General features: G+C 46.2%; 180 protein-coding genes and 1 pseudogene (1 of these 181 running past the window's edge). 75 read left to right on the top strand and 106 right to left on the bottom strand.

Annotated elements, in window-relative coordinates; translation table 11 throughout:
- Positions 1-116 precede the first annotated feature (116 nt).
- From QNM19_RS01755 to QNM19_RS01745, 3 genes and pseudogenes are all read right to left on the bottom strand, one after another.
- Positions 117-369 (bottom strand): annotated as a pseudogene (locus tag QNM19_RS01755) (sensor histidine kinase).
- Between the two features lie 31 nt (positions 370-400).
- The gene (locus QNM19_RS01750; protein WP_049863355.1) at positions 401-1,369 is read right to left on the bottom strand and encodes a sensor histidine kinase; all 969 of its coding nucleotides are present in this window, start codon (positions 1,367-1,369) and stop codon (positions 401-403) included.
- A 96-nt stretch (positions 1,370-1,465) separates the two neighbouring features.
- A complete protein-coding gene (locus tag QNM19_RS01745; RefSeq protein WP_049863356.1) occupies positions 1,466-2,008 on the bottom strand; it encodes a heme NO-binding domain-containing protein in 543 nt (180 codons plus the stop codon).
- Between the two features lie 109 nt (positions 2,009-2,117).
- On the opposite strand from QNM19_RS01745, the gene nosR reads away from it, so the two are divergent.
- Positions 2,118-3,452 (top strand): response regulator c-di-GMP phosphodiesterase, NosR family, encoded by a 1,335-nt coding sequence (nosR, locus tag QNM19_RS01740; RefSeq protein ID WP_049863357.1) that lies wholly within the window; start codon positions 2,118-2,120, stop codon positions 3,450-3,452.
- On the opposite strand, the gene QNM19_RS01735 is transcribed toward nosR, so the two are convergent.
- On the bottom strand, positions 3,449-4,999 hold the full coding sequence (locus QNM19_RS01735; protein WP_049863358.1) for a methyl-accepting chemotaxis protein: 1,551 nt from the start codon (positions 4,997-4,999) through the stop codon (positions 3,449-3,451). The genes nosR and QNM19_RS01735 overlap by 4 nt on opposite strands.
- A gap of 219 nt (positions 5,000-5,218) precedes the next feature.
- Here QNM19_RS01735 and hemH point away from each other — a divergent pair, with 219 nt between their 5' ends.
- A complete protein-coding gene (gene hemH / locus QNM19_RS01730; RefSeq protein ID WP_049863359.1) occupies positions 5,219-6,241 on the top strand; it encodes a ferrochelatase in 1,023 nt (340 codons plus the stop codon).
- Positions 6,242-6,282: 41 nt separating this feature from the next.
- On the opposite strand, the gene QNM19_RS01725 is transcribed toward hemH, so the two are convergent.
- Together QNM19_RS01725 and QNM19_RS01720 are read right to left on the bottom strand one after the other, a co-directional pair.
- Entirely contained in the window at positions 6,283-8,853 is a 2,571-nt protein-coding gene (locus tag QNM19_RS01725) for a putative bifunctional diguanylate cyclase/phosphodiesterase (RefSeq protein ID WP_284026229.1), read from the bottom strand.
- Positions 8,854-9,126: 273 nt separating this feature from the next.
- Entirely contained in the window at positions 9,127-10,731 is a 1,605-nt protein-coding gene (locus QNM19_RS01720) for a sensor domain-containing diguanylate cyclase (protein ID WP_049863360.1), read from the bottom strand.
- A gap of 303 nt (positions 10,732-11,034) precedes the next feature.
- Between QNM19_RS01720 and QNM19_RS01715 the strand changes: the two genes are divergently transcribed.
- Both QNM19_RS01715 and QNM19_RS01710 read left to right on the top strand, forming a co-directional pair.
- Positions 11,035-11,232: a hypothetical protein gene (locus tag QNM19_RS01715; protein WP_010381240.1), complete on the top strand. Its 198-nt coding sequence runs from the start codon at positions 11,035-11,037 to the stop codon at positions 11,230-11,232.
- A 79-nt stretch (positions 11,233-11,311) separates the two neighbouring features.
- A complete protein-coding gene (locus QNM19_RS01710) occupies positions 11,312-11,770 on the top strand; it encodes a nuclear transport factor 2 family protein (protein ID WP_049863361.1) in 459 nt (152 codons plus the stop codon).
- Between the two features lie 7 nt (positions 11,771-11,777).
- Here the strand turns inward: QNM19_RS01710 and QNM19_RS01705 are convergent, their stop codons facing one another.
- Positions 11,778-12,359: a MarR family winged helix-turn-helix transcriptional regulator gene (locus tag QNM19_RS01705; RefSeq protein WP_284026228.1), complete on the bottom strand. Its 582-nt coding sequence runs from the start codon at positions 12,357-12,359 to the stop codon at positions 11,778-11,780.
- A gap of 81 nt (positions 12,360-12,440) precedes the next feature.
- On the opposite strand from QNM19_RS01705, the gene QNM19_RS01700 reads away from it, so the two are divergent.
- The 4 genes from QNM19_RS01700 to QNM19_RS01685 all read left to right on the top strand — a co-directional run bounded on the left by QNM19_RS01700 (position 12,441) and on the right by QNM19_RS01685 (position 16,208).
- On the top strand, positions 12,441-13,031 hold the full coding sequence (locus tag QNM19_RS01700) for a carboxymuconolactone decarboxylase family protein (RefSeq protein ID WP_049863363.1): 591 nt from the start codon (positions 12,441-12,443) through the stop codon (positions 13,029-13,031).
- A gap of 170 nt (positions 13,032-13,201) precedes the next feature.
- The gene (locus QNM19_RS01695; RefSeq protein ID WP_046005214.1) at positions 13,202-13,747 is read left to right on the top strand and encodes a GbsR/MarR family transcriptional regulator; all 546 of its coding nucleotides are present in this window, start codon (positions 13,202-13,204) and stop codon (positions 13,745-13,747) included.
- 126 nt (positions 13,748-13,873) lie between these two features.
- On the top strand, positions 13,874-15,217 hold the full coding sequence (locus tag QNM19_RS01690) for a cytochrome ubiquinol oxidase subunit I (protein WP_049863364.1): 1,344 nt from the start codon (positions 13,874-13,876) through the stop codon (positions 15,215-15,217).
- Positions 15,210-16,208, top strand: a complete 999-nt coding sequence (locus QNM19_RS01685; protein ID WP_049863365.1) for a cytochrome d ubiquinol oxidase subunit II — start codon at positions 15,210-15,212, stop codon at positions 16,206-16,208. The genes QNM19_RS01690 and QNM19_RS01685 overlap by 8 nt, the downstream gene beginning before the upstream one ends.
- 74 nt (positions 16,209-16,282) lie before the next feature.
- Here the strand turns inward: QNM19_RS01685 and QNM19_RS01680 are convergent, their stop codons facing one another.
- Positions 16,283-17,302, bottom strand: a complete 1,020-nt coding sequence (locus tag QNM19_RS01680) for a lytic murein transglycosylase (RefSeq protein ID WP_049863366.1) — start codon at positions 17,300-17,302, stop codon at positions 16,283-16,285.
- Positions 17,295-17,576 carry a YcgL domain-containing protein gene (locus tag QNM19_RS01675; protein WP_010381223.1) on the bottom strand — a complete coding sequence of 94 codons (282 nt, stop codon included), beginning with the start codon at positions 17,574-17,576 and terminating at the stop codon, positions 17,295-17,297. Before QNM19_RS01675 ends, QNM19_RS01680 begins: the two co-directional genes overlap by 8 nt.
- Positions 17,577-17,719: 143 nt before the next feature.
- On the opposite strand from QNM19_RS01675, the gene minC reads away from it, so the two are divergent.
- Genes minC through minE form a run of 3 tightly spaced genes read left to right on the top strand, consistent with a single transcriptional unit; the run spans position 17,720 to position 19,501 of the window.
- Positions 17,720-18,421: a septum site-determining protein MinC gene (gene minC, locus QNM19_RS01670; protein ID WP_010381220.1), complete on the top strand. Its 702-nt coding sequence runs from the start codon at positions 17,720-17,722 to the stop codon at positions 18,419-18,421.
- A gap of 5 nt (positions 18,422-18,426) precedes the next feature.
- Complete coding sequence (minD, locus tag QNM19_RS01665) at positions 18,427-19,236, top strand: septum site-determining protein MinD (protein WP_010381217.1); 810 nt, start codon at positions 18,427-18,429, stop codon at positions 19,234-19,236.
- Position 19,237: 1 nt separating this feature from the next.
- Positions 19,238-19,501: a cell division topological specificity factor MinE gene (gene minE, locus QNM19_RS01660; RefSeq protein WP_010381216.1), complete on the top strand. Its 264-nt coding sequence runs from the start codon at positions 19,238-19,240 to the stop codon at positions 19,499-19,501.
- Between the two features lie 51 nt (positions 19,502-19,552).
- On the opposite strand, the gene rnd is transcribed toward minE, so the two are convergent.
- The 3 genes from rnd to QNM19_RS01645 all read right to left on the bottom strand — a co-directional run bounded on the left by rnd (position 19,553) and on the right by QNM19_RS01645 (position 23,383).
- Positions 19,553-20,686: a ribonuclease D gene (gene rnd / locus QNM19_RS01655; protein ID WP_049863367.1), complete on the bottom strand. Its 1,134-nt coding sequence runs from the start codon at positions 20,684-20,686 to the stop codon at positions 19,553-19,555.
- A 40-nt stretch (positions 20,687-20,726) separates the two neighbouring features.
- On the bottom strand, positions 20,727-22,376 hold the full coding sequence (fadD, locus tag QNM19_RS01650; RefSeq protein ID WP_284026227.1) for a long-chain-fatty-acid--CoA ligase FadD: 1,650 nt from the start codon (positions 22,374-22,376) through the stop codon (positions 20,727-20,729).
- Between the two features lie 122 nt (positions 22,377-22,498).
- Positions 22,499-23,383, bottom strand: a complete 885-nt coding sequence (locus tag QNM19_RS01645; RefSeq protein ID WP_049863368.1) for an alpha/beta fold hydrolase — start codon at positions 23,381-23,383, stop codon at positions 22,499-22,501.
- A 137-nt stretch (positions 23,384-23,520) separates the two neighbouring features.
- On the opposite strand from QNM19_RS01645, the gene QNM19_RS01640 reads away from it, so the two are divergent.
- Positions 23,521-24,822, top strand: coding sequence for an alkaline phosphatase (locus QNM19_RS01640; RefSeq protein ID WP_049863369.1), 1,302 nt, complete (start codon positions 23,521-23,523; stop codon positions 24,820-24,822).
- Positions 24,823-24,864: 42 nt separating this feature from the next.
- On the opposite strand, the gene QNM19_RS01635 is transcribed toward QNM19_RS01640, so the two are convergent.
- From QNM19_RS01635 to QNM19_RS01615, 5 genes are all read right to left on the bottom strand, one after another.
- On the bottom strand, positions 24,865-26,910 hold the full coding sequence (locus QNM19_RS01635) for an EAL domain-containing protein (RefSeq protein ID WP_284026226.1): 2,046 nt from the start codon (positions 26,908-26,910) through the stop codon (positions 24,865-24,867).
- Positions 26,911-27,071: 161 nt separating this feature from the next.
- Positions 27,072-27,359 (bottom strand): hypothetical protein, encoded by a 288-nt coding sequence (locus QNM19_RS01630; RefSeq protein ID WP_010381201.1) that lies wholly within the window; start codon positions 27,357-27,359, stop codon positions 27,072-27,074.
- A gap of 47 nt (positions 27,360-27,406) precedes the next feature.
- Positions 27,407-28,093 carry a tRNA (adenosine(37)-N6)-threonylcarbamoyltransferase complex dimerization subunit type 1 TsaB gene (gene tsaB / locus QNM19_RS01625; RefSeq protein WP_049863371.1) on the bottom strand — a complete coding sequence of 229 codons (687 nt, stop codon included), beginning with the start codon at positions 28,091-28,093 and terminating at the stop codon, positions 27,407-27,409.
- Positions 28,083-30,005 carry an ATP-dependent DNA helicase gene (locus tag QNM19_RS01620; RefSeq protein WP_049863372.1) on the bottom strand — a complete coding sequence of 641 codons (1,923 nt, stop codon included), beginning with the start codon at positions 30,003-30,005 and terminating at the stop codon, positions 28,083-28,085. Before QNM19_RS01620 ends, tsaB begins: the two co-directional genes overlap by 11 nt.
- 63 nt (positions 30,006-30,068) lie before the next feature.
- Complete coding sequence (locus QNM19_RS01615) at positions 30,069-30,272, bottom strand: DUF1289 domain-containing protein (RefSeq protein WP_082225335.1); 204 nt, start codon at positions 30,270-30,272, stop codon at positions 30,069-30,071.
- A 207-nt stretch (positions 30,273-30,479) separates the two neighbouring features.
- On the opposite strand from QNM19_RS01615, the gene QNM19_RS01610 reads away from it, so the two are divergent.
- Positions 30,480-31,154 carry a 2OG-Fe(II) oxygenase gene (locus QNM19_RS01610; protein WP_049863373.1) on the top strand — a complete coding sequence of 225 codons (675 nt, stop codon included), beginning with the start codon at positions 30,480-30,482 and terminating at the stop codon, positions 31,152-31,154.
- A gap of 50 nt (positions 31,155-31,204) precedes the next feature.
- On the opposite strand, the gene QNM19_RS01605 is transcribed toward QNM19_RS01610, so the two are convergent.
- Positions 31,205-31,432, bottom strand: a complete 228-nt coding sequence (locus QNM19_RS01605) for a hypothetical protein (RefSeq protein WP_049863374.1) — start codon at positions 31,430-31,432, stop codon at positions 31,205-31,207.
- Positions 31,433-31,780: 348 nt separating this feature from the next.
- Here QNM19_RS01605 and hisG point away from each other — a divergent pair, with 348 nt between their 5' ends.
- From hisG to QNM19_RS01555, 10 genes are all read left to right on the top strand, one after another.
- Positions 31,781-32,680, top strand: coding sequence for an ATP phosphoribosyltransferase (gene hisG, locus QNM19_RS01600; protein ID WP_049863375.1), 900 nt, complete (start codon positions 31,781-31,783; stop codon positions 32,678-32,680).
- Between the two features lie 6 nt (positions 32,681-32,686).
- On the top strand, positions 32,687-33,979 hold the full coding sequence (gene hisD, locus QNM19_RS01595) for a histidinol dehydrogenase (protein WP_049863376.1): 1,293 nt from the start codon (positions 32,687-32,689) through the stop codon (positions 33,977-33,979).
- Complete coding sequence (gene hisC / locus QNM19_RS01590; protein ID WP_049863377.1) at positions 33,976-35,034, top strand: histidinol-phosphate transaminase; 1,059 nt, start codon at positions 33,976-33,978, stop codon at positions 35,032-35,034. Before hisD ends, hisC begins: the two co-directional genes overlap by 4 nt.
- Before the next feature lie 2 nt (positions 35,035-35,036).
- The gene (hisB, locus tag QNM19_RS01585; RefSeq protein WP_049863378.1) at positions 35,037-36,098 is read left to right on the top strand and encodes a bifunctional histidinol-phosphatase/imidazoleglycerol-phosphate dehydratase HisB; all 1,062 of its coding nucleotides are present in this window, start codon (positions 35,037-35,039) and stop codon (positions 36,096-36,098) included.
- Positions 36,095-36,685: an imidazole glycerol phosphate synthase subunit HisH gene (hisH, locus tag QNM19_RS01580; protein ID WP_284026225.1), complete on the top strand. Its 591-nt coding sequence runs from the start codon at positions 36,095-36,097 to the stop codon at positions 36,683-36,685. The genes hisB and hisH overlap by 4 nt, the downstream gene beginning before the upstream one ends.
- A gap of 10 nt (positions 36,686-36,695) precedes the next feature.
- Complete coding sequence (gene hisA / locus QNM19_RS01575) at positions 36,696-37,430, top strand: 1-(5-phosphoribosyl)-5-[(5-phosphoribosylamino)methylideneamino]imidazole-4-carboxamide isomerase (protein ID WP_284026224.1); 735 nt, start codon at positions 36,696-36,698, stop codon at positions 37,428-37,430.
- The gene (gene hisF, locus QNM19_RS01570) at positions 37,412-38,185 is read left to right on the top strand and encodes an imidazole glycerol phosphate synthase subunit HisF (protein ID WP_049865618.1); all 774 of its coding nucleotides are present in this window, start codon (positions 37,412-37,414) and stop codon (positions 38,183-38,185) included. Before hisA ends, hisF begins: the two co-directional genes overlap by 19 nt.
- Entirely contained in the window at positions 38,182-38,793 is a 612-nt protein-coding gene (hisIE, locus tag QNM19_RS01565) for a bifunctional phosphoribosyl-AMP cyclohydrolase/phosphoribosyl-ATP diphosphatase HisIE (protein WP_049865619.1), read from the top strand. The genes hisF and hisIE overlap by 4 nt, the downstream gene beginning before the upstream one ends.
- Before the next feature lie 103 nt (positions 38,794-38,896).
- The gene (locus QNM19_RS01560; RefSeq protein ID WP_156202390.1) at positions 38,897-39,385 is read left to right on the top strand and encodes a hypothetical protein; all 489 of its coding nucleotides are present in this window, start codon (positions 38,897-38,899) and stop codon (positions 39,383-39,385) included.
- Between the two features lie 212 nt (positions 39,386-39,597).
- A complete protein-coding gene (locus tag QNM19_RS01555) occupies positions 39,598-40,149 on the top strand; it encodes a YkvA family protein (RefSeq protein ID WP_049865621.1) in 552 nt (183 codons plus the stop codon).
- A gap of 62 nt (positions 40,150-40,211) precedes the next feature.
- On the opposite strand, the gene QNM19_RS01550 is transcribed toward QNM19_RS01555, so the two are convergent.
- Complete coding sequence (locus QNM19_RS01550) at positions 40,212-41,987, bottom strand: M61 family metallopeptidase (RefSeq protein WP_284026223.1); 1,776 nt, start codon at positions 41,985-41,987, stop codon at positions 40,212-40,214.
- 182 nt (positions 41,988-42,169) lie between these two features.
- Here QNM19_RS01550 and QNM19_RS01545 point away from each other — a divergent pair, with 182 nt between their 5' ends.
- The 6 genes from QNM19_RS01545 (at position 42,170) to QNM19_RS01520 (ending at position 49,243) form a co-directional block, all read left to right on the top strand.
- Complete coding sequence (locus QNM19_RS01545; RefSeq protein ID WP_284026222.1) at positions 42,170-43,702, top strand: GGDEF domain-containing protein; 1,533 nt, start codon at positions 42,170-42,172, stop codon at positions 43,700-43,702.
- Positions 43,703-43,716: 14 nt separating this feature from the next.
- The gene (gene ppnN / locus QNM19_RS01540; protein ID WP_049865622.1) at positions 43,717-45,060 is read left to right on the top strand and encodes a nucleotide 5'-monophosphate nucleosidase PpnN; all 1,344 of its coding nucleotides are present in this window, start codon (positions 43,717-43,719) and stop codon (positions 45,058-45,060) included.
- 69 nt (positions 45,061-45,129) lie between these two features.
- Positions 45,130-45,909 (top strand): flap endonuclease Xni, encoded by a 780-nt coding sequence (xni, locus tag QNM19_RS01535; protein WP_049865623.1) that lies wholly within the window; start codon positions 45,130-45,132, stop codon positions 45,907-45,909.
- Between the two features lie 57 nt (positions 45,910-45,966).
- Positions 45,967-46,353 (top strand): DUF3192 domain-containing protein, encoded by a 387-nt coding sequence (locus tag QNM19_RS01530; protein ID WP_049865624.1) that lies wholly within the window; start codon positions 45,967-45,969, stop codon positions 46,351-46,353.
- Positions 46,350-48,035 carry a hypothetical protein gene (locus tag QNM19_RS01525; protein WP_284026221.1) on the top strand — a complete coding sequence of 562 codons (1,686 nt, stop codon included), beginning with the start codon at positions 46,350-46,352 and terminating at the stop codon, positions 48,033-48,035. The genes QNM19_RS01530 and QNM19_RS01525 overlap by 4 nt, the downstream gene beginning before the upstream one ends.
- Positions 48,036-48,235: 200 nt before the next feature.
- Positions 48,236-49,243 carry an isocitrate dehydrogenase gene (locus QNM19_RS01520; protein WP_010381161.1) on the top strand — a complete coding sequence of 336 codons (1,008 nt, stop codon included), beginning with the start codon at positions 48,236-48,238 and terminating at the stop codon, positions 49,241-49,243.
- 32 nt (positions 49,244-49,275) lie between these two features.
- Here QNM19_RS01520 and QNM19_RS01515 read toward each other — a convergent pair whose 3' ends face one another.
- Positions 49,276-52,224 (bottom strand): immune inhibitor A domain-containing protein, encoded by a 2,949-nt coding sequence (locus QNM19_RS01515; protein WP_284026220.1) that lies wholly within the window; start codon positions 52,222-52,224, stop codon positions 49,276-49,278.
- A 402-nt stretch (positions 52,225-52,626) separates the two neighbouring features.
- Between QNM19_RS01515 and QNM19_RS01510 the strand changes: the two genes are divergently transcribed.
- Both QNM19_RS01510 and ilvN read left to right on the top strand, forming a co-directional pair.
- Positions 52,627-54,348, top strand: coding sequence for an acetolactate synthase 3 large subunit (locus tag QNM19_RS01510; RefSeq protein WP_284026219.1), 1,722 nt, complete (start codon positions 52,627-52,629; stop codon positions 54,346-54,348).
- Positions 54,348-54,845, top strand: a complete 498-nt coding sequence (gene ilvN / locus QNM19_RS01505) for an acetolactate synthase small subunit (protein ID WP_058798453.1) — start codon at positions 54,348-54,350, stop codon at positions 54,843-54,845. Before QNM19_RS01510 ends, ilvN begins: the two co-directional genes overlap by 1 nt.
- 46 nt (positions 54,846-54,891) lie before the next feature.
- On the opposite strand, the gene QNM19_RS01500 is transcribed toward ilvN, so the two are convergent.
- The 5 genes from QNM19_RS01500 to QNM19_RS01480 all read right to left on the bottom strand — a co-directional run bounded on the left by QNM19_RS01500 (position 54,892) and on the right by QNM19_RS01480 (position 58,981).
- On the bottom strand, positions 54,892-55,167 hold the full coding sequence (locus tag QNM19_RS01500; RefSeq protein WP_010381157.1) for an HU family DNA-binding protein: 276 nt from the start codon (positions 55,165-55,167) through the stop codon (positions 54,892-54,894).
- Positions 55,168-55,398: 231 nt separating this feature from the next.
- A complete protein-coding gene (gene phrB, locus QNM19_RS01495; RefSeq protein WP_049865583.1) occupies positions 55,399-56,778 on the bottom strand; it encodes a deoxyribodipyrimidine photo-lyase in 1,380 nt (459 codons plus the stop codon).
- Complete coding sequence (locus QNM19_RS01490; RefSeq protein WP_049865582.1) at positions 56,778-57,749, bottom strand: YbgA family protein; 972 nt, start codon at positions 57,747-57,749, stop codon at positions 56,778-56,780. Before QNM19_RS01490 ends, phrB begins: the two co-directional genes overlap by 1 nt.
- A 34-nt stretch (positions 57,750-57,783) precedes the next feature.
- Positions 57,784-58,101, bottom strand: a complete 318-nt coding sequence (locus tag QNM19_RS01485; RefSeq protein ID WP_049865581.1) for an MGMT family protein — start codon at positions 58,099-58,101, stop codon at positions 57,784-57,786.
- Positions 58,085-58,981 (bottom strand): LysR family transcriptional regulator, encoded by an 897-nt coding sequence (locus tag QNM19_RS01480; protein WP_049865580.1) that lies wholly within the window; start codon positions 58,979-58,981, stop codon positions 58,085-58,087. The genes QNM19_RS01485 and QNM19_RS01480 overlap by 17 nt, the downstream gene beginning before the upstream one ends.
- Before the next feature lie 90 nt (positions 58,982-59,071).
- On the opposite strand from QNM19_RS01480, the gene QNM19_RS01475 reads away from it, so the two are divergent.
- Entirely contained in the window at positions 59,072-60,157 is a 1,086-nt protein-coding gene (locus QNM19_RS01475; RefSeq protein ID WP_049865579.1) for an efflux RND transporter periplasmic adaptor subunit, read from the top strand.
- Between the two features lies 1 nt (position 60,158).
- Entirely contained in the window at positions 60,159-63,212 is a 3,054-nt protein-coding gene (locus tag QNM19_RS01470; protein WP_049865578.1) for an efflux RND transporter permease subunit, read from the top strand.
- A 32-nt stretch (positions 63,213-63,244) separates the two neighbouring features.
- Here the strand turns inward: QNM19_RS01470 and rluF are convergent, their stop codons facing one another.
- The 11 genes from rluF to QNM19_RS01415 form a co-directional block, all read right to left on the bottom strand.
- Entirely contained in the window at positions 63,245-64,189 is a 945-nt protein-coding gene (gene rluF / locus QNM19_RS01465) for a 23S rRNA pseudouridine(2604) synthase RluF (RefSeq protein ID WP_049865577.1), read from the bottom strand.
- A 184-nt stretch (positions 64,190-64,373) separates the two neighbouring features.
- Entirely contained in the window at positions 64,374-65,402 is a 1,029-nt protein-coding gene (locus QNM19_RS01460; protein WP_284026218.1) for an ABC transporter substrate-binding protein, read from the bottom strand.
- A 98-nt stretch (positions 65,403-65,500) separates the two neighbouring features.
- Positions 65,501-66,598 (bottom strand): DUF418 domain-containing protein, encoded by a 1,098-nt coding sequence (locus QNM19_RS01455; protein ID WP_284026217.1) that lies wholly within the window; start codon positions 66,596-66,598, stop codon positions 65,501-65,503.
- 1 nt (position 66,599) lies between these two features.
- Positions 66,600-67,817 (bottom strand): EAL and HDOD domain-containing protein, encoded by a 1,218-nt coding sequence (locus QNM19_RS01450; protein ID WP_284026216.1) that lies wholly within the window; start codon positions 67,815-67,817, stop codon positions 66,600-66,602.
- A gap of 157 nt (positions 67,818-67,974) precedes the next feature.
- Positions 67,975-69,516, bottom strand: coding sequence for a glycogen synthase (locus tag QNM19_RS01445; RefSeq protein ID WP_049865631.1), 1,542 nt, complete (start codon positions 69,514-69,516; stop codon positions 67,975-67,977).
- A gap of 10 nt (positions 69,517-69,526) precedes the next feature.
- A complete protein-coding gene (gene glgC / locus QNM19_RS01440) occupies positions 69,527-70,825 on the bottom strand; it encodes a glucose-1-phosphate adenylyltransferase (protein ID WP_049865630.1) in 1,299 nt (432 codons plus the stop codon).
- A 31-nt stretch (positions 70,826-70,856) separates the two neighbouring features.
- Positions 70,857-73,340 (bottom strand): glycogen/starch/alpha-glucan phosphorylase, encoded by a 2,484-nt coding sequence (locus QNM19_RS01435; RefSeq protein WP_049865629.1) that lies wholly within the window; start codon positions 73,338-73,340, stop codon positions 70,857-70,859.
- Complete coding sequence (gene glgX / locus QNM19_RS01430; RefSeq protein ID WP_082225535.1) at positions 73,333-75,432, bottom strand: glycogen debranching protein GlgX; 2,100 nt, start codon at positions 75,430-75,432, stop codon at positions 73,333-73,335. Before glgX ends, QNM19_RS01435 begins: the two co-directional genes overlap by 8 nt.
- Positions 75,426-77,660 carry a 1,4-alpha-glucan branching protein GlgB gene (gene glgB, locus QNM19_RS01425; protein WP_049865627.1) on the bottom strand — a complete coding sequence of 745 codons (2,235 nt, stop codon included), beginning with the start codon at positions 77,658-77,660 and terminating at the stop codon, positions 75,426-75,428. Before glgB ends, glgX begins: the two co-directional genes overlap by 7 nt.
- Positions 77,657-79,639 (bottom strand): 4-alpha-glucanotransferase, encoded by a 1,983-nt coding sequence (gene malQ / locus QNM19_RS01420; protein ID WP_284026215.1) that lies wholly within the window; start codon positions 79,637-79,639, stop codon positions 77,657-77,659. Before malQ ends, glgB begins: the two co-directional genes overlap by 4 nt.
- A gap of 4 nt (positions 79,640-79,643) precedes the next feature.
- Positions 79,644-79,946: an isoamylase early set domain-containing protein gene (locus QNM19_RS01415; RefSeq protein WP_010381125.1), complete on the bottom strand. Its 303-nt coding sequence runs from the start codon at positions 79,944-79,946 to the stop codon at positions 79,644-79,646.
- A gap of 465 nt (positions 79,947-80,411) precedes the next feature.
- On the opposite strand from QNM19_RS01415, the gene QNM19_RS01410 reads away from it, so the two are divergent.
- Complete coding sequence (locus QNM19_RS01410) at positions 80,412-82,325, top strand: putative bifunctional diguanylate cyclase/phosphodiesterase (RefSeq protein WP_284026214.1); 1,914 nt, start codon at positions 80,412-80,414, stop codon at positions 82,323-82,325.
- Positions 82,326-82,340: 15 nt separating this feature from the next.
- On the opposite strand, the gene QNM19_RS01405 is transcribed toward QNM19_RS01410, so the two are convergent.
- The gene (locus QNM19_RS01405) at positions 82,341-82,769 is read right to left on the bottom strand and encodes an Lrp/AsnC family transcriptional regulator (RefSeq protein WP_010381122.1); all 429 of its coding nucleotides are present in this window, start codon (positions 82,767-82,769) and stop codon (positions 82,341-82,343) included.
- Between the two features lie 178 nt (positions 82,770-82,947).
- Here QNM19_RS01405 and QNM19_RS01400 point away from each other — a divergent pair, with 178 nt between their 5' ends.
- The 5 genes from QNM19_RS01400 (at position 82,948) to QNM19_RS01380 (ending at position 88,670) form a co-directional block, all read left to right on the top strand.
- Complete coding sequence (locus tag QNM19_RS01400; RefSeq protein WP_049866382.1) at positions 82,948-84,153, top strand: aspartate aminotransferase family protein; 1,206 nt, start codon at positions 82,948-82,950, stop codon at positions 84,151-84,153.
- Positions 84,154-84,186: 33 nt separating this feature from the next.
- A complete protein-coding gene (gene astA / locus QNM19_RS01395) occupies positions 84,187-85,221 on the top strand; it encodes an arginine N-succinyltransferase (protein ID WP_049866383.1) in 1,035 nt (344 codons plus the stop codon).
- Positions 85,222-85,351: 130 nt separating this feature from the next.
- Positions 85,352-86,155 carry a DUF1338 domain-containing protein gene (locus QNM19_RS01390; protein WP_049866384.1) on the top strand — a complete coding sequence of 268 codons (804 nt, stop codon included), beginning with the start codon at positions 85,352-85,354 and terminating at the stop codon, positions 86,153-86,155.
- 425 nt (positions 86,156-86,580) lie between these two features.
- The gene (locus tag QNM19_RS01385) at positions 86,581-87,372 is read left to right on the top strand and encodes a polyphosphate kinase 2 family protein (protein WP_417711771.1); all 792 of its coding nucleotides are present in this window, start codon (positions 86,581-86,583) and stop codon (positions 87,370-87,372) included.
- Positions 87,372-88,670, top strand: a complete 1,299-nt coding sequence (locus QNM19_RS01380; protein ID WP_284026212.1) for a DUF2252 family protein — start codon at positions 87,372-87,374, stop codon at positions 88,668-88,670. The genes QNM19_RS01385 and QNM19_RS01380 overlap by 1 nt, the downstream gene beginning before the upstream one ends.
- Here QNM19_RS01380 and QNM19_RS01375 read toward each other — a convergent pair.
- On the bottom strand, positions 88,656-89,597 hold the full coding sequence (locus QNM19_RS01375; RefSeq protein WP_284026211.1) for a ribonuclease Z: 942 nt from the start codon (positions 89,595-89,597) through the stop codon (positions 88,656-88,658). The two genes, QNM19_RS01380 and QNM19_RS01375, sit on opposite strands and share 15 nt — an antisense overlap.
- Positions 89,598-89,741: 144 nt before the next feature.
- Here QNM19_RS01375 and QNM19_RS01370 point away from each other — a divergent pair, with 144 nt between their 5' ends.
- From QNM19_RS01370 to QNM19_RS01360, 3 genes are all read left to right on the top strand, one after another.
- A complete protein-coding gene (locus QNM19_RS01370; protein WP_049864909.1) occupies positions 89,742-90,014 on the top strand; it encodes a DUF3081 family protein in 273 nt (90 codons plus the stop codon).
- 132 nt (positions 90,015-90,146) lie between these two features.
- On the top strand, positions 90,147-91,751 hold the full coding sequence (locus QNM19_RS01365; RefSeq protein WP_049864910.1) for an AbgT family transporter: 1,605 nt from the start codon (positions 90,147-90,149) through the stop codon (positions 91,749-91,751).
- Between the two features lie 144 nt (positions 91,752-91,895).
- Positions 91,896-92,531, top strand: a complete 636-nt coding sequence (locus QNM19_RS01360) for a glutathione S-transferase family protein (RefSeq protein ID WP_049864911.1) — start codon at positions 91,896-91,898, stop codon at positions 92,529-92,531.
- A 45-nt stretch (positions 92,532-92,576) separates the two neighbouring features.
- Here QNM19_RS01360 and QNM19_RS01355 read toward each other — a convergent pair whose 3' ends face one another.
- Together QNM19_RS01355 and dapA are read right to left on the bottom strand one after the other, a co-directional pair.
- Complete coding sequence (locus QNM19_RS01355) at positions 92,577-93,875, bottom strand: DEAD/DEAH box helicase (RefSeq protein ID WP_049864912.1); 1,299 nt, start codon at positions 93,873-93,875, stop codon at positions 92,577-92,579.
- Positions 93,876-93,950: 75 nt separating this feature from the next.
- On the bottom strand, positions 93,951-94,865 hold the full coding sequence (gene dapA, locus QNM19_RS01350; protein ID WP_049864913.1) for a 4-hydroxy-tetrahydrodipicolinate synthase: 915 nt from the start codon (positions 94,863-94,865) through the stop codon (positions 93,951-93,953).
- 154 nt (positions 94,866-95,019) lie between these two features.
- Between dapA and QNM19_RS01345 the strand changes: the two genes are divergently transcribed.
- The gene (locus QNM19_RS01345) at positions 95,020-95,673 is read left to right on the top strand and encodes a DUF6058 family natural product biosynthesis protein (RefSeq protein ID WP_049864914.1); all 654 of its coding nucleotides are present in this window, start codon (positions 95,020-95,022) and stop codon (positions 95,671-95,673) included.
- A 47-nt stretch (positions 95,674-95,720) separates the two neighbouring features.
- Here the strand turns inward: QNM19_RS01345 and QNM19_RS01340 are convergent, their stop codons facing one another.
- Positions 95,721-95,978 (bottom strand): hypothetical protein, encoded by a 258-nt coding sequence (locus tag QNM19_RS01340; protein WP_010381100.1) that lies wholly within the window; start codon positions 95,976-95,978, stop codon positions 95,721-95,723.
- Between the two features lie 222 nt (positions 95,979-96,200).
- A complete protein-coding gene (locus QNM19_RS01335; RefSeq protein ID WP_049864915.1) occupies positions 96,201-99,614 on the bottom strand; it encodes a rhombosortase-dependent cadherin domain-containing protein in 3,414 nt (1,137 codons plus the stop codon).
- 261 nt (positions 99,615-99,875) lie between these two features.
- Between QNM19_RS01335 and QNM19_RS01330 the strand changes: the two genes are divergently transcribed.
- Positions 99,876-101,723: a TonB-dependent receptor gene (locus tag QNM19_RS01330; protein ID WP_049864916.1), complete on the top strand. Its 1,848-nt coding sequence runs from the start codon at positions 99,876-99,878 to the stop codon at positions 101,721-101,723.
- A gap of 61 nt (positions 101,724-101,784) precedes the next feature.
- On the opposite strand, the gene QNM19_RS01325 is transcribed toward QNM19_RS01330, so the two are convergent.
- Positions 101,785-102,180 (bottom strand): cytochrome b562, encoded by a 396-nt coding sequence (locus tag QNM19_RS01325; protein WP_049864917.1) that lies wholly within the window; start codon positions 102,178-102,180, stop codon positions 101,785-101,787.
- An 81-nt stretch (positions 102,181-102,261) separates the two neighbouring features.
- Between QNM19_RS01325 and QNM19_RS01320 the strand changes: the two genes are divergently transcribed.
- Positions 102,262-103,311: an ABC transporter substrate-binding protein gene (locus tag QNM19_RS01320; RefSeq protein WP_284026210.1), complete on the top strand. Its 1,050-nt coding sequence runs from the start codon at positions 102,262-102,264 to the stop codon at positions 103,309-103,311.
- A gap of 189 nt (positions 103,312-103,500) precedes the next feature.
- Positions 103,501-105,144, top strand: a complete 1,644-nt coding sequence (locus QNM19_RS01315) for a S8 family serine peptidase (protein WP_284026209.1) — start codon at positions 103,501-103,503, stop codon at positions 105,142-105,144.
- A gap of 66 nt (positions 105,145-105,210) precedes the next feature.
- Here QNM19_RS01315 and QNM19_RS01310 read toward each other — a convergent pair whose 3' ends face one another.
- The 6 genes from QNM19_RS01310 to dnaK form a co-directional block, all read right to left on the bottom strand.
- Positions 105,211-106,026 (bottom strand): DMT family transporter, encoded by an 816-nt coding sequence (locus tag QNM19_RS01310; RefSeq protein WP_284026208.1) that lies wholly within the window; start codon positions 106,024-106,026, stop codon positions 105,211-105,213.
- Positions 106,020-106,979 (bottom strand): phosphotransferase, encoded by a 960-nt coding sequence (locus QNM19_RS01305; protein WP_156202393.1) that lies wholly within the window; start codon positions 106,977-106,979, stop codon positions 106,020-106,022. The genes QNM19_RS01310 and QNM19_RS01305 overlap by 7 nt, the downstream gene beginning before the upstream one ends.
- 153 nt (positions 106,980-107,132) lie before the next feature.
- Positions 107,133-109,385, bottom strand: a complete 2,253-nt coding sequence (locus tag QNM19_RS01300; RefSeq protein ID WP_049865682.1) for an acyl-CoA dehydrogenase — start codon at positions 109,383-109,385, stop codon at positions 107,133-107,135.
- A 258-nt stretch (positions 109,386-109,643) separates the two neighbouring features.
- A complete protein-coding gene (ybaK, locus tag QNM19_RS01295; protein ID WP_049865681.1) occupies positions 109,644-110,102 on the bottom strand; it encodes a Cys-tRNA(Pro) deacylase in 459 nt (152 codons plus the stop codon).
- Positions 110,103-110,683: 581 nt separating this feature from the next.
- On the bottom strand, positions 110,684-111,814 hold the full coding sequence (gene dnaJ / locus QNM19_RS01290; RefSeq protein WP_010381085.1) for a molecular chaperone DnaJ: 1,131 nt from the start codon (positions 111,812-111,814) through the stop codon (positions 110,684-110,686).
- 229 nt (positions 111,815-112,043) lie between these two features.
- Positions 112,044-113,984 carry a molecular chaperone DnaK gene (gene dnaK / locus QNM19_RS01285; RefSeq protein ID WP_335339079.1) on the bottom strand — a complete coding sequence of 647 codons (1,941 nt, stop codon included), beginning with the start codon at positions 113,982-113,984 and terminating at the stop codon, positions 112,044-112,046.
- A 196-nt stretch (positions 113,985-114,180) separates the two neighbouring features.
- Here dnaK and QNM19_RS01280 point away from each other — a divergent pair, with 196 nt between their 5' ends.
- The 4 genes from QNM19_RS01280 to QNM19_RS01265 are packed head-to-tail and all read left to right on the top strand — an operon-like array spanning position 114,181 to position 118,502.
- Positions 114,181-114,984, top strand: a complete 804-nt coding sequence (locus tag QNM19_RS01280) for an acyl-CoA thioesterase (RefSeq protein ID WP_049864863.1) — start codon at positions 114,181-114,183, stop codon at positions 114,982-114,984.
- 59 nt (positions 114,985-115,043) lie between these two features.
- Positions 115,044-116,252 (top strand): paraquat-inducible protein A, encoded by a 1,209-nt coding sequence (locus tag QNM19_RS01275; RefSeq protein WP_284026207.1) that lies wholly within the window; start codon positions 115,044-115,046, stop codon positions 116,250-116,252.
- Positions 116,245-117,903, top strand: coding sequence for an intermembrane transport protein PqiB (pqiB, locus tag QNM19_RS01270; protein WP_284026206.1), 1,659 nt, complete (start codon positions 116,245-116,247; stop codon positions 117,901-117,903). The genes QNM19_RS01275 and pqiB overlap by 8 nt, the downstream gene beginning before the upstream one ends.
- Positions 117,903-118,502, top strand: coding sequence for a PqiC family protein (locus QNM19_RS01265; RefSeq protein ID WP_049864862.1), 600 nt, complete (start codon positions 117,903-117,905; stop codon positions 118,500-118,502). Before pqiB ends, QNM19_RS01265 begins: the two co-directional genes overlap by 1 nt.
- Here the strand turns inward: QNM19_RS01265 and QNM19_RS01260 are convergent.
- Together QNM19_RS01260 and QNM19_RS01255 are read right to left on the bottom strand one after the other, a co-directional pair.
- Positions 118,483-119,001, bottom strand: coding sequence for a GNAT family N-acetyltransferase (locus tag QNM19_RS01260; RefSeq protein ID WP_049864861.1), 519 nt, complete (start codon positions 118,999-119,001; stop codon positions 118,483-118,485). The two genes, QNM19_RS01265 and QNM19_RS01260, sit on opposite strands and share 20 nt — an antisense overlap.
- 53 nt (positions 119,002-119,054) lie before the next feature.
- On the bottom strand, positions 119,055-121,931 hold the full coding sequence (locus tag QNM19_RS01255; RefSeq protein ID WP_284026205.1) for an insulinase family protein: 2,877 nt from the start codon (positions 121,929-121,931) through the stop codon (positions 119,055-119,057).
- A gap of 291 nt (positions 121,932-122,222) precedes the next feature.
- Here QNM19_RS01255 and QNM19_RS01250 point away from each other — a divergent pair, with 291 nt between their 5' ends.
- Positions 122,223-122,408, top strand: a complete 186-nt coding sequence (locus QNM19_RS01250) for a hypothetical protein (RefSeq protein WP_049864860.1) — start codon at positions 122,223-122,225, stop codon at positions 122,406-122,408.
- A gap of 69 nt (positions 122,409-122,477) precedes the next feature.
- Positions 122,478-124,079, top strand: a complete 1,602-nt coding sequence (gene ushA, locus QNM19_RS01245) for a bifunctional UDP-sugar hydrolase/5'-nucleotidase UshA (RefSeq protein ID WP_049864859.1) — start codon at positions 122,478-122,480, stop codon at positions 124,077-124,079.
- 44 nt (positions 124,080-124,123) lie between these two features.
- On the opposite strand, the gene QNM19_RS01240 is transcribed toward ushA, so the two are convergent.
- Both QNM19_RS01240 and QNM19_RS01235 read right to left on the bottom strand, forming a co-directional pair.
- Positions 124,124-125,044 carry a hypothetical protein gene (locus QNM19_RS01240; RefSeq protein WP_049864858.1) on the bottom strand — a complete coding sequence of 307 codons (921 nt, stop codon included), beginning with the start codon at positions 125,042-125,044 and terminating at the stop codon, positions 124,124-124,126.
- Positions 125,034-125,882 carry a PhnD/SsuA/transferrin family substrate-binding protein gene (locus QNM19_RS01235; protein ID WP_284026204.1) on the bottom strand — a complete coding sequence of 283 codons (849 nt, stop codon included), beginning with the start codon at positions 125,880-125,882 and terminating at the stop codon, positions 125,034-125,036. The genes QNM19_RS01240 and QNM19_RS01235 overlap by 11 nt, the downstream gene beginning before the upstream one ends.
- Before the next feature lie 269 nt (positions 125,883-126,151).
- Between QNM19_RS01235 and QNM19_RS01230 the strand changes: the two genes are divergently transcribed.
- Together QNM19_RS01230 and QNM19_RS01225 are read left to right on the top strand one after the other, a co-directional pair.
- A complete protein-coding gene (locus tag QNM19_RS01230) occupies positions 126,152-126,988 on the top strand; it encodes a S1/P1 nuclease (protein ID WP_049864857.1) in 837 nt (278 codons plus the stop codon).
- Positions 126,989-127,035: 47 nt separating this feature from the next.
- A complete protein-coding gene (locus QNM19_RS01225) occupies positions 127,036-130,257 on the top strand; it encodes a TonB-dependent receptor (protein ID WP_284026203.1) in 3,222 nt (1,073 codons plus the stop codon).
- 287 nt (positions 130,258-130,544) lie between these two features.
- Here the strand turns inward: QNM19_RS01225 and QNM19_RS01220 are convergent, their stop codons facing one another.
- A complete protein-coding gene (locus tag QNM19_RS01220) occupies positions 130,545-130,976 on the bottom strand; it encodes a MarR family winged helix-turn-helix transcriptional regulator (protein ID WP_082225609.1) in 432 nt (143 codons plus the stop codon).
- Positions 130,977-131,103: 127 nt separating this feature from the next.
- On the opposite strand from QNM19_RS01220, the gene hmgA reads away from it, so the two are divergent.
- A complete protein-coding gene (gene hmgA / locus QNM19_RS01215) occupies positions 131,104-132,399 on the top strand; it encodes a homogentisate 1,2-dioxygenase (RefSeq protein ID WP_049866474.1) in 1,296 nt (431 codons plus the stop codon).
- 130 nt (positions 132,400-132,529) lie between these two features.
- Positions 132,530-133,159 (top strand): maleylacetoacetate isomerase, encoded by a 630-nt coding sequence (gene maiA, locus QNM19_RS01210; RefSeq protein WP_049866473.1) that lies wholly within the window; start codon positions 132,530-132,532, stop codon positions 133,157-133,159.
- Positions 133,160-133,208: 49 nt separating this feature from the next.
- Here the strand turns inward: maiA and QNM19_RS01205 are convergent, their stop codons facing one another.
- Positions 133,209-133,439 carry a TIGR02647 family protein gene (locus QNM19_RS01205; RefSeq protein WP_010381049.1) on the bottom strand — a complete coding sequence of 77 codons (231 nt, stop codon included), beginning with the start codon at positions 133,437-133,439 and terminating at the stop codon, positions 133,209-133,211.
- 154 nt (positions 133,440-133,593) lie between these two features.
- On the opposite strand from QNM19_RS01205, the gene QNM19_RS01200 reads away from it, so the two are divergent.
- Both QNM19_RS01200 and QNM19_RS01195 read left to right on the top strand, forming a co-directional pair.
- Positions 133,594-133,878, top strand: a complete 285-nt coding sequence (locus tag QNM19_RS01200) for a DUF1496 domain-containing protein (protein ID WP_049866472.1) — start codon at positions 133,594-133,596, stop codon at positions 133,876-133,878.
- Between the two features lie 27 nt (positions 133,879-133,905).
- Entirely contained in the window at positions 133,906-134,154 is a 249-nt protein-coding gene (locus QNM19_RS01195; RefSeq protein WP_010381045.1) for a VF530 family protein, read from the top strand.
- Here the strand turns inward: QNM19_RS01195 and QNM19_RS01190 are convergent.
- From QNM19_RS01190 to QNM19_RS01180, 3 genes are all read right to left on the bottom strand, one after another.
- Positions 134,151-134,849 carry a substrate-binding periplasmic protein gene (locus tag QNM19_RS01190; protein WP_049866471.1) on the bottom strand — a complete coding sequence of 233 codons (699 nt, stop codon included), beginning with the start codon at positions 134,847-134,849 and terminating at the stop codon, positions 134,151-134,153. The two genes, QNM19_RS01195 and QNM19_RS01190, sit on opposite strands and share 4 nt — an antisense overlap.
- A 156-nt stretch (positions 134,850-135,005) precedes the next feature.
- The gene (locus QNM19_RS01185) at positions 135,006-136,118 is read right to left on the bottom strand and encodes an arginase family protein (RefSeq protein ID WP_284026202.1); all 1,113 of its coding nucleotides are present in this window, start codon (positions 136,116-136,118) and stop codon (positions 135,006-135,008) included.
- Positions 136,119-136,400: 282 nt separating this feature from the next.
- Positions 136,401-137,180, bottom strand: coding sequence for a DUF2189 domain-containing protein (locus tag QNM19_RS01180; RefSeq protein ID WP_284026201.1), 780 nt, complete (start codon positions 137,178-137,180; stop codon positions 136,401-136,403).
- 318 nt (positions 137,181-137,498) lie between these two features.
- Between QNM19_RS01180 and udp the strand changes: the two genes are divergently transcribed.
- Complete coding sequence (gene udp / locus QNM19_RS01175) at positions 137,499-138,269, top strand: uridine phosphorylase (protein WP_284026200.1); 771 nt, start codon at positions 137,499-137,501, stop codon at positions 138,267-138,269.
- Here udp and cdd read toward each other — a convergent pair.
- From cdd to ppc, 3 genes are all read right to left on the bottom strand, one after another.
- Positions 138,266-139,135 carry a cytidine deaminase gene (gene cdd / locus QNM19_RS01170; RefSeq protein WP_049866174.1) on the bottom strand — a complete coding sequence of 290 codons (870 nt, stop codon included), beginning with the start codon at positions 139,133-139,135 and terminating at the stop codon, positions 138,266-138,268. The two genes, udp and cdd, sit on opposite strands and share 4 nt — an antisense overlap.
- 81 nt (positions 139,136-139,216) lie before the next feature.
- Positions 139,217-139,585, bottom strand: coding sequence for a hypothetical protein (locus tag QNM19_RS01165; protein WP_049866175.1), 369 nt, complete (start codon positions 139,583-139,585; stop codon positions 139,217-139,219).
- A gap of 182 nt (positions 139,586-139,767) precedes the next feature.
- Positions 139,768-142,401, bottom strand: a complete 2,634-nt coding sequence (ppc, locus tag QNM19_RS01160) for a phosphoenolpyruvate carboxylase (RefSeq protein ID WP_284026199.1) — start codon at positions 142,399-142,401, stop codon at positions 139,768-139,770.
- 464 nt (positions 142,402-142,865) lie between these two features.
- Here ppc and QNM19_RS01155 point away from each other — a divergent pair, with 464 nt between their 5' ends.
- Both QNM19_RS01155 and QNM19_RS01150 read left to right on the top strand, forming a co-directional pair.
- Positions 142,866-143,597: a tetratricopeptide repeat protein gene (locus QNM19_RS01155; RefSeq protein ID WP_284026198.1), complete on the top strand. Its 732-nt coding sequence runs from the start codon at positions 142,866-142,868 to the stop codon at positions 143,595-143,597.
- 319 nt (positions 143,598-143,916) lie between these two features.
- Entirely contained in the window at positions 143,917-146,013 is a 2,097-nt protein-coding gene (locus QNM19_RS01150; protein ID WP_049864779.1) for a hypothetical protein, read from the top strand.
- A 70-nt stretch (positions 146,014-146,083) separates the two neighbouring features.
- Here QNM19_RS01150 and QNM19_RS01145 read toward each other — a convergent pair whose 3' ends face one another.
- From QNM19_RS01145 to QNM19_RS01095, 11 genes are all read right to left on the bottom strand, one after another.
- Positions 146,084-147,535 (bottom strand): SLC13 family permease, encoded by a 1,452-nt coding sequence (locus tag QNM19_RS01145; RefSeq protein WP_049864780.1) that lies wholly within the window; start codon positions 147,533-147,535, stop codon positions 146,084-146,086.
- A gap of 77 nt (positions 147,536-147,612) precedes the next feature.
- Positions 147,613-149,484 (bottom strand): M28 family metallopeptidase, encoded by a 1,872-nt coding sequence (locus QNM19_RS01140; protein WP_049864781.1) that lies wholly within the window; start codon positions 149,482-149,484, stop codon positions 147,613-147,615.
- Between the two features lie 64 nt (positions 149,485-149,548).
- On the bottom strand, positions 149,549-151,738 hold the full coding sequence (locus tag QNM19_RS01135) for a M4 family metallopeptidase (RefSeq protein ID WP_049864782.1): 2,190 nt from the start codon (positions 151,736-151,738) through the stop codon (positions 149,549-149,551).
- 360 nt (positions 151,739-152,098) lie between these two features.
- Positions 152,099-152,599 (bottom strand): hypothetical protein, encoded by a 501-nt coding sequence (locus tag QNM19_RS01130; protein WP_156202301.1) that lies wholly within the window; start codon positions 152,597-152,599, stop codon positions 152,099-152,101.
- Between the two features lie 175 nt (positions 152,600-152,774).
- On the bottom strand, positions 152,775-154,766 hold the full coding sequence (locus tag QNM19_RS01125; RefSeq protein WP_082225452.1) for a TonB-dependent receptor plug domain-containing protein: 1,992 nt from the start codon (positions 154,764-154,766) through the stop codon (positions 152,775-152,777).
- A 267-nt stretch (positions 154,767-155,033) separates the two neighbouring features.
- Entirely contained in the window at positions 155,034-155,294 is a 261-nt protein-coding gene (locus QNM19_RS01120) for a CBU_0592 family membrane protein (protein ID WP_040645681.1), read from the bottom strand.
- Between the two features lie 215 nt (positions 155,295-155,509).
- On the bottom strand, positions 155,510-155,914 hold the full coding sequence (locus tag QNM19_RS01115) for a DUF1761 domain-containing protein (protein ID WP_049864785.1): 405 nt from the start codon (positions 155,912-155,914) through the stop codon (positions 155,510-155,512).
- 76 nt (positions 155,915-155,990) lie between these two features.
- A complete protein-coding gene (locus tag QNM19_RS01110; protein ID WP_049864786.1) occupies positions 155,991-156,512 on the bottom strand; it encodes a response regulator transcription factor in 522 nt (173 codons plus the stop codon).
- Positions 156,513-156,515: 3 nt separating this feature from the next.
- The gene (locus QNM19_RS01105; protein ID WP_049864787.1) at positions 156,516-157,757 is read right to left on the bottom strand and encodes a sensor histidine kinase; all 1,242 of its coding nucleotides are present in this window, start codon (positions 157,755-157,757) and stop codon (positions 156,516-156,518) included.
- Between the two features lie 58 nt (positions 157,758-157,815).
- Entirely contained in the window at positions 157,816-158,688 is an 873-nt protein-coding gene (locus QNM19_RS01100; RefSeq protein WP_049864788.1) for a mechanosensitive ion channel family protein, read from the bottom strand.
- A gap of 75 nt (positions 158,689-158,763) precedes the next feature.
- Positions 158,764-159,159, bottom strand: a complete 396-nt coding sequence (locus QNM19_RS01095; protein ID WP_049864790.1) for a nuclear transport factor 2 family protein — start codon at positions 159,157-159,159, stop codon at positions 158,764-158,766.
- Positions 159,160-159,301: 142 nt separating this feature from the next.
- Here QNM19_RS01095 and QNM19_RS01090 point away from each other — a divergent pair, with 142 nt between their 5' ends.
- On the top strand, positions 159,302-160,369 hold the full coding sequence (locus tag QNM19_RS01090; protein ID WP_049864789.1) for a ketoacyl-ACP synthase III: 1,068 nt from the start codon (positions 159,302-159,304) through the stop codon (positions 160,367-160,369).
- Between the two features lie 172 nt (positions 160,370-160,541).
- Positions 160,542-162,014 carry an aminoacyl-histidine dipeptidase gene (locus tag QNM19_RS01085; protein ID WP_284026197.1) on the top strand — a complete coding sequence of 491 codons (1,473 nt, stop codon included), beginning with the start codon at positions 160,542-160,544 and terminating at the stop codon, positions 162,012-162,014.
- Between the two features lie 58 nt (positions 162,015-162,072).
- Here QNM19_RS01085 and QNM19_RS01080 read toward each other — a convergent pair whose 3' ends face one another.
- The 8 genes from QNM19_RS01080 to QNM19_RS01045 form a co-directional block, all read right to left on the bottom strand.
- Entirely contained in the window at positions 162,073-164,685 is a 2,613-nt protein-coding gene (locus QNM19_RS01080) for a glycoside hydrolase family 3 protein (protein ID WP_417711525.1), read from the bottom strand.
- Positions 164,621-165,868 (bottom strand): sugar MFS transporter, encoded by a 1,248-nt coding sequence (locus QNM19_RS01075; protein WP_049865737.1) that lies wholly within the window; start codon positions 165,866-165,868, stop codon positions 164,621-164,623. Before QNM19_RS01075 ends, QNM19_RS01080 begins: the two co-directional genes overlap by 65 nt.
- Positions 165,869-165,939: 71 nt before the next feature.
- The gene (locus QNM19_RS01070) at positions 165,940-168,897 is read right to left on the bottom strand and encodes a TonB-dependent receptor (RefSeq protein ID WP_284026196.1); all 2,958 of its coding nucleotides are present in this window, start codon (positions 168,895-168,897) and stop codon (positions 165,940-165,942) included.
- Between the two features lie 62 nt (positions 168,898-168,959).
- Positions 168,960-171,620, bottom strand: a complete 2,661-nt coding sequence (locus QNM19_RS01065) for a family 16 glycosylhydrolase (RefSeq protein WP_284026195.1) — start codon at positions 171,618-171,620, stop codon at positions 168,960-168,962.
- Positions 171,621-172,060: 440 nt separating this feature from the next.
- Positions 172,061-172,894: a LytR/AlgR family response regulator transcription factor gene (locus QNM19_RS01060; protein ID WP_284026194.1), complete on the bottom strand. Its 834-nt coding sequence runs from the start codon at positions 172,892-172,894 to the stop codon at positions 172,061-172,063.
- Positions 172,895-172,896: 2 nt separating this feature from the next.
- Positions 172,897-174,012: a sensor histidine kinase gene (locus QNM19_RS01055; RefSeq protein ID WP_284026423.1), complete on the bottom strand. Its 1,116-nt coding sequence runs from the start codon at positions 174,010-174,012 to the stop codon at positions 172,897-172,899.
- A 152-nt stretch (positions 174,013-174,164) separates the two neighbouring features.
- Complete coding sequence (locus QNM19_RS01050; RefSeq protein ID WP_284026193.1) at positions 174,165-175,532, bottom strand: leucyl aminopeptidase family protein; 1,368 nt, start codon at positions 175,530-175,532, stop codon at positions 174,165-174,167.
- 114 nt (positions 175,533-175,646) lie between these two features.
- On the bottom strand, positions 175,647-176,027 hold the full coding sequence (locus QNM19_RS01045; RefSeq protein ID WP_049865734.1) for a hypothetical protein: 381 nt from the start codon (positions 176,025-176,027) through the stop codon (positions 175,647-175,649).
- A 445-nt stretch (positions 176,028-176,472) separates the two neighbouring features.
- On the opposite strand from QNM19_RS01045, the gene QNM19_RS01040 reads away from it, so the two are divergent.
- A complete protein-coding gene (locus QNM19_RS01040) occupies positions 176,473-179,133 on the top strand; it encodes a TonB-dependent receptor plug domain-containing protein (RefSeq protein ID WP_284026192.1) in 2,661 nt (886 codons plus the stop codon).
- A gap of 93 nt (positions 179,134-179,226) precedes the next feature.
- The gene (locus QNM19_RS01035) at positions 179,227-180,672 is read left to right on the top strand and encodes a tetratricopeptide repeat-containing sulfotransferase family protein (protein ID WP_284026191.1); all 1,446 of its coding nucleotides are present in this window, start codon (positions 179,227-179,229) and stop codon (positions 180,670-180,672) included.
- Here the strand turns inward: QNM19_RS01035 and QNM19_RS01030 are convergent, their stop codons facing one another.
- Positions 180,673-181,578 (bottom strand): alpha/beta fold hydrolase, encoded by a 906-nt coding sequence (locus QNM19_RS01030; protein WP_049865060.1) that lies wholly within the window; start codon positions 181,576-181,578, stop codon positions 180,673-180,675. It lies immediately after the preceding gene.
- Positions 181,579-181,730: 152 nt separating this feature from the next.
- On the opposite strand from QNM19_RS01030, the gene rlmF reads away from it, so the two are divergent.
- Positions 181,731-182,597: a 23S rRNA (adenine(1618)-N(6))-methyltransferase RlmF gene (gene rlmF / locus QNM19_RS01025; protein ID WP_049865059.1), complete on the top strand. Its 867-nt coding sequence runs from the start codon at positions 181,731-181,733 to the stop codon at positions 182,595-182,597.
- A 12-nt stretch (positions 182,598-182,609) separates the two neighbouring features.
- Here the strand turns inward: rlmF and QNM19_RS01020 are convergent, their stop codons facing one another.
- The 4 genes from QNM19_RS01020 to QNM19_RS01005 all read right to left on the bottom strand — a co-directional run bounded on the left by QNM19_RS01020 (position 182,610) and on the right by QNM19_RS01005 (position 186,008).
- A complete protein-coding gene (locus QNM19_RS01020) occupies positions 182,610-183,191 on the bottom strand; it encodes a thymidine kinase (RefSeq protein WP_010380985.1) in 582 nt (193 codons plus the stop codon).
- Positions 183,192-183,254: 63 nt separating this feature from the next.
- Complete coding sequence (locus QNM19_RS01015; protein ID WP_049865058.1) at positions 183,255-184,070, bottom strand: type 2 periplasmic-binding domain-containing protein; 816 nt, start codon at positions 184,068-184,070, stop codon at positions 183,255-183,257.
- Positions 184,071-184,158: 88 nt separating this feature from the next.
- On the bottom strand, positions 184,159-184,623 hold the full coding sequence (locus QNM19_RS01010; protein WP_049865057.1) for a methylated-DNA--[protein]-cysteine S-methyltransferase: 465 nt from the start codon (positions 184,621-184,623) through the stop codon (positions 184,159-184,161).
- 26 nt (positions 184,624-184,649) lie between these two features.
- Positions 184,650-186,008, bottom strand: a complete 1,359-nt coding sequence (locus QNM19_RS01005) for an AlkA N-terminal domain-containing protein (RefSeq protein WP_049865056.1) — start codon at positions 186,006-186,008, stop codon at positions 184,650-184,652.
- A gap of 355 nt (positions 186,009-186,363) precedes the next feature.
- Between QNM19_RS01005 and bfr (QNM19_RS01000) the strand changes: the two genes are divergently transcribed.
- Both bfr (QNM19_RS01000) and bfr (QNM19_RS00995) read left to right on the top strand, forming a co-directional pair.
- Entirely contained in the window at positions 186,364-186,834 is a 471-nt protein-coding gene (gene bfr / locus QNM19_RS01000; protein WP_010380979.1) for a bacterioferritin, read from the top strand.
- Between the two features lie 9 nt (positions 186,835-186,843).
- A complete protein-coding gene (bfr, locus tag QNM19_RS00995; RefSeq protein ID WP_010380977.1) occupies positions 186,844-187,308 on the top strand; it encodes a bacterioferritin in 465 nt (154 codons plus the stop codon).
- A gap of 58 nt (positions 187,309-187,366) precedes the next feature.
- On the opposite strand, the gene QNM19_RS00990 is transcribed toward bfr (QNM19_RS00995), so the two are convergent.
- Positions 187,367-187,561: a (2Fe-2S)-binding protein gene (locus QNM19_RS00990; RefSeq protein WP_010380974.1), complete on the bottom strand. Its 195-nt coding sequence runs from the start codon at positions 187,559-187,561 to the stop codon at positions 187,367-187,369.
- Positions 187,562-187,892: 331 nt separating this feature from the next.
- Between QNM19_RS00990 and QNM19_RS00985 the strand changes: the two genes are divergently transcribed.
- Positions 187,893-192,389 (top strand): EAL domain-containing protein, encoded by a 4,497-nt coding sequence (locus QNM19_RS00985; protein ID WP_284026190.1) that lies wholly within the window; start codon positions 187,893-187,895, stop codon positions 192,387-192,389.
- Here the strand turns inward: QNM19_RS00985 and QNM19_RS00980 are convergent.
- The 5 genes from QNM19_RS00980 to QNM19_RS00960 form a co-directional block, all read right to left on the bottom strand.
- Positions 192,386-195,157 (bottom strand): ATP-binding protein, encoded by a 2,772-nt coding sequence (locus tag QNM19_RS00980; RefSeq protein WP_284026189.1) that lies wholly within the window; start codon positions 195,155-195,157, stop codon positions 192,386-192,388. The genes QNM19_RS00985 and QNM19_RS00980 overlap by 4 nt on opposite strands.
- Positions 195,158-195,353: 196 nt before the next feature.
- Entirely contained in the window at positions 195,354-196,244 is an 891-nt protein-coding gene (locus QNM19_RS00975; RefSeq protein ID WP_284026188.1) for a cation diffusion facilitator family transporter, read from the bottom strand.
- 285 nt (positions 196,245-196,529) lie between these two features.
- On the bottom strand, positions 196,530-197,306 hold the full coding sequence (locus QNM19_RS00970) for an NERD domain-containing protein (protein WP_049865098.1): 777 nt from the start codon (positions 197,304-197,306) through the stop codon (positions 196,530-196,532).
- 16 nt (positions 197,307-197,322) lie between these two features.
- The gene (locus tag QNM19_RS00965) at positions 197,323-198,312 is read right to left on the bottom strand and encodes a WD40 repeat domain-containing protein (protein ID WP_049865097.1); all 990 of its coding nucleotides are present in this window, start codon (positions 198,310-198,312) and stop codon (positions 197,323-197,325) included.
- 179 nt (positions 198,313-198,491) lie between these two features.
- Entirely contained in the window at positions 198,492-199,523 is a 1,032-nt protein-coding gene (locus tag QNM19_RS00960) for a WD40 repeat domain-containing protein (RefSeq protein WP_156202334.1), read from the bottom strand.
- Between the two features lie 183 nt (positions 199,524-199,706).
- Between QNM19_RS00960 and QNM19_RS00955 the strand changes: the two genes are divergently transcribed.
- A complete protein-coding gene (locus QNM19_RS00955) occupies positions 199,707-199,979 on the top strand; it encodes a hypothetical protein (RefSeq protein ID WP_049865095.1) in 273 nt (90 codons plus the stop codon).
- Positions 199,980-200,217: 238 nt separating this feature from the next.
- On the opposite strand, the gene QNM19_RS00950 is transcribed toward QNM19_RS00955, so the two are convergent.
- From QNM19_RS00950 to QNM19_RS00940, 3 genes are all read right to left on the bottom strand, one after another.
- The gene (locus QNM19_RS00950; RefSeq protein ID WP_049865094.1) at positions 200,218-201,699 is read right to left on the bottom strand and encodes a trehalase family glycosidase; all 1,482 of its coding nucleotides are present in this window, start codon (positions 201,697-201,699) and stop codon (positions 200,218-200,220) included.
- A gap of 9 nt (positions 201,700-201,708) precedes the next feature.
- Positions 201,709-202,944 (bottom strand): MFS transporter, encoded by a 1,236-nt coding sequence (locus QNM19_RS00945; protein ID WP_049865101.1) that lies wholly within the window; start codon positions 202,942-202,944, stop codon positions 201,709-201,711.
- A 164-nt stretch (positions 202,945-203,108) separates the two neighbouring features.
- A complete protein-coding gene (locus tag QNM19_RS00940; protein ID WP_049865100.1) occupies positions 203,109-204,113 on the bottom strand; it encodes a LacI family DNA-binding transcriptional regulator in 1,005 nt (334 codons plus the stop codon).
- Between the two features lie 416 nt (positions 204,114-204,529).
- Between QNM19_RS00940 and QNM19_RS00935 the strand changes: the two genes are divergently transcribed.
- Positions 204,530-206,731, top strand: a complete 2,202-nt coding sequence (locus QNM19_RS00935; RefSeq protein WP_417711769.1) for a TonB-dependent receptor — start codon at positions 204,530-204,532, stop codon at positions 206,729-206,731.
- A gap of 130 nt (positions 206,732-206,861) precedes the next feature.
- On the top strand, positions 206,862-207,053 hold the full coding sequence (locus QNM19_RS00930) for a hypothetical protein (protein WP_058798362.1): 192 nt from the start codon (positions 206,862-206,864) through the stop codon (positions 207,051-207,053).
- Positions 207,054-207,137: 84 nt separating this feature from the next.
- Here the strand turns inward: QNM19_RS00930 and QNM19_RS00925 are convergent, their stop codons facing one another.
- The 7 genes from QNM19_RS00925 to QNM19_RS00895 all read right to left on the bottom strand — a co-directional run bounded on the left by QNM19_RS00925 (position 207,138) and on the right by QNM19_RS00895 (position 214,115).
- The gene (locus tag QNM19_RS00925; RefSeq protein WP_049865093.1) at positions 207,138-207,773 is read right to left on the bottom strand and encodes an HAD family hydrolase; all 636 of its coding nucleotides are present in this window, start codon (positions 207,771-207,773) and stop codon (positions 207,138-207,140) included.
- Positions 207,770-208,681: a DMT family transporter gene (locus QNM19_RS00920; RefSeq protein WP_284026187.1), complete on the bottom strand. Its 912-nt coding sequence runs from the start codon at positions 208,679-208,681 to the stop codon at positions 207,770-207,772. Before QNM19_RS00920 ends, QNM19_RS00925 begins: the two co-directional genes overlap by 4 nt.
- On the bottom strand, positions 208,674-210,017 hold the full coding sequence (locus QNM19_RS00915) for a flavin-containing monooxygenase (protein WP_049865091.1): 1,344 nt from the start codon (positions 210,015-210,017) through the stop codon (positions 208,674-208,676). The genes QNM19_RS00920 and QNM19_RS00915 overlap by 8 nt, the downstream gene beginning before the upstream one ends.
- Positions 210,014-211,018 carry a glycosyltransferase family 4 protein gene (locus QNM19_RS00910; protein ID WP_284026186.1) on the bottom strand — a complete coding sequence of 335 codons (1,005 nt, stop codon included), beginning with the start codon at positions 211,016-211,018 and terminating at the stop codon, positions 210,014-210,016. Before QNM19_RS00910 ends, QNM19_RS00915 begins: the two co-directional genes overlap by 4 nt.
- Position 211,019: 1 nt before the next feature.
- Positions 211,020-212,027 (bottom strand): Gfo/Idh/MocA family protein, encoded by a 1,008-nt coding sequence (locus QNM19_RS00905; protein ID WP_284026185.1) that lies wholly within the window; start codon positions 212,025-212,027, stop codon positions 211,020-211,022.
- Positions 212,011-213,159 carry a DegT/DnrJ/EryC1/StrS family aminotransferase gene (locus tag QNM19_RS00900; protein ID WP_049865086.1) on the bottom strand — a complete coding sequence of 383 codons (1,149 nt, stop codon included), beginning with the start codon at positions 213,157-213,159 and terminating at the stop codon, positions 212,011-212,013. Before QNM19_RS00900 ends, QNM19_RS00905 begins: the two co-directional genes overlap by 17 nt.
- A gap of 584 nt (positions 213,160-213,743) precedes the next feature.
- On the bottom strand, positions 213,744-214,115 hold the full coding sequence (locus QNM19_RS00895) for a DUF6559 family protein (protein ID WP_049866353.1): 372 nt from the start codon (positions 214,113-214,115) through the stop codon (positions 213,744-213,746).
- Between the two features lie 217 nt (positions 214,116-214,332).
- On the opposite strand from QNM19_RS00895, the gene QNM19_RS00890 reads away from it, so the two are divergent.
- A complete protein-coding gene (locus QNM19_RS00890; RefSeq protein ID WP_049866352.1) occupies positions 214,333-214,707 on the top strand; it encodes a DUF6072 family protein in 375 nt (124 codons plus the stop codon).
- Between the two features lie 47 nt (positions 214,708-214,754).
- On the opposite strand, the gene QNM19_RS00885 is transcribed toward QNM19_RS00890, so the two are convergent.
- The 4 genes from QNM19_RS00885 to lanKC form a co-directional block, all read right to left on the bottom strand.
- Positions 214,755-216,863, bottom strand: a complete 2,109-nt coding sequence (locus QNM19_RS00885) for an ABC transporter ATP-binding protein/permease (RefSeq protein WP_284026184.1) — start codon at positions 216,861-216,863, stop codon at positions 214,755-214,757.
- A 64-nt stretch (positions 216,864-216,927) separates the two neighbouring features.
- On the bottom strand, positions 216,928-218,760 hold the full coding sequence (locus QNM19_RS00880; RefSeq protein WP_284026183.1) for a S9 family peptidase: 1,833 nt from the start codon (positions 218,758-218,760) through the stop codon (positions 216,928-216,930).
- Positions 218,757-219,647: a hypothetical protein gene (locus QNM19_RS00875; RefSeq protein ID WP_049866227.1), complete on the bottom strand. Its 891-nt coding sequence runs from the start codon at positions 219,645-219,647 to the stop codon at positions 218,757-218,759. Before QNM19_RS00875 ends, QNM19_RS00880 begins: the two co-directional genes overlap by 4 nt.
- Complete coding sequence (gene lanKC, locus QNM19_RS00870; RefSeq protein WP_284026182.1) at positions 219,644-222,367, bottom strand: class III lanthionine synthetase LanKC; 2,724 nt, start codon at positions 222,365-222,367, stop codon at positions 219,644-219,646. The genes QNM19_RS00875 and lanKC overlap by 4 nt, the downstream gene beginning before the upstream one ends.
- A gap of 847 nt (positions 222,368-223,214) precedes the next feature.
- On the opposite strand from lanKC, the gene QNM19_RS00865 reads away from it, so the two are divergent.
- The gene (locus tag QNM19_RS00865; protein WP_284026181.1) at positions 223,215-224,174 is read left to right on the top strand and encodes a PI-PLC domain-containing protein; all 960 of its coding nucleotides are present in this window, start codon (positions 223,215-223,217) and stop codon (positions 224,172-224,174) included.
- A gap of 116 nt (positions 224,175-224,290) precedes the next feature.
- On the opposite strand, the gene QNM19_RS00860 is transcribed toward QNM19_RS00865, so the two are convergent.
- Positions 224,291-225,982, bottom strand: a complete 1,692-nt coding sequence (locus QNM19_RS00860; RefSeq protein ID WP_049864319.1) for a phospholipase C/P1 nuclease family protein — start codon at positions 225,980-225,982, stop codon at positions 224,291-224,293.
- A gap of 100 nt (positions 225,983-226,082) precedes the next feature.
- Between QNM19_RS00860 and QNM19_RS00855 the strand changes: the two genes are divergently transcribed.
- A protein-coding gene (locus tag QNM19_RS00855; RefSeq protein WP_156202260.1) for a hypothetical protein crosses the window boundary here: on the top strand, positions 226,083-226,141 show its 5' end (the start). It continues 100 nt past the right edge of the window; only the first 59 of its 159 coding nucleotides appear in the window; it begins with the start codon at positions 226,083-226,085; the stop codon falls past the right edge of the window.

Genomic DNA, 226,141 nt, shown 5'->3' with positions numbered 1-226,141 from the left:
TATGCGGTAATTTGTCATCTTCTATGCCAGTACCATTATCAATAATTTCGATCAGGATCTGCTCTGTCGCAGGCCTGACGACCAATTTGACTTGAGGGCTTGGACAATTTGCGTGATTAACTGGCGATGATGACTGGCAGTGTCAGTATGACTTTAGCGCCTTCATTACGCTTACTTTCAATATTAATAGTGCCTTTGTGCTCTGTGATAATCCCATACACAACAGCCAGACCCATACCAGTACCCTGCCCGACAGGCTTAGTGGTAAAAAAAGGGTTCGAAGATATGCGGTAATTTGTCATCTTCTATGCCAGTACCATTATCAATAATTTCGATCAGGATCTGCTCTGTCGCAGGCCTGACGACCAATTTGACTTGAGGGCTTGGACAATTTGCGTGATTAACTGGCAATGATGACTGGCAGTGTCAGTGTGACTTTTGCGCCTTCATTACGCTTACTTTCAATATTAATAGTGCCTTTGTGCTCTGAGATAATCCCATACACAACAGCCAGACCCATACCAGTACCCTGCCCGACAGGCTTAGTGGTAAAAAAAGGTTCGAAGATATGCGGTAATTTGTCATCTTCTATGCCAGTTCCATTATCAATAATTTCGATCAGGATCTGCTCTGTCGCAGGCCTGACGACCAATTTGATTTGAGGGTTTGGACAGTTCCCGTGCGCTTTCCCTTGCTCACAAGCATATTTGGCATTCATCAGTAAATTGATGATCACCTGATTTAACGCGGCAAGATTGCAATAGCTAAGCGGGATATCCACTTTTTCTACAACGAGTTCGATATGCTTAAGCTGATTGGCAAGCAAGCCCAGCGCACTGTCTATCGCTTCAGTCATATCAGCCATCACAAATTCATTGTTTTTGGGCCGGGCGAAATCTAATAAGCTTGCGACGATAGTCGCGATACGCCGACAACCGTCCTGGCAATCTTCGATGAGATCTTCCGCATCTTCAGCAAAAAAACCCAGCTGATATTGTGCTTCCAGGTTCTTAAACGCCTCTTTGAACGCCTCCTGGTCAATGGCATTGTCTGAAAATTGCTGACTTGTATTAATCAATTCCGCAACGCCTTTAGCAACCTGCCCCAGTGTAGCCACATTACTGTTAACATAAGCCAGCGGGTTATTAATTTCGTGTGCCACGCCCGCAGACATCACACCGAGCGTCGCCATCTTCTCACTCTGCAAAATAGCGGCATGCTGTCGTTTTAGCTGCGTCAGGTTAGCCTCGAGCTCTTGGTTGGCAAGATATAGAGAACGCGTTTTATCCTCTAATAGCGTTTCAAGCTCATCACGAGCCTGCTTTTCTCTGCGGTACGCCTTGTAATATTCATTGTCATTTTGCGACATATTCACCTCTTGCACTCTACCTTGGGAGCTCCCAGCATCACTTGTAGTGCTGGATAAGACAGATCTGAGCCATACACCGAATCATACCCTCAGTTCTCATGCCAAAATTTTCACCACAAACTGGGTATGCTCACCGCTTTGCGTAACAGAGCGATTATGTGATATTTCTATTTGCTTGTTAAAGTAATCGGCCGCACCATAAATCAGCCCTTCGGCACAGAATCCGAGTTTTCGAGGTGAACGGTAATCTAGTAATATCTCGGAATCATTTACAATCGTCGCTTCAATCTTTGGCAGATTCGGCTCATCATATAGCTTAGCAACCTCAACATGGATCACACTGTCTATTGCCATAATCAACTTCTCAAATGTATCCAGCTCTGCAAGCACTGCTGTATGCTTAGCAGCCAATGAACCAAACAAAAAGCGCCCAAATACACTTAATACATCAGGCAAGGGTAAGGCCATTTTCTCTGCAACGCCATTTGCCAGCGCGTACAGTTCTTCATCCGGATAAGACACAGCAGAAACATAACTGCGATGTGCCGGACTGTGCTCGTCCAACAGTGCATTCCATACGCTCATGCCCAGGTTTTCGATGACCAGTTCTTCTAAACTACGGAATATTATGCCTTTCATTGTTCACTCCTTACACCACATAAATTAGCACCAAACTCGCTGCGGGAATTGTTATAAAACAAAGTTTAGACTAATTTTTATATTACCTATTGCTTTACGTCATTGATTTATGATGGAACACAGCCAAAAACCTGAAATTGCTACGCCTCCCTCCGGGCCTATTCGAGTATTGTGCCTGGATGATGAGCCGGGCGTACTTAAAGTACTCAGAAGAACACTGGGTATGGCAGGCATGCAGGTGGCCATATTCGAATGCGGGGGACTCGCGCTTAAAGCACTTGATGCGAATGAATTTGAAGTGATCATCTCAGACATGAGAATGCCGGAAATGGATGGCGTTGAATTCCTAACCAAAGCGAGGCAGGTGTCGCCCCAGTCACAGCGCATCTTATTGTCCGGTTACTCAGATATGGACTCGACGATCGCAGCTATAAATGAGGGCGGGATCCATAACTTCCTTCAAAAGCCCTGGCAGAATGAAGCCCTTATCCATGTTATTAAAGATGCGGCCGAGAAATATCGCCTTAAACAATACAACCTCGCGCTTCAGGAAGAGGTTAGCAAACAAAACGACCAACTGAAGGTGCTTAATGGCAATCTCGAAGAGTTAGTAGAAAAGCGCACCGCGCAGATCAGAACAGTACTTCGACAACTTGAAACGGCTAACAAACGAGAACAAGATGAACATAAAGCTACCGTAGAACTGCTGTACAATTTTATTAATGCTAATCCCTATATCAATGCTGATTTGGCAAAACACATTGCACACCTTTGTGGCCTGGTTGCGCATAAACTTGGGCTTAGTGAAAAAGTCATACAACTGACTAAGATGGCTGGTTACTTGGCGCAAGTAGGCCTGCTGGCAATGGATCCAGCCCTTTATAATCAGCCTGTCGAACAGTTAAGTCCCCAGCAACGAAAATTATTCTTCACACACCCAGCGACCGCGCAGCTGATGCTAATGCCGGCACAACATTTGAGTGATGTTGGCGAGGCTATCTATCATCAGTATGAAAAGTATAACGGGCAAGGTATCCCAAAAGGCTTGAAAGGCAAGGAAATCCCCATCGGCGCGCACATTCTTGCGGCAGTCAGAGATTACGTAGAACACCTGCTAAAAACCAAGAATCCGGAAAAAGAACAGCGCGCTCATGCATTGGAAATGATAAAAATGTACAGTGGCTCCTTTTACCACCCTAAGGTAGTCGCTGCATTAGAGCAATCTGTTCAAACTGACGGAGCAGGCACCGAGCAGGTAGGGTCAATGAATATCATCGATGCGCAAAAACTCAAGCCAGGCATGGAACTGGGCCTGGCCATCCATAGCCACAAAGGCATAATGCTGTTACCTAAGGGGCATGTTTTTACCGCTGCAACGGTCGCTAAACTGCAGCAGCTTGAATCACAAAAACCAACCCCATTTAGAATTCTGATTAAAACCTAGCGTTTAAATCTGACAACAAGTTCATACATATCATTTGCTACTGTGGTCAGCTCTTCGCTGATCACATGCATTTCATTTGAACTATTTACGCTTGTGTTGGCGAGTGTTGCAATGCTCACCACTTGCTGATTAATATCCTCAGATACGGTTGCCTGCTCTTCCACAGCGGTGGCAATTTGCATGCTACTCGCGCTGATTTTCTCTATCAGCTGATAAATCCCCTCTAACTTTTGAGAAGAGTGTGAAAGCTGCTCAATGCCCTGGCGAGATTCATCTTCTCCCCGCTTTGCAATGAATTCGGCGTTTTGCGTGCTTTGTGTCAACTGTTCTATGATTGCGTGGATTTCTTTAGTCGACTCCTGCGTTCTTTGCGCTAAATGACGTACTTCATCAGCAACTACAGCAAAGCCCCTACCTTGCTCCCCGGCTCTTGCCGCCTCGATTGCAGCATTCAGAGCCAACAGATTAGTTTGTTCAGCAATTTGCTCAATGATCTGTGCCGCTTCAGCAATTTTAGATGTTTGTTTTGCCACACCTAACACTGAGTCCTTGATATCAACAACGGTCGCTCCCAAACTTTCTATTGAAGCGCGGGTCTCCTCTGAGCTGCGTGCACTTTCCTGGGCTAATACGAGTACCCCTTTAGCATCTTCTGAACTTGCCTGAACACTATGCGAGACTTCATTGATGGTAGTTGCCATTTCATTCATCGCAGTTGCAACCAGCTCAGTTTCGAGTTGTTGCTTTGTCAGGCATTGAGAGGTTTCAATACTTTTGCTGTTACTCTCTTTTGCACCACCAGCGACCCCCTTAGCTGCGAATTCAATACGCGTAATAATAGTATCCAGGTGCGCGCGCTCGCTAAGCAGCTTGACGTGTAGTTGAGCCATTTTACCACTCCAGGGAGAATAAACCTGCGTGGCAATATCATCACAAAAACTGTGTGACATCACTTTATCTATCCTGCCCAACTGCTCGTTATCGCGGTACGTGTTATAGGCAAACAAAGCCAGGGTGTTCGCTATCAACCAACCAAATCCAAGCGTTTCATTCACTGATAGATATAAAAAGAGTGCAGAGAGCACTGCCAGTGAGGGCCAAATTGCACGCAGCTTCGGTAGTTTTACTTTATCGCGTTGACCTGATTTAACTCGTTTGTAGAGCGCTTCGGCTCTAGTGACAGATTCACGATCCGGACAGCTACGGACAGATTCGTAGCCGATGATTTTACCACCTTCTGTCATTGGCGTGACATACGCATTCACCCAGTAATGGTCGCCATTCTTACACCGGTTCTTAACTAACCCCATCCAGGGTTTACCCGCCTTTAATTGATCCCACATGGTCTTAAAGGCGATTTCGGGCATATCCGGGTGGCGAACCAAATTATGTGGCTGGCCAATTAGTTCATCTTTGGCATACCCACTGACTTCAACAAAATGTTCATTGCAGTCAAGTATTGTGCCTTTTAGATCGGTCACTGAAATTAGTCGGGTGTCAGCGGAAAAGCGTTTTTCCTGATTGGTGACGGGGTGATTTAATCGCATCTTTAAACTCGAATTCTATGCTATTAATTGCTTCTGCGAAGCGAGAAAATACGACTAATGCGCTGTTTTTGCAACAACAAATCTATATTTTGCCATTTTTTTAAGACAAAATAACTAGATCCGATACAACGCCAAGTACGTACAACCGAAAATCGTTTTTTCACTCTAGCCTTTTATGTAGAATAGCAAGGCTAACAGAACACACCAAAGGAGCCGTGAGTGCCAAAGCTTTCTGCCATTACTGATAATCCACACGAGAACAGATTTAACGAAAAAATCGGCGTTCTGGTAACCAATTTGGGCAGCCCGGATGCCCCAAATGCACCTGCACTAAGAAATTATCTTCGAGAGTTTTTATCTGATCCTCGTATCGTAGAGCTGCCCAGAGCCCTTTGGTGGTTAATACTGCACGGCGTCATCTTAAGAATCAGACCCAGCAGATCCGCCAAGGCCTATGCCAGTATCTGGACTGAAAAGGGATCACCTCTGGTACAAATTACGCAAGATCAGTGTAATAAACTGAGCGCACTCCTAAAAGAGCAAAACTACGACAACGTCGAGGTGGTCATGGCAATGCGCTATGGTAACCCGTCTATTCAGAGCGGCCTTGAAGCACTGCGTTCAAAAGGGATCACTAACATCGTGGTATTCCCACTTTACCCACAGTACAGCAGTGCAACAACAGGCTCAACGTTTGACGCGGTTGCAAACGTACTGAAAACCTGGCGCTGGGTGCCGAGTCTGAGCTTTATCAATGGCTATCACAAACAACCAAGTTATATCACCGCCTTGGCGAACTCAGTACAAGAACATATAGACAAACATGGTCTGCCAGAAAAGCTACTTTTTTCTTATCATGGCACACCGAAACGTTTCCTCGATAACGGCGACCCTTACCATTGCTTTTGTCAACAAACCACCCGACTTGTGTGCGAGCAGCTTAAGTTAGACAAAGACACAGTAATGACGACTTTCCAAAGCCGGTTTGGCCGGGAGGAATGGCTACAACCCTATACGGACGTGACACTGAAAGAGCTGGCTTCTCAGGGGATCAAAGAAATTGCTATTCTCAGTCCTGCATTTAGCGCGGACTGCCTGGAAACACTTGAAGAACTTGAAGAAGAAAACCGAGAGTACTTCATCGAAGCAGGTGGTGAAACTTACCACTATATTCCGGCACTGAATGACAGAGACGATCACTTAGCGGCTTTGTTCGATATCCTGAAACCGTATATCAGATAGTGTGATACATAAAATAAGGGGCCGATATGGCCCCTTATTTTTTAGTGTTGTTGTGATGATTTGCTTATATAAATAAGCTCGTCATTGAATACCTGACCCGAGTTGAACTCCTGTAACAGGCGCAAACACGCAGATAATGGCTGAGCCGGGCTGTAATAAAAGCCCTGGATGTGGTTACACCCTAACTGTTCCAGCATGGCTAGCTGGCTCTGAGACTCAACGCCCTCCGCAATAACTTTGATACCTAACTCCTGCGCCAAATTCAGCAAACAATTGATCATCACTTTCTTGTTTCTATCTGCCATCAGGCTGTCGACAAAAGACTTGTCGATCTTCAGATAATCAACCTGATTTTCTACCAGATGGCTCAGCGACGAGTAGCCGGTACAAAAATCATCTAACGCGATTTTGACGCCTTGCGCTCTCAGTTTCGATAACAGTTCCCAGGTATAACGATTCGTCGCCATAGACTCTGTCACTTCCAGCGTGACTTTATCATAGGGTACTTGCGCTTTTTCAATCGCTTCTGTCACTAGCTTAAACTGATCGTTACTGGTTTTGAATTCATTGACAGAGCGGTTAATAGAAATGCTTACTTCGTCGTAGCCATGCGAATGTATTGCTTTCAAATCCTGGCAGGCTTGTTCTAGCACAAACTGGCCTATCAGGTGTATCAAACCGAACTCTTCAGCAATCGGAATAAAGGTCCCCGGTGAAACCATACCCTGCTCGTCATCAAACCACCTGACAAGCGCTTCAAATTTGACAATTTTACCTCGCTGCACATCAACAATGGGTTGGTAATACACAGTTAGCAAATTGGCTTTAAGCGCCGCTTTCAGTTTGTCTTTGAGTTTAATTTTATTCAGATAAGCATTTTGAATTGCAGCATTGTGAAGTGCGACGTGCCCGCGATGTGTTTTCTTGGCACTTTCCAGTGCATGAGCAGCATTGCGAATAAACTTAGCTGCCGTGATCCGGCCACGGTTTTCCAACTGCGCTATGCCTGTGCTCGCACTAAGCTCTACCGTCAAGTCATTGAAGACATAAGGCTGTTTTATTTTATCGCTGAGCTTTTTGGCAACCTGTAATGCACTTTTAACGTCAGTGTTATCGAGCAAAATAGCAAACTCGTCTCCGCCGTAGCGAGAAATCGTGTCATTTTCTCTGATCCCATTTCGTAACCTTTTTGCCACCGACACCAGCACTTTATCGCCAATTTCCGGGCCATAGATATCATTCACTTCTTTAAAATGATCCAGACCGATAAACAACAAAGAACAGGGAGTGTGCAGGCTACGACTGGCGGAAATTTTCTCTTCAACAATATCAATAAAACAGCGACGATTGAGCAGCGCAGTCAAAGGCTCGTGATTTGCGTAAAACATGAGTTGTGCTTCGTTGCGCTTCCACTCGGTAATATCGCGGAAAATCGCAACATAATTGACTATCTCTCCTTGCTCATCTTTCACCAGGCTAAGTGTCAACTCTTCAGGAAAAATCTGACCGTTTTTGCGGCGGTTAAATATCTCGCCTTTCCAGCAGCCTGCACTCATCAGGCTATTCCACATCTGATGATAGAAGTCGTCACCATGTTGGCCGGAGGACAGTACTGAAGGATCACGTCCCATCAACTCATGACCGGTATATCCGGTCAGGCGCTCAAAGGCACGGTTAACCATTATAATTTTGTTTTCGCCGTCAGTGATCATGATGGCTTCAGTGGCGTGTTCAAATACCACGTTGGTCAGTTCAAGCTGCTTATTCAGTGAATAGATGTAGGAAACGTCCTGAACCGTTGCGCTAAATACACGCTCATCGCGTTGCTCATCACACTGCTCTACACGACCGATAATGCGATATAGCCCACGTAAATTAGTGCGCTTCTTGTGCGCTACATTAACGTCAATGTAATCAAGATGCCCGGTCCTGAGCTTTTGTATAATGACTCTCAGTCGCTTTTGATCGGCCTCTGTTAAGCAGTTCGTAAAGTCATCAAGGGTTAATGTTTCTTCACGATGCTGCAAAAGGCGACGCATTTCATGGCTGAATATGTGCTTATCCCGGCTAATATTCCAGCTCCAGGAGCTGAGCTTAGCGATCCGCTCCCCCTTTGCCAGTTGTTTAACGAGTATTTGCTGGGCCGCAATTTCAAGGTTGTGATTTAACTCAGCCCCGACGAGTAAACTGAGCTCACGGAACCAATGTTTATCTTCGTCGCTAACAGTTACTTTTTCATCGAAAAGACAAACCATAATACCAATAGGCTTATGATCCAGTGCCCGCAACGTTACGCCGAGATATCCATCAATATTAAAAATCTTTAGGATTTCGTCCTCTGCATACATTTGCTGCAGATTGCAGCTGATAGAACATACCCCCTGACTGGTTTTAGCGTCATTACAGGGCGTTCCTTCGAGGTCGTAGATAATATCGTTTGAGCGATTACCGTCAACAGAATAGGCAACCGTTTTGACCCGAGTATCGGCGTCAATGAATTTGCCAATCAAACAATGAGCCGGCTTGAACTTCTCATAGATCAAATCGAGCGCCAATTCATAGCGCGCCTCACTACTACACAAATTGTAAAATGTACTAAATGAAAAAGTCATTGTTCGGCTAAGTTCTTATATTTTATTGTTTTCAATATCAACAGGTATTTTAACAAATTGCAATGATAGAATTAAAAGCAAGACTTGTTCTCGATACAGATCAATAAATCGAACTTATTTCTTAGCATCGTCAATCCCTGTGCTCTACAAAGTCAAATAAGGATGAGTCGTAAACCTAGTCTGACCAGCTGTATGATATTATTCATACCACAACACGGGATCAGGTTCAAACACTCCTTAGTAAAACCGAATAATGTTTACAAAAAATAAGCGCTAAACGGCGTGACGCGCGACATCATGATTCGCGGCATGCGGTGTGAGCTGAGCCTGACAAGTTTGATTTCGACCTTTATTTTTAGCCTGATAAAGTGCTTTATCTGCCATTTTAAGTGTTTCATCTATGCTTTTACTGTGTGCTGGCCAACAGGCAATGCCAATCGACACCGTCACAGGTCTGGACAAAGGCATGGCGTGTTCGCTTATCGCAATACGTAACCGCTCTGCTATGCTAAACGCGCGATTTGCATCAACAAATGGCATAAAAATCAAAAACTCTTCCCCTCCACTTCGACACACAAAGTCATGACTGCGCGCGTTTTTTTTCATCACTCCTGCCAACGCACACAAAACCTCGTCTCCAACAGCATGGCCAAACTCATCATTGATTGACTTAAAATGATCAACATCCAGTGCCATAACTGAAAATTGATAATGCATGCTTTTGACATTATCCAACCATAATTGCATTGCCAGCCGGTTATTGAGTTTAGTGAGTGGATCCATTTTTCTGTCTTCTTCCAATTCTCTGATCTCCTGCCCCAGCAGCTCAGAGCTGTTCAGGATCGCGGATTTTAGGTTTTCTGCCTCAAAGTACCAGGCCGGTGTTTCATCGATACAACGCAGATTCCCGGGACTCAGTGAGCTCACATTTTGTGCGAGCTGCGTCAAAGGCCTGGCAATAAGGAACCCGGCACACAAAGTCACTACAAAAATAGCCAACGCAAACGGCAAAGTGGAATACAATACGTTAGTATGGGTCAAATCTAACTCAGCGACGATACTAGTAAGGGCTCGTTGGCTGATTATTCCCCACCCTGTGGTGGATACGGGTGCAAACCCTGCGAGCATGTCCACGCCTTGACTATTTAGCGCCTCAACGGCACCTGATTGACCACTCAGTACAGCATTGATCGCGACATTACCCTGAATATGCTCTCCCACTCGATTATTATCTTTGTGATAGATCAGCCTTTTATTTTTATCTACCACATAAACATAAGAGTGCTCAGAAGCATGATGTGTACCCAGCAATTGATTTAATATGGTATCACCTTGCAAGTAAATTCCCCCTGCAATAAAACCGAGATAGGTACCATCAGAGCTAAAAATCGGAAATGTCGGGCTCACCAACAAGTTGCCGGCAGGCGAGACGAAAGGATCAAGAATATGGGGTTGCTGCAGCTCAATCGGCAAAGACAGCGAAGGGTCTACTGTTAGGCCTTTGAGTGCCAGACTCGATGGCTGAGCCGAAATGATCTTACGCTGTGCATTAATAACAACCAGGGAATCAAAACTGTTAGTTTGGGTTAGCAAGCGCGCCAGCTCAACGTCGATAGCATGGCTATCGTCAAAATGAATGGCAATATGACCAGCACTAACGCGTAACTGACTATTAAGTGACTGCAAAAATAGCTCTGTAACGGTAGCCAGCTTTTTTGCGTATGCCTGATTCGCGTCAAGCGTGTCTTTAATAAAAGCTCGTTCGTGCACACGATAGCTAGCCATCAATGCACTATATACAGCTAACGCGATACCGGCACTGACCAGCAATAATATGAGCTGTTTCAGGTCCAACTTCCAGCGACGGATGATTTTCACTATTCCCTCCAACATCAGCACGAACATGGCTACGTACGTCATTGTAAAATATTGCAGGAGCAAGAACTTATTCTGGGTCAAACTCTGTGCCTAAACCACTTACACATGCCTTTAATCGCAACAGGCACTCAGAGCAAATAAACATAAGTCGCTCAAAGGATGAGAAACGTAGGACCAAATAGCACTTTACAACTAGATCAGGAAATAAAAAACGTAAATTACTATCATGTTTAAGCGCTGTGCTTTATAATGTGTTCGATATTTGACCAACTCAGCTTTACCGAAATGAAAAAGAAAACCCGAATGAACCCACTCGTCACACACTTTACTTTCGCAAGTATTGCGTTAGCTATGCTGTGGATGTTTGTTCAGGATAAAGACACTTTGCTTACCGGTAGTGCGTTAGTACTTGCCTATATAGCATGCGCACTTGGGTATCGCATGATTGCAGCACGCGAAGCATTAAAGAATACCAGCAAAGCCGCTCACAAAAAACATTAACCCTCTTTTACCCCAGCACTTGGCGTCTGAATAAAACTGTGTAATCATCCGGTCACAATTTTATAACAGGACCTTGTACATGTATCGTCGCTCGCTGCTATTACTTTTTTTACTGGGTGGATGCACCACTTATGAGCAACCCACCCACGTAAAAACTTGCCAGGATCTCGTCTATAGCTACCCTGAAGTACGCGATAAAGGAAACGAGGATCAATATGCTGCACTTTTCACAGATAATGCACGCTTTACCGTCGAGAAACTTAACATTTCACTCGGCAACAAGGCCGAAATTGTCGACCGTTTCAATAAAGCGCGCAGTAACACACGAACCGTTCATATGATGACTTCTTCTCGTCAGTTTCGCCAAAACGATACACTTGCCGGCGAATCTCATTTTATTTTACTACTGAAAAATAATGCACAGCCGACGACAACAAAAATCATCAGCGGCCGTTACTTAGATAAATTTGATTACGACACAAGCGAATGTCGCTTTAGCAGCCGACGAGTCGAAATCGATCGTATGGATGTCTTGTAACAATAAGCTAACTCTGTCTGCTGCGTTTATACCAGCGTTGCATTTCCTTATGATCACGCGTCACTGCCTGTCCCTGAGCTTCCATTTCAGTGACTTCATTGGCGAGTATTTCTTCCGCGGTTAATTCTAACTTCATTAATAAGGCACTTAATTGTGCCTTTTCTTCATCGGACATATGCTCGGTAAGCATTGCTTCTCTTTTCTGCACATGAACCGTAACTTCCCGATAGATTTTTTCACCTGCTTCTGTCAATACTACGGGTTTACTCTTGCCAGTTAGTTCCATTGCGCGCACCAATTCAAGTTTTAGTAAAGTATTGACAGCACGCGTTACTGAGTAGGGGTCCAGCCGGGACTGATAGCTCACTTCGGCTGCCGTGATAGGTCCGTAAGAGCCAACATTCAACAGCACACGCAACTCTCTGGTATTAAGCTCAGTCAAAGAACGGATCACAGGGTCCCTATCAAGGGATAACAGGTTACTAACTACCGCGACCTGAAATGGCACATGCTCAACCAAATCAAGTGCTTCCTTATGTGGATTTGTTACTGCCAACGCACGTTTTCTGTTAGCAATTGCATTTTTCATATCATTGTCACTGGACAATTTGTACCTCTACACATATAGTTGTTGCATATGCAACACAATAAACATTTACAGGAAACCAGTATGCCTTTAGTTAAGCCTTTGTCACAAGAGCATGATCAGGAAGTGGCAGAATTAGCCAAGTTTTTCAACGAAACACTTGGCTTTTGTCCTAACAGCGTGTTAACCATGCAAATCCGCCCGGCAATTGCCCGCTCATTCATTAATTTGAATAAAGCCGTCATGGAAAACCATGGCCGGGTCACCTCGGAGTTAAAAAGACTGGTTGGCTATATCACCAGTGCCAATACCGGATGCCGTTACTGCGAAGCCCATACTATCTTGGCGGCACAACGCTACGGCGGCAGCGATGAAAGGCTGGCTCAGATTTGGCAATTCAGGGAAAGTGACGCGTTTAATGACGCTGAAAAAGCCGCTTTTGAGTTTGCACTGGCTGCCTCCAGTGTTCCAAATGCAGTCGATGAGACCATTGAAGCTGCGATGCAGGCACACTGGGATGATGGTGAAATCGTCGAGATATTGGGTGTTATCGCCCTATTTGGTTATCTCAATCGTTGGAATGACTCTATGGCGACTACGCTGGAGGCCGGTGCCATTGATGCCGGAGAAACGCTGCTTAATGAGCGCTGGGAAACAGGTAAGCACGTCAAATAACTTCCCACCTCAGGATTAAAACGAACATCCTTCAACCGATGGGAAAGCAGTGCATGTCTGCTTCCCATTTTTGCCTGCCTCTGCTGCAATTAAATTAGTTGAATATTTGGGTTGATCCAAATCAAAACGCACTATATATTAAAGTTTCAATAATTACTGAAACTTTAAAAATGCAGCTATCACCTAAAATCGAAAACTTCGTTCTCCATTGCGGAGAGATGGGAAGCCGCTGGGGCTTCAATCGTACCATTGGCCAAATGGTTGGCCTGCTGGTTATCAATGAAAAGCCTCTGACTGCTAACGAAATTGCAGAAGCGCTCAAGATTTCCCGTGGCAATGTCAGTATGGGTATCAAAGAGCTGCAATCATGGCAACTGGTCAAAGTCCATCATATCCCAGGAGACCGAAAAGAGTATTACTCGCCTAACGGCAGTATCTGGGACCTGGCAAACCGAGTTTTTGAAGAGCGCCGCAAGCGCGAGATTGACCCTACCCTGACCTTGTTGCGTGACCAGATCCTGGACAGCGCAAATTCACCAGAAGAAAAATACGCTCAGGAGCAAATGCAGTCGATTCATGACCTGCTAGAGACAGTGACAAAGTGGTCAGCCGAATTGCAAAGGCTTACGCCTGAACAACTGCAATCCTTAATGAAACTGGGTTCATCTGTTAGCAAAGTGATTGATTTGAAGGATAAGCTACTCAGAAAATCCTGACTAAGTGGCTTTGAAAAGGATTTCTTTACAATGCGCGGCTCGTCCCCGTGCAACACAGTCGTGTCGGCCAGGCTGCTTTGCCTAACCCAGGCGTAGCATGTGCTGATATAATATGCGAGGTGCGTCATGCTTGATACCCTACTGTTGTCGCGTATTCAATTTGCGGCAAATATTAGCTTTCATATTCTTTTTCCAACTATAACCATAGCCTTAGCCTGGTTCCTGGTTTTCTTTAAATTCCGTTATGACCAAACCGGCGAACAGGTGTGGCTCAGAGCCTATCGATTTTGGGTTAAAATTTTTGCCCTCACTTTCGCACTGGGCGTGGTGAGCGGCATTACTATGTCTTTCCAATTTGGTACTAACTGGCCCGGATTTATGGAACGCGTAGGCAATATAGCCGGGCCTTTACTTGGCTATGAAGTGCTCACCGCCTTTTTTATGGAAGCCACCTTTCTGGGCATAATGTTGTTTGGGATGAAACGCGTAAGCCCGCGTCTGCATACCTTTTCGACTCTCATTGTGGCGGTAGGCACCACCCTGTCTGCATTCTGGATACTCTCTTTAAACAGCTGGTTACAAACCCCTACAGGATACACGCTTGTAGATGGGGTGTTCTACCCCCAGAACTGGTTTGAGATCATCTTTAACCCATCATTTGGTTATCGTTTTTCTCATATGCTCCTGGCCAGCGGACTCACAGCATCATTTCTGGTAGCAGGCATTAGCGCCTATCGGCTATTAAAAAACGATCACAAACACGCACCCAAACTGACATTGAAGGTTGCACTAAGCGTTGCTGCACTGCTGGCGCCACTGCAGATGTTTGTTGGTGACCTTCATGGTCTGAACACCTTTGAACATCAGCCCCAAAAAGTTGCCGCAATGGAAGGGGTCTGGGAGACTGAACAAGGTGCACCTTTGCTGCTATTTGCAATACCTGATGAAACTACCCGAACGAACCATTTCGAATTGGCTATTCCCAACCTGGCGAGTTTGATTCTGACTCATGAATTGGATGGTGAAATTAAAGGCTTGAACGAGTTTAAAGGTGAACACCCGCCGGTTAAGCCCGTCTTTTTTGGATTTCGGATTATGGTGGGGATTGGCGTACTCATGATCCTTGTCGCTGCCGTGGCCCGCTATACATTATGGCGACGTTCAACGCTCCCAGATTGGCAACTAAAAATGCTAGTGGCTATGACCTTCTCCGGCTGGATTGCAACTTTAGCAGGCTGGTACGTCACAGAAATAGGACGCCAACCTTTTATGGTCAATGGACTAGTAAAAATTGAAGAGCTAGTCACCAGTGTCCCGGGAGAGCATGTACTGCTTACATTAGTGGGTTATCTCACTGTCTATGCTGTGTTACTCACAGCGTATATTAAAACCTTGTTCTATACAGCACGCAATGCCGTGGAAGTTGAAGAGTACCAGACAAAACCAGTTCAGGGAGGTCAATATGTATAGTGCTGACTATCTTGCTTTGTTTTACAGCGCACTCATGGCCCTTGCCATCATAGTGTACGCTGTACTCGACGGCTATGATTTGGGCGTTGGTATATTGTTGCCGGGCCAAAATAAACCAGCTGCCGACACCATGATTGCCTCTATTGGCCCCTTTTGGGACGCCAACGAAACCTGGCTGGTACTGGCAGTCGGCCTGGCGCTCATCGCCTTCCCCACCGCACATTCAATCATACTGCAGGCACTGTATCTGCCTATCGCTTTTATGTTGCTGGGTTTAATTTTAAGGGGCGTTGCGTTCGATTTTCGTGCCAAGGCAAAAACACGCTACCGTGAAACCTGGGATCGCAGCTTCAAACTGGGCAGCCTGATCACTGCATTTTCACAGGGATATATGCTGGGCCTGTATGTGATGTCGTTTGAACACAGTCTGGCAAGCCACCTGTTTGCGGCACTCAGCGGGGTTGGTGTCATAGCGGCTTATACCTTAATAGGTGCAGCCTGGTTGATCATGAAATGCGAAGGTGAGATACAAGACTCTGCTATCCGGTGGTGTCGGGTGAGCAATCTCATTGCTTTACTGGGCGTTTTAGCTGTCTCTGTAGTAAACCCACTTATTAACACTTACGTTCAGACGCGCTGGTTTGGCACCGAGATAAGCCTGTTGCTATTGCCACTGCCCCTTATCTGCATGGTGCTTTTTGTGCTACAAGACAGGGTGCTGGTCAAGCTCAAACACACACCAAACCAAGGTTGCTGGTTGCCCTTTGCTATCACGGTGGTGATATTTTTACTGTGCTTTTTTGGTCTACTCTACAGCTTTTTCCCGTATGTCGTCCCAGGTGAATTAACCATATATGAGGCACTTGCTGACCCGTCTGCACTTACCTTTATGCTATACGGCGTCGTACTAGTAGTACCGGCGATAATTGGCTACACACTATTCTCTTATCGGGTTTTCTGGGGAAAGACACAGGACCTGAGCTACTACTGATTTTCACTTGCATTAGCCCAACCAAAAAGGCAGCCCGCACGCTGCCTTTTTTATTTGGCTCGTTTAATTAAAAACTAAATTTTCGGATAGCCAATGCGGTCAGACAAATACCCTACACTGGTGGCAAAATAATAACTGCGGTTCCAGTTCATCAGTGCTTTGTAATTATTATACGCCAGATACATACGGCCATTCATGTCATCAGGCATCACCAAAGCTGCGCTAATATTCACTTTTGGTAAATCTGTGCCATCAGCGCGTCTGACGCCCAGACTTTGCCACTCTTGTAGTGAGCGTTCAGAGTCTCGCCAAAACTCAAGCCACTGCTTGTGATTTTTTGAACCGCGCTTCAGGACATACTGGCTGGGAAAGTCATCAGGCAATTTTACCTGACGGCCCCAAGTCAGACTGTCATTCCAACCAACACTCTTCAGGTAATTTGCTATGGATGCCAGAGCATCTTCTTTGCTAGTCCAGATGTCTTTCTTACCATCTTTGTTGTAGTCAACGGCATAAGAGTTGAATGACGTTGGCATAAACTGCGATTGCCCCATTGCACCAGCCCAGGAGCCTTTAAAATTGTCAACATTTACATGGCCATCTTTAAGAATGTCCAGTGCAGCCCATAACTGTCGTTTATACAGGGCTTCTCGGCGACCATCAAATGCCAATGTAACCAGTGAGCTGATCACTGGATAGCCGCCCTGTACACGGCCAAAGCTACTTTCAAGACCCCACAGTGCAACGATAAAGCGCCCCTGCACACCAAAGTCTTTGCTGATCCTATCCAGCAGCTCTTTATTTTCTTTATACAGCTTACGTGCACGCTGAACTTTCCAATCTGGTACACGTTTAGGCAGATAAGTTTCCAGTGTCTCAACGATCTCTGGCTGATTCTTATCTTGTTTAATGACTTTCTTTTTAAATTTGACTGTGCTGAACGCCTTTTCTATCAGCGCGGGTGTGTAGCCACGCTCAAGCGCTTCAGCCTTTAAAACTTCTACATAACTGTCAAAACGCGCCTGATCATCCGCTTTAACGGTTTGCGATGCCAGACATAAAGATACTAATAATGCGGATAGTGTTTTAGTCACTTTTTACTCCGTTTTGTCTTTTTAATTCGTCCAGAAGATTTTCTTGTGGAGGTGGCAACTGCAAATAAAACCCATCATCGATTAATTTCTGCTTAACGTTACTTAAATCAGCAGTACCGAGTTTGTTGCGTTTTGCTAAATCCACAATGATTACAAATATTGGCGTACCAAAAGTAGCCATTAAAGGGTCAGGGACTTTGCTAAAATCGTCTCGTTTTTCAATAAAAAGATAGGTATCGGCTTTTTTACTACTTTTATATACTGCGGCTAGCATTATAACCCTATAAAATCTTGCTAATCTGAGAGCAGCACTATACCATGACCTATATAATATTTGGAAAGTTTTGCGACTCTCAAACGTACAGAGTACGGGGTCAGAACAATATTAATCAGAGTTCGCACTGGTATTGAGCGCTTATGTCTACACAGTCTTTTGAATTGAAGGGAAACCTGTTTACTCTCTCAGTTTTACACCTCTTCGATGCCGACCTTGGTAATGTAAAACAGCAACTGAGTGATAAAATTTCCCAAGCTCCTAAGTTTTTTAAAGGAGCACCCATCGTAATCAATCTTGCAGACGTCCAGGAGCAGAGCATAGTGCTCAGCGATTTGAAACGTATTCTTGCGGCGTTAGCATTAAACCCGGTTGGTATTTGTAACGGTACAGAACAGCACAATGCGGAAGCCAAAGAAATTGGCTTATCTGTATTAAACTATACTAAAGATGTTAAGCCTGTTACTCAGGATAGCCAAGACACACAAATAGTCGAAAAAGAAGTCTATCTTGGTGCCCAGGTCATTAATGGCACTGTACGATCCGGGCAACAAATTTACGCGAAGGACCGGGATCTCATTGTACTTGGCGCAGTCAGCCACGGTGCAGAGGTCATTGCCGATGGCAATATTCACATCTATGGCACGCTCAGAGGCCGTGCTATCGCTGGTGCGCAAGGAAATCATGAGGCGAGTATCTACTGTCAGAAACTTGAAGCAGAGCTTGTTTCAGTAGGCGGCAGTTATTGGATCAGTGACTCTCTTCAGGGTGAGCACTGGGGCAAGGCCTGCCAGATTTCACAAAATAACGAATCATTAGAATTAACAGCATTGGTCAAAGGATAATTCAGATGGCAAAGATTATTGTCGTAACTTCAGGTAAAGGTGGTGTAGGTAAAACCACATCAAGTGCAGCGATCGGCACAGGTCTTGCGCTTAAAGGATACAAAACAGCCATTATCGACTTTGATATTGGCCTGCGTAACTTAGATCTCATCATGGGCTGTGAACGTCGCGTCGTCTATGATTTTGTCAACGTCATAAATGGTGAGGCAAACCTTAATCAGGCACTGATCAAAGATAAACGCGTTGAAAAACTCTATATCTTACCTGCGTCACAAACTCGCGACAAAGATGCCCTAACAAAAGAAGGCGTTGAACGTGTATTAAAAGAAATGTCGGAAGACTTTGATTTTATTATCTGTGACTCCCCTGCTGGCATCGAAGCTGGTGCGATGATGGCGCTGTACTTTGCTGATGAAGCGATTGTGACAACTAACCCAGAAGTTTCTTCCGTACGAGACTCTGATCGCATTCTTGGGATTTTACAAAGCAAATCAAAACGCGCAGAAGATGGTCTGGAGCCAGTAAAAGAGCACCTACTACTTACCCGCTATAACCCGGAGCGTGTTGAAAGCGGCGACATGTTGTCGGTGGAAGATGTTCAGGAAATCCTGGCAATCGACTTACTCGGTGTGATCCCAGAGTCTAAAGCCGTGTTAAATGCATCTAACTCGGGACAACCTGTGATCCTGGATACAGAATCAGATGCAGGACAGGCATACAGCGATGCTATCAATCGCTTATTGGGTGAAATCATCGACTTCAGATTTTTGAATGTTGAAAAGAAAGGACTGCTAAAGCGGATTTTTGGAGGTTAATGTGTCTTTACTTGATTATTTTCGATCCGAGAAAAAGTCCAGCGCTTCGCTGGCTAAAGAGCGGCTACAAATAATCGTTGCCCATGAACGCTCCAAGCGTGGCACCCCCGATTATCTGCCTCAGTTAAAGCAAGACATACTCGAAGTTATCCGTAAGTATGTCAAAGTTGACTCGGACGCAGTCAATGTTCAGTTTGAACAAAACGAAGACGATTTAGCCGTACTGGAGCTGAATGTAACGCTTCCGGATGACGAACAAAAGTAACACGCAAACAAAAACGCCGCACAATGTGCGGCGTTTTTGTTTCATAAAACTCTACTCAACCTGCCATTTAGAAAGTGCATCTTTCAACTGACTATGACGCCAGCCCAAAAACAAATCTGGCTTCATAAACTTATTTCTTTGCGCATCATCTAGTTTCCAGTTCCACCCTATCACCTGATTAATTTGCTTCTTAGAAGCAAATACATCCAGTGGGATCCCCTGTTGTTTAGCAACTTCTGCTATCGATTGTTTTATTTCTTTAGCAGCCCCTTTATAACCAGGGAAATCAATCAATCGTTGCACTCGTTTTGGTAACTCAGCCTCTGGTACAGCTTTCCCAGCTTCAATACACGCCAGAATTTCCTTACCAGAGCGGTTCACTTCCATTTGTTCCACGCCAGGCACATTACGAAGGCTGTTCAGCGAACCTGGTCGACGTTTTGCAATTTCAACCATGTTTTGTTCTTTGAGTACAAAATTAAGTGCCAGGTTTTTCTTTTCCGCCTTATTTTGTCGCCAACTTGCGAGCTCACGTAATACAGCCAAGTCCCGAGGTTTTAATTGCCAGACATTTTTTACACTTAAATATAGATAAGCGTCCGGCGTTCTGAACGCACGCTTTTGCGCAATCAATTGAGACTCAGAGATCACGATATCCGACAAGCCTTTCTCAGCGACCTTTTTGCTGAGACTTTCATAGCAAGGGAGCAGATAAAATACATCCGCCGCAGCATACTCAAGCTGGCTTGCCTGTAATGGACGTTTGAGCCAGTCAGTTCTGGACATACTCTTATCAAGTTCAACATCCAGCATCATTTTCACCATATTGGCGAATCCGACACAATTACCCTCTCCAAGCAACTGCAATGCAAACTGCGTGTCAAACAATGGTGCAGGTACAAATCCTGCAAATTTCTGGAATACCTCGATATCTTCAGAGGGAGAATGAAGTACTTTTACGATCTGCTCATCCCGAAGTAAATGCCATAACCCTGAAAAATCGAGCTCACTTAATGGGTCTATCAGGGCCAGATGCTCACCGTTATAAACCTGGATCAACGCGATTTCGGGATACAAAGTTCTGCGGCGCATAAACTCTGTGTCTATCGCAAGCACATCGCTCTTAGCCAGCTTCGCTGTAAAAGCATCAAGCTCAGTTTGATGTTGGATAAATTGATACTGCACATTTACTCCCTATAAAAAACCGGCTTTCGCCGGTTTCTCTTTACTTTAATGCCCTACGCAATATTTTGCCGACATTGGTCTTAGGTAATTCATCTCTGAATTCGACCAATTTAGGGACTTTATAATTGGTTAGCTTGTCGCGACAATGACTTATTATATCTTTTTCTGTCAAAGATGGATCCTTTCTCACAACAAAAACTTTCACCTGCTCGCCACTGACTTCATGCGGTACGCCGACAGCAGCCACTTCCAACACACCCTCGTGCATTGCAACGACTTCTTCAATCTCATTAGGGAACACGTTAAACCCAGAGACCAAAATCATATCTTTTTTACGATCGACGATGTAGAAGAAGCCTTCTTCATCATATATAGCAATATCGCCCGTTGCGAACCAGCCATCCTGCAAACATTCAGCAGTTGCATCCGGACGATTATAGTAGCCAGCCATGACTTGAGGGCCTTTAACACACAGCTCGCCAGGCTCGCCCAGCGGCATCTCTTCACCCTGATCATTAATGATTTTCAGATCCGTACTGGGTGCCGGTAATCCGATTGAACCGTTATAACCATCGATGTCCCATGGGCAAATGGTGACCAAAGGCGCGCACTCTGTCAGGCCATAGCCTTCCATCAGCTTGCTCTTTGTCACATTTTGCCACCGCTCAGCAACGGGTCGCTGCACAGCCATACCGCCACCGAGTGACACCTTCAGTGTTGAAAAGTCCAGGTCGGAAAACCCTGGCGTGTTAAGTAAGCCGTTAAACAAAGTATTTACACCAGTCATGACGGTGAAGGGGTATTTTGATAGCTCTTTTACAAAACCCGGCATATCCCTTGGGTTGGTGATCAATAGGTTGTGGCCACCGTACTTCATGAAGGTAAGGCAGTTCGCTGTCAGTGCAAAAATATGATAAAGCGGCAACGCAGTAACGACGACTTCGCGACCCTTATCGAGTACTTTATCAAGACAACCAGAAACCTGCTCCAAATTCGCGACCATATTACCATGAGTCAGCATCGCACCTTTGGAAACCCCGGTCGTACCACCTGTATACTGAAGAAATGCCAGATCTGTCAGTGCCACCTCAGGTACTTTATATTGGTTGGGATCAGCACTTATCGCTTGGGCAAAAGGCTTTACATCAGGCAAGTCGTAATCAGGCACCATTTTCTTAAACTTTTTAACCACAAAATTGACTAAATGCTTTTTGAAACCACCTAGCATGTCGCCAATTTGTGTCACAACGATGTGTTTAACGCCCGTCGTTGGCAGTGCCTTTTCGAGTGTATGTGCAAAGTTTGCCAATATGAAGATTGCTTTTGTTTCTGAGTCATTAAGCTGATGCTCAAGCTCTCGCACTGTGTACAAGGGGTTTACATTGACCACCGTACATCCTGCTCGCAACACGCCTAAAATGGTGATGGGTGTTTGCAGCAGGTTTGGCATCATCACTGCTACTTTATCCCCTTTACCTAATTTAAGGGTATTTTGAATATAACTGGCAACTGCCTTGGTAGCCTCATCAACTTGTTGGTAAGTCATTGTTTTGCCCATGTTACTGTAAGCTGGTAACTGGGCAAACTCTCTAAAACTTTTGTCGAATAGTTCAAGCAGCGAGTTGTAGTGTTCTGGGTCGATTGTTTCCGGCACCCCTTCTGGGTAGCGCTTTAACCAGATTTTTTCCACTCTAAGCTCCTGTGTTCTCGTTATTTTTTATATTGGTCTTACCTTAATACAATTAAGGCACACAAACAATTGAGTAAATACTCTAAAGCTGAGATAGTCCCACATTTGACACAATTATACAATCAGGAAACGCCGGGATGTTTTATATGTGTTAAAACCTGCTCTAACACTTGCTCCGGATTTTCCATGTGGCAGTGGTGTCCACCTGCAACCTCTATACATGTAAGCGCTTCAAAGCATTCAGAAAACTGCCCTAAGCTATGTTTCATTTGTGCGTACCCAGACTCGCCCATAATTGCCAAAGCGGGCGTTTTAACACCTTGCAACAGCGATAACGCCTGAGCGCGTGAAAAACGCGTTGTAGAAGGTAGCTTTAATTTAGGGTCCGTTGTTAAGCGCGCGCCCTCCTCAAGCTCTTCAATGTTTCGCTCCATTAATATAGCAGCAATTTCTTCGTTGAAATCGCTAACTTTAAGTCGTGCTTTGATGATTGCTTGTTTGTCAGCAAACAGGCGCAAAGTTGTCTCGTTAACTTGCTCAACTACCTGCCGTGCTGCAAATGCATCAAGCAACTGTTGCTTAGCATTCTTATCACTTTGATATAATAGTCCAATACCGTCTATCAGTGTCAGCGTATTTACTTTTTCAGCATAGAGACTGGTGAACAAACCACCAACCAAAGCCCCCATCGAATGTCCAACAATATGGCAACACTTAATATGCTTAGCACGAAGAAAAGCCAAAACATCATAAACATATTCTACAAAATAATAATGCGCATCGGCACTTCGCCAGTCCGAACCACCATGACCCGGGAAATCTAACGCAATAAACTTAAACGCCTCTAGCGCACTGTGTGGTAACTTATCTAACAACGGCAAAAAGCTGTTACTGTTATCCTGCCAGCCATGCAACATCAGGACAACCTGCTCCCCCTCTCCCACTTCCTGGTAGGCGAACCCATCCACTCGTCCTTGTTTTATCTTGTTTTTATTAGTAATCAACATAAATTCATATTCTTATTAAGCGTATTACATTAATATTCTACGCATTATAGCTCGCGTGCAAAGTACTAATCATTGTTCTGAAAATGGTTAGCTCTTTATTAAAGCGAACAAAAACACGGGAACATTAAGGATCATCTATGACACGCAAAATTAGCGCTCTGGCGTTTGCTCTGGGCTGCACCTTGTCAAACTCAGTATTTGCTGCACCTAAAAATATCATCTATATGATTGGAGATGGCATGGGGCCAGCCTTCACTACAGCCTATCGTTACATGCAAGACGATAAGGCAACCAAAATCGTTGAGCCTACTGTGTTTGACTCCATCCTAGTGGGTATGGCGCATACCTACCCAGACGATGATACCGTAGTCACAGACAGTGCAGCTGGGGCAACAGCACTCAGCACAGCAGCAAAAAGCTACAATGGAGCAATTGCGGTAGATACACATAAACAATCTCTCAAAACAATGCTGGAAATTGCCAAAGAGCAAGGAATGACAACAGCACTCGTGGCCACATCCCAGATAAACCACGCCACACCTGCCAGTTTCGCAGCACACAATGAATCAAGACGTAACTATGACGAAATTGCCGACGATTACATCGACAACAAGATTGCCGGTAAACTCCCTGTTGATTTACTGCTAGGTGGCGGTACCAAGTACTTTATTCGTGATGACAGAAACCTGGTCAATGAGTTTAAAGAAGCCGGTTACCAGTATGCAAACGCATTTGACAAGCTAGATTCACTCAGCCGCCTTCCTGCACTGGGCTTATTCGCAGAAGTTGCTTTTCCGCATGCAATAGACAGTAAAGAGCCAAAGCGACTGACCAGTATGACAAATAAAGCATTGGATTTGTTAGACAATCACAACGAAAAAGGCTTCTTTGTCATGATTGAAGGCAGTCAGATCGACTGGTGCGGACATGCAAACGACATCGCTTGTGCGATGAAAGAAATGGACGATTTCGCTGGCGCAATCACCGCCGCTAAGGCCTATATCGACAAAAACCCGGACACAGTATTGGTTGTCACTGCTGATCACTCTACCGGCGGCCTGACGCTGGGAAGCAATGGCGTATATCAATGGAAGACAGATGTTGTTGCAAAAGCGAAAGCCTCAGTCAAGGAGCTTACCAATACGCTTTCAGAGGCAAAGCCTAAGCAAATGGCCAAGACCTGGACTCAACTGACCGGTTTACCCTTTGACGAAGACACCAAGAAGGCGCTTATCAATGCACAAAAGGACTCAAAAGAGGCCTTATATAAAGCAGCGAATAAAATCATCAATGATGCCAGCTATACGGGCTGGACAACCAAAGGGCACACTGCAATCGATGTACAGGTATTTGCCTATGGTGAAGGACGTGATGCATTCATTGGTTCTCTGAACAACACGCAAATTGCCGATAAGCTGATCTCTTACATAGAGAAATAACCAGCATACAACCAGGCGGATCAGCACCGCTGATCTGCTTACTCAGGTTGTGGGATCACGAATTATTTCGTGCTTGTTGCTGTTAGCTTGGGTATTTAGCAGTCCCATAGCATCTTCTATAGGCATGGCTTTGTAATATAAGAACCCCTGCACGCAGTCTACCTGCGACTGCTTAACCAGATTTTCCTCTTCTTTTGTCTCAACGCCTTCTGCCACCAATCGGAAACCGAGTTTAGCGATCATCTCTGAAAGATTGGTATATAAAGACACAGACTTACAGTTATAGCTCTCAGGCAACAAACTTCGATCTAGTTTAATGGTATCTATATTGAGTTTTGATAAAACGGATAGGCAAGAGTAGCCCGTGCCAAAATCATCCATAGCGCACGCTATCTTATGCTCGCGAAGTAAATTAACCACATCAACCGTCCGATTAAAGTCTTCGATGTAACTGGATTCAAGTAATTCGACTTCAATCTGGCCGGGATAATCTGCAAACGCCTTCACGATGCGTTTATACCCGCCGGTTAACAGGTTTTGCGGGGAGATGTTAAAACTAACCTTGGGCCTGAACCCTGCTCTGGCAAACTGCTCGAGGTCTACTTCAAGCTGATCGATTACAAAGTTATCTATGATATGTAGCAACGAGTGTTGCTCCAGCGTTGCTAAGAACCAGGGGCCCTGAACCTGTCCATCCGCCTCTTTTAACCTCAACAAGGCTTCAAAGCCAACAACTTCCTTCGTGTAAGGGTTTATTTTTGGCTGATAGAACAACATCAGTTCACCCCGATTAAGTGCGTCCGTGACTTCCTTCAAGCTATGTACATTGATTTGCTCTTCACGTTGAGAGCGAGTGTATAGGCTTTCTGCCCCTGCCTCTATCAATCTGCCAGTCGTAAATCGCTTAAGTAACACATCCAACGCCTTACCGGACAAGTTGTGATCCCGGTTAAATTTTAAAAATGGATAATACAAAGCGGCATTGAGTGCAATTAACAGGATTTGAAGTACAACCCCACTGATATTTTGCGTCAATAACCAGCCACTGATAAAAACAGGCGTAAACCAGGGAATATCCATAGCAGGTGCCAGTGTGATAACGCCAGTTGAAATACACACATAGGAAATTAACGCATTTAATAAAGGGCTCAGCAAAAATGGGATAAGCAAATAGGGATTAAAGACAATAGGCAATGCATAGAGCATCACCTCACTGATGTTAAACAACGCAAGCGGCGAAGCAATCATTGCTATGCTTCGCTCATGACGTGCATTTTTAAGTAGCAAGGATGCAATGATCAAGCCCCAGATACAGCCCGTACCACCAATAATGACGAAGCAGGTATAGAAGTCGTAGCTCGAAAGTTGAGGTAACACCAGATAATCAGTCAACTCGCCCGACACCAACAAGTGGTATGTGTTATCGCCATGAACACCAATAAACCATAATAAATGTGAAAAGATCAGCTGCGCCGAAATTTTCTCGAATACACTCCAGGTGGGATTGAGCAGTTTTAAGGTACTATGAAGCTGACCGGTGAAATGATCGAATAGAGGAATAACTAACAAAATGATCGCGGTGACGAGAATATAAGGAATGATCAAATTAAGGTGTTTGCGTAAAAACAGACTAATCGAGCTAATCCCTACCAATCTTAGCCAGCGGATCCGCTCTATGTAAGCCAGCAGGTAACAACACAAAACAGGCATTAGCAGAGAATATAGCATACCATTACGGTGCACGATATTGAGCGCTCCCTGGCTGATTTCAATGTAACCTGTCGTCGCTGTGAAACAAGCTAGCACTAAGACAGGACCAGCGATGGTGTGTATTTTAAGGTTCTTTGACAGATAGTAACTGAAAGAAATGAGTGTAAGTAACGGGAAAATCCCCCACACCAGAGTATTAAAGTCACCAAGCGCTTGATACTTTAATTTGCTCAGGTCATCTCCAAGCCACTGGTTTAGAAGAGTAATTACTGATGCAACAATAAAAAATGGGATGAGCGCGATATAACCTTCCCGCAACGACAAAACAACCGTATTTGAAGAAAGCTTGAGTGCAAACTGGTTAAATCTGTTCAGCAAACGCGTGACCATAAATTGTTATTTTCTTTTAACATTACTCCAAAAGCAGATTAAAACAAATGAATTGACTAAATTTTTGCTGAAAAATATTCATGGCGAAAACTGGGCACAGAGAGGCGCTTATAAAGGTAAAGGGTAATTAAAACCGCTTAGGAAAAATGTCAGGCGTAAATGCTCACACCAAGTAGAGACTGAACTTCGCTTCGCCGTTCTTGATTTTGAATCGCACTGTAGGATTGTATAGCAACGCTGGTTTTGAAGTTGGGCTGATCGTAGATGACATCTCTTTTGTCATCAGAATACTGCTGTGCCAGTGCGACACCGGCATCGGAGTATTTAAGCTTAGCAGCTTGCTGAACTGGTGCTTGGGTGTCGCTCGCTGCAGGTTTAACAACCGACTGCCTTAGTTGATAAGTATCCTGATTTTGAACAAGCTGGTTGATTTTCATCAGTCTATATCACCAAAAACCCAATGCACCATTATAAGATTAGCCCGTTACTCGCGTCCGGGCAACTTCTTCCACGTCACAGTATCTCTCACATACTGGGGCTGAGCGTCGGCAGCATTAACAACCTCTCCGGCTTCAAACTGCGCAATGCCAGTAGCTAACATGTATTCAGCATGCGGCAACGTAATATCGCTATGTACTTCAAGCCCCAGCTTGTCAGCAACATCTGAATACGTCTTCCAGCCGGTGCCAACTGCAAGTACGCCTTTAAAATCGCCCTCAATTAGCTCAGGTTTGATCACACTTTCTGCGCCTGAGGCAACGGCCTGATTATTATCTGAACGGGTATAGTGGCAAAGATAGACCTCACCCATACGCGCGTCGATTGCAACCAAAACTTGCTTTGCGTTGGTTTGCGCAAATGCCTGTTGTGCCATAGCCTGAAGCGTTGAAACTCCGGCCAGTTGCAAATTACCTGAATAAGCTAGCCCCTGTGCAACCGCAACGCCAATACGTACCCCGGTAAAGCTGCCTGGTCCACGGCCAAATACCAGACCATCCAGATCTTTGAGCTGACAACCGGCATCAGCAAATAGTTGTTCCACTAATGGCAATATTTTCTGACTATGTTGCTGAGGACACTCTTCAAAGTGGCGATAAAGGTTGCCGTTGTACGACAACGCCAGGCTCAGAGCTTCCGTTGAAGCATCCAGAGCAAGCAAATTATATTTCATGCTGGTCAATATTCTCTAAAAATGACAGCGCCTTATCCAAATCACGAGTACGTGACATGGGAGGCAAACTTTTAATAAAGGTTTCACCGTATTTTCGCGTAACCAGACGATTATCGCAAATAATTAGTACACCTTTGTCTTTCTTATCACGGATCAGACGCCCAACCCCTTGCTTTAAAGCAATGACAGCCAGAGGGAGCTGAATTTCATCAAACGGTTCTTTATCCTGCAACTGGGCATCTTTCATCCGAGCCTGTAATAACGGATCATCCGGAGAGGTAAACGGTAGCTTGTCTATAAGTACGCAACTTAACGTGTCACCACGTACATCAACTCCTTCCCAGAATGACGCTGTGCCCATTAAAACCGCATTACCATGGCGGACAAATTGCTCCAGAATAATCCGCTTTGATGCTTGTCCTTGCATAAACACCGGGTATTCTGTCGCAGTACTCAGTCCTTCATAAACCAGGTGCATCACGCGATAACTGGTGAAAAGCAAAAACGTTCGACCCTGGGCCGCATTGATCACTTGCTTGGCTATTTTTACCAAAGCGTGTGGCATCATTTCATCTTTGGTTTCGGGCAGATAACGGGGCAGACAAAGCATGGCCTGCGATTCATAGTCAAACGGGCTGTCGACAATGGCCTGATGATCTGGTGCCAGACCCAAACTGGCGTTAAAGTGCGCGAGGCTATTGTCCACTGATAAAGTTGCTGAAGTAAAAACAAAGCTCGCTTCACTCTTAGCCATCATATCTTTAAATCGATTAGATACGTCCAGCGGCGTGATATGAATCGTCAGGAAACGCCGGGTGGTTTCGAACCAATAACTAAAACCAGACTGACTCACATCAAAGGCCCGGTCGAGTTGCCCTTTAAACGCCAAAACCCGCTCCAATGGATGTTCTATCTTATCAGAGCGGTCGAGACACAACTTGAGTACCTGATATAAAAAATCCAGGTTACTGATCACTCTGTGTAGCGCATCGCAAATCACTTTGTCCTGTAACTTTTCTCGCCAGTCTCCCCGTGCACCATCGCCCCCAAACACAAGTCGCAGATCAGCAACGCTGGTCTCTAACTTATTCAGTGTTTTGCCCAGTTGTAACATGTCCGGAATATCACTTCGGTAAATTAGCCGCAGATCATTGATAAGCGCCTGAAGTTGTTTAGTACTGATTGACTCACCAAAATAATCTGACGCGATTTCACCAAGCTGATGTGCTTCATCAAAAATATAGGTATCTGCGGTGGGCATTAACTCCGCGAACCCGGACTCTTTCACCGACATGTCGGCGAAAAACAGATGATGATTAATCACAACCAGATCGGCCTCCGCGGCTTTCAACCTGGCTTTACGTATATAACACTCGGCAAAATCTGGACAGTCCTTGCCTAAACAGTTGTCCGCAGTCGAGTTAACATAAGGCAGTACTTTGGCGTCTTCTTCAATACCCACACAGTCTGCCAGGTCGCCACTTTGCGTTTCAGTTGCAAATTTAGCCACCATGGCCAGCTGGTGCATAACGTCAGGGTCGTCACTGGGCACATGGGCCACATGTTCATTCAGTCGATAAGTACACAGATAGTTGGCACGTCCCTTTAATAAAGCAACCTTGCGACCTTTACCAAGCGCTTTAAGTAGTTCTGGTAAATCCCTGTGATAGAGCTGCTCCTGCAGCGCCTTAGAGCCGGTTGAGATGATCACCTTTTTATCGTTTAACAGCGCAGGTACCAGATAAGCAAATGTTTTGCCTGTACCTGTGCCTGCTTCTACCACGCATTGTCCACCCTCTTTCACCACTTTATCTATGGCTTCGGCCATATCAATTTGAGGTTGTCTTGGCTGATAACCGTTAAAGTGGTGTGCCAGGGGACCATTTTCTGAAAAATACTGAGTGATAGACAAAATTAATGCGCTGCTTAATGACTGGGCGAGGCAATTTTATGGTGGATAAGGGGCAAGCGCAAGTCAGCGTGCTTTTCTGGTTTGACAGGCCCGTAAAACGGCTCTTTTCTGCTCATTATCGCAAGACTGCCAGTTCATAATCTCATTCAAAGTGCGATAACAGCCAACACAAACATCATTGTCGTCAAGACAGCAATGACGAATACATGGTGACGGAACGATCTCCGTCTCGCTTTTTGTCAACTCTGGCCTTTCATTCGCGCTCATCACAATTCCCCAATTTTTGACATATTATACCCCTTTATACACAGGCAGCGATCTTTTTACTTGTCAGCAAGCAAAAGAGCGTTAAGATGCGCGCAACAAAACAGGCAGCAAGCCAAGATGCCCAGAGCCATGAAGTTAGGACACTATCTTCTATTTCGCTTTATGACACTCTATCGAGTTTTGCTACGACCATTATAGGAAATCAGGTTGGCCGCTTTAGCCCACTTTCGCCCCGAACACAACGACTCACCAACAGATAAAACACTGTTTTCACTCATAGCCAATGACCTAATAAGCCAGAGTTATAGTATTCGCCCAGGTGCGATGCCTTGCGATCTGGTGGACAATTTACTGGCCTATCAGCACAGCATAAGTACACAAAAATATGAACAAGCTGGCATAGGCCGGGGCGATGACTTTTTACGCAATGACTTTGTGCGAACAGACAAAATTTGTTGGATAAACGGCGAGTTTGAGCCCGGCCAGCGCTGGCTGGACTGGACCAGTCAGTTGCAACAGTTCCTGAACCGTCGTCTATTCATGGGACTGTTTTCGTTTGAAAATCACTTTGCCCATTACGCCAGCGGCAGTTATTACAAACGCCATTACGACGCACTTAAAGGTGAAACGAATCGAGTGCTGTCACAGGTTACTTATCTTAACCCCGGCTGGGGCCCCGATGATGGTGGAGAAATGGTGCTATATCGGAACGAAAATGACCTTGAGGGGATCAAGGTGGTCCCATTACATGGCACGCTGGTGCTGTTTCTAAGTGAAGAGTTTCCCCATGAAGTGCTCCCGGCAAGCCGAGACAGATATTCTGCCGCGGGCTGGTTTAGGGTAAATACCTCCCTTGCAGGAAAAATTGACCCTCCAAGATAAAAACATGCTCTAAGCCCGGCGGAAACACCTTAACCGGGCCTTAAATATTGTTAGGCCCAGGTATCCAAATGCTGCTCTTCGTCGTCGATCTCACTTTGATCTTCGTCTTTATTGCGTGCATCTTCTTCTTTGTGCTTCTGCCGCTCCATCTCAACCAGGTGCTTTTTACGTTTAATTCTTTCAGTCCGATTGTCGAGTACGCCCGCGACTTTAAACGGCCCATCGTGGCTCACCTGCAACCTGACAATCGGTGCCAGAAATGGTTTAAATGCATCCATAACCCACCTCTTTATGTGGTATTTCATGCCTTTATTATCGACAGTTATAATTTATTCTTTAATTTATGCAAAAAAGTACTTGCGTGCAATTCGTTACCTGTGTTTATCTATAAATACATTTTGAGCGCACAATGCGCATCACGTTTTATACAAACAGTAAGAGAATTTGACATGCTATTTACACTGACAGCTATCCATCATCACCATCATACACCGGGATAACCTGTCAGGTATTTCGCTGGTGGGTTATTCCTTCAAGGAACCTCCGGCGAACAAGCACTCAACATAATTTATTTTCGCCCTGAGGTTCCCTCGGGGCTTTTAGTTTTTAAACTTAGGAAATAAATTATGAACACCAACAACCGTTTACGAATTGCCATTCAAAAATCTGGCCGACTTTCCAAAGACTGCCAGTCACTGCTTAAACAACTCGGGATTAAACTAAATCTGCGTGAGCAGCGTTTGATCGCCCACTCAACCAATATGCCAATCGATGTACTCAGGGTCCGTGATGATGATATTCCGGGTTTGGTCATGGACGGAGTTTGTGATTTGGGTATTGTCGGTGAAAACGTGCTGGTAGAAACTCAGGCTGAGCGCCAGCGTAACCAGCAACCCAGCGAAGTGACTAAACTGGCGAAACTCGACTTTGGCTATTGTCGCCTGGCATTGGCATGGCCTCAGGAACTGGGCATACAAGACAAAGATTGGTTCAATGGCAAACGCATCGCCACCACCTATCCCGAAATTCTTAAGCAGTACCTGGAAAAAGAGCAAATTGAAGCCAGCGTAGTGATGCTGACAGGGTCGGTAGAGGTTGCACCACGTGCGGGCCTGGCAGACGCCATTTGCGATCTGGTCTCTACCGGTGCCACACTGGAAGCTAACGGCCTGATGCAGGGAGACACCATTTTGGAGTCAAATGCCTGCCTGATCCAAAACGCTAATCTCAATGACGATGACAAACTGTCGCTGATCAACAAACTCATGCCTCGCCTGCGTGGTGTAAAGCAGGCTAAAGAAAGCAAATACATCATGCTACACGCACCAAAAGCGCGCCTGGATGAAATTTGTGCTTTGCTCCCTGGTACAGGTCAGCCAACTCTGTTAGCACTCGCCGGTAGCGAGGACTACGTTGCCCTGCACATGGTCAGTAGTGAAACCTTGTTTTGGGAGACCATGGAAGAGCTTAAATCTCTGGGCGCCAACTCCATTCTTGTTATGCCAATCGAAAAAATGATGGAGTAACAACGCATGTTGATCTGGAATGAGGCTAACCGGGCGCAGCAACAGGCAGCACTCGCCCGCCCGGCAGTGACAATCAGTGACGAACTTCAGCAAGTGGTAACCGAAATCATTGCAGATGTCGAACAAAATGGGGATGAAGCACTGCTGGAATATGCCCGCAAGTTCGATAAACGCACGCAGCCTAAGCTGCTGGTCTCGGCTGAAGCAATACAATCCAGTGAAGATGCAATTTCGCCGGAACTAAAGCAGGCAATCGATCAGGCATATAGCAATATTCGTGCATTTCACGCATTGCAAGTGCCAACCGAAAAGCGTCTCGAAACACAGCCAGGCGTCATTTGTGAGCTGAAGTATCAGCCTATCGACGCAGTTGGTTTATATGTGCCGGGAGGCAGCGCACCACTCCCCTCATCGGTACTGATGCAAGGTGTGTGTGCCCAACTGGCAGGTGCACAAACGATTGTATTATGTACCCCGGTCAACGGTGATCAACAAATTGACCCGGCAATTTTATATGCGGCCAAAAAATGCGGGATCAGCACAATAGTCGAAAGCGGTGGTGCCGGAGCTATTGCGGCGATGGCACTGGGCACGTCAAGTGTACCAAAGGTAGATAAAGTGTTTGGCCCGGGAAATGCTTTTGTCACCATGGCCAAACAATTGCTATCACAGTCTTTACCCGGGTTCGCAATTGATATGCCAGCAGGTCCGTCAGAGGTATTAGTTATCGCCGATGAGCGCGCAAATCCGGCCTATGTTGCAGCTGATCTGTTATCACAAGCTGAGCACGGGCCCGACTCACAAGTGATCCTGCTCAGCAACAGTGAAAAACTCATCATTGAAGTACAGGGCGAACTAGACAGGCAGTTATCTCAACTCAGTCGTGCTGATATCGCAAAACAGGCACTTAAGAATAGTACCCTGATTTTAGTCGCAGATATGACACAAGCATTTGCTGTGAGTGCTGAATATGGTCCTGAGCACCTTATCTTGCAGCTCGGTGACCCAGAACCTTATCTACCGCTAGTCAAAAATGCAGGCTCGGTATTTGTCGGAGACTATACACCTGAGTCCGCGGGTGATTATGCGTCGGGCACTAACCATGTGTTACCTACTTATGGCTACAGTCGTTGCTACTCAAGCCTTAACCTGCTCGACTTTTATCGTACTTATACGCAACAGACAATCAGTAAAGGGGGTTTACAAAGGCTGAGTAAAGCTATTTTACCCCTGGCGCAGGCCGAGGGCCTGGATGCCCACGCCAATGCCGTAAAAATCAGGCTGGAGAATAACGAATGAGTCCAATTGAATTACCAGAGAATATTGCTTCGCTGAATGCATATAGTTCGGCAAAGAGCGAAAAGCTCACCGGCACAACCTGGCTAAATGCCAACGAAAGTCCTTATTCAAGACGCGTAAGTCTCAACTTTGATGCGCTTAACCGTTATCCGGACCCACAGCCAGAAGCCGTCATCAACGCTTATGCTAATTTTTGTGGACTGAACCAGGAACAAGTGCTGATGACACGTGGCGCTGATGAAGGTATTGAGCTGCTAGTGCGCACTTATTGCACACCGGGACAAGACTCCATAGCCTTATTCTTGCCCACTTATGGTATGTACAAGGTAACAGCGGATACACACAATATCGGCATTACTGCACTTGAACAAGCCCTTTTGCAACAAGGTACCGCGAAAGAGATTGCAGACGCTGTCGGTAGCGCAAAACTGGTTTTCATCTGCAATCCTAATAACCCGACGGGCGCAACAGTAAGCACAGATAAGATCGCTGCAATTGCAGCGGCTTTGAAGAATAGAGCGCTGGTTGTGGTAGATGAAGCTTATATTGAGTTTTGCGAGCAGTTAACTGCCGTGAGCCTGTTATCTGATTTCGATAACCTGGTGGTATTACGTACCTTATCAAAAGCATTTGCTCTGGCCGGGCTCAGAACCGGGTTTACGCTTGCCTCCCCGGAAGTACTCGCACCTGTGCGCAAGGTTATTGCACCTTATCCGGTGTCGGCCGTTGTCGCACAAATCGCACAAGAAGCACTGACCCCAGATGCTATTACCCAGATGCGACGTCAGGTGAGTATTCTCAATAAAGCCAAAGAAAAACTTACAGAAATACTTGGGGGATCAGACAAAATTGCCAAAGTGATGATTGGCGAAGGCAATTTCATCACCGTTCAGGTTCGTCATACAGCCGATATTGAACAGGCAATGCAATCGGGTTTAATCATGCGCCCTTTTACCCTCTTCGAAGAAAATAATTGGCTACGTATTTCAATTGGTAGCGAACAGGAATTAGAACAAGTCAGACGCTGGCTGACACAACCACAGGCAGAACAATAACAATGAGTACTCCATATTTATTCATCGACCGAGACGGCACACTAATTAAGGAGCCGGTTACTGATAAACAGGTAGACAGCCTGGAAAAGCTTGCACTGCTGCCAAACGTCATCCCGGCCCTACTCTCACTCCAGGCGGCTGGCTACAAACTGGTCATGGTCTCAAATCAGGATGGGCTGGGTACAGAGAGTTTTCCAGAGGAAGATTTCGCCCTGCCGCATAATCAAATGATGGCGATCTTTACCAGTCAGGGGATCCGCTTCGACGAGGTTTTAATTTGTCCGCACTTTGACGAAGACAACTGCCAATGCAGAAAGCCTAAAACAGGATTGTTAACCAATCTAATGCGCTCTGGCAAAGTCAATTTGGCCAACTCCTATGTGATTGGTGACAGACAAACAGACATTCAACTGGCCAATAACCTGTGTATAGAAGGCATTCTCTATGACGATAATTGGCCGGAAATTGTCACCCGTCTGACCACTCAGAATCGTCAGGCAACGGTACAACGCAACACCAAAGAAACACAGATCAGTCTGGCGCTCAACCTGGATCAAAACAGTACAGGATCGATAAGTACAGGACTTGGCTTTTTTGACCACATGTTGGATCAGATCCGCACTCATGCAAATATTGGCCTGACTATATCAGCAAATGGTGATCTACACATTGATGAGCACCACCTGGTTGAAGATATCGGCATTGCGCTAGGTCAGGCACTCAAACAAGCGCTGGGCACTAAATCGCAAATTGCGCGCTACGGGTTCGCGCTGCCAATGGATGAATGCAAAGCTGAGTGCCAGCTTGACTTGTCTGGTCGGGCTTCATTCGTACTGAATGCTGAATTTAGCCGTGAAAAAGTAGGCGACCTGGATGTACAAATGGTCGAGCACTTCTTTAAATCACTCGCCGATAATGCCAACATCAGCCTGATCCTGTCAGTGAGTGAAGGAAATTGTCACCACCAGGTCGAAGGCCTGTTTAAGGTCTTTGCACGCGCGCTGCGCACGGCCATCGCTAAAGATACCAGCCAGCAAACCGCCAGTTCAAAGGGGTGCTTATGATTGCCATTATCAACACCGGGTGTGCCAATATTAACTCAGTCCGATTTGCCTTTGAGCGGCTCGGTGTCAACCCGGAAGTGATCCGCGATCCGGCACAACTAGGGCAATTTGATCGTGCTATCTTACCTGGTGTCGGACATGCCTCAGTCGCGATGAAACGCCTGCGTGATCAAGGCTGGGATCAGGCTATCGCTGACTACCAAAAGCCACTTATGGGGATTTGCCTTGGTATGCAGCTGCTGTGCGAGCAAACCGAAGAAGGCCATGTTGAATGCCTGGGCCGTATTCCCGGGAAAGTGCGTCATCTTGAAACAGGGCAATTGACCAGTCCTCATATGGGCTGGAATACGCTGTCTGAGGTCAAGACACACCCATTAACACAAGGACTCAACCGGGACGATCAAGTCTATTTTGTGCATAGCTTTGCGCATAGTTGCAATGCCAATACGCTGGTTGCAAGTGAATATGGTACACGTTTCTCCGCCGTCGTTGCCAAAGATAACTATGCTGGTATGCAGTTTCACCCGGAGAAGAGTGCCAAAGTAGGTGCTAAATTACTCAATAACTTCCTGAACTGGCAATTATAAGGATAAGACTATGATCATTCCTGCATTAGATGTATTACAAAACCAAATTGTACGCCTGTATCAGGGCAAATATGACACTGCACAGTTCTACCCTTTTGAGTTGGCTGGGCGTTTAAAAGAATACCAGGACGCAGGCGCTGCAAAACTTCACCTTGTTGACCTGGAAGGTGCCCGCGATCCACAAAAGAAACAATGGCAACAGATCCAACAGGCCACTGCTGCATTGTCCGCTCCTTACCAGGTTGGCGGCGGGATACGCCGTTATGATGATGTAAAGCAATGGCTTAAAGCCGGTGCACAACAGGTTGTGATTGGCTCCATGGCAGTCGATAGCAAAGAGGAAGTTGCTGCCTGGATAGAAGAGTTTGGGGCGGAGCGCTTTGTCATTGCACTCGATGTAAAACGTAGCGCTTCGGGCTGGGCTGTTGCCACCCATGGCTGGCTTGAAGAATCTCAATTAAGCCTGTTTGAGCTCATTGATTTCTACCTGGCGCTGGGTGTATACGACTTTTTATGTACGGACATCAGTAAAGACGGCACAATGACAGGCCCGTCTTTTACGCTTTATAAAGAAATAGTTGCTCACAGCCCAAGTGTCAGAGTTCAGGCTTCTGGCGGGGTCAGTAGTCTTGAAGATATTCGTCAACTTATTGAACTGGGCGTGAGTGGGATCATCCTAGGCAAATCTCTGCTGGATGGTGCATTTACCGTTGAGGAGGCAATCGCATGCTATCAAAGCGCATAATTCCGTGCCTCGATGTAAAAAATGGCCAGGTCGTCAAAGGCGTTAAGTTCAAACAGCATGAGATAGTAGGTGAAATTTTGGAGCTTGCATCGCTGTATAGCCAGGCCGGCGCCGATGAACTGGTATTTTATGAGATCAGTGCCAGCGTTGAAAAACGCTTACTGGATGTAAACTGGGTTCGAGATATCGCGCGCCACATCGACATTCCTTTTTGCGTTGCAGGTGGCATTAAGTCTGTTGAAGATGCGGCTAAAGTGCTCGAGCAAGGCGCTGATAAAGTCTCCATCAACAGCCCGGCAATCGCAAGGCCGGAGCTCATCAGACAGCTACACGATGAGTTTGGCAAGCAGTGCGTAGTGGTTGGTATAGATAGCTTTTACGATGCAAGATCCGGAGAGTATCTGGTTTATCAGTTAACGGGCGATCCCAACAGCGCCAGCCAGACTCGATATAAAACCAGTGAGTGGGTGCAGCGTGTACAGGAACTGGGCGCAGGAGAAATAGTGCTTAATTGCATGAATCAGGATGGAGTCAGAAAAGGCTATGACATTGAGCAACTGAGTAATATTCGCAAGCAATGTGACGTGCCTTTGATTGCGTCTGGTGGTGCAGGTTCAATGCAGGATTTCGTCGATGTTTTTCAACAGGCAAATGTAGACGGGGCGCTGGCAGCCAGTGTTTTTCACAAGCAGGTCATTGAAATTGATGCGCTCAAACAATATTTAGCAGATAACAAGGTAGCGAGCAGACTATGAAACTCACTCCAGATAACTTAAGTATATTGGACTTCGACAAAATGTCGCTAATTCCGGCCATTGTCCAGGACGCACAAAGCGGTGTTATTCTGATGCAGGGCTTTATGGATCAGGCCGCGCTCAGTACGACATTCGAAAAAGGCCTGGTTACCTTTTATTCCCGCTCCAAACAGCGCTTATGGACCAAAGGTGAAGAGTCAGGCAATGTGTTAAAACTGGTCTCAGCTTATACCGACTGCGACCGCGACAGCTTGCTGTTACTTGCTGATCCAGCCGGGCCGACATGCCACCTGGGCACACAAAGCTGTTTTGACGAAGCTCGCCCCGCCATCGCTTTTCTTTCAGAGCTTGAACGCGTCATTTGCGAACGAAAGGACGCCGACCCTGCGCAAAGCTATACAGCAGCTTTGTTTTCGAAAGATCTAAGCCGAAGCTGTCAAAAAGTCGGTGAAGAAGGGGTTGAAGTGGCATTGGCTGCCATGAAACAAGATCAGAATGAATTACGCAATGAATCTGCTGATCTGCTCTATCACCTGATAGTGTTATTACAACGCAGCGGCTTATCACTTGAGCAGGTAGTAGAGACACTAAACGAACGTCATAAATAAAGCTGAGTTTTGCTCGACCTGCTATAAGTTCATGGTATGCTCAAGCCAGCTGATGCACATTTTTGTTTCAGCTGGCTCGAAAATCAAAATGAAGGACATAGCCATGGTCAATCGCCATCTTATTCTCCCTGTCGCAATACTTTCAGTCGCTGCATGCCAGCAACTTCCTGATGACGTTCAGCAGCGCGTTGACACCATGAACGAGTGTGAAAAAGTACTTGCTTTAACACAAGGCACTCAGGATGATTTTGCTCAGCTAAAAGGCAGCAAAGTTAACTCATCCTTAATGAGCGCATGGCAACCCAAGGCACATTTAATCGCCAACAGCTGCCAGATAAACCAGTACAACAGCGGCAATGTCGCCTACGAATGTACTAAGTTGTTCAGTACTGAAGCTAATGCTGCAAAGTTATTTGATGATGTAGCACAGCAGCTAAACACTTGTCTGGGCACAACATGGCAAAGTACCGAAGAACAAAACAATACCCTGCGTTATACCAGTGACAGCTCTGAAGCAAAAATCACGCTCAGTCGCGGTAAAGGCCTGGACCGCAAAACCCCCTGGGTTATCGCATTAGAAATCGCCAGGTAGCAACACATGGGGCAGGTGTTTATCATCTGCCCAGATCTTGTCTAATTTGACAACAAACACGCTTCATTCTTTAATAAATCTTTGCTCAGCTCTTAAATATTAGTACCTAAAGTGGCATAGTGTTGTTAGCAGTTCAGGTGAGTTGACAACTTAGTAATAAGCACCTAACTTCAGACATCACAATAAAAATCAAAACCCTCAGGGAGAATCCAGTGTCAATTGAAATCAACTTTGAATTATCCGATGCCGATCTGGCGCACTTTCGTAGCATGATGCATGCGACCATCGAAAAGAGCCAGGGTCTAAGCGACGACGAAATCATCAGCAAGGCCAAAGACTTGGTCAACAATATGGAAAAATCAAAACTACCTGAGTTTGTGCGCACGCGTATGATGTCACTTGCCGCACTGATTGACGCGGTGCAAGACGAAGAATGGCAAATGCCCGAAGATGAAAAGCGCGAAATCATGTTGTCTCTGGCTTACTTCAGCGAACCTGAAGATATAGTCCCAGACAATGTGCCGGTACTTGGATATATCGACGATGCCATCATGATCGAGCTGGTTTTACAGGAGCTATCTTTAGATTTAAGCGCTTATCGCCAATTCTGTGGTTTTCGTGCGACAGAAGAAGCACGCCGGGGCGATGCCGCTAAAGTTGACCGCGAAAGCTGGTTAGCAGGTACTCGTTCTCAAATTCGCTCTTCAATGCGCCGTAATCGCTCAAACACTAAGAAGTCACGCTTCTTTTCTCGCATCATGTAGTTATACCGAAACAAAAAAGGGAGCACATGCTCCCTTTTTTGTGGCTTATCAAACTAGATCAACTACTGCGCGTTAGGGTGCGGTACCCCCATCCAGGCCAAATATAGCTGCTGTTGACGTTTGGTCGGCTGCAATACCGCAGCAACCTGCTTTGGTTTCGATTGCGCCGCACTGAGCGTAATTTCTGTCGACATCAGTTTGTGACGGCGTATAAAGTGAACAGTGACTTTCTCTTTGGGCGCGAACAACGCTAATGTGTTATCTAATGTATCTCGTACCTGGTGTTTGTTGATCGCCACCAGCTTGTCGCCGCTGGTTAACCCTGCCTGCCAGGCATTTCCACCTCTGGCAACATGCTGTAATTCGAGTAGTTGACCTTTAGATACAGCCTGACCGTCAAAGCCAGCCACTTCCTCACTGGAAACAGGATGACGATAAGTCAGCCCCACTTTGTCAAGCAACGCGTCCACTTCCAGCACAAATGGCGTGTCGACGTTTTGCTTCCACCACGCACTATAATCCTGACCACTGATCTCATTGAGGATATTGATCACATCCTGGCTGTTAAATGACTTGGGTAACTCATGACGCTTAGCCAGTAAAGTGTGGACATCACGGTAACTCACCTCCCCTTCGCTGTCATCCAACAACTTGATATCCAGCATCATGGAAATTAACGCGCCTTCGGAGTAAATGTTGGTACTAAAGTTTTTACCGTGGTCGCCGCCCTGATTAATCCACTTGTCAAAGCTGGTTTGAGCAACGCTCTGTATCTCTCTGCCAGGGGTATTCAGGTGACGACTAATACGCTTAGTCAGCCCTTTATAATACTCTTCATGAGTAATGATCCCGGCACTTAGCAATAGAAAATCTTCAAGGTAACTGGTCGATCCTTCTGCCAACCAGAGTAAATCACTGTAATTAGGATTCACATAGTCGTAAGGCACCAATCCAGCCGGACGATAGTTTTTAACATTCCAGGTATGAATAAATTCGTGTGCCGCAGTCGAAATAAACCCGATGTAATCATCGCGTTTGGCAAATGCATCTCTGTGGCGCTGAATAATAGTAGAGTTCAGGTGTTCAGTTGCACCGTGTGCACCACTGGTCGCATGCACCATAAAAACGTAACGTTCATACGGGTAATCCTGCCAGATTAGAGTACCCGTTTTCACTAACTTCTTCAGATCGCTGAGCATCAGGTCAACGTCATAATTACCTTCCCCCCAAATAACCAGTTCATAGTCACGGCCATCTACTCGAAACTTGTGTAGCTGGTTAATTCCGGACTCTATTGGCGAATCCACCAGCACATCAAAGTTGGCAGCTTTAAAACGGTGCTTATTACCCGCGAAATCCATACCCGACACAGAGCGCCATTGATCCGGTACCTTCATCTCAACGGTCACAGGTTCATGACGGAATGACTCGCTGAACATAAAAAAGCCGGATGCATCAACAAAAGCATGACTGTCATCAATATGTCTCGCCCTGAGTCCGAGTTCATTTGCATATACCTGATAATTGACTGTCACTTGTGTCGGGCTGTCAAGATGTACTCGCCAGGTACTTTTATCTACCTTATGCCATTCCAGTTCACGCCCTTTTGAATCAGTCGCATCAAATGCACGGATCCCATTAGCCAAATTTAGGATTTGATACCGTCCTGTCCGCCAGTCCGCTAACTTAATGTCCATATGTGCCTGGGCACTTTTGGGAAAGGTCACTTCTACTTCACCAAGGTGATGCTCTGGCTGGGTTATTTTCAGCGTGTATTCGACATCAGCGAAGGCTGGTAAGGTGCTCAACGCAATGAGCAGGGAACAGGTTTTTTTCATAATGATTCAATAAAATGACTAATAGGGTGTAAAACTAACAAATAAGTCTGATATCAGGCCATCAAAAACGATGAGTCAACAGCCAAAATAGGTGGATCTATGCTCTAAAATCTTCCACATTTATCAGTAATTTGATGTAAACTTGCTAATGAGTAGGTTAAAACAAAAGATATTAGGTTTCTGTGACTGATAAAACTGCGCGATTAGAGAAAAAACTATCACAAGCGATTGAAGCTAGAAAGGCGTTGGAAGAAGCGAGAAAGCAGCAGGTCGATACCCTGTCAGAATTTGCATCCAAACTGACACTTGGTTGTAAAGGACAGGATGTGTCTCTCGATAACTTGCTGGCAAAATATCGCAGTGCGTTGGCAAAGGGTATGGACTTTGAGCACCTGGCCCCACTCATTGAAAATACCAGTGCACAATTAAAACAGCTTGATAGCACCAACTCTGCCAATCATCGCAATTTAGTAACCCACATACAAACCGCAGGAAAGCAGTTACAAAAACTGCGTGGGGTGCCAGAAGACACTCGCAGGAAGCTGCGCGGTTTACTGGATAATGAATTGGGTGATATTGACGCTATCCCAGAATTCGTACCTTTGCTTGACAAGTTACTGCAGTTTTACCTTCAAGTCTTCGATGCTAAATATGACATTGATACCTCGGCACAACATAACGACCCGGAATTAGCGACGGAGTTACTAGGCCTGACCAACGAGCTGGTGTTTGAAGACGATGTAGCCGATGAAGTGAAAGCGATAAAGCAGCGTATTTCAACAGACTCGAGCATAGATTCTTTACTGGAAAATGCCATCGCGGTGATCCGCATTTTTGCCAAGTCAATCGCACGGGAAAGACAGTCAGCTCAGGGTTTCCTGGTCTCGTTAAACCAGACTCTGGAAGAACTGCACAAGTCAATTGTCGATACCACGAGTCACTCCAAGTCGATCAATAAAGAGCTCAATGCATTAAACGAACGCATCGAGTCGAAGATAAAGCGCCTCACCGAAAACACCCAAAAGGCGTCCTCTATTTCTGAACTTAAGGGGTTAGTCGATGATGAGCTTGCCCAAATAAGTAAAGATTTGGTGGAAAGAGAAAACATTGAGCGTCGCGATAAACAAGCCTTGTTGGAAAGCTTTGATGCCATTAATAGCCGCATCAATGTACTCGAAAACAAAGTAAACACATATAAAAAGCGACTGAATGAACAAAGATTCAAAAGCTTGTTAGACGGACTGACCAAGCTCCCTAATCGCTCGGCATTTGACGATCGTTACAGCCAGGAGTTCCATTTATTTGAAATCCAGGGCAACGACGTTACTTTGGTTGTCGTGGACGTCGATCACTTTAAATCGATTAATGACAAATACGGCCACAGTGCCGGAGATAAAACACTACAGGTTATCGCCAGGGCACTGAAAAAATCCATTAGAAAAACCGATTTCATTGCGCGCTACGGTGGCGAGGAATTCGTTATCCTTATGCCGGGAATGCCAATTGAAGCGGCTTATGCACCGCTTGAGAAGATACGCGCAACCGTTAAATCGATCCCATTTCGCTTTAAAGACAAAGAGGTGAGGATCACTATCTCGTTAGGGGCAACCCAGCTGAAAGAAGGTGACTCAAAACTGACTGCCTTTGATCGTGCCGATGAAGCTCTGTATGAGGCTAAAAACAGCGGCAGAGACAAACTTTGCTTGCGTGAATAACAAGGAGATTGCCTATGCATGTACAGTTAAATCCAACAGGTGTACTTAATTTACTCTCGAAACTGGAAGTTGACCTGCTTCAACAGTCATCGACCATAGAAAGATACCGACTATTTAGAAATTGTGTATTAGCAGTACTTAATGTAGGCAGTCATACCGACTCTAGCTATGAAATTTATAACAAGTATCAGGATTTTGATATCACGCTACTTGCCCGGGAGCGTGGGATAAAGATAGAACTAACAAACCCACCGGAATCCGCATTTGTCGACGGAAAAATTATTGCCGGGATACATGAACATATTTTTTCGGTTATCCGGGACATTCTGTTTATCTATCAGCGGCACGAAGAGCAAATCACGGACCCCAGAGCCATTACACATATGGTGTTTGACATACTGCGTAACGCAGACGCACTTGAGGTCAATACAGACCCGAACATGGTGGTATGTTGGGGCGGTCACTCTATCAATGAAGAAGAATACAAATACACCAAAGAAGTCGGCTACCAACTTGGCTTACGAGGCTTAAATATATGCACAGGGTGTGGACCTGGCGCCATGAAAGGTCCAATGAAAGGTGCCACGATAGGACATGCTAAACAGCGGATCACCAGTAACCGCTATCTCGGCCTGACGGAACCCAGTATCATTGCCGCCGAGCCGCCTAACCCCATAGTCAATGAATTGGTGATCCTGCCGGATATTGAAAAGCGTTTGGAAGCATTTATCAGAAGCGCACATGCCATTATTATTTTTCCAGGTGGCGCGGGAACAGCCGAGGAGCTACTGTATTTACTTGGCATTTTGCTTCATCCAGACAACGCTAAGCAGCAGCTACCGGTCATTTTAACTGGCCCAAGCTCTTCAAAAGCGTACTTTGACGAGTTGTGTGATTTCATTGAGAAAATTCTGGGTAAAGAAGCGCTGAGCAAATTCGAAGTGCTGGTAGATCAACCCGAACTGGTTGCACAGAAGCTAAGCCAGAGTATGGAAAAAGTCCGTGACTACCGCAAAACCGAAGGCGATGCCTATTATTTTAACTGGACTCTGAAAATTGAAGACCAGTTCCAGCAGCCATTCGAACCAACGCACGAAAATATGGCGAATTTGGATCTTCATCTGGATCAGCCAAAACAGAACCTCGCCGCCAACTTGCGCAGAGCGTTTTCTGGTATTGTGGCTGGCAACGTCAAAGAGCAGGGTATAACAGCGATTAAACAGCAAGGTCCTTATATCTTGAGTGGTGACGCGTCTTTGATGACGGACATGGACAAACTACTACGCGCATTTGTTGCACAAGGCAGAATGAAATTACCCGGCAGCGCTTATGTGCCCTGCTATGAAATCAAAGCTTAACTAACAGGGTAAGGTAAAGCCTTACCCTACCGCTCTCTTAATCTCAATGAAATACCACTAACAACACCCATGGCAAAATTACTTCTAATTGATGCGCTAAACCTAATCCGCCGAATTTATGCAGTTGACGTTGATCAACAGGGCGTAAGTGAAAAGCAAATCATGCAATCATGTAAGGCGCGCGTCCATAACGCCTGTAAAAAGCTGCTAAAACGCATTGAGCCAACCCATGCAATTGCGGTTTTTGATGGTGAGCGTAGCTGGCGCTATCATTATTATGCAAATTACAAGCACAGCAGAAAACCCATGCCGGAGCCACTTAAACAAAACCTCGCTCTGATTGCTGAGGGGTTTAAGGAATGCGGTGTCACCGCTTTTTTCCCCGAGCAGGATGAAGCAGATGACATCATTGCCACCTTAGCTAGCAAGGCCAGTCACAACAAAGTGCATGCCGTTATTGTGTCGACGGATAAAGGCTTTCTCCCTCTGAGTTCGGGGAATATAGAAATTTATAACTATTTTTCAAAGTCTTACTATGATCACAATGAGATCTTAGAGAAATTCTCTGTTCCGTATAACGCATTGACCGAACTGTGGGCATTAATGGGTGATAAAACCAATGATATCCCCGGCGTAAAAGGGATCGGGAAAAAGACGGCTATAGAATTAATCTCAGAGTTTGGTCAGGTTGAGCATGCACTCACTGCCCCGACGCTTGCACCTGCAACACGACGCAAATTGGAACAAGATTTAGATAACTTTATTTTAAGCAAAACGCTCGTTTCACTACAAACTGACATCAATCTCGGCTTTAATTTAAGTCAACTCCGGGTTATTGAGCGCAAATAGCTTGTTGTGTTGCAACGCTTCCGTTACGCTAGGTTTGGGAGTTTTTGGTGTATTTCAATGATTAAAAAGGTTTTACAATACGTTTTTCTTGGCCTCGCCGTATATGGGGTCATAGTGTACCTGGTCATTAATTTCTATAAAGATGACCCGCAAGCCATGATCTGGCAGGACCGGGAAGCCTTTAACAAACGTTATATCAGCAAGCTAAAGCCCGACATGGCTGTCGAGCTAGACGAGGTATTAGAAACACTCGGAAGCCCAGACCTGACCTATGTAAAGTCAGAAGGTGAACAAGTGGTGCAGATAGTGTTTTACAGGACGCAGCTGGTAAAACCGGATGGGATTACCACACAAGACGAATGTACTGGCTTGCTGTTTGAAAATGGCAAACTCACGCTCTGGGGAGCTGGCGCGATCGTCGCGTACGACAAGGCTTTTGAATGACAGTCAATGAAGACATCGCAAGGCAACTGCACAAACTCCTGACTCAATCTGAGTCAGTGTTATCACTGTATTACGACAAAAACAGCTGGCCTCACATTGATGTGACCCTGACCCAGTTGGCAGAGCAATACACTCGCCTGTACCGCCAGGCACCAAACGCGCTGCACGCTCACCTGCACTTTATCGCGACGCCCTATCGTCACTCGACCAACGTTCTGGTGAAACAATCTATATTGCTCTGTATGCTCGGTTATGCGCACGGCTATACCGAGCAAATCATTCATGAACTTTTGTCAGCAAGCTTTGCCAGTGTCCTGTGTGCCAGCCGTGAATATGACAAAGCGGCAGCGGATAGGCCTTTATCGCAGGTAGAATCCAAAAAGCTCAGGCTGCGCCATCAATTAGCAGTAAAAGTACTCGATACCGGTCAGCTCAAATCGGCTCAGGTTACCCGCATTCTCGCGCGGCTCTCTAATTATGAACTATCAATAAGTCGTAAGAGCACCACACCACTGTATGATAATGTGACATTATTAGTCGCCATTGCAACTCAGGCTGGCGTTGCATTAATGAAGAAAAACCATCGTGCTTCGCTACCGACCATCATTAAACAGCTGTATCTGAATAATACCGACACCTTTGTGCAAATCAGCTTACAACTTCTGGCCCGACAATTTAGTGCCTATCCGGCTGGTGCCATACATCGCCACGATGAGCATCAGGCGCTGTTACTCTGCGAAGAAGACAATCATGCAATCCTTGCTGTTATACAGTCAGGTAAGATAACTCGGTTAATCAAAACGCAAAGACGATATCAGCAACGCTACCACGCGTTTAGGGTGTCAGATACGCAACTGCTATACCGGGTGTGGTCCCGTATTCCGCCGCAGCCGCTTGCGACCGCGTCAGATCAAATGACAGAGGCGTTACATGTTGTTGAACAGTTGGGTGGTGAAAATTTTAGCAGCTTCAGAGCAATAGAAAAAACGATAGCGCCATTCCCAGAAATTGAGACTGCTTTGTCTCAGGCCGCCAGACTCTACAACCGCGAGGCCCAAAAAGGGGCTAACCTGCGCCATTGTCTTACTATGGTTGGCCTTGATGCCGCAGCTCTGTTATGTCAGCGGGTGCTGGTCGAACAATTGATTGTGCAACTCAAACACCCTTTTGCAAAAGACATCTGGCACAAGTATCAATTATTTTCTCAGGTGCTGGCCGCACTGCTCCAGCAAAACTATGGCCATCACTATGAGCATATCCTGTCGCCAGTCAGCGCAGCTATTGCATTTATGCTCAAGCATCACAGTGTTGATATAAAAAGATTCGTGCACGCCAGTGAATGTAACACCAACCCCCTCCCGGTTTCCCTGGCACATCTATACGGCTTTGCCGGATATGATGAAGAAGCCTTCAAGCACTACTTTCACACTCACTTTGCCAATAGTGAGGCCCACCGTGCATTTGAGCAATCAGAGTTATACAAAAAATCAAAATTGAAGGGGTTATCTTTGACCTTTGCCGCTGTCAAGGTGCTGACACTGAAAATCTGTGATGCCAACTTCGAAACTTCAGCCTGGCAACGCCAGCTATTAGACGAGCAAGCCAAGGTACATCAATGGTCTGATTTGAATGCCCTGTTGTCACACCTGCAATCTCTTGGTTTATATAATTTAATTGAGTGATATTTACACGATAAATACCATGCATTCCCACTATTCATTTAATTTATGCCTTTTATTCATTCCTGACTGGAATATAAATGAATAAATTGCTATAAAACGCGCTTAAATTTTCAAGCGAACCAACATCACGAAAACGGGTCTACTAAACTTAGTTAGATCTGTTTTAAGCAGTGATTTTACTTTTGATAAAGGAAACATAAATGGCTAAGCAAACTATCACGGTGATCCGTGGCGACGGCATCGGTCCAAGCATCATCGACTCGGCAATTGAAATTTTAAATGCAGCGGGCTGCGAATTCGACTACGAGTACGTTGACGCAGGGCTTGCAGCACTAGAAAAAACTGGTGAGCTGCTGCCACCTGAGACGTTAGACGCCATTGAACGCAATAAAATTACGCTTAAGGGGCCGCTTACAACACCTGTAGGCGAAGGTTTTACTTCTATCAATGTAACCCTGCGTAAGCACTTTGGTCTGTATGCCAATGTTCGCCCGGTAAAATCATTTGAAGGCACCAAAGCTCGCTACGATGACATCGACATTATCACTGTACGTGAAAACACTCAGGGCATGTACTCAGGTCTGGGTCAGGTTGTGTCTGAAGATGGCAGTGAAGCCGAGGCAATGTCTAAAATCACCCGCGAAGGCGCGGAAAAGATTGTCACTTTTGCTTATGAGCTGGCACAACGTGAAGGCCGTAAAAAAGTCACTGCAGTTCACAAAGCTAATATCCTTAAATCAACATCAGGCTTATTCCTTAAAGTTGCACGTGAAGTAGGCGAACGCTTCCCTGATATCGAATCAGCTGAAATGATCGTTGATGCAACCTGTATGAAGCTGGTCATGACTCCAGAAGAGTTTGATGTTGTTGTAACTACTAACCTGTTTGGTGACATCATTTCCGACCTGTGTGCAGGTCTCGTTGGCGGCCTGGGTATGGCGCCGGGTGCAAACATCGGTGAAAACGCTGCAATCTTCGAAGCAGTGCACGGTAGTGCACCAGACATCGCCGGTAAAAACCTGGCTAACCCAACTTCGGTTATTCTGGCTTCAATTCAGATGCTTGAATATCTTGATATGGGCGAAACTGCTGACAAAATCCGCAATGCAGTGGCAGATGTTATCAAATCTGGCGATCGTACGACACGCGACCTGGGTGGCAACCACGGCACAACCGACTTCACACAAGCGGTTATCGAGCGCCTGTAATAGCTCTGAAAAAGTAACTACCAACGCCCAGCTTAAGCTGGGCGTTTTCTTATCTGCACCACCATCATTAGTAACACACTTAGCCATAACAAACTGCCCGCACCACCATCTTGCTCACCTTTGGTCGCAATGGAAAGCGTAGCATCTGCTGTGACTTTTACTTGCTGACCGTCATCAAGATCCTTCACTGTCGCGCTCACCTGATAACCCCCTGCATTCTGATAAGTGTGACTGATAACAGCACCGGTACCTTCCTGCCCATCTCCAAACGCCCAACTCACTGAATAGTTACCTGACCCACCACTTATTGAAACGCTGTAGCTGGCGGTTAACCCACTTTGTGATACGTTAATCTTACCAGCCAGGGGGACTGTAACGCTTGTGTCTATTGATTCGCTTACTGTGCTGCCATTGGCATCTTCCAGCGATACCACAATCCGATAGCGCCCGGACAACTTATACTGATGCTGGATCTCAGCCCCATTCAACAGTGTACCGTCGCCGAGATCCCAACGAATTGCCACGGGTGCCACCCCGCCACGATACGTCACACTGGCGGAAATGTTACCATCATCGTCAGTGATGTTTGTATCAAGCAGTTCCAGCGCAGCCGCCAGGGTCACTTGCTGATTAACAGAGCGGACTTCGCCAGCCGCATTCGTTTGGGTAAATATGACCGTATAGACCCCTTCGCTACTGTATTGATGCGCCGGAGTAAGAAACTCACTGCTGTTACCATCACCAAATTGCCATTGGTACGTATCCAAAGTACTCAAAGGCATCCCGGAAACAGAAAAACTCACTTTCAGCCCCTCTGCCCTGGCAACAATCTTGGGCTCTGTCGCCGCTTTTAATTGTAATTGTGCTGTTTGGTACTGCTCGCTCACTTCGAGCAATTCAATTGTTACATCGTGTTCAGGTAGAACAACCCCGGAAATCGGTTGCTGTGGATGGCTATAGTCCTGGCTGTCATTGAACGTAGAAATTGCCTGCAACTGGGTGTCACCAAGCCCGGCGGGCTGATCCTGTAACCTTAGTGCTGCGTCCCTTAGCTGGATCCGAGTGGATGCCGGGCTAAAACCATTGGCACCGGGTATGATCTGCTGATCATTATCAACGACCAAAATTTTTCCTTTACCCGGGCGCAAAGAAACCGAGTTATTTTCAATATTCTCATTGGCATACCACACGAGTACCCCTGGTGCATAGCTGGCTCCTTGCAAGCCGGCATCAATACCCAGATGCGACCTGAGCTGTAGATAATATGCCTGCTCTAATCCTTCACGATAGCGGCTTATTCTGTGAAAGCCATTTAAAGACAACAGCTCTGATGACTCTGCATCCGCCAAGGCAACAGTGTTTTCACCATCTACGACAGAGATATCGTCCAGCAACATACCAAAGCCATATTCAAGACTGTCAGTTTGATAAAGAAACTCCAGGGTCACTGTCTGGCCAGCATATGCTGCGAGTGAATATCTTAATTCAGTTACCTGAGTGCCATCCGTGCCACCCGTTACTTGCCCGCTGTGGCCATCAATATAATGTGCCACGGTCGAATAAATTGGGTGCTGGGCTTTGGTATGGCTACCCACTAGCGGTACTTGGTTGGCCTTTACCTGAAAGAAATCATAGCCGCTCTCAATATCAAAACGAGCGCGCATTGTCAGTGCCAAATCTGCTGATGCAGGTAAAGTGAGCGTCATGCTGGCGGTGTTTAATTTATCGTTCCCCTGCCCGGAGTAATACTGATACTGTCCAGATATTGGTTCGCCAATATACTCTAAACTGGCAGGCAACGTGACTTTCAACTGATCAGTTTCACCGGTATATTCACCAACATGACTAATGCTGGCCTGGTAGCCCTGAGTTAATTGTGCGAACTGCAACTGAATTTGATTAACCCAATTACCGCCAAACTTTTGCTGTAACCTTTCCAGGTTACGGGGAGAGAATGAAACAGGTTGTGACCCACGTAGCGAGCCTAACCAGTTGCCACTGGACATCACCGACCAATTAGCCACCGGTTCACCAATAGCACTGCTATTGAGGTCATATTCGTCTATGAGTCCAAGCTCATGGCCAAACTCATGTACTACTACACCCATGCTCGCGTCAAGCGGATTAATGGTGTAGTTGTGGATACGTATATCGCTGTTTGCAATAGCGACAGGGGTGTAACCATCTTCAGCAACCACAAAGCGGTGGGACCATACGGCATCAGTGCCCAGCACTCCGCCACCCGCTTCCTCTCCAATGCTGGAGTGAAATACCATGATGTGATCAACCACACCATCAGGCTCATTCACAATTCCATCACCATCACGATCACTTAAATCCGTTAAATCATAATCACTGAGGTTAATGTCATATCGTTCAACTGCCAACTCAACCGCTTCTTTAATCAACTCGGCGACCCTGCTATCACGTCGTGCCCCCACTCTTTGCCCGTAATAACTTGCATTTTTTGCTGCCGTGACCCAGCCAAAGACTTCTCCTGAAAGCCCAAAACTTCCCCCTGAGGCTAGCTTATAATACTGATGGGCGCTGGTTAGCACTTGCCCATCTGGCCCACTAAACCCTTGCGCGGAAAAAATGAGCTCACTGTAATGACTGCTCGGATACTGAGCGTAGTACATGTCCGAGTCACCCTGCTCAAGGCGATTATCGTCATTAGGCAGATCAGGAAAATCTACCAGAATAGCGAGAATTTTTGCCCCTTCTAACGGTCCAGCAGATGCAGCCTGATAACCACGCAAGACCACTGACTGAGCCGGTTTCTTTCCATTGAATGGAGCACGTAACTCTGGGCTTTGAAATCCAGCGAGATAGTCCAAAATCTTTTGCCTGGCCTCATAATCAGAAAAACTTCTCCCTTCGCGTTTTTCGAGCCAAAACCGCAGTTGCTGTTGATCAAGCTGTAATCCTGACACAGGCGCTGCAACAACGATAAGAAGAAGAACTAAAAGACTGAATTTCATACTGATTTACCCAATGCGATTGTGTTCACGATAGTAGCAGGTTGAAGAAGATATTTCTAACCTCCTGCCGCCATCAAAAAACGCATGAATTATTCATTAAGATTACAAATGAACGTAGTGAAACACTACATTTCAATATTTAAAACACCAAAAAGGCATATTAATGCACTTTGTTCATTTTTGAGCCTTGACACTGCCGCACATAAGCCTTTAAATAAAGAACATCAGATTAAACTTTTACGCAGACATTAAACATGCAAACACTATTCTTCACAGTTGTGGTACTCGTACTGGTCTTAGTGATAAGTCCGGCGGGGCCGTTGTGAGCGAACGTTTGCACAGACCCCGCACCAGCGGGGTTTTTTTTTGCCTTTAATTTAAATTTTGCTGAGGAATGAGGTAATGAATGAGCAATTTAATGGCTCAGAGCTGGTAGTTAAGGCACTGACCGAACTCGATGTTGACTATATATTTGGCTACCCCGGCGGATCGGTATTAGATCTCTATGACGCACTATTTGCACAAGATGACATCGAACATATTCTGGTGAGACATGAACAGGCAGCAACGCATATGGCCGATGGCTACGCCAGAAGTACCGGAAAGACCGGAGTTGTACTTGCCACGTCCGGCCCGGGTGCGACCAACTGTGTAACAGGCATTGCCACGGCCTACATGGACAGTATCCCTATGGTTGTACTGTCAGGCCAGGTACCTTCTAATTTAATTGGCGATGATGCGTTCCAGGAAACTGACATTGTCGGCTGTTCGCGCCCAATTGTTAAACACAGTTTTAACTGCCGTGACGCCCAACAGATCCCGACTGTACTGGCAAAAGCTTTTTATCTGGCAAGTTCTGGCAGACCAGGTCCTGTCGTCGTTGAGTTGCCCAAAGACATTCTCAACCCGCAACTTAAATACACCTACGAAATGCCCGCTCGAATTGATATGCGCACTTATAGCCCCAGCTCTAAAGGGCATTCGCGTCAGATCAAAAAAGCGGTCGATGCAATTCTAGGTGCCAAACGCTTGGTTGTGTATTCAGGGGGCGGTATCATTCTTTCCAATACCTCTGAGCAGCTAACTGAACTAGTCGAGACCCTAAACGCGCCCATCACCAACACCTTAATGGGTCTGGGTGGGATCAGCGGCACACATCCTAACTTTGTCGGTATGTTGGGTATGCACGGCTCATTAGAAGCCAACAAAGCGATGGCTAATGCCGACGTGATACTGGCATTAGGTGCACGATTTGATGATCGGGTAACCAATAACGTCAAAAAGTTTTGCCCAGATGCAACCATAGTCCATGTTGATGTTGACCCTACTTCGATCTCAAAAACAATTCAGGCGCACATTCCCGTCGTTGGCAGCCTGGAGACCGTTCTTTCACAATTACAAAGCGCCATAGAAAAAAGCGCACTACGTATCGACAGAGCAGCTCAAGAATCCTGGTGGCAACAAATCACGGCATGGCGAGAGCAACGCTGCCTGGCTTACGATGTACAGGGCAACGTAATTAAACCACAAACGGTCATAGAGAAGCTTTACGAAATTACTCAGGGCAATGCCTATATCAGTTCAGATGTTGGCCAGCACCAGATGTTTGCCGCTCAGTATTATCCGTTTAAAAACCCAAGACAATGGATCAATTCAGGCGGCCTCGGCACCATGGGCTTTGGCCTGCCCGCTGCAATGGGGGTGAAAGTCGCCTACCCAGAAGCTGACGTCGTATGTGTGACGGGAGATGGCTCAATACAGATGAACATTCAGGAACTTTCTACCTGTCTTCAGTACGGCCTGAATGTCAAAATAGTTTCTTTGAACAACCGCTCTCTAGGCATGGTTAGGCAATGGCAGGATATGATGTACGGTGGACGCCACTCCAGCTCTTATATGGAGTCTCTGCCTGATTTTGTGGCTTTGGCCGAAAGTTATGGCCACATTGGGATCCGAATAGATCACCCTGATGAGCTGGACGATGCACTGGCGAGAGCCTTTTCAATTACCGACCGACTGGTGTTCCTTGATATTCGTGTGGATGAAAATGAACATGTTTATCCGATGCAAATCAAATTAGGTGCCATCGATGATATGTGGCTGAAAAAGGGAGTAAAAGCATAATGCGCAGAATCTTATCTATATTACTAGAAAACGAACCCGGTGCTTTGTCTCGCATAGTGGGGTTATTTTCACAACGCGCATACAACATCGACAGCCTTACAGTGGGCACAACCGATGACACGACACTATCGCGGATCACCATTACAACTCAGGGTGATGACCGGGTGGTAGAACAGATAACCAAACAAGTAAACAAGCTGGTTGATGTACTTAAGATCATTGACTTGACGGACTCCAGCCACATCGAAAGAGAACTGTTACTAGTCAAAGTATTTGCGGGTAACGAGCAAACCAGAGCCTCTGTTACACGTGTGACAGACGTATTTGGGGGTACGATACTGGACATGGGTAAACGCAGCTATACGGTTCAGCTAGCCAGTAGCAGCGACAAAATAGCGTCATTTTTGGATATGCTTAGACACGAGAGCGATATTATTGAGGTGGTTCGTTCTGGTACTGTGGGAATAGGGAGAGGTGATAAAGCACTCAAGGGATAACAGGATATGGAGAGCTAAAAAAAGGGGCTTAAGCCCCTTTTTTCTATTAAGGATTAACTTGATCCTTAAGGCCTTTACCCGCTTTGAAAGAAGGGATATTTGCCGCTGGAATTTGGATTTCAGCGCCAGTTTGCGGGTTACGACCCGTACGCGCTGCACGCTCTTTTACAGAGAAAGTGCCAAAACCAACCAGTGCCACTGAGTTACCATCTTTAAGAGACTGAGTTACAGCACCAGTGAATGCTTCCAGCGCGCGTGTCGCTGCAGCTTTTGAGATCTCAGCGTCAGCCGCCATCTTTTCAACTAGTTGAGCTTTATTCATTGTATAATTCCTATGTTTTTATAATTTGCCGAAGCGGATTCTATGGTTATCCATTTTTTTTCTTTGTGCAAGCCTAAAATCCCGTTTTAACTAAAATATTTACGCTATTTCGCCTTATCTGACGGGGGTGTAATCATAACGGGCACAAAAACACACACTTTTTGCTCATTTTTCATGCATCACGTCTCACCCCGCGTCAAACCTGAGCTAAAGGGAAACATCAATCACAGGTTAAACCTTAAACGCCGCAAGCGCTCTTTCACGCGCGGCTTTATGTTCTACTATCGGATTCATGTAACCACTTATGCCGAATGCCTGTAAATATTCATGCGGAAAATGGATTGATTTTGCCGGGACATCATTCAGCTCTGGCACAAATTTACGAATAAAATCACCTTGCGGATCGAACTTTTCACTTTGGCTAATAGGATTAAAGATCCGAAAATAAGGTTGCGCATCACACCCGGTACTGGCAGCCCATTGCCAACCACCGTTATTGCTTGCCAGATCACCATCAATCAGCTTACTCATAAAATAGTGCTCGCCCTTACGCCAGTCTATCAGCAAATGCTTGGTTAAGAAGCTTGCGACAATCATGCGTAAACGATTGTGCATCCACCCGGTCTGGTTAAGCTGGCGCATTGCGGCATCTACAATCGGGTATCCTGTGTTGCCCTCGCACCAGGCTGTAAATTGCGCATCGTCCTGTCGCCAGTCAACATGGTTATACTTCTCGTTAAAATTGACCCCTTTACATAACTTTGGATAAGCACAGATAAGGTGTCGGTAGAACTCGCGCCAAATCAACTCATTGGTCCAGCTAAACGCAGGTGCGCTGGTCATCTGCAACAGGTCTGGAAAATGGAGTTGGCTTTCTGCCAGTAGCTGCTTCACCGACACGATCCCCAAAGCAAGGTAAGGGCTGAGCCCAGAGGTACCTTTTACACCAGGGAAGTCCCGATTAGCTTTGTAATCGACCATTTTTTCCTGAATAAACGCCTGGACAACTTTTACCAGGGTTTCATCGTCAACAGGCCATTTATCTGAAATACCCTCCCCTGCAAGTAACTCTGGGGTTTCCCATTCAAATGGAGCTGCGTTTATCTCAGGCCAACCGGGCAGGTAAAAATGCGTTTGCTCATACTGTTTAAGCCAGGCCTTTTTAAACGGCGTAAACACTTTATACATCTCATTGCTGGCCGTCGTTACACTGCCCGGTGGGGCAATCAAATCGCCATCAAATAATTGCAATTGCACACCGGCTTGCTGACAAGCGTAATCTCGGTCTTGTTCATTTACTTCATACTCACGGTTAGCGTAAACCTGCGCAATGCCGTTTGCCTGGCAAAACTGAGACACCACTGCGGGCACTTGAGTAAAATCACCCGCATCTAGCACGTGCAGGCGAACACCCAACTCTGCCAGTTTATGCCCTAGCCAAATAACCCGCCGCTTAAGTAAATCAACCTGTACAGGTGCTGCATTGTGCGCTTGCCATTGCTGCTCACACACCAAAAAGAGTGCATCGCGCGCACCATTTTCAACCGCAGCTATTAGCGCTTCGTTGCCAAAAACGCGCAAATCACGCCGAAACCAAAACAATGTAGACATTAAATCGCGAACCTCAGTTTAAGCTCGTTAGGATAAGGGTGAAAATAGACCTGCTGCATCAGGTAGTCATTGGGGTGCATGATCAAATGGTGACGCAATAAGGTGAGTGGGACTTGTAATGGAACCTGACCAATACGATAGTCATCAATCGCACGGCACAGCTCCTGCTTTTCAACTTTACCCAATACTTTCTTAAAATACCCCTGTAAGTGCGATAAAGTGTTAGCCTGGTCCTTGCGCCTTGCCGGGCTCGACAACGCCTCCATCAAACCACTGATATACGTCTTTCTAAGTTCATCAAGTGCAACCCCTTTACCCTCTGCCAACAGCCTGCCGAGATCACGATAAGCCTCGTAATTATGGCTCATCAGCAAGTACTTATGACGGGCATGGAAATTTGTCAATTCATGTAAGCCAGGATTGGAAACCACCAATTCTTGCCAGCTCTTGTAAACGTAAACCCGCATCACAAAATTCTCTCTCAGATGCATATCATTCAGGCGGCCATTTTCCTCACAAGGTAATAACGGATTACGCGCCATGATCTGCTCGGCAAATATGCCTATGCCTTCAGAGGTATTGCCTGTCTCTGCTTCATTGTAGATCTTGACCCGTTCCATACCACAACTGGGGCTTTTCGCACAAAAGATATAACCAGACAGCTGATCACCATGGTCCTCGGACACCTTTTTCCCATATTCAGCCAAGTCGGGTGCATAGTCCTCATCACTGTGCGCAGGCCCAACTTTGATAACGTCCTCTACTCTGACCTGACGGATGGTTTTTCGTGGGATCGGTAATCCGATGGCTACCTCTGGACAAAAGCGCACATACTCCACGTACTGCGCCAGTTCATCCATACAAAAATTGCTACGTTTATGCCCTGAATCAAAACGGACTTTGTCTCCGGCAAGACACGCACTGATCCCTATTTTTATGGGGCTGTTGAAGTTAAAAGCTTGCTCTATCATTGCTCTCTCCATAACTCAAAATTGACGGATAGACTTAGCACCACTGGTACTGACGTAAGGCAATTTTGCCACCCTGTACCTTCACTCCTTCAGAGCGTAATAATTGACTCTGCTCGATAAACTTGCTGCTCTCGGGAGGAAAAGAAATTTTTCCCTGACTGTTAATCACTCTGTGCCACGGCAAACTAGACCCTGCCGGTAGGTGCTTTAACAGGTAGCCAACTGCCCGGGCATGCTTAGGTGCGCCGGCCAGCCCGGCAATTTGCCCGTATGTTGCGACATTTCCAACCGGAATTGCGCCTATCAGCGTAAACACCCTGGCTCTGAATTCCTCTTTAGTTTCCTCTTGCAAACTGCGCTCCTAATGCTGTGAACTGTTGCCACAAGTGTCGGCCAACTGGGCCATAGTGACTCTGATGGCGACGAAAAGCGTGAATTGCCGCTGTGAACTCATGCTGTCTGTCTATGATCTCAATGCGCTCCAACTCGCCGCTCTCCAATTCCTGCCGGCAAGTGTTGAGGCTGGTAAGGGCAAACCCGACCCCCTGAGATAAGAATAGTTTAATAGTACTGACATCATCCAGCTTCATAATATGTAATCCACGTGAATAAGCCAGCCTCTCGCTGTCAAAATCGAAGCCACTCTCTACCATTGCCAAACAGGGATATAGACTCAACTCATCGTAGTACATACGCTTAGGCAACAAGCCACGCTTGGCTACGACACCAAGCTTAGTTTCGCCAATCGCGATTGATTCCAACTCGCCAGTGGCATAGAACAAATCAAACCAAGGTCCAATGCCTAAATCAGCGGCGCCGGTGTTTACCTGCTCCAGCGCAACAAAGCGTCGGCCACTGGAAATCACTAGTTCAGTCGAAGGAAATTGCTTAAAAGTGCTGCTAATCTGAGTGTTATACGTTTCGTGGTGACACATAGGTTCATAGCAAATGCGAAATTTCGCTTCATTGCCCTGAGAGAACTCATCCGCCAGGCTCTTTAAATGATTATGATGCTCCAGCAGCTTTTGAGCGTGCTGGTGAAAGCGCTTCCCCTGCTCGGTAAGCCGGATCCGATAATCTTCACGGGTTACCAAAGCAAAACCCAGTTCGTCAGACAGGCGCTTTAACGCTTGTGTGACTGCGGGCTGTGATTTATATAAACGTTTTGCCGCCTCGCTCAGGCTTTGTGCATTTGCGACGGCATCGAGTACTTGAATATCAGCCAACTTCATAAATAAAATTTATTTTATACCAAAGTTTTAATAATTTTTATTTTATGACCAAATTCATTATCCTGCACTAAGTTTTAGTATGAGGGAGTAATTTTGGTGAATAAACTCGCACTCTTTTTGCCAACCTTGTTGTTATTATCCGCATGTCAGGATGCCACACAGCAAACCACTACAAGTCAAGTCGTTCGTCCAGTTAAACTACATACAGTGTCTGACCCACAAGCCAGCCAATTGCGCAGTTTTCCAGCCGAAGTTGTTGCTAACCAGGGGTCTTACCTTGCTTTTCGGGTCAATGGCGAGCTGATTGAGTTTCCTGTGTTGGCTGGCCAGGAAGTGCAAAAGGGGCAACTCCTGGCGAAACTCGACCCGGAAGACTTTGAACTTCAGTATCAGCAACGCAAAGCCCAATTTGAGCTCGCAGTTGCTCAGCTGAACCGCATTGAGTCTTTATATAAAAAGTCTATTGCCAGCAAAGCCGAATATGACCAGGCTCTGGCAAACGAACAAGTTGCTGAGTCAGCATTCAAAATAGCCCAAACCAATCTGCAAAACAGCGAACTCAGAGCCCCATTCGGCGGTACGATTGCCAAAGTTTTCGTTAAGAACTTTGAAAATATAGTCGCAAAACAGAATATTTTACGCCTTGAGACACGTGACCGTATGGACGTAGTCATCCAGGTGCCTGAAAAATTAGTTGCCCGGGTCAATAAAGATCTCGAGTATCATCCAACTGTCATTTTTGATGGCTACCCGGATAAATCTTATCTGCTGAATATAAAAGAGTGGGATACCCAAGCCGACCCTGCGACGCTTACCTATAAGGTTGTCTTTTCGCTGCCTATTCCTGAAGACTTTAATTTGCTCGCCGGGATGACAGGTCATGTTTATGTTGATCCCAGTAAGATAACCAACCACAGCACTTCGGAAATCATAGTACCGAATGAAGCAGTATTTTCCGATCAAACGCAAGCAGCTAAAGGCAACCATTACGTCTGGATTTACGACCCCAAGACCCAGCAGGTGTCTAAACGTGCTGTCCAGCCTGGTCAGTTACGCCAGCAAGGTTTCGAAATAAAAAGTGGATTAAAGCCCGGCGATGTCGTTGTCTCAGCCGGTGTTCATCACCTTAGTGAAGGCCTGAAAGTACGTCCATGGACCAAAGAGCGAGGCCTGTAAAATGAGTCTTGCCAAATGGTCTATTGAAAATAAGGTGATCAGTGCGATGTTCGCTCTGCTGTTGCTTTTAGCAGGCACGGTTTCGTACTTTGGCCTGGGGCAACTTGAAGATCCGGAGTTTACGCTCAAAAAAGCCATGGTGATCACAGTGTACCCTGGCGCATCACCGCAACAGGTTGAGGAAGAGGTGACCTATCCCATAGAGAATGCCATCCAGAGCCTGCCTTATGTGGATTACGTTACGTCTGTCTCATCACCGGGACAATCGCAGATCACGGTGGAAATGAAAAGCACCTACCGAAAGGAAGACCTGAAACAGATCTGGGATGAATTAAGGCGTAAGATAAACGATCTAAAGCCTGATCTGCCTCCTGGCGTATTCACCCCCAAAGTAATGGATGACTTTGCAGACGTGTATGGCGTGTTGTATGCCGTGACGGGTGATGGCTATTCCTATGAAGAGTTAAAAGAATACGTTGATTACCTTAAACGAGAGTTAGTGTTGGTCGATGGTGTCAGCAAAGTGACCATCGCAGGAGAACAACAAGCGCAGGTCATTGTTGAAATCTCGAGTCAAAAACTGTCGCAATTAGGGATATCTCACAATCGCATTTTTTCACTGCTGCAGACCCAAAACAGCGTATCTAACGCGGGAAAAATACGTGTTGGCGACGAGTCTATCCGAATTCACCCTACCGGTGAGTTTAGTCAGGTTTCTGAACTTGAGGACTTGCTGATATCTAAACCCGGTGCCAAAGAGCTTATCTATTTAGGCGATGTTGCCACCGTAAAACGTGAATATGCTGAGATACCAACTCATATTACCCGTTATAATCGCGATCAATCTTTGCTCCTGGGTATTTCCTTCAGCTCGGGTGTTAACGTGGTAGAAGTCGGTAAGGCAATAGAGAAGCACCTGACCTCACTGGAATATCAACGCCCCCATGGCATGTCGGTCCACACCGTTTACAACCAACCCAAGGAAGTCGAAAAATCCGTAGACGGGTTTATTGTCAGCTTGCTTGAAGCCGTTGCCATCGTCATTGTCGTGCTGTTGATCTTTATGGGTGTTAAAAGTGGCATTCTTATTGGCGGTATCTTGCTACTGACAGTGCTCGGCACCTTCATTTTCATGAAGATGTTCGCAATTGACTTACAGCGTATATCCCTTGGCGCTTTGATCATCGCGCTTGGTATGCTGGTCGATAACGCTATTGTGGTCACAGAAGGGATCCTAATCAACCTCAAGCGTGGACAAAGCAAGGTAAAAGCAGCAGTCAATATTGTAGAGCAAACCAAGTGGCCTTTGTTAGGTGCAACTGTGATTGGTATTACCGCCTTCGCCCCAATTGGACTGAGCTCAGATGCCAGTGGAGAATTTGCCGGCTCGCTGTTCTGGGTACTGCTGATCTCATTGCTACTTAGCTGGGTTACCGCCATTACCCTGACACCTTTCTTTGCCAACATGTTGTTCAAACAAGAAATTCAGCAGGGTAAAGAGACTGATGACCCCTATCAGGGCATAATTTTTACCGCTTACAAGGCGCTGCTTAGCGTGTGCCTTAGATTCCGCTGGACTACCGTCATCGCGATGCTAGCGCTCCTTGGCTGCGCGATGGTTGGCTTTAAATCAGTTAAGCAATCATTCTTTCCCGCTTCCAATACGCCCATGTTTTATGTCGATTACTGGCACTATCAGGGTGCTGACATTCGAAGTACAGCAGATAACCTCGAGAAGCTGGAAGCATTTTTGCAAGCCGACGAGCTGGTTGAAGAGATCACCACCACCATAGGTCAGGGTGCCCCCCGATTTATGCTGACATACAGCCCGGAAAAGCAATATGCATCCTATGGTCAGCTGATCATTCGGGTGAGCGACAGAGAAGCTGTTGCGACCATGATAGCGAAAGTACGCGAGTTTGCTGCCCATAACGAACTAGATGGTAAGCTTAAAATCAAGCGCATGGAAATTGGCCCGTCGACAGATGCTAAAATCGAAGCGCGTTTCTCTGGTCCTGATCCTGTAGTGCTGCGCAGGCTGGCTGATCAAGCTAAAAACCGTCTGGCACAAGACGCTGGTGCATTTAATATTCGCGATAACTGGCGTCAGCGTTCTAAGGTACTTGAGCCGGTCTTTAATGAGCAAAAAGCAAGGAGACTGGGGATCAGTAAATCTGATCTTGACCAGCTATTGCTGACAAGTGTGTCGGGCAACACAGTGGGTCTATATAGGGATGGCACAAAAATGCTGCCGATTGTGGCCAGAGCACCCGAGGTTGAACGTCGCAACGTTGAAAACCTGGTTGACCTGCAAATTTTCAGCCCTGTGCTCAATGTGTATGTTCCACTGGGTCAGATCCTCGATGACGTCGAAGTCATTTGGGAAGACAGCCTGATAATGCGTCGGGATCGCAAGCGCACAATTACCGTCATGGCAGATCATGATGTGATCGGCAATGAAACACCGGCTAAACTGTTTGCCCGTATCCGTGCCGACATTGAAGCAATCGAGTTGCCGCAAGGCTACGAGATGCAGTGGGGTGGTGAGTTTGAGTCATCCAGCAAAGCGCAGAAAGCCATTTTTGGCTCACTCCCGCTCGGATACTTATCCATGTTTATCATCACGGTGCTGCTGTTTAATTCAGTACGTAAACCATTGGTCATCTGGAGCACTGTGCCACTGGCAATTATTGGCGTAACCGCGGGTCTGGTCATATTTCAGGCACCATTCAGCTTTATGGCACTGCTGGGACTGCTCAGTCTGTCTGGCATGTTAATTAAAAATGGCATTGTATTGATGGACCAAATCAACCTAGAACTCGATAGCGGAAAAGCCCCCTATCAGGCCGTGTTTGATTCCGGGGTTAGTCGTGTACGGCCCGTATCTATGGCGGCCGTGACAACCATTTTAGGTATGATCCCGCTGCTGTTCGATGTATTTTTTAAATCCATGGCAGTAACCATTATGTTTGGTCTGGGTTTTGCCACTGTGCTCACTTTGATAGTGCTTCCCGTAATTTACTGTTTGTTCTTCAAAGTAACCGCACCAAAATAGCAAAAGGGCCGCAGTGTGCGGCCCTTTTTTAGTTATTTTTTGAGAGACAAAGTCCCTTTTACCCTGCCTTTTGGCTTAGCGCCAGCGCGACTTTTCGGTCTATCACGATTTGCAGTATTATCACCGTGTGAATTGCCCGGGTGCTTACGCTTTTGCTCAGACGCAGACTTTCTGCTCGGCCCTCTGGCCGCTGATTCAGCATCTTGACGCGGTTTCGCAGTGTGACGCTGTGTACGTTTAAACGTATCCACAGACGCCTCTTCGGTTTTCGATGAACCTTCAATTGAAGCATTAATCTCTGCCATTTCAGACTCGCTCAGGTGGCGCCACTGTCCAGGCCTTAAACCGTTGAGGTTCACATTCATGATCCGCACACGCTTCAGTGTTTGTACTTCATAATCAAAGTATTCACACATACGCCGGATCTGACGATTCAGCCCCTGCGTTAAAACAATGGTAAATTGCCTGGCCCCGGTCTTTTTGACGAAACACTTTTTAGTCACGGTGCCAAGAATTGGCACGCCCGAGCGCATACCAGTTATAAACGCATCGGTGACAGGCTTATTGACGGTTACCACATATTCTTTTTCATGATTGTTGCCGGCACGCAATATTTTGTTGACGATATCGCCCTCATTGGTCAAAAAGATCAGTCCTTCTGAAGGCCGGTCTAAACGGCCAATAGGAAAAATACGTTCCGGATACTGAATGGCACTGACAATATTACTTTTTATTTTTCGCTCTGTTGTGCAGGTCACACCAACGGGTTTATTGTAAGCAATATATACCCGCTTAGGCTTAGCTTTGAGCGGTTTATTATCCACCAAAACAGTGTCTGCATCACTGACTTTCAGACCCATTTCGGCAACCTGACCGTTAACACTGACACGGCCGTCACTGATCAGGGTGTCCGCTTCTCTGCGGCTGCAAAACCCGGTTTCGCTGATATATTTATTTAGTCGCTTAGGTTCATTCATAAAGGGACACTTTTCTTTTCGTGTGCAATGAGTCAATACTGTCCGATATCCGGCAAACAGGCTCAGAGTCCGGAGTGTTTGACCAACGGGCAGTTACGGGGGGCGCATGGTAACAAAATTTCATCGCCAGTAGAAATATTTCATCAACAGGTGTGGCTCTAACTCAGCCAACGTTATGGCTTGCTCAGTCGCTAATGACACCTGGAGCGTTATCCTTGGCTAAAAAGGTCGGAGACACCAAGTAGTTCGATTGTTTATTGTTAAGCAAACTAAACCCGCTAAAGTCCACGCCTGTCCAGTCAATTTTTTCGGCCAGCCATATATAGCGGTGCACATTATGTTGATTAATGACCACAAGTGGATACGTGATCGATTGGTTGGTTTGCCAATAGGAATGGCCATGGAACTTATCATACAAAGACAAAATTGCCAGCCCACCCATGATGAAATGACCACCGACGGAGGCCTGCAATTCACCCTTTTCAATCAACCTGAGCGTGTCATTGAGCCAGTCAAACCCGCCAATGGCAACAAAAGCCGGGTCCTTCTCACCACGCTGTTTCACCGCACTTAGTGCACCCATTGCCATCAGATCTGATGCACTCCAGATTATGTTTGTGTTGGGGTAACGCTTAAGCAAACGCTGCGTTTTTTCCATCGCCTGGGTTTTTGACCAGCTTGCATAAATAGATTGTTGTAAAGCAACGCCCTGGCTGCCAAAAAAAGATTGTGCGCCCTGGTTGCGAGCATCCGACTCGCTGCCATAATGACCGTTGATCGCTAGCGCCTGAGGTTTAACTTTAGGTCTCTTCTCGCGTAATGAATCCGTTAAAGCCTGCGCCAGATCAGCGCCTGCACGAAAATTGTCAAAGTAAATCTCACCCAACCAGTTTTTATATCTCTGTCCGGGTTTGCCAATCTCAACCTGCTCAGGCCCATTAATGGTTTGCTCTAAGGTTAAGTACTGTATTCCGTACTTTTCCAGCAGATCCAGGTGTTGTTCAGCATTGCCGGGGTATAGCATCAATACAACGAAATCAGGTGTTGCTCGATACTCTAAGTATTTCTGTAGTTCTTCCAGCTGAATATAGCGACTGCCATCACCATAAATCACGTCCAATTTAACATTAAGCTGCTTACTCGCGGCCTGAGCAATAGATTCTACTTTTTGCCAAAACGGTTCACCAGAAATCGACGGGTTCACTAAAAGCACTGAAAAATCCGCTTTCGCCCAACTCAAAGGGGTGAAAAGCAACCCCCAGCTCAATAAAACACACTGTAACAACTTCACAATAAACAGCCTTTTTTATGTTACATATGACTAAGGTGCCGCACGCAACGCTTCAATAAATACTCAGCAGGGCCAGTTTTCTTCGCCCTATCAAGCAGTATAGCTAAAATCACCTGGACCAGGGTTAGTGCCAGGAAAAACCCAAAATACTCGACACGAGTAAAGGACACCCTGGTTGCAGGAAAAAGAAAATGAAACACCAAAATCCCAACCACTGATTGCAACAAGTACAAAGACAGGGAATAACGCCCCACTATCGCTAATACCTGGCTAAGCTTAGGCCAAAGCTGGTGGATGGCTTGCAACAGCACCAAATAACATAAGGCCATAGGTATTGCAGCCAACCAATTTAATGTTTCCAACATCTGCCCAAGGATGGTTTCGTTATTTGACCAAATTAGCAAGGATGCGAGCACACTTCCCCACCACCAAGCCCACATCATCTTAGCTGATACAAATGCCTGCCCTGAAAACCAGCCTCGTTCATATAGTTCCATCCCTAACAGCATCAGACCCAGCGTATTCCATAAAGTCGCTAGCGGGATAAGAATAATCATCATGTTGAAATGGCTGATGTTCTCACTCAGCAACTCAGCATAGCTAACCGGCAATGAGCTCAGTAAAGTTGCATACTCAGCACTGGATCTGTCAAAACCAGGTTCGCTAACAAGGATGCTGAGTATCACAAGCAAAATAACCGGAAGAACTGTCAGTAGCGCCACGCTTAGCAATCTATGCTTCGCATCCAGCCACATCAGTGCCAGCAAGCCAGACAACGCATAATTCAGCAGAATGTCTCCGGGCCAGAGTAAGTAACCGTGTAGCACACCAAATATGCCCAAAACACACAAACGAGATTTGATAACAAATAGATTATCTACTCCCTTATTATGCGCTTTATACTGAATCACTAATGCAGCACCAAACACCAGGCAAAACAGAGTGCGAAAGCGTCCATCGGCAAACACAGTGGTTAAAAGCGACAAAGCCGACTCCACCCCGTCACGTGTAACTGGAGACACATAGCCATATGCAAAGTTTGCCATGAAGAACAAGTTTGTCAGGCTCAGGCCTAACAATGCAAACCCTCTCAGGCTATCAAGGTACTGATTTCTCACATCAATAAACGTGGTCGCGGTACATGTCGGCCCAGGTAACGGCGGATGCATGAAAATCTGGCAAGCTCTCATCTTCCATATTTAGCATCGCACAGGCCTCCTGTAATGCCCACCAGCTGCCACTTTCGTAAGCCCTGACTACATTTAATATATAATACAAGGTGTTTGATTTACCCAACAGCGCATCATGGATCATCTCCGGAAAGGGCAATCGGCCAACTAACAGTTCCATCGGTTTATCCAAAATAGCGTCCAGTAAGGAAAACAACCCGGCCAGAAAGCTCATACCAGCAATGCCAGGTGCGATTTGTTGTGCGATGAGTTCACAAAAACGTGAACGTACGATACTAAGACGAGTCAACTCAGTTGGTTTATTGGTCGCTACATGAGCTGTCATGATCAGGTTCACAAACTTAAGCACGCGTTCGTTGCCCAGATAAACCAACGCCTGCTTGAGGGATTCAATGCGGTTTTTAATAGGAAAAACCCCTGAATTGATCAACCGCAGTAGCTTGTAGGCCAGAGCCGTGTCTTGAGCAAACAGCTCCGAAATCCGTCCGAGGTTCATATTCGGCTTCAACACTTCTGCGTAGATTAACATGACTATGGCGTAGTTGATTTCGATATCTTGTTGAGAAATCATCGTGGGCTTTGCGAAAAAATATCCCTGAAAAAAGGTAAACCCCATTTTTTTCGCTTCAACGAATTCTTCTTCGGTTTCTACCTTCTCGGCCAATAATTTCAGATTTTTACGTGTTTTTAATTGCTCAACAAGTGGACCGATTGTATCCAGCGGGCTTTCAACCAGATCGAACTTGATAAGCCGGACCAGTTTGAGAAAGGGCTCCCAGTCTTTGGAGTAGTTAAAATCATCCAATGCCAGTCGATAGTTATTGTGAAACAACGACCTGACACGTTCATAATTGTCTTTTGTCGGGGGGATAGTCTCCAACAGCTCCAGGATCACATCACTGCTAGGCAGAAAATGTGCAAGCTCCTGATTAAGCGACTCTTCTCCAATGTTGATCAGAGCCTTTTTACCAGAAGTCAGATATCGAGTGCCCAGATTGAGCTGGTTGTCCATGATAAGCCGCGCTGTCGCGGCATCGTCAGCAATGTTGGGGAAGCAATTTTGTTTACCATCTCGAAACAGCAATTCATACGCAACCACCTGCTTCTTCCTGTTAAAGATGGCCTGCCTTGCCACAAACACTTTCAAATCACTGCTCCCAGCTATCTACTGCTCAATTAATAGCACTTTTGTTTTATTAGTTTGTCTTAATGGGGAATATTTTAACCCCATTTCATTAGAAAAAAAATCAAACTAAAACATTAATGTATTAGAATAGTCGATAGCGGAGCGAGCAGGCAAACGCCTACTCGTACAATTTTTCAATATATTGACTGGCAATAGTATCCCAGCTAAAACGCTGCGCTCTGGCATTGTCCTTTATATCAAGGTACCTTTGCGGTTCATGCCTGTGTAGATCGAGCGCCTGCTTTAAACCGTCAAGTAACTGTTCAGCCTGCTCAGACAGGTTGCGTCCACCGAACAGAAAGCCTGTTTCTTCGTGTGCAATCGTGTCTTTTAGACCACCAACCTGATGAGCAAGACAAGGCTGACCTGCACGCATTGCCAGCATCTGACTGATCCCACAGGGTTCAAACGAACTTGGCATCAGGAACAGGTCACCGAGATCATACAGATAATCGCCCAATGCCTGTCCATACCCTTGTAAGTACAAAACATTATTGTGACGGGCCATAACCTGAGTGAACAGATACTCAAGGTGCGGATCGCCGGAGCCCAGAATCACCAATACCCCACCGTACTCATTGATCAAGGCCGCCACCTTATCCAGGACCAGTTGACCCTCTTTTGGCTGTCTAAGCAAAAGCGCCTTTTGGTCCGTTAAACGTCCAACACTGGTAACCAAAGGTCGACGAAATTGTCCATGCTGACGCCATTGAATGACACGCTGGTGAGCAATGTAGTGGGCTGGCATTAGCTCCGAGCGCTTGGACATCCATACAAACAGAGCCTGCTCCGCTAACTCACAGTAGTCACTCAATGAGATGTCTGCTCCCTGCTCTACATGCGGGGAATAGATACACCCATTGAGAATACCTGCCAGCCTGCCTGCTCTGTCAGCTGCTTGCATATCATGCTCCAACCCTTCACCACCAAAGAAGCCACTTTCGTGATCGCTGCTTAGCTGTACTTCCTGACAGTAGGTTGGTGACACTAAGTGTACTTTATCTACGAGGTTTATTGCGGCGCGCATGGGATTAAAGCAATGAGGGTAGATGTGATCACATATCCGGCTACCGTCATAGCTCAGAGTTGGAAACCAGGATTCCAGACTGGAGTCATCATGCTTAAACGGCCGTATCCCCTGCAAAGCGAGATTATGCACTGTATAGACAGTTTTGATCTGCTTTAAGTTAACAAAACGAGGACTGAAAGTCTTAAGGACCGCCACTACAGCGGCATGCCAATCGTGTAGATGCAATACATCAACGGACCCTATCATCTCATGCTCAAGCAGCTCACTGACCGCAGCACAAAATAGCGCAAACTTATTGGCATCTGTTGCAAATGGCTGATCACCATCATTACAATAAATGGCGCCATCATGTTGCGAGAACAACGAGTGCGACACGACATATTGATCTACACCTGACTCACTTGCAACTCGCCAGAGTGTCGCTGTTTCTAAATGTTGCTTAAAAGGCACCGCAATATCTGCGACGAACTCCCGGTTGAGTTCGAACTGGCCATAATCTGGTACGATAACAGAGCAACGAATATGCTGCTCTGCCAGTGCATAAGGAATGTCACGGATCACATCCGCAACACCCCCAACTTTACAACTCGGCAAGCGGTCATTTTCCGCTGCCACCATAACTACATGCATGATTGTCCTTTTACGCCGTTTCCTGGTTCTGACCTGCCAACAGCTGTTGCTTTTCAAGTGCAACAAGCATATCACGGGTCACCAGCACTATGCCGTTTTTAGAAACTCTGAAGCCATTTCTTTTATCTTGCTCCTGATCATAACCAATCTCCATGCCTTCCGGAATGTGACAGCTGCGATCAATAATGGCATTTTTGATACGACAATGACGCTCAATCACCACACCGGGTAACACCACTGCACCTTCTATTTCACAATACGAATGTACATGAACATTTGAAAAAAGAAGAGATTTTCGTACTCTGGAGCCCGAAATAATACAGCCGCCAGATACCGTTGAGTCCACAGCCATGCCGCGTCGTTCGTCGTCATCAAAAATAAACTTGGCCGGCGGTAGCTGCTCCTGGTATGTCCAAATTGGCCAGCTCGGGTCATATAAATCAAGCTGTGGTTGCGGAGACACCAATTCCATATTCGCTTCCCAGAACGAATCTATCGTGCCCACATCACGCCAGTAAGGTTGACCCGGGTGGCTGGGATCACGAAACGGAAATGCAAATACATTATGCTCTTCAATAATGGCCGGTATGATATCATGACCGAAATCCCTGCCAGAACCTTCCCGCTCCGCATCTTTCTTTAGCTGCTCAAACAAAAACTCTGTATTAAACACATAATTGCCCATTGAAGCCAGACAGACGCCGGATTTACCAGGGATCTCACTTGGCGCTGCCGGCTTTTCATCAAAGCGCCGGACTCGCTTGTTCTCATCAACAGTCATAACACCAAAGGTATTGGCTGCATCCTCACACGGCACTTCGAGACAGCATACGGTCATATCGGCGCCGGTTTCGACATGCTTCGCCAATAAAGCACCATAATCCATTCTATAAACATGGTCTCCAGACAAGATCATCACATATTTGGGCAGCTCATGACGAATAATGTCCATATTCTGGAATACGGCATCCGCCGTGCCGCAGTACCACTCGTCACCATATCGCTGAGACGCCGGTAAAATCTCAACTGACTCTCCCAGCTCTTTCTTAAAGTGGCCCCAGGCACGGTTTACATGGCGGATCAAAGAGTGCGATTTGTACTGTGTCGCTATGCCAACCCGGCGGATCCCCGAGTTAATACAATTTGATAACGGAAAGTCTATTATTCTGTGTTTGCCTCCAAAATACACCGCGGGCTTTGCTCTCCAGTCGGTCAGCTCATGCAGCCTGCTACCACGACCACCAGCCAGGATCAATGCATAGGTTTCTCTGGTCAGGTTACTAATATATCGGTTTGCATAACTGGGCATTCATTATCTCCATTAAAAGTCTATCTACGATCTACTGCATTGGGGTTAAGCGCCAAATATCGTCACAATATTGTTGAATAGTGCGATCGCTAGAAAAACTGCCACTAGCGGCCGTGTTAAGTATGCTCATTCTCAGCCACTGCGACTGGTCCTGATAGGTTTCTGCTGCACGTTGTTGTGCATCCAGGTAGCTGTCAAAGTCGTGTGCAACCAACCAGGGATCGTGGGGGCTGCGGATCGCGGCAATGATGTCGTTGAAAATTCCAGGTTCAAACAGGTTGAAATGACCACTCTCCAGCAACGCCATGGTATTGCTCAGTGCCTGACTGGATTGAATGATGGCATTTGGATCATAGTGCTGTCGCACTTCCTCAGCTTGCTGTGCGGTAGCACCAAATAAGAAAAAGTTATCCGCTCCCACCTGCTCTCTAATCTCAATATTTGCGCCATCCAGAGTGCCAATAGTAAGGGCACCATTCATCATAAACTTCATGTTCCCGGTACCTGATGCTTCTTTGCCCGCCGTTGAAATTTGCTGTGACAAGTCCGTCGCTGCACAGATAGTTTCCATGGCAGTTACGTTATAATTGGGAAAAAATGCGACTCGAAGAAGTGATTTGGCCTTGGCATCTTTATTAACGACATTCGCAACATTATTGATTAGCTTAATCACCAGTTTAGCCATTGCATAGCCAGGCGCAGCCTTACCACCAAACAATACGCAACGAGGCATCATACCTTGAGTATCGCCACGGCGAATACGGTCATATAAAGAAATCACATGCAGAATATTAAGTAATTGGCGTTTGTATTCATGGATGCGCTTAACTTGTACGTCGAACATCATGCTGGCGTCAAACTCCACACCGCAACGAGACTGCACCAGCTTTGCAAGTTTTTCCTTATTACTTTGTTTGACTGATTGCCACTGACTCTGGAACGCTTTGTTATCGTAGTAACGGCGCAGTGACTTGATTTCAGCGTAATCCGCCTGCCATTGTTCGCCAATCTTGCTGGTAATGAGTTCAGCCAATTCAGGGTTACAATAGGCAAGCCAACGTCTGGGCGTAACACCATTCGTTTTGTTATTAAATTTAGCAGGCCAGAGCTGATAGAAATCATGAAACAGCCCTGACTTAAGCAGCTCGGTATGTAATGCGGCCACACCATTGACCGAGAAGCTGCCCACAATTGCCAGGTAAGCCATGCGGATCTGTGGGTGGTCACCTTCTTCAATGAGTGACAGCGCACGTTGCTTTTCCATATCCCCAGGCCACATCAGCGCCACTTCTGATAAAAAGCGCGCATTAATTTCGTAAATAATTTCCAGCAAGCGGGGTAACAGACGAGCAAACAACGACACTGACCACTTTTCCAGTGCCTCAGGCAACAAAGTGTGGTTAGTATAGGCCATGGTTGAATTAGTGATTGACCATGCCTGATCCCATTCGAGTTCATACTCATCAATCAGCAGCCTCATCAGCTCTGCTACTGCAATACTCGGGTGAGTATCATTAAGCTGGAAAACATGAAGGTCAGAAAATTCACTAAAATCCGTACCATGTTGCTCAACCCACTGATGCAAGATGTCCTGCAAACTGGCACTCGACAGGAAATATTGCTGTCGGAGTCTCAGCTCTTTACCATTTTCACTGCTATCGTTCGGGTACAACACCATAGTGATCTGCTCAGCGAGGTTTTTCTTGGCTACCGCTTCAGAATAACTACCGGCATTGAATTCTTTTAAGTTAAATTCATCTGTCGCTTCTGATTTCCATAGCCGTAAGGTGTTCACCACCCCATTTCGATACCCCGGAATAGGCACATCATAAGGAACAGCCAGCACATCCTGACTGTTCACCCACATGCGATGAGTACGACCCTGTTTATCCTGATGCGCCTCGACATGACCGAAAAATTTAATCACTCTGGCTTGTTCCGGCGCTGGCATTTCCCAGGGGTGGCCTTCACGTAACCAGTTGTCTGGCTGCTCCACCTGAAAGCCCTGCTCCATTGACTGATTGAACATGCCGTACTCATAACGGATCCCATAACCAATCACCGGAAGAGCCAGTGTCGCGCAACTATCCAAAAAGCACGCTGCCAGACGTCCCAGACCACCATTACCCAACCCGGCATCATGTTCAGCTTGCTCAACATATTCAAACTCGGTGCAGTATTCTTTCAGCGCTTCACGCGTTTGCTTTTCCAAATCCAGACTTAATACCGCGTTACCTAAGGCTCTGCCCATCAAAAATTCCAGTGACAAGTATGCGGCACGTTTACATTGGTTGTCGGCAAGATATTGATTCGTCGCTCTACATCTTGCCACTAGCCTATCCCGGACGGTCAACGCCAAAGCCTGAAACAAATAGTGTTTAGAATCTCCGACTTTGTCACGTCCCAGGGTATAGTAAAAATGCCGCATCAAGTCATCAGCCAGCGTGCTTTCATCCAGTTTTGGGGCTTCCTGCCAATGCTTTACAACACACACATTTGACGTTTTCTTAGTCATTCTTGAGATCCTCATTATGAGATTGATATACCCAGGCACTGTGTGCACTCAGGGATTGAGTCTGTTGACTTTTTTCGATGGTTTCGGTGGGATGTACGGAGCTGAGTGAAAGCTGCCAGACAACGCCCGGAATAGCGGGTAATTTCGCCTCCACGTCGTCACTGCCGGCATGTAATATCACCAATAAATTTTGCTTTCTGAGCGTATCGGTCAACATATAGATCAGCGTTTTATTATTGCTGTCATGCCAGTCTCCCTCAGACATTGGGTGTGCATCTTTGTTAAACCAGCTAATGTTAAATCGTTCATCTTGGGTATGAATATAAAACGGGTGATGGAATATCGCATAATGACACCTGATTTCCTGAAGCTGGGCTATCAAGGCACACAAGGCACTTTCCTCGTCATCATCCCAGTCTTTCTTTAAACGTCGATTCTGAGTCAGTCGTTCCGAGATATTTTGCGGCCAGCTCAACCAGTTAATCTCGTTGTCCTGACAATACGCGTTATTATTGCCTTGCTGAGAATGCGCAATTTCCGACCCCGCGGCTAACATTGGTACGCCTTTAGACATCATTAGCGTAATCAGAGCACTTTTTTGAATTTGATGTCTCAGTGCCAGTATGTGTGCTTGTTCTGTCTGACCCTCTATTCCGCAATTAAATGAGATGTTCTCACTGTGACCATCACGGTTCTCCTCACCATTGGCAAAGTTGTGCTTTTGTTCATAACTGACCCAATCAGCGAGCGTAAACCCGTCATGACTGGTGATAAAATTAACAGAATTAAGCGGCCCGCGTTGGTTGTGTTCAAACAGCTCATGAGAGCCATGCACACGTTTAGCAAGTTCGGACAGAGTACCCGCATCCCCGCGCCAGAACCGCCTCACCGTATCCCGATATTTGTCGTTCCATTCACGCCACGGAGAGGGAAATCCACCTAACTGATAGCCGCCCGGGCCAACATCCCAGGGTTCGGCAATTAGCTTAACTTTACTCAGCACAGGATCCTGTGCAATCGCCTGCAAGAAGCTATGTTGCGAATTAAAGCCGTGCTCCGTGCGGGCCAATATCGTTGCCAAATCAAATCTAAATCCATCCACCCCCATGTATTCAACCCAATACCTTAAACTATCCATAACCAGCTTTAGCGTAAAAGGATCGTCGATGTTAAGGGTATTCCCACAGCCGGTATCGTTAATATAATGGGCCTGCTCTCCCACCATACGATAATACCCAGTGTTATTTAGTCCTTTGAGTGATAAGGTTGGCCCGTCTAGCCCGCCTTCTGCTGTATGGTTGTATACAACGTCCAGGATCACCTCAATGCCTGCAAGGTGAAACGCGCGAACCATTTGCTGAAACTCGCTGATCTGTCCTTCTACCAAAAACGCTTTATGAGGCACAAAAAAGCTCAAAGAGTTATAGCCCCAGTAATTCTTCAACCCCTTGGTCGTTAAAAACTGTTCAGAGATAAAGGCGTGACATGGCAGCAGCTCCACCGTTGTGACCCCCAAACTGGCAAGGTGGGCAATAAAGTTGCTGTGGCTCAAGCCCAGAAACTTACCGCGCAGAGACTTAGGCACAAAGTCACAGTGCTTAGTCGCGCCGCGTACATGACATTCATAAATAAGGGTTTTTGACCAGGGCACGTTTGGTCTCTGACCATCGTAGCGGGCAATGTCTGTAACACTGGATTTGGGCATATCTACCGCATTGTCACTTTCATTAAGGGTGCCAACAGGCAAATGACAAAAGTGGCGCTCACTCCAGGTAAATTCGCCTTGAAAATCTTTGCAATATGGGTCTAACAGTAATTTATTTTGATTAAACAGCAGACCCTTTTCTGGTGCATAGGCGCCGTCTGCACGATAGCCATATAATGTCCCGGCACGCAGTGGAGAAACAAATACAGACCATAACCCTCCCTCATGACGATACATAGTGACCTTGGCAATTTCGCTATGGCCACTTTGATCAAACAGACAAAGTTGCATCTGAGTGGCCGCCGGGGCATACACCGCAAAGTTGACCCCTTGTTCATGCAAAGTGCTACCTAATGGTGAGGGTTGGCCCCTGTGCGACGTTAACATGGCGTGGCAGCACTCAAATATTGTAAGTAGATAGTGCTTAATGGGCCTATGGTGATTTCAATACTGTGTTCAAAGCCGTGACTGGCAATGGCCTTGCTTTGTATCATTTGCTGTTGATGGGCAACTGGCGTGGTACCACTTCCATACAGACTGCTTTCGTCAGAGTTAAACACCACCTGATATATGCCACTCTTGGGAACACCAATCCGGTAGCTATGCAACACCTGCGGCGTAAAGTGACTGACTACCACGACAAGATCAGAACTGGATTTACCAAAACGTGCGAAACTCAAAATTGACTGTTCACCATTGTGACAGTCTATCCACTGAAACCCACAAGGCGAATTATCCAGCTCATATAAAGCAGGGGTGTTTTTGTATAGGTGGTTGAGCGATTTGACGGTCTGATAAATCCCCTGATGAGCAGATGATTCCAGTAATGACCAGTCCAGCGTCGTGTTATGATCCCATTCAGTGCGGGGTGCCAATTCACTGCCCATGAACAACAGTTTTTTGCCCGGGTGAGCATACATAAAACCATAATAGGCCCGCAAGTTAGCAAATTGCTGCCAATCGTCGCCTGGCATTTTGCTCAGCAATGCCCCTTTGCCATGTACGACTTCATCATGGCTAAGCGGTAAAATATAATTTTCAGAGTACGCATACGCCATAGAAAAGGTCATTTCATGGTGGTGATACTTCCTGTGGATTGGGTCTCTTTGCATATAGCTCAGACTGTCGTTCATCCATCCCATGTTCCATTTAAAGCCGAACCCTAACCCATTGTGATCAACAGCTTGCGTGACTCCAGGCCAGGCCGTCGACTCCTCAGCCACCATCATAATATGTGGGTGCCTGCCATAGCTGCGGGTATTGACCGATTGAATACAATCGATCGCTCCAAGGTTTTCCCTGCCCCCAAACTGATTCGGTACCCATTCACCATCATTGCGCGAATAATCGAGATACAACATGGAAGCGACAGCATCTACTCTGAGGCCATCCAGCTTAAATACATCGAGCCAGTAATTGGCATTAGAAAGCAGATAACTTTTTACTTCCGGACGTTCATAGTTATAGATATACGTATTCCAGTCGGGATGATATCCCTGACGACTATCTGCATGTTCATATAAATGCGTGCCGTCAAATCGATGCAAACCATGCGGATCAGAAGGGAAGTGACCCGGAACCCAATCGATCAAGATTCCCAGCTCAAGCGCCGCACATTGACGTATAAAATAACGAAAATCATCAAGACTGCCGAAACGGCTAGTCGGCGCAAACAACCCGACTGGCTGATAGCCCCAGGAACCATCAAATGGGTACTCACTGATAGGCATTAGCTGAACGTGGGTAAAGCCCAGCTCCTTAACGTAGGGCAATAAGTCATCAGCCAGCTCACGATAAGTCAGATAACGGTTATCCTCTTCTTCTCTGCGTTTCCAGGAACCCAGATGTACTTCATATATCGCGATCGGGGCATCAATGGCATTGCGCTTTCGGCGTTGAGCCTGATCGGCATCACCCAATGTCATGCACTGCTGAGCAGGCTGAATCACACTCGCGGTACCGGGCGCTTGCTGCATCTTAACAGCATAAGGGTCAGCACGCTCAGTCACCTCACCATCCACACCGACGATGGCATATTTATATCCCTGCTCGCCCGTAAGATGAGGTATAAATAAATCCCAAACACCACTGGCAGGATGAAAACGCATAAAATGCTGAGAAGGCTGCCAATGATTAAACTCGCCAATCACAGAAACACTGCGCGCATTGGGTGCCCAAACACAAAACTGTGTACCATTGCAGCCTTGATGAGTAATAGCCCTGGCGCCAAAGTGAAGGTATCCATGTTCCAGCGAGCCTTCATTAAATAAGTACATCGCCGACTCATCCAACGCACTGCTGAAGTCGTAGGCGTCTCGGGTTGTAATAACCGTATCAATAAATTCAACGGTTAAGTGATATCCCGACGTTACTTTGCGGTCAAACTCAACGACAAACAGAGCAGATTGCCCTATGCGCTGCATGACTGTCGAGTGGCGTCCGTCATTCACTGACACAGCCAGAGCTCCGGGCATATACACCCGTATAATTGAGCCCTGTCCGGCACTGTGTAAACCAAGAAAAGAGAAGGCATCACGAAAGCACCCGGCATCAAGTGCCGAAATTTGTGCTGCGTAGTCGAGGGTTACAATGGGCGATTTACTTGCTGAATTCATGCCTGCTCTCTAATCCTTTTTATCTCTGCCAATAAATGACGGTTCTGTTCTAAAGTCTGTTCGGCTGGTGTCGCCAGGCGGCGGCGCCAGTTGGGATATTCGCGGTCGGTGCCTGGAATATTCACTGGCAACGGCTGTTGTTCCAGATCATCAAGCTGAATAGCGAGCAACTTACTGGGGCTGGCTGCGAGTTTTTTCAGCAGTGCACCATATATGCTGTGAATATCCGAATACTGCGGTGAGGCGAATGTGTCTTTTATCCCTAACCATGCTAATAACCTGGCCTTATCATCTTCTCTTGCCATCGACATTTGCGTGGCTTCTTGTTCGCTGCACAGCTGGTAGTCTTTTCTAATTAGAATATCATTGTGCGTCCACCAGGCATTAAATGGCGCAACATCATGATTGGCAACCATTAATAATGTGTCAGCACGATACTGCTCGGAGGGTTTAAAGTGACCCTGCTGATCTTTGGCAAAATACATCAAAATATTACCGTAGAGGTTCGCCTCACTCATGGCTGATGACACCTCAGGTGGCACTATCCCCAGATCTTCCCCTATCACCATGGCTCGATTCAGATGAGATTCAATTTTCAAAATTGCTAAAAGGTGTTCAAAGGGGTAGTACACATAACAACCATCGGGTTTGCCCTGAGATTCAAAACACCACCATAAACGCCGAATGGCCATGACGTGGTCGATCCTAAGTGCGCCGAAAGACGCCATGTTGCTTCGAACCAAAGAACGAAAATAGGCATAGTTTTGCTTTTGTATTTTAATCGGGTTGAGTGCAGGTAAACCCCAATTCTGGCCTGCTTCAGCCCATGGATCAGGTGGCGCACCAACATCTGCACCGAGTGCAAAGAGAGACGCATTTTCAGCAAACTCGTGGCCTCCTTTAGCACAGCCTACAGCCAGATCATTAATCAGGCCAATGGCCATCCCCACTTGAGTGGCATGTTGCTGACAGGCCTGAAGCTGCTGATGGGCCAACCACTGCAAAAACCACTCCCGATCCGTGAGCGCGCTGACATTCAGATCATGCATTCTATAGTTTTTAAATGCTCCTACCGCCTCCCTAACAACCGGCATATCAATACATTCGTTATACAGTTGAGTGAATATGGCGTATTTCACTTCAGCAACGGCACTGTAATCAATGTACTGTGCCAGAGAATCAAGAGGCTCCGGGCAGCAAGCGTCGCTCACGTTAACCTGATAGTGATCGCGAAACATTTCAACAGCCCAGTCCAGTGCAATATACAAGGGGTTAATCAAACACCGATGGGAGGGGCTATACGGGCTTGCGCGCTCAGGCTCAGATTCAAACAGTAAATGTAGCGGGTTCAGCAAAACAAAATCACAATGCTTAGCCGCAGCACCACGGAGTAATTGATATAGATCGCGAAAATCACCAACACCATGGTTACGGTCACTACGTAACGTATAAAGCTGCAACGACAGGCCCGTGCGTTTTAACTGTTCCTGCTCTAAGGCATAACAACGCTCGGGGACTGACCATAACTCGGTTGTTTTCGTCTCAAAGGGGCCTTCTATTTGCGCCTTATGATAACCAACAGGCAGCGCCCCTATTTTGATTTTCACATCTAAATAAGTTTCGCCGTTGTAACGATAATCCCCGACCACTTCGGCCTCTGACAAGGCGCAACTGTGGCACATTGATAAATCGGGTATCTGAATAACAACAGTTGCATCTCGGGCTGACTCGGGTATTTTCAGCGAGAAGCATCCTGACTGAGCATCAGCCAGTACCACTTCCCCCACAACGTCAAGCCAGCGCTTGATATCTAGCGCAAAGTTTAACTTTTCGATCTCCGAGCCATGCTCCGTGTTTACGCCACAACAACGCAGTGCATTGACCCTTGTTGCATAGTCGAAATAAACATGTTCACCGTCATATTTGGTGTAATCAAAGCCTATTCCGTGCAAGTAAAATAGCTGCTCCAGCCCTTGCATTGCGTTAAGCCAGCTTGTGAGTATCTACGACGCTGTTTTGCGTACCAAAGCCATTAGGCACATAGCCGTCAGCCTGGTCATCATTATCCCAATGTTCACCATTGATCAAATATCTGAAATGGTATTCTTGCCCTGTCGGTAAGCGGTGTTTCAGCTTAAATCGTTTGTCTTTTTTATTAAACTTCATCGTTAAAGGCTGCCAATCATTGAACTCTGCAACGAGTTCCACTTTGATTGCTTCGGGATGAGTGATTTCAAACGTGACTTCTGCTTCGTTTTTTGTTTTGAAAAAACGCTTAGTTAACATTGTGGGCTCCAAAAAAACCGCTAGGTTGTTTATCCTTGCCACAGTGCCGTGCCCGTTACAGCTAGACTAACGGTTGCTGTGAAACTACAAAGCATAATTGCTTATTGTCTACGTACAGTGTGTACGCTTCATTACAGTGCAGTGACAGTCCAGCCTTGCACTAATATGGTGATTTTCACTTAGAAAGCTGGCACAACTGCCTGTATCTTAGTATACGGGCAATAAACGCGCCAAAACTTGTTAAAAAGTTAGGTGAGAACTATTCTCGTGTAAAGTGAATTTAATTGATACTTGATCTTAAACACACCACAGCTGTATTAATTTATTAGAATACACCCAGGCACTGAGCTACGATTGAAACCACATGAATTAGGTGTAAAACATGTCATACTTAGGGCTTATTTATAGTATACTTACTGCTCCTGGCAGGGACGAATTTCTTTAGGTAGGTGGATACGCTCAATCATGCAAAGTGTTTTTAAAAATATAGCAACCTGTATTGTCTGTTTTGTTGTGATTGGCATTGTTATTAGCTTGCTGTTTACAAAACATGTGGTCGACATCCAGACTGGTCGCACCACTATGGCGGTATATAATCACCCAACAAACTCCCAGTCAGAACATACGCCTTGGTATGCTTTTCTGTTTGCTGACCAGCGATTTTTGTTAGTAAAAGACGAAGCACATGTACTGCTGAAGCACGAGCAATCAACATTCACCTCCGCTCCCGTAAAACAGGTCATGAAACGTGTATTTTCTTCGCCAGTCTTGTTGCTGCTTGTCATGGTAATGCTGCTCTTAATGCTGAACAAGCTGCGGGAATTAAGGCAACAGCATGCCCGAGCTAAAGCGCTTACCGATATTGACCGGGATCTTAAAGACATCATTAGTGGCCTTGAGATTGATTACAAAGCGTTGCCGATCGGTGGCTCTGTTGCTCAGATAAGTCATGCTGTTCATACCATTGCGAGCAATATTCAACGTATCAAAATTAAAACCGACAGCCATGTCTTTCAGGACAAACTAACAAAACTGATAGACCGCCATGCCTATATCGAACACATCAGTAACGAGTTGGCTATGGCAGAACAACAGCAAAGTAAATGTGGTCTGCTATTTATCGACCTGGATGGTTTTAAGCAAGTTAATGATTCGTTCGGACACAGTTTTGGCGACGAAATACTGATCCAGGTTGCCGAGCGTTTATGCCAGGTCGTACGCCAATACCAATTACAGGCGCTACATGCCGTGCATGGGCTAGATCAAAACCTGTCCAGACTCGGCGGCGATGAGTTTTCTATCTTTATCCCGGAACTCAAAGACACGGGCTTTTGTACTGAAGTAGCCCAAACCATACTCGGGGAAATTGAACGCGACTTTGTCCTTGGCAATAAACTGGTAAAAATCAGCGCTAGTATCGGTATTGCCGTATACCCCGACAGTGCCGCAACACCGAATGCACTACTGCAAATGTCTGATGTCGCTATGTACCGAGCCAAAACAGATGGCCGGGGAATTTTCCGCGTTTACTCCCCGGAAATGGGCAACAAAATTCGTCGCTACCACTACCTGCTGGAAGAATTACGTTTGGCCATTGCTTCTCAAAATTTTCATTTGTCTTTTCAGCCAATTGTGCATGTTGAAGATTGCTCCATTGACTACTTTGAAGCACTCGCCAGATGGCACCACCCTATTGAAGGCCTGATCCCACCGTCTGAGTTTATTCCTATTGCGGAAGAATCCAACTTGATTTTGGATCTGGGAGATTGGATCCTACTAGAGTCTTGTCGACAAATGTCTGCCTGGCACAATGCCGGCATGAAGCGAGTAAGAATTTCAGTTAACGTCTCTGGTATCCAACTGAAGCACCGCGCTATTTTTGACTGGGTAATGGCTGCGTTAGAAAAAACAGGCCTACCACCCACTTCACTAATGTTGGAAATCACCGAATCAACACTCATAACCGCCAGTAATGAAATCATCGCTCAGCTCGAGCGTTGCCGCTCTGCCGGTGTAACTATTGCTATCGATGACTTTGGTACCGGGTTTAGTTCACTCAGTACCCTTGCCGATCTACCCATAGACGTCATTAAAATTGACAAACTGTTTATTTCACAGGCCAAAGACAACCCCAAATACTACAAGATCCTTAATTCAATCAGTGAGCTGGGTGCACAACTTGACCTTAAAATTGTGGCAGAAGGTGTTGAACAGGTCGACCAGTTTGAATTGGTCAAGCAAATGGGGATACGTTGCGTACAAGGCTATCTGGTCAGCCGCCCGGAAACCTCCAGCCGCGTGGGTAATAAAGTACTGAAAAGCAATATGAACCACATTGCATCCACCGGTACCAGTGTATGGCTGCCAGAATCCAGCTAACAACGTGGACTCCCCTCAGCGCTTAAACTTAGTCTCTAAAATTACCGAAGACGTTGTCCGCTCAACGCCTTCGAGGTTCCCTATATCATCGAGTAGCTGACTGAGTTGCTCCAGGCTTTGTGCCTCAACTTCTGCAATCATATCGTATTCGCCACTGATGGCATATAAAGCTGAAATGTTGTTAATTTGCTTTAGTGCATTGTTTGTTTGCGCAGTCAGCTTCTGGCGGACCTTAATTGAGACATGAGCCGCAACCTGAGATTCCTGATACTGTCTGCCCAGTTCAACACTGTACCCCTGAATAACGCCACTATGCTCCAGTTTCTGCAACCGGCTTTGCACTGTGGTTCTGGACATATCGAGAATTCTTGCCAGCTCTGAAATGCTGGCGCGGGCATTTTTTCTCAGCTCAGAAAGTAAACGTTCGTCTTGTGAATGGATCATTGTGAAAACTTAAATCGTCATTTTGACTGTTATTTTAATCATTTTATTTATTTTTGCACTGCAAATTGACAACACAACGCGTAATAATGACAAAAAAGCGGGGAAAGCAAGTTTGTCTGTTGCAAATGAGCGCTTAATACAACCCTGAGATGTAAAGTTTTTCAATGAGGAAGTCGTCATGCAAGTGAATCGCGAGCTGTTTAACGAAGTAATGGTACCTAACTATAATCCGTCTGAAGTGATCCCTGTTAAAGGTAAAGGTTCACGTGTTTGGGACCAAAAAGGCGACGAGTACATCGATTTCGCTGGCGGTATCGCCGTAAACTGCCTAGGTCATTGTCACCCGGCACTCGTAAACGCGCTGAAAGAGCAAGGTGAGAAAATCTGGCACCTGTCTAACGTCATGACCAACGAACCAGCCCTTCGCCTGGCGAAAAAGCTCACTGACGCAACCTTTGGTGAGCAAGTATATTTTGCAAACTCAGGCGCTGAAGCAAATGAAGCGGCATTAAAACTGGCACGTCGCTGGGCCATTGACAATTTCTCAGAAGAAAAGACACAAATCATCGCCTTCAACAAAGGCTTCCATGGTCGTACCTTCTTCACTGTTACCGTAGGTGGCCAGGCAGCATACTCAGATGGTTTCGGGCCTAAGCCGCAGGATGTTACACACGTTGATTACAACGACCTTGAGACCTTCGCCAAGCTTATCTCTGATAAAACCTGTGCGGTTATGATGGAGCCACTTCAGGGGGAAGGCGGTATCATTCCACCAACGAGCGAATTCATTCAGGGTGTTCGTGAACTGTGTGACAAGCACAACGCCCTGTTGATCTTTGACGAAGTACAAACCGGTGTTGGACGCACAGGCGATCTTTATGCCTATCAGGGCCTTAACGTCATTCCAGATATCCTGACTACAGCAAAAGCACTGGGTGGTGGTTTTCCAATTGGTGCAATGCTAACAACAAAAGACATTGCTAAGCACCTGAAAATTGGTACTCATGGTTCAACCTACGGCGGTAACCCATTGGCATGTGCGGTTGCTGAAGCAGCATTTGACACCGTCAATGACGTGCAGCTGCTGGCTGATGTTAAGCGTAAAGAACAACTATTCCGCGATGGTCTGGCAGCCATTAATGAAAAATACAATGTATTTAGTGAAGTGCGCGGTAAAGGCCTACTACTTGGTGCCGTGTTGAATGACAAATTTAACGGTCGTGCTCGTGACTTCCTGGTCGCCAGCGGCAAACATGGCTTGATGGCATTGGTTGCAGGTACCAATGTTGTTCGCTTCACACCTTCTTTGGTCATCCCGGATGAAGATATCCAGGCTGGTCTGGCTCGCTTTGAGCTGGCTGTAGCGGACGTTGTAAACGGTTAATTAAGAGGGGCGCGTCAGCGCCCTGTCCAAATTATGCAAGTACTCAGACCCATTTCAAACAAAGACTTTGCAGCTTTGAAAACCATCGCGATTGAATCTGGTCATGGATTCACGTCGCTGCCGGTGGACGATGATTTGCTGAGCAGTAAAATTGCACGCTCAGAGCAGAGCTTTGATAAAACAGTTAAGCAACCGCAGGACGAAGGCTACTTATTTGTCCTTGAAGACAGTAATACGGGTGAAATCCTTGGCACCACCGCGATAGAAGCCGCAGTTGGTATGCAAACACCTCTGTATCACTATCATTTGGGCAAAACAGTCCATCATTCACGTACTCTGAATGTCTACAACACAGTTGATATACTGAGTATGTGTAATGACTATACAGGTGCCTCCGAGATTTGTACTCTTTTCCTCAGAGAAGCGTTCCGTCAGGGCCTTGCTGGCCGCTTTTTATCTCGCTCTCGTTTTAACTTTATGGCGTTACATGCTGACCGTTTCAGCGATACGGTGATTGCAGAGATGCGTGGTGTGAGCGATGAAGATGGGCACTCTCCTTTCTGGCAATGGCTACAGGAACATTTCTTCAGCATTGAATTCCCGCAAGCGGACCATCTGGTTGGACTGGGAGACAAAGTATTCATCAGTGAACTGATGCCTAAATACCCAATTTATGCCAACTTACTTAGCAAAAAAGCGCAAGCCGTCATCGGTCAGGTACATGAGAAAACCAAGCCTGCCCTGCGTCTGTTGGAAAAAGAAGGCTTCGAACATCGGGGCTATGTCGATCTGTTTGATGCAGGCCCAACCGTTGAGTCCAGATTACAAAACATCAAAACAGTACGAGAAACCAAACGTGGCAAAGCACACATTGTGGAATCAGGTGAATTAGATAGCGTGAATGGTGAAACCTGGTCAGTATCCAATTGTCGCTTAGCAGATTTTCGCGCCACCTTTGATACTCGTGTCAGCTGGTGTACCAAAACCAGCTCATTCAAAATCACTGCAGACATTGCATCTGCACTAAAGATTGTTGACGGTGAAGAGATCAGCGGATTCTTACTGTGAAATACATTCGAGCGTCAGGGCAGTAAAACAGATTTTGTACTACCCTGATGCTCCAACCGATTTAAACAATTGCGTCGTGCTTAGTCGTAATATTTAACGCGGCTAAGCCGCCATTTTAAGGATTGTCATTATGCACAACAATGTAGATAGCTTATTTGAAAAACTATGGAATAACTACCTTGAAGTTACTCCATCTGCAGTTAAAGTCCATGAACTGCTTGGTTCTACGCAGCAAGATGATGTGATCAACGACCACATTGCCCTGCGTACCTTTAACCATGAAAAAATTGGCCTGGAAAAGCTAGCTGCGCATTTCAAAGCGGTTGGCTATACAGAGTGCGGCGAATATCACTTCGAAGCCAAAAAGTTATATGCCAAGCACTTTGAGCACAGCGATCCGACTAAACCAAAAGTATTCATTTCTGAGCTTTTGGTAGAAAAGTGTTCACCAGAGCTGCAAACTATTGTTAACGCACTTGTCGAGCAAATCGATGAGACGGCAGTAACTGCTGAAAACTTCCTGTACTCAGGAACACATTGGCAAGTTAGCCACGAAACCTACAAGCAACTTTTAGCTGAATCTGAATATGCAGCATGGATGGCAGCCTGGGGTTACCGCGCAAACCATTTCACTGTAAGCATCAATCACCTGAGCAACTTCGAAACCATTGAAGCCGTTAATCAGGCACTGAAAGACGCCGGGTTTGAATTGAACGCATCAGGTGGCGAAATCAAAGGTTCACCAGAGGTGTTACTTGAGCAATCTTCTACGCTTGCTGACCAGCATGCGGTTGCCTTCAGCGACGGTGAATTCAGCATCCCAAGCTGTTTCTATGAATTTGCCCTGCGCTACAACAAGCCAGATGGCGAAATCTACACAGGCTTTGTTGCGGCATCAGCTGACAAGATTTTCGAAAGTACTAACGCGCGTTAAGCGTATTATCACAGTAACTTGTCAAAGCAGTCGTTCGACTGCTTTTTTTTGCCTGAGTCGTTCGACTGCTTTTTCTTTGCCTGAGTCATTCGACTGCTTTTTCTTTGCCTGAGTCATTCGACTGCTTTTTCTTTGCCTGAGTCGTTCGACTGCTCTTTAAAGCGCCTTAACAAACTATTTCCCCTGTCAGATCAATCCGGCGCACTAAAAACTATGCCAGTATAGAGCGATAATCCGGTTGTCTCTGCACGCATTTAAGGCTAAGTTTTCAGCTGTCGTTAGACAACCTTAACGAAACTGTCATTTATGTGAGCTAGCGTAGAAGTTGTGTAGCTGACAACGTATTGCGGTGATGACAGTGAAACTGCCTATGAGGTGCAGCTGTGAATATTGAACCTAAGTTAAGTGTACTACTAAATCGCCAGATGTCGGTCAAAGCCCCCATGGAACACCCGGCATTGGATGACAAAAAAGCGTATCGACGAGCGCTTAAGTACTGGCAAAATGAGCTACTACACGTACAACAAGCCTATTATCATCAGGGTCGCCGCGCGTTGATTGTCTTTGAAGGCTGGGATGCGGCCGGTAAAGGCGGTGCAATTCGCCGCATCACTGAACGACTCGACCCGCGAGGTTATCAGGTATTTCCCATTAGCGCACCAAAACCAGAAGAGCAGAGCAGACATTATCTCTATCGTTTCTACAACAAACTCCCTAAAGCAGGTACCCTGACTATTTTTGATCGCTCCTACTATGGCCGGGTGTTAGTTGAACGCATTGAAGCGTTTGCCACGCAGGGTGAATGGCAGCGCGCTTATCAGGAAATTAATGAGTTTGAACGCCTGCTCCATGACGACAAGGTAAAAGTCGTTAAGCTGTTCTTGCATATCAGTGCCGAAGAACAGCTAAAACGCTTTGAAGAACGCCTCAATAACCCTTATAAGCGTTGGAAACTAACGGAAGAAGATATTCGCAATCGCAACAGGCGTGACGATTATGAGCAGGCAATAGATGACATGTTTGCCCAAACCGACACTCAACAAGCTCCCTGGCACCTGGTGCTCGGTGAGCATAAATGGTATACCCGGGTAGAAGTATTAAAAACGCTGGTAAAAACGCTTAGTGAGGGAATCGATACGACTCCCCCACCCGTGGACCCGAATGTGGTCAGGCTGGCAAAAGCGCATTTAGGCATTAACCACAAGAGGAAGGACTAATGGAAAGAGCAGATGTACTCGGTCAGTACTTTGACCAGCATGACGGGACTCACCCCAACATGGCGTTACCCAAGCACAGCAAAATGGCAGCCAGCGCATTTCGCTTTTTCCGCGGCAGTGCTCCGTTGATGTATCGGGATATGGCAAACGACGTCATTACACTGCCCCAGTCACTATTTGAGCTTCCCCTCACCAACGTACTGGGAGATTGTCACGCCAGCAACTTCGGCTTCTTAAGCGAAGAAGGCTCACATGGTGAGACTTTGGTTTTTTCACCTAACGACTTTGATGACGCCTGTGTTGGTCATGCCATTTGGGACTTGTTTCGATTTTTGGTCAGCTTACCTCTCGCGCAGCAAGAAGGCGTCCTGATCCAAAGCAGCAGCGATGATATAAAGCTCAGACAAAAACCCCTGGCAGATAAAGCGCAAGTGCTTCAGGCCCAGCACACTTTCATCGACAGCTATGTGGCCACTTGTGAAGCGTCTTTGCGCGGAGAAAACAATAACCAAAGTGCACTCACTCAGTTCAGTCAGGAGCACATTTTACATAAACGCTGGCAAAAGGGCTTACAGCGCCTGGTTGGAGGCGCCGCCTTCAATCTTAAAAGCAGTCTGGCGAAAGAGGTCGATCTAAACAACCCCCCACTCAGATTTAAAGAAGATGATGAAAAGTTCTCACGGCTACATGAAGATTTTCGCACTACACTAATCGAATATTTCAGGCCTTATGTCGATGATGAGATCATCGACTGCGTTGAACGTCTGGATGCAGGAACAGGTTCAAACAATCTAAAACGTTATTACCTGCTGGTTGGCCCTAAATTTTGTTCATCTGCAGAGCTGTATCACATTGTAGAAGTCAAACAGCAACAACTTGCAGCTCCATTGCACTATTACACCGATCTAAGCCCGACCAACCGGCTAAACCATGCGCACCTGACCGTCAATTGTCAGCGCAAAATGCAACGCAGGCCCGACCTGGTTCTGGATGATGCTCTGTGGCAAGGCACTCACTGGCTGGTACGCTCTCGCCATCATGCACGCGTTGGCATTGACCCCGAGCATATTGTGCTTGGCAAACGCGCCGCACAGAGAAACGGCTTAAGTCAATATGCTGAAGCCTGCGCTACAGCACTTGCTTACGCGCACATGCGTGGCGATCGTCGATCACTGATGTTTCAGCAAGTCGTCGCTGATATTTTACCCGTGGCCAAAACCGAGCTACTCAACGCCGCAACCCTCTATGCCAGTCAGGTAGAACAAGACTGGGGACTATTTTGCTCACTCAGAAAGTAATTTCTTTGGCATAGTCACAACCAAAAAGTCATCAGCCAGACGCAGAGTCCCCTGATAATGTGTTCTGGCTTCATGCTCTACGTTATCGAGCATCCCTTCACCGTGATAACGCACACTAAAATGGGTAAGCGTCAAAGCCGGTATATTGTGTTGTTGGGCAAACAACGCAACACGCTTAGCGTCACTGTGGCCGGTGTGTGTGCCGACTTTCATAAGATCTGGGTGAGTAAATGTTGCCTCGTGAACCAGCATATCGATGTCGCCGCAATAACCTGATAATAAAGTCGGCTTTTCATTGTCACCACAAATAATCACAACTCTTGGACGCCAACTAGGAAACGCATACGAAGCAGCGGACAAATGGCGGCCTTTATAAATCACATCCTCACCTTTTTGCAGCAAGTTATAATGTGCGCCACTCGCAACCCCTTCAAGCTGCAATTGTTTGACCCGAAGTTTTCGAGGGATCAGCGTTTCCTTAATCTTAAAGCCAAAGCTCGGCACCCGGTGCTTAAGGGGAATGATTTCAATATGGCAAAAGCCAACACAAATAGACTGATCACTTTGCTCTATTGCCATCGTATTTAAATCAAATGGCAGCGTGACCTGGGTAAGCGCCAATGTAGACATGACAAACTGAATAACGGCCTGCGGTGCAATCAGACAGACAGGCTCAACCCTGCCAGACATGGCCATCGATGCCAGTAACCCGGGCAGGCCGTAACAATGGTCGCCATGGAGGTGGCTAATACAAATCACACTCAAGTGATAAGGAGACAAGGTCGACTTTAAAAGTTGGTGCTGAGTGGCTTCACCACAATCCACCAGCAGCCAGGACTTGGTTTTATCAAAACTGACGCCTGTTGCAGAGACATTTCTGCTCTGGCTCGGGCTGCCTGACGAGGTCCCTAAAAAATGTAAATGCAAAACTACTCCAAAATATAAGCTTAGGCATTGATCCTGCCACAGCTTAAGTTAGAGTGGAACTAGTTCGGTTGACTTCATACTAACCGTTCGGTCAAACGACGTTTGAGTAGAGTTGCAAGCAAATGCAAACAACAGGAGCGTAAAATGAAAAACGATTTAGACAGTCGCCAGATCCTGGCCGTTTACGAATACATCCAACAACACGGCGATGTCGATGAGAGTGGCAAGTTATTCGAAGGGATCCGGGCATACTCTGACCCGGACGGTTACACAATATATTTAGAAGGCAGTGCACTACTGCTCAGGTTTGGTTTCCACAATACCTATCACCTCGATTACCAACACGAAAAGAACAAAGAAGACTTTATCAACAAACTTAACTTTATCTATCAAATGGCTAATGAGGCTAAAGAGTAACCTGTATTTGTCGGTACAGATGGCTGTTTTACTCATTTTGTCTCAGAATTTTTCAAAATTAACGCGAAGCTATAAAACAAATGCCCGATTGGTGGTAGAGTAACGGCATTTTTTATAATTGAGAAATTTGCTATGTCGAAGGCTGTAGAGACGTCAGCTGATCAATCCAACCCACAGCTAAAACAAGGCGGCCTGTTTAACCGCTTTTTAGCAACGGTTGAGTTCCTGGGTAACATGTTGCCCCACCCTATCACCCTGTTTGCCATGTTCTGTGTCGCCATTGTTATTTTCAGTGGCATCGCCGACTGGATGGGTCTCAGTGCCATAGACCCTCGCCCAGAAGGAGCAAAGGGAAGAGCACCTGATGGGGTGATTGAGGTCGTTAGCCTGATGAGTGCCGAAGGTCTACAGCGTATCGTCACAGGGCTCGTTACCAACTTTACCGGGTTTGCACCTTTAGGCACGGTACTGGTTGCACTACTAGGTGTGAGTGTTGCTGAACACTCCGGTATGCTTTCTGCTGCTATGCGTGGCATGGTAATGGGCGCATCTAAACGTTTAGTGACTTTCATGGTCGTGTTTGCAGCCATTCTTTCCAATACTGCATCAGAGCTGGGTTATGTTGTTTTAATCCCACTTGCCGCTATGATCTTCCACAGCCTTGGTCGTCACCCGCTAGCCGGTCTAGCAGCCGCATTTGCCGGGGTGTCAGGTGGTTACAGTGCAAACTTGCTGTTAGGTACTATTGATCCACTGCTAGCGGGGATCACAACTCCTGCTGCACAGATGATTGATCCTACCTATCAGGTGGGCCCAGAGGCAAACTGGTATTTCATGATGATCTCTGTTTTCCTGATTGCCATCGTAGGTACCTGGGTTACAGAAGCAATTGTTGAGCCACGCCTTGGCAAATACAACCCGGATGAAGCCAGCATTGATTTGTCCAGCAATAATATCGAGCATCTGACTGCAACGGAAAAATCTGGCCTGAAATGGGCTGGTGTCGCTTTGCTGGTTGTATCTGCCTTACTCGCGTTAACCATAGTGCCGGAAAATGGCATTCTGCGTCACCCAGAAACAGGAGCTGTCGCTGGATCGCCTTTCTTAAAAGGCATCGTGGTATTTATTTTCGTGACGTTTGCAATCCCAGGTTTTGTCTACGGGCGAGTAGTCGGTACCATGCGCAACGATCGCGACGTAATAGATGCTATGAGTAAAAGCATGAGCTCAATGGGTATGTACATTGTACTCGTCTTCTTTGCTGCTCAGTTTGTTGCTTTCTTTAAATGGACGAACTTAGGTACCATTTTGGCCATCAATGGCGCGGCCATGCTACAAGCTCTCAACCTCACCGGCCCGGAAGTCTTTGTACTGTTTATTTTGATGTGTGCCGTTGTTAACCTAAGCTTAGGATCTTCTTCAGCACAATGGGCAGTAACAGCACCAATCTTCGTGCCAATGCTTATGTTAGTTGGCTATGCACCTGAAACTATCCAGGCCGCCTACCGTATTGGTGACTCAGTAACAAATCTGATCACACCAATGATGAGCTATTTTGGTTTGATACTGGCCGTTGCTACTAAATATAAAAAGGATATGGGAATAGGTACTCTGGTCGCGACTATGCTGCCTTACAGTATGTGTTTCTTTATCGGCTGGGTTGCGCTTTTCTATATCTGGGTATTTGGTTTTGGCTTACCAGTCGGACCGAACTCTCCGATTTATTATCAACCCTAACAAATTTATGCCAGCGCAAGCTGGCATTTTTTTTGGCGAATGTGCAAGGTTCTATTTGTTTAATAGTCGATGCTGTCCTACAGTCCTATAGGAATCGCCGAAAAGGAGTTTTAAACCTACGACATAAACTATTTAAGGCTAACCATGTATACACTGTTCTACTATCCACGCAATGCGAGTTTAGCACCCCATTTTGTTCTCGAAGCCCTCCAGGTCCCGTATCAGCTTGAACTTGTCGACCGAAAAAAAAATGTGCAAAGATCTGCGCAATATTTACGACTCAACCCTACCGGACGGATCCCAACATTGGTTGATGACGAGTTTGTATTGTTTGAAAGTGCCGCTATTTGCCTTTATCTCTGTGAAAAACATCCGGAAGGTCATTTAATTCCTACCGAAGCAAAACAAAAAGCAGAATTTTATCAATGGCTGATGTACTTAACCACCACAGTACAGGCTGAGCTGATGATCTATTTTTACCCTGAACGCCACACGCAAAGTGCACTGATGTACGACGATATTGTCAGAACTCAGCAATCTCGTGTTCAGGATATGCTGACTTTAATCGACAGGCACCTGGCAGACAAAACCTATATGGTTGGTGAGCAATTCACCGTCTGTGACTGCTATTTATTTATGCTTTGTATCTGGGCGGACGAACTGGCTAAACCGCCACTTCAGTTCGAGCACCTGGGTCGTTACTTAAGTGGTATTTCGAGACACCCTGCCATTGAGGCTGTGTGTAAGAAAGAAGGGACTGAATTAGGGATGTATCGCTAAGAGTTCATCGTTAGGTCTGGCTTGTTAGCCAGACCTAACGAAACATTACTTCTGTAACTTTAACTGAGCGCCTTTCAGTCTCTGGCGCACATTACTAATTTTGGCACGATTTTTAGCTCGCGCTTCACCACTGGCCTGATTACTCGGGCGATTAGTTCGTGCTTTACGACGTTGGTGAGACGGCTTCCTGGCAAGGTTATCGATCAGATTTTCGCGACTCGCCACTTCGTAACCCGGCAGATAATAACGCTGAATTTTTTGTCCAATCAAAGTTTCAATATGGATCAGAGTCTGCTCTTCTTCTCGTGCAACAAAAGAGATCGCCTGGCCGGAGTTTCCAGCACGACCAGTACGGCCGATGCGGTGCACATAGTCTTCAGCCAGATATGGCAAATCAAAATTAATTACGCGAGGCAGTCCATCTATGTCGATGCCGCGAGCAGCCACTTCAGTAGCCACTAACACTCTTACTTTTCCTTCCTTAAACTCACGTAGTGCCCTGCGACGTGCTCCCTGACTTTTATCACCGTGACACACAGTAGCACTGATACCATCCAGCTCCAGTTCTTTAACCAGCTGATCGGCATCATCTTTCATGTTGACAAAAACTAACACTTGCAACCAGTTTTTCTTACCAATTAATTCCGAAAGCAGCTCTTGCTTACGTTTTTGCTCAACCGGATAAACAACATGCCTTACCGTTTCTGCCGTGGTATTTTCTTTCGCAGCTTGTACCAATTTAGGCTCGCGAAGTACTTGTTTTGCAAATTGTTTAACAGCTGTAGGGAAAGTAGCAGAGAACAGCAATAACTGACGGTCTTCGCTCACCATATCGATGACTTTTTGCATGTCCGCAACAAAGCCCATATCCAGCATGCGGTCTGCTTCATCCAATACCAGATATTTAACCTGTGCCAGGCTCACAGCTCCAAGACGGATTAGATCCAATAAACGCCCCGGTGTTGCAACCAGGATATCAACCCCTTGAGATAAACGTTGTGTCTGCCCTTCAATATTCACACCACCATATACTGCCTGAACAGTCAGCGGAGTATACTGACAGAATGCCTGACAGTTGTTGGCGATTTGCTCGGCCAATTCACGTGTCGGTGCGAGGATAAGGGCACGTGCAGAGCCGACAGACTCCCCTTCTAACAACCGGTGGATCACAGGCAGTGCAAACGCCGCCGTTTTACCCGTCCCAGTTTGAGCAGTAGCCAGTACGTCATGGCCGCGGCGCACAACCGGAATAGCCGCTTGTTGTATTGGTGTCAGGGTATGGAAATTTAATTCATCAAGCGCCTGTAACAAGGCATCGGGAAAACTGAAAGACTTAAAATTCATAATAAAAACCTGCGACCAATAATGAAGGGCCGCAGATTATACGCTATTTACAGGCTCAGTGTCACCTGTGTGGGGTTAATATAGTTTCACATCAACAGGATTGATAAGGTCTGCGTTACCACCAATCACCATTTCACTATCAATCTGATTGATCAATTCCATGCCTTGCTTTTGCTGGGCTTCACTCAATGGCACATAGGGTAAGCGAAATACAGGCTTCGCTGCGCCCGTCATGGCGAGCGCAGTATTAATAGCGATCGGGTTAGGTTCACAAAACAACCAGTTCATCAATGGCTGTAACTGAGTGTTTAGTGCCTCATTTGGACTATCAATCAATTTACGGAACAGCTGTGGCACAAGGTTTGACGTAACTGAGATTACACCATGTGACTGGTGCTGATGACGACTGTCATGGGCCTGATCGTCATTACCCGACCAACAAGCAATGCCCTTACGCTCGTAATCAGCGATCCGTTCATGCCCGGCGCACTCTTTCATTCCCACAAAATTTGCATGATCAGCAAGCGGTTCTATTAACTCGGGAGTCAGGTCCTGCCCTGTTCGCCCCGGAACGTTATAAATAAACGCCGGGCCAATATCGAGTAAACGTGCAAAGTGTTCTGCCAGGCCCGCCTCAGAAGTACGACCATAATAAGGGTTGATCTGTAGTGCCGCATCCATACCCGAAGCAAAGCCATACTCGGTTGCCTTAACAGCTTCACGCGTATTGTTACTGCCGGTGTTACCGACGATCACCAACTGGTCGGAGAATTTATTAACACTATGGGCAATCAGCATCAAATGCTCTTCCCAATTCATCAACTGTCCTTCACCAGTGGTGCCACCAACGACAATTCCATCAACGCCCGCGGCAATCTGAGCAGCGACAAGTTTGTCAAAACACGCAAGGTCAATCTCACCTTGTGAATCGTACGGAGTTTTAATAGCAGTGATTAAGCTGGCTTTTTTTATCGTTTCTATGTTGCGCATACAGATATCGTTTAATTCATTATTTGGCGCTAAGTTTTATCACAAATGACCTTCAGATCCGAGAGGGAAAATGGAAAATTTACAAAACAGCTTGCCTAACCTGACCATTTCAGCCAGAATAAAACCACTGTATATAAAACCAGTTATCTAACTTATGCGCCTGACTCACCATTTAAACACACACTTTTTCAGTGCCGAAGAGCTTTGCAGTACGCTCCGGATCACTGCTGAGCAGCTAGCTCATTGGCAGGAAACCTGCATTTTCCCCAATGCCAGCTACAGTCTGGAAAATCAAATAAAGTGTAGCTCATACCTTGGTCTCTATGAGTGCGTAGAGCACACAGAGTATTACCCAAGAGGCGCTGAGCAATGGGGCCAACTATTACTGAAGCATCAGGTTGAGCAATCTACTCACGCTTATGAGCTATTTCAGCAAAAATATATTCAAACTCTGACTAAGTGTGCACAACAGGGGCTGATAAGTCAGGACTGCCGCTTTAATGAAGACTTACCAGAACATGTGCAGCAAAGTTGGCAGCAATTCCTGTGTAGCAAGTACGGTGTTATCAGCCAAAATGGTCTGGTTGAAGAAGTTGTTTACATAGACTTAGGCCGGGCACTGGTCGATGCACTCACCGAAGAGCGCACTGCTGGACATATCCCGGCTGAACACAGAACTGAACTACTCGGCGCACTTAAACTCTTAAACCGTGCGCTGAGTCATCACATGGACCATGAAAAACCCATGTCCATTCGTTACAAGTACATTGAGAGCCTGATTGCCAAGTACGATTTATCTATCCGTTAATCCAGCACGCTTTCTCGTGCATTAAATGCAACCGGGTCATGTCACTTCTAGTGAGCCTGCTCATAGTGGGCTCTAAAGATTTCAAATGTCTTCAATACCGTTAGCTGGTCCTGACAAAGTGCGTCATACCAGGCGTCAAATTGACTATCATCGTCTTGTTCACTCAAAGCGAGATACTGTGCCAATAGCTCAATAATATCGCCATGAGTACAGCTCAGGTTGTCCAGCTGCTTTAATTGTTCTGAATGATCTTTGTTTTGTAGCTCAGCGATGACGCCGTTATCCAATTGTTGTGTTTTGTCCATCGTGACGAATTCCTGTTTCTCAATCCATTGATAGTTATATCAGCCTAGTTTGGAATATCCAGTGCTTTATAGACCGTTCGCTCAATCTATCAACAATTTATTATAAAAAGTAACTTTAAGTGCAGGACTTTGATTCGATAACCCCAAAATAAAGGCACTTGATAGCAATAAAAAAGGCGAGTCAGCTAATGCTGACTCGCCTTTTTTCACGTCAAGCTTTGCTTATTTACGTCTTCTGCGAAGCATCGCCAACGGCAAGCTCAGTAATGCAAGCCATGAGAATGAACCGGCATCACCATCGTCGTTATCATCATCGTTACCACGAAGGTCTTTAATCTTAATATTGACCGTAGCATGGTTAGACAAATTACCGAAAGTATCTTCTGCCTGAACACCAAGTACAACGAGTTCCTGATATTCGAAGTCCAACTCTCTCGCAACGGTGATATTACCCTCAACGTCGATACTGAAGTAGTCGTCGCCATATACATGGAGTGCAACCACTGGTGAAACATCTGCATCAGGGTCACTGAATGCCAGTTGTCCAATCACTGTACCAACAGGCGTATTTTCGAATACCTCAAATCTCTGCTGCTGCTCAATCACTGGAGCACGGTCAGCAATATCAACCACAAAACTAGTTGTTGTTTCTACTTCACCATCAAACGCTGTCAGTACCACATCGCCACTAAATGCCTCTTCAGCCTGGCCGATTAACACACCATGGTTGAATGTAAACCCTGGGATTTGTGGCTCTATAGTCAGTTTAATAGTTTCGCTATCGGAATCCGATACCTTGTCATTAAAGTCCATAGTGAACTGTTCACCTAGCGTCAAGCGAATGTCCTCTATCTCTTCAAATACAGGTGCATCGTTAACAGCTTCAATGGTTAAGTCTACAACGACTTCTTCAGCAGCATCAGAATCTTGTGTTTTACCTGCTACCTTAAAGTGGTCTTCGCCGTTGAAATCTTCGTTTGGCATGTAGACAACCTTAGCGACGTCATCTCCCTCAACAACAGAACCTGTATCAAGCGCTTGACCATCTAACATTAAGGTACCAGACTCAGGCGCCTCAGTGATCTCAACCATTACAAATGCGTTGTCTGTAAAACGGCTTACCAGCGCTGAAGCAACGTTTAACTCAGTATCCTCTTGCGTGCTAAGCTCTACATTACCAAAGCTTGCCAGCGCGACTTTATAAGCACTGCGTCCGTGAGTGAAAGCAAACACTTCGTTGTTGTGGAACGTGACTTTAGCGATGTTAGTGTTAGCCAGACCAGAACCATCCGCGAACCAGTTTTCACCACCGTCAATAGAGATAAATACCCCTAAATCAGTACCGATGATAACGCGCTGCGCGTTGTTTGGATCAACAGCAACAGAGGTAGCAGGTACGTTTGGAATATCTCTATCAATTGGCATCCAGTTCTTACCACCATCTGTGGTTTTCCACACGTGGGCTTGGTCAAATGTTGATACTGTTGCATATGCAATCTGGGCATCTGTTGGGTCGAACGCGATGGCGCTGATAGTCGCACGCTCGCCTTCTTCACCTATTTTGAAACTATGCCAGGCTTGCTCTGCATCTGCTTCACCTGCAGCGTAGTTGATGTAGATGTAACCTTCTCGTGTACCTGCAGCGACGATGTTTTCATCCTGCGGTGCGATACCGATTGCATATACAGCACTGTCTAATACAGGACTACCTGCAGTCCAGCTTTCAGCCTGATTGGTTGTACGCCAAAGTTGGTTACCACCTATCCACAGAACCTGAGGGTTAGAAGGCGCCATTTCAAAGCGTGTAATGAATGGGAAGCCGTCACCGGTTATTCCGTCAGTAGCCCTGTTGAAAGTTACACCACCATCCGTCGATTTCTGGATAGTCAGGTTGGTAAATTCTGAGAACATCACGTCCGGGTTTGTCGGGTCAACCGCGGTCCAGCCACCGTCACCACCGGAGATTTCACGCCACTCGTTAAACCCGCCGTCGTTACCAAGCAAAGTACCATTATCCTGAGTACCACCAAAGTAAGCAGTACCGTCCGGCATTACCGTACCATGGTAAAATTGCGTAACCGCATAACCGTTGTTAAGCGTTGTCCAGTTCACTTTACCTTCTGGGCCAGCCGCATCTTGCGCACCACAGATCTGCGCAAGGTCATAGCGCCCATCCAGGGCATTGTCAGTACGCTGGATACCACCATCATTACCCACAAACATAGTTGTGTTGTTCACGCCATCGTATTCTGGGTGGAATACCAATGTATGTTGGTCAGCGTGTGCGTATAGAGGATCCTCCATGTCATACCACCAGATACTGGCTGGTACAAACGACTGTCCACCATCATCTGAACGGAACAAGTCGATACCACCAGTCCAGACGACATCTGGGTTAGATGGATCTACAGCGATGATATTGTCGTACCAACCCTGGTTGTAAAATTGAGGCTCTGGCCCATACCCACACTCAGGGAATAAACCGTAAACCGTATTACTAAGCAGTAATTTACTGTACGCATCTGCACCATCACGCGTTACAGTCGCATTCCACGTCAAACCCATATCTTCGGATTTGTAAACTGCTTCCATACCATGATCATTAACATTCGCAAGCAAAGCGTACATGATATTATTGTCAGAAGGCGCCACAGCAATTGTTGAACGGCCTTGAGTCGGCAGCTCTAGTACCGCTGACCAGCTATCACCACCATCAGCGCTGCGATGCATGCCACCGGTTCTGAATGAACCACATGCTGTAACCAGTACGTCTGCGTCACCACCATCAACCAAGGTCAGATCAGTACAACCGACCGCGGCAGCTTCAGCCACAAAGACAGTTTCCCAACTTGCACCACTGTCTTTAGAACGCTGTACACCACCACGGGTAGCAGCATACAGAGTCGCAGGGTCATTTTTACTGAATACAATCTTATTAGTATACTGGAATAATTCGTTGCCTGCCGTTGACTCTAGCTGAGTCCAAGTCGCACCACCGTCAGTTGATTTGAAGATACCATCACCACGAATAGCGTCAGCGTTGAAGAAGCCTTCACCCGTTCCGGCATAGATAGTATTTGGATCATTCGGCGCAAATGTCAGCGTAGTTACCGCCAGGTTGGTCGCCAAATCGCTAAGAGGCTGCCATGACTGACCTGCATCTGTCGTTTTCCATACACCACCTGCAACGCCTGCGGTGTACATGATGTCATGCTCTGTTGGGTGAATAATAAGCGTTCTGGTACGGCCACCGATGTTACCAGGTCCTAGCTCTTCCCATTCACCCAATTCACGATTCACGCCATCTATAGAGTTCAGACGCGGCGCATAATCAAATACAACGCTGCTTTCAGCCAAAGAGTAGCGCTTCATTGTTTTGATGTGCTCTAACGCTTGAGAATATTTCTCAGTAGGCAGTGTCTCAGCACCTTTAGGCAAACGCTGCGAAATATAAAACTCTTGTGCCTCTTTAGGTTTGTCGTAACGTTTTGGAGAGTTTGCTTTTTTCTCAGCTTTAGCAGCCAGATAATCCGCTTTTTGCTCATAGATACTCGGTTGCGCATTTTGATACGCCAGATAGCTGGCACCACCCAGTGCGATTGCAACAGCCAGGCTCACAGGATGTAAGAGTTTCATATTTTTCCCTTTTAAGAGTAGTTATAGTTTTAATTGATTGTAAGTAAACAGATACATCAGACTAGCGTTGTACCGTTTACACCCAAAAACGTCAATAAAGTTAAGCACAAATGCAGAAAGTTACAAACAATGTGATTTCACCGCATTTAACTTAACCCCATTATCAATTAAGGGTACATTTGATTGTAACAATAACAGAAATTCATCAAATATGAATGGTTTCTTAACGAATCAAAGCAGTCAATTTAGGGTTAGCAGTACATGATCCAGGTTTTACTTTTATCTACGATCGCCGCGCAAGGCAGCGCCATTGAAACAATCGAAGTAATAGGCGGTAAAAATTTACTTGCGTCAGAGTCATTTACAAACATTAACATTTCTCATATTAGCAAGGACGATTTGCATGGTGCAAGCAACACTATTGCAGATTGGGTAGTTCAAATCCCGGGGGTTTCACTTAATGGCCAGGGTGGACTCTATCAGAGTTATAGTATTCGCGGCCTGAGCCGCTGGCGAGTCAGAACTGAGGTCAATGGTATCGTCCTGCTAACAGATCGCCGCGCCGGTAACTCAGCCTCCTTTATTGATCCTGGCTTGCTACAGCTGGCCAGTGTACAAAAAGGCCCTGCTGCGATGTTATATGGGTCAGAGGCAATTGGCGGTGTTATCTCAATGAACTCAGTTCAGGGCGAGCAAGATACATTAGAGGTGGGGTTTGAAGACACCGGTAATGGCCGTCGTATTCTGGCTATTACCGGTGAAGAAAACTACAACCTGGCCTTCGCATACAGAAAAAAAGAGCGTGGTTTTGCACCTAACGGCGACGAACTTAATAATGGCTACGAGCAATTTTCGTCCAGCTTTCGGTATCGCCATGCAATAACAGACGAGATTGAGCTGAATATGTCCTGGTTGCCCTCCGTCAGCAAAAACGTTGGAAAAAACAGTGTCGCCTACCCTGACAGCCAGATTGCTATGTACCCGGAAGATCTACATAGCCTGGCACAAGTATCGGTGAAATCAGATCAATGGCTGGTCAATGTATTCCACCACTATCAAAACTGGGATAGTGACGTACTTCGCATTGACAAACGGCACAATCTCACAGCTTACCAATCTCATACCCTCGGCGCTAACTTATATCACGAATTTAACTGGTATGAGTTGCCTGTTCGAGCTGGTCTCGACTGGACTGCCAGACGGGGAGTGTCAATTACCGATCAGGAAACCAGCCTCAAGGCGACTAACGAGATGACAGGCAACACCTTGTTGGATGGCCAACAAGACAACATTGCCGCGTTTATTAACGGTATCTGGGACGAGCAAAACTGGCGAGTAGATTTTGGTGCACGATTTGATCACTTTACTGCTAGCAACTTCGGCGTCAGCAAGTCCGACAACCACCTCAGCCATAGCCTGGGTGTTACCAGAAAATGGCAATCTCAGAGCGTGTCGCTGAATTATGCTAACGCATTTCGTTTTCCCACACTGACAGAATTGTACTTTAATGGTGTCACCCCCAGAGGCAATACCATTGGTAACCCGCAACTTGATCCTGAAACCAGTCAGGGGATCGAGTTGTCTTACCGTCATGATCACAAATCCGTCAAGACAACGCTAAACCTATTCCATACTCGCCTGGATGACTACATTGAACGAGTAAAACTGGAGTCGGGAGACAGAACCTATCTCAACCTGGATCAGGCAAGCATTTCAGGGGCGGAAATACTAACTAAAATCGACGTAAACGACACACTATCATATACACTGGGATACACACATCAAAAAGGTAAGAGTGATAGTGGTGATTACCTGTCGGATATCGCGCCTCGCAAACTGAGTATATCCGGTCAGTATGCATGGGAGTCGTTCGAGTTTAAGCCCGCGCTAACCTATCAACTGGCGAAACACCAGCCAGGGTCAGGTGAAGCCGAGCTGGACAAAAGCCTGGTTGTCGATCTAAACCTAAATTGGTACTTAGACGAAAGCTGGACACTACGTGCTGGTGTGTTAAACCTCTTCAATCGCCTGCACAGAACAACCGCAGATGAAGATGCACCATTTCATGCCGAGCGTACTGTGAAATTTGATGTCAGTTGGCAGATCTAAATACATACACAGGGGGTAGTGCTCATTAGCACTTCCCCCACTGCACACACCTTGATGGCAGTTATTTCCCGAATAAAAGCTCCCAAAACCCTGGCGGCTCATGCAATTCGTGATATTTCTTGCGCAACCCGTCTATCTGCCTGAGTAAATCTTTAGCTTGTTGCAGTTGCGCCTTGGCCAGCAACCCTTGCGCTGAGTGGATAACATCAGCCACCTTATCCAGCCCTTGCAGTGATTCCACCTTTACATCAGCTTTAAAGTTGTGTTGCTTACTCTGCTGGATCAAACGCAACATGGTTTCGAGATGCTTGTTGACCTCTTCTGCTTGTTGAGCTTCCATCGCCTGTTTGTATGCATGCCCCATATTCTTCATCGTCTGATTTAGATCCTGGCTTTGCTGTGCCGTTACTGACTGCACAAAAAGTGCAGAAAAAAGAAAGAGTATCAACAGCCTCATTTTTCCCCCTTATTCAAGAATGGGCTAGTATATAAGTAAAAGCGCGGCAAACAAACTGTCGCTCTGACATCGAGGTGCACAATGAAAGTGTTGATTATATCTGTTGTGCTACTTTTTGTGGCTTCCGCCCCCTTTGCACAAACGATCACCGTGACTTTCGTTAATCCGGGCCATAAACAGTCCAACCCGACTGGCGCATTCTGGCAAAATGTTACAAGAGTCATGGAAGCTGCCGCCCAGGACCTAGATATCAAACTCACCACACTGTACGCCGAGAGAAACCATATTCATATGAAGAAACTCGCACAGAACGCCCTCAACACCAAAGCTGACTATCTTATTCTCGTTGATGAAAAAGGCGTTATTACGAACGCACTGCTTACCGTGCCTGGTGAGCATAAACGCGTCGCTTTTTTGCTTAATAGTCCGGATAAACTAGCGCTAAAGCGCATTGCAGCCAAGGGTATTGGCGTACTTGGTTCCGTTACGCCTGACAACTATCAGGCAGGCCGGTTGCTGGCCAAGCTGCTCCATGACGCGCTACCCGACAGTACAAAACAGACAAATGAGCGTAACGTAATGCTTGCTTTACTGGGCGATGTCGCGACAAATGCCGCAGTCGAGCGAGAGCAAGGCTTGCTTGGCTACACTAATCGTACTTATGGAGTCAACCTGGTTGAGCGCGTTGATGCGCAATGGTCAGAGCAAAGCGCCTACGAGCTAGCTTTTGGGCTGTTGCAGCGATTTCCAGATACCCGATTAATCTGGTGCGCAAATGATGCCATCGCACGTGGCGCTGCGCGAGCAGCATCGGAACTCAATATCAGAGAAAACCTTAAGATCGGTGGCATAAATTGGGATTTAGGTCACGAAAACGTCATCGATGTGTCACTCGGTGGCCACGTGCTGTTGGGTGGCTACTTGTTAACAGAGATTAGAAAATTCCATGACCGCAAGATTAGCGCTATTGGAGAGCAAAAAATTGCTATATTCAAACCTTATTCTGAAAAATTTAGACCTTTGTATCACACCCTCCACAGTGCAGATTTGAATGACATTGACTTTAAACAGTTCACCACTGGTGGCCAAAGTTACAATATTAAGACACTGAATCAGCAATTAAAATTTTAATTTTTTTATTTTAAATATAAAAAATAAAATGCCACACAAGTTGCATTTGCAACAAATTTTAATCCACGAATCATCAACAAAAAGTATAAAATTTCCCCAGCAGAATTTTCCTTATTTTTTCATTATTGACAGCGCTAGCATTCCCTGTTTTAGTTATAAGGGTTAACAACATGTAATATAGGTAAACTTATGAAAACCAAAGTTCTAACAAGCGTAAAATACTCTTTGCTAGCATTAGGTGTCACTGCGGCACTCGGCACAGCACAAGCGTCTGAAACACAACGAGTCATCGTCACAGTTAAAGATTCAGCAGTAGCCAACACGCTCCCGATGCGCGTATCTGGTGCTGAGCTTTCTCAGTTTAAAGCACAAGGTCTTGTGAGCATCGCGACACAAGCCAATGCCGAAGCAATTGAAACATTGCCAAGCGTGAATGCCGTTGTAATGGAGCTGACTCCAGAGCAGTTATCAGCCCTTGAAGCGAGTGGTAACGTCGCGTCAATTGAGGTCGATCCAAAGCGCTATCTGCCAGAGGTAACTGCAGGTTCTGTAGTACCACTAGCGGAGTCGGTCCCATATGGTATCACTATGGTTCAGGCAAACCAGGTAAGTGATAGCAGTGCAGGTAACAAAAAAGTTTGTATCATGGACACAGGTTATACTCGTGGCCACCCAGACCTGCCAAACACAGGCGTTACCGGTAACGACGGTCACGGGTCATACAACACAGGTAACTGGTATCAGGACGGCAACGGCCACGGTACGCACGTAGCGGGTACTATTGCTGCGCTTGGTGGCAATGGACAAGGTGTGGTAGGTGTTAACCCATCAGGTCAACTTGGTTTGCATATCGTTAAGGTCTTCAATGACCAGGGTCGATGGGCATATGGCTCAGACCTGATCAAAGCGATTGAGCAGTGTGAAGCAGCTGGCGCAAATGTAACCAGCATGAGTTTGGGCGGCAGTGGCAGCTCAACTGCTGAGCGCAATGCCTTCGCATCAAGTGCACAGCGCGGCATGCTGCATATTGCTGCAGCGGGTAACGGCTCAAACAGCTCATTCAGCTATCCGGCATCTTATGATGCTGTTGTTTCTGTCGCAGCAGTAGACAGCTCAGAGCGCGTTGCATCTTTCTCACAATACAACAGCCAGGTAGAAATTGCAGGCCCAGGTGTAAGCGTAAATTCAACGTGGAATGACCAGGGTTACAAGAGCATCAGCGGTACTTCAATGGCTACACCACACGTGTCAGGCGTAGCGGCGCTGGTCTGGAGTAATTTCCCTCAGTGTAGCGCAGAACAAATCCGCTCGGCACTCAATGCGACTGCAAAAGACAAGGGCTCTGCTGGACGTGACAACTACTATGGTCACGGTATCGTACAGGCAAAAGCCGCTTATGATTACCTGGTAGATGCAGGGTGTGGTGGCCAGCCAGTTCTGGTTGCGGATTTCAGCGCAACACCAAACGGCCTGAGCGTTCAATTTAGCAACAAGTCAAGCGCAGGTACTTATAGCTGGAGCTTTGGAGACGGTAACTCAAGCACACAAACCAGCCCAAGCCATACTTACGCGCAAGCAGGTACATACAGTGTTACATTAACGGTTAAAGGCGCCAACAACAAAACCGCGTCAAAGAGCATGAATGTAACAGTTAAAGACGGTAGTAACGGCGGTGGTTGTAGCGGCGTTGAGGCGTGGAATGCCGGAACTTACTATAACACTGGCGACAAAGTGTCGTACAGCGGCTACGAATATCAGGCAACCTGGTGGTCACTAGGTGCACGTCCTGACATTTTCAGCAATGTATGGCGCAAAGGCGCACAATGTAAGTAAATCAATAAAAGGCAGCGCTCATGGATGAGGTTGTCGCTCCTGGAGCAAGCAAACAAGCTTGCTCCTCTAATACAAAGAGACAGTGCCGATCAAAATAACGGCGATACTTAACCATTGATAGTGCTTAAGTGTTTCTTTATAGAAGTACACCCCAAGTAATGCCGCACTGGTAATACCGAACGCACGTTTAATTGCCTCCATTACGCCTGGCTGTAACTGTTGCAAAGCAACCAGCTGACACAACACAGCAAAGGCAAAGACTAATGCTGCTCCAGCCCATTGCCACTTGTACTTCAGCAACACACCAGCGCCTAACTTGGGCCTAAAAATCATCCCATTGATTAGCGCCACAGAAGTAGTAAGGAAAATCAAATGAAAGCTCACTTCAGCATGTTGCAAAGCCTGTTTGTCGAACACGATGCACATTCCCCAACACAAAGCTGTTATCAGGACATACCCGGCGCCGGGCTCGCGGATCGCAAACCTGCCACCTTGCAATATAAAAGAGCCAAGAGTAATAGCACCTAAAGCTAGCACCTGAGCCTCAGCGAGCGGCTCACCTAGCCATATCCAGGCAAATGCTCCAGACACGACAGGCGTTACAGAAAGCAGCGGCAACATCACAGCAATTTTGCCAACTGCCAGGCCACGAATAAAACACACACTCCCGATCGCCGCAAGCAAACCACTTACCGCGCCCGGAACGAAATACTCGGCCTCTGGCAAAGGCGCTTGTAACCATCCCCAGTAAATGAGGTAGCCAGGCAATACTAGCAAGCTGAATATAACAGACATCAAAGGTGCACTGACATGCTGAGCCAGTTGCTTTCGTATAAAGTCAAAACAGGCCCAGCAGATTGCACTTACTAACGCACTCAGCATCGCACCTCACCAAGTTGCGCAAGACATAATTCGCTCTGAGAAAACATGTAAGCAGTCAGTTTTTGATGGTCGGGCTTCCAACCCATTAAAAAACGATGGAAATCAGCCCACACATAGGGCCATAACTCCCGCCAGCTTTTCTCTAGTTCGGCAATTCGCTCGGCTGACCAGATCCCGGACAAAGCACGACCTAATTGCTCAAAATAACTATCCAGACACACCAGTGCCTGCGTTTCGAGTTCTCGGCCACTATATATACTGGTCAAGAGTAGCATTACATCAGCTATGCCAACTCCCAGACCGACATGCTGAAAGTCATAACCCAATGCCTGCTTTGAGCTAAACGCGAAGTTGGCTAATTTCGCATCGCCATGAATTAAAGTTTGATAAGGACAGTCAATTAACCTTTGATTTATTGCTTGTGCACTATTTTTAAGCTCACCGGAAGCCATACGCTCAAATTCATCCGGACGTGTATCCAGATGCCAGTAGTTTCCCCGCACAACCCCTGTCAGTAAATCAGGGTCAACAAGTCCAACCGCATGAAAGCGTGCAAGCCACGTAAGCATGTAGTCAAGATGGACGCGAGAAGCTGCACTTACATTTCGGTACCCCTGTGTTTCAAAATCACTAAGCACCAGAATAAAAACCTCGTTCTGATGTGCCAACGCTTTAACCTCAGGCAATGTGCATACTGAGATATAACGCTGCCCTGTGTGTCGATAAAAGTTCAATTCCTTCTCATAAGATTGATATTTTCGACGCAAAGAATGGGGACTCTGGGTAATATGGCGGTGCGCCAGTTGTGCTGGTACAGTGGCCACTTTCGCAACGAGCAACTCACCCTGATAAGTAAATTTGTGAATGTAACCACAGCCACTCCATAATGCCTGGGCTTGCTGTGTGTCCACAAGCATGGTCATAACATGCGAGACAAGTGCGGAGGTAGACATGGCGCTCCTTGAGATTCTAGTGACGTTTACCCATTAACTTTCATAAACAGTGTAACACGTCCGCCCGACTCCCCCCAGACACTGTGCCGCTGCGCAATCACAAAAAAAGCCCCGAATAAACGGGGCTTGAAAGAGACTAACTAACAATTTAATTTATTGATTTACTGCCGACTTTACGTCATTTAACGAACCTGCTTCATCCAGCAAGTTAAGATCAAAATCAAATTCGTCAACCCGGATTGCTTTTTCTCGCTTACGATTGTAGTCAATCAACTGGGCATATTCCGTTTCGTTGATGACCTTAGCTATCAGTGCATTGTCCAGTGTTTCGTAAAAACGAACCCCGGCTTTAATCTCGCGCTTTTTAAGTGCGCGCTTAACTTTACCTAACAGGTCAAGACAAGCAATCTTAGCCTTATAAGCCTGTTCGTTAATATCGTGACCGTCACCAGCTTGTGGTTTAACCAGATGCGTTAACTGAGCCTTAAATGCAGTATCCAATTGCGCTGCCGTTGCCAACTCTCGTACCATATCATCGTTAATTCGTGGCATCGAGTGACCGAACTGCATGGTTAACACTCGCATAAATTTACGTGTACCAGGCGCCGGGAAGTTATCCAAGAACTTATGTAAGGCCTGCTCGGCTTCAACTAATGCATAGCGTGTTGCGTAATGGAAATAAGGCGCGGCAGCTTCACGGTCTGTCACTGCCACTTTCTGCTCGTAATACTTGATCGAAGCCATGGCAGCGTACAAATAACTCATCACATCACCTAAACGGGCAGATAACATTTCAGCTTGCTTAAGCTTGCCACCCAGAACCAGCAAAGAAAAATCAGCATACACAGCCAGCTTAGCAGACAAACGCTGTGCTGCTTTTTCGTAGGCCTGTACTTCTGGCAAGCTTGAGTTACTGCCGGCAGTAAATGGCAATAGTCCCAGTTTGAATGCGCGCAGACTGTTAGCGACACTATACCCCACTGTCTTGCGCAAAATCTTATTAAAGGTTTTATCCGCGTCAGCTTCTTCGCTGTGAATTGCTTCAACCATTGATTGCAGATAAGGGTGACAACGCATAACCCCCTGACCGAAAATCATCAGGTTACGAGTAAGGATGTTAGCTCCTTCTACGGTAATCGCGATTGGCTGTGCAACATAACCGCTGGCCAACGTATTTTGCGGACCGTTCTGGATGGCCTTACCGGCCAAAATATCCATAGCTGAATCCAACACATCCCGGCCAGTTTCCGTCATGTGGTATTTTGCAATTGCTGTTACAACCGACGGTTTCAGACCCATACCAAGACCTTCTGTTGTCAGTACACGCATCGCTTCCTGAAGATAGGTTTTGCCAGCGATGTCCGCCAGCTTTTCCTGGATCCCCTCAAACTGACCGATTGCCAGCCCGAATTGCTCACGTACCGCCGCGTACTCTGACGCCGATTTCAATGCAACCTGACTGGTAGATACGCCAAGCGCTGGCAAAGAAATACCACGCCCAGCACCCAGACAGCTAACTAACATCTGCCACCCGCGACCAATATTTTGCTGACCGCCAATAATGAAGTCCATCGGAATAAACACTTTTTCGCCGCGAGTAGTACCGTTGTAGAAACGGATACCCATAGGGTCGTGGCGGTTGCCGAGCTCAACACCCGGATGCGATTTAGGGATCAACGCACAGGTAATCCCCAAAGACTCTTTGCCACCCAGCAAGCCTTCTGGATCAAGTACTTTAAATGCCAAACCTAATACTGTGGCGATTGGCGCAAGCGTGATGTAACGTTTGTCCCAAGTTACTTCCAGACCCAACACTTCTTCGCCGTTGTATTGACCTTTCGTGACGATACCCTGATCCGGAATGCCACCTGCGTCAGAACCAGCTTCTGGGCTAGTCAAGGCAAAACAGGGAATGTCGGTTCCATTGGCAAGCCGTGGCAGGTAATGCGCCTGCTGCTCTTTGGTTCCATAGTGCATGAGTAACTCACCAGGTCCCAAAGAGTTTGGAACCATGACTGTAACCGCAACCGCAGACGATTTTGTCGCTATGGTGCCTACAATGGTTGAATTCGCATACGGACTAAACTCTCTGCCACCATACTCTTTGGGGATAATCAAAGAGAAGAAGCGTTCTTTTTTCAAAAATTCTAAAATGTGCTCTGGCAAATGCTTCTCGTTTTGTATAACGGAATCATCGATCATCGCCATTAATTCTTGTACGGGCCCATCCAAAAACGCTTGCTCTTCGCTGTTTAATTTGGCTTCCGGCACCGCACGCAATGCGTCAAAGTCTGGTTTCCCGCGATAGATTGAGCCTTCAAGCCATACATCACCCGCATCGAGTGCCTCTTGTTCAGTCACCGAAATGCTTGGCAATATTTTTCTTAGTTGTGTTCTTAAACTCATAATAAACTCATCCGACCAGATTGATATAGTTACATTACGGCATAAAATTCCGTTTAGATCAATTGCTCTATGCTATTTTTTAACGGCTTTTTTACTGAAAGGTCTGGGTTATTTAAAAAATTACTAAATAATTAATAGCTTACAAGTGTTCGCTGAAACCACCAATTTGACTGTTTTTTATTCAGAAAAATTGGTTTAAAACGAAATGCCACCTCGTTCACTGAGAAAAGGACATATGCGGGATAAAAAACAGATGGCTTAAAAATCAGCAACCTGGGCTGAGCACAAGGCTGTAAGTGCTGTTGGACTAAGCGCCAGCTCTAAGCCGCGTCGACCGCCACTGACATAGATCGTGTCATAAGTGAGCGCAGAATTGTGTAAGATAACCGGCAATCGTTTTTTGTGCGCAAAGGGGCTGATCCCGCCTAGTTGGTACCCTGTTGCATTCTCAGCTTGTTGTTGCGTTGCAAGTTGCGCTTTTTTGCCATTGCAACTTTTAGCAAACGCTTTTAAGTCAACCAATTGTGTGGCAGGTGTAACTGCAACATTGAGCCTGCCATCTACGCTAATAACCAGCGTTTTAAATACTTTGTCCGGTGCCAGGGCCAATGCCTGAGTCGCTTCCTGTGCAAACTCAGTGATGTTCGGGTCGTGTTCGAACTTAAGTACTTCAAAGCTGACCTTATGCTTTTTAAGTAATTGAATAGCGGGTGTCATACTGGCGTTTCCTGTCCCTTATCATCGAAAAATCGATTCTGCTTCATCAACATTAAAATCCATTTGGATAAATAACGATCTAAGATGAGAAAATTGCCGCCCTTGTCGCCGACAAGTTAGGTACCTGCAAAGGCTTTGCTGACCGGCTGGTGACAAGCTTAGGCGCTTACGTTGAAAATAATTTATCGCAAGTTACTTTAAACCCTATCTTAAGGTAGACAAAACGCCAAATTAGACTAAAGTCTTATTAACTCTATACGCACTGTTTTATTGCGCGGGAGAGTCGTTATGAACAAAGGTCTTGTTCGTATCGCAGCCGTATGTGCGGTTAGCTACTTTGCTTTGTCTTTTTTGACTAACGAATACTATTTTTGGGAAAGCAGTGTGGCCTGTGCGTCCAAGTGTAAGCGACTAGGCTGTACCGATGGACTTCTTTTAACAGGACACAGTCGAACAGTACTGGCATGTAAATGTACTGGAGATATGGATTATCTCATGCTGTTAAACTGAGAGAAAACGGCGCCGTTAAGCGCCGTTTTGTTTTTCTGATATACCAGCTGGCTCAAAAGTCAGCCCTGATACTATTTTGTCAGATCATCAAAGAACTTCTTAACCCCGTCAAAGAACCCTTGCGCCTTCGGACGGTTTTTTCCAGCATCACTGCCCATGCTCTCTTCAAGCTCCTTAAGCAGTTCTTTTTGTCTCTCATTGAGATTGACCGGCGTTTCAATCACGACTTTACAAATCAAATCGCCCACAGCACCGCTACGAACCGATTTCACGCCTTTGCCACGCATACGGAACATCTTTCCTGTCTGGCTCTCAGACGGTACTTTAAGGTTTGCTCGACCATCTAGAGTCGGTACTTCAATCTCACCGCCCAAAGCCGCTGTGGTGTAGCTGATAGGTACTTCACAGTAAAGGTTATTACCATCTCGAACAAAAATCGGATGCTCTCTCACACTCACCTGAACATACAAGTCACCAGCCGGTGCGCCGTGCATGCCAGCCTCACCTTCTCCAGACAACCTGATACGGTCGCCCGTATCAACACCCGCAGGGATTTTAACAGACAATGTTTTGGTTTTTTCAACACGACCCTGACCATGACAGCTATCACATGGATCAGAAATAACCTGCCCACTTCCCTGACAGGTAGGACAAGTTTGCTGAACGGCAAAGAAACCTTGTCTCATCTGGACCTGACCTGCACCATGACAGGTAGGACATGTCTTTGGTTTAGACCCCGACTTAGCGCCGCTGCCATCACAAGGCTTACAAGACACCCAAGTCGGAACCTGGATTTCGACTTCTTTACCACGTACTGCATCTTCCAGGCTCAGATCTAAACTATACCGCAGATCTGCACCGCGCTGCTGGCGTGATTGACGTCTCCCGCCACCAAAAATATCACCGAATACGTCCCCGAAAATATCACCAAAATCAGCACCGCCGCCAAATCCACCATGGCCTGCACCACCGTTTTGTTCAAAGGCAGCATGGCCGTATTGATCATACATCTGGCGTTTTTGACTATCTGATAAGACTTCGTAGGCTTCTTTTACTTCCTTAAACTTTGCTTCCAGTTCAGCATCGCCCGCGGTTCTGTCTGGGTGATACTTCATTGCAAGTCGTTTATAGGCCTTTTTAATGTCACGTTCACCGGCGTCTTTTGATACCCCAAGAACGTCGTAATAGTCTTGTTTTGACATAGTTCTCACACAATTATTACTGAGCGATCAGCCATTGTGATGACCGCCTGGCGAATACGTGTTTGATTGCGCTGCTTACGAGACTTGCCAGCTCCGTTCGCAATCTACTTATCGCCTAAATTTAAATACGTCAGAGCCTGCTTACCTCTGCCATTCGTTAGAACTTGAAGGATAAACAGGCCCTGTTTAGCACCGCAGGCTAAGCCTGTGGGCACTGATAAGTCAACAATTACTTGTCGTCTTTCACTTCTTCAAACTCGGCATCTACTACATCGTCGTCAGCCTTGTTTGCTTGCTGCGCACCTGCGTCGCCGCCAGCTTGTTGCGCCTGAGCTTTCGCCTGAGCAATTTCCATTAGCTTCTGAGATTTTTCTGCAAGTGCCTGGGTCTTAGCATCGATTTCTTCTTTGCTTTCGCCTTTAATGGCTGTTTCTAGCTCAGACAGTGCTGCTTCAATCGCTGTTTTGTCGTCAGCTGGCAGATCATCACCTGCTTCTTCAACTTGCTTGCGAGTAGCGTGAACCAACGCATCAGCCTGGTTACGAGCGCCAACCAGCTCTTCGAACTTCTTATCTTCCTCAGCATTCGCTTCGGCATCACGAACCATGTTTTCAATTTCATCGTCGCTCAGACCTGAAGATGCCTGAATAGTAATCTTCTGCTCTTTACCTGTGTCTTTGTCTTTCGCAGACACATGCAAGATACCATCCGCATCAACATCAAAGGTTACTTCAATCTGTGGTACACCGCGCTGTGCAGGACGAATACCTTCCAGGTTGAACTGACCAAGTGACTTGTTGTCGCTTGAACGCTTACGCTCACCTTGCAGTACGTGAATTGTTACCGCAGACTGATTGTCTTCAGCTGTTGAGAAAGTTTGCGACTTCTTGGTAGGAATAGTCGTGTTTTTCTCAATAAGCGCAGTCATGACTTGACCCATAGTCTCAATACCCAGAGACAGAGGACAAACGTCTAGTAGTAGGACGTCTTTCACGTCACCTGCAAGTACACCACCTTGAACCGCAGCACCAACTGCTACCGCTTCATCAGGGTTTACGTCCTTACGAGGCTCTTTTCCGAAGAACTCTGCTACTTGCTTCTGTACCAATGGCATACGTGTTTGACCACCTACCAGGATGATGTCATTTACATCGTTTACAGACAGGTCTGCGTCAGCCAGTGCACGCTTCAGCGGCTCGATTGACTGTGCAACCAGATCTTCAACCAGTGACTCAAGTTTTGCACGAGTTAGCTTCACGTTCATGTGCTTAGGACCTGTTGCATCAGCAGTAACGTAAGGCAGGTTCACCTCTGTCTGCTGTGCAGATGAAAGCTCGATCTTCGCTTTTTCTGCCGCTTCTTTCACACGCTGCATTGCCAGCGGGTCAGTTTTCAGGTCAATGCCCTGGTCTTTCTTGAATTCAGCAACCAGGTAGTTAATTACACGGTTGTCGAAGTCTTCACCACCAAGGTGTGTATCACCATTGGTCGCCAATACTTCAAACGTATGCTCGCCTTCAACTTCGTCGATTTCGATGATCGAGATGTCGAATGTACCACCACCCAGGTCGTAAACAGCAACAACATTGTCGCCCTGCTTTTTGTCCATACCATAGGCCAGTGCCGCAGCTGTTGGCTCGTTGATAATACGTTTTACATCAAGACCAGCGATGCGACCTGCGTCTTTTGTCGCCTGACGCTGTGAGTCATTAAAGTAAGCAGGAACAGTAATAACTGCTTCAGTTACTTCTTCACCAAGGAAATCCTCGGCTGTCTTTTTCATCTTTTTCAAGACTTCAGCAGAAATCTGAGGTGCAGCGCGTTTCTCGCCGCGTACTTCAACCCAGGCATCACCATTATCTGCTTTAGCAATCTTAAATGGCATAATGCTGATGTCACGCTGAACTTCTTCATCTTCAAAACGACGGCCAATCAAACGCTTGATTGCATACAGTGTGTTTTGAGGGTTAGTCACAGCCTGACGTTTTGCCGGTTGACCTACTAACGTTTCTCCCTCTTCGGTAAATGCAATAACCGATGGCGTTGTACGATCCCCTTCAGCGTTTTCGATAACGCGTGTCTTATCACCATCAAGTACCGCTACGCAAGAGTTAGTAGTACCTAAATCGATTCCAATAATTTTACCCATGTGAATCTTCTCCGACTTCAAAAATTCGTTGTTCTGTTAGATGACTTGATAAATAGGGGCGGCAATTTGTAATTCAAGCGTCACAACAAAAAAAAAGTGGTTTTTTTTGAAATTTTTTCGCTATGCCGTTTTTTTCATCAAAAATCAGCTAAATTTGACTTTTAGATTCTGGTATGACCAGATAGAAGATATTCAAGACCAACCAAAAGTAAATGCTATGACGTTTGATCAACTCATTTCCCTGCCTGACCTGAAGCTCGCTCAGGCTCAACTTTCATTACCTGCAAGCTGGGGACAAGGCAGAACAGTCTTTGGTGGCCTTTCAGCTGCTCTGATGTTACAAAGCATGTTAAATCAACTGGGCGACCAAAATAGGCGTTTGCTTTCTTTTAGCTGCAATTTTGTCGGCCCTCTTTTAAGTGAAACGCCATTTGAACTCAATACTCAACTATTACGTGCCGGTAAAAATGCAACTCAGATGCAAACCACCATTACACAGAATGACCAGGTTTGCCTTGTTGCACTCGCTTGTTTTGGTAAACCACGTTCATCTGCTATAAAAGTTGCTGCAAAAGACGAAAGTACACTGACAGAAGTTAATCACAAGCAGACGCTCCCTTATATAGAAGGGGTAATGCCGGCCTTCATCCAACACATCGACCTTAATCTGCAACAAGGTGCAATGCCATTTAGTGACGCCAGCTCCAGCCATATAGGCGGTTGGATGAAATTCAAAGAACCCGCACAACCGCATTTATCAGTTCTTCATTTACTCGCGCTGGCAGATGCCTGGCCCCCAACTCTGCTACAACTGTGCAAAGGCCCAACACCCGCAAGCAGCATGTCCTGGTACGTTGAGTTCTTAGATGACATAGAATTAGCAGGCACTGAATGGTTCGCCATGGAAGCTGTCACGCATCAGGCTGAACATGGCTATGCCATAGAAGACGCTAAGTTATTCTCACAAGATGGGAAATTACTGGCACTGAGCAGACAGACGGTAGCCGTATTTGACAGTTGATAAAAACCTTTAAGTCACTCACACTATGTGCAGTAGTGAGCTTAGGTATTGGTTAAACAGTGATAGTCGCCTGTCAGCATTGTGATTTTTTAGTGTCCATTCAAGATTTGGGCGAACAGCAAAGAGCTGTTTGTCCGCATTGCGGTAATGTACTGGCAACGACCCAACGCAACTACACACAATGGATAGCCGCATTTAGCCTTTCCTCTATTATCTTTCTGTTACTGAGCCTGCAACCACATTTTATCTCCTATGCGCAACATGGCCTGAAGCAGACCATTAGCTTGATGGCAGCGATTATGCAACTTGCCAAGCACTATAGTGTGTTCCTTGCAGCGCTGCTGAGCACCAGTATCGTTATCCTGCCATTTATTGCCAGTGCCCTCATTCTGCTTGTCCATACGCCTGTGTGGCAAAAAATGAACCCTCATAATGCGAGGGTCGTTGCAAAATTTATCATGGCACTAAGACCTCTCAATTTAGCCGATATCTTTCTCGTGGCCGTATTAATTAGTGCATTTAAGCTTACCGCGTTCGCTGAAATTGAAGTAGGACTTGGCTTTTGGGCTTATATTTTATTTGTATTGTGTTTTATTGAGACTTTGTCTTTACTAAGCCAACACCAACTCTGGCAACTACAACAAGCGCATTTCACACCTTCGATAGAGCATTGCGCCAAACGTGCAAGTACACAAAGCCTCAAACAATGCCATGTCTGCCAGCAGATCAGCCGAGATGTTCACTGCCCGCGTTGTTTGGCGAAATTACGTTACCGTAAAGATAACTCTGTAGCGCGAAGCGCCGCCTGGATGGTCACTTCCCTCATATTTATGGTACCAGCTCTGTCTTTTCCAATTATGGACACTATTAACCTCGGGTTACATACACCAGCAACCATTTATGGTGGTGTAGAAGTCCTGTGGAATAATGGCTCATACCCAATCGCCATTGTGATTTTCATCGCGAGTATCTGCATCCCACTAATAAAAGCAGGTACATTGTTCTATTTACTGTATCGTGTTAGCTATCCAACTAACCCAAAAGTAGCGGCTAAATTCTATCGCGCCCTCGAAGCGGTGGGTAAATGGTCAATGATCGACGTTTTCGTCGTGATTCTCTTGGTTTCTCTCGTACAGCTTGGTACTGTACTGAGCGTAGAGCCACAGCCAGGTATCGTCTTTTTTACCGCCATGGTCATTTGCCAAATCTTTGCTGTGAACAATTTTGACCCTCGTTTACTTTGGGACTCTTTAAATAAACATGAATAAAGAAGCGCATATCGAGCCCAAACCCAGGCTTTCCGTCATCTGGGTCGTCCCCTTACTGGCTGTTCTGATAACGGGCTGGATGCTCTATCAGCATCAGCAGAACAAAGGCCATCAAATATACATTAAGATGAAGAGTGCCGACGGTATTATCGCTGGCAAAACGGAAATAAGAGTCCGTAGCGTTAAAGTCGGTGTTGTTGAGTCACTTCGTTTGCAAGTAGAGCAGAAAGCCGTCGTTGCCACTGTCCGCGTAGAAAAGCATTATGATAATTTACTGACAGAAGACGCTAAGTTTTGGATAGTAAAACCACGTATTGATCAATCCGGAATAAGCGGACTTAACACCTTATTGTCTGGTGTATATATCGAGTTGCTACCGGGAGAGAGTAAGCAGCGCACCAGTCTATATACGCTCCAGGAGCAGCCAGCTCTTATCTCGACAGACATTGAAGGTGTGCGTTATCAGCTCAGCTCAACCAGTGGCGAAGTGCTGGATGTGGGCACTGGGATCTTTTTCCGTAATTATCATGTGGGGCAAATTGAGAGTTCAGTGTTTAATACCGACTCTTTACAAATGGAGTACGGGGTGTTCATTCACTCCCCCTACGACCGCCTAATCACTCACAATGCGATTTTCTGGATCAATTCAGGGGTAGAGCTTTCCCTGACCAGTGAGGGCATTAACCTCAATACAGGTTCACTCGCAAAAATGATTAAAGGCGGAATATCCGTAGATTATCCACCCGGGCAAGACGGCACAGAGGTTGCTCAGGAAGGCAGAGCATTTACGCTGCATCAAAATTTCGCCGTTGCATTGGAGCGTCGCTTTGATTTGTTTGATCACTATTTGGTTGAATTTGAACAATCAATTAGGGGATTAAAACCCGGTGCACCGGTTGAGTATCGGGGTATGCGCATAGGTACTGTCGAGCAGGTTCCTGCGAGGCTTGAACGAAATGGGCAGCCACTTTACTTCCAGCAGGGTAACACGTCGATTCCTGTACTTATCAAAATTGAATATGGGCGCATTTATGAAGTCGATGCCAAAGCCAAGCAATATTGGCAGGAAAATATAGAACAATGGATTAAAAATGGCCTGAGAGCCTCACTAAAAAGTGGTAATATTTTAACAGGTGCGGTATATATAGAGCTAGATTTTTACAATTCAACCCCTCCGACCAGCTTAGGGATGAATTTCGCGTACCCGGTGTTGCCGAGTGTACCGAGTGGATTTACAGCTTTATCAGAGCAAGTCATGGCTTTGTTGAACAAGCTCAACAAACTGCCACTGGATAACTCGCTCAATGAAGCACAACAAACGATGCAGGCGTTCACAGCACTGGCAGAAGAAACGCAAGCACTGGTTAATAGTTTCAACACAACGAAAGTATCTGAAAAAGTGGAAAAAAATCTAACACAATTACAGGGAACGCTGGCGCAACTCACTGCCAGCCTCAAGCAATTTGAGCAAACACTAAACAACTATCAAAAAGGGTCTGGTATGGTCGAGCAACTCACAGATACCCTGCAAGAACTAGAAAGCCTTAGTAACTCGCTCAAGCCTGTGTCAAAAGGCCTAAATGAACAGCCGAATATGCTACTGTTCGACAAAGAGACTCTGGCAGATCCTGAACCCAGGAAGCAGCGCTAATGAAAGCCGTTATTGCGCTTCTCACAATCATGCTGACTGGCTGTGCGGGATCAGACCCAGCTCAATATCAGTATTATCGATTTGATTCAGCGCTTAATACAACGCAAAGCCCAAGTGTCAATGCACCCAGAGTTTACGTCGATGAGGTCAATATTGTTGGGGTTGCTGACCAGCAAGCACTCGTCCAGTACACCTCTGAGCATACTGTCCACATTGCCAATTACCATTATTGGGCGGAGCACCCAAAGCTAATACTGACCAAAGAAACACTCCAGCATCTCGAAGGTAAGGGCTTGTCACCCGTACTCTCTACCCATGCCAGTGATTTCAATACCGGCGATTTCAAATTGCTGATAGAAGTCTCAGATCTGGCTGGTCATTACCAGCAAGGCGCAATTTTAAGGGGTGCCTGGCACCTATATCAAATAACCGATAAGGGGACCAGGCTGATCCGTGTTAAACATTTTGACTACCAATCAGCGCTCTCGCAAGATGGCTTCACAGCTCTTATAAGCGCTCACCAGGCTAACTGGCAGCTTTTAATGACACAATTGCACACAGCAATCGGGTCGAATGACATTATCTCTCAAGCAGATTAACGTATAAGTTAGTCTGCGCCATCCCTGGTACAAGCTCAAACTTACCAACCAGAACAAAATTGAGCTTTGCTAATAGCTTGTTACTCGCCGTATTTTCGGGGGTTGTGATGGCCCCGAGTGCCTTATACTTGCCACAGTTGCGAACAAATGACAGTAATGCCTCAGCCGCTTCAAAAGCATATCCTTTCCCACAATACCGATCGAGAAAAGCGTATCCCAGATCAGGAAACTCCAGATAAGGCCGCTGATAGAGACCACAAATACCAATCGCAGTTCCGTCATTTAGCGTGACAATGTAGGGGCTTGGTGCTGCCAGGTCGTATGGTGTAAAAAAAGCACTTTCAATATACTTTTGTGCATCGGACAAGGTTCGTATCTCTTTATCCGCCACGTTATCGATGAAGCTCCGTTGGTTAAGCAGTTCAAAGATCAACTCAGTGTCTGCAATTTGAGCTCTGCGAATAATTAAACGCTCTGTGCGCGTTACAATCTCTGACATAACAATACGTCCTAAGAAAGGCGGGACTATTAGCCCCGCAAGGTGATAGCCGTTTACTCAAAACGCGCCTTCTTATAGAGCTCAGCCATAGAACCGAGCTTTACTTCATTTGGTATAGTCGCGAAAGGTTTATCAGCGAACTTCTTACCGCGGATCTGCACATTGATCCTCGATGCATCGGTATTAAGCATACTTTGCTGGTAATAAGACTGGATATCAGCCAATGTCACCTGCTCCGTCGCCGCTATGAGCTTTGCTTTAGAGTCAAATGTCAGATTATCACGATACCAGTCAATCAGGATTGGCTGAGACTCTTCCGCCAGGTTCTTTGGCACTTGCTTCAAAGATAAGAGTGCAGCCTGCTTAAGCTGTGCAAAGGTCTCTTCATCGAGCTCTTTCAATGCCTTGGCATACTCATTTCGGTAACGGTCAAATCGCGCCTGCATTGACTGTGCATCTAATACGGGAGTCTGAATATAAAAGCCAAACGCCGAGTGATCGTCAATACTTTGCGCCACGGCCCCTACAGCGTAGGCCAACTGCTCCTCAGTTCGTAAAGTATTAAATAAATGGCTGCTCAAGTGCGATTTCAGGATCTGAGCTGCTGCTTTTTGTGCATACCCAGGTTCCGGGTGAACAAACATGTCAACAATGGCGACGTCTGCCGTCTCACTATCTTGTTGCCAAACCAGTGCTTCTCCCGCTTTAGGTTTTAAATAACCGGCACGAACGTAGTCATTGCGCTCAACAGGTTTAGAGAGCGTTTCCTTCACTTGTTTCACAACCTCTGCGAGGAATTGCTTGTCGTAGTTGCCATAACCAAACATTCGCACCGTGTGATGATTCAGGATATCATTTTGCGCTTTACTGAAAGCATCTGTGGTCATTTTGGTGGCGGTATCAATCAGTAGCGTTTCATCAAAGTTACCTGTCCGTACAAGAGATTGATAACGACCGAATGCCTGATAAAACGGAAATTGCTGACGTTGATTTTGAATATCCCGGACATATCTATCGACAGCCTGCTCAAGCTGTTTAGCCGTTGGTTCCACCTTTAATCCTTTCAGAGATTGAGACAACAGCATCCCTTGTTTATCCGTAAACCCGGATAAGGTGAGCAATAAGCCGTTATTCACGTTCATTCGCATCCCCATACCCGCAATCGATGCCTCTGTTTGCAACTTCGCTTTTTCTATTGCGTATAGATCGGCCCACAGCGCTGCGGCAACCTGAACCTGGGCACTCTCTAACGTCAGTGGGGAGTTAATATGAACAAATAAGCGACCCTTTGGTTGTTCGCTATATTTTTCGCTGGTCTTTTGCCAAACTGCGACCGTGCTGTCCTCATATATTTTGTCGACTGTATCCGAATTTTCTGAGTGCGTGACGATATCGAATCGTTCAGGAAGCAGACGATTTATACTTGGGAGCGACAACTCCGGAGCCGGTTCACCTTGCCAGGATGCAACTTCTTGCTCTGTGATATCAGTAATTTGATAACGACCATCATAAAAATGTAGTTTTTGGTCATTTGGCTCTTGCTTACTGATATACCAAATCCGAAGTTGTTGTGGGTTTAACTGCTCCAGTACGTTTTCAACGGCTTGCTCATTAAAATCAGCAAAGTGGTACGGCGCATTAATTGCGTGGTTCAACGGGTATTTTTGCATGCTATCGGCTAAGTCCGAAACATAACCAAATTCATCCCCCCGCTCCAGAAAACGAAACTGATTAGCAAGAGAAGTCTTAATTTCGTTAAAGTACTTACTATCAATCCCCTGCTCTTTGATCAATGCAATATATTGCATGACAGTCGCAACGATTTGCTCGCGTTGCTGCATACCCTGATCGGTCAACTGGATATCTACGCTTAAAGCGCCAAAGTTACCGTACAAATCTGGTGCAGCATTGGCTGTTAGCTCTGAGATCCACCCTTTTTGTTTAAGCACTTGTGCCGGGCTACCTTGCATTTCATTACTAAGCAAATACGTCACGAAGTAATTCGGTTTAAACGCAAACTCTTCGCGATTATTGGCAATGGTGAAGTCCAGCTTCAGCGTCTTAACATCTTCATTGGGCACATAATGAATGCGCTTCTGTCCTAGCTTCGAGAAATCCAACTTAGTCTTTACTTGCGGTTTTTCTATTTGTTTGTCTTCAATCGTGGCAAAATATCGCTGCGCTTTTTCAGTCATGTCAGACAAAGGTAAATTGGATATCATCGCCAGCTTCATAATATTTGCTGAATAATATTTATTGTAAAAAGCGACGGTTTCCTGATGCAGGTTACTGCCTGGTTTGTCGCCCAAGGTTTCAAGGTTACCTATCAAAAAACGATTCGCCGGGTGCGAGCCCATCATACTGCGTGACAATTTATATTGACCAAAGAAGTCCAACTCACGACGCATTGACCATTCAGCATTAACTGCATTCTTCTCTTTGTCGGTATACTCAGGGTAAAGCTTTGGCGCTTTAAAGAAATCGGAAAAGCGGTCAAGCGCCTCGTCATAAGCCTGATTATTTACTTTGAACATATAGTTAGTAATGTCTAACCAGGTATACGCATTATGAGACCCACCATTGCGGCTCATAAAGTCTTTGTAGCCCTGTGTATCAGGAAAACGGTCAGTGCCCAGAAAAAGCATATGTTCCAGGTAATGCGCCATGCCTTGCTGTGACATAGGATCATGGAGTAGACCAACACCGACACTCAAAGCCGCTGCAGACTTTTCTACTTCAGGATCTGAAACAAGAATCACCTCTATCCCATTTGGCAGAGTAAGCGTCTTATACTGTCGATTATCATTAGGGCTGACAACCAGCTCATTAGCTAAAGGAGCAACTGACGTATTCCCCGTTCCATTTTGCGTTGCCACACATCCGGATAACAAAGCCAGCGTGATACTGGCCACTAACATCGTTTTTTTCATTAACTGTCCATCTCAATACACTATTCTAGCCCGTTTGGTCCAAGGCTATTATCGATACTCAAACGCTACCATCTAACCCCGGTACAATTCAATCTCCACTAGATATTTTAGTCACTTACGGCCCGAATAAGCCCACCTCTCAGCAGCTCGATACTCGCCCAACTGGTCCCCTTATGCCTATTAGTAATAATAATCATCAATCTTAAACGAATTTTTTATCACACAAGTTTATCTATTTGATAACATTAGGCACGAATTATAATGACAACTACAGATCATCAGGGGCACATAATGGAAATAAATCAACCGATCTGCGATTTTGGGCTGCACAGCGGTGAGCCATACTGCAAACTACCCGCGAGCTTCCTAAATTGGATGGTCGAAACCGGCCATGCCAAACAGGCGTTAGCTAAAGATGAACTTATTCGCAGGCACAATGCGGTATGTGACTCAAGAATGAAGTCAAAAGTTCAATAATCAGCTATGTTTACTTAGAGCTTTTAGTTTAAACTAGAGCGCATAGTTCGTCCCCACTGAAGTAAATTTATGCGCTTTATCATTCCGTCGCTGCTGGCACTATCGCTGACAGCGTGTTATTCGACATCACAGTCAACTAATCAATCTACAGACAATGCGACCCGCTACCTCACTGTGCTACACACCAATGACCACCATGGTCGTTTTTGGCACAACGAAGATGGCGAGTATGGCATGGCAGCCAGAAAAACCCTGCTTGACCAGCTCAGAACCCAAGCCCATGCGCAAGGACACAGCGTTGTATTGTTGTCTGGCGGTGATATTAATACAGGCGTGCCTGAGTCAGATTTACAGCATGCCGAACCTGACTTCAAAGGCATGAGCCTGCTAGGCTATGATGCTATGGCCATTGGCAACCACGAGTTTGACAACTCGCTAGATGTGCTTGACAAGCAAATTGCCTGGGCCAATTTCCCGCTTCTGTCCGCTAATATTTTACATAAGCACAATGGCGAGCACGCCTATCAACCTTATACTATCATCGACAAGCATGGACTAAAGATTGCGATTATTGGATTAACGACCGTTGATACAGTGAAAATCGCCAATCCAGAGTTTGTTGGGGGCTTAGATTTCGTAGACCCTGCGCCTATCACAGCCCGGCTATCTAAGCAGATCAAATCACAATACAACCCTGATGTAACCATTGCAGTAACCCACATGGGCCATTACCACGACGCGTCTTTTGGGATTAACGCTCCAGGCGACGTGACACTTGCCCGCAATGTGCCTGAAGGTACGCTCGATATGATCATCGGTGGTCATTCACAAGAACCCGTGTGTATCGACGACAATGGTGCTGAAGACAATAATTTCGTACCTGGAAAGGCATGTAAACCAGATCAACAAAACGGTATCTGGATAATGCAAGCTCATGAATGGGGTAAATATGTCGGTAAAGCAGTATTCAAAATTTCAGACGGTAAAAAAACACTGCAAAGCTATGAATTATTACCGGTTAACCTTAAAAACGACCAAGGACAATGGGCGACAAATTACATCGAACACGACCCTGAATTGAAAGCGTTCCTTGCTCCGTACCAGGAAGCAGGTGAAAGTAAAATATCGGGTGCGGTCGGTGAGGTTGATGCTTTTCTGGATGGGCGCAGAAACACCGTTCGCTTTCAACAAAGTCCGTTGGGCGATTTAGTTATCAAAGCGCAAATGGCGGCTGTCGGAGCGGATTTTGGTTTTATCAGTGGTGGCGGTATACGTGCCAGTATTAAGGCTGGAGAAATCAGCTATAAAGATATTCTCACCGTACACCCATTCGGAAACCGAATTGCTTACATCGATTGGCGTGGTGAGCAGCTGCTTAACTACTTGTCTGTTGTAAGCCGCTTTCCGCCTGACTCTGGTGCTTATTTGCAATATCACGGTATCGAGTTCGATTTGCTCAATGGCGAGCTCGCTAACGTAAAAATCCAGGGTAAGCACGTTGAGCCAGATAAAACTTATCGCATGAGTATTAATAGCTATAACGCTGCCGGAGGTGATGGCTACCCAGTCTTAACCGACCTGCCTGGGTTCACAGCGACAGACAGTACCGATGCTCAGGTCCTGAAAGACTATATTGAACGTCATAGCCCTATTAAGCGCTCTTCTCTATAATCACGAGCAAAGGTTGGAGTAAACCAAGTATTTACCCCAACCTTCTACTTTCCTATCACTTCAACGTCATTCACACCCAGTGCCTTTAGCCCATAACTATGCAGTTTAGAACGTGAACCTTCACCATGTGCTTTTGGCGGGTAAAGCTTTACTCTTAAATCGGGCTGGTGTGTCAATAACTCATCCAGTGCGGCACGTATTTCACTGAGGGTCTTTTCCAGGCTGTTCGAAAAGTTAGGGCGTTTCCTGATGGTGTGCCCTAACGCCACTAAGCGATGAAAATACTTGTCAGCAATATCCAACAGCTCATCTGGAAGCTCTTTATTCTGGTTCAATGACACTTTTGGGTTATGTAAACAAAACTCCAGTAAAGCAAGATAAAAACACAATGGTTTATTAGCCAGCTGAACCTGACACGTCTTATCTCCGCTAAGACATAAGGTCTTCGAGTATAGATCTACAACCAGGTGCTGAGGTTGAGGCTTGGCCGCCACCGTTGTCGCAGTTTGCCGCTTTGCTTGTTCTCTTTTATTAGACACAGATTTATAAAAGGTAAGATTTAACAATGCGATTAAAATTGGAATAATGTACAACCAGAAGTTATGGCTGGTATTAACCTCATAGCCAACCGCCGTATCTCCGTCAGCGCCTGACAGTAGCAGCTGGCCTTCTTTTAACTCTCCATCACTGCTGGCGATGCTTACAATGCGGATCCGACTGGTTTTCTTTTGTAAATTGTCATTGAGCGCATCAATGTAGGCTTGCACCCGGGTCGCGTCGCCGGCGTAATTCAAATGCGGGACCGCAATAGGGAGCCTGTTCTTATCCAGCGCCACTCTCAACTTGATACTGTCTAAATCCTGCTCGATAGCATGTCTAATTGCTTGTTCATGTGCAAAAACAAAAATCACCGTAAAAATGACACTATATATAGCAAACGCAAGCATGCCCGTTTTACGACTCATTTTTTTCTCCAATAAAATAAACAGGTAACTCATTGCATTGCCAGTACAAATCTAACTCGTCAAAGTAACTTGAGCCATTGTTTTTAGCAACTTCCTGCAACAGATTCTGTAACGCACAAGCCAAATCTGTGTTGTCGACATCCATTTTCATGTACCAACGGCTACCACTAATATTCTCTCCAATCGGTGTAATATAATTAGCAGAAAAGCGGCTTTCGTCGCTTTCCTGCCAATAAGTGGCGATAATGTCTAACTCGCCAGATGATAGTTTTTCTCTCAGCACCTGATGAGAGCTGACGTACTGAATATCCAGCACACGCATATCCAGCTCAAGCCGTTTAAACATCTGTTTAGGAATAATGTGGCCGGAACGACTGGTGGGATAATCAAGCAAGCCGATTTTTTTATCTAAAAAATAAGCTTTGTCTAATCTCGGTTTTTCCCGATTGGAGATAAAAAAGGCTGTGTAGGTAGGGTAACCTACGACTGGCATATAATTGTAAGTCGACTGCGCCTTCAGCGCGGCCATAACGTTATCTTTTGACAATGTCAGATCAGCAAGTCCCTTCGCGATATAGTCAATTTGCTCAGCCAGCTCACCACTATAGCGAACTTCGACGTGGCCATACTGTTTGGCTACAACCTCATCCTGACACAAGGCAGGCGCTAGCCTGCGGGCCAGTGGTTCAACGGGTACATGGACCCTAAATACGGCCTGGTTACTGCTGGAGCGCGTCTTACATGAGACGCTACTTTCAACCAGTTTTGGTAACTCTCCAATGGGCCTGGCCGTGAGGTTACTGGCAAGTAACCAACAGCACCAGACTGAGAGAAACAAAACTGTAACAATAGTTGTTTTATTGCTTAGAGAGTGATTATATTTCAAAACATCATATTTCTTTTATTGCGCGCCCCTATATTAGATCAATTTTTATTACTCATTGCAATAGGTAATCTTACTAAAAAGACATAAACCATTGTTTTTACTGCTTTATTAACAAGAAATTATGAATCTCATTGAGTCCTTTTCTTTTTCTGAAAAATCCGGACAATTGGCCGCATTCCAAATGAGTAAACAATACCCATTTTAGGTAATGAGAGATTTTGATGTTACGAGCTTCTATTAAGGGTTTAGCGTTATCTGCGCTGCTGATCAGCACTAGTGCTTGGTCCTGGGGCATGAATGGCCACAGAGTAGTGGGCGAATTAGCCCAACAGCACCTCACCCCGGCAACAGAAAAAGCGGTAAAAGCCCTGTTATCTGAAGATTCTTTGGCCGAGGTATCTACCTGGGCAGACGAAATGCGTGCTAATCCAGATACGTTTTGGAAAAAACAATCTGGCAAGTGGCATTACATCAATATTAAAGATCCCAGCAAGATGGCTCAACACAACAAAGCGATTGAGCACAAACATCAGGTTAAGCATATTCTCGATGGGATCAATTACGCCGTTACCACACTAAAAAATACCAAAGCCTCAAAAGAAGACAAGCAGTTTGCCTTAAAGTTCCTGGTGCATCTTGTAGGTGATGCTCATCAACCATTTCATGCAGGTCGTAGCGAAGATCGAGGCGGTAACTTAATTAAAGTGACCTTTTTTAAAGAAGAAACTAATCTACACTCCGTATTCGATACTAAACTCATTGAGCATCAGTCTCTGTCATATCGCGAGCTAAGCGACTTTATTATCACGCGCGACAAGCAGAAAATTGCTCACATGTTAGACAGCCGCCCTGCCGACTGGCTTTTGGAGTCAAATCAAATAGCTGAAAAGATTTATGACAGCAATGAAACTGACATCAGCTGGGGGTATATTTACAGGTACACCCCCGTTGTAAAGTCTCGGCTTCTACACGGTGGGATTAGGCTAGCTGGATTGCTAAACCAAATTTTTGACAAAAATTCAAGGCCACTCGAAACTGCATTGAAAGCAGTTAAGTGAACTTGACGATTATTATTTAATAAACCTATAACACGGGAAACAACATAATGAAAACGCAACTACGCAAAACGGCCCTATCGCTTGCAGTTATTGCAGGTATTGGCGCTAGTGGTGCTGCATTCGCTAACGAAACCTCTTCATCTGTTAAAGGTCAGATCGTTGGCCCTAACGGCAACCCTGCCGTAGGTACAACTATTACGATCATGCACTTACCTACTGGCTCTACAAAAGTCACAAGTGTTAACGATGCAGGTTACTTCAGTGCCAAGGGTCTGCGCGTTGGTGGTCCTTACCAAATTATCGTTGATTCAAACAAATATGAAGATCAGCTGCTAGAAAACGTTTATCTTTCTCTGGGCTCTGAATACCCAGTAAACGTTCAACTTCAGCCTGAATCGAGCATGGAGCAAATCGTTGTTACTGGTCGTCCAATCAGCCAGATGTCTGGTGGTACAGGTCCAGCGGCAACTTTCACTTTAGAAAACCTGCAAGAAGCACCGGCTATCAACCGTGATCTGAAAGACATTGTACGTGCAGACCCACGTGTATATGTTGATGAAAGCCGCGGTGCAATTCAGTGTGGTGGTGGCCACCCTCGTTTCAACAGCCTGACACTTGATGGCGTTCGCATGAACGACAACTTTGGTCTGAGCTCAAACGGCTACCCAACCGTTCGCGCACCTTTCTCTTTCGACTCTATCGAGCAAGTAGCTGTTGAGTTGGCACCTTTCGATGTTCAATACGGTGGTTTCACGTCTTGTAACATCAACGCAGTTACTAAAACTGGCTCAAACGAAATCCACGGTGGTATTTTCTACGACTACACCAGTGATTCTATGAAAGGCGACAAAGCAGACGGCGAAGAGTTTGATCCAGGCAACTACACTGAAAAACGTTATGGTTTCAACGTAGGTATGCCAGTTATCAAAGACAAACTATTCTTATTCACTTCATACGAAAAGTTAGAAGGTGTAGAGCAGTTTGAATACTCAGCGTTTGGCCCTGAAGCAAAAGTAACCAGTGCTGAGCTTGAGCAGATCCGTGGTATCGCTACAAGCAAGTATGGCTATGATATCGGTACTATGATTCCAAGTATGCCGGTTGAAGATGAAAAGCTACTTGTTAAGTTAGACTGGAACATCAACGACGCACACCGTGCTAACATCGTCTACAACTACAACGATGGTTTCCAACTTTCTCAGTCTGATCAGAGCAGCTCAAAGCTTCCACTGGACAGCCACTACTACGAGCAAGGCGCTGAGTTTACATCAATCGTTACATCACTTTACTCAGACTGGAATGATGAGTTTTCTACAGAAGTGCGTATCGGTAAATCAGACCTTGACGCTCGCCAGGAATCTCTTGATGCAGCAAGCGGCTTTGGTGAATTCCAGGTAAGAACACCAAGTGGTGGTACAGTATATTTCGGTCCGGACGATTCTCGTCAAGCAAACGACCTTGACTGGGACAACTTCACAGTAAAACTGGCTGGTACTTACTATCTGGATCAACACACTATTACAGCTGGTTATGAGTACGAAGATCTGAACGTGTTTAACTTGTTCATGCAGCACACTCAGGGTGAGTTCCGTTTCGACTCAATTGAAGACTTTGATAACAAGTTAGCTTCAGATATCTACTACAACAACGCAGCTGGTACAAACAACCAAAATGATGTTGCAGCGTCATTCTCTTATCAGCAGCACACATTCTACATCCAGGATGAGTACAGCTTCACTGATATCGATGCGACTCTGACATTCGGTTTACGTTATGACAAGTACACTAGTGATGACCGTCCAACGAAGAATGATAACGTTGCTGCGCGCTATATCATATTAGACGGCAGTGAAGAAATGACTGCTGTTGCAGGCCCTAATGGAACCACACAATCCGTTGCCGGCAAACCTCTAGACAATAGCAAAAATATGGATGGCATCGACCTGCTGCAACCTCGTGTAGGTTTCAACTGGTATGTTGATGACGCACTTGAGGTGCGCGGCGGTATTGGCCTGTATTCAGGTGGTAACCCGAACGTTTGGGTTTCTAACTCATACTCAAATGACGGTGTTACACAAATTGGCACATACCGTGGTGACTTCGACATGTCTGGTGCAACCTTCACAAACTTCAACGGCGGTACACCTGGTTTCGACGTACCACAAGAAATGTTTGATGAAGTAGCGAGTAAAACAGTCGGCGCGGGTGACGGTGCTGTAAACCTTATCGCACCTAACTTCGAATTACCTTCTGAGTGGAAGTTTGCACTTGGTGCAACTTATACTACTGAAGATGAGTATGTATTCAGCGCTGACTGGCTATACACGAAAAAACGTGATTCGGCACTCGTTATTGATATTGCGTTGAAAGAGTCTGGCGAGACCACATTTGATGGTCGCCCTATTATCGAAGCATTTGATCCAAATGACTCTCGCTCTGGCGACTACATGCTGACTAACGTCTCAGGTGATGACGGTGAAGCACAAACTCTGTCTTTCTCTGTTGCTAAGCGCTACGAGAATGGCATCAACTTCACATTGTCTTATGCTTACACTGATTCAAAAGACGTAAACCCAATGACTAGCTCAACTGCTGGCTCGAACTACGGTAACCTGGCAGTAAGTAACCCGCGAAACCCTGGCTTAGCAACTTCTGATTATGAAGTACCACACCGCTTTACGCTTCAGCTAGGTTACAAGCAAGAGTTCTTCGACGGTTATGCGACTAAGTTCAACCTGTTTGGACAAGCAAGTGAAGGCCAGCCTTACAGCTATCTGTACGACCACAACCGTCGTGATGGCACTTATAACTGGGGCGACTCTAGCTGGAACTCATCTGGTCGTCAGCTAATTTACGTTCCACTTGAAAACGATCCTAACGTAAGTTACGACATGTCTGCTTCAGAGCTTCAAGAGTTTAATGACTTTATCGCGGCTGAAGGACTTGAGCGTGGTCAAATCGTTGCTCGTAACTCTAAGAATGCAGACTGGTTTGTTAAATTTGACTTCAAAGTTACTCAAGAACTGCCTGGCCTAATGGATGGTCATAAAGGTGAAGTATTCTTCGTAATCGACAACCTGACTAACCTACTGAATGATGACTGGGGCGTTATGCGCAAAGGTGATTTTGTGGGTAACAACATTGTTCAAGTACACAATGTTGACGGTAAGTTCGTATACTCAAACTTTGACGCAGACTCAGTTCAGCCTTCAATCCAAAAAGATGCATCTCTTTGGGAAATGCGTGTAGGCGTTAAGTACACTTTCTAATATCTAAAACACGTAATTAGATAATCTCAAAGGTCAACTTCGGTTGACCTTTTTTCGTTCTAACTCTGTAATTAGCAAATCGCTTGTGCTTAAGACAGATAAACAAAGTCAGAGTGACACAATAATTAGCAACCTCATGCCGCCTATGAGAATTAAAAAAGAGCTGTTAATCTCATTAAGTGTAGAGTCCAGCCTCTTACAATAAGTAATACCAATTTCACTTAATACCTGTTCTATTTTGAAGGAGCAAATTGGTATAAGGCTGAATGTGAGTTAAGGCCTAAGATTTAACGGGTGAGAAAGTGCCCTTCCAGCTTTTGCATCATCACTAACAGCGCCTGTTTTTCTTCGGGATTTAGTTCACTCAACAATGTGCTTTCCCACGCCAGTGCTTGCGGCGTTAAAGTTTCGTACAATGCTAGCCCCTGCGGAGTCAGGTGCATTTCTGTTGCACGTTTATCTGTCTCACTTTGCTGCGCCACCAGCATACTCTGTTGCTGCAACTGTTTAATAGCGCGTGACACCGTTGATTTGTCCATGCTTGCCAGATCGCATAGCTGTTTGGCTGTTGCACCCGGATGCTGAGCCAGATGAACCAATACCCGCCACTGCGGCACTGTCAGTCCTGCTTGCTCGTACACTTCGGAAAAGGCTTCACTCATGGCATTCGCCAGTCTCACCATGCGATAAGGAAGAAATTCATTAATATCAAATGCCACTATAAAGCTCCAGGTACACCGGCCCTATTCCTGTACATAAAAATTTACACATCAATATTGGCCAAAGATTGAAAATACTCTCACATGAGAGTATCTTTACAAAAAACATCAACGGAGTCTATGCAAAATGAGTGCAGAATTCGAGTACATGAGTGGTTTTGGTAATGAATTTGAGACTGAAGCCCTGCCAGGTGCCCTGCCTGTCGGTCAGTTTTCACCACAAAAAGTAAAATATGATTTATATGCTGAGCAGTACAACACCACTGCTTTCACAGCACCACGCGCGGAAAATCGCAGAAACTGGTTTTACCGAATTCGCCCTTCAGTTGTGCAGGGTGATTACCAGGCTATGGACAATGGTCTGTTGCGTACAGCGCCGATCACTGAAGTCCCGACACCTCCAACTATGTTGCGTTGGAACCCGGTTGAAGTTCCCGCTGAAAAAACAGACTTTATCGATGGCTTAGTGACTATGGCAGCTAATGGCAGTGCGAACGGCCAGGCTGGTATAGGTATCCATGTCTACGTTGCCAACGCTTCTATGGAAGGTCGTTATTTTTACAATGCTGACGGCGAGCTACTGTTTGTGCCTCAGCTTGGTGAACTGGTACTTCACACAGAGTGCGGCAAGCTGGCAATTAAGCCGGGCGAAATTGCCGTGATCCCACGCGGTATTAAGTTCCGCGTTGAGCTACTGAGCGATCAGGTCCGTGGTTACATCTGTGAAAACTATGGAAACCCTTACATTTTACCTGAGCGTGGGCCAGTAGGTGCCAATGGCTATACAAATGAACGTGACTTCCTATATCCGGTTGCCTCATTCGAAGACTTAGAAGGTGATTTCGAGCTCGTCGCTAAGTTCAATGGTAACCTGTTCCGCTGTGATATCGGACATTCTCCGTTAGATGTTGTTGCCTGGACTGGTAACAGTGCCCCTTATAAATATGATCTGGCCCGTTTTAACGTGATGAACACCGTCAGTTTCGACCACCCGGATCCGTCAATTTTTACAGTACTGACTTCACCTTCTGGTACACCTGGTGTAGCAAACGTCGACTTTGTTATCTTCCCGCCACGCTGGATGGTTGCAGAAAATACTTTCCGTCCACCTTACTACCACCGCAATATCATGAGTGAGTTTATGGGCCTGATTGAAGGTGTTTATGATGCAAAAGAGCATGGTTTTGTACCCGGAGGCATGAGCTTGCATAACTGTATGTCGCCGCATGGCCCTGAGGCTGATGTTTTCGAAAAAGCGTCGAATGCAGAACTTGAGCCACAACGTTATGAAAATACACTGGCGTTCATGTTTGAGTCGCGTTACGTCATTTCTCCGACCAAGTACGCACTGGAAGGTAAAGAGCGTCAGCCAAATTACCTTGATTGCTGGAAAGGCATCAAAAAGTACTACAAAGGTGCATAAAATAAATTGGTAAATAGCATATGACAGATTAAGCGGGCTCAATGCCCGCTTTTCATCGTATTTTATTCGCCCTCAATATTGAGCAGGCTATTTTATAGCAGAGCCAACGTCGTGAACAAAAGGACCAAACATGAAACTGTATACTTATTTTCGCTCTTCTGCCGCATACCGTGTGCGAATCGCACTCAACCTGAAAGACCTGGATCATGAATTAGTACCGGTTAACCTGCTAAAGTCAGAACAACAAGGAACTGACTATCTAAGTAAAAACAATCAGGGACTACTGCCTGCACTGGAAACAGATCAGGGCGTACTGGCTCAGTCATTGGCTATTTTGGAATGGCTGGAAGAAGCTTATGAAGCTGCTCCATTACTGCCTGCCGATAGCTGGGAAAAAGCACAAGTGCGCAACTTCTGTTACGCTATTGCTTGCGATATTCATCCGATAGACAATCTCAGAGTACTAAAATACCTGAGTAACGAGCTATCTGTGTCAGATGAGCAAAAAAACACCTGGTATCGTCATTGGGTAATTGAAGGGTTTAAAAAGTTAGAAGTAATGCTTGGCGACAGCCTGTTTTGTTTCGGTGATAAGCCAACGCTTGCTGATGTTTGCCTGGTACCTCAGGTTTATAATGCGCTGCGCTTCAAAGTCGATATGAATGATTTCCCTAAAATTGCGCGTATCTACGAACACTGTAATACACTGCCGGCATTTATAGATGCGGCACCGGAAAACCAAGCCGACGCCCCTCAGTAAAAACGGCTTCAGGAGCGTTGAGAATACGCTCCTGATACCGCCGGTTCAACTATTTAAGTGCACTGTGCACCTGGTCTAAGTGCACCAACAGATCGTGCCCGAGATCTGTTAGATAACCCCCGTCAGGCTGATCAATCACCCCTTTGGCATATAACCGCTCGGCTGCCGATAGAATATCCTGATCTGCATTTTTGTGTATTTTTATCCCCTGATGCAAGCTACTACGTGGAAATTTCACCAGTAGTTCCAGCTCAGCCATTAGTTTTTCATCAAATGCCATATTCCCTCCTGAGACCATAAAATAGGCCCGACTTCTGCATGTATTACAACAACTGACAAACCCAAAAAAAGGGTGTCAGCACATTACCAATAGCTAAGGTGTATAGTACATTAGCTTTACCCCCTTAAATTTAGCTCGAACTTGGAGTTATGCCATGAAAAATAAGCTAATTTGCTTTTTATTTACAATTTTATTGATTCCACTCAAAGGTGTAGCCTACAGCAACGAGACGAATCTCTACCTCGAGCAGTTACAGGCGGTGTGCTGGTATCAGGATCTTCGTTATACGGAGGGCGCAGTAATCAAACAAGCCGAAATGTTGTATGTCTGTACTCATCGCTATAAAAACCAGCCGCAAAGCCCGCTGATATGGCTTAAGCTGGACGATAAGGGCGAACCAATCAGAGTAGAAATGAAAGGTAAAATCAGGGTACACTAGTCTCTTTAATTAAGCGAACAAAGCAGTATGAGTGGATCACAACCCAATAACCCTTTGCATGGGGTCAAACTTCAGGACATCGTAGAACGCCTGGTTGAGCAACTCGGTTGGCAAGCCATGGCAGAAGCAGTGGATATCAATTGTTTCAAAAAGGACCCTTCAGTGAAGTCCAGTCTAAAATTTCTGCGTAAAACGCCATGGGCAAGAGACAAGGTGGAGGCGCTGTATTTGGACACCTTCCATGGCTTCAGCTGGCCAGAGATTAAAAAGCCTTAGTATAAACGCTTGTATGCTGCCTGAATCCGGCTGATTATCCGTGTCGGCACTTTCTTATTACACGCGAAATAAAGCTGAGTGTTCATGTTATCTATTGTCATAACCGGTTCGAGTTCACTACTCATAGGTTCACTCTTGCTCTTATGCGCAAATTGCGCATCACTCAAAATGACCAGGTCAACAATGTTCCGGCGCGCCGCAAGAAGCTGAAAAACGCGATCGAAAGATTGGATCAATAACAATTGTTGGCCTTCAACAAACCCCTGGCTTTTTAGATACTGATGGCTAAAGTTGTCACGTATCACCGCTATTTTATACTGTCTGGCTTGATCGAGAGAGTCGATACTGATGTTTGCGGTCTTCAAGGCATAAAATGAGGTCGTAAAGGCGCCAATGGGAAATACCCAGTTGAATAAAGCATTGCGTTGCTCACTTTTAGCAATAGAAAAAATGCAGGTATTCGGATCGCGTTTAGCACTGTTGTAGGAACTACTCCAGTTATCAACAGAGATACGATAGTCTACTTGCGCTTCATTGAGCACAGAAATCACTTTCTCGGCAGCATGCCCCGTCAGCTCACCCTCTCCATTCACATACTGAAAATGTGCAAAGTTCTCAGTTACCAGAGTCAGTGTATAAGCGGATACGCTTGCATTACCTAAGGCCAGCCACAAAAAAACAAACCAGCGTACCAAGCATCGCTCCTTATGATCGATTCAGAATGCAATTTTTAATATAGGAAAATATTCGGATGCTGTGAATATAAAAGTAGGTAAATTTTTGATGAGATAGCATAAACGCGCATAATATGCGGCCACATAGAGGGCCTGGAACCCTCTATGTGCGTCTGATTAGCCTTTATTGATTGCGTCAATCAGGAATGCTGATAACTTAGCGCCTTCACGGAGCGTCGTTTCTGAGCTAGATAAACCTGCCAGCGAGCTATCAGTAAATGGGGCAATCTCCATCATATCAGCACCCGTGATAGGAAACTCTTTGCTTAGAGCCGTCAGTATTGTCATTGCTTCATCTGGCGTCATACCGCCTGATTCTGGTGTACCCGTTGCCGCAGCAAACTGCTCATCCAAAGCATCAATGTCAAAACTCACGTACAACTCGTCAACCTTGTCTTCCTTCAGCTGCTTAATCACCTGCTCTATAATGGCCTCAGCGCCTTGCTCTCGGATCTCGTTTGCCCAGTGCTGTTTAACACCGAATGTTGACTCCCAATGCTGTTTGCTCTTGCCGCTTGAGCGGATCCCGAACTGGATCAAATGGTGCGGAGCTGGCAAAAACTCCAATATATGAGTACACCATGAGCCAAAGCAAAGATCGATACCCAATCGCTCCACCAGCAGGTCGGTGTGCGCATCGAAGTGGATTATTGCAGTACGTTTACCCTGATCACGTTTCGCCTTAAGGTAGGCTTTGGTAAGAGGATAGCTGATTGAGTGGTCGCCGCCGATACCAAAAATGCCTTTATCTGGATAATTCGCGTAAAAACCGTCACAAACGTCCTCTGTGATAGACAAAGGAGATACATGGTAATCGCTATTTTCGTCCTGATAGAGTGCTTTTTGACAGTTGCTGATTGTCCCTTCATTTAGATACTTATCATGCAGGAGATGAGGGATTACACGCACGTCTCCTAAATCAAACGCACTCACTTGTGGCTGCTGTGTCAGCAATGTCGAACGAAGGAACAATGGACCCCAGTTCGCCCCTCTCAAAATACCACCACCACAGTCGGAGCTGATCCCCAAAATGGCGGCTTTGTGCTCACTTTCACCCAGTGCATTTAATGACGCTTTCCATAGAGGTTCAATGTTTTCTGTCTGCCCGTAGAGTTTTTCGCGCAACGCCGCCTTTCTTTCTTTCGCCGTGTTAACGGTAAACACGCCATCCCCGGGCGGACACAGACAGTTTTCTATTTTCTGATGAAATTTTGCTTTGCTATCACTCATTGAGACCTCCTCAGTCAACTGCATAAACATGCCACGCCGTTACTCACGGATTTATTGCCAGGTTCACTGAATAGACAGGGAAAATTCCCTAAAAATATCAAACACCTTTCACAACAAAAACATCAAAGCCATAGCTTTCAATGAGTTACGAATATAAAGTGGACTTTAAAACGCTAAAATATACTGTGCTGGTGTCGGTATAACATGGCTGGGAGATAAGTCAACCGCTCTGGCACCACCGAAGTTTGCCAAAACGGTTGAATATGCAGGCTAAGTGTTTGCTTATTCGTATTTTCTGGGTTTTTTGGTTTTGATCGTTGCAATGTAACCATGCCAACTTGCGTAAGCAAGCAACGGCATTATCACGATAAACCCTGCCGTTCCTGTTAAGAAGCCTACGATAACCAAAACACCAATTGTCGCGCCCCATACAACCATCGCCGCAGCATTGGATCTCACTGCGTGAATTGACGACACCACCGCAGTCATAATGTCGACACGACGCTCCATCATTATCTGTGGCGTGAACGCAGATATCGCAAACACAGTCACAACCAGAATGCCCCCTACCAAGGTCCCCAACCCAAGGAATGCCGATAATTGCTCAAAGTTGGGGTTTGGCACATTGGGATAGAGCGCATGAATGAGCGCAGCAAGACGCATCCAGACAATCATTATCACCATCAGTAAAATGGCGAACCCCCATTCTCCTGCAGGATTTCTGAACATAGATTTGAGGCTGTGACCAAGCGTAGGTTTGTGCCCTTTCTCCAGCTCCCAAGCTACATCATAAAGGCCAGCGGCAAATGCGGGGCCAATCAATGCAAATGCAACGGCAGCGGGTAAGATCACAAGGTGCGAATCAACTTCAAATGCCAGCCACATAATCGCAGCAGGTATTGTTGTGAAAACCAGTCCATATATGAGACTGAGTAAAGGTGCTCTGGCGATGTCTTTGAACGCCAATGCAAGCCAGTGAAAAGCCACAAAGGGGCTTAACTTGTTGCTTTCAAAACAGCGGGCAAACTCTGTGTGCTTGTCTATCGATTGTGTTGTAGGCATTGTAGGTATTCCCCATTTGCTTCTCCTTATTAAGGTTTAGAAGACAGTCGACAATGTTGCAAGCAATTGGTTAATTTGAATGATACCTAAGGTTACAAACGACCCTGTTTCGCGCTAGTATCTTTGTATAGTATTAGTGAACAACCTATTGTTTAAGATGCCATTACACCTCAAATTGGTAATTTATCCAGAGCAATTATAGGATTTAAATTAAAAAACACATTTGTCATGCTCAAAGGTCAAGATAAGGACATTCGTCCTGTACTTAAATGCAGGTAAAATTGACCATTGGGGTTTAGAACTATACAAGGTTTATATATGGAAAAGGTATTTCACCTGGGTCTTTCGAAAGCAGATCTCAACGGTGCAACACTGGCTATCGTACCTGGCGACCCTAAACGTTCAGAGCGTATTGCTTCGCAACTCGACAACCCTAAATGTCTGGCTCAAACCCGAGAGTTTCATGTGTATCTTGGCGATATCAAAGGCCAATCTATCGTGATTTGCTCAACCGGTATTGGTGGCCCCTCAACTTCGATTGCTATTGAAGAGCTGGCTCAACTGGGTGTAAATACCTTCCTTCGTATTGGCACCACTGGCGCTATCCAGCCACATATTAACGAAGGTGATATTCTGGTCAGCACAGCTTCTGTGCGCCTTGATGGTGCCAGCCAGCACTTCGCCCCACTTGCCTACCCGGCTGTGTCTGACTTCCACTGTACCGCGGCCATGGTCGAGGCTTGTGAACACATGGGCGTCACCTATCACACGGGCATTACTGCTTCGAGTGATACTTTCTATCCGGGTCAGGAACGATATGATACCTTCTCGGGATATGTACCAAAAGCATTTCAGGGCTCATGCGAAGAATGGCAAAAGCTCAATGTTATGAACTATGAGATGGAATCCGCAACCCTGTTTACTATGTGTGCTGCGCTGAGACTAAAAGCAGCCTGTGTCGCAGGTGTACTGGTTAACCGTACCCGTCAGGAGATCCCGAACGTGGATCATCAGATGGTTGAAAAAAATGCGGTCTCTGTCGTCATCAAAGCCGCTGAACTGGTACTGGAAAAAGCAAAGCAGGCTTAAGCCTGCTTGGACTCTATCAGATAATAATGTAGCTTTAGCGTTTCGTTAAAGCTGCTTATTACAGCTTCTGTCACCGCACGCTGGTTTTCTCTTCCTTTTGTTTCTACCAAAGTCGCCCGCTCTAGCTTAGCCTCAGCTAGTATTTCACCGCTCATAGCCAACTGGCTCAGTGCACTTTGCATCGGTGATAAACTTGGGCTGTACGCTGCATTTTCGACATAACGACCATAAAAACGCTTACCGCTTTTCATCACCAACTCAGCCGCAGCTATGTTTTTGGTGTATGGTGCATAAACCTGGCTAAGGTGACTGACCAGTTTATCGGATAACTCACCCACCTTATTGATAGCGATCGGCGCACTGTCAAATAGCGATTCCTGATTGCCTAAATCTGTGGGCCCAAAGTCTCCCGGCAGCAGTTGCGATAGCGTCGTCTCCCCCGTCGGCAAGGTGATTTTCAGCTCTTTTGCATTACTTAGTTCATTCATAAACTGGCGGCAGTAACCACAAGGGGCTGCTGTGATATCCAGGCTGGTAATTTCCTTGGCACCATTTAGCCACGCATTGTTAATAGCAGCTTGCTCTGCATGTACCACTAAAGACAACGCCCGGTGTGAAAACTCCAGGTTAGCACCCAGGAAATAATGATCGCTGTGTTTGTCGTATGCCACGGCACCGACCAGAAAAGAAGAGATGGGGGCCTGAGCAAAGCTTGCTGCGTAGGGCAACAACGCCTGGCCTAGCTGAGTTTTACTACAGCCCAATAAGGCCTGAATATGAGTTTGAAGTTCGGAATTTAGTACGCCGTTGGCGGTTTTGCACGCTTCCAGTACGGAAGGAATTAGCTTGTTGTCAGTATCTGCCATATATCGTTATTATTCGCACAGACTTATGCCTGTACAGCGCTGTTTTGCGCTTGTTTCATGGCAGACCAGTTTACGCCTGAATCAGCTTTTACTCAACCATTCCTTCGCACTTTTGAAGCACTCGAAATTCTCCGCGTTGATGCCAAAACGCTGTACCTTTTGTAAAAATAAATCATGCATAAAACCCTCTATACCAACCACCCTGGCAATCTGCATGTTTTTAACCTGATGTGCGACTTTTGGCATGATATTAACCACATCAATTGCTGCAAACCGGTGCTCCAACTCAGAAACATCCACCAGTAACTTACTACTGCGATGTTTAGAAGCGTAATTGTTCGCTGCCTTATAAGCATTAACAACATCATCTACCCCTGCTTTGCCTCTGAGGGTCATCATGATCAGGGTTGTGGTTTCATCATATGTGATACTGGTTGAAAGCGTTGACATTTCAGCCTCTGACTATTGCCTTAATCAGTGTTAAGCGCGTTTACAAGGTAGCAGGGGATTCTAGTTAATTAAGAATTGATGTCAACAAAACAACCATAAAAAACTAGATAAAATGAAAAAACCAACCCTATAGGATTGGTTTTTGTTATGAGAGAATAAAACAGCTATTGCAGCAAATGAAATTAACCCGTATTTCTTAGTCCAGCCGCAATACCCATCATAGTAATCATCAGTGCACTGTCTAAGTCCTGATTATCTTTATCCCGGGTCCGTTTAAGTAATTCAACCTGAAGTACATTAAGTGGATCAGTATACGGGTTTCGTAATTCGATTGATTCACGGATCCAAGGTTGTGCTGACAGTAGTGAACCTTTTGGTGCATATTTTTCGATGAAGAGCGTAGCCTCTTTGAGTTCTTTCCGCAAAGACTCCCCAAGTGGGCGCAACTGAGCTGGAACCAGGCGTTCATCATAGTATTCGCTTAGCCAGAGATCTGTTTTACAAAATACCATTTCCAGCATCTCAAGACGTGTTCTGAAAAATGGCCACTGCTCACTCATCTCGCCCAGCAGCGCTTCACCATGCGTCTTCACAACACTTTGTATGCCTGCCAAAGCGCCAAGCCAGGCTGGTAACATTAAACGATTTTGACTCCAGGCAAAGATCCAGGGGATGGCGCGAAGGCTTTCTATCCCACCTTGTGGTTTTCGTTTCGCAGGACGGGAGCCCAAAGGCAGCTTCGCCAACTCGATTTCAGGCGTCGCAGCTCTAAAATAAGACACAAAGTCTGCATTACCGCGAACAAAATCCCGATACTGATTACAAGAGTGTTCACTCAGTAATGCCATGGCATCGCGCCAGTCAGACTTAGGTTGTGGTGGTGGATAAAGGTTATTTTCGATAATAGCACTGGCGTACAGAGACAAGCTTTGAATGGCAACCGGTGTCAGACCGAATTTGAAGCGGATCATCTCTCCTTGCTCCGTCACACGTAAACCATGACTCAATGACCCGGGAGGCTGGGAACGCAATGCCTGTGCAGCTGGTGCCCCACCCCGACCTATAGTACCACCACGACCATGGAACAGGTGCATTTCAACCTGATATTGCTCACCTACTTCAATGAGCTGCTCCATCGCAAGGTACTGTGCCCAGCCTGCTGCCATCATGCCTGCATCTTTGGCAGAATCAGAATACCCAATCATGACATACTGCTGCTGACCCACGTGTCCTTTATACCAGCTGGAGTCGAATAACTGCTGCATCACTTTCTGCGCATTATTCAAATCATCCAGTGTTTCAAACAGTGGCGCTACAGGCAGCTTAAACTGACAACCACTTTCCTGAAGTAACAGTTCGACAGCCAGCACATCTGATGCCTCTTTGGCCATAGAAATAATATAGATCCCCAGAGCTGCTCTATCCTGGTTAGCAATAACGGCAAAAGTATCAAGAACCTCTTGTACTTCCTCACTGGGTTGCCAATGCTTAGGTAATAATGGGCGTCGCGACGATAATTCAGATAACAAAAACGCCTGCTTGTCCTGCTCTGACCATTGCCCGTAATCACCTACTCCCAAATAGCGCGTGACTTCTGACAACACATCACAATGTCTGCCTGAATCCTGACGAATATCCAGTTTACACAGCTGTACGCCAAAACACCTTAGTCTGTGCACGACATCCAGCAGCATACCATTAGCCACCACTTCCATTCCGCACTCGGTCAGTGAGCGATAACAAATATTCAGCGGTGTCATCAGTTGTTCTGTGCAGCGGATCTTGTCCTGATACGAGCTGGGTTTTTGTTTGATCTTGTGCTCCAGAGACAATATCGTCTCATTAATATCAGCTTTGAGCTGTTTGAGCAGCGCGCGATAGGGCTCCGGATGATCCCCTGTCAGGCTTTTCAATTCCTCATTCGCCGGTGCCATTGACAGCTCAGAGCTCAGCACATCCAAATCACGATAATACAAATCCAGCGCCATCCAGCGCCCGTGGTCAAGCACGCTCTGAGTAACTTGCGCAGTCACATTAGGATTACCATCTCTGTCTCCTCCCATCCAGGAAGCCAGACTAATCGGTGCATAGTCTTCCGGGAGCGTAATACCAAGTTGTCCCTCAGCAAGTTGGGTGAGCGTGCGGGTAAATTTTGGCACCGCATCCCACAGACTGTTTTCAATGACCGCAAAGCCCCACTTGGCTTCTTCAAGAGGGGTTGGACGCTTGTTTCTGATTTCATTGGTATGCCATGCCTGGCAGATCAGCTGTTCGATCCGCGCGATGACCTCATTTCGACACAAACTGCTATCCTGACACGCAGCCAGCTCAGACAAACAATCGCTCAGCTCAACATGCTTGCTGATCAAAGTGCGGCGAGTTACTTCCGTTGGGTGTGCCGTTAGTACCAGTTCAATAGATAGGTTTTCAATTACCTCAGCAACTTTGTGCTGATCTGTCTCACCCTGATTTACTTTTCTGGTGATCTCAGACAAGGTGGTTTGCAGCGTCTCAAACGGACCTTGCGGGCATCCTGAGTCAGAAATTGTGTGTTGCTGCTCTGCAACGTTTGCCAGATTAAGAAAATGACTAAACGCCCGACATACTGGCAGTAACTCTTCGTCAGGCAGGGACTGCAGGGTTTCAATTAACGTTTCTCTCGCCTGGGCATCACCACCGCGTGATGATTTAGCCAAGTGCCGGATCAACTCAACTTTTTTGAGTACCTCCGCGCCCTGGGAATGGGCGATGGTGGTGCCTAGTAGCTCGCCAAGCAGACTCACGTTTCTTTTCAATTCTGTGTATTGCTGTTGCATAACATGCTCCCTGAACAATTTTCACTCACTCCAATATACTGACTATACAGAGAAAAAGAAAAGATACTTTGATGACAGACAGAGGTAAAAAGTTATAAAAGCCACAAATGCAATTAATTATCATTTAATATTTGACATATAAATATTTACAAGTGATAATCATTCTCAATGAAGACCTGAACACCTCGTTGCTCAATTCTCCGTTTCCGGCTTCATTAACGTTGATATGCCAACAACTTTTCACAGGGGGAGTTGGCAGACGTACTCATTTACTTGCTACATTGCTCATATCAGTGACGGTTGATATGTATCAGAAAAGCCCGAAAGGGCTTTTTTTATTCTGCTTCAATCGCTTATACTATTCACTTGGCATTACTACTAGCTAAAACCGGCTCAACCCCAGACTGCTATACTCTGCACTTAGGTCTGGTGACTTACAACATCGGTTATGAAGGAGAACGCTCATGTGGCAAAAACTAACTTACGCACTGGCCTTTGTTGGCCTGCTCGCCAACACACCCGCTGCACAAGCCGGGCTCGAGGAAGGTATTGCAGCAGCCAATGCCGGACAATTTGATGTTGCGCTCAAAGAATTCCGATATCTTGCTGATATGGGATACGCACCGGGTATCTACGAGCTAGCCAAAATGCATGAAGGTGGATACGGTGTACCGAGAAACCCACGTAAAGCAGCAGAGCTTATGCAGCAGGCGGTTAAACTTGGCAGTGCCGACGCCATGTTTTCACTGGCCGTGATGTATGAGCAAGGTAGTGGCGTGAAACTCGACAAGCAAAAAGCAGTCGACCTGTTTATGGCCGCAGCCAGAAAAAACATGCCTGCAGCGCAGTTCAATCTGGGCGTAATGCACGCCAACGGAGATGGAGTAACACAAGATTACAACCAGGCGAAGTTCTGGTATGAACGTGCTGCTGCAAATAACTATACACTGGCCATGTTCAATCTTGCGCTTCTGTACTATCAAGGACTTGGTGGAGAGAAGAACATTCAACGCTCCTATATTTGGAACACTCTGGCAGAGTATAATGGCTATCGCCCTGCTTCAACCAGCCGCAGACTGGATGAAAAAAGCATGTCCCGCTCACAGCGAGAAGATGCACAGGAGATAGCTGATACCATTTATCATAAAATCCAGGCTGGGACCTATATTGCAGGGTCGCAAATTACAGAAGACTAGTCTGGAGTTTGCACAACCCGCACAAAAACGGCTTCATTGTGCGGGTTTCAGGAATAATATTACCCATCATTTTTTACACTCTATTTTCTACTCTCTGTGTAACCAACACCTGAAGAATACCCACCTTACGTTTTAACTCCTGCCAGATTAACAGTGAAAACTTAGTGATATTAAAATTGAAATATACGATAACAACCTGTAAAAAAAAGAATTTTATTGTCTCTTTTTGTAACCCTGTGAAGATTTCTACTTTCCGATATGATTTAATCCCTCCATCCCAAAACGGGAACATTTTGTAATTAAAATAAAGGTCATATGGATGTTTAAATATTCTAAAATTGCAATGGGTTTAGCAGCATGTTTTGCTCTGAGTGGATGTCTTGAAGTTGAAGACAATAACAACAACGATGAACTGGTCAACAAACTTGAGCAGCAAAATCAAATTTTACAAAACCAGCTTGATGAAAACAAAAAGCAAGCTGAGGCAGAGCTTGAGAAAGAACAGTTGCTTGAAGCTCCATTTACTATTATCGGTGGTATAAAAGGTGCAGTGGACGGTGTAGTTCTGTCAGACGTCCAGATCACACCTTATTTTGACGGCGAGTGGAAAGAGCCAATTGCGGTTGCTGAAGATGGCAGCTTCTCAATACCTAAAGTGCCTCAATACACCCCCGTTTTAATCAAAGTCAGCAGCCCTAGTAACGCGATTGTAACTAAGCTATTCACCCATCAAACGAATAGCTCAGGTGGTCGTACAGAGGCCATAAGCAATATTTTCGATTCACTGGTTGTTTCCAGGCCACACACAGTCAAGTTTGATGTGTTAAATCGCGAAAATTTCGAGAAAATAACCGAGCTGAGCTTTAAAGCGGTACCAGAGCTAGACGGTAGCTATTCAGGCATGGCAAGACATACTTACCGTCATTTGCTAGAACAAAACAACACTGCCGCCACTTACAACGAAGAAAATGGCAACTATGAGCTGGTTGTGGCAGAAGGCGTACCATTCGCACTTGAAGTAGATTTGGATGTCGACAACGATGGTCTTAATGACTATCAGATTAGCACGGAGCGAGACAGCTACTATTATTCAACTTCGAGTAACTCACTGGAATTTCACAACTTTAATCCAGTAAAAACACCAACTTTGTACGCCACTGTTAACGAGTTGAATGAATATGACCTGGCTGTGCGCTTCATCAACCAGGATGGCACAGAGTTTACACCTGAGAATGTATTTGCCGTAAATAATGACTTTGGTCAAAGTGAATTAGTCTTTGACCAACAACACGGCTATTACAAACTTGCTGCAAAATACTACGGTGACTTAAATATCATTTCCGGCGAGTTTGTTGCAGATGACATCGTCTACTCCGCCAACAGTATTAATATTGAACGTGAGAGCGCTAAAAGCTACAGTTTTACCAACCTTTCTCACTCTGGCGACGAGTACCGACTTCATAATGCTGAGCTTGATGGTAACACCTTAGCTATCACAATCCCTGTTAAGCAAAAAATAGATGCCCCCTACCTTCAGGTAGAACTTGTTCAGTCTACAAGTTCGTCTGTTGCTGAGACTCAGGAAATGAGCTATTACTTTAGCTCGCCGGTCGCATTGCAAGACGATTCATTACAGTTATACAAAAAGAATGTACTCACTGTGGTGAAGGGAAATGCATCTACTGAAGATTCAGTCCAGCCAGGTACTACCTATATTTCACAGCAAGATCAAGTCGTCGCTTTGACTAAAGAGCTCAGTTTCAACGACACAAAACTAAGCGCTAAGCCAGAATCTGCACTTGAACCAGGATATGAGTACAAGTATCAGCTGCAACAAGTTGCTCGCAAATCGAACGGACAGCCTTCTTATATCCACCACGATGCGAACTTCACTATTCCAGCTGAAGTGCCTGAATTTGATAAATCTCAATTCAAGGCCGATAACTTTAACTACCGCCACAAAGCCTACTTAGTTAAAGAACGAAATACAGCAGGTATCCGTGGTGGTAATAACAGCTCAGATGATACGCGTAGCGTCTGTGTTGTAGCACCAGCAAACGTATATCTTCAGAAAGTGGAAATGGTTGCAGTTACAGTAAACGACTTTAAAGTGTCAGTCTCTGAAATGAGTTACGGTTATCAACATGAATATTTCTTCGCAGCTGCTGATAACGAACAGGTTTATAATGACACCTACAGACCCATTGTAAAGTCTTCGGCGCAACCTGATGGCTACTATAATTACACGTGCTTTAATTACGTTTACCATCGGGACATGGGCTACTGGGGTGATTACATAAAATTCGAAGATGACAAACTTTCTTTCGAAAATAGCATAGATGTTAAAATCACTTACCGCCTTGAAGGTTCTGACGAAGAAAAAACCACAGATAGAATGACACTTAAGATAGACTAGTCATTTATCAGAGGCCCGGCTGGAGAATTAGCCGGGTCCGACAGGTTAAAAGCCTCACTGTGAGGCTTTTTTAATAGCCAAACAGATAACTACCAACTGTTACCGTAAGTATTGTGATCACCACAATCGCAAACAGGTTCATCACAAAGCCCGCCTTGATCATATCTCGGATTTTAATCTCTCCAGAGCCAAACACAATGGCGTTGGGCGGTGTTGCCACTGGCATCATAAAGGCGCAACTTGCTGCCATAGCAGCAGGTATGACCCAAATGAGGGGTGTACCGGCAATTTGCTCAGCAACTGGACCAAGCAAAGGTAAAAAGCCCGCTGCCGTTGCCGTGTTACTGGTTAGCTCCGTTAAAAAGGTTATGAGCGCAGCAACAGCCAATACACCCAGTACCAAAGGTATCGCACTGGCACCAGCCAGCATGTTGGCAATATACTCAGCCAGCCCTGACCCTTTAATTTGAGACGCCAGCGTTAACCCCCCACCAAACAACAACAAGATCCCCCAGGGCACTTGCTGCGCAGCTTGCCAATCCATTAAGCGGGTATCACTGCCACCTTTTGCTGGCAATACAAACAACAGCAGTGCAGCCGCCATCGCAATTCCCGTATCGGTGATGTCCAGACCTGTCCAGCTCGCAAGGTATGGGCGGCTGATCCAGCTGACTGCGGCAAAAACAAAAACAAGCAGCACATTTTTTTCGGCCAGACTCATGCGCCCCAACTCCCCCAATTGCTTAGTAAAGATTTGCGTCAAATCTGTGTCATTATTGGTTTTTTGCACTTTAAATGCGAAGCGCGTCAACCACACCCAGCACAGCAAAATCATGCCAAATGTGAATGGGACAGCCATCACCATCCATTGCGCAAAACCAATTTTGATCTGATAGTTTTCCCACAGGTATGCGACCATTAACGCGTTAGGGGCAGTGCCAATAATAGTCCCGACGCCCCCCAAGCTCGCGCTATAAGCAATCGCCAGCAACAGGGCAATACCATAATTATTATCCTGAGATTGATTATCCTTGAGTACATGGATCACTGACAAAGCAATTGGCAGCATCATTAAAGTGGTCGCAGTATTGTTAATCCACATAGATAAAAACCCACTGACTAGCATCATTGCCAGGATCTGAGTCTTAGGATTGTTACCGCTGCGTAGCATGGTATGCAAGGCGATACGTTTGTGTAGCTGCCACCTTTCCATGGCAATAGAGATCAAAAAACCGCCCAGAAACAAAAAGATCAGCGGATGTGCATATAAACTCGAAGCAGATTTAATATCGTTTATCCCCGCCAGAGGCACCACAAGCAAAGGCACCAGGGAAGTCGCAGGTATGGGCACAACCTCACTCACCCACCAGATCCCCAGCCATAACGCAAGTCCGGCAGTACGCCATGCTTCAACACTCATCCCTTCCGGAGCTGCTGTCAAACACGTTAGCAGCATAAATGCTGGACCGAGCAGCAGACATAGCCTGTCGGTCCAGAGTTTTGACTTCTTCAAATTATCCATTACTTATATTTTTACCTGGATTTAACACTCTCGGGGTATTATGCCAGTAAAATAAGTACAGAGTATGGAAAATCTGTCTACTGTGCCGATATGGACAACGTCATCCCACTGGCACTTTGGTAACCTTTTATACCGATAAACCAGTTTCCTGCGCCCGGAGCATTGAAAGTACAGGTTTCTGCGTTGCCGCTTTTATAAGGACGGCAATCGTAGCTGTTGTCCCCAACCGCAGAGCCATATTTAACATACAGGTCACCATCCCCCACGCCACCCGACAATGTCACGGTTAAAGTCTGATACCCGCTCCCCAGAGATTGAGAAAAGTTAACCCAGCCGCCCTGCGCTACTGACAGGTTAGATTCGGTACGGTTGATGGGCGTTGGCGTGGTCCCACCTTGTTGGTACTCGCCCACCAGAGAGACATTCTGAATCTCATTCCAAGCCTCCACCATGACATAATAGGTCCCTTCGCGAACATTACCTATAGTGCAGGTTTCATTGCTGCTCGACGTAGTGCTTTTACAGTCATAGCTTTGCAGTGTTGGCTTAGAGCCATACTTAACATACAGATCCGCATCTCCGGTGCCACCTGAGGTTTTAAAGGTTAGGTTGCTGCTACCCGCAGGTACAGCCAGAGAGAAATCATGCTGAGACTTGGCTATACCGCCAATCCCTGTTTTTGGTACACCATTTTGTAATTTACCAGGATCAGGCGGTGGAATAGAGCCGGCATTTTTACCCATTTCAGCCAGATACGCGACCGCCAGTTTGGCAAATTTACTGGCATGCGTAGCGTCAAACGAGGTGTCGTTGCTGGTGTGTATCTTTCTGTTTATCTCAGACATCCGGGATTCGAACGGCATAGATGCTGCAAACCCCTGTTGATACCAGGAAGCATGATCTGAACAACCATAACCACACTGATCATAGCCATAACTTAAGTTGGGTAAATAGGCGTCAAGCAGCTGCGACAAAAATTGATTCTGACCACTGTTGGTGTAGTCCGTAATCATAGTGATGTCCTGCGTGCTACCATTATTTCCGGTCATGTCAAACTGCACCATGCCGACCACATTTTTACCCTGAGACTTGTAATCTTGTGCAATGGCTTTAGAACCTCTCAGTCCCACTTCTTCAGCCGCGAAGCCCATGATCTGAATTGTCCGTTGAGGTTTATAATCCGCCGCAACCAGGGCTTTGAGCGCTTCAGTTAACACGGCAATGCCAGATGCGTTATCATCTGCTCCCGGTGCTCTGCCAGCAGTAGGGCTAGATTGATTGATAGAGTCAAGATGCCCACCAATGACGACGATTTCACTGGCGTTTTCAGCTCCGTTGATCGTCACAACAACCGAAGATTGAGACCAGCTATGGTTATAAAAGTCGACGCTGATATCACTTCGAGACTGTGTGATTGATTGCCAGTTTTGCTTAATCCACTGAGCCGCATCTACCCCACTTTGCTGTGTGTAATAACGGTTATGGAACGCAGTCAGTTCTGCCACCGTGCTATCCAGGCTCGTCGTACTCACCTCTCCTATCATTGCGTTTACCATAGCAGGATTATCTATGGTGTACGTCTGTAATGGTTGGCTGGTATGCGCCAGACTCAGTTGTGACAGATACACCTCAGCGTCAGCTTTCGATGCATGAGCAACAAACCCACCACAACGGTGGTAGTTTTCATGCATAAAGTGACTGAGTTCACCATGCTCGATTTCATCGAGCTGCGCTATGCTGACACCAGGGATCGTGCTCACCTGCGCGCTAACATGTTTACCTGTCAGCAGGTTTTGTAACTGATAATGTTGTCCCGCCATGGTATCAATCGTGATCCAGGTTTTTTCGGGCTCCGATGGTACACCAGCAAACGCTGCACCGCCGGAGAAAAGTGTAAAGTTCGCGGCCGCTAAAAAGCTCAGCACACGGACGGGTCGTTGAGCAGTCATCGCAACACCTCTCAATAAATGTGATTGAACAAAAAAGGGAGCGATATGCTCCCTTAGTCGATGGTTAATTAGCCTGAATATTTACTGTGACACCGCTGGCAGCTGAGTAGCCACGTAAGTCGATGTGCCACGTACCCGCTTGAGGGTTGGTAAAGGTACAAGTCTCACTATTGCCGTTGCGGTAAGGACGGCATTGATAAGTGGATGTGGTTGATTGGCTACCAAAGTTGACATAGAGATCAGCGTCGCCTGTGCCACCGGAGATAGTTACTGTCAGATTAGAATAACCTGCACTCAAGTCTTGCGTAAAGCGTTGCCATTGACCTGATCCTACACTGACATTGCTTTCAGTTCGGTCAATTGGGGGCGTACCTGTGCCACCCGAGGTATATGAGCCAGTCAGCGACACGCCAGAAATGGCATTCCACGCCTCGACCATCACATAATAGGTACCAGCCTGAACATTGCTGATGTTACACGTTTCGTTACTACTGGACGTCGTACTATTGCAGTCATAAGTTTGCAACGAAGGACGACTGCCAAACTTAACATAAAGATCTGCGTCACCAGTACCGCCTGAAGTCACAAATGACAGATTAGTCGCATCAGCCGGAACTTCCAAGCGGAAGAAGCTTTGTGCTTTAGACGCACCGCTGATCCCTGTGCGGGCCACACCGTTAGTCAGCAGTTCATCCTGCGGTGGCTCAGTAGTGCCACATGAACTACCCGGGCTTAGCTGAGAAGTGACGCCCACAACTGCCAGCGCATCTTTAACGTCTTCATGGTTATAACCTAGGTCACAAGCTGCGTCCATAACGCCGTTACCCGCCGTATCCCAGTCAGTGCTGGCCGTCCAGTATAATTGGTTTGCTTTCGCCATAACGATGAAAGCTTTCTTAGTATCCCAGCCTGTTTTATTCGCCAGAGTATAGAACGCTTTGTTGAACACACCAGAACTGTGGTGCACATCCATACTGGAGGTATAATCTGACTGATGGCCAATGGAATTTCCATCTTTAGTCGGGTCATCCATATAGCGCAGTGCACCGGTGGATTTAAAGATCTCCTCACCGACCATCCAGTCATTGCTGCCTTTCATGTAAAACTCAGCGGCCTCACCTGCCATGTCAGAAAAAGCTTCATTCAGGCCACCTGATTTATAACGATAAACCAGACCGGAGTTTTGCTCGGTAAAACCGTGGCTGACCTCGTGTGCCGACACGTCCAGGCTAACCAAAGGATAGAAACGATTCTGGCCATCACCAAATGTCATCGCACTGCCATCCCAAAACGCATTTTCGTAGTTGTTGCCATAATGAACACGCATTTTAAGCTGGAAAGTTAACGGCGCTGTACCCAACCAGTCGTTGTACATATTGAAAACGACGTTACCAAAATAGTGTGCATCATTTAATGGTGAATACGCTCCGTTAATTTCCTTAACTGTATTCTCCGGACACGTAAAACTGTGCGCCGCAGACCCACTGCTGCCATGATTCAGGTTAATGGTTTTCACATTTGCATTATTCATCGTACAGGTGTTGCCCGACTGAGACACATCCAAATGTCCGTAGTCAGTGCCATACTGGTAACGACCTGTTTTTTGGTTACCACCCGGCCCCGTTGCGTTAGCATGCTGGATGTTGTCAAACTCCATCAGCAACTCACCGCTGTTGGCGTCAATAATTTTGTAAGGGCGTGAAGGCGACTTGCCATAGGTAACATACGTCACCTCGTAAACCAGTCTGGCCTGAGACTGTTCATCAAGCCAGATACCTAGTCGACTGCTTTCGTTATGCTTTGCAAGCGCGATTTCTTCACCATTTTGTTGTGCTGAAAACTGAGCCTCAAGTTGGCTTTGCATAGCCTGCATAGACAATTTCGGCGTAACGGTATTCAGATCTGCTGCTATCTCATAGACAGCAGCACCATGAGCCCGCTTTAATGCGCCAGCATTGTTATAGGTCAGACTGACGGTGTCTCCGATGACTGGCAGGCCCTTATACATTTGCTGATAGCGTGTCGTAACCGCACCATTGGCATGAGGGTATGACTTCAGCTCAACCAATGTGCTGCCTGCATCAAGCCCGATCAGCTGCTCGGGTTGTGCCGACAAAACAGCCGGAGCCGCAGATTCCAGCATCGCAGAAATGGTATTATGTGTGTTGAGGAAGCGCTTTTGAGCTGCATTTGCAGCGCCTGACACCAGCACCAGGCCGGCAGCTGTTGCCAAAGCTATTTTAGATAGTTTCACTTGATTTGCTCCATGATTACTTGTTGTTTTATGTGCAACCGGGATATTGCTACCCACAGCGCAAAACGCACACTTAACGAATGCGCAACATAGAGACTAGTGGCAAAGCTAAAAAAATAAACTTTTATTAACTTTTAGTTATTCTGTAATTTACACTTTGCTTTGATTAAAAATTAGCTTTATTTACATTTAGTTGAAGGCAACCTGCAGGCATTAAATTGAGCTTACCAAGCACTAAGTGTAAGAAATTTGTTACACCTGCGGTAATACTGGTACTTAATAAGTACACTTTCAGGTTGCCAAGTCGAGGTTGTTATACTATAACAAAACTCTTTTTGAACGTGAAATTTTGACCAGGAGCTAGTCACTCCCACATGTGTTACGGGCCTTAATTGCGTTGGCAATTAACGACCAGCCAAGTGACGTTTCCTTCAGCTGAGGCAAACTACCAGGTTCTGTTTGTAAACATAATGACTGCTCTCCCTCTGCGGTTACCAGCAATAGTTCAACAGTCGCAAAAGCCAGTTCATCGTCTCCGCGCTGGGCTTGAAAATCCACCTTCAGCAAAGTGGCTGTCAAGACATCAGCGTATTGCTGAGCAAATTGCGCCGTTACCAGCTGGAACCCCTGATCTTTTGACTTTTCCATCGCCTCACCTATGTCCTTACCTATGCCAACGTCAATGGCGAATCCAACCGCAATGCCGGCAGGACCTAACGCGCCCATCAACATGGGGCCAGCAGCAGCCCCCCTTCCCTGATAAGAGACACTTGGCATCTCAGACTTAACAACCGGTTTAGGCGGCACAGATGAGCAGGCACTCAGCAGAGTAAGTAACAATAAACAGATAAATGGTTTCATTTTAATAGCAAATACAAAAAGAGAATCGGTACCGATATTATATGAGGGATATACAATTATGCATAGTAGAATCAAACCTTTATACATAAAACCTAGAGAAGCGTAAGAAAAGAAACGAAAGGCGAGTAAATCAGGCCGTCTGAGTCATGAACAGCAGTGAAGGTGCGTCAACAAATTAAAACGAGTATGAATATTCCAGTGATAGTTGCTGTCCGGCTTGTGGGACACGACCGTCGAACACTCTGGGGTCAAACGCACTGGTTTGCTTATCAAACAAGTTTTGCGCCTTAACCCTGATCTGCTTGTTTGCAGCAAGGTGCCAGGTAACTGTCCCTCCAATTAGCCAATGTGCCGCCTGATCATAATGTTGGAAGTCCGGGTCATCCGGTATGAACACAGGAAAGACTTTTACCTGGGAGCGCCACACACCATTGAGACCAACCTGCCAACGATCAAACTTATGGTGCAATTGCCACGAACCAAAACGTTTGTAGCTGGCACTGAACGGGTCGTCAAAATGCTGGGTATAGTTTAATTTGAACCAACTAGCATCACTCAACTCGAATGAAGCACTGATCTCAAGCCCCTGCATGTTCGTTGAGTAAGCATTATTAAACGTAAAACGGCTTTGTGCCATATCAACCGGCTCCAGAATGATGAAATCATCCAGCTGGTTTTCAAATAACACCAAGTCTAGCTGCCAGCGTGTGTAAGCCATATGCCAGACGAGCTCCGTCGTTTTAATATTTTCTGACTTGAGCTGTGCGTTGCCCTGAGTAATATCGTCATTGGAATTGAGTTCATTACTCACCGGGATCCGAAACGACTCCCCATATTGCAGCTTAAATGCATGCTGCGGATTGAACTGATAAATGGTTGCAATACGCGGAGACAACTTACTGTCTATGTCGATAAACTCGTCAAAACGCAGCCCCGTAAACAGTGTCAATTGCTCATTCAATACATATTTCAGCTGCAGATAAGTGGCGTAGGAATCAAAATCCTGCTTCAGGCTATCGAACGCTGCAAACTCATTAAGCGGTTTAATACCACCCAAGTAGTATTGATCTTCAAGGATTATTTGTCCGCTCACAGGGTCAAAATGTGACGTATAAGTGCCAGCTCTGGATTGCTCCTCCAGAGAATACTCAAGCCCCCAGTTCAGCGCCAGGTCTGAGCTATGCTGATAGGCCAAGTCCCAGTTAAGCGTCAGGTCTTCTGAGCGCCATTTTGGCCCATTGAAGAAATCCTGCTGCAAACCCAACTCCTCTGCAGTCGCTATCAGTCCGGCACTGCCTATATCATGACGGATAAAACTCAACGTTAAATCGCTATCCAGTTTGTCTGATAGTCGGGCCTGATGATTCAATTTTGCCCCAATGTTACGACTGGTATGAAAGTTGTCCTCACTGTAACTGGACAAGTTCATAAACTCGTCTAACGTCGTTCTGGTCACGTGAAGCGACCCACTGAATGCACCCCACTTGCCACCAAACTCCACAAAAAGATTCGACTGTGGGTCCCGGGCTTGCTGGGCACGATAGATTTCTCCATCCGTTGCAAAGACACTAACATTGGCATGAAAGTGTCGTTCGCTATCAGGGCTGTGGCTGTAATTCAATGAGGCATGTCTGCTCTGATGCAGGCCTGCACTCAGCTGTATCTGACGTGCCGACTGGCGCGTCACGATATTCATCACCCCCAAAAACGCATTACTGCCGTACAGGGCTGAACCTGGGCCGCGAATAAACTCAACTTTTTCAACCACATCCACAGGAATAAAAGGGGCATAAACAGACGCTTTACCGAACGATGAGTCATTGAGCCTTTGGCCATTTAACATCACCAGAATATTACCATTGTCGAGATAGACACCTCTGGCATGCTCTTTAGGCACGCTGCCCACCCAGTCTCCACGGGTTGACTGAAACCCGGGAACAAAGTTCATTAATTCATAAACGTTACGAATACCAAGTAAACTGATCTGTTGTTGAGAAAATGAGGTGACGCTGGAGGGGACTGACTGGGCTGTTTCGGCAGTTTTGCTCGCAAGCTCTACCGTGACGTCCATCAGCTCTTCAAACGACAGTTCGAACAGCGCTTCCTGACGGGCACTTAAAGGTAAACTGAGCAAGATTAAACTTACAGGTAGCAGACTTTTTATCATACTCATTCGCTCAACGACACAATTACGGCTAAACAGTTGTCATGTAACATAAAAATCAAACAGCGATTTTTTATTTCAATTTTAATATTACGCAGACAGGGACAGTTCGCAAGTTTTTTGTGATATTTTAGTAAGTTAATGAGAAATGTTAGTAATAAAGCGCGAGGAAAGATAGTTGAATATGAATATATGTTGCATAAATAACAAAAAATAGAGTAATTGGCTTTGTGGAGCAGCACATCCTGGATGCGCCGCCCTGCCAATCAATTAGGCTGTCGCAAGTCTGCGTTTTTTAAAGTACTTGTACAGTCCAATCAAAGAAGCCACTATCCAGAATAACTCGATGACAAAACTTGCCAGATTAAAGTTATAGCAAAGACTGATAAGCAGCAAAATGGCACCACTGAGGTTCATCATATTGTACTTAATACCGTCGGGGCTTACTTTGTCCAACTGGAGTAAAAAGAACGCACCAACCACCAGGAAAGTACCCGTCATACCAATGATGTCAAACAATATGTCTATCATGTTTTTGTCCATATAAAATAGGCTCACCCAAACACGCTGGCCCGGATCCATGGGTAGGGTGATTTTCAGTCTTTGAAACAGCACAAACCTTTTTATGATATGGTGCCAGGTCTGCGTATAACAGGATATTTGTCCGCTTCTGTCGGACCACCACACCATTCAGGATGGCCTTTATCTGTAACAGTATGATGACACCCAGGTAAGATAATTCAAGACTAGCTCAGTATGGCAAGCATAAACCCTATCAGACAAAATTGAGCGGTATGATAACCCGCATTGATAAGAAATAGCTTCAGAGGGCGTTGTTCAAACAAATAACTGGTGCCCAGAGTACTAGCAACGAAGCACACCCCAACAGCTAAGCCCAACAACACTCCATCTATAATTGCGGGGCTTTTCCCCAACAGCGCAGCCATTAACAATGCCGCCAGTATGGACAAAAACATCGCGCCGCTAAAGACCAATTTATGGTCGGCATTTTGGATATCCAATTCAGTAAGACCCGCTTCTTCCAGCCAGGGTTTATGAAATAGTAACGGTGAGTACCATATTCCCCCTAAAGCAAAGGAGGAGATTGCCGCAATCACCACGGCAACCACATCTACATCAAACACAGTCACAGCACTTACCTCGATTATTTCACTAATTTCAATTTAGTTAATAACCTTTGGAAGAGCAAACCACGCTGTGCATGGATTATTTAAGTACCGGGCGTTTCTGAAGTTTTCTTTGCAATGTTCGTCGGTGCATATTCAGTTGCCTGGCTGTTTCAGAAATATTGCCATCATTAGATTTCAGGGTTTGCTGTATGTGTTCCCATTCAAGCCGTTCTGGTGACATGGTCGTCTCTGCAGTTTCAGTCACTACAGCCTGTGTGCCTAACAGCGTTTTGGCTATCAACTGAGTGTCCGCAGGCTTGGTCAGGTATTCATCGGCTCCCAGCTTAATTGCCTCAACGGCCGTCGCGATGCTGGCAAACCCGGTCAGGAGTACAATTTTTGCGTCCGGGACGATGCCCCGGATCAATGCGATGTGCTGCAAACCAGAGCTTGCTGTTAATTTCATATCCAATAACACATATTGCGGCAAAAATGTCTGACACTGCGCCGCAATATCCAGTTCATCATGCACACACTGACAGTCAAAGTTCAGTTTCGTCATTCTGCGCGACAGCGTTGTGGCAAATGGTACATCATCCTCAATAATCAATAACTTCATAATTTATACTACAGGTAAAGTCACCACAGATACGGCACCCTGAGTCTGATGGTTAGACAGGTGTAAGGTCCCTTCAAGTCGCTCGATTGTAGCATGAGAAAGCAGCAGCGCCATGCCCAAACCAGATGAACTGTCAACCACTGACTTACCTATCAAAGCCAGTTTGTCCATTGCAATGCCCGGACCGTGATCTCGGATAGACAAAGACCATGTGCGGTCACTGCCAGCTGAGGTCTGTTCTGACAAGCTCACGCTGACTTCCAGGCTGAGCGCAGAACTCTTCTCATTGGCCTTCGCCGCATTCACAAACAGGTTAAACAAAGCCGGGATCAGCATAGGATCGCCACTGACTGAAAATGACTGATCGGGTAACTGACAGGTAATGACCTGCTCAGGAAACTGCAGCGTCAGCAATTCATGAAGCTGCTGCCAGAGCGCTGTAAATGGCTGGCTGTTAACCTGGGCATGCGGCTTAAGTAGCTCGGTCTGGGCCCTGAAACCATCTAACTGTGTCTTACACTGGGCCAGAGGAGCCTGCATATCCTGCACGGCCGGATGCTGCGGAAAATCCTCACTTAACTCTTCATACAACAAACTCAAATGCGCGATGGGGGTCGCCAGTTGATGGGTTACCTGAGCAGCAGCACTGCCCAATGCGAGCACCTGCTCCTGTTGCAATTGCTTTTCTCTGCTTTTAGCCAACGCCAGTTCTCGTTGCTGGATACGGCTGGCCAGAAAAGTCACTATCGTCACAATCACAATGACCATAAACACAAAATTCACCAGCATGCCAAGCAAGTGCTGGCCCATATGCATACCGTGGTGATGCATAGGGACCACCGTATACAAGTAACCATAAGCGGTTAAGGATGCACCGCAGATAAATACCACAAATTTAGGTGGCACTGTAACCGCTGCAATGATACAGGGTAACAGCAGCAAAGAGACAAACGCGTTGCTGGCCCCACCCAAAAAGGATAAAAGAACGGTCAAAAATAAAATATCAGCCACCAGCTGCATCACCATAGCCCCGGGTGAAACATCACTCACTTTGCGATAAGCATAAATACTCGCCAGTTGAAACACAGACTCCAGCGCTATGACTGTAAAAATAGGTTGTTCAGGTAAGTTTTTATCTAAAAACCACAGCGAAATGAGCACCAGAACCAACTGCAATACAATGGCGATGGAGCGCAGCAATAATAACTGACCAAGCGCCGAGTTAGGAGAGAAATTAATTAACATGATATTTTACGTTTTACACTCAATAGATATGCAGACACCAGGTGTGCCTGAGGATTACTTAACGCTTAGGTTGCCTGACAATGGCCAGTTGACCGTCGATATGCACATCACGCTGTGGAAAGGCCACCACAATATCATGCTCGGCAAATAACTCATCAAGGCGAAAGCGGATTTTACTTCTCGCCTGCCTGAGCCCGCCTTCGACGGTAGAATTGAGCCAGAAATTGACTTCAAATATCAGCGCGTTGTCACCAAAGTCTTCAAACGTAACCTGGGGTTTGGGATCGTTCAGTACTTCAGGCTGCTCTTCGGTTGCCTGCTGGATCAAAGCAGCAACCTGTTTTGCGGGCGAGCCATACGCCACTCCTACACGCACCGATGTACGCATAAGTTTATCAACCAAAGTCCAGTTGATAACCGTGTTTTCCAGCAATTTACTGTTGGGGATAAGCATATGTACCCCATCTACCCGGCGCAACCGAGTTGACCGCGTATTGATTTTTTCAACGATCCCTTTGGTGCCCTCCACTTCAAGAAAATCCCCAATACGAATGGGCTTTTCCCACATCAGGATCCAGCCACTGATAAAGTTGTTAATGATATTCTGGGCCCCAAACCCAAACCCTATGGCGATCGCACCTGACAAAAAAGCAAAAGCCGTAATGGGTACGTTAATCACATCTAATATAGTGATCACCGTAATGGCAATTGCCAGGACGTAGCACAGCCTTTGCACCAGGTGCACCATATTCGGGTCGGTATTGTTAGCTCTAAGGCGATTGGTTAATTTACCAACCAAATAACGGGTGAGCCAAACCCCCAATATCAACAGCAGCGGAACAAGTAACAGCTTCCCGACTGTGAAAGAATGCTCTGCGTAAGTGAATAGTGAAAAGTTCAACCATTCGCTCAGTTTATCCAGGTAATTCACTATATACCTCTGTGAGTGCTCGAACGACGCAACGCCGACGAGCTGAGTGGATTAAATTAAGATACATGGTGGCGCTTATTCAAATTTGAGCTTAAATTCCGGGCAAGGCGTTCCCTGGTGGAACATTAATTGCCAACTCGCTCCCTTGTTGCGCCAGATCGACATTCTGACGGAATAATTTAAGTTAGAATAGGCATTTCGACGATAAGCAGCATGATATGTGATCTGGGCCAGGTTGTCGGCAAGCATCTGGCCCTGAAAGTCCTGATTATAAAACTGTGGCACTTTCTCCCTGGGCAACCTGGCCAGTACGTGAGATTTATTAAACATCAGCCCGTTAGCTGAAATTTCATAGAAATCCTCATCTAGCAGCTGGGCCAGTCTTTGCGGATTTTCTCGCACGGCCGGGTCCAGTAGCTCACGTTCCAAGTTTATGAGCATATCCAGCGTATCAAATTTAATTTTTTGCATTATAAACCAAGCAATTAACGCCACCATCTTCTATCAGTCTAGTCAATAAGCCGATTTCGACAAGGGATAATTGGATGTAACCTAAGGCGGTTTACGATATACTGTGCCTTAGCCTACTGGTCGGATTTGAATAAGAGATAAAATGAAGTACGCAAAAATAACAGGATGGGGAAAAGCAATCCCCCCCGCTTCTATCAGTAATGACGAACTAAGCAACATTGTTGACACCAATGACGAATGGATCAGCACTCGAACGGGCATTAAATCTCGCCGTGTCAGCCATGTGAGTACCGCAGAGTTAGCCACCTTTGCCAGTAAACAGGCACTAGCCTGCGCCGGCCTCAAAGGTGAGGACATTGATCTCGTCCTGCTGGCAACCTGTACTCCCTCCACTATGGTGGCCAATACCGCATCCCTGGTGCAGAAAAACATCGGTGCTGTTGGCGCAGCTGCCTGCGATACCAACGCGGCCTGCTCAGGCTTCCTGTACGCATTGCAAAATGCCACCGCTCAGATCCAGGCGGGTATGATCAAGCGCGCAGTGGTTGTGGCAGCTGAGCGTATGACCTGGTACGTCAACTGGGCAAAACGTGATAGTGCAGTGCTATTTGGTGACGGCGCTGGCGCGGTTATTCTTGAAGCCAGCGATGAACCCAGTGGACTGCTTGGCACTAAAACCGGTTGTGACAGTGAAGATCGCGGCATTCTACACATTCCGAATTACGGTACAGATCTGAGCCGCTATGAACCAGCGGGCCCATCAGACTTGGCTTTTGAAGGGCGAGAGATTTTTAAACGTGCGGTCACTGGTATGAGCGTTGCGTGCGATGATGTCCTGGCTCAAGCAAATTTGTCTCTGTCTGATATAGATGTCTTGGTTCCCCATCAGGCAAACTTGCGGATCATTCAGGCAATCCAGAAAAAACTCGATATTGCTGACGATAAAGTGATGGTCAATATCGACAAGTACGGTAATACCTCCGCAGCAACCATTGCCATTGCCTTGTGTGAAGCCGTTGAACAAGGGTTAATTAAACCGCACGCAAATATCATGTCAGCCGCCTTCGGCGCGGGCCTGACCTGGGCTGCCAGCTACATAAAATGGGGTGAGCGTGTCACACCTGTGGCGCACTACGAAGAGACACTGCCAGCCTGTGAAAAATCAGGTGTGGAATTAATAGCGGATGCCGTCAAGGCATGCCAACAGTAAAGGGCTAATTCCTTTACAGGGCCAATTTAGCATTCACACTGAATTGGCCTTATCTACTCGACCCTGAACACGCACGAGTGGTAAACTCACCCTACTTTTTACCCACTTACCAGCAATACTGAACCGCCAAACGTTCAGGCTGGAAGACAATAGCTCAAATAAGGGGAACCCGGTGTTTAAACCTCATTCCGACATCGCCAATTTGGCGCCTCAGATCGTATGGCAATTCTTTGATCAGATCTGCTCAATCCCACACCCATCAAAACACGAAGAAGCATTAGCGACCTTTATTGTTGACTGGGCAAAGTCACAAGACTTGGCCGTTCGTCGCGATGAAACTGGCAACGTATTTATCAAAAAACCTGCCACGCCCGGTATGGAAAATCGTAAACCTGTCGTGCTTCAGGCACATATCGACATGGTGCCGCAAAAAAATGACGATACAGCTCATGACTTTACCAAAGACCCAATTCGTCCTTACATAGATGGTGAGTGGGTCACAGCCCAAGGTACCACCCTGGGTGCTGACAACGGCATGGGTATGGCGTCTTGCCTTGCAGTACTGGCGTCTTCTGACATCCCGCATGGTCCACTGGAAGTGTTACTGACGGTAGATGAAGAAGCCGGAATGTCTGGTGCGTTCGGTCTGCAAGCCGGCTGGCTGGAAGGCGACATCCTGCTCAATACCGATTCTGAGCAGGAAGGTGAGATTTACATGGGTTGTGCTGGTGGTGTAGATGCCAGCATGACTGTAAGTATTGAGCGTCAAGCTGTAGCAGCAGGCAGTCAACTTGTAGAGATCAGTTTAAAGGGCCTAAAAGGCGGCCACTCTGGCGTTGATATTCATACCGGACGCGGTAACGCAAATAAACTTCTGGCGCGTGCATTAAAGCATCACCTGAGCGGGGTGGACTTTAACCTGGTAGCCTTTAAAGGCGGTTCACTGCGTAATGCTATTCCGCGTGAAGCGTATGCAACTATCGCAATAGCACCTGCGCAGCGCAGTGTGCTGGAACAACGCCTGAGTGAATTTGAAACGGTACTGAGCAATGAGCTGGGTGCCATTGAAACCAGTCTGACCTTTGCAGTAAACGACACGGACAGTGCGCTTGATGCAATGTCTGAACAGTCTAAGGACAGCCTGCTTGCGCTACTCAATGCCTGCCCGAATGGCGTTGTGCGCATGAGTGATGATATTCAGGGCGTGGTTGAAACGTCACTGAACCTGGGTGTGATCACCACACAAACCGACAAAGTCGAAGTGCTGTGCCTGATCCGTTCTTTGATTGATTCAGGTCGCACAGATGTCGAAGGCACACTAAGCTCACTGGCAAACCTGGCTGGCGCAGAGATTGAGTTTTCTGGCGCATATCCTGGCTGGAAACCAGATCCGGACTCAGATTTGGTGCACATTTTCCGTGATATGTACGAAGGGATTTATGGTAACAAACCAGATATCATGGTGATCCACGCAGGACTCGAATGTGGCTTGTTCAAAGAACCTTACCCTGACATGGATATGATTTCATTTGGCCCAACCATCAAGTTCCCGCACTCGCCTGATGAAAAAGTGCATATTGCATCGGTTGGCTTGTACTGGCAGCAAATGCAGGCATTACTGCAGAACATTCCAGAGCGCGGCTAATATCGCTCAATGATTGGTTCAGGCACCTTACGGTGCCTGAACCATGTTAAGCCAGATTTTAATCTTGACAGTGGATTGTAGCCTGCTTATCACCTGCCGGTTTAATGCTGATGTCGCTAAACGACAAGCTCATACTGCCAGTGGCAGACAGTTCAAAGGGCATCACCATCTGGTCAAACATCACGCCCTGGCTGGCAAAGCATTGCAAGTCTATACTCAGCACTTGCCATTGTTGTGCTTCCAGCTTGTTCAGCTCAGCGCCAATATCAACCTGAGCCCGGCAGCTTCCCGGCATGTCCCCTTCACTTTCACAATGCATACCAACAAATGCTTGGTCTGCAACCGTGTTACCACGTTTTACGGTCATACTGAGCACACCACCCCCAGCCTGGTAGCGGGCCAGATCTTCTCTGAAACCATTGCCACTGACAAACTGAACACCTGCTTTTGTGCCCTGCCAGTCAAGCCGAAAAGCATCTTCCTGGATTTCCTTATCTATGGTTCTGTAACTCAGACTAGCCAACGTCATACTGCTTGCGGTGACGGCAAGGTTTTGCTTACCTGAGAACAGCCTCAACTGCCAGGGTTGCTGAGTTTTACCGTTGAAAACCTCATACACATCTGACGTATTCAGCGCAGCGCCCGTCTCCTCAGGCAAACTATCGCTCAGCGTCGAGGACATGCCATAACTCAAACCAAAACCGTAAGGAAGCAGAGGCGCATATTCCTGGTCGAAACGGTTAACCGGCTTACTTGGATGGGCAGGCCAGGAGAAGGACAGACGACCAGTGAAATCGTGCTGTATCTTGCCCTCGCTGTTTTTTAGCAAAACATCGGCAACGGCTTCGCCCTGTGAACCCGGCAGCCAGGCGGCCACAAAGGCATCACTGGCGTTGAGCTCCGGGTTAACCCACATAGGCCTGCCACTGATAAACACAGAGACCACAGGAATACCTTGCGCTTTCAGTGACTTTAATAAAGCCAGGTCGCGTTTATTGCCATGCTGATATATCAAAGTTTCCCGATCACCGTGCCCTTCGGCATATGGCTCTTCACCAAATACCACAATGGCCACGTCAGGTTTAGTTTCGAACTGGCCATTTTCGCTGAGTTCAACCTGACCACCTGCCTGGGTTATCTGCCGAGCAAGTCCGTCGTATATTGACTGACCACCAGGAAAATCAGAATTCTGATTATTGGTACCCTGCCAGGTGATAGTCCAGCCCCCTGATTGCTTACCAATGTTGTTGGCCGCATCACCGGCTATCAGAATGTGCTGATTGGGTGCAAGCGGTAATAGCTGTTGCTTGTTTTTAAGCAACACCAATGACTCCCGCACCGCCTGGCGCGCAATTTCCCGGTGGGCTTCGTGGCCTATCAATTGCGTATTGTTAGCATGGGGACGCTTTGCCGGGCTGGGCTTATCAAACAAGCCTGCGCGGAACTTCACCCGCAAAATACGACTGACAGCATCATCAATGCGAGACATTGGAATGATGCCCGCTCTGACCTGTGCAATGGTGTTCTCAAGCAGGGGTTTCCAGGCGTCGGTAGGCACCATGTAAACGTCCAGACCCGCATTTACAGCCTGAGGGCAATTGTCATTACTGCAACCGGGTATTTGCCCATGACCATTCCAGTCACCCACCACAAAACCATCAAATCCCATTTTGTTTTTCAGCACGTCAGTCAGCAGGTATTGATGTCCGTGTATCTTCTCACCCTGCCAGCTGTTAAATGAAGCCATCACCGATTGTGCCCCAGCCGTGAGACCGCCCACATAACCCTGAGCATGAATATCAAACAGCGCCTGTTCTGAGTCGATATTGTTACCCTGATCGTCACCTTTCACGGTGCCGCCATCACCTAAGAAGTGTTTCACCGTACTGATGACCCGGTCATCACCCAAAAAGTCCTCCCTGGCATGTCCCTGCAAGCCATGCACAATAGCTGCGGCGTATGCTTTCACTATCTCGGGATCTTCCGAATAGCCTTCGTAAGTGCGACCCCAGCGATCATCACGTACTGTTGCCACTGTGGGCGCGAAGACCCAATCAATGCCCGTCGCCATCACTTCTTTTGCCGTTGCCTGGGCAATTTGTTCAATCAGTTTGGGATTGTTGGCCGCACCCAGACCAATGTTATGAGGAAACAAAGTTGCCCCGATGACGTTGTTGTGACCATGGACCGCATCGGTCCCCCACATGGTAGGAATATCAATGCCATCCAATGTGTCATCGACGGATGCCTGATACATAGCTTCTGCCAGATCAACCCAGTCTTTGACACTGGCATGCTTGTTGTTCCCGGGAAATGCTCCGCCCCCATTGAGATAAGAGCCAAACCCGTAGCGCCGCATATCTTCCACCGTAATGTCACGGATCTCCGGCTGGATCATCTGCGCCACTTTCTGCTCTAACGTCATCTTGCTCAGTAGGGCTGACACCTGGCGCTCAATTTCAGGGTCCTGGGCTACCTCTGAGTGAATTTTGGGCCAGATATCAAGCCCTTTCTTAACTTCCAGCGATGGTTGCCCAACGCCACAGGCAGTTAAAATACCGGCAGCTAGTACGCTGAGTGAAATCTTGGTTGTTGTTTTCTTCACTTTACTTCTCCGTAGGTAGCAAAACAGGTCGGTGTCCTTTGAGCCCAAAATAACCGATAAATACATAACACAATGCCGGTAGCAGGAACGACAACTGTACCCCTGATGTGTCAGCCAACATCCCTTGTAGCAAAGGAATAATGGCACCGCCCACAATCGCCAGACATAACACGCCAGCACCATGACTGGCGCTTTCTCCCAGCTTGTCGATTGCCAGACTGAAAATGGTTGGAAACATAATTGAATTGAACAGGCCGACGGCCAATACAGACCACATCGCCACACGGCCTTCGGTCACGACAGCGACACACAACAGCACAATGACCATGACTGCGTTAAATGCCAGCACTTTACCTGCTGCAATTTTTTGCATCACCAGTGCACCAATGAAACGTCCGACCATAGCCCCGCCCCAGTAGTAGGCAATAAGCTGTGCTGCCTGTGCTTCATTAAGGCCGGCAATACGAGGGTCGTGTAAAAAATTCACCAAGAAACTGCCAATCGCCACTTCTGCCCCGACATAGAGAAAAATTGCCACGGCACCAAGCTTAAGGTGTTTATATTGCAGAGCTTTTTTCAAAGACGGCGCGCCTTGGGACTGTACACCTAGTGACGGCAAATTAATAAAGGCAAAGACAATGGCCAGTATCGCAAGCGTGGCCGCTATCATCAGGTAAGGAAACTGCACCGCAGAAGCATCAGCGTGAGCTGGCTCGCTGCTGCCTGAGAAAATCAGCCAGGCACCAAAAAATGGCGCAACCGTAGTGCCAAGCGAATTAAATGCCTGCGTCATAGTCAGGCGCGACGAAGCCGTCCTGGCAGGTCCGAGTGCACTCACAAAAGGGTTAGCGGAAACCTGTAACACGGTAATACCAGAGGCCAATACAAACAGCGCACCTAAAAATAACCCATAAACACCGAGCTCAGCGGCCGGATAAAACAACAAACACCCAATGCTTGCGACACTCAGGCCTGTGATGATGCCCTTTTTGAAGCCAATCCTGCCAACCAGCATACCGGCTGGCACAGAAACAATAAAATAGGCACCGAAGAAGCAAAACTGCACCAACATAGCCTGTGTATAAGTTAAATCGAAAGCCCCTTTGAGATAAGGGATTAAAATGTCATTTAAGCAGGTAATAAATCCCCACATAAAAAACAGAGTCGTCAGCGTAAATAGCGCAAACCTGTGCCCCTGAACGGATTGCGACTCATGCTTGGTATCCAGTATCACGGATGAACTAGCCATAATGAATTTCCAAAAAATATTACCAGCAGGCTCTGGTCCTGCTTAACGCAAAAACCAGAGCGGATTCAGAATTAATTAAACTTATATCGGAAGCCCAGTGCATACCTGGGGCCGTATTGGCGGGCGAACAGGAATTGACGTTCATAACGACCAAAGCCCTGCTCGGTTTCGTCATTGAGGTTCACGCCCTCGAAGAACACCGTCAGCTGCTCTGTCATATCGTAGTTGACGCTCATATCCCATTGACCAAAGGCCTTGGCAAATTGCGGCGGGTTGTCGGAAGACCCCTGATCCTGGCCAACTCCGATCAGGTACTCGTCACGCCAGGCATATGTCAGCTTCACAGACAGTCCGTCAAGCTCATAAAACACCTGAAAGTTTGCCGAGTCACTGAGCCCGGTAAGCGGGGTTTGTTGTTCCAGACTAGCAACATCGAACTCCACATCACCATTTACAAATGTCGCGTTCACCCCGACGCCAAATCCGGTTTCGCCGAACAGGTGCTGCACCGCTACTTCAAAGCCGTCAACTGACTTGGTATCGGGCGCATTAAATGGCCGTGTAAAATCCCACACTATCAAAGGGTCATCGGCGTTTGGCGTAATATAGCCCTGCTCATTGAGGGTTGCGCCATTGGCCTGCATCTGAGCAAAAATAGCATCGTTCGTGGCCTGCTCACCCCGACTTTCAATATCCGCAACGGCTTGCAACCACCTTGGGCCCTGATAGATGTCGTTAAAACCTTCAACAGTCGTTGAGTTTATCTGACTGCCAATGAAGTTTTTCACCGACTTATCGAAGTAACCTATGGCTGCGTAACTGCCTTCGGCATAATAATATTCGAGGCTGAGGTCAAAGTTAGTCGACTCAAATGGTTGTAAATTGGTATTGCCTTCGCTGGCATTACGAGAGCCAATTTTAGGGCTGTTTGACAGACTCCGCCCGCCAACCAGATCTCCCAGTGGTGCCCGCGAAATGGTTTTGCCCCAGGACATTCGGGCAACCAGCTCATCAGTCACATCCACTCGTAAGTCCACCATAGGCAGAACCACATCATGTTCACCTTCCACGGTAAAGAAGGCATCGCCATCAGGTACGTACTGGGTATGCCATTCACTGCCGCCCTTCCACCAGACAGCAGTAGGCGTAGGCTGGAAGGTGTTGCTGGTTACATCGGTTTGCTCGTAGCGAACACCAGCGTTTATTTGCACCGGATAGTTAGCAACCTCAAATTCCCAGAAGCCTGACACGTAAATGCTGCTGGTTTCTTCGGTCACGCTCTCACGCGATACCGTTCCCATGTCGTGATATGCCGTAGTCGCAAAATAATCATTGCCACCGAGTAATTCATTGGTCAAAAAGGCTTCGGAGCGAGCGGCAACCTCATCGAAGTCAAAGGTATAGTAATAGTGTGGCTGCAGGGCACTGCCACCACCATCAAATGCATTTAAAAAGTCACTGGTATCATGCTGGGTAAACATGCCATCGGGGAATAATTCCGGCCATGCTGGATTAAACAGGAACCCACCTATCAGGCCACTCCAGGCATTCGATCCGCTCATTTCCTGCTCTGTGCGAGCCACACCAAATTTTATGTTCACCAGAGCCCAACGGTCACTCAGATTTTCCCAGACACCATCGAGCTGTAACTGTTCGACGGTTGCTTTGCCCGGTGAGTGTACAAACTGGCTAAAGTGAGAATCGATTTCACTGGCTGCCAGCTCATTGGTGCCATTTCGCCACAGAATTTCAGCGTGGGGGATCTCTCCGCTGCGAAAATCGTAGCGCTTGGTCGTTAGCTGATCAGAGCCCAGCACCAGCGTGCCTTCACTACCCAGGCCGGCGTCTGCACCATTGTCGGTTTCGCTTTGAGAGTCGTGATAGTCCAGGGTCAGGCTCAAAGCTTCACTGGCTTGCCATTGAATATTAAAACCGACTGAGCGCTCTTTCACTTCAGTAGTTGAACGTGAGGCGCTGAAAGACCCGTCGTTACCGCTGATATCGGCATACACAACGGTGCCATTCTCATCCAGTTCATAGCCGTTGATATTACCGCCGTAGTCGTTCCACATACCCCAGGAAATCGCATTCTTACCGGTAACAGACTTAGTCCCGGTATAATCCAGCGTCATTACAATGTCATCGTTGGGCGCATACTGGAAAACAACCTGACCGTTGGTTCGCTCACGCTGTAAGTCGCTTATTTGATAATTCATATCCCGAGGGAAAAAATAGTCACCTGCGGGCACCCCTTGATCGTTTATAGGGCGATTGTCAGTGACGCTGTCTGCTTCAAGGTTAGTTGGTAAATCGACATTCGCCTGCCACCCCTGAATATTGGCACTTTGCTGCTGAAAATCACGACGGTGGTGGTTGACGGTAAAGCCAAACCCGACTGTCTCATCCAAAAATGCATTGGAGTACAAAGCTGAAACCTCTGGCGTAACGTCATCCCCTGCGACATTTGAAGAATCGTGGATTGCTTTCGCTGAAAACGACATTTTCTCAGCACCACTATCAAAAGGACGAGCAGTGACAATATTCACCGTCGCACCTAATCCGCCTGTCGGATTGTCAGCACGCGCTGTTTTATAGACTTCGAGCGCCGAAACCCCATCGGATGACAGGTTTTCAAAATTGTAAGAACGGCTATTACCCGTTCCCGGCATTTGTCTGCCATTGAGCGTTACCAGATTAAAGTCCGGGCCGAAGCCTCTTACGGTGATCTGACTGCCTTCACCATTGCTGCGACTCACTGCCACACCGGTAATGCGCTGTAAAGACTCCGCCAGGTTGGTGTCTGGGAATTTGCCCATTTCTTCTGCTGAAATCGCATCCACCACGCCAGACATGTCTCGTTTGACGTTCATAGAGCGGATCAAACTACCCTTGATGCCGCGAATTTCAATGACCTCGGGCGTTTCCTCAGCAGCCTGCGACGCGGCTTCCTCAGCCTGTACCATAGAAGTACCAAGTACCGCACCGATCAGAATCGCGACATGTGAGAGTTTATAATTTACTGTATTCATAATGACCTGCTTGAATAATTTTCGCTGTCTGGGCGTGGCAATACCACGCCATCGGTTTGGTTTTATTGCGCTGCTACCATCACATTATCGAGCCGATATACAGCTCCTTCGCCCTGCCCCCAGGCCGGGTAAATCATGATGATGTCAATGCCGCTGATATTCACCCCACCATCCTGCAGTGTCTGAAGTGGGAAAGTATAGGTCTGCCACTGGCCAACCTGAGGCGCCACTGCTTCCAGGCTGTCGGTCAGATTAAGCTCCAGTGCAAAACTGGCATCCAGCGCTTCTATCTTAAACTTCCAGGGTGCGCTGCTATCATTGGGTGGTGTCACTACTTTGAGATCAAACTGAACCGAGCCCTTTTCCAGATAGGGTGATGCATCAAGATAGTGGCCGTCTTCGGCAAACAGCCCCATCACAGTAGGCTCGGCTCCAACTTTAAATTCCGCTACCATGCCCTGAGTCATATCATCATTTTCAAGCGTAGGGGTGGAGCCGCCACAACAATCCCACAGCGACCATTTGGCTTTAACGTCATCGGCAAATAGCACTTCACCGGCAAAGTCATCCGCCTGATTCGGATCGTAAATCTTCACGTTATCTATGCGGTATACCGCACCTGCTCCCTGGCCCCAGCTGGGAAAAACCATTAAAACGTCAATCGCACTGATGTCCAGGCCTGCTGCCACCAGATCCGTTAAAGTAAATGTATAGGTTTGCCACTGGCCGACCTCGGGAGCTGTTTGCTGGATACTCTTATCCAGGGTCAGTTCAGCAGCACTTTCCGCGCCCACAGATTCAGCTTTGAAGAACCAGGCTGCAGTGGCGTCTTGTGGTGCACTCACCACCTTCATATCAAACTCGATTACGCCGTTAGACAGAATAGAGGAGGCATCAAATGGTGCCGCGCTAACCCCTTCGGCTGAAATAAACTCTTGTCTGGAAATAAAGCCCATCACCGTTGCTGTATCACCGATCACAAACTCTGCAACATTGCCGTGCGTATCATCGTCTAGCTCAACCGTAGGTAAAGAACCGCCACAGCAATCCCACATTGGCCAGGCAGGATTTTCGCTCTCTTCAAACACCACCAATGCGGTGGTTGTGTCTGGTGTCACAATCGCAACATCTGCGACGCGATACACTGCGCCTTCGCCACTGCCCCACGCCGGAAAAATAAGCAAAGCATCAATACTACTGATGTCCAGCCCCAGCTCTGCCAGCATCTGTAGCGGGAAAGTAAAGGTTTGCCATTGTCCAACCGCCGGCAGTGCACCTTCAGCGCTTTCTGACAAAGCAAGCTCAACCGCTTTTTCTCCGTTAGCGCTTTCTATTTTTAGCATCCAGGGCGCCTCAGTATTCACAGGCGCAGCAGTCACTTTCAAATCGAAACGCACAACGCCGGACTCAATCAACGAAGAGGCATCGAACGGGCTGGGACTACCGCCAGCATCAGACGCCATTGGGTCTCGAGAGATAAACCCATTGACCGTAGGCTCACTGCCCACGTTAAACTCTACCACCATGCCAGCTGTGTCATCTTCGACTAAAGCGGGCACGCTGCCACCACAGCAATCCCACGCTGGCCAGTCTTTATTAAGTTCACCATCAAAAATTTGCAGACTATCCCCTGAAGTCGCAGGCGGCGGTGGACTGGGCGCTTTACCTTCAACCAGCGCATCATCCAATGAATCCCATCCGGCGCGGATCGTTTCGCAGCCTTTGCCTGTTTGCGGGTTTTGCTGACACTGGTAAACCCGGACATAATCCACTTCGAAGGTTTGCCCGTTTGCAAAGGCATCAGCATCGACGCCAGTTTCATTAACCGCTTCAGGCCAATTGCCACCAACAGCCAGGTTCAGGATAAGGTAAAAATTTTGATCAAACGGTGCACTGTCCCAGTGTGTTACCAGCTCACCACTGCCCTGATCATGATACTCGGCGAACCACCCTCTGTGTTTCAGACTGAATACGTTGCCGCTACTGTCATACAGGGGCTCTGACTGGCGCTGCGTGGCATAAAGGTAATCATCAACATACCAACGTATCTCTCCCTCTTGCCATTCAACCGCATAGGTATGAAAGTCATCGGCCGGGTTAACACCATCCGGCAAACTATGTGCTTTACCAGAGTGAACATTGTCAGGCCAATCTTTTCCATAATGTAAGGTACCGTAGACATGGGCCTCAGGCATGCCATCCGCATCTTGTGCTTTGAGGTTCACCGCTTCAACTATGTCAATCTCACCTGATTTAGGCCAGCCACCATAGACTTCATCAGTTGGCAGCATCCAAAATGCCGGCCAGCTGCCCTGCCCGCTGGGAAGTTTTGCCCGCATTTCAAAGCGACCATATTTAAAATCCGCTTTGTGTTTTGTAATAAGGCGCGCAGATGTATAGGGCTTTTCAGCACCTTCCGCAGCGCGAAGCGCGACTATTTTCAGTGTCCCATCGCTGACAAACGAATTGACCGACTCATCGGTATAGCATTGACGTTCTTCATTTCCGCCACCCAGGCAGTTCACTTCGTGCGTCCAGTTTTGAGTATTGATTTGTGTCTCATCAAACTCATCTTGCCAGACGAGTTGCCAGTCAGAGACCGGTGTCTGAGGATCCGTTTTGCTCAGATCAGTGTTGGTTTTGGCGTCGCCACCACAGCCAGTTAAACCAGCTACCGAAAGCAAGACACCAAGACTGGTGAGGGATTTTGCAACTTTTATCATAATGTGTGTTCCAACTAATCGAACCGATTGTTGTGTAGCGCGAACGTGTTCTTTTTACAGTCTGGCACAGAGCCGCTGTACTTGTTATTTGCAATCAATCACACTCAGGTGCAGTCAGTTGCAATGTCCGTACTACAAAGAATGAGCAGCGAACCGGAGACCAATTCGGTCTGCTCCTGAGGCTATCCTGTTAAATTAACCTGAATGTTACAATGGAAACGCGCCATCACGGGCGGCTGCTGCGACACAAGAACGTGGGCCACAATAGTGCACGACAAGACGATACAAAAATAAGATGAAAGGTTAGCCTTTTGTTTTCCTTGGCTTTTGGAGGGTATCGGGTACATACATATTGCACCAAACCTTGTAGGCGTTGCACCAGAAGAGGTAATACTTCTGGCTGCCGACTGATATTTCTTGCTTGTACTTACGCGAACTAACTAGCTCAACGTTTTCTTTTTAGCAACAAACTGATGTAATGCCTGACTATAGTTGCGACTGACTTTGAGTTCGACCTGACCTTTAAGCGTCACCAGGCTCTCGTTATTTCGCATAGGTTTAATCGCAGTGACATAACTTAAGTTAACTATGGTCGACTTGTGGATCCGGGCAAACCGGGTTTCATCCAGCAAAGTCTGCAACTTTTTCATGGTAATGCGCAGAACATGGGTTTCTGACTCAGTGTGCACGCACATGTAATCGCCGGCTGCATCAATCCAGCGGATTGTGTCCATCGGTACAAAGACCTGCTCATTATCACTGTTTTTAATAACCAGTTCTCTATCCTGCATTGCTGGCAACGGGCTGTCCGTTTCCAGCCAGGACTCTAACTCAGCCACATCCAACCCAGAAGTTTTAGTCAGTGCCTGTAGCAGGCGATATTTTTCCTGCTCAGCCTGACGAGGCTGTCGACGCTCCAGGATCCGGGTCACCGTTTTTTGCAATCGACCCAGGTTCGCGGGCTTCAAAACATAGTCAATGGCATTAAGCTCAAAGGCTTCGAGGGCGTAATCACTATAAGCACTGACAAAAACCACCATAGGCAAAACATCAGCCTGTATCGCCTGAACTACTTCAATGCCATTGAGCCCGGGCAATTGTAAGTCCAAAAACAGCACGTCCGGACTCAATTCATGGCACAAACGGATCGCATCATCGCCATTTTCGGCCTGACCAATCACTTCTATTTCAGGGATTTTAGCCAACCTGAGACTCAGCCCCTCCAGCGCAAGGGGTTCATCGTCCACTATGATGGCGCTCAGTGGTTTTGTCATGGTCATTCAACCTCGTATGGCAGCACTAAGGTCACAGTATTCCCCCCGGCTGTATTTTTATTCAAAGACACGGTGAAATTACCGTTATACATCACATCCAGCCTGGTTTTAGCATTGTTTAGTCCTATGCCAAACCCTTTAACGGCCCCCTCATCCGAGCCTGTGCCGCAGTCTGAAATTTCTATAATGAGTTGTTGTAAATGCTGCTTTGCCGAGATTGTAACCTCTCCTCCCTGTTTACTTGGCTCAATAGCATACTTAATGGCATTCTCAACAACAGGCTGGCATAACATATTGGGTACCAATGCCCTGAGCGTTTGCGGTTCAATCTCATAGCGCACCGCCAGACGGTGTCCAAAACGGACTTTTTCTATTGCCAGGTACAATTCAATCAGCTGAATTTCTTCTTTTAACGGGATTCTGCTGCCTTGCGTGGCCTCGAGTGAGTGACGGAAAAAGTCACAAAGCTTATCGAGCATTTCTGATGCCGCGTCGTTATCCTGTTTCAGGATCAGCGTTGAGATGGCATTCATCGTATTAAACATAAAGTGCGGATTAAGCTGATAACGTAGCATTTGTAACTGTGCATCCTTTGCCTGGGTCTGCGCTCTTAGCAAGCGTTCATGCTCTTTTTGTAATCGACTGTTATACAGCATGATAAAAAATATCGAAGTCCAGACAAACATAGTGGTCAAAGAGAACAGCAACCAGCCACCAAACTCCAGCATGGTCCAGGCCTCATTCCAGCGCTGATCATGAACGATGACTTTATAGCTGGCGAGCTTAATGACGTTATAAATGAGTCCAAGCAAGGCCGCAGAAAGAAAACTGATAACCAAGGTGCGCTGCAAAGGCTGATGAATGATTTTGCGAATAAAAAGCCACTGCAACAAGGAGAGCATGAAGCCGCTGAGACTTTCGACCGCCAAGTTTATGATCTGTCCGGCCAGATTAAAACCGGGCGCGTCAAACTGAGGCTGAATAATTGCCAGAAACACCACAGCTGCATAGCCGAGCCACCCAGCAATTTGCAAACTCCAGAACTGTTTCGATAAATGTGGCAATGCTGATGATTCGGGTTCAAGCGGTGCCAGTTCAGATTGTTGAGGTGAAAACACGGACAAAATGGTACTCAGAATAAGGGCATAACCTTCGATACTCTAAGACTTTTTAAAATTATAGCAACCGAGCCTGTCAGTTTTCCCCGTTTGGAAACACTAAAAAAGGGCCACTTAGGCCCTTTTATTACTTTGACATTAGTCAGAATAAATTACGACGCGTAGCGCTGCTCTAGATACGCAAAGGTAGCTCTGAGGCCAAGTCCTTCGCCGCCAACTGGTCTGCCAGGTAAGGCGCGTATGTTCCACGCCATCACATCAAAGTGTACCCAAGGAGTCTGCTCAGGCTCGACAAACTCTTTCAGATACAATGCTGCGGTGATTGAACCACCAAATGGCGTAGAACCACAGTTTGCCATATCTGCAACATCGCTCTTAAACAGGGCCTTGTATTGATCGAACAAAGGCAGCTGCCAGATTGGATCCTGAAGTGCATTACCTTGAGCAATCATACCATTGGCCACTTCCTGATCTGTGCAATAGAAGCCCGGCAACTCAGTTCCCAGCGCTATCCGGCATGCACCTGTCAAAGTGGCGAAATCAATCAACAGATCCGGCTCATCCGCTTGTGCTTCTGCCAGTGCATCACACAATACCAGGCGACCCTCAGCATCCGTGTTGTCAATTTCAACTGTCAGACCTTTGCGCGTCTGGATCACATCGCCCGGACGAAATGCATTGCGCGACACAGCATTCTCAACCGCCGGGATCAATACCCGCAGACGCACCGGTAAACCAGCCGCCATAATCATATGCGCCAGGCCCAGCACGTGAGCAGCCCCACCCATGTCTTTTTTCATGTTACGCATGCCGGAGGCCGGTTTAAGATCCAGACCACCCGAGTCAAAGCAAACACCTTTACCGACCAAAGTCAGCCTGGGTGCATGTTCATCACCCCAGCTCAAATCCAGCAGGCGAGGCTTGTTTTCACTTGCTCTGCCAACCATATGAATCGTTGGATAGTTGTGTTCCAGTAATTCATCACCGACGATTTGAGTAAACTGTGCACCAAATTGCGCTGCCATCTCTGTACAGATCTCTGCCATATGTTGAGGCATCATGTCCGCCGCAGGCGTGTTGACCAAATCTCTGACCAGATAAATGGCATCAGCTTGATCCTGCAGTTTCTTCAACATGGTTTCTGACTCAATCGCCAGTTTTGCACTCGGCGCAGACGCTTTCTTATACGCATCAAACGTATATGCACCTAGCAAGTAACCAAGCGCAGCCTGTTCAACAAATGCATCATCACCTTGCAGTTGATATGTGCCTTGCGGTAACTGAGCAGGTAAATCGCCAGCCAGCCACATATCATCCAGTGAATCGACCAGGCTCAGTACGGCCTGAATATCGCCACTTTGAACGTCTGGGATCAGTAAAGTTTTTTGCGTTTTCTGTCTGGTCGCCAGCGTGATATTTTTGGCTTGTGGCGCATTTTCCTCTAGCCATTCGCTAAGCTGGTTTTCCTTAATAAAATGTACCGGTATTCCTTGTGATGAGTGAACAAGTAAATTACTCATACGTGCCTCTTGAATTACATAAACCTGACAAGAGAATACCAAGGTGGGAAAAATATTTCACTCACTGGATGCACAAAGCACAGTAATAAAGTGGGAACAGCTATCTGTTGATTCTTAGTCAGCTGATTTATTGGAGCTTTTAGACTTTTTGCCCAAAGTAAAAGAGCTGGGTAACACGTCAACCCCTAACCACTGGCCGAGCTTCACAATCAGCGGAATGGTAATGGGCGCAAAAGGCAATAAAGCAAACACCCCGAGACCCAGCCCTTTTAAAATATCAAAAAACTGCTGATTTGCCGCCGCCAGCTCTTGCTTAGACACACCACCCTGAGGGTATCGCTTATAAATATCCAGCATCTCACGGGTTTCTTGCTTTTCCTGAGCCAACGCTATTTTCAATCCAACCAAAGCACGTCGGAGCCTGATTTGCTGACGCTTCTTGCTGATCCTTGCAACTCGAATGGGCGCTTTGTGCACTACTTTAATTAATCGCATTAACATACTTTGGAAATCTTAGTATTGCCAATACTAGCAGAAATAAAAACGAGACGTTAGCCTACATAAGTCTGACCAACAGTCCCTCACCAATTAGTCGAATACCCGCTTGGCGATAACAAATGGGCGAATTAGATGAAAAATACAACAGTTCACATTTTAAACATTTCAACAAAAAAGTGCGCTGGACTGCGCAATAATGACATTTTGGTGAACATATTTCATGCTGATACGTACCTTAAAAAAACCCAAAAAAGACTGTTTTTTGTACCACAAACAAAAAGTTATTGAAAAATTTGACCTAGTAAAATTCACTGCTACCTTTAAAGATGCAGTGAACATATTTGCAATTATCTTTAATAGCTAGTACACATAAAGTTAATACAAGATGTGCAACTTGTGTATATTGTAAGAAATGACAACATATAATAACTGGGGAAACAGGATGAAACTACAGACAAACGCGCTAAGTCGTGCGATTAAATTTGCATTAGCGTCAACAGCAACAATGGGGTTGGCGGTAACCAGCGTTCAGGCAGAAGAGGCCGATGCTGGTGCCGAAAACAAAAAAATAGAAAAAATCGCTGTGGTGGGCTCACGTGCAGCACCACGCTCAGTTGGTGATTCTCCCGTTCCTATCGATATCATCGGTGGCGACGAGATAAGCAAGGCCGGTGGCGACGACATGCTGGAATTATTGAAAGGGTCCGTTCCTTCTCTCAACGTTCACGCCAACCCTATCAGTGACGCAGCCAGTCTGGTTCGTCCAGCAAACCTGCGAGGCCTGCCTGCAGACTCTACTTTAATCTTACTCAACGGTAAACGCCGTCACCGCTCTTCCGTTATCGCCTTCCTGGGCGGTGGTATTAATGATGGTGCTCAGGGTCCGGATATTTCCGTAATTCCCAGCATTGCGCTCAAACAAGTGGAAGTACTGCGTGATGGTGCTGCGGCACAATATGGTTCAGACGCCATTGCCGGGGTACTGAACTTTGTACTTAAGGATGCCTCAGAAGGCGGCAGCGTTTCCGTCAAACAAGGCCAATATTATGAAGGCGACGGCGACACAACAACCATCGAAGGTAACATAGGTCTACCCTTTACTGACCAAGGTTTTGCTAACCTAAGCTTCCAATACAAAGAAGCCGATCCAACCAGCCGTAGTGTTCAACGCCCTGACGCGCAAGCATTTATAGATGCAGGTTTACAAGGTGTTAGAGACCCGGCTCAGGTTTGGGGTGCACCTGAAATCAAAGATGACATCACATTGTTTGGTAATGTCGGTCTTGAACTGACCAACGATTCTCAGTTTTACATGTTTGGTAACTACTCAGAGCGCGATGTGAAGGGCGGGTTCTATTATCGTAATCCAACAACGCGTCCAGGTGTATACGGCGGTGTGGTCCGTAATGTCGACGGTGCCCCTGCACGACGTCACCTGACAGACGAAGCACAACAAGCGGCCTGGGATGCAGCAACCCCAACAGTATTAGTCGGTTCATTGGATGGCTATGACCAACAGCTGAACTGCCCTGTGGTTGAAATCCAGGCCAATGGTCTGCCAGATCAAGCGGCATTAGATTCACTTGCAGCTGCCAACTGTTTTGCATTTAACAATATCCTGCCAGCAGGCTTTACGCCGTTCTTTGGCGGCAACATTACTGATACTTCTTTGACCATTGGTACCAAAGGGGAATTCACTGATGGCTTCCTCAAAGGTGCATACTACGATTTCAGTGGCTCGGTTGGCCGCAATGAATCCCGCTACTTTATAACTAACACGGTCAACGCGTCGTTGGGTCCGGACACGCCAATGGAGTTTAGCCCGGGTAAGTACATTCAGCTTGAGAAGAACTTTAACGCCGACTTCTCCAAAGGATATGACTTTGATCTGGCCTACGATGTTAACGTCGCGGTTGGTTTTGAATGGCACGAAGAAACCTTTGAAGTGATCCCGGGTGATGAAGCCTCATTCATCGCAGGACCATTAACGACCCAAGGGTTTGGTATCGGTTCAAATGGTTTCCCTGGCTTTCAGCCTTCAGCTGGTGGGGAATTCTCGCGTCGTAACTACGCAGCTTACGTCGATATTGAAACGCCATTCACCGAAGAGTTTTTAATGGGTTGGGCACTGCGCTTCGAAGATTATGACTCATTTGGCTCAACCACCAATTACAAAGTAACCTGGCAATATCATGTTACTGAAGACATCGCGTTACGTGGCTCTGTTAGCTCGGGCTTCCGTGCTCCAACAGTCGGCCAGGCAAACGTGAGTAACGTACAAACCAACTTGAGTAGTGGTGTGTTGGTTGACTCGGCACTGCTGCCACCTACTAACCCAGTTTCCCAGATCCTGGGCGGTACCGAGCTTCAGCCTGAAGAGTCGCAAAGTTACACGTTCGGTGGTGTTTATCAATCAGGTGACTGGTTCCTGACGATTGACTACTACAACATTCAGGTGGAAGACCGTCTGAGTCAATCGAATAAGATTGATTTAACCCAGGCACAAAAAGAAGCTTTGAAAGCGGATGGCGTACCTAACGTCGACAGCATCGCGCAGGTGTCCTTCTTTACCAATGACTTCGATACCACAACTCAAGGTGTTGACGTTGTTGCTAACTACTCTATGGACCTGCTAGGCGGCTTTGCCACTTTCAGTGCTGCTTATAACTGGAATGAAACTGAAGTTGACGAGTTTTCTGTCATCACAGGTGATTTCAAGGTAGCTCGTCTTGAGAAAGACTTGCCACAGCATCGAGCGACCTATACCTGGACGCAACAATGGGAAGAGTTCTCAGGCTTCCTGCGTTACAACTACTATGGCGAATACCAGGGTGTACACGTCGACTATGATGCAACTGCTATCATGGCTGACCCAACATTCACATTCGATGCCGAGTTGACTTACTTCGCAACTGAAAATATCAGCCTGACGGTCGGTGCTAACAACATCTTCGACCAGGATGCTGAGAAAGTGGTCGACTTCCTGGAAGATGGCAACACAGAGCTTACGCCGTCAAACACCTGGGGCGGTATCTACTACGAAACCTCTCCATTTGGCATTAACGGTGGCTTCTACTACGTAAAAGCAACATACACCTTTTAACGACTTACTGTAACCCAGAAACAAAGGGGGAAGTAGCTATAGCTATTTCCCCTTTTTATTTCTATCATGTATAAAAAAACTATTTATAACCACATGTTACTGCTAGAAAGAGCCTCCGAATTACTCGAAGAAAACCGGCTTCGCGAAGCCGAATTTATGTTCAAACAAGTGCTTAAACAGAATCCAAAAAACGGCAAGGCCCTGTTTGGCCTTGGCAGGATCTGTATGCGGCTCGAACAATACGATAACGCCATCTATTATCTGAAACGCGCCTGTGAACACTTGCCTAAAATGCTCGACCCGCTCTATGCGCTGGCTGATGCGTTTGTCGCGGTTGGCTCACCCGTTGACGCAAAAACAGTACTTGAATACACCCTGAGTGTTGCCAGGCATAACGCCCAGGCTCACTATCATTTAGGGCAATTTTATCTCGACTATGGATTTATCGATAACGCACGAAATGTGTTTGACGCTGGCTTATCTTGCCCTCATTCCGCCATTACGGTTTTCATGCTCCACGAGTTAATCAAACTCACAGAAGGCGAAAAGCTAACCGAGTATTTAGCACTGCTCGATACACTTAATGCAGACCTGGATAACCCCAGAATACACATTGTGGTTCATTACGCTAAAGCACATGCCTATGAAAAGCTGACAGATATTGATGCAGCTTTCGCACATTACCAGCAAGCCAATGCGGCCCAGCACGCGCTCTGTGACTTTCACACCTCTGCCATGCAGCCCTTTTTTGAGTATTTAAAAAGCAGTTTTGATGAGGCATTTTTTTCAAGACCGCCTGATAAAGTCAGGGCAACATTTACCCCCGTCTTTATCGTTGGCCTGCCTCGGACAGGCTCCACTTTGCTGGAACAAATGTTGATCCAGCACTCTCAGGTAGGCTCCATGGGCGAAAGTACGGTCATTAGTGACGATATTGTGCCTTACCTGAGCATGCGCAACGAAGCGCCCTTTCCGGATTGCACCAAAACACTGAGTACCTCAATGCTCGACCATTGCCGTAATTTATACGTCGATGAAATAAAACGCCATCGAGTTGCAGAAGAAGCCGTGATCAACAAATTGCCTGCCAATTTCCAGAATATTGGCCTAATCTACAAAATGTTCCCGGACGCCCGCTTTATCCATATGACCCGGGACTTTATGCCAAATGCCTGGTCAGTGTATAGCAATCACTTTGCTGAAGACGAGCCTTACTTCTGCTCTTTACAAGAGTATCAGTTATATAGCGAATTGACCGATGACGTGATGACGCACTTTAAGACGATGCTCCCACGCAACATTCACACTATGAGCTACGAAAAGTTACTTGAGGAACCGGAGCGGGAGATCCGCAAGGCACTTAACTTTATGTATCAAAAGTACGAGCCTGAATGTATGGAGTTCTATAAAAGCCACAAGGTAGTATCAACACTGAGTAAAGCTCAGGTGCGTAAACCATTGAATACGGCTCCCCTGGTGAACTGGAAAAAGTTCGAAGCACAAATGAAAAAAGAACTGGCGCTGCCCGACCCGCACTAATCAGGTCTGTCTGTAACGTTCGAACCAGGCCAGTAGATCGGAAAACTGGTCGTGACGCGCGGCGCTGTGCGTTAGCATATTGATATGATCGTAATCATGCTGATGACCATAGCGCCGGCCATATACAGTGATTTCCATAATACCTGTGCCCGACTCAGCCATAAACTGCCTGATGTCTACTGGCTGTGCCAGTGCTTTGTCTTTGACCCCCGCTATATGTAAAGTCGGTGGCAGTGCCGTATCTTTTAATGCGGCAGCGTAATCAAAGCCGTCATCGCTGTCTACCCAGGGTCGGCGTTTCGCCCACTGCACACTCTGTGCATGAGATTTACGCGTTTCATTATCAGAGCCCCATTTAAGCTGACGAGCAGGCAGGTAGCCATGCTTTCTGACCTGCCAGAATGCCAACATATACCAGATCACATTAGCCTTGAGCAGCTTTTCTGGGTGCCGATTATAAAGGCTCCTTTTGGTGCCAAAGTAAACACAGGCACTGATATGTTCAATCTCTTCAGGAAACCTGGCCAGAACACTATTCAACAACACCCCACCCCAGGAGTGCGCAACCCAGAACTGAGGCCGCTTACCGGTCATTGCCGTGATGTGCGCAAGAATAGCGGGAATATCTTCAACAATCGATTCTGTCTGACCGTGTTTATCACCTTTGCTGATGGCAGGTTTACTTCCCCCCCTGCCTCGCAAATCCGCCACAAAACACTGATAGCCCTGTTCGGCCAGAAAAGGGGCAAGGCCTTTATTACTTTGGGTGTAAAAGATCTTGCCATTTTCAACAGCACCATGGATAAGCAACACAGCAGGGCCCATTTTCTGTTGCTGATAAATATGGCGAAGATGCAGCTGATACCCTTCCCCAACCGGCACATAAAGCGAGTTTTGTATGATCATATCTGATTGTTACGTGATTTTTTAAACTCATCGTACCAGCAGTGTTTAACCGTCGCAAGCTGGCTCATTCGGTCTTTGCAGGGAAAGAAGCAGCGCAAAACGCATAATTTCGATATAATGGCGTATCAATGAAGTAAGATAACAATCATTCAATGCACCCCAGAAATAAACACCAACAGGGCTATGACTTCGCCCGTCTTTGCCAGGTAAATCCGGCACTCACGCAACACCTGCGCAACAACCCGCATGGTGACGACACCATAGACTTTAGCGATCGCGTTGCAGTAGTTGCATTGAATCAGGCACTGCTTGCCAGCGACTATGGGATCAAACTCTGGCAATTACCAGAACCATTTTTGTGCCCGCCCGTCCCTGGCCGGGCTGATTATATTCATGCGCTGGCAGATTTACTGGCCGATGACAATCAGGGCGAAATCCCAACCGGGAAGCAGATCCGTTGCCTCGACATTGGTACTGGTGCGAACCTGATTTACCCGCTGATTGGTCAAGCTGAATATGGCTGGCAGTTTACCGGCTCTGACATCAACCCGATGGCCGTTTCGGTGGCACAAACCATCGCGAAAGCGAATGGGCTGGGGATTAAAATAAAACAGCAAAAAGATCAGCTGGCCATTTTTCATGGGATCATAAACGCAAAAGATACCTACCATCTGACGATGTGTAATCCGCCCTTTCATGAGAGTGAGCAGGCAGCCCAAGCAGGAACAGCACGAAAGTGGCGTAATCTGGGCAAATCCCAAAAAACCGGACAGTTGAATTTTGGCGGTCATGCACCTGAACTATGGTGTCCGGGCGGTGAACTGGCGTTCATTAAGTCCATGATCCACGAAAGCCAAGATTTTGCAGGTCAGGTTGGCTGGTTCACTTCACTCGTATCGAAAAAAGACAATCTGCCCGCCTTGAAAAAAGCCCTGCAAGCGGTCAAAGCAAGCGAAGTAAAAGTCATTGATATGCACCAGGGTCAAAAAGTCAGCCGCTTTATCGCCTGGTGTTTTTAGTTAAGTATGAGCTCAAAGTCTATTGAGCTCAGCCTTATAGTGCTTTCTGCAGACCGACACGTAACGGTCATTTCCGCCAATCTCAACCTGGGCCCCATCAGCAATTGCATTTCCGGCCGCATCCAGTCGCAGAACATGGTTCGCCTTGCGACCACAATGGCAGACCGTTTTCAATTCGATCAGTTTGTCCGCCCAGGCCAGCAGATATTGGGCACCTTCGAACAGCTCTCCACGAAAATCGGTTCTGAGCCCGTAGCACAATACCGGGATCCCCAGCAGATCAACCACATCAGTTAGCTGAGAGACTTGCTGTTTATTCAAAAACTGGCTCTCGTCGACCAAAATACAATCCAGCGCTTGCTTATCATGCGACTGGTTGATTAGGTGCAACAGATCCGTTGCTGGCTCGTACGTATGTGCATCTGCTTCAAGCCCGATACGAGATGCGACCTTACCAACGCCGGCACGGTCATCGAGTGCAGCAGTCAGGATAAACGGATTCATACCCCGCTCACGATAATTAAATGCAGATTGCAATAATGTGGTGGATTTTCCGGCGTTCATCGCCGAATAATAAAAATAAAGTTGCGCCATATGCTCGTATCTGCCGCTAAAAAATTCGCGATAGTCTACCCAAACTCAGACAATTAAGCCAGCCTAGTCAAATACCTGCCATGGCACTTTTGTGGGGGTTCGACTGCTGTCTTGCGTATCACCTGGATAGCTTTGGCGATTAATGTACGCAATGTAGATATGGTGCAGCTCAGAGGTACTTAACATAGACCATAAGGCTTTTGCTGTTGGTGCATGCAGCGCTTTAAATTGCTTCGAGAACGTCAGGTAACCAAAGCTGATGTCCAACGGCGGATAAACCGCAGCAAGCTGCTTTCGATAAGGAAAGGCTTCGACCGCTTTACCATCTACCTGGCACAAGCCAAATGTGCCATGTACCTTGCCCTTGAGTACTAACTCAAACGCATCGCTTTGTGAATCTGTGTTCAGGATGGTGTATTTATCGCTACCGACAGAGTCGGCAACTGAATACCCTCTTGGCACAGCCAGATTGATGGGGTAACTGCGTTCGTGAATCGCGGTTTTTAGTTGTGTCATGCCGACCAGACAAGTACCGAGTCGGCTGATAGAACTCAGCGTGTCGGGGGAACCGTCCTCATTAAGTGGATAGGATAAAAAGGCTTGCCGCGCTTTTCGGTAACTGGCAATCACAGCATCAACACGATTTCGTTTTATTTCGTACAAACATCGTTGCCAGGGTTTGCGTACAAACTGAAACTGTACGCCACCCACCTGGGTTTCAAGGTGCCTGAGTATCTCAATGGTTGCGCCTGGGTTTTCCTGCGGCACGTCAAACCCGTTACCCAGGAAAAATGGCGGAATATGTTTATCTTCGTAACACAGTCTGATGGATACTTTCGCAGCAGCCTGGCAGCAAACAAACAAAAATATCAACGACATTACAGTCAATCGCATTAAAACAGGACTTTAGGTCGGGCTTTCTCTTAGTATATAACTCACCTTAGAGCTTGGCTATGAACAGCCTGCATTACTGGGTAATTTTTATCCCTTCGTGGGCTAAAAGCCAGGATTTACGTTCCAATCCGCCGGCATATCCCGTCAACTTGCCGTTTGCACCAATAATGCGATGACATGGTACGATAATGCTGATTGGGTTATTACCATTGGCAGCCCCAACAGCGCGGACCGCTTTCGGATTATCAAGTCTGGCTGCCATCCAACCATAGGTATTTGTTTCGCCATAAGGGATTTGTCGCAGCAGTTGCCACACAGCTTGTTGAAAAGGCGTGCCCTGAGTATCCAGAGCAACATCAAACTCACTCCGTTGCCCGGCAAAATACTCGGTTAACTGAGTGCAGGCGCGCTTAAGGTGCTCATTGTTACCCTCTGAGTACACAGATTTGGGCGCGAAGCCAACATAACTCAGCCCCATATCAGTTGCCTGTAAAGTAATATCGCCAACCGGACTGGCCAGATAGGTTTGAATAGTCATAAATTACTCCCTGAATAAACGTGTCATTATTTCAATTGCTGCCATAGCTGAAAAGTCAGATAGCTTCTAAATGGCGCACAGCCAGGCTCATCTATCTGCCCGACCTTATCGATGGCTTTTTGCACTCCGAGATCCCCACCCAAATAAATATCCGGCGCACTCAGCCCGCGCATGCTCGCATAATCCACAGTCCAGGGACCTATTCCTTTAATTGCCAGCCAGGATTCTGGTGTGCAATCTGGATCGTCCACATGATGCTGCGCCAGGGCAATTATTGCCTGCTTACGGCGTTCAGGCATTTTAAAAAACGACAGGTCAGATGATGCAATAACGTCTGCTGAGGGAAATTGAAACGTGCCATTTTTCTGCTTTTCTCCCAGCTGTTCAACTAACTGGATCATTAGGTTCCTGGCAGCCGTAACACTAATTTGCTGCCCTAAAACAGCGCGTATTCCCGCTTCAAAAGGAGTCCAGATCCCGGGTAATCTCAGCCCGTCCTGAAGCGTCATGTCACTACAATGTTGCTGTAAATGCGTGTTGATAAACGCGGAGTCCGCATCTAAATCCAATACCCGGCGGATATTATTCACCACCAAAGGTAACCCTTTAAGATCGCTGATCTCAATCGTTACTCTGAAGCGGTTCTGAGACTCCTCATAATGCGCAGTAAAGTAACCTTGATAATCGCCCAATCTAAAATTACGTCCATAAGATGTGCCCTCTAACCACTCCAGAGGCGTCACCAAACGATGCGCTAAAAATTCGCACATCGCCTGCCAATTGTAAGGGGGACGAAAGGCCATCATTAATTCAATCTGCTGACTCACTTCAGCACCGCGACGTAAGCTGGATGGCGTAATCTGATAAAGCCGACTGAATGCGTCGTTAAAACGACGCTGCGAGTTAAACCCACAGGCATACGCGACCTGAGTAACCGGTAAGGCTGTTTGCTGCAACAGCTGCTTTGCTAAGTCACACTGTTTAAACAGCGCATATTTTTTAGGCGCTATACCATAATACTGTTGAAACAGTTTAGTCAGGTATCGTGTCGTAATTCCCAATTTGTCGGCCAATTGAGTCACACTTGCACTGCCCAAAAAACCACCGTCAATCAATCTTTTCGCTCTGACAGCTGTAGTTTGAGTGCCTAGCCAGGCATAACTACCAGGCGCACTGTCTGGTCGACAACGAATGCAAGGTCTAAACCCTGCTTGTGCCGCACAATGTGCATGTTGGTAATACTGCACATTGTGCTCTTTTGCCGCAGGGGCCGGACATATCGGGCGACAATATATACCCGTACTCTTCACCGCAACATAAAACAAACCATCAAACCGTGCATCCCGGCTCTGTCGTGCCCTGGCACAAACTTCTGAGGAAAACATACATCAACTCTCTATGTGACTCAGACTCAGTGTAAAACCAGTCGTGCAACGGTACTGGCCATATTCGGAACCCAATAAAAAATACCCACGGGTTATACCCCTATTATGCGCGTATTAGCGTCATATGAGTAGAGATGACCGGGTACTAAATCCCCCTGACCTCTACCAGAAACTCACTACGGCGTAACCAGCCCACTGTCCTATTGCATCTGATTGCTATTTAAAGTCCAAAAACTGAACTGAAATGAGAATAATAATCAGTTGTTAAAATGTTGATTTATATAGATTTTTTATTGACATGAAATTATATACACGTACACTGGCGTCAATTTAGAACGAATTTAAGGTGACACTTATGCAAGGCAAGCAACAGGTAATTGATGCATTTAACGCACTACTGGCCAATGAACTCGCAGCCATCGATCAGTACTTTATTCATTCCCGCATGTATGACGACTGGGGTTTAAACAAACTTTATGAGCGTCTTAATCACGAAATGGAAGAAGAAACCACTCACGCAGACTGGTTAATCAAGCGTATCTTGTTCCTTGAAGGTGTCCCTAACATGACTAAACGCCGCGATCTGCTCATAGGTAGCGACGTAAAATCTATGATGGAAAACGATCTTAAGCTGGAGCTGGAAGTGGTAGAAAGCGTTAAACAGGCCATCAAGATCTGCGAACAGGAGCAAGACTATCAATCACGTGCTGTCCTCGAAAAGCTGTTGTTTGATACCGAAGAAGATCATGTTTACTGGTTAGAACAGCAAATCGGTCTTATCGACAAAATCGGTATTCAAAACTATCTGCAATCTCAGCTGGCGTAAGGAGTCATTATGAAAGGCGATAAAGCGGTAATAACGGCACTGAACACCGTACTTGCAAACGAGCTGGTAGGTATTAACCAGTATTTCCTGCATGCCCGTATGTTTAAGGATTTTGGTTTTACCCAACTGGATAAAGCAGATTATAAAACGTCCATCCAAAAAATGAAGAATGCCGATCGCCTGATTGAGCGTATTCTGTTCCTGGAAGGCTTGCCTAACCTTCAGGACCTGGGTCGACTTAAAATTGGTGAAAACAGCGAGGAAATGATTGCGGCCAATATGGCATTTGAGCAAGCATCCTTGGGAGATCTGGTTGACGCGATTGCATTGTGTGAAGAAAAACAGGACTACATTAGTCGTGAAGCGCTCGACAATATTCTCAATGAGCAGGAAGAGCAAATCGACTGGCTGGAGACCCAGCAACACCTTATCAAAGTGACCGGTATCGAAAACTACCTGCAGACGCAAATGTAATACTAAAAAAGGGCTTTAAAGCCCTTTTTTTGAGAAAATGGTTTGAACGAAAAATTGATTAGGCAACTTGCTCCGTCACATCCACGATGTCGATTAGCTTTTCGTTCAGTATTTTTTTTGCGCAGTTACAACACTTACCACACTGAGATCCCACACCTAACTCTTTGCTCAAATCGCGCATAGACCTTGCGCCATCATCAATAGATTCGGCGATTTTTTTGTCCGTCACACCGTGGCAAATGCAGATATACATAACTGAAAACCATTCTCAATAACCTTAACTGCAGACAAGTTTAATCTAAACAAAAATGGTTATCAACAACAAAAGCGGAAATAATGAGAATAATTCGTAGTTGCATTGCTTGTGTTTTTGATCCACCTTTTAGTTCAATAGCTTAGGTTTTACCTAAACCAGCCTTTTTTTACCCAATAAATGGCCAGCTGAGGCATTTTTACGAATTCTCGTTCAGCTCAGCCTATAACTTGGTATAATTAGCATAATCTGAGCAATGTATGCCTCAGCGAATATGACAGCACAAAAGCGTAAAAGGACTGTTCACTGTTGTGCGCTCGGGAACGTGTGAATGAACAACTGGCTACAAGCAGCTTTATTGTCTTTTTTAATGATATATCACCACTTGGTGATTGCAGATCCTTATTATGCAAATCAGATCAGCCGTTTGTCGACGCAGGAAGGGCTTTCTCAATCCAGTATCACCGCGCTGGTACAAGACCAGCAAGGATATATCTGGGTTGCGACCCATCAGGGCTTAAATCGACATGACGGCAACCAATTTAGCCCCTTCAAAGGCCAGGCACTGTTCTCAGGCAGTGATATTTTGTTGCTCCAACTGTTAGACAATGACCAACTCTTTATATCAACGGCACAATCAGGCGCATTTTTGCTAAACACCCGAACCTTCGCCCTAATGAAATTGTTTAATCAAGGAGGACGTCAAGGCATAGCGCCAGATGCTGCGGTGAATGCCATTGTTCAGTATCAAGAACAGTACGTGATAGCAATTGAAAACGTTTTATATAGCGTCGACATACAGACACTTGCGTCGGAACGTTTGCTCACCCTGCCAGATGGCGCCTATGTCCGCACCATGTTGGCATGGCACGATGCTTTGCTCATTGGCTCAGAGTCTGGACTGTTTCATTTCAAAAATGAGCAACTCAGCTTACTGAACCACCAGGGTTCAGTGGCCAAGTCTGCGCTCAATAACAATGTAAAATTGCTCAAGCAAGACCCGGCACTGGGGCTGCTGGTGGGTACTGTGGAAGGCTTGTTTGTCATTCCGGGTGATACCAGCCAGCTATTAGATCAGCAAGCTTATGAGCTTGTTTCACAACTCAATATTTGGGCACATGAAATCGGACCATATGGAGAGTACCTGGCCACAGATTCAGGTCTATATTTGCTCGACCGCCGTAACCATAGTGCCAGTAAGCTGTTCTCGTTCAGCGAAAGCCGCTATTTGACACCGCAAAATACCATCCCAGTCATGTTGTTAGACAAGCATGCAAACCTGTGGATGGGGTCCAATAATAATGGGACATTTATTTGGCCAACTTCTGCGTACCGATTTAAGCTGCTCGCCTCTCATAACCATAACTTTAATAACAATATCTGGGCTGTGCATCATAAAAACGATGGTACACTTTGGCTTGGCAGCGATGATGGATTACACCTCTTTTCTGACGGGCAACAGGCAACCCTGCAACAAAGTTATTTTCGTAATCAAAGCCACAAACCTGCGTATGGCAGCCACGCGGTCTACAACATCTATAGCTCTCCCTATCTGAGTGACAACATGCTCCTGCTTGATACCAAAGCCGGGCTAAAACAGTTTGACATATCAACCGGACAAGCCACTGAGCTCAAAGTCACCAACACAACTGTTGCCATGACGGGCGAAGACCATTTAGTCGGCTCTATGCTGGTAGATCAGCGTACCCTCCTGTTCCATACGCACCATAATATTTTCCTTTATGACATTGCCTTACAAACGATTACCACATTAAGTGAGCTGGAAGCACAGATAGATGACCTGCAAGCTTTGTTATTTCTGCCAGCCAGACCAGAAAAACCCAATGAGTTATTATTCAGCACCGCCAACGCGCTTGTAAGTTACGATCGCCTGAGCCACCAGGTCAATACTTTGTGGCAAGCAGAAGCCGCCTCTGATAACGCCTACCCTATCGTGAATGACTGGATGAAGGATGGCCAGGGCCGACTTTGGCTGGCAACCAACACAATGGGGCTCATTGCACTCGAAACACACAGTTTCCAGCGCATAATACATATCACTAAGGAACAAGGGCTTGGCACCAACACCTTGTACGAACTGGAACGTGACCTGCACAACCAACTTTGGATAAGTAGTCAAAATGGTCTTTATAAACTCAATTTAGAAACACTACAGCTCGACCATTATGATCACCGTAATGGGCTGGTTACCAACGAGTTTAACCTCGGAGCCAGCCAGCCTTTGCATTCAGGAGAAATGCTGTTCGGTACGCCCAACGGTGCCATAAAATTCGACCCGAGTGCCTTTACTCTGCCAGCAGAAACAGAGCAACTCTCCTTCTCGGGTGTGCAATTAATGTCTAGGCCCATACTCGTCTCGCCCGCACAACTCGACATGCAGACTCTGCAGTTTGAATATGACGACATGGGATTTCGCTTTGAGTTTAGTCAGTTCAATATTTTTAATGTGCGCCGTAATTTTGTCACGGCTCAACTGTCGGGCCCGACTTCCCTTGAGATCAAAGATGTTAAGCATAACTATCTGTTTTTTAATACCTTAAAACCAGGAAAATATACCCTGACCCTGTCCGAATTCCGACCTGGCGGCGCAGCAAAACGCACCCAAAGCCAGCTGCATTTTGAAATCAAGCATGCCTGGTGGAATACACCGTTAGCTATCACCAGTTATCTGTTGCTGATTGCTGCTTTACTGGCCATGCTTTATCGCAGACACCAACGCAAGCAACTTGCTCTGCAACAAACCTATGACCAGCTAGTACATGCAAAAGCCCAGACCGATTTAGCACTGACGAAAACGCAAAGTGGACTGTGGAGCATGGACATGCAGACTCAGCAATTTACCTTGCTCAGCAATACTCAGGACACCAGCCAAAGTAAGCAACTCAGTCTGACCGGTTTTTTTGACAAAGTGCACCCACAAGATCAAGAAATGGTGCAGCGTCAATGGGCGCGCTTTATTGCCTCACCGGACAGTCAGCTCTCAATCACCTATCGGATTTTTTCAAAGCAACAAGGCTGGCTCTGGTATCACGATATTGCCAAGGTCAGCGAATGGGATGCCAAAGGTGTGCCGCTAAAGACATCCGGTATCTACAGTAATATCACGGAGCAAAAAGCGAACCAACTGAATGCAGCTATGTTTGCCCAGGCCCTATCTCAGATCCAGGACTGGTTATTGATCCTCGACAACAGCTTACAGCTTTTATCAGTCAACCAGAGTTTATCGTCATCTCTGGGATTGGACCGCTATGAACCTCAAAAACAACTAACCCTCAGCGAACTCAAGAAACGACTTGGCCGACAACAGCTAATAAAATTACTTAACGCGTTGCGTAACATCCAGCCTAAAGAGAACATAAAACTAGAAATTGATGTGACATTTGATGATCAACGCCAAAGCTCAGTTCAACTCAGTATCAATGCCATTACAGATGACCAGGGTGAAATTGAATTTTTAGTCATCGTTGGTTCCGACTTATCTCAGCAGAAGCAAGCACAAAGTGAGTTACGTTATCTCGCAAACTTTGATGCCCTGACGGATTTACCTAATCGTAACCTAATGCTGCAACACATTGAATTTGCCATATATAATGCAACTAAAAGTAATTCCGGGTGCGCATTATTGTTTATCGATCTGGACAAATTCAAGCCCATCAATGACGCCTATGGCCACTCTGCAGGAGACCAACTCCTGATTGCCGTTACGAAACGGATCAACAGCTCCTTAAACGCGCACTGCATCCTGGGCCGCCAGAGTGGCGATGAGTTCATTGTTCTGATAAAAACTTTCGAAGATGTCGCCCAGGTCACAGAGCTGGTTCAACAGATGATCACGTCGTTATGCAATAAATACGAAGTAGATGGTATCTCTATGAGCATTTCTGCCAGCGTAGGTGTCGCTATTTTTCCATTTGACGAACAGACAGCGGAAGGCTTATTGCGAAATGCAGATATCGCAATGCTACATGCCAAACAAAGTGGCAGAAACAACTTTAAGTTTTTTACCAGCGAAATGAATGCGCACCTGAGCAGAAAACTCAGCTTAGAAGCGGCGCTCAAAGAAGCAGTAGCAGACAATCAGCTCTACAATCATTATCAGCCTATTGTGAATACCACCAACCACACCTTGACTGGTGTAGAGCTGTTAATGCGCTGGCAGTTGGGGTCAAAACCTGTATCACCGGCAGAGTTTATTCCAATTGCTGAAGAGGTCGGTCTAATTGAGCAAATGACAACGCAGGCTTTACGCAATGCCCTTGAGGAACTTATGCCATTTTTCCACCAGCAATCCTCATTTTATTTGTCACTGAATCTCTCACCTCAACATATTATGCGTGATAACCTCGCGGCCTCTCTGGACAACATTGTGGCGGAATTTGGTTTGAGCAATCATCAGCTGAAACTGGAAATCACAGAAACCAGCTTCCTGGCAGACCGGCATAAAGCCAGTAAAACGCTGGCCCAACTTAAGAAGTTTGGCTTTACACTGCTGCTGGATGATTTTGGCACGGGCTACTCTTCGCTCACATACCTAAGTCAATTCCCTATCGACATTATCAAAATTGACCAGAGTTTTGTACGCACACTGGAAACTCACCCCCATAATCGTTCCATCGTAAAAACCATCTATATGCTGGCACAAAACCTCAATATGGCATGTATTGCCGAAGGGGTGGAAACCGCCCAGCAGCTTAGTTTTCTTCGAGATCTGGGCTGCGAATACATGCAAGGGTATTATTTTTCAAAACCTTTAAGCGCAGCGGGTTTGTTTGAGCAATACCCGCCTGATGTGGCCAACGTGGGCTAACTTACTGATCCGCCCTGCCATCGTGCTAGGCATTGATATAGGGCATCTGGCTCGATGGGTTTGGAGACAAAGTCATCCATTCCCACCTGCAAACATTTCACTTTGTCCTCGTTGAAGGCATTTGCTGTAATAGCAATAATGTGAGGCGTACCGTACAGCTCAGGGTTTTGACGAATGCGACGAGTACAATCAAATCCATCCATATTCGGCATCTGACAATCCATCAGGATAACGGGAATATGGTTACCCTCTAAAACAGACAGCGCATCCAGGCCATCGTTTGCTTTAGTCAGGCTGCAGCCTGTATGCTCCATTAATTTCGCCGCTACGATCTGGTTAATTGGATTGTCTTCAACCAGCAAAACATTCACACCGCTCAGGTCTGGTGCGCTAACATGCTGTTTTTCTTCTTGTTGTGCCTCACCCTGAGTAGCAGGCAAAATCACCGTAAACGTGCTGCCCTTGCCGGCCTCACTCTCTAAACTAATTGTCCCACCCATTGCCTCTGCCAGACGCTTACAGATTGTCAGGCCAAGCCCTGTTCCACCATATTTACGTGTTGTAGAGACATCTGCCTGAATAAACTCTCCAAATAGCTGCTTCTGTTTCTCTTTCGCAATTCCTACTCCTGTGTCCGAAATATCAATATGTAAGGCTTCGTCGATGTAACGGGCACTGAGCTTAATACTCCCCTGCTCAGTGAACTTGCCAGCATTACTAAGCAAATTGTTAATGATTTGCGTCACCCTCAATTCATCCAGTTTGAGATACTCGGGAATAGTGTCGTTAACCTCATAGCTAAATGTCACCCCGGCCTTCACGCCAGTTTTGCAAAAGGACGTAGTCAGTGAATGCAACATCTTACGAAAGGCAACATCGTGCCTGTCCAGCTCCAGAGCGCCAGCTTCTATTTTGGAATAATCAAGAATGTCGTTCAGGATCAGCAGTAGGTTATGCGCAGACTGGTAAATGATCTGCAAAGACTCAGCAACGTCTGTATCATGGGTGTGGCGCTGCATATCTGCGGTCATGCCAATTATCCCATTGAGCGGTGTGCGTATTTCATGACTCATATTGGCCAAAAACAGACTTTTTGCTGAACTCGCTTTATTTGCCCTGTCGAGCGCATCAATTAGCTCTTCTGTTTTCTCCTGCACCTGACTCTCTAATTGGGCATTGAAATTGGTGAGCTGAGCATTTAGCGACTGATTTTCCTGATTGGCTTTTTGCAACTTTTTGAAGCTCATAGACAGCTTAAACGCCAGCTGGGTAAACTGTTGCTGTAACGTAATCACTTCAAGAAAGGTGGCTTCTTCCCGAGGAGATAAATCCTCATTACGACTGGCCGGGTCAAAACCGTTCAGCCTACTACTAAGGTCATGCATTGGGTTGATCAGCATACGGGTTAGTTTGCTGACCAAAACGCTGCTCAGTGCGATAATAAACAGGGCAAGGAAAAATGACTGTCCCCATGCCGATGCGACCGCCATATTGACATACTTGCGCTCAACCAGGCTGATGACTTGCCAGCTAAATTCCTCTGAACGCACACTGCGGCGATAAAACACCTCTTCTGTCTTACCAACATACAAGTTTAAATCATCATTGGTCAGCGAATTTAACGTCGCTTCATCCAGCTCATCGAGTGTATTAAAGTCGGACTTCAGAGAGCTAAATACCACTTTATTTTCGCTATCGAGGATCATCAGGTGCCCAAGGTGCGACAAGATGCGAGGAATAAACTGTTCAAATGTATTAAAAAATACGGACCCTTCCACAATCCCGGCAAAATTCCCCCTATCGTAGATAGGTGCCGAAATAGCCACTATTGAATCATCACCAAATCCCCTGCCCCGGAATATGCCCGACACAAACCCATTCGGATAATACGGAGCCTGAATAAAATACTGACGGTCGGATACCGCTGGCACTTCGCCAGCCAGACTGGTTCTGAGCGTATCGGGGTAGAAATTTGTAACCAGCCCGGATTCATCCGCGGTAATAGCAGTGCGAATATTCGGATAAGATTCAACTAATCGGGTGATCGTATGCTGCTGATCCAATCCGGCTTCTATGTTGTGTGCAGCATCTGCTAAAGCACGGCGATGATTGCCAAGAAAGCTATCTATCCGCTGCGCCGTTGTGTTCGCGACATCACTCAGCTGTGCTCTCACCTCATATTCTATGCGCTCATAGTGGCTATTGGTCAGCATGATGGTTGTTACCAGTACCACCAAAATAATGAGGTGACTGATCATATAGTTCAAAATACGATACAGTGGCTTGGCCTGCCACAATTGCTTGAATAAAAATAACGACAGCAAGTCGACAATAACCAGACAAATAGCCGCATTGATAAAGTATTTGGCCAGTGCCGTCATAATAACCAGCAAGTTGAGGTCAAGGGCAAACTTACCGAACAGGAAGAGCAAGGGGATCCCAAACAACACCCAAAATGCCAGACCCCGCATGAATAAAGGCTTGTTAGGTCTGACACAGAAGATTTGTAACCAGGCTATCTCTAACAAAAACACCGTAGATGGCCAGCAGTGGCCCCAGCGGTAAAATATAAAGGCCGCACCAATCGCCACGCACAATAAAGCATAGCGCCAACCCAGCGACATTAATGCAAGAATAACGAACAGCTGACCAAGCAGAAACTCAGAACTATCCAGGAACCATAGGGGCAGAAGGTTAGCAAAGCCACCTAACAACCCGAGCACAACCGCAATCGCGATCTTAGGTAATGCTGTTATTTTCCCGAACAATACTCAGGCTCCTCTTAAACTTAACACCTACAGGATCCTGCCTCTCATCTTATGAGTACGACGCAGGTCCTGAGTTTCGGTCAGCTATGCAAGTTATAACCCGCAACACGCAAACCTATGTTGCTAATTTTAGATAGCTTGCAATTTTTTTACTGATACTGTTAAAAAGTAAAGGAAAAACTGACTTTTGCCAAGTTTAGTGATCTGGACAATCGTGGCTTTCTATTTGTAAAACGCATTGTTTAACCGCATAGGTATTGATCAAAGCACGTTCTACTTCAAGGCGACACGCTTCATCGTGCATTTCAATCGTGCAATGGTGTTTAAGCACAATATGCGCCCCAACGGTTAACTGATTGTCCAGCATGGTAACTGTAATGTTGTGAACACTTTCAACGTGTTCAGTCGACAAGATCAACTGTTCCAGTTTCTCGACAGCTGGAAGCATTTGCGCTTTTTCCGTCAGACCCTGAATACAGGCATAGATCACCTTAACGCCAGTGAACAACACGAACACAGATATCAGCATGCTCGAGACAATATCAATAACCTGCCAGTTGGTCAGATGGATCAGTACACCTGCAACAAAGGTAGAAACAGTTGAGAGTAAATCAAAAAAGGAGTGCAGAAATACCGCATAAACATTGATACTGTCTTTACGGCCCTTATATAACACCCAGGCCGAGGCACCATGAAACAAGAACCCAACAGCGGCAATGCTCGACATCGCAAAGGCGTTCACATTCAGGTCATGCCCTTGCGCATGATGGCCAAGCCGCTCGCCGCCTTCAAGCAAAATAATGGCAGCGATGGATAAATACAGCAGCCCATTAAACAGACCACCGGTGTACTCCGCCTTTTTATATCCGTCGTTATAGGTTTTCGCCAACTTGATTGCGACGGACGAAGCGATTAGCGCAATGAGCAAAGAGCTATTGTGCACAAATAAATGCCCGGCATCGGCTAGCACAGCCAACGAATTGGCGTAATACGCACCGACAACCTGAATAATCATAAAGGTACATGTGAGTGCAAGTGCGATAAGGAGTCGATTACGAGACGCTTGGTGTGTAGTCAGATCGGTCATTCGAGCAGTTTAATGCCTTATAAAATACAGCAGGGGAAATGATAAAGAGTCGCAATTGTACCCTGATTTCAACGCCCGCGCATCAAAAATGTCAGTAGTAATATCAATCTGAATAATTAATTGGTGTAACCAGGGCTTGCAAACCTCGGTAAAAACAGAACTTAAATTAAGAAAGTTCGACTTAGTGTACGATATATAAACTACATGAAGTGTATTAACGGCAATGAACGGCCTGTTTGTTAGCTCAGACCAGCATACTTCAGTGTGGCTAACACAGCATTTTACTCAGGCACTCAATCGCTTATGGCGTTGTCCATAGCTTAACACAGCCTGCTCAAATAGCCTGACTTGCTCGTGACTAAACTGACACCGAGTATACCTGAGTATATCCAGCGAAACTTCGCTGACCTTACAGCAATCCGTTGGCCGGGTTGGGCTAAACTCCGCATCATCGGGAAACACCGCCAACCAGCGTACACCGAATGGCGTATTTATCACGCCAGCCAGTGTAGCAGCGCGTTGTGCCGCTGCCGTAAGCGGATTTGCCAGGTAATGGGTCTTGTTCTTGTAGCGACAGGGCCAAACCTGACTGTCCGTTTCGACCGCAATCAACCCTCTTTGCTCGACCACCACCACCACAAAAACACCAAATGGTGACAACACGACGCAATCTAAAGATAAAGCCTCTAACTGCTCCGGATACAGGTGACGAGTGAGGATGGTATAGTGTTTTGCGTCAAGCGATGTCGTAAGGCTGTGATAAACCTGCCATTTCAGCTTTTCAGCCTGTGCTTTATCGGCATCACGTTTACGCATATAAAGGTAACGCGCAGCAGTCCAAACAAGATAAAGCAAAAAACACAACGCAATCAGGTTAAGCGCGGTGAACGGGGACTGAGATTGCACACCCGGTTGTGTCGTAGCCAGATCACGAGTCTGGTGCGACGCGGCATTCGTTATCTGTACACCATCGCCTTTATCTGGCTCATTGCCAGAGGTTGGCTCTGCGCCAATCACATGAGCGCTGACGATAAACAAACAAACCAAAATCCATCTAACCATGCCGCCACCTTCTTTCTTAGCGTTGAGCTAATGCATTAAGCGTCCAGGCCTCTAAAATACCGTCACTGCTTAATGTCAGGAGAGTATGTCTATCCGCCGCATACATATCTACGATAGTCGCCCCATCATGAACAAAGCTAATTTGCCAGGTACCGAGCTCTTCGCCATTTTTCGCATTCCAGATGCTCAAATGCGACTTTGATGAGGACGTTGCGAGCAACTCACTCCCTTTAATAAAGAGCGCTTTACGAAATACTTTAAAGCGTGACATATACTGAAGTTCACTAATGCTCTGCCCATCGGTCAATGATGTAACAACCTGTTCATTCAAAGCATCAGACGCAAACAAGGCTGAAAAGTCATCACGCACTGCAACACTGGTAACCCGGTGATCAAACTCTTTCATAAAAATAGGCTCTGCCGAGCCAAATTTCCACAGCGCCAGTTTGCCATCCTGAGCGCCAGTAACGAATAGTTCACCCTTATCATCCCAAAACACATGCTGAACCGGCCGCGAGTGCGGTGCAAAGCGGTTATTTATCTGGGTATGTAAATCGGCCATATTGATGGTGCCATCCGCCATTGCCACAATGGCTTTGTCATTTTTGGGCGATATAGCCATAGCCGTAATGACCGCACCGGGTGTCACACCACCAAATGCGACCTTGGTCACTAACTTACCTTTACTCAGCGACCAAAATGCCAATTCTGACTCGCTGGCAATCACCAACATCTTTAAATCTTCTGACAGGGCAACATCCCGAACAAACTCAGGCGTCTTTTCTTTGGGCACTGTGAACTCAACCTGCTGAGTAGCCACATTCCAAACCTGAATTTGTTTTTGATTATCAAATGTGACGAGCTTTGTGCCATCCTTTGAGAAATGGCCTATCGCAATACCACTGTCATTCAGTCTGCCAACATTACCCTGACTTAGCTGGATTTCCTCATTGCATGCACTCAACATCACCACACACAACGCCGCCAGCAATACCTTTAACCACATAACTCTACTCGTGACACCACTAAAACCGCCATTATACGTGCATTAACTGAGAGTAAAAAGTACACCAAAAAACTGTACCACTTTTAACAGCACAGATAGTAGACCAAACCTGTTCCTGTTACTATTACATCTCGATAACACCTCACCTGTGCTTTCGACAGCAAGAACCACACCAGCCCTCACTCACGATTTAGTAAAGTACTGATCTGCCACAACTCAACAAAACCATCACTGCTGAGTGTGAGCAGTTCACCTTGTGCGTTAGCATACATATCAAGCACAGTGGCATCACGACTCTGGGCCTGGATAGCATAAGCGCCAATTTCCTGACCGTTTTGCGCGTCCCATAAAGTCCACCAGGCTTTTGACGACCCAGTTGCCAAATAACGCTGGTCTACACTAAATGCAGCCGCACGAAACCATCTAAAACGCTCCGGGTAGCGCAAGTTAATGTCATATTTGGCATCTGTGTATACGGAGAAAATACGCTGCTCATTGAGTGCATCGGATGCAAACAGCTGGGTTTGATCTGCACTGTGCGCGATGCTGGTAATGCGGCGGCCAAAATCAACACGCCGTTTTATTTTCATAGTACGCGCGTCATATAACAATATCTGGCCATCATGCCCTGCACTCAGCACACTCTGGCCTTGTCCACTCATCGCAACATGCATCACTTTACTGTCGTGAAACCTCGCTGTTTTAACCAACTGGTTATCCAAATCCAGTAAGTTGACGGTGCCGTCATTTAACCCGACTAGCAACAAGTTGGGGCGGCTATACAAGTTCAATGCCGAGACCTTTGCCAGTTCAGATGAAGGGTGTACCGCAACCGTTCCCAATTGCAATCCTTGCTCAACGTCCCATAGCTCTACCGATTTTTGGTAGCCTATTGCAAGCCGCTTATTATCATCACTGAGACTGAACGCCAGTATTTTGCCCTTGTCATTGTCGAGTCTGGTTATGGGATCTGCGACTGCAAATATAAGGGTCTGAGTATTGATATGAAATACCGCAAGCTTATCACCCGGATTGTGTAACACGGCCAAATTGCCATCCACTGAAAACTGACCCTGAACCGCGTTTTGTTGCAGGCTAATTGTTTGAGCTTCATTATTTTGAATTGGCGCATCACATCCGGCTAACCCCATCACAGCCATTAAAACCAAACCTATTAAGAGGTGTTTTGCCAATTGAGTCACTAGTGCCACCGCCTGTTTTCATGTAATAAGATGTAATGTACAAATATCACCCAAATGTATACCTTTTGACTTGCTAGCCGTGAACTGGTTCATTAGGCAGCGTCTCTTATTTCTCCTGGCAGTAGAGTTATGCTGCCAGTCTTCTCTATCTGGCGCTATACTTAACGTGAGGGGTTCGTTGGGGAGGTTACTATGCCCAGTCCACCAAAACGCGCGGCCAAAGGTCATGTTTCAGACCATGGCGCGGCATTAAATAAAGCGCTAAGTCCTGACAAACGCAAAAAATTCGCCGAGAAAGCAAACCAGGCCTATGAGAAAAGGCATCCTGAAGGTACCAATATAAAAAAGGACATAGCCAAAAACAAGGCAGAAAGGGAAACACGTTCCGTCGTTTATAAGCTGGAGTTGGTGTTGTTTATAATCGTCATTGGCGCCATTATCGTGCGTGTTGCTTTTATGGATTGAGTGGCTTATCGCGCTCGAAAGGTGATCAATGTGAGAAGTAAAGTTGCCCACTGCGATGGTGTCTGTTGGTTTTATGGGCAGATTGACGCGTTTGCGTCACCCATATCATGGCTGATATTTAGATAACTTTAAAATGCGAGGACTATTAGGGTTTTAAAGTCCTCACATTAAATTCGCCATCAAATAACGATATTAACTGATATCGTTAATATTCTACACTTGCTATACGATGAGGCCTCTACTCTTCCAACAGTTGATACAAACGGCTGGTTACCCCATTCGTCCAGCCAAACCCTTGCTGCACCGTGTACTCCCCACCTCCGGCACGCACACCCGGTTCAACCACGTTGTATTTTTCGAGTAAACAACCTCGCTGCTCAAAATCACGCTCCAGCATCACTAACCAACGTCTGGCTACACTGGTTGCCAGCTTGCAATAACCGTAGTTCAGCATACCCTTGACGGCAAACCATTGTAACGGCGCCCAGCCATTTGGACTATCCCACTGCTGTGCGGTGTCAGTCAGCGTAGTCACTAATCCACCTGCGCGCAAAAAGTCTTGCTCCAGACGTTGTACCATAGCTTCAGCCTGGAGCTGACTTGCCAGGCTAAGAAACATAGGCACGACACCGGCCAATGACATCACCTGACTGCGCGTTTGCAAAGCAATGTGGTAATCCATAAACCAGCCTTGTTCTTTATCCCACAGATAGGCCTGGATCAGACGTTTTCGCTGCTGAACAAGATTCAGGTAATGCGCACTTTGCTGACTATCTCCAAGCGCGGCATAGCATTCGCTAAGCTGCCATTCCAGCTGCTGCAATAAAGCGTTTAAATCGACAGGGATACGCTGTACCGTATTAATGCTGCACAACTGCGCAGGATCATCCAGCCAGCGACTACTGAAATCCCAACCTGACTCACAGGCCGCACGGATATTTCGATAAAACACAGCACGATGTTCTGGCTCCAGCATGCTGGCAGCCTCAATGTCTTCTTTATAGGACTCAGGACGCGGCTCTGCACTGTCATCCCAGAAACGGTTCATTACGCCACCGCAGGGCATACGTACAACACGCCGGATTTCTGTCAGCTCATCATTCAGTTTTTCGCTATCCGCCATCCAGAATGCATGTTCTTTTTGCAGTGCATCAGTCACTGTGCTCAACCATGCCTGATCCTGATGATGCGTCTGCCATAGCAAAGATACCATCAGTGCTGTTACCGGGGGCTGAGAACGACTGGTATAGTAACTGCGGTTGCCGTTTGGAACGTGGCCAATACGCGTTATCAGACTCACAAAATTATCAAGCATATTTGACACTTGTTCAGTGTGACCGGCGTCAAGCAGGCCCAGCGCAGTAAAATAGCTATCCCAGTAATAAATTTCATTGAAACGCCCGCCTGGCACAGTATAGCTGGCTGGCAAATCCAATAATGAGGAGGCGTTACCTGTTTGTGGTGCTCGCTCAAGACGCAACCACAGCTGACTGATGTAGTCTTTGACTGACGTTGCATTCAGCGCTGCAAGCTCAGGCTGCGGTGCAAATTCAAAGTGTCGGGCAACAAAAGCGGCTAAGTCTTCTGGCGATTCTTGATCGTATAACACGCAAGCCTGTTGCCAGCTAGTTTTAGGGATCGCATCCGCAAACTGTTTACTGTCAGAAAAAATGCCCTGCGTTTGCACCGCTTTAAACAAGTTTGATTGTTCAAACTGCATCAATAACTCCTAAAGTGCGCAAGCGCTGGTCTGTGCCTGAGCGCGTCGCTTAAACAAAAATAACGTAATGGCAATGCCGCACATGGGGATCAAAGAGAGGTAAAACGCCTGTTGACCACCAATATATTCAAATACAAACCCTGTGATCAGTGAGCCTGTGGTTCCGCCCAGTGCAGAGAACACGACAATCAGGCCTGTCATAGGTGCGTGCTGTCTCTCATCCAGACTGCTCAACATTACCGAGTTAATCACCGGATAAATCGGCGCCATCATCAGTCCAATCAAAGGCATTAAATAAGCAGCCAATGGCGCATCAAACAGGCTGTTTACTTGTTTAGGTTGCAGGTTTTCAGTCATAGGGAGTGTCAGTAATACCAGTGCTGCCATGCCAATCAGGCAGGCATTCAGTAAGCTGTACCAGTGAATATGCTTAAGTAGCTGGCCTGCTAACAGACGACCTATTGCCAGGCTGGCTGCAAAAATACTGGTTAGCTGAACCGCAATATCGACTGGCAGATTCAGCACCTGGTTATTGAACGTTGGCAACCAGGTACCTACGCCTTGCTCAATCAGCACATATAAAAATGCAGACAACACAAACACCAGCACCAAAGGCTGATAAGCCAGTTTTAGCATACCGACGAACTCGTCTTTTAGCGGCTGCTCTTCGCTGAAGTGTGGCTTTTTCATCGGAGCACTGACAACCAACAATGCCGTTACCAGCGTTAATGCGCCCAGCAAATAATAGACATTTAGCCAGGCCAACGAATCAGCCTGCTCACCAATAAATGCCGCGAAGATCCAATACCCACTCAGCACCCCAACCATAAACAAGCCTTCAATGGTGTTAAGTAAGCTTGAATGCCCCTTCGCATCCTCGGTAACCTGGCCTATAAGGGCGTAAACAGTGACTTTAACTATCGCAAACGCGCAACCAACACTGGCAAACAAAGCTTTTAGCGCCCAGAAAGCCCCAAGCATCGGTGTCAGCAGGCACATGACTGCAACCAGGAATAACGCCCCCAGCAACGCTAGTCGATAACCAATGCGCGGGATAAACGAGGCGACAAGAAAAGACACGATGGCGATAGGAATGTCTTTAAACCCTTCGAGACTGGCAGCCTGCGCTTTCGATACAGCAAAGGAATTAATCGCCTGTAATATCACAGTGCCAACACTGTTGAGTAAGATCGCAAACAAAAAGTAGCAGGCCGCCATGGCCAGCACGACTCTGGTGTGCTTCATAAGGATACTCTGTAACCATTCAATAACAGTCAGTCTAGCCGCGACCATTTATTTTTGCAATCGTTTGCAATTCTAAAATTAAAAATTTGTGTGGTTTGTTTACAGAGCCCGAACGCACGTTGCAAAAAATATTACTGAGATTAATTCGGCTTTAGTGACAGTCCTTAGCTCGATTGACGCACAACCAGTTCCACGTCAAGCTGCGTGGAATCAGGCTTGTCTCCTTTCAATTGCGCTAAAAGTTTATCAACCAGTACCTGTCCGGCCAGGCGGGTGTTCTGCTGTATGGAGGTCAGCGACGGCGAGCTGATATCCGCCATTGCAATATCATCAAATCCCACCATACGAACGTCGTTTGGGATACTGACATAACGCTCTTTGAGCGCTTTCATTGCCCCAAGGGCAACCATATCGCTACATGCAAAGATGCCATCAAAGCTAAGCCCTTCTTTCAATAAAGTCTGGTTGATAACCTCATAGGCAGCCTGGCTGGTAATGTCGATTTTCAATAGAGAAGCGCTTGCCTGTGGCTCTTTACTTATCTGCTCGCAAAAGCCCCGATACCGCTCTGCCAGCTCGGCATGCGCCGGATCGCCCATAAACAGCAAGCGGCGAGCGCCCTGCTCCAGTAAATGCTGGGTTGCCATGCAACCAGCCAGATAGTTGTCACTTCCGACAATCGGGTAGTCCCCGTCTGTCTTGGGATCTCCCCATACGACCAGCGGCGTGCCGGCACTGGCTGCTCGTTCAATACGCGCCTGCTGTTTACCCTGGCCAACTACAATCACCCCATCAGCCCGACGACCATCGATAAAATAACCGTGCCAGTCATCACCTGCCATGTAAGAATTAGAAAGCAGTAGTTCATACCCCTGGCGATTAACCGCCAGATTAATATCGCTCACCACTTTGAGCAAAAACGGGTCATCGATGGACTGCTCGGTCTCAGCGTCGAAATTAATCAGTACCGCTATCACATTGGTTTTTTGCAATCGTAATCGGCTGGCAGCGGCATTCAGGCTGAAATTGTGCTTTTTGGCCAGCGCTTGCAATTTTTTACGGGTTTCTTCCTTAATCAGCGGATTGTTATTCAGTGCCCGGGATGCGGTTGACGTAGATACACCAGCTAATTTTGCCAGATCCGCGAGTTTCATTTTTTTTGACTGCATGTATAACGCACCACCAAAGAACCATTGTAACGAATTGAATATATTAATTTTAAAGGCAATATCGATGCCCATTAACCGCATTATAGCGCAGCGTTTGCTTACCTGTCTTACCTTTTCTATTTTTGATTTTTCACTCATCGGTCCAGTTACAAGTTTACCGTAAAGTGCCAAAAAAGTTGCAAACCGCCTATTGCAAACGTTTGCATAACGTTCTATTTTAAAATGACGCCGCGTGCAACCTGAGCGCTGATAAGCTCGAATGAGTCAATATGAGCACGACAGAGCGGCGCATAACAATAGCAATGAGCACAGCCAAAGCTGTGCAGACACAGACAACACATATGACAACCAAGGGGGCAGTTCCTGTGAACCTAGGCAACAAATACTCTTTAATCGCATCCGCGGTGGCCGCAGCCATGGCCGTATCGGGCGCTGCACAGGCTGAACAACAAGCCACTAAGCAAGACAAAAAAGTAGAAACCATTATTGTATCCGGTACTCCGGGCGGCGCTGGTATTCGTAAACTGGACGCCAGTTTCGCAGTAACCAACGTGGATGCGGTACAGATTGAACGTTTGGCGCCTAAGAGCACCGCAGATTTACTTAAATCTGTACCTGGTATTTGGGTAGAGAGCTCAGGCGGCGAATCCGGTGCTAACGTTTTTGTTCGCGGTTTTCCGGGCGGCGGAGATGCGCCATTCCTGACCGTTAGCCTGCAAGGTTCGCCTATTTACCCTGCTCCCACTTTATCGTTCCTGGAAAACTCTTCTATTTTCCGCCTTGATGAGACTATTGCCCGTATGGAAGGCCTTCGTGGCGGTCCTAACCCGGTGGTTTCAAACGGCCAACCAGGTTTGACAACCAACTTTCATCTAAAGCGCGGCTCAGAAGAGACCGAAGGCACAGTAAAATACACCACTTCAGATTATGGCTTACAGCGCATCGACGGCGTCCTGAGCGGTGAGCTGAGCGACGACTTCTATTATATGATTGGTGGCTATGCAAAACGCTCTTCCGGGATCCGCGATGCCGGCTTCACCTCAGAAAAGGGCCACCAGTTCACCATTAATCTGACCAAAGAATTTGATAATGGTGAGTTCAATGTCTATACCCGCCAAACAGACGACACAGGTGCATGGTACCTACCAACCCCGCTTAATGTAGACGGTGTCGACGCTGGCTTTACGCAATTAGGCACCTTAAATCGTCAGGCCGTGATCCATGTTGCAGGCCAGGATATGGAAGTTGATTTAGGTGAAGGCCGAGGCTGGAAAGGCCATGTCTCAGGCGGTAGTCTGAAACTGGAATTACCTAACGGCTGGCAGTTAATTGACCGTTTTAGCCTGACTAACGGTGATGCAAACACCTATGGTTTAGTGCCTGATGGCGCAGCAACAACTCTGGCGAGCGTAGCTGACGATGGCGTCAGTGCAACAGGCTCAGTCACTGGTACAGTTTACGACAGTGATACCATGGTACAAAACTATGGCCGCTGGGTCGTGCTCAAAGAAATTGAGGCTTTTACCAATGACTTAGCCATCAGCAAAGAATTCTCATCGGTGAACAGCGCCTTTGGTGTTTATACTGCCACCACCTCTGCAAAAGACTGGTGGAGCCTGGGCAACTCAGCCTATCACGTGCTCGCCGCAGGCGGTGAAATGCTCACCGGCATCGAGTGTAACAACAGCGAAGACGGTTGTGGCTTTAATTACGACATTAACAGTACCGGTGATGCAACCACATTAGCGTTCTATACTACGCATAGCTATCGCGCCACCGACGCGCTAACGCTAGATCTCGGCCTGCGTAGTGAAAAACACGAAGTAGACTACTCAGTAGATGAAGACCTGGATGGCACCATCAATAAGTTTGTCACCTACGATGAGCGCAAGACGTCCTGGACTCTGGGTGCCGACTTTAAACTGGATGACCAAAGCGGTGTGTTCGCACGTATGAATAAAGGCTACAAAATGCCTTATTTCGACGATTTCCGAGACAACTACGGCGCTTATCAGGGTGGTGAGCGTCTAATCAAAGAAGTAACCCAAGCCGAAATTGGTTACAAATACATGGGTGAAAGCAGCGATGTATTCGCCACACTCTTTGCTAACGAAGTGCAAGGCGATACCTTTGTGCGCAAGCCTGGCGACCCAGCTGAAATCCTGACCAACGAAGCCATGGGTATTGAGGTTGATTACAACTTCAATCATAGCTCTGGTTTTAGCGTCAATATGAATGCGACCTGGCAAAAAACTGAAATCACGGAAAGCCCGGACAATATCGGCAACGAAGCGCAACGTCAGCCTGGCTGGCAGGTCCGGGTAACACCGAGCTACGAGTTTGAACTCGGTGATATGTTTGCCACTGTATACGGCACAATTTCAGCCGTAGACGACCGTTTTGGTAATAATGAGAACACAGTAGTACTGGATGGCTACGAGAAGTTTGATCTGGGCTTTACCCTGGAGCCAACTGAGCAGGTAAAACTGATGGTATCAGTGGATAACCTCACCGATGAACAAGGTATCACCGAAGGTGATCCGCGTAATGCCGACGCCCCCAATGGCCGCTACATTATGCCACGTAGTGTGAAGCTCAGCGTCAGCTACAGTTTCTAACTACACTCCCTGAAAACCAGAAAGCCCGGGCACTTTGCTTGGGCTTTTTTGCTTTTGTCACTAAACTCATTAATACAACAATATGATGATAACTCTTTGCGCCGTTTCACTAACAAATGGGGGAAATATCATGAATATTGAAGACGTCCGTAACGGAGAATGGGTGGAGTATCACAAGCATCCGGTCGAAGTACTAAGTGTAGACAGGCAACACAACATAGTCACAATTTACGATGCGCGCTCGCAATGCAAAGTCAAAGTGCATATTGATGAGCTAAAAGACGACCCGCAGTGTCACTGCGACTCATATTTGTATTTTTGAGGTATTTGGCTAGGGTTGTTAAAGCGCATCCAGTAAAAGGCCTTCTCACATTAGCCTTTTACTGGACCTTGTTAGCATGTTTTTTTAACTTAAAATACTGTCAAATACGTGCTGACGCTGCACTTGAACATCATTAAGATAAAGGTCTGCACGGGCTACTTCATTATTGTAAGCCAGGGTAAACAGACCGGCCGCCTTTGCTGCTGTAACACCTGAGCAACTATCCTCTATGGCCACGGCTTGATCTGGCGAAATCCCTAACACGTCGAGCGCATGCAGATATATAGCAGGGTTCGGTTTGCCATGCTGCACCATATCCCTTGAAAAAAACTGCTCTATATAAGCATCAATCTTTAACTCTTGAATAGCCTGGCTGACAATTTGAGCATCTGAGTTTGATACAACACATTGCCGAATCCCTCGCTCAGAAAACGCCTCTACCCACTCAATATTGAGACCAAGGTGGGGAGAGTCAGATAAGTTTTGCAATGCATAGTCAATGGTATATTGATACCACTCAGAGTAGCGCTCTGTCCGAGTAAATCCTGCTTGTTCGCACAAAGCTGAAAACACTGACACCCCTTCCAGACCAGGGGCTAACTCAAAGCTCTCGTCCAGGTTAAGTCCAATTCGTTTATTTGCCGCTAAAATAGCCTGATAGTGCATAGACTCACTATCAATCAAAGTACCATCCAGATCCCACAGTACAACTTTTATCATTGGCTCCCTCCCAGTGAAGAATCATTGATTTGTTTATTCTCAAAATGCATAAACAGCAAGTGCGATACACTCGACAGCACAATCAGAGCGATACCAACAAGCCCCAAAACGGACTGAGTCTGATTAAGGAAGAGGTACCCTAAAATACTGGAAAACAGGATCTGTGCGTATTCAAGCGGCATCAACTTTGATAAGTCGCTTTTATTGAATGCAAAAAACCTGGCTGCCAGTTTGGTGATCAACAGCGCACCATAAACGACAATCAGTAGCCAGCTCCCCATATCTAGCGGAGTCCAGACAAAATACATGATTGGAAGTAAGAGCAATGCAGAGTACAAGGGTCCAAATACCATTTGAGGTATCACTTTTTCCGCATTACCAATGCGTTTCAGGTTCACGTTATAAATTACTAAAGCTGTAACAGCACATAAAGAGAACGCTAAACCAATCAGGGGGCTTTCACTATTTCCAACCTCATTGAGCAATTTAGGTGAAAGCATCAACAGTACCCCAGCCAGATTTAAAACAATTGCTCCATAAACATAGTGCTTTGGCTTTTCTTTGAATATATAGACAGATAACACTGATGTGATTAGGGGAACAAAAAAGTTGATTGCCGTTACTTCGGCCAGGCTCAGATACTGCAAGGCATAAAAAAGGCACACGGTTGAACTGACTCCAAGCGCGCCTCGATACACATGCAAAGACATATTAGTTGGCCGGATATTTTCCCATCGTCCTTTTGAAAACAATGCAATAGCGGCAATAGCCGCCATTGCATTAACCAAAAAAACGACCTGAAATGGACTCACTGACTTCCCCAGAATCCCACCCAGTAGCAACATAAGGCTAAGAATAAATGAGTCAGACAAAATCCAACATACCGCCGATTTTTGATTTTTATCCATAAACTCGCTCTTTAAAAACCTCAACACTACAGATATAGTCGACGAAATTTATGTACCCCGTAAACTCTACCACTTGAAAACCCATACTGGTCAATTGCTCGCCATGCTCATAGCTTGGTGCAGTACTCACCAGCGACTCTAACTGCTCAATGTCTATCTTGTTTGCAATTGCATGGGCGGCCAGTCTCCCTTGAGCTTCAGCAACCGGTGGGGACCCACCCCAAACTGCCGGGCAACCAATGAACCAAAGGTTACGCACTTGCTTACTGGCAATATTGGCAACAAGCCCCTCATCGAACGACACATCATCGATCACAGGCAGTGACATCTCATAGCCTGTACAAAAAATAATTGCATCGAACGACTGGCTATCACCATTCGAAAAGCACAATGTGCTTTCTTGCACATCGGTGATTTCATCTACAATGTGGATCAAACCACGATGGTATTTGCCAATAATGTCAGAGTTAACAGTAATCCTGGCCTTGGTAAAGTCTAGTGTTTGCGGCGCACCAATTTTGATCACTGCCTCACCATACAAGTTATCTACTAACTGAGACGCATAATCTTCGTGCTTAGCACAGACAGTTTGAATATATTCATCGATCGGCAAGCCCTGGAATGACTTTGGCACAACCCAAGTATCTCCTCTGACACTGACAGTAGTTGAAGCCGCTACTTCTGACACCATATTTGCGTAATCACCGCCTGTATTACCCAACCCAACGATCAGCACGTGCTTATCAGAGAATCGTTCAAAGTCATCAATGTCACTTGAATGATAAACTTCTCCCCGATATGAGTCTAAACCAGGCAGCTCGGGCACATAAGGTTTGTGGTACAAGCCTCCGGCATAGATAACATGCTCGACATCAAGAGACAAAGAATCAGTACCAGCCTCCCCTTTATCACTTCCGGTTTTTACAACTTCAACCGAAAAGCTATCATCACAACGCTTACACTGACTGACTCTTGTATTGAAAAATGTCAATGAATCTAATTGGTACTTATCATATAAGTCTTCAATAAGACTCGCATACTCATGATAGGTATAATGGTTTTTGCGATCTGTGGTGCTCGCATCCAATAACGTGAGATTCGGTGCCGTGTTCTGTACCAGTCCTTTATAACAAGCCATGTGCCTGTCCAGCGACCAGATACCACCGAAGCTACCAGCCTGCTCAATAATTACAGGACGGACCCCTGCTTTCAATAGACTGATGGCCGTAGCTATACCAGATGTGCCGCCGCCAATAACCAAGGCTTCAATCCCTGTGGCGTTTCCACCGGCTGAGCACATTTCCTGCAAATCAGCAAACTGTTTGGTTAAGTTCATGCCAATCCCCCTAACCAGGTTTTCATTTTTCCTTGCAGTTCATGCCAGGAACTAGCTGATTGCACAGCGCGTTCACGCACTTCGGGCGACGCTTGGATAGCTTCTTGCAATTTTGCATGCCAACTTTCAACCGAGTTTTGCGCTACAAAACCATTTTCTCCATCTTTAATCATCCAGCATATATGATCACCCATATGTACAACAGGCTTACCGCAGGACAAGTATTCACTGGTCGCAATTGGAGAACAATCATTTACCGGCATAACACAAACATCAGCAGCCCGAACATACTCACCTACCATTTCAAGGTCTTGCCGGCCAATACACTCAACATTTGAATGCTTCTCAAACTCCTCCCGGCAAGGGCCGTCGCCAACCAGTAGTAACTTCCAGCCTTCAGGCAGTGCCTGTGCCACCACATTGAGCCCTCGATACCACTTTCCTAGTTTGCCCGCAAAAAGTACCGTAGGCTGGCTAAATTGAATTGACGAGCCACCTGGATAAAACACCTTATCATCATAGCCATTTGGTAATACGATACTCGATTTAACATTATGATCCTGTCGTAGATACCAGTCTTTTATCGTGTCGCTTTGAAAGATGCAATAAGGCGTATGGCCAATAGCACGCTGTAATGCTTCTTTCATCAGCTCATATCCCAAGTCCTTACCAAACTCACACTCATAATATTCCAGATACCAATCACAACAGTCGAAAATACACTTAGCAAAATGCTCATCGGAGACGATGAGTGCCGATATCGGATTGTCGAAGAAAATAAAATCCGGTTGTGTTTCCTTAACCAGTCTATTGAGTTCAGCCTTTGCTTCCTCAATGCTTGCTAAATCGGTGAGCTGGCTGTGCTTGAACCAACCTATCTCAAGATCTTCGATATCAGCGAAGAAAAACTTTTCTCGTTGCGGGAACCCTTCAAGGTAACTGGGATGCAATACAGAAAAACTGGCTGTGTATACATGCTCAGATAATTTAAGAATTTTCATGTTATGCAAACTCCTTGTTTGAAGGAGCGAGAGATGACCAAGCTTTTCTTTCAATTGCATCGCACAAAGCCAGCGAATTTCTGGCTTCATATATACTGGTGATAGACTCGGCGCTTTCGCCATTGATTAAGTGGATAAATTCTTTCAACTGCTGAGTCAAAGAATCGGAGTATGAATTGTTGGCACTGACACCTGTTACATTATCAATACCACTGCGCTTTGGTTTAAATACGAAGCTGCGACGCAACAAGTCAATGTGTAAGAAACCATCTTTTCCTTCAGCTTCGATTTGCCGCACCTGTGGACCAGGCAAGCGGCCACAGCAGATTTCTACTTCGCTACCCTGCAAGCTTTGGTAGGTCGCAGAAACAAAGTCAGGCCTTGTACCATCAATGGATGTTGCACTGATCTGTAACTCATTTTTTGGCATCATTTCCAGCTGATTTGCTATCAGATCAATGTCATGTATCATCAAATCAAAAACCACCGAGTTATCACGTAAACGCATGCTTGAAGGGTTTAAACGGCTCACTCTTACACTATCCCAAGAATGTGCCTTGAGCGTATTTAATATTGAAATAAATGCGGTGTTGAATCGCTCTGGATGACTGACAGCGATTTTACAACGATGTTTCACAGAGAGCTCTATGAGTTGCTCTGCTTCTTCAAGCTTTGTACATGCAGGCTTTTCAATCAAGCAATGAACATTTTTTTCCAGCATCGATTTTGCGTATTTATAGTGCAAAATTGTAGGGCAGGAAATAATAGCAGAGTCAAAAACACCTCGTGAAGAGTAATCCATGACAACATCAAAGTCTCTGATATAAATCTTTCGAAAATCTTCCTCAATATTCAAGTCATCAAAATCAACAACATCATATATTGCAATTAAGTTACAACCTGACTCTTTGACAACAGTGTTTAGGTGCTTAGCTCCCATGTTACCAACACCAATTATAATAACATTGAGTCGATTATTAATATACCTCTCTTCAAATTGAGTAATCATGTAAGACTCCATTTACTTGTTCGCATATATAGCGAACTTGCTCATCAGTTAAATATGGGTGCATTGGTAGGCTGAATGTTGAAGATGATAGAAACTCGGTATTACTCAAGTCTCCTTTTTCGAAATCTATATACGGTGGCTGAAGATGTAGAGCTAGTCCATAATATACTTGAACTGGTATACCAGTTTGAGAAATACGGCTAACAATATCATCGCGACAAGCCACTAATTTTTCAGTATCGTTAATCCCGGTATTAAGCCGTACTGTAAACTGAGCCCAACTGGATTGTGACCAATTTGCAATATTCTGACATATCAATTTATCAGACAGCATCGAGTGATAAAGCCTGGCAACCTGCTCTCTTCTAGTCAGCTCTTGCGCAAAAATTGATAATTTAGCGAGCAAAACCCCGGCCTGGATTGTGTCTAGCCTCGAGCACACACCTATTTCGTTATAGATATACCGACTCTCACCCTGACCATGGTTACGAAGTGAAACTATCCTGTTCAACAGCACTTCATCATTTGTTAAAAGCGCACCGCCATCACCATAGCAGCCTAATGGTTTGGCGGGATAAAAAGACGTCGTTGACACATCAGCGATAGTGACAGAAGATCGGTTCTTATATCTGGATCCAAAGCTCTGAGCCGCATCTGAGATATAAAAAATGCCAAACTCGTCACATATTCTTCTGATCTCATCGTAATCACATGGGTTGCCAAAGATATCGACAGAAATAACTCCTCTCACGTCTTTATGCAATTTTAAATATGACTCTAGAGCGCTTGGACACAGATTAAACCCATTTTTGTCTACATCAATAAATACCGGGATGCCACCAGCGAGAACAATTGCTTCAGCTGTTGCTGTAAAAGTATAAGATGGGCATATAACTTTATCGCCTTTATTTAAATCTAGTGCCATCAACGAAATTACCAGTGCATCCGTACCACTTCCACATGATGCTGAAAACTGAGAACCAGAAAATTCACAAAGAGATCTTTCAAGCTCTTTTACATATTCACCACCAATAAAATCTAAACGTTCTATAGTATTTAGTACATTACGTGTAACAGCTTCAGAAATAACTTTTCTTTGCTCACCAAGATCTATAAATTTTATATCAACCATAATCACTCCTTGCTTTAGGTACAAGCTAATTAAACACGATCAAAATTACACTTTCAAGTTAAATTAAAAGCACATAAAAACCAATCCCAAAAAACAAAACAACGAAAATAAAAAACAACAAAAAAAATATAAAAAACTTAATTAAAAAGCAAAAAACCTTAGAAAAACACTTCAAAAACAACCCGGTAACAATAATAAAAAAAGCACATCAAACTCAATACCAATTAAGACATTGAGTAATAATCAATAAATTACTAAGACAATCTGCACTTGGCGCGCTTTCAAAAAACTTAACCTAGGCTTGGTAGTAATAAGACTGACATAATTATGTAAAGAAAAATCCGAATGACTCTATATTAACTCTAATGAAAAGGTGGTTTTAACATGTCAGTAATAGAGAAGATGATCACGGTCAGTAGGACTAATTTGAGACTCCCCATATAAACTAGCGATAAGTCACCATGAAAAAAGGCCTGCCAGAGAGCAGACCTTTTGATTTGTTGAATATAATCCAAGAGTTAAGTTGTGGCTAGGCAACGCCCCTGTAGCAGAGCTTGTTTTCTGGGATAAATGTGAGAGTATATCTAACCGCAGCCACCCTCTGAACCACTACCCTCACCTCCAGCAATAAAGCCACCATCACTGTATGTGCTGTGTGCATAAACAAGTAACGACTCAAAATTAAATCTCGGCCAATCATGAAAACAATGCTTGCCTACATCCGCTCGCATTTCAGCATAACTCAGCCCGGTCTGCAGTCCGTCAAAATCAGCCTGAGAACAAAACATTGCATAGGCATATGCCTGATTATGGTCATGAGTAAAAACCTGACTAAACACTTCAGTGACCTGCTCAACAGAGTAATATTCTTGTCTGGTGTAGGATTCAACCAATCGCACAGGCAGCTGACGTGCAATAGACTTAACCGAATTTTTCTTTTGCCAGAATGAAAACATCTATGTACTCCTTTAGTGTTCCTGTGATGGCCAGAGAATCAGAGAAATATTGTGATACCGCGCTCCCGTTACCTGATCCCTGACTCTTAAAACTCAGCATATCGTCAATCATCAGACGTTAAAAGTGCATCAAAGAAATGATACGCACCGCCTGGCCTGGATTTTTTGCAAAGTATGATTACACTTAATAGTCAATACGTTAGAAAGGATAATCAAAATGAGCGTCAAACGGACCAACAAAGAAATAGCAAAAGATACAGCATGCCTGGCAGGCGAAGCTCTGTTAACTCCCGGCGTCAGTCTGCTGGCCCAGGGCAAAGGCAAACTGGGTCTGGCGCATGTAGGCGCAGGGCTTGCGGCTAAATTAGCACTGGGCCCGGCCGGAATGCTGTTTGTTGCAGCAAACTCCTATTGCTTAAGTAAAACCGGGCAAAGCTTGTTCACCCAGTTTACCACCACGAAAGGCGCAGGTGACCAAAGTCTGCGAGAAGACGTGTCACAGGCACTGGATAAAGGCCAACCCATCGAACAAGTAATTGAAAGTGTTATTGAAGATGTAGAAGATATCTATCACGAGAAAAAGTCTTCTTAAGTACGAGCCTTTAAATCGTCAGGAAAGAGCAATCATTGGTTTACCCATTACCTCATCGCAGGTGCATTCTTTTGTTCAGAAATTTGTAATTGCCACAATGCCGCATAATCACCATTTCTTGCCAGTAGCTGCTCATGTGTCCCGGCTTCACTGATCTCTCCGTCTTTAATGTGGTAGATCGTATCAACATACCGAATACTCGATAAACGGTGAGCGATAATAATCACAGTACAAGTATGTGATATTAAATCAACAGCCTGCCTGATTGCAGCTTCTGTTTTATTATCAACCGCCGACGTAGCTTCATCTAAAACCAGTATTGCGGCATTTTTTAACACCGCTCGCGCAATGGAAAGCCGCTGGCGTTGACCACCCGACAACTTATACCCTCTTTCGCCTATCTGAGCGTTGAAGCCATCCGGGTGGGCATCAATAAATTCATAAGCTTGCGCTATCTTACAAGCCGCAACGACTTCATCAAAAGTTGCGGAGGGTCGACCATAAACCAGGTTGTCATAGATGGTGCCGTTAAATAAAAATGGCTCCTGGCTTACCAATGCAATTGACTGCCTTAAACTTTTTAAACTTACCTGCTCTATATTCTTATCATCGATATAAATCTGACCCTGCTGAGCCTGGTAAAAGCCCAATAAAAGCTTGATCAATGTGCTTTTACCCGATCCTGTTGGCCCAACAAAGGCCACTTTCTTGTTAGCTTTTACTTCAAAAGAAACCCCTTTAATCACCTTATGCTGCGAATAACCAAAATGTATATCGCTAAATGCAATGCTGCCAACCCCGGCTGTAAGCTGTTGCTGGCCGTCCCGTGAAATCACTTCAGGCGCTATATTCAATACTGCATCCAGACGGGCCGCCGCTGCATGGGCATCTCTGTAAAGAGATTTCCCATATTCCAGCCCGGTCGCAGAGTTTAGTATGCTGGGGGCAATGCCAATCTGAACCATAAACTCAGTGGTGCCGATACCGCCACGCAAAACATTCATACAACCGTATACGACCGGCCCCATAATCCCCATAACAAATATCAACTCGTTCATACTGGAGTAATAGGAGTTTTCCCTATCAAGCCTGACAGTGTGTTCGCTGGCCGCATCTTTAGCACTGCAAAACCGCTCATACTCAATGTGTTCAGCTGTAAAGCTCTTAACTGTAGACAGGCCATTCAGATTATTCGATAGCACTTTCCTGTGGCTGTCTGTCAGATCGCCCGTTTTATTTTCCTGCTCCCGAATACTTGCCTGATGACGTTTATTCAATCTGGTGATAAATGGTACCGGAAGCAAACAAAGCGCGAAGGCCACCGGAGAGATAGCAAGTATGATCACAGAACTGAACAACATAGTTGTGGCTTTGTCTGTAAATTCAGCCGGTGTGTAATTAAGAAACCGCTTTATAATATCCACATCATGGCTAACTAAATGCTGCAGTTTGTCAGGGCTTTGACTGTCTAAATACGGCATAGGTAAGGACTGTATGTGTGCAAAGACCTGCTCACTCATCTTTTTATCTATTTCATTGGAATACTTGCTCCAATGTTTATTTTTATGATGTGCAGTGATCGACTCAGCGCCTTTAGACAGCCCAAACGCACCGGTAAAGAATGCCAGTTGAGCCCCTTGCGATAACCCCAATTTTGTGAGTACTGCAATCGGAGATAGCACACTTGAGATCATCAAGCCTGTCATAATGGGCGACAGGATCTTAAAAAATGAGTTGATGGCACTGGCTCTTATTGCCGTGTGCCTCAGTGCCCGACATTGCTCATCTTCAATCCGTTGAACTAAGCTGTACAAGTGGTTTTCATTAAGCCTTTGTTTGAATCCAGCCAGCCCTTTGTGACGTGGAGTACTATCACTCTCTGCGCAACCGGTTTGTTTTTGACTGTACTGAAATGCTTGCTTTAGTAATTTCCGTATTGTTTTCGTTTGCCAACAAGACGGATCAAACAACAATAAAACCCTGCCTGTCAGAGGATTGGCCGTCACTTGCACCATTCCGGCCTGCTTATTCAAATAGCTACTCAGATGCTTAGCAAGCAGTGGCTGGTTCAATAGACCCTCAATATGCCAACGCTCGCGCCCGGGCAAGGTTGACCTAGGATAAATGTGATGGTCAGTTAATAGTGAAGTGGTCATATCCATCCAAATTGGGTTGAGTTAAGTTGAATATATACACGTCTCGACGACTGCAAATTCGTCGCTACAAATACTGATTAAGAAAATTAAGATAGTGATTGGATGCTGCAATGAGGTTTGCTCTGTGATTAAACCCGTGCCCTTCATCATCAAACAACAAGTACTCCACTGGCACACCATTGCGCTTAACAGCCTGCACAATTTCATCACTCTCAATCTGTAATACTCTTTGATCATTTTTTCCCTGTACTACCAACAGAGGACGGCAAATTTGCGAAGCATGAAACAAAGGTGACACCTGCTTAAGGCGCTGATGATCCTGGGCAGGATCTCCCATAACATCATAAATTCGCTTGCGAACTCCCCCCATCCAGGGAGGTATACTATTTAAGGTACGCAACCAATTTGTCACACCAAAGATATTAATCGCCAGTGCAAATATATCCGGCTTAAATGTTAATGCTGCCAGAGCCAGAAAACCGCCATAACTGCAGCCCATAATGCCAATGCGCTGACCATCCACCCAGCCCAGACCACTAAGATAGTGTTTGGCGTAAAGGCAATCTTCTAAATCAACATCACCGTGTTGCCTGTCCGCCATATGGAAAAAGGTTTTCCCGTAGCCCGTTGACCCCCTATGATTCACAGCCAACACCGCATAACCATTACTCACCAAATGTTGAATCACTGGATCGAATTTTTGCTGTGACTGATCCCCTGGTCCTCCGTGTATCCAGAGCATGGCCGCAGCAGGGTTATCAGCACTTGCCTCACTGGGACGATATAACAGCGCTGGAATAGATAGCCCATCAAAACTGCGATAATGAACGACTTCAGCCCGCACAAGGCGTTGCTGAGGCAGCTTAGGGTTTTGCGCCTGAATTAGCCGAACATTGCTCCCATCAATGTGGTGAATGTGCAAACTGGCAGGACAAACACAGCTCTCGGTGTAATAACCAACCCGGCTTTCATCGGGCGAAAAACACAACCCAGTTGCCGCGTCTTCCTCACGGGATAAGAGATAGGGCTTCTGTGTATTGGTATCTGTAACCTGGAGACAGGTTTTAGCATCCCGGTTCACTTCACAGATTTGATAACGTCCCGAGGGCGAAAAATAAAATGCGGTCACATCCCAGCCAAGCCGTATCACTTCGGCGGTTTTTCCCGTCACCAAATCTAGCACCCACACATTCTTATGTTCACAATCTAGATCGCTTGTATAGAACACACTTTGGCTATCCGGGGCAAAGCTCATTATCATGTGCCGCGCCTGCATATCGCTTTTACCTACCCAATAACGGGGCTGGTATTCACAACGCTTACCTTTCGACATGTCTAAGCGATAAAACACTAACTGATTTGCTCTGCTGCTCAATTCTTGTTCACACGCCAGCCACCCCCCATCGCGGCTGATGTCACAGACGTTAACCTCATCACAATTGGTAAAGACACACTGGTTTGTATAATCAGCTGCACAATAGCAGTAGACATCATAAACACTGGCGTCTCGCTGGTTATGCAACAGCCAAAATTGCTCACCGCTGTCACTCCACTGTAAAAAGCTGGCTTTGAGACCGTCACCGGGCGTTAGGTCCCGACGCTGCCCGTCTGGTTCATGAACCCAAATATGATCAAGTTCATCTCCACACTGATCCTGGCGGTATAAAAATCGGCTGTCCTTTGGAAAATAACTAATGGCAAACGTCGGTTGAGTCGCGAAATGGGTTAGTTGCTCAATTCTGTTGGCTTCAGTGGCGACCCGATATACATTCGCACAGCCAGATTGATCTGAACTGAGCAAAAAGTAACGACCATCATGTGAGCAAGATAAGCCAGTTAAAGTGGTGTTTTCATGAAAATGAGCTGCATCGGAGATATCAACGCTCAGCGGGATCATAAGCCAGCCTCCGGGAGAGCCGGGTTACTAAGATGATGGCGAGCCAACTGAGTAATGGTCTCTATACGTCCAATCTCCTTGTTGCATAAGTGCGCCTGTTGACACTTAATTTGAGCCCAGTCCTGTGGCTCAATTCCGGCAAGGTACAATTGCGCATAGTCCTCAAGATGCATATTCAATATCGCATAATTGAAATCATCCCGATGGATCCAGACGCTGGTTAAAGCTGCTCTAAAACAGTCATATTCTTTGCGACTTAGATGTGCCTGCTCAGCAATGCTGTTCGTCCCATGCAACAGGTGACTATTAAACTGTATTGTTGTCCCATTCACATAATCGTACACTTGCCGCTCAAGTGTGTGTTCATCATAACAAACCGATGAATTGCCAATCTGCCTGATATCCCGCAACAGACCGGGAGCACTGCGATAATAATGCGTGTTAGTCTGCGCCAGTTGCTCATAGAGTGTAAAGTGGCTCGGGTTTTCACTATCAACCACAAACACACCCAAATCACTTGCTGATAAACTCGGCATAGGATCTTTGTGCAGTGCAGTCCAGAGCGTGATCATTCTCGATTGATACCCATTACTCGCGAAGTAATGAATACCCCCATCCTGATGCGTATTGTCCAACCCTATCGTATCTTTGACTCTCAGTTTCCAAAGAGAAAAGTACAATGGGACATAGTGCTGATAAATATGCTGAAAATGCGTTTGATAAAAGCCCTTTGTCAAGTCATACAGTTGGACAAAAGCCCCTCCGGTAAAGTCCTGAGACGCTTCAGTATGCGTAAAATCAAATGCACTATCCAATGCACCCACCATATGTTCAAACTCAGACGCGCCGCCCTGTTGACTGACATTAATAAAATTATTAAGCATCATTCCATCGAGTCCAGTTGTGCTGTTGCTGCCTGTTCGCAGGTCTCCAGACTTGAAAAGTCGGGGTCAAGAAATAGCTCTCTTCCTTGTCCATCATTGAGCAAACGAGACAAGAAAAAGCCGACGCCAACCGTTCCGGTTGCATAATCTGTGGTGAGTCCGGCCAGTTTATCACCCGGGAATGCAACCCCTTCTCCTACTGCACACTGATACAAACTCACTCTGTAAGCAATTGAGTTCGCCTCCCTGAGATACTGCGCATCTTTGGTTACCCGATATAAATCCAGAAAGAATGTACCTATGCCGCTCATGCCAACAAAAGCGCCTGGATAGATACAAAACTTGCCTTGGGTTGCCTGTGCAATCTCTTGTGCAAACGCGAGGTATTTTGCCTCCCGAGTAACACGGTAAAAACGTAACAACACACAACCCACACCGACCGAGCCAAACTGCAAGTATGGATAAGTGGTTTTTTCATTGTAGTTTTTGCGCCAGACCAGTTCGTTATTAATTCGCTCACCTCTGTCAATTTCAAACTGCAGACAACGTGTAGCGAGGCGTAAGTCTTCCTGATTGTGCGTAACCTGGTACAAACGTAAAAAGAACAGCGCTATACCGGCATTACCATGGAGCAGACCGGAATATGGCTGACCGTCCAGGTTTTTGTAATACAAGGTGCCCTGATGCTCGTTAAGCTGATTGGTGATTATCTCTGCAGCTTCTTTTGCCCCCTGCAAAAACTCGGGCTGTTGAGTTTTGCTGTAAAATTGTAAGCACGCTAATCCCCAACCCGCCGCACCGTAAAACAAATCACAGGCATCATGACGCAGGTCGTTTTTCAGCACCTGCTTCATTAAACAGGTTGCATCTGACTGATACCCGCACTCATACATCACCCAGGCAATGCCAGACAGACCTGAGTATAAGCCCGGAGGCATGTTTGCCCTATTCAGTGCCATGAGCTCATCAATGGCTTTTTGCATTAAAGGTTCGGCTACGATATTCGTGTACTTTCTGAGATAGTAAAAAATCCCAAACTGGCCATAAGATACGCTATAGGGGTGGGTGTTCAAGGCACGATAGTCGACAGGAAAAGTGCTTTCTCCAACTGGGTTATCTATAAAATGGGCCAGGCCATCGTCCATCTTTTTCAATAATTGCTTACACTCGCCCTCATCCAGATTCAGACTTTTTCGTTCAAATAAGCCTGTCTGAGCGACTGGCACCGTTAATTGCCCCAACGTAGTGGCTATCACTTGTTTCACTTTGTCAACTTGCGCAGCCTGTAGCAGCATAGCAACCTCTGACATGCACTCAGGCAAACCATGGCTTTTTACCAATGCGCTTAAATATGTGTTCTTGATCGCCGGGTTTAAGGCAAAAAGTGGACACACCGGATGCAACAAATGAATACACAATGCACTCACAGCTTGCCAGTCCTCATCCACGGTGGGCTTTCTGCGTTTGTTTTTATCGTATTCGGAAAAACCACGACTGGTTATCCTGGCGTAAAATTGTTCGTTAAGTTGATCATATGCCCCCTCCAGGTCAATCAACTTAACCTCTAACGTCTCGGGGTGTATCAGGATATTTTGCGGTGCAATATCACCAATGATAACGCCTGTCTGGTGAACCAGCTCAACCGCTTTGATAATATTAGCTAATAGTAAGAAATAGCGCTGGCAGAGCTGGAGCGCCTGCTCGCCTTGATCATTTATCAAAATGTTGTGATTTTCCCAATCTCTATAATTGAGGGTTTCAAAGGGGATATGTTCCAGCACTAAAAACTGATGCTGCCACTCTTTGAACACCTCGACGACTTTAGGCGTCACACCAGTGTATTCAAGTCGTCGCAAAATATGGGCCTCGTGGATCAAGCCGGAAATTGCGTCGTGCTCATTTAACAGGCTGCGGTTGATATGAGGGCGCGCCTCTTTTATAACGACTGTCAAACCAAACTTTTTGTCCCTGGCAAGATATACCCCACCTTTGCTGGAGTGACTCGCTAACGCATCGACGACTTCATAGCGTTGATTAAGCAACTCAGATTCTGATTCATCATCAGGACAAGGAAATGGATCCGTTATACCTTCGGGCAAATGGAAGTAAGGTAAACGAACATCAGTCTCTCCTGTCAACTCATTAATAACAACGGGCTTCGAAGCACCAGTCACATCGCATTCTTTATTACCAGCAAACGTCCCATAGCGATAGAACACACAGCGGCTCTCTTTATACGCACGATCGCTTAAGATATAAGGTCCATAGTACGCTCCAGTCACAGTGAAAAGCGCCTCTATAACGGCCTCAAACTCAGCTTGACTGGCTGGGTAAACGGTTAAAAATTTACCGGATGACACCTTATTACAAGCTTGTGAATTAAAGAAATCCTGGACATGGGCATCAACCAAAAATTTAAATGCCACGCCAAACTCAGCCAGAACAGGAAGAATATTCTTGAGTGCCTCTGGAGTATGGCTGGATATCAATGAAATATGGATCTTAAATCCGTGTCTGGGTAGTTCAACTGAGTGAGGTTTAGCAATATACCAGGCCTCTCTTCGTCTGATTTCCCAGCTATCACCTAATATTCCTTTAGCGATATTAAGGTAACTTTTATCATTGACATCATAAGACTGCACCTTAGTAAAGAACTTTGATTGACTAAATAAAAAGTGCGGCAGGTCGCTTACGGATATCCGCTTATCTATTGCATCGCCCATATTCTTCCTTAAATATAAAAATCAATAAAAATAAAAACCATGGCTATGGAATTAAAAAACCAAGCCACACCAGACATACAACAAAGCTTCTTCTTAAGAAGCCTTGCTGTACATAATAGAGCAAAGCAACCAATATTAAACGCAGCTTACAAAGCAAAGTAATGCAATAGAAACTGCGCTCAGACTTGGTTAGCTTTCATCTAATACCAGGACTTACCAAACACTGATTTGTGAAGGGTGACAAGTACCTGCATCTGCATTGATTTTCTGAAGTTCGATTACTTTTTTCATGATTACATTCCTTATTAACTTTATTTAAACTTAGGTTTAGTGGCGCTAGTTAATAACCTAGCGTTAATTAATATAGCTTCTCATTTAACACTCGCCAGTCAAAAAAATAAAAAACATTAAAGAAAACTTAAAAAATTTTTCACCAAAACCAAAAGGAAGATAAAAACCAATTTATTATCAACACCTTGACAACCAATGACCACGAACAAAAAACAGTCCACAACTTGTTAAAAAAACACGTTCTCATTCAAGTAAAATCAAGTGTAATAAGGTGTAATGGAAAACACCGGATTTTCTCCTAAAGTTGATTAGATTTAGCTTAACACTGCGAACGGGTATTCATGCAGAGACAAAGGCAAAAATTAGGAACAAGAAAACAAACTAAATACAAAGGAGGGGTTAGACATAAACATAGCCACCAAATTAAATTACCACGCTAAAGTTAATTAGTGAGGTTTTGCTTGCATATTTTCTACAGCACCACCTCTCTAAGGTGTGGTTCAACCTTAATTTTAAATGCGTACAATAAATACGCAAAGATAAAGGAATAAATGCAATGAACGATTTTAATGCGTCCGACTGGATGCAAAATAGCCTCCCCTTGATTGGCAATCGCAAGCTTGTCGACATTTGTATTACTGGTTCACATGACTCTGGAATGAGCCTGATCCAGGATGGCACAGTTGGCTCTAATCAATGTAATACCCAGACGCAAACTTATAACGTGGGTCAACAACTGGCACTTGGTGCCAGATACTTCGACATTCGCCCTATCATTGGCAGTGGTGACTATTACACCGGGCATTATTCAAAAATATCAATTCCCCTGTATGGTGACTCAATGCAAGGCTCCAGAGGGCAATCGATTGAGAACATTGTTAACGAGATAAACGCGTTTACGGAACAACATGCTGAGCTGGTTATTTTAAATCTGTCTCACGATATGGACACCGACAGTGGTAATGAAAATTATCCTTCATTTACGCAAACTCAGTGGAATGGATTATTTGAGGCGTTGGCACAACTCCAGGCACTTTACATCACCAGCCCGGATGAGAATTTCTGTCAGTCTACATTAAATAGCATGATTGGAGATGGCAAAGCCAAAGTCATCGTGATCGTTGAACCAGATAACGTCGACCTCGGAACTTATCTGGGGAAAGGCTTCTATCCTTATGCCAACTTCAAGGTATACAACGAATATGCCGATACCAGTGATTTTACCAAAATGGTAAACGATCAATTTGCCAAAATGGAATCTGTCAGAAGCCAGTCGGGGTACTTTTTATTGTCATGGACGCTGACACAGGGCGCTGAAGAAGTTGTTGCCTGCCTGCTTTCCGGTGACGCAGAGTCAATCCGCAGCGCCGCTAATAAAGCCAATGCACAGCTGCCATCGCTCATAGCCCAACATACAACCCCTAAGCTCTATCCAAATATCATTTATACGGATAACATCATTGACGATATTTGCGCACAAGCTGCCATGTCAATCAATGAAAAAGCTGAGCCTTAACATGAGGCAAGCAGGTTGCTGAATACGGGAAAGCCAAAAGGACTCGCGACCCAGCTACCTTTGGTGTTATCAACGCCTGTCAGAGTGCCTGGCCTTCAGGCACTCACACCCAAACGTTATTGGTATTCAATCGTCCATTTCGCGTTGTTATTATTCGCTTTGCCATAACGATTCAGGTGTAGCTGTTGTGAGCTGGTATCAAGCCAGACATACTGATCCCAGCGCGTGTTCTTAAGATTCCACACACCGCCCTGGTCTATCAGCGAGAACCCAGCATCCTTGGCAGAATCCCACAGTTTTACGTAACCACTGAAAGAAGCACTGTAACTGAGGAACAGTTCAGCATTGTATCGACTGCGAAAATACACTTGCTGGTCTTTACCAGTCACACCCACAAATGCCAAAGGGTGTGCACCGCTGGCTTTGAGTCTTGCGTTGTTTTCTAACCCTGATTCACTCGATACAGCAAGGCCAGTTTCAGCGCTTTTCAGGATCATCGCCTGGCCGGCATCCGCTGGTAAATCTGGCGCTGTCCAACCATCTGGAGCCGTTTTCCAAAATGGCGACTTCCATTTCCAGTTGTATGGCATATCCATCAGCGGATCGTTAAGGTCTTCGTAACCTTCGACTGCCTCAACATTGTACAGACACTGGCGACGCTCTTCGTCTAACTGGGCTACACGCTCAAGCTGACTAACCGTGCCAACATTCAGCTCGGCCATACATTGCTCCAGACTCTTGCCTTTGCCAGATTCACCAGGTGCCAACACATAGGTGTGGTCACGGCGGCTTTCATCGTCATACCATTGACGCATGGCCGTTTCATCGAAAGATAGCCAGGCATTTACCAGCATTTGTGCCTGTGCTCGTGCGTAACTCTCTCTTTGCTCAACCGGAGTTGCCATAGTGCGAATAAACGCAGCCCACAGATCTTTACTCGCTTCCAGCGCCACCAGTGCAACCGGCTTCATATTGCTGGGACGGTAACCCTCCCAGCTGCCATCTGTGCGTGTGCCCGGATGCCAGATCACATCACCACTTTCATAGCTAATTGCATCACCAGTCGCATGGGTGTGCTGCTCCGCGCCTTCAGAGCATAAATATGCCTTAACCTGCCAGACTGTTTCATAGTTATCCTCAGGCAGGCGCACGGTGTGCTCCGGACTGAATGAATCCTGGAACAGATGCACGGCACGGCCAAACAGGAAATAGTTATGGTCTACGGTGACAGCACTGGCATAGCCGCCACCATCCCATACCTTGATCTGCTTACTTTGTGCCATTGCAGCATTAACAAAATGATCAATAAAACGTGCCTGTCCACGCTTAGCCGCGTCGACACCACCCTCGCCCCCTACATCATCATAGCGACGCATAAAGTGATCCTGTTGTAAATCGGCAGGCTCCTGGGCCACGGCATTAAAACAATTTGGGCCGGTCGGATCTATGCTGGCATTGGTGACGTTAAAACCGGCGATATCAACCCAGCGCTCACCGACAATGGCCGCAAAAATTGCATCATATTCAGAGTAGTAGGTGTTGTCATTGCGACGGTTGGCGAGAATTTTAGCAACTTCCGTTTGAGCAATATTCAATTCCGTTGATTTCGCGAGGCCCTGACCCCAGCTCAGACGAGGATCATTCGCATCTTCTACCTTAGTGTCTTGTGACAACAGCTCAAGGGCGGAGGTTCTGGTTAGCCACTCGTGACCAATGGGCATAACGCCGCTACCGCCTAACTGGGTAAATGCGCTGACTTGAGTATTTGCTGCCATTGCAACAACACAGGCAAGATGTTTTAACTTCATAATTACTCCTTAACTAATTTTGCATCAGCATTGTCACACAATTGAAATATGAAATCTTTAATAAAAGCATAAAAAATTCATAAAAATTAAGTAATTTAGAATGTTAAATGAACAAACCCAGCTCAATCAGTATGAAAATACGACAAACAATGACTTGTT

The sequence above is a fragment of the Pseudoalteromonas ardens genome (assembly GCF_030125445.1).
GTDB classification, from domain to species: Bacteria; Pseudomonadota; Gammaproteobacteria; order Enterobacterales; family Alteromonadaceae; genus Pseudoalteromonas; species Pseudoalteromonas ardens.
The sequence above is the reverse complement of the archived record's forward strand: the minus strand, read 5'-3'. Positions and strand labels throughout refer to the sequence as shown.

Bases quoted from the DNA above. Each gene is read 5' to 3' on its own strand.
- QNM19_RS01750 (WP_049863355.1), bottom strand. From the start codon at position 1,369: ATGTCGCAAAATGACAATGAATATTACAAGGCGTACCGCAGAGAAAAG.
- QNM19_RS01745 (WP_049863356.1), bottom strand. From the start codon at position 2,008: ATGAAAGGCATAATATTCCGTAGTTTAGAAGAACTGGTCATCGAAAAC.
- nosR (WP_049863357.1), top strand. From the start codon at position 2,118: ATGATGGAACACAGCCAAAAACCTGAAATTGCTACGCCTCCCTCCGGG.
- QNM19_RS01735 (WP_049863358.1), bottom strand. From the start codon at position 4,999: ATGCGATTAAATCACCCCGTCACCAATCAGGAAAAACGCTTTTCCGCT.
- QNM19_RS01725 (WP_284026229.1), bottom strand. From the start codon at position 8,853: ATGACTTTTTCATTTAGTACATTTTACAATTTGTGTAGTAGTGAGGCG.
- QNM19_RS01715 (WP_010381240.1), top strand. From the start codon at position 11,035: ATGAACCCACTCGTCACACACTTTACTTTCGCAAGTATTGCGTTAGCT.
- QNM19_RS01710 (WP_049863361.1), top strand. From the start codon at position 11,312: ATGTATCGTCGCTCGCTGCTATTACTTTTTTTACTGGGTGGATGCACC.
- QNM19_RS01705 (WP_284026228.1), bottom strand. From the start codon at position 12,359: ATGAAAAATGCAATTGCTAACAGAAAACGTGCGTTGGCAGTAACAAAT.
- QNM19_RS01700 (WP_049863363.1), top strand. From the start codon at position 12,441: ATGCCTTTAGTTAAGCCTTTGTCACAAGAGCATGATCAGGAAGTGGCA.
- QNM19_RS01695 (WP_046005214.1), top strand. From the start codon at position 13,202: ATGCAGCTATCACCTAAAATCGAAAACTTCGTTCTCCATTGCGGAGAG.
- QNM19_RS01690 (WP_049863364.1), top strand. From the start codon at position 13,874: ATGCTTGATACCCTACTGTTGTCGCGTATTCAATTTGCGGCAAATATT.
- QNM19_RS01685 (WP_049863365.1), top strand. From the start codon at position 15,210: ATGTATAGTGCTGACTATCTTGCTTTGTTTTACAGCGCACTCATGGCC.
- QNM19_RS01675 (WP_010381223.1), bottom strand. From the start codon at position 17,576: ATGCTAGCCGCAGTATATAAAAGTAGTAAAAAAGCCGATACCTATCTT.
- minC (WP_010381220.1), top strand. From the start codon at position 17,720: ATGTCTACACAGTCTTTTGAATTGAAGGGAAACCTGTTTACTCTCTCA.
- minD (WP_010381217.1), top strand. From the start codon at position 18,427: ATGGCAAAGATTATTGTCGTAACTTCAGGTAAAGGTGGTGTAGGTAAA.
- QNM19_RS01645 (WP_049863368.1), bottom strand. From the start codon at position 23,383: ATGTTGATTACTAATAAAAACAAGATAAAACAAGGACGAGTGGATGGG.
- QNM19_RS01640 (WP_049863369.1), top strand. From the start codon at position 23,521: ATGACACGCAAAATTAGCGCTCTGGCGTTTGCTCTGGGCTGCACCTTG.
- QNM19_RS01630 (WP_010381201.1), bottom strand. From the start codon at position 27,359: ATGAAAATCAACCAGCTTGTTCAAAATCAGGATACTTATCAACTAAGG.
- tsaB (WP_049863371.1), bottom strand. From the start codon at position 28,093: ATGAAATATAATTTGCTTGCTCTGGATGCTTCAACGGAAGCTCTGAGC.
- QNM19_RS01615 (WP_082225335.1), bottom strand. From the start codon at position 30,272: ATGAGCGCGAATGAAAGGCCAGAGTTGACAAAAAGCGAGACGGAGATC.
- QNM19_RS01605 (WP_049863374.1), bottom strand. From the start codon at position 31,432: ATGGATGCATTTAAACCATTTCTGGCACCGATTGTCAGGTTGCAGGTG.
- hisG (WP_049863375.1), top strand. From the start codon at position 31,781: ATGAACACCAACAACCGTTTACGAATTGCCATTCAAAAATCTGGCCGA.
- hisD (WP_049863376.1), top strand. From the start codon at position 32,687: ATGTTGATCTGGAATGAGGCTAACCGGGCGCAGCAACAGGCAGCACTC.
- hisC (WP_049863377.1), top strand. From the start codon at position 33,976: ATGAGTCCAATTGAATTACCAGAGAATATTGCTTCGCTGAATGCATAT.
- hisB (WP_049863378.1), top strand. From the start codon at position 35,037: ATGAGTACTCCATATTTATTCATCGACCGAGACGGCACACTAATTAAG.
- hisH (WP_284026225.1), top strand. From the start codon at position 36,095: ATGATTGCCATTATCAACACCGGGTGTGCCAATATTAACTCAGTCCGA.
- hisA (WP_284026224.1), top strand. From the start codon at position 36,696: ATGATCATTCCTGCATTAGATGTATTACAAAACCAAATTGTACGCCTG.
- hisF (WP_049865618.1), top strand. From the start codon at position 37,412: ATGCTATCAAAGCGCATAATTCCGTGCCTCGATGTAAAAAATGGCCAG.
- hisIE (WP_049865619.1), top strand. From the start codon at position 38,182: ATGAAACTCACTCCAGATAACTTAAGTATATTGGACTTCGACAAAATG.
- QNM19_RS01560 (WP_156202390.1), top strand. From the start codon at position 38,897: ATGGTCAATCGCCATCTTATTCTCCCTGTCGCAATACTTTCAGTCGCT.
- QNM19_RS01550 (WP_284026223.1), bottom strand. From the start codon at position 41,987: ATGAAAAAAACCTGTTCCCTGCTCATTGCGTTGAGCACCTTACCAGCC.
- ppnN (WP_049865622.1), top strand. From the start codon at position 43,717: ATGCATGTACAGTTAAATCCAACAGGTGTACTTAATTTACTCTCGAAA.
- xni (WP_049865623.1), top strand. From the start codon at position 45,130: ATGGCAAAATTACTTCTAATTGATGCGCTAAACCTAATCCGCCGAATT.
- QNM19_RS01530 (WP_049865624.1), top strand. From the start codon at position 45,967: ATGATTAAAAAGGTTTTACAATACGTTTTTCTTGGCCTCGCCGTATAT.
- QNM19_RS01525 (WP_284026221.1), top strand. From the start codon at position 46,350: ATGACAGTCAATGAAGACATCGCAAGGCAACTGCACAAACTCCTGACT.
- QNM19_RS01520 (WP_010381161.1), top strand. From the start codon at position 48,236: ATGGCTAAGCAAACTATCACGGTGATCCGTGGCGACGGCATCGGTCCA.
- QNM19_RS01515 (WP_284026220.1), bottom strand. From the start codon at position 52,224: ATGAAATTCAGTCTTTTAGTTCTTCTTCTTATCGTTGTTGCAGCGCCT.
- QNM19_RS01510 (WP_284026219.1), top strand. From the start codon at position 52,627: ATGAATGAGCAATTTAATGGCTCAGAGCTGGTAGTTAAGGCACTGACC.
- ilvN (WP_058798453.1), top strand. From the start codon at position 54,348: ATGCGCAGAATCTTATCTATATTACTAGAAAACGAACCCGGTGCTTTG.
- QNM19_RS01500 (WP_010381157.1), bottom strand. From the start codon at position 55,167: ATGAATAAAGCTCAACTAGTTGAAAAGATGGCGGCTGACGCTGAGATC.
- phrB (WP_049865583.1), bottom strand. From the start codon at position 56,778: ATGTCTACATTGTTTTGGTTTCGGCGTGATTTGCGCGTTTTTGGCAAC.
- QNM19_RS01490 (WP_049865582.1), bottom strand. From the start codon at position 57,749: ATGATAGAGCAAGCTTTTAACTTCAACAGCCCCATAAAAATAGGGATC.
- QNM19_RS01480 (WP_049865580.1), bottom strand. From the start codon at position 58,981: ATGAAGTTGGCTGATATTCAAGTACTCGATGCCGTCGCAAATGCACAA.
- QNM19_RS01470 (WP_049865578.1), top strand. From the start codon at position 60,159: ATGAGTCTTGCCAAATGGTCTATTGAAAATAAGGTGATCAGTGCGATG.
- rluF (WP_049865577.1), bottom strand. From the start codon at position 64,189: ATGAATGAACCTAAGCGACTAAATAAATATATCAGCGAAACCGGGTTT.
- QNM19_RS01445 (WP_049865631.1), bottom strand. From the start codon at position 69,516: ATGCATGTAGTTATGGTGGCAGCGGAAAATGACCGCTTGCCGAGTTGT.
- glgC (WP_049865630.1), bottom strand. From the start codon at position 70,825: ATGCCCAGTTATGCAAACCGATATATTAGTAACCTGACCAGAGAAACC.
- QNM19_RS01435 (WP_049865629.1), bottom strand. From the start codon at position 73,340: ATGACTAAGAAAACGTCAAATGTGTGTGTTGTAAAGCATTGGCAGGAA.
- glgX (WP_082225535.1), bottom strand. From the start codon at position 75,432: ATGTTAACGTCGCACAGGGGCCAACCCTCACCATTAGGTAGCACTTTG.
- glgB (WP_049865627.1), bottom strand. From the start codon at position 77,660: ATGAATTCAGCAAGTAAATCGCCCATTGTAACCCTCGACTACGCAGCA.
- malQ (WP_284026215.1), bottom strand. From the start codon at position 79,639: ATGCAAGGGCTGGAGCAGCTATTTTACTTGCACGGAATAGGCTTTGAT.
- QNM19_RS01415 (WP_010381125.1), bottom strand. From the start codon at position 79,946: ATGTTAACTAAGCGTTTTTTCAAAACAAAAAACGAAGCAGAAGTCACG.
- QNM19_RS01410 (WP_284026214.1), top strand. From the start codon at position 80,412: ATGCAAAGTGTTTTTAAAAATATAGCAACCTGTATTGTCTGTTTTGTT.
- QNM19_RS01405 (WP_010381122.1), bottom strand. From the start codon at position 82,769: ATGATCCATTCACAAGACGAACGTTTACTTTCTGAGCTGAGAAAAAAT.
- QNM19_RS01400 (WP_049866382.1), top strand. From the start codon at position 82,948: ATGCAAGTGAATCGCGAGCTGTTTAACGAAGTAATGGTACCTAACTAT.
- astA (WP_049866383.1), top strand. From the start codon at position 84,187: ATGCAAGTACTCAGACCCATTTCAAACAAAGACTTTGCAGCTTTGAAA.
- QNM19_RS01390 (WP_049866384.1), top strand. From the start codon at position 85,352: ATGCACAACAATGTAGATAGCTTATTTGAAAAACTATGGAATAACTAC.
- QNM19_RS01385 (WP_417711771.1), top strand. From the start codon at position 86,581: ATGTCGGTCAAAGCCCCCATGGAACACCCGGCATTGGATGACAAAAAA.
- QNM19_RS01380 (WP_284026212.1), top strand. From the start codon at position 87,372: ATGGAAAGAGCAGATGTACTCGGTCAGTACTTTGACCAGCATGACGGG.
- QNM19_RS01370 (WP_049864909.1), top strand. From the start codon at position 89,742: ATGAAAAACGATTTAGACAGTCGCCAGATCCTGGCCGTTTACGAATAC.
- QNM19_RS01365 (WP_049864910.1), top strand. From the start codon at position 90,147: ATGTCGAAGGCTGTAGAGACGTCAGCTGATCAATCCAACCCACAGCTA.
- QNM19_RS01360 (WP_049864911.1), top strand. From the start codon at position 91,896: ATGTATACACTGTTCTACTATCCACGCAATGCGAGTTTAGCACCCCAT.
- QNM19_RS01355 (WP_049864912.1), bottom strand. From the start codon at position 93,875: ATGAATTTTAAGTCTTTCAGTTTTCCCGATGCCTTGTTACAGGCGCTT.
- dapA (WP_049864913.1), bottom strand. From the start codon at position 94,865: ATGCGCAACATAGAAACGATAAAAAAAGCCAGCTTAATCACTGCTATT.
- QNM19_RS01345 (WP_049864914.1), top strand. From the start codon at position 95,020: ATGCGCCTGACTCACCATTTAAACACACACTTTTTCAGTGCCGAAGAG.
- QNM19_RS01340 (WP_010381100.1), bottom strand. From the start codon at position 95,978: ATGGACAAAACACAACAATTGGATAACGGCGTCATCGCTGAGCTACAA.
- QNM19_RS01335 (WP_049864915.1), bottom strand. From the start codon at position 99,614: ATGAAACTCTTACATCCTGTGAGCCTGGCTGTTGCAATCGCACTGGGT.
- QNM19_RS01330 (WP_049864916.1), top strand. From the start codon at position 99,876: ATGATCCAGGTTTTACTTTTATCTACGATCGCCGCGCAAGGCAGCGCC.
- QNM19_RS01325 (WP_049864917.1), bottom strand. From the start codon at position 102,180: ATGAGGCTGTTGATACTCTTTCTTTTTTCTGCACTTTTTGTGCAGTCA.
- QNM19_RS01320 (WP_284026210.1), top strand. From the start codon at position 102,262: ATGAAAGTGTTGATTATATCTGTTGTGCTACTTTTTGTGGCTTCCGCC.
- QNM19_RS01315 (WP_284026209.1), top strand. From the start codon at position 103,501: ATGAAAACCAAAGTTCTAACAAGCGTAAAATACTCTTTGCTAGCATTA.
- QNM19_RS01310 (WP_284026208.1), bottom strand. From the start codon at position 106,026: ATGCTGAGTGCGTTAGTAAGTGCAATCTGCTGGGCCTGTTTTGACTTT.
- QNM19_RS01305 (WP_156202393.1), bottom strand. From the start codon at position 106,979: ATGTCTACCTCCGCACTTGTCTCGCATGTTATGACCATGCTTGTGGAC.
- QNM19_RS01300 (WP_049865682.1), bottom strand. From the start codon at position 109,385: ATGAGTTTAAGAACACAACTAAGAAAAATATTGCCAAGCATTTCGGTG.
- ybaK (WP_049865681.1), bottom strand. From the start codon at position 110,102: ATGACACCCGCTATTCAATTACTTAAAAAGCATAAGGTCAGCTTTGAA.
- dnaJ (WP_010381085.1), bottom strand. From the start codon at position 111,814: ATGTCAAAACAAGACTATTACGACGTTCTTGGGGTATCAAAAGACGCC.
- QNM19_RS01280 (WP_049864863.1), top strand. From the start codon at position 114,181: ATGACGTTTGATCAACTCATTTCCCTGCCTGACCTGAAGCTCGCTCAG.
- pqiB (WP_284026206.1), top strand. From the start codon at position 116,245: ATGAATAAAGAAGCGCATATCGAGCCCAAACCCAGGCTTTCCGTCATC.
- QNM19_RS01265 (WP_049864862.1), top strand. From the start codon at position 117,903: ATGAAAGCCGTTATTGCGCTTCTCACAATCATGCTGACTGGCTGTGCG.
- QNM19_RS01260 (WP_049864861.1), bottom strand. From the start codon at position 119,001: ATGTCAGAGATTGTAACGCGCACAGAGCGTTTAATTATTCGCAGAGCT.
- QNM19_RS01255 (WP_284026205.1), bottom strand. From the start codon at position 121,931: ATGAAAAAAACGATGTTAGTGGCCAGTATCACGCTGGCTTTGTTATCC.
- QNM19_RS01250 (WP_049864860.1), top strand. From the start codon at position 122,223: ATGGAAATAAATCAACCGATCTGCGATTTTGGGCTGCACAGCGGTGAG.
- ushA (WP_049864859.1), top strand. From the start codon at position 122,478: ATGCGCTTTATCATTCCGTCGCTGCTGGCACTATCGCTGACAGCGTGT.
- QNM19_RS01240 (WP_049864858.1), bottom strand. From the start codon at position 125,044: ATGAGTCGTAAAACGGGCATGCTTGCGTTTGCTATATATAGTGTCATT.
- QNM19_RS01230 (WP_049864857.1), top strand. From the start codon at position 126,152: ATGTTACGAGCTTCTATTAAGGGTTTAGCGTTATCTGCGCTGCTGATC.
- QNM19_RS01225 (WP_284026203.1), top strand. From the start codon at position 127,036: ATGAAAACGCAACTACGCAAAACGGCCCTATCGCTTGCAGTTATTGCA.
- hmgA (WP_049866474.1), top strand. From the start codon at position 131,104: ATGAGTGCAGAATTCGAGTACATGAGTGGTTTTGGTAATGAATTTGAG.
- maiA (WP_049866473.1), top strand. From the start codon at position 132,530: ATGAAACTGTATACTTATTTTCGCTCTTCTGCCGCATACCGTGTGCGA.
- QNM19_RS01205 (WP_010381049.1), bottom strand. From the start codon at position 133,439: ATGGCATTTGATGAAAAACTAATGGCTGAGCTGGAACTACTGGTGAAA.
- QNM19_RS01200 (WP_049866472.1), top strand. From the start codon at position 133,594: ATGAAAAATAAGCTAATTTGCTTTTTATTTACAATTTTATTGATTCCA.
- QNM19_RS01195 (WP_010381045.1), top strand. From the start codon at position 133,906: ATGAGTGGATCACAACCCAATAACCCTTTGCATGGGGTCAAACTTCAG.
- QNM19_RS01185 (WP_284026202.1), bottom strand. From the start codon at position 136,118: ATGAGTGATAGCAAAGCAAAATTTCATCAGAAAATAGAAAACTGTCTG.
- QNM19_RS01180 (WP_284026201.1), bottom strand. From the start codon at position 137,180: ATGCCTACAACACAATCGATAGACAAGCACACAGAGTTTGCCCGCTGT.
- udp (WP_284026200.1), top strand. From the start codon at position 137,499: ATGGAAAAGGTATTTCACCTGGGTCTTTCGAAAGCAGATCTCAACGGT.
- cdd (WP_049866174.1), bottom strand. From the start codon at position 139,135: ATGGCAGATACTGACAACAAGCTAATTCCTTCCGTACTGGAAGCGTGC.
- QNM19_RS01165 (WP_049866175.1), bottom strand. From the start codon at position 139,585: ATGTCAACGCTTTCAACCAGTATCACATATGATGAAACCACAACCCTG.
- ppc (WP_284026199.1), bottom strand. From the start codon at position 142,401: ATGCAACAGCAATACACAGAATTGAAAAGAAACGTGAGTCTGCTTGGC.
- QNM19_RS01155 (WP_284026198.1), top strand. From the start codon at position 142,866: ATGTGGCAAAAACTAACTTACGCACTGGCCTTTGTTGGCCTGCTCGCC.
- QNM19_RS01150 (WP_049864779.1), top strand. From the start codon at position 143,917: ATGTTTAAATATTCTAAAATTGCAATGGGTTTAGCAGCATGTTTTGCT.
- QNM19_RS01145 (WP_049864780.1), bottom strand. From the start codon at position 147,535: ATGGATAATTTGAAGAAGTCAAAACTCTGGACCGACAGGCTATGTCTG.
- QNM19_RS01140 (WP_049864781.1), bottom strand. From the start codon at position 149,484: ATGACTGCTCAACGACCCGTCCGTGTGCTGAGCTTTTTAGCGGCCGCG.
- QNM19_RS01130 (WP_156202301.1), bottom strand. From the start codon at position 152,599: ATGAAACCATTTATCTGTTTATTGTTACTTACTCTGCTGAGTGCCTGC.
- QNM19_RS01125 (WP_082225452.1), bottom strand. From the start codon at position 154,766: ATGATAAAAAGTCTGCTACCTGTAAGTTTAATCTTGCTCAGTTTACCT.
- QNM19_RS01120 (WP_040645681.1), bottom strand. From the start codon at position 155,294: ATGATAGACATATTGTTTGACATCATTGGTATGACGGGTACTTTCCTG.
- QNM19_RS01110 (WP_049864786.1), bottom strand. From the start codon at position 156,512: ATGAAGTTATTGATTATTGAGGATGATGTACCATTTGCCACAACGCTG.
- QNM19_RS01105 (WP_049864787.1), bottom strand. From the start codon at position 157,757: ATGTTAATTAATTTCTCTCCTAACTCGGCGCTTGGTCAGTTATTATTG.
- QNM19_RS01095 (WP_049864790.1), bottom strand. From the start codon at position 159,159: ATGCAAAAAATTAAATTTGATACGCTGGATATGCTCATAAACTTGGAA.
- QNM19_RS01090 (WP_049864789.1), top strand. From the start codon at position 159,302: ATGAAGTACGCAAAAATAACAGGATGGGGAAAAGCAATCCCCCCCGCT.
- QNM19_RS01080 (WP_417711525.1), bottom strand. From the start codon at position 164,685: ATGTATTTATCGGTTATTTTGGGCTCAAAGGACACCGACCTGTTTTGC.
- QNM19_RS01075 (WP_049865737.1), bottom strand. From the start codon at position 165,868: ATGGCTAGTTCATCCGTGATACTGGATACCAAGCATGAGTCGCAATCC.
- QNM19_RS01070 (WP_284026196.1), bottom strand. From the start codon at position 168,897: ATGAATACAGTAAATTATAAACTCTCACATGTCGCGATTCTGATCGGT.
- QNM19_RS01065 (WP_284026195.1), bottom strand. From the start codon at position 171,620: ATGATAAAAGTTGCAAAATCCCTCACCAGTCTTGGTGTCTTGCTTTCG.
- QNM19_RS01060 (WP_284026194.1), bottom strand. From the start codon at position 172,894: ATGACAAAACCACTGAGCGCCATCATAGTGGACGATGAACCCCTTGCG.
- QNM19_RS01050 (WP_284026193.1), bottom strand. From the start codon at position 175,532: ATGAGTAATTTACTTGTTCACTCATCACAAGGAATACCGGTACATTTT.
- QNM19_RS01045 (WP_049865734.1), bottom strand. From the start codon at position 176,027: ATGCGATTAATTAAAGTAGTGCACAAAGCGCCCATTCGAGTTGCAAGG.
- QNM19_RS01040 (WP_284026192.1), top strand. From the start codon at position 176,473: ATGAAACTACAGACAAACGCGCTAAGTCGTGCGATTAAATTTGCATTA.
- QNM19_RS01035 (WP_284026191.1), top strand. From the start codon at position 179,227: ATGTTACTGCTAGAAAGAGCCTCCGAATTACTCGAAGAAAACCGGCTT.
- QNM19_RS01030 (WP_049865060.1), bottom strand. From the start codon at position 181,578: ATGATCATACAAAACTCGCTTTATGTGCCGGTTGGGGAAGGGTATCAG.
- rlmF (WP_049865059.1), top strand. From the start codon at position 181,731: ATGCACCCCAGAAATAAACACCAACAGGGCTATGACTTCGCCCGTCTT.
- QNM19_RS01020 (WP_010380985.1), bottom strand. From the start codon at position 183,191: ATGGCGCAACTTTATTTTTATTATTCGGCGATGAACGCCGGAAAATCC.
- QNM19_RS01015 (WP_049865058.1), bottom strand. From the start codon at position 184,070: ATGTCGTTGATATTTTTGTTTGTTTGCTGCCAGGCTGCTGCGAAAGTA.
- QNM19_RS01010 (WP_049865057.1), bottom strand. From the start codon at position 184,623: ATGACTATTCAAACCTATCTGGCCAGTCCGGTTGGCGATATTACTTTA.
- QNM19_RS01005 (WP_049865056.1), bottom strand. From the start codon at position 186,008: ATGTTTTCCTCAGAAGTTTGTGCCAGGGCACGACAGAGCCGGGATGCA.
- bfr (WP_010380979.1), top strand. From the start codon at position 186,364: ATGCAAGGCAAGCAACAGGTAATTGATGCATTTAACGCACTACTGGCC.
- bfr (WP_010380977.1), top strand. From the start codon at position 186,844: ATGAAAGGCGATAAAGCGGTAATAACGGCACTGAACACCGTACTTGCA.
- QNM19_RS00990 (WP_010380974.1), bottom strand. From the start codon at position 187,561: ATGTATATCTGCATTTGCCACGGTGTGACGGACAAAAAAATCGCCGAA.
- QNM19_RS00985 (WP_284026190.1), top strand. From the start codon at position 187,893: ATGAACAACTGGCTACAAGCAGCTTTATTGTCTTTTTTAATGATATAT.
- QNM19_RS00975 (WP_284026188.1), bottom strand. From the start codon at position 196,244: ATGACCGATCTGACTACACACCAAGCGTCTCGTAATCGACTCCTTATC.
- QNM19_RS00970 (WP_049865098.1), bottom strand. From the start codon at position 197,306: ATGGTTAGATGGATTTTGGTTTGTTTGTTTATCGTCAGCGCTCATGTG.
- QNM19_RS00965 (WP_049865097.1), bottom strand. From the start codon at position 198,312: ATGTGGTTAAAGGTATTGCTGGCGGCGTTGTGTGTGGTGATGTTGAGT.
- QNM19_RS00955 (WP_049865095.1), top strand. From the start codon at position 199,707: ATGCCCAGTCCACCAAAACGCGCGGCCAAAGGTCATGTTTCAGACCAT.
- QNM19_RS00950 (WP_049865094.1), bottom strand. From the start codon at position 201,699: ATGCAGTTTGAACAATCAAACTTGTTTAAAGCGGTGCAAACGCAGGGC.
- QNM19_RS00945 (WP_049865101.1), bottom strand. From the start codon at position 202,944: ATGAAGCACACCAGAGTCGTGCTGGCCATGGCGGCCTGCTACTTTTTG.
- QNM19_RS00940 (WP_049865100.1), bottom strand. From the start codon at position 204,113: ATGCAGTCAAAAAAAATGAAACTCGCGGATCTGGCAAAATTAGCTGGT.
- QNM19_RS00935 (WP_417711769.1), top strand. From the start codon at position 204,530: ATGGCCGTATCGGGCGCTGCACAGGCTGAACAACAAGCCACTAAGCAA.
- QNM19_RS00930 (WP_058798362.1), top strand. From the start codon at position 206,862: ATGAATATTGAAGACGTCCGTAACGGAGAATGGGTGGAGTATCACAAG.
- QNM19_RS00925 (WP_049865093.1), bottom strand. From the start codon at position 207,773: ATGATAAAAGTTGTACTGTGGGATCTGGATGGTACTTTGATTGATAGT.
- QNM19_RS00920 (WP_284026187.1), bottom strand. From the start codon at position 208,681: ATGGATAAAAATCAAAAATCGGCGGTATGTTGGATTTTGTCTGACTCA.
- QNM19_RS00915 (WP_049865091.1), bottom strand. From the start codon at position 210,017: ATGAACTTAACCAAACAGTTTGCTGATTTGCAGGAAATGTGCTCAGCC.
- QNM19_RS00910 (WP_284026186.1), bottom strand. From the start codon at position 211,018: ATGAAAATTCTTAAATTATCTGAGCATGTATACACAGCCAGTTTTTCT.
- QNM19_RS00905 (WP_284026185.1), bottom strand. From the start codon at position 212,027: ATGATTACTCAATTTGAAGAGAGGTATATTAATAATCGACTCAATGTT.
- QNM19_RS00900 (WP_049865086.1), bottom strand. From the start codon at position 213,159: ATGGTTGATATAAAATTTATAGATCTTGGTGAGCAAAGAAAAGTTATT.
- QNM19_RS00895 (WP_049866353.1), bottom strand. From the start codon at position 214,115: ATGTTTTCATTCTGGCAAAAGAAAAATTCGGTTAAGTCTATTGCACGT.
- QNM19_RS00890 (WP_049866352.1), top strand. From the start codon at position 214,333: ATGAGCGTCAAACGGACCAACAAAGAAATAGCAAAAGATACAGCATGC.
- QNM19_RS00885 (WP_284026184.1), bottom strand. From the start codon at position 216,863: ATGACCACTTCACTATTAACTGACCATCACATTTATCCTAGGTCAACC.
- QNM19_RS00880 (WP_284026183.1), bottom strand. From the start codon at position 218,760: ATGATCCCGCTGAGCGTTGATATCTCCGATGCAGCTCATTTTCATGAA.
- QNM19_RS00875 (WP_049866227.1), bottom strand. From the start codon at position 219,647: ATGATGCTTAATAATTTTATTAATGTCAGTCAACAGGGCGGCGCGTCT.
- lanKC (WP_284026182.1), bottom strand. From the start codon at position 222,367: ATGGGCGATGCAATAGATAAGCGGATATCCGTAAGCGACCTGCCGCAC.
- QNM19_RS00865 (WP_284026181.1), top strand. From the start codon at position 223,215: ATGAACGATTTTAATGCGTCCGACTGGATGCAAAATAGCCTCCCCTTG.
- QNM19_RS00860 (WP_049864319.1), bottom strand. From the start codon at position 225,982: ATGAAGTTAAAACATCTTGCCTGTGTTGTTGCAATGGCAGCAAATACT.